At 71.2% G+C, this 211,188-nt stretch carries 202 protein-coding genes and 1 pseudogene; 114 read left to right on the top strand and 89 right to left on the bottom strand.

The window, feature by feature from the left end; all coding sequences use genetic code 11:
- Positions 1 to 123 precede the first annotated feature (123 nt).
- From MKK54_RS08415 to MKK54_RS08375, 9 genes are all read right to left on the bottom strand, one after another.
- A complete protein-coding gene (locus tag MKK54_RS08415) occupies positions 124 to 564 on the bottom strand; it encodes a hypothetical protein (RefSeq protein ID WP_244010327.1) in 441 nt (146 codons plus the stop codon).
- A 137-nt stretch (positions 565 to 701) separates the two neighbouring features.
- Positions 702 to 1,487, bottom strand: a complete 786-nt coding sequence (locus MKK54_RS08410) for a lysophospholipid acyltransferase family protein (protein ID WP_244010326.1) — start codon at positions 1,485 to 1,487, stop codon at positions 702 to 704.
- 227 nt (positions 1,488 to 1,714) lie between these two features.
- Positions 1,715 to 3,466 carry a gamma-glutamyltransferase gene (gene ggt, locus MKK54_RS08405; RefSeq protein WP_244010325.1) on the bottom strand — a complete coding sequence of 584 codons (1,752 nt, stop codon included), beginning with the start codon at positions 3,464 to 3,466 and terminating at the stop codon, positions 1,715 to 1,717.
- Position 3,467: 1 nt separating this feature from the next.
- On the bottom strand, positions 3,468 to 3,974 hold the full coding sequence (locus MKK54_RS08400) for a hypothetical protein (protein ID WP_244010324.1): 507 nt from the start codon (positions 3,972 to 3,974) through the stop codon (positions 3,468 to 3,470).
- Positions 3,975 to 3,979: 5 nt separating this feature from the next.
- Positions 3,980 to 5,281, bottom strand: a complete 1,302-nt coding sequence (gene rlmN / locus MKK54_RS08395) for a 23S rRNA (adenine(2503)-C(2))-methyltransferase RlmN (protein ID WP_244010323.1) — start codon at positions 5,279 to 5,281, stop codon at positions 3,980 to 3,982.
- A gap of 286 nt (positions 5,282 to 5,567) precedes the next feature.
- Entirely contained in the window at positions 5,568 to 5,984 is a 417-nt protein-coding gene (locus tag MKK54_RS08390) for a hypothetical protein (protein ID WP_244010322.1), read from the bottom strand.
- A 69-nt stretch (positions 5,985 to 6,053) separates the two neighbouring features.
- A complete protein-coding gene (locus MKK54_RS08385; RefSeq protein ID WP_244010321.1) occupies positions 6,054 to 6,785 on the bottom strand; it encodes a uracil-DNA glycosylase in 732 nt (243 codons plus the stop codon).
- On the bottom strand, positions 6,785 to 8,305 hold the full coding sequence (locus MKK54_RS08380) for a bifunctional metallophosphatase/5'-nucleotidase (protein ID WP_244010320.1): 1,521 nt from the start codon (positions 8,303 to 8,305) through the stop codon (positions 6,785 to 6,787). The genes MKK54_RS08385 and MKK54_RS08380 overlap by 1 nt, the downstream gene beginning before the upstream one ends.
- A 111-nt stretch (positions 8,306 to 8,416) precedes the next feature.
- On the bottom strand, positions 8,417 to 9,370 hold the full coding sequence (locus MKK54_RS08375) for a class I SAM-dependent methyltransferase (RefSeq protein ID WP_244010319.1): 954 nt from the start codon (positions 9,368 to 9,370) through the stop codon (positions 8,417 to 8,419).
- 156 nt (positions 9,371 to 9,526) lie between these two features.
- Between MKK54_RS08375 and hemH the strand changes: the two genes are divergently transcribed.
- The 3 genes from hemH (at position 9,527) to hisG (ending at position 12,955) form a co-directional block, all read left to right on the top strand.
- The gene (gene hemH, locus MKK54_RS08370; RefSeq protein ID WP_244010318.1) at positions 9,527 to 10,594 is read left to right on the top strand and encodes a ferrochelatase; all 1,068 of its coding nucleotides are present in this window, start codon (positions 9,527 to 9,529) and stop codon (positions 10,592 to 10,594) included.
- 161 nt (positions 10,595 to 10,755) lie between these two features.
- Positions 10,756 to 11,982 (top strand): ATP phosphoribosyltransferase regulatory subunit, encoded by a 1,227-nt coding sequence (locus MKK54_RS08365; protein WP_244010317.1) that lies wholly within the window; start codon positions 10,756 to 10,758, stop codon positions 11,980 to 11,982.
- The gene (gene hisG / locus MKK54_RS08360) at positions 11,975 to 12,955 is read left to right on the top strand and encodes an ATP phosphoribosyltransferase (RefSeq protein ID WP_244010316.1); all 981 of its coding nucleotides are present in this window, start codon (positions 11,975 to 11,977) and stop codon (positions 12,953 to 12,955) included. The genes MKK54_RS08365 and hisG overlap by 8 nt, the downstream gene beginning before the upstream one ends.
- Before the next feature lie 36 nt (positions 12,956 to 12,991).
- Here the strand turns inward: hisG and MKK54_RS08355 are convergent, their stop codons facing one another.
- A complete protein-coding gene (locus tag MKK54_RS08355) occupies positions 12,992 to 13,342 on the bottom strand; it encodes a lysozyme inhibitor LprI family protein (RefSeq protein ID WP_244010315.1) in 351 nt (116 codons plus the stop codon).
- Between the two features lie 198 nt (positions 13,343 to 13,540).
- Here MKK54_RS08355 and MKK54_RS08350 point away from each other — a divergent pair, with 198 nt between their 5' ends.
- Positions 13,541 to 14,020 (top strand): hypothetical protein, encoded by a 480-nt coding sequence (locus MKK54_RS08350; protein WP_244010348.1) that lies wholly within the window; start codon positions 13,541 to 13,543, stop codon positions 14,018 to 14,020.
- 93 nt (positions 14,021 to 14,113) lie between these two features.
- Here MKK54_RS08350 and MKK54_RS08345 read toward each other — a convergent pair whose 3' ends face one another.
- Both MKK54_RS08345 and MKK54_RS08340 read right to left on the bottom strand, forming a co-directional pair.
- Positions 14,114 to 14,731 (bottom strand): Maf family protein, encoded by a 618-nt coding sequence (locus MKK54_RS08345; RefSeq protein ID WP_244010314.1) that lies wholly within the window; start codon positions 14,729 to 14,731, stop codon positions 14,114 to 14,116.
- A 13-nt stretch (positions 14,732 to 14,744) separates the two neighbouring features.
- Complete coding sequence (locus MKK54_RS08340) at positions 14,745 to 15,575, bottom strand: pyruvate, water dikinase regulatory protein (protein WP_244010313.1); 831 nt, start codon at positions 15,573 to 15,575, stop codon at positions 14,745 to 14,747.
- A gap of 524 nt (positions 15,576 to 16,099) precedes the next feature.
- On the opposite strand from MKK54_RS08340, the gene MKK54_RS08335 reads away from it, so the two are divergent.
- The 8 genes from MKK54_RS08335 to MKK54_RS08300 all read left to right on the top strand — a co-directional run bounded on the left by MKK54_RS08335 (position 16,100) and on the right by MKK54_RS08300 (position 23,134).
- Positions 16,100 to 17,245 carry a uroporphyrinogen decarboxylase gene (locus tag MKK54_RS08335; protein WP_244010312.1) on the top strand — a complete coding sequence of 382 codons (1,146 nt, stop codon included), beginning with the start codon at positions 16,100 to 16,102 and terminating at the stop codon, positions 17,243 to 17,245.
- The gene (gene hemJ / locus MKK54_RS08330; RefSeq protein ID WP_244010311.1) at positions 17,245 to 17,691 is read left to right on the top strand and encodes a protoporphyrinogen oxidase HemJ; all 447 of its coding nucleotides are present in this window, start codon (positions 17,245 to 17,247) and stop codon (positions 17,689 to 17,691) included. Before MKK54_RS08335 ends, hemJ begins: the two co-directional genes overlap by 1 nt.
- A 129-nt stretch (positions 17,692 to 17,820) precedes the next feature.
- Entirely contained in the window at positions 17,821 to 18,825 is a 1,005-nt protein-coding gene (locus tag MKK54_RS08325; RefSeq protein WP_244010310.1) for a cation diffusion facilitator family transporter, read from the top strand.
- Positions 18,822 to 19,658, top strand: a complete 837-nt coding sequence (locus tag MKK54_RS08320; protein ID WP_244010309.1) for a shikimate dehydrogenase — start codon at positions 18,822 to 18,824, stop codon at positions 19,656 to 19,658. Before MKK54_RS08325 ends, MKK54_RS08320 begins: the two co-directional genes overlap by 4 nt.
- 41 nt (positions 19,659 to 19,699) lie before the next feature.
- Complete coding sequence (coaE, locus tag MKK54_RS08315) at positions 19,700 to 20,266, top strand: dephospho-CoA kinase (protein ID WP_244010347.1); 567 nt, start codon at positions 19,700 to 19,702, stop codon at positions 20,264 to 20,266.
- A 60-nt stretch (positions 20,267 to 20,326) separates the two neighbouring features.
- Positions 20,327 to 21,055: a DNA polymerase III subunit epsilon gene (dnaQ, locus tag MKK54_RS08310; RefSeq protein WP_244010308.1), complete on the top strand. Its 729-nt coding sequence runs from the start codon at positions 20,327 to 20,329 to the stop codon at positions 21,053 to 21,055.
- 139 nt (positions 21,056 to 21,194) lie between these two features.
- Positions 21,195 to 21,620 (top strand): CopG family transcriptional regulator, encoded by a 426-nt coding sequence (locus MKK54_RS08305; RefSeq protein ID WP_244010307.1) that lies wholly within the window; start codon positions 21,195 to 21,197, stop codon positions 21,618 to 21,620.
- A 68-nt stretch (positions 21,621 to 21,688) separates the two neighbouring features.
- Positions 21,689 to 23,134, top strand: a complete 1,446-nt coding sequence (locus MKK54_RS08300) for an alpha/beta hydrolase family esterase (protein ID WP_244010306.1) — start codon at positions 21,689 to 21,691, stop codon at positions 23,132 to 23,134.
- 97 nt (positions 23,135 to 23,231) lie between these two features.
- Here the strand turns inward: MKK54_RS08300 and panC are convergent, their stop codons facing one another.
- Positions 23,232 to 24,086 carry a pantoate--beta-alanine ligase gene (panC, locus tag MKK54_RS08295; RefSeq protein ID WP_244010305.1) on the bottom strand — a complete coding sequence of 285 codons (855 nt, stop codon included), beginning with the start codon at positions 24,084 to 24,086 and terminating at the stop codon, positions 23,232 to 23,234.
- A 70-nt stretch (positions 24,087 to 24,156) separates the two neighbouring features.
- Complete coding sequence (locus tag MKK54_RS08290; protein ID WP_244010304.1) at positions 24,157 to 24,528, bottom strand: hypothetical protein; 372 nt, start codon at positions 24,526 to 24,528, stop codon at positions 24,157 to 24,159.
- A gap of 148 nt (positions 24,529 to 24,676) precedes the next feature.
- Between MKK54_RS08290 and MKK54_RS08285 the strand changes: the two genes are divergently transcribed.
- Positions 24,677 to 25,459 carry a glycosyltransferase family 2 protein gene (locus MKK54_RS08285; protein WP_244010303.1) on the top strand — a complete coding sequence of 261 codons (783 nt, stop codon included), beginning with the start codon at positions 24,677 to 24,679 and terminating at the stop codon, positions 25,457 to 25,459.
- Between the two features lie 29 nt (positions 25,460 to 25,488).
- On the top strand, positions 25,489 to 26,223 hold the full coding sequence (locus tag MKK54_RS08280) for a tyrosine-protein phosphatase (protein ID WP_244010302.1): 735 nt from the start codon (positions 25,489 to 25,491) through the stop codon (positions 26,221 to 26,223).
- A gap of 13 nt (positions 26,224 to 26,236) precedes the next feature.
- Here MKK54_RS08280 and MKK54_RS08275 read toward each other — a convergent pair whose 3' ends face one another.
- From MKK54_RS08275 to MKK54_RS08245, 7 genes are all read right to left on the bottom strand, one after another.
- Positions 26,237 to 27,571, bottom strand: coding sequence for a hypothetical protein (locus MKK54_RS08275; protein WP_244010301.1), 1,335 nt, complete (start codon positions 27,569 to 27,571; stop codon positions 26,237 to 26,239).
- Positions 27,565 to 28,473, bottom strand: a complete 909-nt coding sequence (locus MKK54_RS08270; RefSeq protein WP_244010300.1) for a tetratricopeptide repeat protein — start codon at positions 28,471 to 28,473, stop codon at positions 27,565 to 27,567. Before MKK54_RS08270 ends, MKK54_RS08275 begins: the two co-directional genes overlap by 7 nt.
- The gene (locus tag MKK54_RS08265) at positions 28,473 to 29,402 is read right to left on the bottom strand and encodes a vWA domain-containing protein (RefSeq protein ID WP_244010299.1); all 930 of its coding nucleotides are present in this window, start codon (positions 29,400 to 29,402) and stop codon (positions 28,473 to 28,475) included. The genes MKK54_RS08270 and MKK54_RS08265 overlap by 1 nt, the downstream gene beginning before the upstream one ends.
- A complete protein-coding gene (locus tag MKK54_RS08260; protein WP_409564146.1) occupies positions 29,399 to 30,424 on the bottom strand; it encodes a VWA domain-containing protein in 1,026 nt (341 codons plus the stop codon). The genes MKK54_RS08265 and MKK54_RS08260 overlap by 4 nt, the downstream gene beginning before the upstream one ends.
- Positions 30,425 to 30,428: 4 nt before the next feature.
- Positions 30,429 to 30,884 (bottom strand): DUF4381 family protein, encoded by a 456-nt coding sequence (locus tag MKK54_RS08255; protein ID WP_244010298.1) that lies wholly within the window; start codon positions 30,882 to 30,884, stop codon positions 30,429 to 30,431.
- Between the two features lie 30 nt (positions 30,885 to 30,914).
- The gene (locus tag MKK54_RS08250; protein ID WP_244010345.1) at positions 30,915 to 31,772 is read right to left on the bottom strand and encodes a DUF58 domain-containing protein; all 858 of its coding nucleotides are present in this window, start codon (positions 31,770 to 31,772) and stop codon (positions 30,915 to 30,917) included.
- A gap of 86 nt (positions 31,773 to 31,858) precedes the next feature.
- Positions 31,859 to 32,869 (bottom strand): AAA family ATPase, encoded by a 1,011-nt coding sequence (locus MKK54_RS08245; RefSeq protein WP_244010297.1) that lies wholly within the window; start codon positions 32,867 to 32,869, stop codon positions 31,859 to 31,861.
- A gap of 312 nt (positions 32,870 to 33,181) precedes the next feature.
- On the opposite strand from MKK54_RS08245, the gene MKK54_RS08240 reads away from it, so the two are divergent.
- From MKK54_RS08240 to MKK54_RS08215, 6 genes are all read left to right on the top strand, one after another.
- On the top strand, positions 33,182 to 33,478 hold the full coding sequence (locus tag MKK54_RS08240) for a BrnT family toxin (RefSeq protein WP_244010296.1): 297 nt from the start codon (positions 33,182 to 33,184) through the stop codon (positions 33,476 to 33,478).
- Entirely contained in the window at positions 33,456 to 33,764 is a 309-nt protein-coding gene (locus MKK54_RS08235; RefSeq protein WP_244010295.1) for a BrnA antitoxin family protein, read from the top strand. The genes MKK54_RS08240 and MKK54_RS08235 overlap by 23 nt, the downstream gene beginning before the upstream one ends.
- A gap of 85 nt (positions 33,765 to 33,849) precedes the next feature.
- The gene (locus MKK54_RS08230) at positions 33,850 to 34,764 is read left to right on the top strand and encodes an alpha/beta fold hydrolase (protein WP_244010294.1); all 915 of its coding nucleotides are present in this window, start codon (positions 33,850 to 33,852) and stop codon (positions 34,762 to 34,764) included.
- A 254-nt stretch (positions 34,765 to 35,018) separates the two neighbouring features.
- Positions 35,019 to 35,720, top strand: a complete 702-nt coding sequence (locus MKK54_RS08225; RefSeq protein ID WP_244010293.1) for an orotate phosphoribosyltransferase — start codon at positions 35,019 to 35,021, stop codon at positions 35,718 to 35,720.
- Positions 35,721 to 35,771: 51 nt separating this feature from the next.
- Entirely contained in the window at positions 35,772 to 36,488 is a 717-nt protein-coding gene (locus MKK54_RS08220) for an MgtC/SapB family protein (RefSeq protein WP_244010292.1), read from the top strand.
- 120 nt (positions 36,489 to 36,608) lie between these two features.
- On the top strand, positions 36,609 to 37,295 hold the full coding sequence (locus tag MKK54_RS08215; protein WP_244010344.1) for an SDR family oxidoreductase: 687 nt from the start codon (positions 36,609 to 36,611) through the stop codon (positions 37,293 to 37,295).
- Between the two features lie 25 nt (positions 37,296 to 37,320).
- On the opposite strand, the gene MKK54_RS08210 is transcribed toward MKK54_RS08215, so the two are convergent.
- Positions 37,321 to 37,686 (bottom strand): hypothetical protein, encoded by a 366-nt coding sequence (locus MKK54_RS08210; RefSeq protein ID WP_244010291.1) that lies wholly within the window; start codon positions 37,684 to 37,686, stop codon positions 37,321 to 37,323.
- 375 nt (positions 37,687 to 38,061) lie between these two features.
- Here MKK54_RS08210 and MKK54_RS08205 point away from each other — a divergent pair, with 375 nt between their 5' ends.
- Positions 38,062 to 38,925 (top strand): C40 family peptidase, encoded by an 864-nt coding sequence (locus MKK54_RS08205; protein ID WP_244010343.1) that lies wholly within the window; start codon positions 38,062 to 38,064, stop codon positions 38,923 to 38,925.
- Here MKK54_RS08205 and MKK54_RS08200 read toward each other — a convergent pair.
- The 4 genes from MKK54_RS08200 to MKK54_RS08185 all read right to left on the bottom strand — a co-directional run bounded on the left by MKK54_RS08200 (position 38,903) and on the right by MKK54_RS08185 (position 41,824).
- A complete protein-coding gene (locus MKK54_RS08200) occupies positions 38,903 to 39,364 on the bottom strand; it encodes a low molecular weight phosphatase family protein (protein WP_244010290.1) in 462 nt (153 codons plus the stop codon). The two genes, MKK54_RS08205 and MKK54_RS08200, sit on opposite strands and share 23 nt — an antisense overlap.
- Before the next feature lie 180 nt (positions 39,365 to 39,544).
- Positions 39,545 to 40,042: a UPF0262 family protein gene (locus MKK54_RS08195; protein WP_244010289.1), complete on the bottom strand. Its 498-nt coding sequence runs from the start codon at positions 40,040 to 40,042 to the stop codon at positions 39,545 to 39,547.
- Positions 40,043 to 40,049: 7 nt separating this feature from the next.
- Entirely contained in the window at positions 40,050 to 41,345 is a 1,296-nt protein-coding gene (hisD, locus tag MKK54_RS08190; RefSeq protein WP_244010288.1) for a histidinol dehydrogenase, read from the bottom strand.
- Complete coding sequence (locus MKK54_RS08185) at positions 41,342 to 41,824, bottom strand: DUF2948 family protein (protein WP_244010342.1); 483 nt, start codon at positions 41,822 to 41,824, stop codon at positions 41,342 to 41,344. Before MKK54_RS08185 ends, hisD begins: the two co-directional genes overlap by 4 nt.
- A 214-nt stretch (positions 41,825 to 42,038) precedes the next feature.
- Here MKK54_RS08185 and MKK54_RS08180 point away from each other — a divergent pair, with 214 nt between their 5' ends.
- A complete protein-coding gene (locus MKK54_RS08180) occupies positions 42,039 to 43,160 on the top strand; it encodes a glycosyltransferase (RefSeq protein WP_244010287.1) in 1,122 nt (373 codons plus the stop codon).
- 101 nt (positions 43,161 to 43,261) lie between these two features.
- Complete coding sequence (locus tag MKK54_RS08175) at positions 43,262 to 43,585, top strand: hypothetical protein (RefSeq protein WP_244010286.1); 324 nt, start codon at positions 43,262 to 43,264, stop codon at positions 43,583 to 43,585.
- A 45-nt stretch (positions 43,586 to 43,630) separates the two neighbouring features.
- Here MKK54_RS08175 and murA read toward each other — a convergent pair whose 3' ends face one another.
- Both murA and MKK54_RS08165 read right to left on the bottom strand, forming a co-directional pair.
- Positions 43,631 to 44,920, bottom strand: a complete 1,290-nt coding sequence (gene murA / locus MKK54_RS08170) for a UDP-N-acetylglucosamine 1-carboxyvinyltransferase (protein ID WP_244010285.1) — start codon at positions 44,918 to 44,920, stop codon at positions 43,631 to 43,633.
- Between the two features lie 154 nt (positions 44,921 to 45,074).
- Positions 45,075 to 45,266 carry a hypothetical protein gene (locus MKK54_RS08165; RefSeq protein ID WP_244010341.1) on the bottom strand — a complete coding sequence of 64 codons (192 nt, stop codon included), beginning with the start codon at positions 45,264 to 45,266 and terminating at the stop codon, positions 45,075 to 45,077.
- Positions 45,267 to 45,657: 391 nt separating this feature from the next.
- Here MKK54_RS08165 and hemA point away from each other — a divergent pair, with 391 nt between their 5' ends.
- Positions 45,658 to 46,992 carry a 5-aminolevulinate synthase gene (hemA, locus tag MKK54_RS08160; RefSeq protein ID WP_244010284.1) on the top strand — a complete coding sequence of 445 codons (1,335 nt, stop codon included), beginning with the start codon at positions 45,658 to 45,660 and terminating at the stop codon, positions 46,990 to 46,992.
- Positions 46,993 to 46,999: 7 nt separating this feature from the next.
- On the opposite strand, the gene MKK54_RS08155 is transcribed toward hemA, so the two are convergent.
- Positions 47,000 to 47,533 (bottom strand): TspO/MBR family protein, encoded by a 534-nt coding sequence (locus tag MKK54_RS08155; RefSeq protein WP_244010283.1) that lies wholly within the window; start codon positions 47,531 to 47,533, stop codon positions 47,000 to 47,002.
- Positions 47,534 to 47,695: 162 nt separating this feature from the next.
- On the opposite strand from MKK54_RS08155, the gene MKK54_RS08150 reads away from it, so the two are divergent.
- Positions 47,696 to 48,877, top strand: coding sequence for a trans-sulfuration enzyme family protein (locus MKK54_RS08150; protein WP_244010282.1), 1,182 nt, complete (start codon positions 47,696 to 47,698; stop codon positions 48,875 to 48,877).
- 73 nt (positions 48,878 to 48,950) lie between these two features.
- Positions 48,951 to 49,373 carry a hypothetical protein gene (locus tag MKK54_RS08145; RefSeq protein WP_244010281.1) on the top strand — a complete coding sequence of 141 codons (423 nt, stop codon included), beginning with the start codon at positions 48,951 to 48,953 and terminating at the stop codon, positions 49,371 to 49,373.
- A gap of 21 nt (positions 49,374 to 49,394) precedes the next feature.
- Here the strand turns inward: MKK54_RS08145 and mdoH are convergent, their stop codons facing one another.
- Complete coding sequence (gene mdoH, locus MKK54_RS08140; RefSeq protein WP_244010280.1) at positions 49,395 to 51,359, bottom strand: glucans biosynthesis glucosyltransferase MdoH; 1,965 nt, start codon at positions 51,357 to 51,359, stop codon at positions 49,395 to 49,397.
- A 220-nt stretch (positions 51,360 to 51,579) separates the two neighbouring features.
- Here mdoH and MKK54_RS08135 point away from each other — a divergent pair, with 220 nt between their 5' ends.
- The 3 genes from MKK54_RS08135 to MKK54_RS08125 all read left to right on the top strand — a co-directional run bounded on the left by MKK54_RS08135 (position 51,580) and on the right by MKK54_RS08125 (position 56,345).
- Positions 51,580 to 53,061, top strand: coding sequence for a glucan biosynthesis protein (locus MKK54_RS08135; protein ID WP_244010340.1), 1,482 nt, complete (start codon positions 51,580 to 51,582; stop codon positions 53,059 to 53,061).
- A 74-nt stretch (positions 53,062 to 53,135) separates the two neighbouring features.
- On the top strand, positions 53,136 to 55,454 hold the full coding sequence (locus MKK54_RS08130; protein ID WP_244010279.1) for a Tex family protein: 2,319 nt from the start codon (positions 53,136 to 53,138) through the stop codon (positions 55,452 to 55,454).
- Positions 55,455 to 55,661: 207 nt separating this feature from the next.
- Positions 55,662 to 56,345 (top strand): glycosyltransferase, encoded by a 684-nt coding sequence (locus MKK54_RS08125; RefSeq protein ID WP_244010278.1) that lies wholly within the window; start codon positions 55,662 to 55,664, stop codon positions 56,343 to 56,345.
- Between the two features lie 422 nt (positions 56,346 to 56,767).
- Here MKK54_RS08125 and MKK54_RS08120 read toward each other — a convergent pair whose 3' ends face one another.
- From MKK54_RS08120 to MKK54_RS08085, 8 genes are all read right to left on the bottom strand, one after another.
- A complete protein-coding gene (locus MKK54_RS08120; RefSeq protein ID WP_244010277.1) occupies positions 56,768 to 57,328 on the bottom strand; it encodes a DUF4337 domain-containing protein in 561 nt (186 codons plus the stop codon).
- 107 nt (positions 57,329 to 57,435) lie between these two features.
- Positions 57,436 to 58,422: a sulfate/molybdate ABC transporter ATP-binding protein gene (locus tag MKK54_RS08115; protein WP_409564147.1), complete on the bottom strand. Its 987-nt coding sequence runs from the start codon at positions 58,420 to 58,422 to the stop codon at positions 57,436 to 57,438.
- 64 nt (positions 58,423 to 58,486) lie between these two features.
- The gene (gene cysW / locus MKK54_RS08110) at positions 58,487 to 59,371 is read right to left on the bottom strand and encodes a sulfate ABC transporter permease subunit CysW (RefSeq protein ID WP_244010275.1); all 885 of its coding nucleotides are present in this window, start codon (positions 59,369 to 59,371) and stop codon (positions 58,487 to 58,489) included.
- Complete coding sequence (gene cysT / locus MKK54_RS08105) at positions 59,364 to 60,236, bottom strand: sulfate ABC transporter permease subunit CysT (protein ID WP_244010274.1); 873 nt, start codon at positions 60,234 to 60,236, stop codon at positions 59,364 to 59,366. The genes cysW and cysT overlap by 8 nt, the downstream gene beginning before the upstream one ends.
- Positions 60,237 to 60,300: 64 nt before the next feature.
- Positions 60,301 to 61,353, bottom strand: a complete 1,053-nt coding sequence (locus tag MKK54_RS08100) for a sulfate ABC transporter substrate-binding protein (protein ID WP_244010273.1) — start codon at positions 61,351 to 61,353, stop codon at positions 60,301 to 60,303.
- A 1,049-nt stretch (positions 61,354 to 62,402) separates the two neighbouring features.
- Positions 62,403 to 65,267: a PAS domain S-box protein gene (locus tag MKK54_RS08095; protein ID WP_244010272.1), complete on the bottom strand. Its 2,865-nt coding sequence runs from the start codon at positions 65,265 to 65,267 to the stop codon at positions 62,403 to 62,405.
- Positions 65,268 to 65,308: 41 nt separating this feature from the next.
- A complete protein-coding gene (gene aroB, locus MKK54_RS08090) occupies positions 65,309 to 66,427 on the bottom strand; it encodes a 3-dehydroquinate synthase (protein WP_244010271.1) in 1,119 nt (372 codons plus the stop codon).
- Complete coding sequence (locus MKK54_RS08085; RefSeq protein ID WP_244010270.1) at positions 66,424 to 67,095, bottom strand: shikimate kinase; 672 nt, start codon at positions 67,093 to 67,095, stop codon at positions 66,424 to 66,426. Before MKK54_RS08085 ends, aroB begins: the two co-directional genes overlap by 4 nt.
- A gap of 238 nt (positions 67,096 to 67,333) precedes the next feature.
- Between MKK54_RS08085 and MKK54_RS08080 the strand changes: the two genes are divergently transcribed.
- Positions 67,334 to 67,486 carry a histidine kinase gene (locus tag MKK54_RS08080; RefSeq protein ID WP_244010269.1) on the top strand — a complete coding sequence of 51 codons (153 nt, stop codon included), beginning with the start codon at positions 67,334 to 67,336 and terminating at the stop codon, positions 67,484 to 67,486.
- A gap of 47 nt (positions 67,487 to 67,533) precedes the next feature.
- Positions 67,534 to 68,439, top strand: a complete 906-nt coding sequence (locus MKK54_RS08075; protein WP_313898376.1) for a site-specific tyrosine recombinase XerD — start codon at positions 67,534 to 67,536, stop codon at positions 68,437 to 68,439.
- Between the two features lie 10 nt (positions 68,440 to 68,449).
- Here the strand turns inward: MKK54_RS08075 and MKK54_RS08070 are convergent, their stop codons facing one another.
- Both MKK54_RS08070 and MKK54_RS08065 read right to left on the bottom strand, forming a co-directional pair.
- Positions 68,450 to 69,679 (bottom strand): AI-2E family transporter, encoded by a 1,230-nt coding sequence (locus tag MKK54_RS08070; RefSeq protein ID WP_244010268.1) that lies wholly within the window; start codon positions 69,677 to 69,679, stop codon positions 68,450 to 68,452.
- A 246-nt stretch (positions 69,680 to 69,925) separates the two neighbouring features.
- Positions 69,926 to 70,381 carry a molybdenum cofactor biosynthesis protein MoaE gene (locus MKK54_RS08065; RefSeq protein WP_244010267.1) on the bottom strand — a complete coding sequence of 152 codons (456 nt, stop codon included), beginning with the start codon at positions 70,379 to 70,381 and terminating at the stop codon, positions 69,926 to 69,928.
- 174 nt (positions 70,382 to 70,555) lie between these two features.
- Here MKK54_RS08065 and MKK54_RS08060 point away from each other — a divergent pair, with 174 nt between their 5' ends.
- Positions 70,556 to 71,575 (top strand): gamma carbonic anhydrase family protein, encoded by a 1,020-nt coding sequence (locus MKK54_RS08060; protein WP_244010266.1) that lies wholly within the window; start codon positions 70,556 to 70,558, stop codon positions 71,573 to 71,575.
- Between the two features lie 153 nt (positions 71,576 to 71,728).
- Here the strand turns inward: MKK54_RS08060 and MKK54_RS08055 are convergent, their stop codons facing one another.
- Both MKK54_RS08055 and MKK54_RS08050 read right to left on the bottom strand, forming a co-directional pair.
- On the bottom strand, positions 71,729 to 73,417 hold the full coding sequence (locus tag MKK54_RS08055) for a methyl-accepting chemotaxis protein (protein ID WP_244010265.1): 1,689 nt from the start codon (positions 73,415 to 73,417) through the stop codon (positions 71,729 to 71,731).
- A gap of 266 nt (positions 73,418 to 73,683) precedes the next feature.
- Positions 73,684 to 74,325: a TetR/AcrR family transcriptional regulator gene (locus tag MKK54_RS08050; protein ID WP_244010338.1), complete on the bottom strand. Its 642-nt coding sequence runs from the start codon at positions 74,323 to 74,325 to the stop codon at positions 73,684 to 73,686.
- A gap of 269 nt (positions 74,326 to 74,594) precedes the next feature.
- On the opposite strand from MKK54_RS08050, the gene MKK54_RS08045 reads away from it, so the two are divergent.
- Both MKK54_RS08045 and MKK54_RS08040 read left to right on the top strand, forming a co-directional pair.
- Positions 74,595 to 78,008, top strand: coding sequence for an acyl-[ACP]--phospholipid O-acyltransferase (locus MKK54_RS08045; protein WP_244010264.1), 3,414 nt, complete (start codon positions 74,595 to 74,597; stop codon positions 78,006 to 78,008).
- 299 nt (positions 78,009 to 78,307) lie between these two features.
- Complete coding sequence (locus MKK54_RS08040; protein WP_244010263.1) at positions 78,308 to 78,664, top strand: hypothetical protein; 357 nt, start codon at positions 78,308 to 78,310, stop codon at positions 78,662 to 78,664.
- 19 nt (positions 78,665 to 78,683) lie between these two features.
- Here MKK54_RS08040 and MKK54_RS08035 read toward each other — a convergent pair whose 3' ends face one another.
- A complete protein-coding gene (locus MKK54_RS08035; RefSeq protein WP_244010262.1) occupies positions 78,684 to 79,922 on the bottom strand; it encodes an aminotransferase class I/II-fold pyridoxal phosphate-dependent enzyme in 1,239 nt (412 codons plus the stop codon).
- A 281-nt stretch (positions 79,923 to 80,203) separates the two neighbouring features.
- On the opposite strand from MKK54_RS08035, the gene MKK54_RS08030 reads away from it, so the two are divergent.
- Positions 80,204 to 80,587 carry a response regulator gene (locus MKK54_RS08030; RefSeq protein WP_018046001.1) on the top strand — a complete coding sequence of 128 codons (384 nt, stop codon included), beginning with the start codon at positions 80,204 to 80,206 and terminating at the stop codon, positions 80,585 to 80,587.
- Between the two features lie 51 nt (positions 80,588 to 80,638).
- On the top strand, positions 80,639 to 81,172 hold the full coding sequence (locus tag MKK54_RS08025) for a protein phosphatase CheZ (protein WP_244010261.1): 534 nt from the start codon (positions 80,639 to 80,641) through the stop codon (positions 81,170 to 81,172).
- A gap of 13 nt (positions 81,173 to 81,185) precedes the next feature.
- Here the strand turns inward: MKK54_RS08025 and MKK54_RS08020 are convergent, their stop codons facing one another.
- The gene (locus MKK54_RS08020) at positions 81,186 to 82,115 is read right to left on the bottom strand and encodes a TIGR01459 family HAD-type hydrolase (RefSeq protein WP_244010260.1); all 930 of its coding nucleotides are present in this window, start codon (positions 82,113 to 82,115) and stop codon (positions 81,186 to 81,188) included.
- 148 nt (positions 82,116 to 82,263) lie between these two features.
- Positions 82,264 to 83,745 (bottom strand): EAL domain-containing protein, encoded by a 1,482-nt coding sequence (locus MKK54_RS08015; RefSeq protein WP_244010259.1) that lies wholly within the window; start codon positions 83,743 to 83,745, stop codon positions 82,264 to 82,266.
- 240 nt (positions 83,746 to 83,985) lie between these two features.
- Between MKK54_RS08015 and MKK54_RS08010 the strand changes: the two genes are divergently transcribed.
- From MKK54_RS08010 to MKK54_RS08000, 3 genes are all read left to right on the top strand, one after another.
- The gene (locus MKK54_RS08010) at positions 83,986 to 84,207 is read left to right on the top strand and encodes a heavy-metal-associated domain-containing protein (protein WP_244010258.1); all 222 of its coding nucleotides are present in this window, start codon (positions 83,986 to 83,988) and stop codon (positions 84,205 to 84,207) included.
- A 269-nt stretch (positions 84,208 to 84,476) separates the two neighbouring features.
- Positions 84,477 to 86,150 carry a formate--tetrahydrofolate ligase gene (locus tag MKK54_RS08005; RefSeq protein ID WP_244010257.1) on the top strand — a complete coding sequence of 558 codons (1,674 nt, stop codon included), beginning with the start codon at positions 84,477 to 84,479 and terminating at the stop codon, positions 86,148 to 86,150.
- A 257-nt stretch (positions 86,151 to 86,407) separates the two neighbouring features.
- Positions 86,408 to 87,085 (top strand): spermidine synthase, encoded by a 678-nt coding sequence (locus MKK54_RS08000; protein WP_244010256.1) that lies wholly within the window; start codon positions 86,408 to 86,410, stop codon positions 87,083 to 87,085.
- Positions 87,086 to 87,109: 24 nt separating this feature from the next.
- On the opposite strand, the gene MKK54_RS07995 is transcribed toward MKK54_RS08000, so the two are convergent.
- From MKK54_RS07995 to MKK54_RS07985, 3 genes are all read right to left on the bottom strand, one after another.
- Positions 87,110 to 87,325, bottom strand: coding sequence for a hypothetical protein (locus tag MKK54_RS07995; protein WP_244010255.1), 216 nt, complete (start codon positions 87,323 to 87,325; stop codon positions 87,110 to 87,112).
- A 130-nt stretch (positions 87,326 to 87,455) separates the two neighbouring features.
- Complete coding sequence (locus tag MKK54_RS07990) at positions 87,456 to 87,788, bottom strand: hypothetical protein (RefSeq protein ID WP_244010254.1); 333 nt, start codon at positions 87,786 to 87,788, stop codon at positions 87,456 to 87,458.
- 75 nt (positions 87,789 to 87,863) lie between these two features.
- Positions 87,864 to 88,445, bottom strand: coding sequence for a GNAT family N-acetyltransferase (locus MKK54_RS07985; RefSeq protein ID WP_244010253.1), 582 nt, complete (start codon positions 88,443 to 88,445; stop codon positions 87,864 to 87,866).
- Positions 88,446 to 88,751: 306 nt separating this feature from the next.
- Here MKK54_RS07985 and zapE point away from each other — a divergent pair, with 306 nt between their 5' ends.
- From zapE to MKK54_RS07965, 4 genes are all read left to right on the top strand, one after another.
- Positions 88,752 to 89,942, top strand: coding sequence for a cell division protein ZapE (gene zapE / locus MKK54_RS07980; RefSeq protein WP_244010337.1), 1,191 nt, complete (start codon positions 88,752 to 88,754; stop codon positions 89,940 to 89,942).
- Positions 89,943 to 90,366: 424 nt separating this feature from the next.
- The gene (locus tag MKK54_RS07975; protein WP_244010252.1) at positions 90,367 to 90,864 is read left to right on the top strand and encodes a (2Fe-2S)-binding protein; all 498 of its coding nucleotides are present in this window, start codon (positions 90,367 to 90,369) and stop codon (positions 90,862 to 90,864) included.
- A complete protein-coding gene (locus tag MKK54_RS07970) occupies positions 90,861 to 93,224 on the top strand; it encodes a xanthine dehydrogenase family protein molybdopterin-binding subunit (protein WP_244010251.1) in 2,364 nt (787 codons plus the stop codon). Before MKK54_RS07975 ends, MKK54_RS07970 begins: the two co-directional genes overlap by 4 nt.
- Before the next feature lie 192 nt (positions 93,225 to 93,416).
- Positions 93,417 to 93,806: a hypothetical protein gene (locus tag MKK54_RS07965; RefSeq protein WP_244010250.1), complete on the top strand. Its 390-nt coding sequence runs from the start codon at positions 93,417 to 93,419 to the stop codon at positions 93,804 to 93,806.
- 103 nt (positions 93,807 to 93,909) lie between these two features.
- Here the strand turns inward: MKK54_RS07965 and MKK54_RS24645 are convergent, their stop codons facing one another.
- Positions 93,910 to 94,137, bottom strand: a complete 228-nt coding sequence (locus MKK54_RS24645) for a hypothetical protein (protein ID WP_313898378.1) — start codon at positions 94,135 to 94,137, stop codon at positions 93,910 to 93,912.
- 390 nt (positions 94,138 to 94,527) lie between these two features.
- On the opposite strand from MKK54_RS24645, the gene MKK54_RS07955 reads away from it, so the two are divergent.
- Complete coding sequence (locus MKK54_RS07955) at positions 94,528 to 94,716, top strand: hypothetical protein (RefSeq protein WP_244010248.1); 189 nt, start codon at positions 94,528 to 94,530, stop codon at positions 94,714 to 94,716.
- A 77-nt stretch (positions 94,717 to 94,793) separates the two neighbouring features.
- Here the strand turns inward: MKK54_RS07955 and MKK54_RS07950 are convergent.
- A pseudogene (locus MKK54_RS07950) lies at positions 94,794 to 95,157 on the bottom strand (transposase); the annotation flags it as partial.
- A gap of 118 nt (positions 95,158 to 95,275) precedes the next feature.
- On the opposite strand from MKK54_RS07950, the gene MKK54_RS07945 reads away from it, so the two are divergent.
- Together MKK54_RS07945 and MKK54_RS07940 are read left to right on the top strand one after the other, a co-directional pair.
- Complete coding sequence (locus MKK54_RS07945; protein ID WP_244010247.1) at positions 95,276 to 96,571, top strand: HlyC/CorC family transporter; 1,296 nt, start codon at positions 95,276 to 95,278, stop codon at positions 96,569 to 96,571.
- A 250-nt stretch (positions 96,572 to 96,821) separates the two neighbouring features.
- Positions 96,822 to 98,000 (top strand): sensor domain-containing diguanylate cyclase, encoded by a 1,179-nt coding sequence (locus tag MKK54_RS07940; protein ID WP_244010246.1) that lies wholly within the window; start codon positions 96,822 to 96,824, stop codon positions 97,998 to 98,000.
- 6 nt (positions 98,001 to 98,006) lie between these two features.
- Here MKK54_RS07940 and MKK54_RS07935 read toward each other — a convergent pair whose 3' ends face one another.
- On the bottom strand, positions 98,007 to 98,927 hold the full coding sequence (locus MKK54_RS07935; protein WP_244010245.1) for a peptidylprolyl isomerase: 921 nt from the start codon (positions 98,925 to 98,927) through the stop codon (positions 98,007 to 98,009).
- A 274-nt stretch (positions 98,928 to 99,201) separates the two neighbouring features.
- Between MKK54_RS07935 and MKK54_RS07930 the strand changes: the two genes are divergently transcribed.
- The 5 genes from MKK54_RS07930 to MKK54_RS07910 all read left to right on the top strand — a co-directional run bounded on the left by MKK54_RS07930 (position 99,202) and on the right by MKK54_RS07910 (position 105,056).
- Positions 99,202 to 99,516, top strand: coding sequence for a hypothetical protein (locus tag MKK54_RS07930; protein ID WP_244010244.1), 315 nt, complete (start codon positions 99,202 to 99,204; stop codon positions 99,514 to 99,516).
- Positions 99,517 to 99,652: 136 nt separating this feature from the next.
- Entirely contained in the window at positions 99,653 to 100,501 is an 849-nt protein-coding gene (locus MKK54_RS07925; protein ID WP_244010243.1) for an aspartate dehydrogenase, read from the top strand.
- A 287-nt stretch (positions 100,502 to 100,788) separates the two neighbouring features.
- On the top strand, positions 100,789 to 103,683 hold the full coding sequence (secA, locus tag MKK54_RS07920) for a preprotein translocase subunit SecA (protein ID WP_244010242.1): 2,895 nt from the start codon (positions 100,789 to 100,791) through the stop codon (positions 103,681 to 103,683).
- A gap of 3 nt (positions 103,684 to 103,686) precedes the next feature.
- Positions 103,687 to 104,106, top strand: a complete 420-nt coding sequence (locus tag MKK54_RS07915; RefSeq protein WP_244010241.1) for a GNAT family N-acetyltransferase — start codon at positions 103,687 to 103,689, stop codon at positions 104,104 to 104,106.
- Positions 104,107 to 104,222: 116 nt separating this feature from the next.
- Entirely contained in the window at positions 104,223 to 105,056 is an 834-nt protein-coding gene (locus MKK54_RS07910) for a cell wall hydrolase (RefSeq protein WP_409564145.1), read from the top strand.
- Positions 105,057 to 105,114: 58 nt separating this feature from the next.
- Here MKK54_RS07910 and MKK54_RS07905 read toward each other — a convergent pair whose 3' ends face one another.
- Positions 105,115 to 107,058 carry a potassium transporter Kup gene (locus MKK54_RS07905; RefSeq protein ID WP_244010240.1) on the bottom strand — a complete coding sequence of 648 codons (1,944 nt, stop codon included), beginning with the start codon at positions 107,056 to 107,058 and terminating at the stop codon, positions 105,115 to 105,117.
- Positions 107,059 to 107,281: 223 nt separating this feature from the next.
- Positions 107,282 to 108,589 carry a flavodoxin-dependent (E)-4-hydroxy-3-methylbut-2-enyl-diphosphate synthase gene (gene ispG / locus MKK54_RS07900; protein ID WP_244010239.1) on the bottom strand — a complete coding sequence of 436 codons (1,308 nt, stop codon included), beginning with the start codon at positions 108,587 to 108,589 and terminating at the stop codon, positions 107,282 to 107,284.
- 365 nt (positions 108,590 to 108,954) lie between these two features.
- On the opposite strand from ispG, the gene MKK54_RS07895 reads away from it, so the two are divergent.
- From MKK54_RS07895 to MKK54_RS07880, 4 genes are all read left to right on the top strand, one after another.
- Positions 108,955 to 110,067 (top strand): patatin-like phospholipase family protein, encoded by a 1,113-nt coding sequence (locus tag MKK54_RS07895; protein WP_244010238.1) that lies wholly within the window; start codon positions 108,955 to 108,957, stop codon positions 110,065 to 110,067.
- Positions 110,068 to 110,136: 69 nt separating this feature from the next.
- Positions 110,137 to 110,769, top strand: coding sequence for a sigma-70 family RNA polymerase sigma factor (locus MKK54_RS07890; protein ID WP_244010237.1), 633 nt, complete (start codon positions 110,137 to 110,139; stop codon positions 110,767 to 110,769).
- Positions 110,770 to 110,871: 102 nt separating this feature from the next.
- Entirely contained in the window at positions 110,872 to 111,663 is a 792-nt protein-coding gene (locus MKK54_RS07885; protein ID WP_244010236.1) for an anti-sigma factor family protein, read from the top strand.
- A 170-nt stretch (positions 111,664 to 111,833) separates the two neighbouring features.
- Positions 111,834 to 112,679 carry an acid phosphatase gene (locus tag MKK54_RS07880; protein ID WP_244010235.1) on the top strand — a complete coding sequence of 282 codons (846 nt, stop codon included), beginning with the start codon at positions 111,834 to 111,836 and terminating at the stop codon, positions 112,677 to 112,679.
- A 169-nt stretch (positions 112,680 to 112,848) separates the two neighbouring features.
- On the opposite strand, the gene MKK54_RS07875 is transcribed toward MKK54_RS07880, so the two are convergent.
- Together MKK54_RS07875 and MKK54_RS07870 are read right to left on the bottom strand one after the other, a co-directional pair.
- A complete protein-coding gene (locus MKK54_RS07875) occupies positions 112,849 to 113,604 on the bottom strand; it encodes a TerC family protein (protein WP_244010234.1) in 756 nt (251 codons plus the stop codon).
- Positions 113,605 to 113,706: 102 nt separating this feature from the next.
- Positions 113,707 to 114,642, bottom strand: coding sequence for a lipid kinase (locus MKK54_RS07870; protein WP_244010233.1), 936 nt, complete (start codon positions 114,640 to 114,642; stop codon positions 113,707 to 113,709).
- A 406-nt stretch (positions 114,643 to 115,048) separates the two neighbouring features.
- On the opposite strand from MKK54_RS07870, the gene MKK54_RS07865 reads away from it, so the two are divergent.
- From MKK54_RS07865 to MKK54_RS07850, 4 genes are all read left to right on the top strand, one after another.
- Positions 115,049 to 115,888, top strand: coding sequence for a hypothetical protein (locus tag MKK54_RS07865; protein WP_244010232.1), 840 nt, complete (start codon positions 115,049 to 115,051; stop codon positions 115,886 to 115,888).
- 92 nt (positions 115,889 to 115,980) lie between these two features.
- Positions 115,981 to 117,213, top strand: coding sequence for a hypothetical protein (locus tag MKK54_RS07860; RefSeq protein WP_244010231.1), 1,233 nt, complete (start codon positions 115,981 to 115,983; stop codon positions 117,211 to 117,213).
- A 103-nt stretch (positions 117,214 to 117,316) separates the two neighbouring features.
- Positions 117,317 to 118,297, top strand: a complete 981-nt coding sequence (locus MKK54_RS07855; protein ID WP_244010230.1) for an SPFH domain-containing protein — start codon at positions 117,317 to 117,319, stop codon at positions 118,295 to 118,297.
- Entirely contained in the window at positions 118,294 to 118,728 is a 435-nt protein-coding gene (locus MKK54_RS07850) for an NfeD family protein (protein ID WP_244010229.1), read from the top strand. The genes MKK54_RS07855 and MKK54_RS07850 overlap by 4 nt, the downstream gene beginning before the upstream one ends.
- On the opposite strand, the gene MKK54_RS07845 is transcribed toward MKK54_RS07850, so the two are convergent.
- Both MKK54_RS07845 and MKK54_RS07840 read right to left on the bottom strand, forming a co-directional pair.
- Positions 118,709 to 118,906 (bottom strand): hypothetical protein, encoded by a 198-nt coding sequence (locus tag MKK54_RS07845; protein ID WP_244010228.1) that lies wholly within the window; start codon positions 118,904 to 118,906, stop codon positions 118,709 to 118,711. The genes MKK54_RS07850 and MKK54_RS07845 overlap by 20 nt on opposite strands.
- Positions 118,907 to 118,956: 50 nt before the next feature.
- The gene (locus MKK54_RS07840) at positions 118,957 to 121,872 is read right to left on the bottom strand and encodes a phosphoenolpyruvate carboxylase (RefSeq protein WP_244010227.1); all 2,916 of its coding nucleotides are present in this window, start codon (positions 121,870 to 121,872) and stop codon (positions 118,957 to 118,959) included.
- 250 nt (positions 121,873 to 122,122) lie between these two features.
- Between MKK54_RS07840 and MKK54_RS07835 the strand changes: the two genes are divergently transcribed.
- The 3 genes from MKK54_RS07835 to MKK54_RS07825 are packed head-to-tail and all read left to right on the top strand — an operon-like array spanning position 122,123 to position 123,700.
- Positions 122,123 to 122,416: a hypothetical protein gene (locus MKK54_RS07835; RefSeq protein WP_244010226.1), complete on the top strand. Its 294-nt coding sequence runs from the start codon at positions 122,123 to 122,125 to the stop codon at positions 122,414 to 122,416.
- Entirely contained in the window at positions 122,416 to 123,204 is a 789-nt protein-coding gene (locus MKK54_RS07830) for a hypothetical protein (protein ID WP_244010225.1), read from the top strand. Before MKK54_RS07835 ends, MKK54_RS07830 begins: the two co-directional genes overlap by 1 nt.
- A 22-nt stretch (positions 123,205 to 123,226) precedes the next feature.
- Complete coding sequence (locus MKK54_RS07825; RefSeq protein WP_409564144.1) at positions 123,227 to 123,700, top strand: cupin domain-containing protein; 474 nt, start codon at positions 123,227 to 123,229, stop codon at positions 123,698 to 123,700.
- A gap of 35 nt (positions 123,701 to 123,735) precedes the next feature.
- On the opposite strand, the gene MKK54_RS07820 is transcribed toward MKK54_RS07825, so the two are convergent.
- The 3 genes from MKK54_RS07820 to MKK54_RS07810 all read right to left on the bottom strand — a co-directional run bounded on the left by MKK54_RS07820 (position 123,736) and on the right by MKK54_RS07810 (position 126,873).
- On the bottom strand, positions 123,736 to 124,605 hold the full coding sequence (locus tag MKK54_RS07820; protein WP_244010223.1) for a DMT family transporter: 870 nt from the start codon (positions 124,603 to 124,605) through the stop codon (positions 123,736 to 123,738).
- A 212-nt stretch (positions 124,606 to 124,817) separates the two neighbouring features.
- On the bottom strand, positions 124,818 to 125,546 hold the full coding sequence (phbB, locus tag MKK54_RS07815; protein ID WP_244010222.1) for an acetoacetyl-CoA reductase: 729 nt from the start codon (positions 125,544 to 125,546) through the stop codon (positions 124,818 to 124,820).
- 145 nt (positions 125,547 to 125,691) lie between these two features.
- The gene (locus tag MKK54_RS07810) at positions 125,692 to 126,873 is read right to left on the bottom strand and encodes an acetyl-CoA C-acetyltransferase (RefSeq protein ID WP_244010221.1); all 1,182 of its coding nucleotides are present in this window, start codon (positions 126,871 to 126,873) and stop codon (positions 125,692 to 125,694) included.
- A gap of 317 nt (positions 126,874 to 127,190) precedes the next feature.
- Between MKK54_RS07810 and phaR the strand changes: the two genes are divergently transcribed.
- Together phaR and MKK54_RS07800 are read left to right on the top strand one after the other, a co-directional pair.
- A complete protein-coding gene (phaR, locus tag MKK54_RS07805) occupies positions 127,191 to 127,814 on the top strand; it encodes a polyhydroxyalkanoate synthesis repressor PhaR (protein ID WP_244010220.1) in 624 nt (207 codons plus the stop codon).
- Between the two features lie 97 nt (positions 127,815 to 127,911).
- Complete coding sequence (locus tag MKK54_RS07800; RefSeq protein ID WP_244010219.1) at positions 127,912 to 128,151, top strand: hypothetical protein; 240 nt, start codon at positions 127,912 to 127,914, stop codon at positions 128,149 to 128,151.
- A 121-nt stretch (positions 128,152 to 128,272) separates the two neighbouring features.
- Here MKK54_RS07800 and rpmF read toward each other — a convergent pair whose 3' ends face one another.
- Entirely contained in the window at positions 128,273 to 128,461 is a 189-nt protein-coding gene (gene rpmF, locus MKK54_RS07795) for a 50S ribosomal protein L32 (RefSeq protein ID WP_056187853.1), read from the bottom strand.
- 326 nt (positions 128,462 to 128,787) lie between these two features.
- On the opposite strand from rpmF, the gene MKK54_RS07790 reads away from it, so the two are divergent.
- From MKK54_RS07790 to rpoN, 6 genes are all read left to right on the top strand, one after another.
- The gene (locus MKK54_RS07790) at positions 128,788 to 129,159 is read left to right on the top strand and encodes a ComEA family DNA-binding protein (protein WP_244010218.1); all 372 of its coding nucleotides are present in this window, start codon (positions 128,788 to 128,790) and stop codon (positions 129,157 to 129,159) included.
- Positions 129,160 to 129,376: 217 nt separating this feature from the next.
- Positions 129,377 to 130,003, top strand: coding sequence for a ribonuclease D (locus MKK54_RS07785; RefSeq protein ID WP_244010217.1), 627 nt, complete (start codon positions 129,377 to 129,379; stop codon positions 130,001 to 130,003).
- Positions 130,004 to 130,246: 243 nt separating this feature from the next.
- The gene (locus MKK54_RS07780; RefSeq protein ID WP_244010335.1) at positions 130,247 to 131,035 is read left to right on the top strand and encodes a lipopolysaccharide-assembly, LptC-related protein; all 789 of its coding nucleotides are present in this window, start codon (positions 130,247 to 130,249) and stop codon (positions 131,033 to 131,035) included.
- Positions 131,032 to 131,772, top strand: a complete 741-nt coding sequence (locus MKK54_RS07775; protein ID WP_244010216.1) for an LptA/OstA family protein — start codon at positions 131,032 to 131,034, stop codon at positions 131,770 to 131,772. Before MKK54_RS07780 ends, MKK54_RS07775 begins: the two co-directional genes overlap by 4 nt.
- Complete coding sequence (gene lptB / locus MKK54_RS07770; RefSeq protein ID WP_409564143.1) at positions 131,769 to 132,644, top strand: LPS export ABC transporter ATP-binding protein; 876 nt, start codon at positions 131,769 to 131,771, stop codon at positions 132,642 to 132,644. The genes MKK54_RS07775 and lptB overlap by 4 nt, the downstream gene beginning before the upstream one ends.
- A gap of 334 nt (positions 132,645 to 132,978) precedes the next feature.
- Positions 132,979 to 134,538: an RNA polymerase factor sigma-54 gene (gene rpoN, locus MKK54_RS07765; RefSeq protein ID WP_244010215.1), complete on the top strand. Its 1,560-nt coding sequence runs from the start codon at positions 132,979 to 132,981 to the stop codon at positions 134,536 to 134,538.
- Positions 134,539 to 134,568: 30 nt separating this feature from the next.
- Here rpoN and panD read toward each other — a convergent pair whose 3' ends face one another.
- Positions 134,569 to 135,030 carry an aspartate 1-decarboxylase gene (panD, locus tag MKK54_RS07760; protein WP_244010214.1) on the bottom strand — a complete coding sequence of 154 codons (462 nt, stop codon included), beginning with the start codon at positions 135,028 to 135,030 and terminating at the stop codon, positions 134,569 to 134,571.
- Positions 135,031 to 135,346: 316 nt separating this feature from the next.
- Here panD and hpf point away from each other — a divergent pair, with 316 nt between their 5' ends.
- From hpf to MKK54_RS07745, 3 genes are all read left to right on the top strand, one after another.
- Positions 135,347 to 135,958: a ribosome hibernation-promoting factor, HPF/YfiA family gene (hpf, locus tag MKK54_RS07755; protein ID WP_244010213.1), complete on the top strand. Its 612-nt coding sequence runs from the start codon at positions 135,347 to 135,349 to the stop codon at positions 135,956 to 135,958.
- 118 nt (positions 135,959 to 136,076) lie between these two features.
- Positions 136,077 to 136,544 carry a PTS IIA-like nitrogen regulatory protein PtsN gene (gene ptsN / locus MKK54_RS07750; RefSeq protein ID WP_244010212.1) on the top strand — a complete coding sequence of 156 codons (468 nt, stop codon included), beginning with the start codon at positions 136,077 to 136,079 and terminating at the stop codon, positions 136,542 to 136,544.
- A gap of 2 nt (positions 136,545 to 136,546) precedes the next feature.
- Positions 136,547 to 136,885, top strand: coding sequence for a hypothetical protein (locus tag MKK54_RS07745; RefSeq protein ID WP_244010211.1), 339 nt, complete (start codon positions 136,547 to 136,549; stop codon positions 136,883 to 136,885).
- Between the two features lie 22 nt (positions 136,886 to 136,907).
- Here MKK54_RS07745 and MKK54_RS07740 read toward each other — a convergent pair whose 3' ends face one another.
- From MKK54_RS07740 to ftsE, 3 genes are all read right to left on the bottom strand, one after another.
- Positions 136,908 to 137,750 carry a YdcF family protein gene (locus MKK54_RS07740; protein ID WP_244010210.1) on the bottom strand — a complete coding sequence of 281 codons (843 nt, stop codon included), beginning with the start codon at positions 137,748 to 137,750 and terminating at the stop codon, positions 136,908 to 136,910.
- A gap of 119 nt (positions 137,751 to 137,869) precedes the next feature.
- The gene (locus tag MKK54_RS07735) at positions 137,870 to 138,886 is read right to left on the bottom strand and encodes a cell division protein FtsX (protein ID WP_244010209.1); all 1,017 of its coding nucleotides are present in this window, start codon (positions 138,884 to 138,886) and stop codon (positions 137,870 to 137,872) included.
- Positions 138,883 to 139,581, bottom strand: a complete 699-nt coding sequence (gene ftsE / locus MKK54_RS07730; RefSeq protein ID WP_244010333.1) for a cell division ATP-binding protein FtsE — start codon at positions 139,579 to 139,581, stop codon at positions 138,883 to 138,885. The genes MKK54_RS07735 and ftsE overlap by 4 nt, the downstream gene beginning before the upstream one ends.
- A 228-nt stretch (positions 139,582 to 139,809) precedes the next feature.
- Between ftsE and MKK54_RS07725 the strand changes: the two genes are divergently transcribed.
- The 5 genes from MKK54_RS07725 to MKK54_RS07705 all read left to right on the top strand — a co-directional run bounded on the left by MKK54_RS07725 (position 139,810) and on the right by MKK54_RS07705 (position 143,206).
- Entirely contained in the window at positions 139,810 to 140,640 is an 831-nt protein-coding gene (locus MKK54_RS07725; RefSeq protein WP_244010208.1) for a zinc-ribbon domain-containing protein, read from the top strand.
- 12 nt (positions 140,641 to 140,652) lie between these two features.
- Positions 140,653 to 141,246 (top strand): hypoxanthine phosphoribosyltransferase, encoded by a 594-nt coding sequence (gene hpt / locus MKK54_RS07720; RefSeq protein ID WP_244010207.1) that lies wholly within the window; start codon positions 140,653 to 140,655, stop codon positions 141,244 to 141,246.
- A 187-nt stretch (positions 141,247 to 141,433) separates the two neighbouring features.
- Positions 141,434 to 141,799: a response regulator gene (locus MKK54_RS07715; protein ID WP_244010206.1), complete on the top strand. Its 366-nt coding sequence runs from the start codon at positions 141,434 to 141,436 to the stop codon at positions 141,797 to 141,799.
- A 58-nt stretch (positions 141,800 to 141,857) separates the two neighbouring features.
- Positions 141,858 to 142,892, top strand: a complete 1,035-nt coding sequence (locus MKK54_RS07710; RefSeq protein WP_244010205.1) for a cysteine synthase A — start codon at positions 141,858 to 141,860, stop codon at positions 142,890 to 142,892.
- Positions 142,893 to 143,050: 158 nt separating this feature from the next.
- Complete coding sequence (locus tag MKK54_RS07705) at positions 143,051 to 143,206, top strand: DUF3309 domain-containing protein (protein ID WP_238276083.1); 156 nt, start codon at positions 143,051 to 143,053, stop codon at positions 143,204 to 143,206.
- Between the two features lie 9 nt (positions 143,207 to 143,215).
- On the opposite strand, the gene MKK54_RS07700 is transcribed toward MKK54_RS07705, so the two are convergent.
- Positions 143,216 to 144,652, bottom strand: coding sequence for a serine protease (locus tag MKK54_RS07700; RefSeq protein WP_244010204.1), 1,437 nt, complete (start codon positions 144,650 to 144,652; stop codon positions 143,216 to 143,218).
- Between the two features lie 147 nt (positions 144,653 to 144,799).
- On the opposite strand from MKK54_RS07700, the gene MKK54_RS07695 reads away from it, so the two are divergent.
- Together MKK54_RS07695 and pbpC are read left to right on the top strand one after the other, a co-directional pair.
- Complete coding sequence (locus MKK54_RS07695) at positions 144,800 to 150,127, top strand: alpha-2-macroglobulin family protein (protein WP_244010203.1); 5,328 nt, start codon at positions 144,800 to 144,802, stop codon at positions 150,125 to 150,127.
- Between the two features lie 9 nt (positions 150,128 to 150,136).
- Positions 150,137 to 152,350 (top strand): penicillin-binding protein 1C, encoded by a 2,214-nt coding sequence (gene pbpC, locus MKK54_RS07690; RefSeq protein WP_244010202.1) that lies wholly within the window; start codon positions 150,137 to 150,139, stop codon positions 152,348 to 152,350.
- A gap of 38 nt (positions 152,351 to 152,388) precedes the next feature.
- On the opposite strand, the gene MKK54_RS07685 is transcribed toward pbpC, so the two are convergent.
- The 5 genes from MKK54_RS07685 to MKK54_RS07665 all read right to left on the bottom strand — a co-directional run bounded on the left by MKK54_RS07685 (position 152,389) and on the right by MKK54_RS07665 (position 159,397).
- Positions 152,389 to 153,243 carry a hypothetical protein gene (locus MKK54_RS07685; protein WP_244010201.1) on the bottom strand — a complete coding sequence of 285 codons (855 nt, stop codon included), beginning with the start codon at positions 153,241 to 153,243 and terminating at the stop codon, positions 152,389 to 152,391.
- A complete protein-coding gene (locus MKK54_RS07680) occupies positions 153,240 to 155,294 on the bottom strand; it encodes a glycosyltransferase (RefSeq protein ID WP_244010200.1) in 2,055 nt (684 codons plus the stop codon). Before MKK54_RS07680 ends, MKK54_RS07685 begins: the two co-directional genes overlap by 4 nt.
- On the bottom strand, positions 155,291 to 157,225 hold the full coding sequence (locus MKK54_RS07675; RefSeq protein ID WP_244010199.1) for a glycosyltransferase: 1,935 nt from the start codon (positions 157,223 to 157,225) through the stop codon (positions 155,291 to 155,293). The genes MKK54_RS07680 and MKK54_RS07675 overlap by 4 nt, the downstream gene beginning before the upstream one ends.
- Positions 157,222 to 157,926, bottom strand: a complete 705-nt coding sequence (locus MKK54_RS07670) for a hypothetical protein (protein ID WP_244010198.1) — start codon at positions 157,924 to 157,926, stop codon at positions 157,222 to 157,224. Before MKK54_RS07670 ends, MKK54_RS07675 begins: the two co-directional genes overlap by 4 nt.
- Before the next feature lie 76 nt (positions 157,927 to 158,002).
- Positions 158,003 to 159,397 carry a M20/M25/M40 family metallo-hydrolase gene (locus MKK54_RS07665; protein ID WP_244010197.1) on the bottom strand — a complete coding sequence of 465 codons (1,395 nt, stop codon included), beginning with the start codon at positions 159,395 to 159,397 and terminating at the stop codon, positions 158,003 to 158,005.
- 260 nt (positions 159,398 to 159,657) lie between these two features.
- Here MKK54_RS07665 and MKK54_RS07660 point away from each other — a divergent pair, with 260 nt between their 5' ends.
- The 4 genes from MKK54_RS07660 to MKK54_RS07645 all read left to right on the top strand — a co-directional run bounded on the left by MKK54_RS07660 (position 159,658) and on the right by MKK54_RS07645 (position 163,894).
- A complete protein-coding gene (locus MKK54_RS07660; RefSeq protein ID WP_244010196.1) occupies positions 159,658 to 160,164 on the top strand; it encodes a (2Fe-2S)-binding protein in 507 nt (168 codons plus the stop codon).
- The gene (locus tag MKK54_RS07655) at positions 160,161 to 161,174 is read left to right on the top strand and encodes an FAD binding domain-containing protein (RefSeq protein WP_244010195.1); all 1,014 of its coding nucleotides are present in this window, start codon (positions 160,161 to 160,163) and stop codon (positions 161,172 to 161,174) included. The genes MKK54_RS07660 and MKK54_RS07655 overlap by 4 nt, the downstream gene beginning before the upstream one ends.
- 10 nt (positions 161,175 to 161,184) lie before the next feature.
- A complete protein-coding gene (locus MKK54_RS07650; RefSeq protein WP_244010194.1) occupies positions 161,185 to 163,437 on the top strand; it encodes a xanthine dehydrogenase family protein molybdopterin-binding subunit in 2,253 nt (750 codons plus the stop codon).
- Positions 163,438 to 163,636: 199 nt separating this feature from the next.
- The gene (locus MKK54_RS07645) at positions 163,637 to 163,894 is read left to right on the top strand and encodes a hypothetical protein (protein ID WP_244010332.1); all 258 of its coding nucleotides are present in this window, start codon (positions 163,637 to 163,639) and stop codon (positions 163,892 to 163,894) included.
- A 283-nt stretch (positions 163,895 to 164,177) separates the two neighbouring features.
- Here MKK54_RS07645 and MKK54_RS07640 read toward each other — a convergent pair whose 3' ends face one another.
- Positions 164,178 to 165,296 (bottom strand): DUF2778 domain-containing protein, encoded by a 1,119-nt coding sequence (locus MKK54_RS07640; RefSeq protein ID WP_244010193.1) that lies wholly within the window; start codon positions 165,294 to 165,296, stop codon positions 164,178 to 164,180.
- A gap of 476 nt (positions 165,297 to 165,772) precedes the next feature.
- Between MKK54_RS07640 and crcB the strand changes: the two genes are divergently transcribed.
- The 9 genes from crcB to MKK54_RS07595 all read left to right on the top strand — a co-directional run bounded on the left by crcB (position 165,773) and on the right by MKK54_RS07595 (position 170,702).
- Positions 165,773 to 166,141, top strand: a complete 369-nt coding sequence (crcB, locus tag MKK54_RS07635; RefSeq protein ID WP_244010192.1) for a fluoride efflux transporter CrcB — start codon at positions 165,773 to 165,775, stop codon at positions 166,139 to 166,141.
- 13 nt (positions 166,142 to 166,154) lie between these two features.
- A complete protein-coding gene (locus tag MKK54_RS07630; RefSeq protein WP_244010331.1) occupies positions 166,155 to 166,592 on the top strand; it encodes an EamA family transporter in 438 nt (145 codons plus the stop codon).
- A 216-nt stretch (positions 166,593 to 166,808) separates the two neighbouring features.
- Entirely contained in the window at positions 166,809 to 166,991 is a 183-nt protein-coding gene (locus MKK54_RS07625; protein WP_244010191.1) for a hypothetical protein, read from the top strand.
- Positions 166,988 to 167,338: a hypothetical protein gene (locus MKK54_RS07620; RefSeq protein ID WP_409564142.1), complete on the top strand. Its 351-nt coding sequence runs from the start codon at positions 166,988 to 166,990 to the stop codon at positions 167,336 to 167,338. The genes MKK54_RS07625 and MKK54_RS07620 overlap by 4 nt, the downstream gene beginning before the upstream one ends.
- A gap of 99 nt (positions 167,339 to 167,437) precedes the next feature.
- Positions 167,438 to 167,596, top strand: a complete 159-nt coding sequence (locus MKK54_RS07615) for a hypothetical protein (RefSeq protein ID WP_244010190.1) — start codon at positions 167,438 to 167,440, stop codon at positions 167,594 to 167,596.
- Between the two features lie 165 nt (positions 167,597 to 167,761).
- Positions 167,762 to 168,007 (top strand): hypothetical protein, encoded by a 246-nt coding sequence (locus tag MKK54_RS07610; protein WP_244010189.1) that lies wholly within the window; start codon positions 167,762 to 167,764, stop codon positions 168,005 to 168,007.
- Positions 168,008 to 168,212: 205 nt separating this feature from the next.
- Positions 168,213 to 168,716: a hypothetical protein gene (locus MKK54_RS07605; RefSeq protein ID WP_244010188.1), complete on the top strand. Its 504-nt coding sequence runs from the start codon at positions 168,213 to 168,215 to the stop codon at positions 168,714 to 168,716.
- Positions 168,717 to 168,847: 131 nt separating this feature from the next.
- Positions 168,848 to 169,744 carry a diguanylate cyclase domain-containing protein gene (locus MKK54_RS07600; protein ID WP_244010187.1) on the top strand — a complete coding sequence of 299 codons (897 nt, stop codon included), beginning with the start codon at positions 168,848 to 168,850 and terminating at the stop codon, positions 169,742 to 169,744.
- Positions 169,745 to 170,000: 256 nt separating this feature from the next.
- On the top strand, positions 170,001 to 170,702 hold the full coding sequence (locus MKK54_RS07595; protein ID WP_244010186.1) for a response regulator transcription factor: 702 nt from the start codon (positions 170,001 to 170,003) through the stop codon (positions 170,700 to 170,702).
- Between the two features lie 38 nt (positions 170,703 to 170,740).
- Here MKK54_RS07595 and MKK54_RS07590 read toward each other — a convergent pair whose 3' ends face one another.
- The 3 genes from MKK54_RS07590 to MKK54_RS07580 all read right to left on the bottom strand — a co-directional run bounded on the left by MKK54_RS07590 (position 170,741) and on the right by MKK54_RS07580 (position 174,726).
- Positions 170,741 to 172,150, bottom strand: a complete 1,410-nt coding sequence (locus tag MKK54_RS07590) for a cytochrome ubiquinol oxidase subunit I (protein ID WP_244010185.1) — start codon at positions 172,148 to 172,150, stop codon at positions 170,741 to 170,743.
- 131 nt (positions 172,151 to 172,281) lie between these two features.
- Positions 172,282 to 173,292 (bottom strand): SDR family oxidoreductase, encoded by a 1,011-nt coding sequence (locus MKK54_RS07585; protein ID WP_244010184.1) that lies wholly within the window; start codon positions 173,290 to 173,292, stop codon positions 172,282 to 172,284.
- A 168-nt stretch (positions 173,293 to 173,460) separates the two neighbouring features.
- Positions 173,461 to 174,726 carry a DNA topoisomerase IB gene (locus tag MKK54_RS07580; protein WP_244010183.1) on the bottom strand — a complete coding sequence of 422 codons (1,266 nt, stop codon included), beginning with the start codon at positions 174,724 to 174,726 and terminating at the stop codon, positions 173,461 to 173,463.
- A gap of 92 nt (positions 174,727 to 174,818) precedes the next feature.
- Between MKK54_RS07580 and MKK54_RS07575 the strand changes: the two genes are divergently transcribed.
- Entirely contained in the window at positions 174,819 to 175,421 is a 603-nt protein-coding gene (locus tag MKK54_RS07575) for a hypothetical protein (RefSeq protein WP_244010182.1), read from the top strand.
- A 14-nt stretch (positions 175,422 to 175,435) separates the two neighbouring features.
- Entirely contained in the window at positions 175,436 to 176,095 is a 660-nt protein-coding gene (locus tag MKK54_RS07570) for a class I SAM-dependent methyltransferase (RefSeq protein ID WP_244010329.1), read from the top strand.
- A gap of 3 nt (positions 176,096 to 176,098) precedes the next feature.
- Here MKK54_RS07570 and MKK54_RS07565 read toward each other — a convergent pair whose 3' ends face one another.
- Both MKK54_RS07565 and MKK54_RS07560 read right to left on the bottom strand, forming a co-directional pair.
- Positions 176,099 to 176,506 (bottom strand): DoxX family protein, encoded by a 408-nt coding sequence (locus MKK54_RS07565; protein ID WP_244010181.1) that lies wholly within the window; start codon positions 176,504 to 176,506, stop codon positions 176,099 to 176,101.
- Positions 176,507 to 176,614: 108 nt separating this feature from the next.
- Positions 176,615 to 176,917 (bottom strand): DUF3572 domain-containing protein, encoded by a 303-nt coding sequence (locus MKK54_RS07560; RefSeq protein ID WP_244010180.1) that lies wholly within the window; start codon positions 176,915 to 176,917, stop codon positions 176,615 to 176,617.
- Between the two features lie 75 nt (positions 176,918 to 176,992).
- Between MKK54_RS07560 and MKK54_RS07555 the strand changes: the two genes are divergently transcribed.
- Together MKK54_RS07555 and MKK54_RS07550 are read left to right on the top strand one after the other, a co-directional pair.
- A complete protein-coding gene (locus MKK54_RS07555) occupies positions 176,993 to 177,373 on the top strand; it encodes a response regulator (RefSeq protein WP_244010179.1) in 381 nt (126 codons plus the stop codon).
- A 61-nt stretch (positions 177,374 to 177,434) separates the two neighbouring features.
- Complete coding sequence (locus MKK54_RS07550; RefSeq protein ID WP_244010178.1) at positions 177,435 to 178,808, top strand: PleD family two-component system response regulator; 1,374 nt, start codon at positions 177,435 to 177,437, stop codon at positions 178,806 to 178,808.
- Between the two features lie 149 nt (positions 178,809 to 178,957).
- On the opposite strand, the gene MKK54_RS07545 is transcribed toward MKK54_RS07550, so the two are convergent.
- The 3 genes from MKK54_RS07545 to MKK54_RS07535 form a co-directional block, all read right to left on the bottom strand.
- Positions 178,958 to 179,575, bottom strand: a complete 618-nt coding sequence (locus MKK54_RS07545) for a DUF2059 domain-containing protein (RefSeq protein WP_244010177.1) — start codon at positions 179,573 to 179,575, stop codon at positions 178,958 to 178,960.
- A gap of 63 nt (positions 179,576 to 179,638) precedes the next feature.
- Complete coding sequence (gene rpiA / locus MKK54_RS07540; RefSeq protein ID WP_244010176.1) at positions 179,639 to 180,346, bottom strand: ribose-5-phosphate isomerase RpiA; 708 nt, start codon at positions 180,344 to 180,346, stop codon at positions 179,639 to 179,641.
- A gap of 165 nt (positions 180,347 to 180,511) precedes the next feature.
- The gene (locus tag MKK54_RS07535) at positions 180,512 to 181,009 is read right to left on the bottom strand and encodes a hypothetical protein (RefSeq protein WP_244010175.1); all 498 of its coding nucleotides are present in this window, start codon (positions 181,007 to 181,009) and stop codon (positions 180,512 to 180,514) included.
- 202 nt (positions 181,010 to 181,211) lie between these two features.
- Between MKK54_RS07535 and MKK54_RS07530 the strand changes: the two genes are divergently transcribed.
- The gene (locus MKK54_RS07530) at positions 181,212 to 184,001 is read left to right on the top strand and encodes a [protein-PII] uridylyltransferase (protein ID WP_244010174.1); all 2,790 of its coding nucleotides are present in this window, start codon (positions 181,212 to 181,214) and stop codon (positions 183,999 to 184,001) included.
- A gap of 84 nt (positions 184,002 to 184,085) precedes the next feature.
- Entirely contained in the window at positions 184,086 to 184,709 is a 624-nt protein-coding gene (gene grpE, locus MKK54_RS07525) for a nucleotide exchange factor GrpE (protein ID WP_244010173.1), read from the top strand.
- Positions 184,710 to 184,878: 169 nt separating this feature from the next.
- On the opposite strand, the gene MKK54_RS07520 is transcribed toward grpE, so the two are convergent.
- The 4 genes from MKK54_RS07520 to dapB form a co-directional block, all read right to left on the bottom strand.
- Positions 184,879 to 185,838, bottom strand: coding sequence for a hypothetical protein (locus MKK54_RS07520; RefSeq protein ID WP_244010172.1), 960 nt, complete (start codon positions 185,836 to 185,838; stop codon positions 184,879 to 184,881).
- A 118-nt stretch (positions 185,839 to 185,956) separates the two neighbouring features.
- Positions 185,957 to 186,634 carry an alpha-ketoglutarate-dependent dioxygenase AlkB gene (locus tag MKK54_RS07515; protein WP_244010171.1) on the bottom strand — a complete coding sequence of 226 codons (678 nt, stop codon included), beginning with the start codon at positions 186,632 to 186,634 and terminating at the stop codon, positions 185,957 to 185,959.
- Positions 186,635 to 186,648: 14 nt separating this feature from the next.
- Complete coding sequence (locus MKK54_RS07510) at positions 186,649 to 187,287, bottom strand: 2,3-bisphosphoglycerate-dependent phosphoglycerate mutase (RefSeq protein WP_244010170.1); 639 nt, start codon at positions 187,285 to 187,287, stop codon at positions 186,649 to 186,651.
- 145 nt (positions 187,288 to 187,432) lie between these two features.
- A complete protein-coding gene (gene dapB / locus MKK54_RS07505; protein WP_244010328.1) occupies positions 187,433 to 188,230 on the bottom strand; it encodes a 4-hydroxy-tetrahydrodipicolinate reductase in 798 nt (265 codons plus the stop codon).
- Between the two features lie 309 nt (positions 188,231 to 188,539).
- On the opposite strand from dapB, the gene MKK54_RS07500 reads away from it, so the two are divergent.
- Entirely contained in the window at positions 188,540 to 189,073 is a 534-nt protein-coding gene (locus MKK54_RS07500) for a hypothetical protein (protein WP_244010169.1), read from the top strand.
- A 229-nt stretch (positions 189,074 to 189,302) separates the two neighbouring features.
- On the opposite strand, the gene MKK54_RS07495 is transcribed toward MKK54_RS07500, so the two are convergent.
- Both MKK54_RS07495 and MKK54_RS07490 read right to left on the bottom strand, forming a co-directional pair.
- Entirely contained in the window at positions 189,303 to 190,004 is a 702-nt protein-coding gene (locus MKK54_RS07495) for a MarC family protein (RefSeq protein ID WP_244010168.1), read from the bottom strand.
- A gap of 4 nt (positions 190,005 to 190,008) precedes the next feature.
- A complete protein-coding gene (locus tag MKK54_RS07490; RefSeq protein ID WP_244010167.1) occupies positions 190,009 to 190,743 on the bottom strand; it encodes a class I SAM-dependent methyltransferase in 735 nt (244 codons plus the stop codon).
- Positions 190,744 to 190,944: 201 nt separating this feature from the next.
- On the opposite strand from MKK54_RS07490, the gene gloB reads away from it, so the two are divergent.
- From gloB to lpdA, 8 genes are all read left to right on the top strand, one after another.
- A complete protein-coding gene (gloB, locus tag MKK54_RS07485; RefSeq protein WP_244010166.1) occupies positions 190,945 to 191,724 on the top strand; it encodes a hydroxyacylglutathione hydrolase in 780 nt (259 codons plus the stop codon).
- Between the two features lie 300 nt (positions 191,725 to 192,024).
- Entirely contained in the window at positions 192,025 to 192,645 is a 621-nt protein-coding gene (locus MKK54_RS07480) for a TetR/AcrR family transcriptional regulator (protein ID WP_313898377.1), read from the top strand.
- A gap of 270 nt (positions 192,646 to 192,915) precedes the next feature.
- Entirely contained in the window at positions 192,916 to 193,878 is a 963-nt protein-coding gene (mdh, locus tag MKK54_RS07475) for a malate dehydrogenase (protein ID WP_244010164.1), read from the top strand.
- 105 nt (positions 193,879 to 193,983) lie between these two features.
- Positions 193,984 to 195,180, top strand: coding sequence for an ADP-forming succinate--CoA ligase subunit beta (sucC, locus tag MKK54_RS07470; protein WP_244010163.1), 1,197 nt, complete (start codon positions 193,984 to 193,986; stop codon positions 195,178 to 195,180).
- A gap of 8 nt (positions 195,181 to 195,188) precedes the next feature.
- Positions 195,189 to 196,073, top strand: a complete 885-nt coding sequence (gene sucD / locus MKK54_RS07465; RefSeq protein WP_244010162.1) for a succinate--CoA ligase subunit alpha — start codon at positions 195,189 to 195,191, stop codon at positions 196,071 to 196,073.
- A 208-nt stretch (positions 196,074 to 196,281) separates the two neighbouring features.
- Complete coding sequence (locus MKK54_RS07460; protein WP_244010161.1) at positions 196,282 to 199,254, top strand: 2-oxoglutarate dehydrogenase E1 component; 2,973 nt, start codon at positions 196,282 to 196,284, stop codon at positions 199,252 to 199,254.
- Positions 199,255 to 199,334: 80 nt separating this feature from the next.
- Positions 199,335 to 200,663, top strand: a complete 1,329-nt coding sequence (odhB, locus tag MKK54_RS07455; RefSeq protein WP_244010160.1) for a 2-oxoglutarate dehydrogenase complex dihydrolipoyllysine-residue succinyltransferase — start codon at positions 199,335 to 199,337, stop codon at positions 200,661 to 200,663.
- A gap of 114 nt (positions 200,664 to 200,777) precedes the next feature.
- Entirely contained in the window at positions 200,778 to 202,178 is a 1,401-nt protein-coding gene (gene lpdA, locus MKK54_RS07450; RefSeq protein ID WP_244010159.1) for a dihydrolipoyl dehydrogenase, read from the top strand.
- Between the two features lie 147 nt (positions 202,179 to 202,325).
- Here the strand turns inward: lpdA and MKK54_RS07445 are convergent, their stop codons facing one another.
- The 3 genes from MKK54_RS07445 to MKK54_RS07435 form a co-directional block, all read right to left on the bottom strand.
- Positions 202,326 to 202,802 carry a VOC family protein gene (locus tag MKK54_RS07445; RefSeq protein ID WP_244010158.1) on the bottom strand — a complete coding sequence of 159 codons (477 nt, stop codon included), beginning with the start codon at positions 202,800 to 202,802 and terminating at the stop codon, positions 202,326 to 202,328.
- Positions 202,803 to 203,099: 297 nt separating this feature from the next.
- Complete coding sequence (locus MKK54_RS07440; RefSeq protein WP_244010157.1) at positions 203,100 to 204,599, bottom strand: CoA-acylating methylmalonate-semialdehyde dehydrogenase; 1,500 nt, start codon at positions 204,597 to 204,599, stop codon at positions 203,100 to 203,102.
- A 33-nt stretch (positions 204,600 to 204,632) separates the two neighbouring features.
- A complete protein-coding gene (locus MKK54_RS07435; RefSeq protein WP_244010156.1) occupies positions 204,633 to 205,970 on the bottom strand; it encodes an aspartate aminotransferase family protein in 1,338 nt (445 codons plus the stop codon).
- Positions 205,971 to 206,177: 207 nt separating this feature from the next.
- Here MKK54_RS07435 and MKK54_RS07430 point away from each other — a divergent pair, with 207 nt between their 5' ends.
- The 6 genes from MKK54_RS07430 to MKK54_RS07405 form a co-directional block, all read left to right on the top strand.
- The gene (locus tag MKK54_RS07430) at positions 206,178 to 206,726 is read left to right on the top strand and encodes a cupin domain-containing protein (protein WP_244010155.1); all 549 of its coding nucleotides are present in this window, start codon (positions 206,178 to 206,180) and stop codon (positions 206,724 to 206,726) included.
- Between the two features lie 220 nt (positions 206,727 to 206,946).
- Positions 206,947 to 208,164 (top strand): ABC transporter substrate-binding protein, encoded by a 1,218-nt coding sequence (locus tag MKK54_RS07425; RefSeq protein ID WP_244010154.1) that lies wholly within the window; start codon positions 206,947 to 206,949, stop codon positions 208,162 to 208,164.
- Positions 208,165 to 208,247: 83 nt separating this feature from the next.
- A complete protein-coding gene (locus MKK54_RS07420; RefSeq protein WP_244010153.1) occupies positions 208,248 to 209,102 on the top strand; it encodes a branched-chain amino acid ABC transporter permease in 855 nt (284 codons plus the stop codon).
- Between the two features lie 13 nt (positions 209,103 to 209,115).
- Complete coding sequence (locus tag MKK54_RS07415; RefSeq protein ID WP_244010152.1) at positions 209,116 to 210,117, top strand: branched-chain amino acid ABC transporter permease; 1,002 nt, start codon at positions 209,116 to 209,118, stop codon at positions 210,115 to 210,117.
- A complete protein-coding gene (locus tag MKK54_RS07410; RefSeq protein ID WP_244010151.1) occupies positions 210,114 to 210,971 on the top strand; it encodes an ABC transporter ATP-binding protein in 858 nt (285 codons plus the stop codon). Before MKK54_RS07415 ends, MKK54_RS07410 begins: the two co-directional genes overlap by 4 nt.
- Positions 210,968 to 211,188, top strand: a 221-nt coding sequence (locus MKK54_RS07405) for an ATP-binding cassette domain-containing protein (RefSeq protein WP_244010150.1), incomplete at its 3' end; no start/stop codon positions are given. The genes MKK54_RS07410 and MKK54_RS07405, both read left to right, overlap by 4 nt.

The raw sequence follows: 211,188 nt of genomic DNA, 5'->3' as shown, positions 1-211,188 counted from the left end.
CAGGGCGTCCGGGATCGTGCCGCTTGACGACCGCGCCCCGACGACACGGCGTATGTCATCGGGGTGGACCTGGAAGCAGTAAGATCGCCAGACGCCCAGGCTGTATCAAACCACAGCAAGCCCTCAGGTACAGGAAACAGTCTCGCTGCCGAGATCGGCGACGATCGCCTCACGCTCGGCCTCGTCCTCGGCCAGGCGGTGGACATGCATCTCGGTCGCGCCCCTGTGGCGCGCCCGCGCGATCCAGTTGCGGTGCAGGCGCTCGCGCGGGCTCTGGCCCGCGGCGGCCACCGAGATCAGCTCGCCGATGCCCGAAGCGTCGCGGCGCACCGCCATCACCACCGCCTCGCCCATGTCGTCCAGTTCCGGCTCGGCCAGTTCGTGGATGCCGACCACGTAGCGGCGGCCGGAGCGTCCGCGCCACGCGCTCAGCACCAGGGCGGGGGTGCCGCGCAGGCCGGCCGTCGTCCTCAGGCGTTCCTCGCGCACGTCGCGTCTCCGGGCTCGATCGTCCTTCAGGTCGCGGAGTGCGGCCGACCAGGACAGGGCTCTCTTGTTCGCCATTTGTTCCAGATTAATCTTAACGTTCCGTTGGCGTCAAGGACGACGCCTCGCGTCCTTTCAGATGGGGATGGGACGAGTTATCCACAAGCGATGATGCGACGCGAAAGACGCGTCGGACCCGCTTCGTCCGGGCGTCCTCAGGCGACGCGCGACCCGGGCCGCTCCGCCTGTCCGGCGGGCTCCGGAACCGTGTGACCCCGCGCGGCGAGTTCGGCGCGGCCGGCCGCGAGGAGCGCGTCGGAGGCGGTCTCGATCCGCTCCTGCACGACCTCGAGGAAGCGGACGCGCTCGAGACCCGGCGGGACGGGCGCGAGGAATTCGATCACCGCGTTTCCGGGCCGGCGTACGAGGCTGCGGCGCGGCCAGTGCAGGCCCGTATTGAGGGCGATCGGCAGGCAGGGGACGGCCAGCGCGACGTAGAGATGGGTGATGCCGAGCTTGTAGGCGGGTGGCGCGCCGGGCGCGCGGCGCGTGCCTTCGGGGAAGATGATGAGCTGGCGGCCGTCGCGGATCGCGTCGGCCGCGGCCTCGTTCATCGCGCTCATCGCCCGCGTGCCCTTGCTCCGGTCGATGGCGACCATGCCGGACCGGGAGAGGTACCAGCCGATCAGCGGGATCCAGAGCAGTTCGCGCTTTAGGATGTAGGCGAAGTCCGGAAAGGCCGTGACGAGGGCCAGGGTCTCCAGGGCGGATTGGTGCTTGGCCGCCACCAGGAGGGGACCGGGCGGAATGTTCTCGACGCCCCGGAACTCGACCGTGATGCCACCCAGGACGTGCAGCAGCCGCAGGGTGAGGCGCCCCCAGAACTGCGCCAGCCGGATCACCGCCCGCCGGGAGACGAGGGTCGGCAGGCCGGCGACCGCGATGACCGTGGTGACGGCGTAGAAGGCGAGGTTGAACGCGAACGAACGGACGAAGAGCATCGAAAACCCGGATGAGACAGCCCGGAACGGGGCGCGACCCATCTCCCCTGTAGCGTGCGCCGCCGCCGCAGGCCATCCGAACGCGGGACTGCCTCGCGGCGCATGACAAATCCGCTCGATCCCTTCGAAATGGCGGATTCGAGCGTCACCCAGCCGCCGCGCGGGCGTTGCTCGGCGCAGCGCAGGCTTGCCGAGACGGGGTCCGCTTCGATCGAGCGGACCCCGTCTCAGTAACCGTCGGCCAGCGTCCCGCGCTGGCGCGGGTCGGCGGCCCCCGCGAGCAGGCCGTCGCCGGCCTGGATCGAATTGGCTGAGCCGGAGGTCGCCCCGACCTTGATCCGGTGGCCGCGTGCGCGCAGCAGCGCCAGGGTATCGGGCGAGAGTCCCTCCTCGGCCATCAGCACGTCGGGCTGCCACTGATGGTGGATGCGCGGCGCGGCCACGGCCTCGGCGAGGTTCATGCGGAAATCGAGGACGTTGACGATGACCTGGAGCACCGTGGAGATGATGCGGCTGCCTCCGGGACTTCCCGTCACCAGCACCAGCTTGCCGTCCCGGAACACGAAGGCGGGGGTCATCGAGGAGAGCGGCCGGGCGCCGGGGGCCACCGCGTTGGCCCGGCTACCGACGAGGCCGTAGGCGTTGAGCGCGCCGGGCTTGGCCGAGAAATCGTCCATCTCGTTGTTCAGGAGCACGCCGGTGCCCTCCGCCACGAGGCCGAGCCCGTAGGAGAAGTTCAGCGTGGTGGTGTTCGAGACCGCGTTGCCGGCGACGTCCACCACCGAGAAATGCGTGGTCTGGTCGGATTCGAAGGGCAGGGGATCGCCGGCCTTGACCTCCGTCGCCGGCCGGGCGCGGGCCGGATCGATGGCGGCGCGCAGGGTGTCGGCATAGGGCTTGGCGATCAGGCCCTCCACCGGCACCTGCGTGCGGGCGGGGTCTCCGAGCCAGGTGGCGCGGTCGGCATAGGCCGGCTTCATGGCCTCTGCCAGCGTGTGGAGCGCATCCGCGCTGCCCGACCCCATGCGGGCGAGGTCGAAGCCCTCCAGCACGTTCAGGATCTCGATGAGGTGGATGCCGCCCGAACTCGGCGGCGGCATTGAGGCGATGGCGTAGCCGCGATAGGTGCCGCGCACGGGCTCGCGGAGGATCGGACGGTAGGCGGCGAGATCCTCGGCCGTCATCACGCCGCCGGCCGCGCGCACGGACGCGGCGATGCGCTCCGCGATCGCGCCCGTGTGGAACGCGTCCGGCCCGGACTTGGCGATGGCCGCCAGCGTGTCGGCGAGGTCCGCCTGCACCAGGCGCTCGCCGCGCTGCAACGGCCTGTCGCCGGCAAAGAAGATCCGTCGCGAGGAGGGCCAGCGTCCGAGCAGGCCGGCGGCGCGGGGCAGCGAATCGGCCAGACCCGCCTCCACGGGAATGCCCTCGCGCGCCAGCTTCTCCGCCGGGGCGATGAGATCGGCCAGGGTGAAGCGGCCCGAACCGTAGATCCGGTGCGCCTCGGCGAGCCCCCGGACCGTGCCGGGCACGCCCACCGCCTTGCCGCTGCGGGTCGAGGCCGCGCGGTCGGGCTCGCCTCGAGCGTCGAGGAACATGTCGGCGCGGGCGGCGGCCGGGGCGGTCTCGCGGTAATCGAGGGCGACGGTCTCCTCGCCGGTCGCCCGGTGGATCATCATGAAGCCCCCGCCGCCGAGATTGCCGGCACGCGGCAGGGTCACGGCGAGCGCGAAGCCCACCGCCACGGCGGCGTCGACGGCATTGCCCCCCGCCTTCAGGATCGCGACCCCGACCAGGGTCGCCCGCGCCTCCTGCGAGGCGACCATGCCGTGAGCCCCGAGCACCGGCAGCAGGCGCGCATCGTCGGACTGGATCGGCGGCGGTTCGGACGGCTCCCCCTGCGCCTTCGCCGGCCCCGAAGCGGCGAGGACCAGGGCGAGAACCAGGACAGGGGCGAGGCGCAGGGGGCGAAGCCGCATGTCAGGCGCGTCCGTTGTCGCGGGCGGAGGGGGCACCGGAATGCCGGCCGGCGATCAGCCAGTAGACGAGGCCCGAGGCCGCGCCCGTGAGGAACAGCACGGCGGTGATGCGCCCCTCCAGCATCAGCGCGTCGGGGCTCGGGCCGGTGCGGGACAGGCCGCGCGCGAACCAGGGCACCAGGGCGGTGAGGAGGCCGGTGCCCGCGCCGTACCACGTGGCGGCGCGCCAGTTCAGGACAGCCCCGAGGATCGCCACGAGGATCGGCGGCACCACGAGGAGCACGAACAGGGCGCGGGCGATGGCGGCCAGGACGAAGAGCAGGGTCTCGGGGCCGATGCCGGAGGCGAGGTCGTTCAGCCCCGAGACGAACCCGACGAGACCGAGCCGCGACAGGGTCTCGCTGGTGGCCGGGTCCAGCATCGCGCCGAAGGCCAGCACCGCCGCTCCGCACGGGATCGCCAGGACCAGCGCGAGGCCGGCGACGAAGAGGTGCCCGAGAAGGCGCACCCGTTTTAGTCCTCGTCGCCGTCGTCGGCGCCCGCATAGACGCCCTCGGCGCCGATGCCGTCCTCCAGCATCATCCGGGCGCGGGCGCGCAGCTTCTCGGTCTCGCTCTTCAACTGGCCGCAGGCGGCCAGGATGTCACGACCGCGCGGGGTGCGGACCGGAGACGCATAGCCGGCTTCATAGACGATTTCCGAGAAGCGCTCGATGCGCTCCCAGTCCGAGCATTCGTAGGCGCTGCCCGGCCACGGGTTGAACGGGATCAGGTTGATCTTGGCCGGAATGCCCTTGAGCAGACGCACCAGTTCGCGGGCATCCGCGTCGGTGTCGTTGATGCCCTTGAGCATCACATACTCGAAGGTGATGCGCCGGGCGTTGTTGAGGCCCGGATAGGCGCGGCAGGCGGCGAGCAGTTCGGCCAGCGGATACTTGCGGTTCAGGGGCACCAGGGTGTCGCGCAGATCGTCGCGCACCGCGTGGAGCGAGATCGCCAGCATGGCATGGGCCTCGTCGCCGAGGCGCTGCATCTGCGGCACGACGCCGGAGGTCGAGACGGTGATGCGCCGGCGCGAGAGCCCGAGGCCCTCCTGATCGGCCATGACGCCGACGGCGTCGACCACGTTGTCGAGATTGTAGAGGGGTTCGCCCATGCCCATGAAGACGATGTTGGTGACCTTCCGCCGGATCTCGTCCTCGCCGGGAGCGGTCGGGTTCTGCCCGGCCCAGTCGTTGAGGTGGTCGCGGGCGACGACGAGCTGCGCCGTGATCTCGGCCGCCGTCAGGTTGCGCACGAGGCGCTGCGTGCCCGTGTGGCAGAACGAGCAGGTGAGGGTGCAGCCGACCTGGCTCGAGACGCAGAGCGTGCCGCGTCCGCGCCCGGGGATGTAGACGCACTCGATCTCGGCGCCGCGATTGTGGTCGTGCTTACCCGTGGGGGCCATGCGCATCAGCCACTTGCGGGTGCCGTCCCGCGAGACCTGCTCGGTGATCACCTCCGGCCGGTCGAGGGTGTAGGCCTGCGCCAATTGCGCCTTGAGGCCCTTGCCGACATTCGTCATGTCGTCGAAGGCCTTGGCGCCGCGCACGTTGAGCCAGTGCCAGATCTGACCGGAGCGCATGCGCTGCTCGCGCTCGGACACGCCGATGGCGCCGAGACGCGCCTTCAACTGCTCGCGGGTGAGACCTACGAGAGATGAGCACCCGAGCGGCATGGCCGGAGTCTCGGCCTGGGGCTCGAAATCGGGCCGCTTCTCGATTGCGGGAACGGCGCTCGCGTCGCGCCGGGCGGTGTCGAACGACGCCGTCGCCATGATCTTGGGTAACCTTCGGACTTGGAATGGGTCCGATATAGGCGATTCAAGGCCGAAACGCGAATGCGGGGCGGGGCCGCCCCGGATTCAGGGCCGGGAGCGGCGGGTGATCGCATTCGAGGCACAGTGTCATTCGGGGGCGCTGGACGGCATGCAATCTAAAAATGCCGCCGCCGGCTGAAGCGCATCGGCGCTCCTCCGTCTGCTTCCCAAGTCGGGCGCCCCGGCCCCGATCCAGCGTGACCCCTGCTTAAACGGGGTCAAGATGTTCTCTATCGGAAAACAATCACTGCGCCGGCTTCTGACCGCTCGGCGTCTCGGTGCCGGGACCTTCGGCCGCCGGCGCCGGCAGGAGGACGTTCTTGCTGACATTGCCCTCCGGGCCGTACTCGCCGGCCACGGCGATGCAGGCCTTCTCGCGGTTCAGCTGCATCTGGTTCGACATCAGGGCGAACATGGTCTGCACCCGGCCGCCGAACGGCCCGCGCGGGCCGACATCGGCGGCGCGCACGTTCTGCTTCTCCAAGAGGGCATCGAAGGCCTCGGTGCCGATCCGATAGCCGCAGACGTTGGAGGCGGCGAAGATGTAGGCGGCGAATTCCAGGGCACGCGGGGAGGGGGCGTTGCGGATCTCGGCGTGGCCCGGGACCGGCAGGGCGAGACAGGCGGCGAGGCCGGCGGCCGACAGGGAACGAACGGACATGGGAGGTTCCTCGAGCGCGGATTCTTAGACTCCGCTTAGATGCCTGAGATAGACCGTAGCGGCCCGCCGTCAAACCGATCCAGCGCTCGACCCGAGCCGCCAGTCGACAGGCGCGAGGCCCCGCGCCTCCAGCCAGGCATCGGCGGCGTCGAACGGACGCGAACCGGGGAAATCCCGCGCGCGATTGAGCGGGGAGGGATGGCCGGATTCGAGGATGCCGTGCCGGTTCCCGTCGAGGAGGGCGGCGCGGGCCCGCGCCTGCGCGCCCCAGAGCAGGAACAGGGCGGGCTCGGCGCGCGCGCAGATCGCCGCCACCGCCTGGTCGGTGAGGGCCGACCAGCCGAGCCGGAGATGCGCCCCGGCCTTGCCGGCCTCCACCGTCAGGGCGGCGTTGAGGAGAAGCACGCCCTGGCGGGCCCAGGGCGTCAGGTCGCCCGTGACGGGCTTGATGTCGGGCTCATTGAGTTCGGCGAGGATCACCTTGAGCGAGGCGGGCAGCCGTCGCGGTCCGACATACGAGAAGGCGAGGCCGTTGGCGTCGCCGGGCGTCGGGTAGGGGTCCTGCCCGAGGATGACGACCTTCACGCGCTCCAGCGGCGTCAGCGCCAGGGCGTTGAAGATGTCCGCCGGGGCCGGCAGCACGGTGGCGCCCGCCGCGATGCGGGCATCGACCTTGGCGGCCACCGCATCGGCCGCGCCGTCCGTGAAGAACGGCAGGGTGAGCCAGGACGAGCCGGAGCTTCGAAACCGCGCGAGGGCGGCGGCGACGGGCGTGTCGCGTGTCGATGAAACGGCTGGCATCAGCGAACCTGAAAGCGTCCCTCGGCGGGAGCGGGAAGCGGCGTGTTGTCCCGGATATAGGCCATGACCGCGTTGGCCACGAGCTGGCCGTCCGTCCGGCCGATCAGGGTCCGGCCGCGGGCGAGTTCGCCGTAGCCGTTCCCCCCGTCGTAGAGGAAGTTGTTCGCCGCGACCGTGTAGGTCTTCTCCGGTTCGAGGCCTGCGCCGTTCACCCGCATCGCCACGATCCGCGCGCCCACCGGGGCGGCCGGATCGAGGGTGACGACGAGGCCGGAGACGTGCGGGAAGCGGCCGGACGGACGGCCCCAATCGGCGATCGCCCCTTCGAGGAGCCCGTGGATCTGCGCGCCCGTCAGCGCGACCAGCACGACGGTGTTGCCGAAGGGCAGTTCGCCGAGGATGTCGCGCCGGGTCAGGACGGTCCCGGCCGGATAGAGCCGGTCGCCCCGGATGCCGCCGCCGTTGGTGACGGCGATCTCCGCGCCCGTCGCGGCCCGGATCGCATCGGCCACGAGGCTGCCGAAGCTCGCCTCCCGGGCGCGCACCGCGACGATGCGGCTGTCGAGGGCATCGCGGGTCACGCCCACGGCCACGTCGAGTTCGCGCGAGAGCCGGGTCTCGAGGCGCTGGACCAGCGCCAGGGTCTCGGGATCGGGCGCGACCTGGGCCGAATCATGCACCCGGAAACTCGGACGCCACGCGACGCGGCGCGTCTTGCCCGTGCCGCTCGCCTGCGCGGTGACGTCGATGGCGGTGACGTAATGTGCGTCGAAGCTCGACTCCACCATCGCGGTCCGGCCGTCGTAGCGCAGCACCAGGTCGTGGTCGTGCCCCGAGAGCAGGATGTCCACGAGGCGCGCGGCGACGATGGCCTCGTCGGTGGCGCGGCCGGTGTGGCAGATGCCCACCACGAGATCGACGCCCTCGGCTCGCAGGGCCTGGACCTCGCGCGACAGGGTCTCGATCTCGCCCTCGAAGCGCAGGTCGCCCGATTGCGACTTCTCCGGCGTGCTCGCCAGGGCGATCCCGACGAGGCCGACGCGGATGCCGCCGAGCGTCACCACCATGCGGTCGCGAAGGCCCGGGAGGGGACGGCCCTCGGCATCGCGCAGGTTGGCGGCGAGCACCGGAAACGTCGCCTCGCCCATGCGCCGGGCAAAGACCGCCGGCCCGAAATCGAATTCGTGGTTGCCCGGCACGAACACGTCGGGCGGCGCGAGGTTCAGGAGTTCGATGATGTGCGCGCCCTGATCGAACCCCGACATCAGCGAGGGCGAGAGCGTATCGCCCGCATGGGCGTAGAGCATCGGCACCCCGCGCGCCCGCTCGGCCTTCACGATGGCCGAAAGGCGCGCGAAGCCGCCCCGGCCGTCGACCTCGGCCATCTGGTAGAGATCGTTGACGAGGAGCAGGGTGAAGGTCGACTTGGGCGCGGTCGCGGCCGCCGCGCCGCCGAGGCCGGCGGTCAGACCCGCGCCGAGGCCGAGGCCGAGGGTCTGGCGGCGGTTGGCACTCGACATGGGCGCGGACTTGCTGGAGCGGGCGGCCCGAGTGCCGCCCTTCGGCCACGCCGTTCTAGGATGCGGTCGACGAAGGCGCTACGACACCCGGGCCGGAACCGGGATCGCAGCTCAGCGCGACACGAAGGTGTCGCGCACCGCCTTGGCGTTGCGGCGGAGCATCGGCCAGAGCCAGGCTCCCGAGGCCAGGAAGGCGGCCGGCGGCATGGGCTTCAGTTCCACAGCGAGGCGCTGGGCGAGGCCCGGACAGGCCAGCGCGACGGACGGCGCGTCGGTCTTGGCATAGACCACCGTGGTGTTCTCGCGTGGGTAATCCGGGTCGGGAACGAGGCCGGCGCGGCGCGCGGTGAGGTCGAAGGTCTCGCGCACGAAGCCGTGGACATGGGCGAAGTGGAAGCGCTCGTGCGGCGGCTTGCCGGTGGTGGCCATGTCGGGCACGGCGGCATAGAGCACGCCGTCGGGCTTCAGACAGCGGGCGAGGCGCTCCATCACGTCGGCCGGGTCGCGCAGGTGCTCCATCACGTGGCGGGTGGTGATCACGTCGAAATGCGCGTTCGGGAAGCGCCCGTCATCGGCATCGTCCAGCACCTCGAGGCCGTGCCGGGTGCGGGCGTAGGTGGCGTAGTCCCGACCCGGCTCGACGCCGATCGCCTCGCAGCCCCTGGCCCGCGCCTCCGCCAGGAACTCGCCGGAACCGGAGCCGAAATCCAGCACGCGGGCGCCGGGCTTCAGCTTGGGGGCCAGGAGTTCGGCGCGGGCGGCGGCCTCGCGGGCCGAGCGCTTGAGGTGGACGCGCGGCGGACCACCCGCGAAGGCGAGCTGGTAATCGGCGCGGTAGGCGTCGGCGTAATAATCCGCCAGTTCCGCCGGAGTCGGCATCGGATCGGTGCGGATCAGCCCGCACTGGGTGCAGGCGATGGACTTGAGCACCTTGAGGCGCCGGTCGCTCTCGGCCACCGTGACGGAATCCGCCGAGCCGCAGAGATTGCAGGCCGTCGGCGCCCCCGTATAGGGATACCCCGTGAAGGGCATGAAGTGGTTGAAGAAGTACCGGGGAGACGGCATGTCGCGCCTTCATCCATCGCGTGATCGCTGGAAGGCCCCGTGCTCTAGATCGATATCCCCAAGGGCACAACCTTTCCGGAAACCCCGCCTTCCGGCAACGCAGCGTCCCGACCCCGCCGACCTCAGGTGCTCCTTCGGGAGCGATACGGAAACCCGATGAACGAACGCGTCGCCCCGCCGTCCCCGCAGGATGGCCTGTCGCCCACGAACGCGCCGCTGCCGGCCGAGCATCCGCCCGTGCGCTGGGGCCGCGTCGGCGTGCTCCTGATGAATCTCGGCACGCCGGAGGGCACGAGCTACTGGCCGATGCGCCGCTACCTCAAGGAGTTCCTCTCCGATCGCCGGGTCATCGAGGTGCCGCGCCTGATCTGGTGGCCGCTCCTCAACCTCGTCATCCTGACGAAGCGCCCGGGGCCGAAGGGCCGCGACTATGCGAGCGTCTGGAACAACGAGCGCGACGAGGGCCCGCTGAAGACGATCACGCGGGGGCAGGCGGAAGCCCTGCAGGCGTCGATGGGCGATTCGGTGGTGGTCGACTGGGCCATGCGCTACGGCAAGCCGGAGGTGCACCTGCGCCTCCAGGCGCTGCTCGACCAGGGCTGCGACCGTATCCTGCTCGTGCCGCTCTATCCGCAGTATGCCGCCGCGACCTCGGCCACCGCCTGCGACCAGGCCTTCAAGGCCCTGATGCGGATGCGCTGGCAGCCGACCGTGCGCGTCTCGGCGCCCTATCACGACGATCCGGTCTACATCGAGGCCGTGGCGGCCTCGATCCGCGAGGGCCTGGCCAAGCTCGACTTCGAGCCCGAGGTGATCCTGACCTCGTTCCACGGGGTGCCGAAGAGCTACCTGCTCAAGGGCGACCCCTACCATTGCCAGTGCGTGAAGACCGGACGCCTGATCCGCGAGGCGCTGGGCTTCTCGACGGACAAGATGCGCACCACCTTCCAGTCGCGCTTCGGCAACGAGGAATGGCTGCGCCCCTACACCGACGAGACCGTGCAGGCGCTGGCCAAGAGCGGGGTCAAGCGCATGGCGATCGTGGCGCCCGGCTTCTCGGCCGATTGCCTGGAGACGCTGGAGGAACTCGACGGCGAGAACCGCCACTACTTCGAGGACAATGGCGGCGAGCATTTCGCCTACATCCCCTGCCTCAACGACACCGAACTCGGCATGCGGGTGATCGAGACCGTGGTCCGGCGCGAATTGCAGGGCTGGGTCTGACCCCTCACGGGCGGGTAAGAGTGCCTCGCAAAACTCCCGACCATCCTGGGTTCTCGCGCTGAGCACCACGGTGCAGCGGGAGTTTTGTGAGAGACACTAAGCCATCGCCAAGCGCGAGGGCGATTGCTACTAGGGCCACCGACGAGGCGGCAGGCGACACCATGACGAGACCGGAGGCAGGCGGGGGAACCGCGGGCGAACAATCGCAGGACCACCTGCGCCTGCTCGGCCATTTCCAGGGCGCCGGCTACGGCGCCGTGACCCCGCCGGTTCTGCAGCCGGTGGAGCCCTTCCTCGAATTGTCGGGGGAGGACATCCGCCGCCGCATCTTCGTGACGCAGGACGCCTCGGGGAGCGAGCTCTGCCTCAGGCCGGAATTCACGATTCCGGTCTGCCGCCACCACCTCGCCCACGCGCCCAAAGACGCGCCGTGGAAGGGCGCGCCGCGCATCGCCGATTACAGCTATCTCGGGCCGGTCTTCCGGCTCGCCGGCGACGAGCCGGACGAGTTCCTGCAGGCCGGCATCGAGTCGGTCGGGCGCACCGACACGCCGGCGGCCGACGCCGAGGTGATCGGCCTCGCCCTGGACGGCCTCGCGCTCCTCGGCCGCAGCGACGTCGCGATCCGGCTCGGCGACATGGGCCTCATCGACACGCTGCTCGACGCGCTCACCGTGCCGCCGGCCGCCAAGCGCCGGACCCTGCGGGCTCTCGCCGCCGGCCGCTCCCTCGACGCGATCACCAACGGCCAGCGCAGCGAGGATCCCCATGCGGGGCTGCTCGCGGCGATCCAGGGCCAGGACCCCAAAGGCGTGCGCGCCTTCGTGGAGGACGTGCTCTCCATCGCGGGCATCTCGCGCGTGGGCGGCCGCAGTGCCGGCGAGATCGCCGAACGCTTCCTGGGCAAAGCCGCCGCGCAGGCGAGCGGCGGCTCGGGACTGAACGCCGAGAACCGGGCGATCATCGAGCGCTACCGCGCGATCGAGGGCGATCCCGATGCGGCCGCGAGCGCCGTGCGGGACCTCGCCCGCGAGGCCGGCCTCGACCATCCGCCCCTCGATGCGGCCCTCGACCTGTTCGAGGAGCGCACCGGGTTCATGGCCGCGCGCGGCCTGCCCGTGGAGCGCTTCCGCTTCTCGGGGGGCTTCGCGCGCAACCTCGACTACTACACCGGCTTCATCTTCGAGGGCACGGCGCCCGGCGCGAAGGCCCCCCTGGTGGGCGGCGGCCGCTACGACGGGCTGCTCCAGCATCTCGGGAGCCCCGTGCCCGTCCCCGCCGTCGGCTGCGCCGTCTGGCTCTCGCGGGTGGCTGCCGACGCCTCGACCCCGAAGGACGCCTCGACCTCGAAGGACGGCTCGAACCCGAAGGACGCGCGCGTTGGCTGAACCGGATTCCCTCGTCCTCGCCGTTCCGTCGAAGGGCCGCCTGCAGGAGAACGCCGCCGCCTTCTTCGCCCGCGCCGGCCTCAAGCTCGCCCAGAACACCGGCGCCCGCGACTATCGCGGAAAACTCGTCGGCGTGCCCGGCGTCGAGGTGCGCTACCTCTCGGCCTCCGAGATCGCCGCGCAGCTCGCGAGCGGGGCGGCCCATCTCGGGATCACCGGCGAGGATCTGATCCGCGAGTCGCTGCCCGACGCGCGCGGCCAGGTGGAGTTGCTGACGCCCCTCGGCTTCGGACAGGCGACCGTGGTCGTCGCCGTGCCGCAGGCCTGGATCGACGTGCGGGCCATGAGCGATCTCGACGAGGTCGCCGCCGAGATGCGGGCGCGCCACGGCAAGCGCCTGCGCATCGCCACCAAGTACGTCAACCTCACGCGCCGGTTCTTCGCCGAGCACGGGGTCGCGGATTACCGCATCGTCGAGAGCCTGGGCGCCACCGAGGGCGCACCGGCGGCGGGCTCGGCCGAGATCATCGTCGACATCACCACGACGGGCGCGACGCTGGCGGCCAACGCCCTGAAGATCCTGGAGGACGGCATCATCCTCCGCTCGGAGGCGAACCTCGTCGCGTCCTTGTCCGCGCCCTGGGGCGAGGCCCAGCGCCGGGCGCTGCGCGCCGTGCTCGGGCGCATCCAGGCGGAGGAGCGCGCCCGCACCACCCGCGAGGTTCGCGCGGCCATGCCCGACGACGGCGACATCGATCTCGCCGGCATCGCCGCCCTGCACGATGCCGACCTTCCCTACGGCGCCCCGGAGGGACGCGGCGAGATGGTGCTGCACTGCCCCGTCGATGCGGTGTTCGATCTGGCCGACGCCCTGGTGAAGGCCGGGGCGGGCGCCGTGAACGTGCGCAAGATCGACTACGTGTTCACGCCCGACAATCCGCTGATGGATCGTTTGCTGAGCCGGCTCGGTTGATCTGTTGAGCCGGCTCAGATCGATCGACCGCAGGCGTCAGAGCGGCCCCTGCTTCGCAAACTCCGAAAACACCGCCCGCAGGGTCTTCAGCCGTCCGTCGTAGGATTGCGTCAGGCAGGCCACATCCCCCGCGCAGGCGCGGCGCTCGCTGAGCCAAGCCTCCTGGTCCTCCCGCAGCTTGGCGTTGCCGCCCATCGGCAGCATCGCCCGCAGGATCTCGAAGCGGGTCGCCATCTCCACGTCGCGGTCGTTGAGGGACAGGTGCGCGCAGATCGCCTTCTCGTCGGCGGTCTCGGCCTTGTCGCAGGAAAAGCTCGCCGCGCGGGCCGGCGCGGCGAGCGCGGCCAGGAGGAGCGCGGCGAGGAGCGGGCGGAGGATCGTGATCATGGCGGGCCTTCTCGGGACGGACGCGCGAGGCGTCGGGATCTGACGGCGGAATTGCCGACACCCTACCCGACCCCCGGCGCCACGCCAGGGCGGAGGCGTGCATCGGGCCACACGAGGTCGAGGCCGGCCGGTTCCGCTACCGGAGGGAGGGCGATTCCGCTACGTTCACCGCCCCGACCGGGGAGGCGCGAACGCATGCTGCGACGTCTGATGAAGTTCCTCCACACGATGGGGGCGACCGGCCTGATGGGCGCGATGGCGGCTTTGCTCGTCATGCTGGGGGTGGCGCCCGGCCCGAGCGCGCTGACCGGTTACGCGGCCATCCGTGGGGCCATGGACGCCGTCGCCACCTGGATCGTCCTGCCCAGCCTCGCCCTGATGCTGGTCTCCGGCCTGCTGGCGATGGCCGTGACCCGCCCCTACCTCACGGCGGGCTGGGCCTGGCTCAAGCTCGCCACCGGAATCCTGATGTTCGAAGGCGTGCTGGTCTACGTCCAGGGCCCGATGCGGCAGGAGGCGCAGGAGAGCGCTCGGGCGCTCGCGGGCCAAGTCGACCCCGCGACCCTGGCCGCCTCCCTCGGGCCGGAACGCGCCACGCTCTGGCTGCTCCTCGCGGTCGCGACGGCCAACGTCGTCCTCGGCATCTGGCGGCCCCGGCTCGTGCGGGTTTCGCGCTAGGCGGTTCCGGTCCTCACGTCCCCGCGACGGAGGATTCGGGGCTGTCACCTCGACGCGCGCGATGTCCACGCGGATCGGAACGGGAGCGGCCCCTCAGATACCAAGGAGGTTCCGAGCCCGCAGGCGTGCTAGCAAGGGCAGCAGCGGCAGGCCGAGGATCGTGGAATGGTCGCCCGCGATCTCGGAGAACAGGTGGATGCCGAGGCCTTCGAGCTGGTAGCCGCCGACGCTGGCCCGGACCTGGTCGGCGCCGACGAGGTCGACATAGGCCGCGATCGCGGCCGGATCGAGGGGCCGCATGGTGAGCCGCGCCGTCTCCACGAAGGTCTCCGCCACGGCACCGTCGACGGCCAGCGCCACCGCCGCGTGGAGCGCGTGGGTCCGTCCGGCGAGGTCCGCGATCTGGGCGCGCGCCGTGGCGAGGTCCGCCGGCTTGTGGAACAGCCGGTCGCCGCAGGCGAGCACCTGATCCGCGCCGATGACGACGCGGTCGGGGTGGCGCGCGGCGACCGCCGCCGCCTTGGACTCGGCCAGCCGCCGCGCCAGCGCCTCGGGCGCGAGCCCGGCGCAGGCCGCCTCGACGGCGCGCTCGTCCACCCCCGGCGCCTCGGTCTCGACGCGAAGCCCCGCGCTCTCGAGGAGGCCGCGCCGGGTCGGGCTGGTGGAGGCGAGCAGCAGGGCCCGGGCTCCGCGCCAGAGGGTCGCGCTCATGCCGGAATCCGCTTCACGAGGCGATGAACTTGAGGCGGTGCTCGCGATGCAGGTCGAGGATCGCGGCGGCCGTCTCCTCGATGGAACGGCGGGTCACGTCGATGGTCGGCCAGCGGTGCTTGGCGCAGAGCCGCCGGCAGGCGGCGATCTCGTCGGCCACCGCGCTGCGGTCGACGTAGAGCGAGGAATCGTCCGCCTTCAGGCTGAGGAGCCGGTTCTGGCGGATCTGCACGATGCGCTCGGGGCTGGCGAGCAGCCCGACGAGGAGGGGCTTTCGCGCGTTCTCCAGGGTCTCGGGCAGGGGCATACCGGGAACGAGGGGGAAGTTCGCGGTCTTCAGGCCGCGATTGGCGAGGTAGATCGCCGTGGGCGTCTTCGAGGTGCGGCTGACCCCGATGAGGATCACGTCGGCCTCGTCCACGTCGGGCGGCAGGTTGCCGTCGTCGTGCAGGAGCGTGAAGTTCATCGCGTCGATGCGCTTGAAGTACTCGGCGTTGAGCATGTGCTGGGCGCCGGGCCGAGCGGTGGAATCCGCGCCGAGATAGGATTGCAGCAGGGCGTGCACGGGCTGCAGCACCGAGAGGCAGGGCGAGCCGGTCTCCCGGCAGGCCGCCTCCAGCCGCTCGGTCAGGTCGTGGCCGACCAGGGTGTAGAGCACCAGGCCGGGCGCGGCCTCGATCTCGGAGATGACCCGTTCGAGCTGCGGTCCCGAGCGCACCAGCGGATAGACGTGCTCGATCGCCGAGACGCCCTCGTACTGGGCGGCCGCCGCGCGGCCGACATTGATGAGCGTCTCGCCGGTGGAATCCGACACGAGGTGCAGGTGGAAGTAGCTACGGCTCATCGAGGGGCAGTCTCCTCCGGCCCCGGGAGCTCAGGACCGCGCGCGGTCTTGTCCACCGGGCACGGTCAGGGGAGTCGATAAGGGTGGATAAGCCGGCTTCATCGAGGGGTCCAGCGGACATCCGCCCCGGCTTGTCGACTCTCGCGTCAACACCCGCACCCAACGGCGCCGTTTCGGCACGCGTTTGGGAGAATCCGGGACCGGGACCCGCGCACCGTCGCCGGGACGCACGCAAGGCACTGTAGACCATCGCCTATCCGAGACATTGAACCCAATCCGTTAAAGCCCTCTTAACGCCGTGGCGGCGGGGACGCCCTGTGGACGGATTTTCGGTCCCGTCATCCGCCCCTCTAAAAGAAAAAACAGAGTCCTAGAATCTCTCTTTCCTTTTAGAAGGCCCGTGTGGGGACGACGCGCGGAGCGCCCGTTCGGCAGTCGGGCGAGAGAGAGGCTTTCGAGGGGAGGACATCCCGAACTTCGGTGCTACAACCCGGCTCGACGGGATCGGGACGGCGGGAGATCGGATGAGCCAGGGTGTTGCAAGCCGGGACGTTGCGCGGGACCGCGTGGTCCTGCGGGTTCTCGCGGGCGAGGCGCAGAGTCGCCCCCCTGCCTGGATGATGCGACAGGCCGGGCGCTACCTGCCGGAATACCGGGAGGTCCGGGCCAGGGCGGGCTCCTTCCTCGACCTCTGCTACAATCCGGACTTCGCCACCGAGGTGACGCTGCAGCCGATCCGGCGCTTCGGCTTCGAGGCCTCGATCCTGTTCTCCGACATCCTCGTGATCCCCGACGCCCTGGGTCAGAACGTCCGCTTCGTGGAAGGAGAGGGGCCGCGCCTCGACCCGATGGCGGGCCGGGCCGAGTTCGAGCGCCTGCGCGAGACCGGCGATCCGGCGATCTTCACGCATCTGGAACCCGTGTTCGAGACGGTGCGGCGCCTGCGCGCCGAGCTTCCCCACGAGACCACGCTGCTCGGCTTCTGCGGCGCCCCCTGGACGGTGGCGAGCTACATGATCGGCGGACGCGGCACGCCCGACCTCGCCCCCTCCCGCGCGCTGGCCCGGCACGACACCGCCCTGGTGGAGGCGCTGATCGACCGCCTCGTCGCGGTGCAGACCGAATACCTCGTACGCCAGCTCGAGGCTGGGGCCGATGCCGTCCAGATCTTCGAATCCCATGCCGGCTCCCTGCCCGACGCGCGCGGCGCCTCCGAACCGGATGAGGCGCCCGTCAACGAAGTCGCCGAGAGCGCCCTGCCGGAGGCCACGTCGCGCGACGCCCTCACGCGCTGGTCGCTCCAACCCATCGCCCGGATGATCGCCGGGGTCCGCGCCCGCGTGCCGGGGGCGAAGATCATCGTGTTCGCGCGCGGCTCCGGCCTCGACGGCCATGCCCGCGTGGTGCCGGAGACCGCCGCCGACGCGGTCGGCGTCGACTGGTCGGTCGATCTGGCGGCTTTGCGGGGCCGTGTGCCGGCCGCCACGGTCACGCAGGGCAATGTCCACCCCGATACCCTCATCGAGGGCGGACCGGCCCTGGACGCGGCCGTGGACGGCGTGCTGGCGGCGACCGACGGCCTGCCGCACATCTTCAACCTCGGCCACGGCATCACGCCGCAGACCCCCATCGCCCATGTCGAGCAGATGCTGAAGCGGCTCCGCGGCTGATGGACGGCCTCTACCTCTGGATCAAGGCGCTCCACGTCGTCGCCGTCATCTCGTGGATGGCGGCGATGCTCTATCTGCCGCGCCTGTTCGTCTATCACGCCGCCCTGGTGCCCGGACCGCACGCGCAAGCGCAGTCCGAGACCTTCAAGGTCATGGAGCGCCGGCTCCTCAAGGCGATCATGACGCCGGCCATGATCGCCACCTGGGTGTTCGGGCTGGCTCTCGTCTGGCAGAGCGGGTTCTACGCCGCCGGCTGGCTCCAGGCGAAGGTCGCTCTGGTGTTCGCCATGAGCGGCATCCACGGCTGGCTCGCCCGCATGGTCAAGGACTTCGCCGCCGACCGGAACACGCGCGGCCACAAATTCTACCGGGTGCTCAACGAAGCCCCGACGCTGCTGATGGTCGTCATCGTCGTGCTGGTGGTGGTGAAGCCGGGCTTCGGGTGATTTTTTGGGGCCCTTCGACGTCGCGCGAGGGCTTATGGAACGCCTCCCCACAGGGGGGGAGGCGGGCCGCGACGGCCACGGGCAGAAGGCGTCGAGCTGTGAAACCCTGCATCACCCGAGGCGGACGTCATGGCTGATCACGCGGATCATCACGAGCACGACCACCACGATCATGGCCATTCCCATGGCGGGGGACACGCGCATGCCGGCCATTCCCATGGCGGCGGACATGTCCACGCGCCCGCGAATTTCGGGCGTGCCTTCGCCATCGGCATCGGCCTGAACATCGCCTTCGTGATCGTCGAGGCGATCTACGGCTTCGCCAGCGAGTCCATGGCCCTGGTGGCGGATGCCGGGCACAATCTCTCGGACGTGCTGGGGCTTCTCGTCGCCTGGATCGCCTCGGTGCTGGTCAAGCGCGCCCCGACGCCCCGCTTCACCTACGGCCTGCGCGGCTCCTCGATCCTCGCCGCCCTGTTCAACGCGGTGTTCCTGCTGGTCGCCACCGGGGCCATCGCCTGGGAGGCGGTCATCCGCCTGATCGCCCCCGAACCGGAGCCCGTGGCGGGCCTGACCGTGATGGTGGTGGCCGGCCTCGGCATCCTCGTCAACGGCGTCACCGCCTGGCTCTTCGCCTCGGGCAGCCGCGACATCAACATCCGGGGCGCCTACCTGCACATGCTGGCCGATGCCGCCGTCTCGGCCGGCGTCGTGGTCACCGGCCTGATCATCGTTCTCACGGGCGCCGCCTGGATCGACCCCGTGGTCAGCCTCGTCATCGCGGGCCTGATCGTCTGGGCGACCTGGGGCCTCCTGCGCGACAGCGTCGTGATGGCCCTGTCGGCGGTACCGCCCGGCATCGACCCGGCGGCAGTGGGCGCCTACCTCCGGGCGCGCCCGGGCGTGAGCGACCTGCACGACCTCCACATCTGGCCCATGAGCACCACCGACATCGCCCTGACGGCCCACCTGGTCATGGCACAGGGACATCCCGGCAACGCCTTCCTCAACGCGGCGGCCGCCGACCTGAAGAGCCGCTTCGGCATCGGCCACGCCACCCTGCAGATCGAGGAGGCGGGCGGCCCCGCCTGCGCGCTCGCCGGCAACTGCACCCCCGGAGACCGCACACCATGACCCGCGCCTTCGTCGTCGGACATCCCATCGCGCATTCGCGCTCGCCCCTGATCCACGGGCACTGGCTGCGCCAGTACGGCATCGACGGCACCTACGAGCGGGTCGACGTGGCGCCGGAGGCGTTTCCGGCCTTCTTCGCCGCCTTGCGCCAGAAGGGCTTCGCCGGCGGCAACGTCACGATTCCCCACAAGGAGGCGGCCTTCCGGCTGGTGGAGTCGCTCACCCCGCGCGCGGAAAAGATCGGGGCGGTGAACACCCTGTTCTTCGACGGCTCCGAGCGCCTCTGCGGCGACAACACCGACGCGCCGGGCTTCATCGCCCATCTCGACCAGAGCCTGGGCCTGGACTGGACCGAACGGGGCGCCGGCACCGCCCTGGTGCTGGGGGCCGGGGGGGCTGCCCGCGCCATCGTGGTCGGCCTCCTGGAACGCGGCCTCTCGCGGATCCGGGTCGCCAACCGCACGCCCGCCCGCGCCGAGGCCCTGGTGGAGCTCGACCCCGCCCGCGTCGAGGCGGTGACGTGGCTCGACCTGCCCGCCGCCATGGCCCGCACGGGGCTCCTCGTGAACACCACCTCCCTCGGCATGGTCGGGCAGCCGCCCCTCGACATCGATCTCGTCGACCTGCCCGAGGAGGCCGCCGTGGCCGACATCGTCTACGCCCCCCTGGAGACGCCGCTGCTCGCCGCCGCGCGGGCGCGGGACCTCGCCGCCGTCGACGGCCTCGGCATGCTGCTGCATCAGGCGGTGCCGGGCTTCGCCCGCTGGTTCCGCCTCACCCCGAGCGTGACCCCGGAGCTTCGCGCCCGCATCGTCGCGGACCTCGCCGCGTGACGAACCGCCCGCGCATCCTCGGCCTCACCGGCTCCATCGGCATGGGCAAGTCGGCCACCGCCGCGATGTTCGCGCGCCACGGCGTGCCGGTCCACGACGCGGACGCCGCCGTCCACGCCCTCTACGCCGCCGGAGGCGCCGCCGCGCCGGCCGTCGAGGCCGCCTTTCCCGGCACCCTGGCGCCGGACGGGGCGGTCGACCGGACGCGCCTGCGCGAGGCCGTCCTCGGTTCGCCCGAGCGTCTGGCCGCCCTCGAAGCGCTGGTCCATCCCCTGGCGCAGGCGGCGGCGCGTGACTTCCTCGCCCGCCATGCCGACGCGCCCCTGGTGCTCCTCGACATTCCCCTCCTGTTCGAGACCGGGGCGGAGACGCGCTGCGACGCGGTGCTCGTCGTCACGGCCCCGCCGGAGGTGCAGCGCGCCCGCGTGCTCGCCCGCCCCGGCATGGATGCGGCGAGCTTCGAGGCGATCCGCGCCAAGCAGATGCCCGATGCCGAGAAGCGGGTCCGGGCCGACTTCGTCCTCGACACCAGCCTCGGGTTCGACCACGCCGAGGCCGAGGTCGCGGCGATCATCCGACGCCTGGGCGGCGTCGAGGCCACGCCTTGACGCCATCTTAGGAGGGCGCATGGTCGGGTGGCTTCCGAGCCCCCTTCCCAGGACCCTTCGATGCTGCGCGAGATCGTTCTCGACACCGAGACCACCGGCACGGATGCCAAGAACGGCGACCGCCTGATCGAGATCGGCTGCGTCGAGCTGATCAACCACGTCCAGACCGGCAAGTCCTTCCATCGCTTCGTCAACCCGACCCGGCCGGTCTCCCAGGGCGCCTTCGCGGTCCACGGCATCTCGGATGCTTTCCTCGCCGACAAGCCGCTCTTCGCCGACATCGTCGACGCGTTCCGCGATTTCTGCCGTGACTCGCCGCTGGTGATCCACAACGCGCCGTTCGACGTCGGCTTCCTCAACATGGAATACGCGCGCCTCGGCGCGGCGGCCCCGCCGCCCATCGACCTCGCCGACGTGGTCGACACGCTGCAACTGGCCCGGCGCAAGCACACGGGTGCGGCCAACAACCTCGACGCCCTGTGCTCGCGCTACGGCATCGACACCACGCGCCGCACCAAGCACGGCGCGCTCCTCGACGCGCAGATCCTGGCGGAGGTCTATGTCGAGCTCCTGGGCGGCAAGCAGACCAGCCTCGGTCTCGCCATGGCGGCGAGCGAGGATCCGGTCGTGCTCACGGGAAGCGACGGGGACGTCGTGGCGGTCGGCCCGCGCCGCTTGCGCCACCGGCTGACCGAGGCGGAGCGCGCGCGCCACGAGGCCTTCATCGGAACGCTCGGCGGCAGCGTGGTCTGGCGCGACTATCTCGGGGAAGAGGGTGCGGCGGGATGACCGCCGAACAGCCGTGGCTGCCCGAGGGTTAACCATTTTCACGGGAAACAGCATGATGCTGCATTGCACATAAGTGCATATTGCGTCGCAGCGTACGCCTCCCATATACCATCCCACTGGATGGTAGCGGGAAGGTCCGATGTTCGATCTCATCGAGAAGCAGAAGGCGGCGATCCGGGTCGGAGACACCGAGAAGGTCACGATCAACCTCGGCTACGTCGATCTCGGCCATATCGATCTCCTCGTCTCCGAGAGCGTCTACGCCAACCGGAGCGACTTCATCCGCACCGCCGTCCGCAACCAGATCGCCCGCCACGGCGACATCACGCGCCAATCCGTGGCCCGCAAGGGCGTCGAACTCGGATTGCGGCGCTACGACAGGGCGGAACTCGAGGCCGCCCGGCAGAGCGGCGTCCGCCTCGACATCCGGGTGCTCGGCCTCGCCAGCATCGCCCCCGACGTCACCCCGGAACTCGCCCGCGACGCCATCGCCTCCATCCAGGTCATGGGCAGCCTTCAGGCGACCCCCGCCGTGAAGGCCGCCCTCGCCGACCGCCTCCTCTGACAGCGTCCCACCCCCGCGTTCCCGACCTCGCAGCGTTCGGCCTCGCGCCGAACCGGAAAGCGAACCCCATGACCGATTCAACGAACCGGGACTCCTCGCACAGGATGCAGGACCGTCTCGCCGACATGATGGAGGCGACCCGCCTCACGGCGGCCGGCCGTCTGCAGGACGCCACGAACCTGCTTCAGCGCGGCTTCACGGGCACCCCGTCCACGGGGATGCACGCCACCGACGAACCGACGCCGAGCGCGGGTGAGGCCATGGGGGCGGGCTCGCCCCGGACCATCGATCTCGTCGCCGAGCGCGTCGAGACCGGCCTGGCCCCGGCCCGGCCGGCCCCGGAGCGCCCGAGCGCCGAGCCCAGGGACAAGGCGACGCCCGCCTCCGGACCCAGTGCCTCGGAGGAGGCGGGCCTCTCGGCGATCCTGCCGGAGAAGCTGCGCAAGGTGGTGGAGACCGTGACGCGCGGCATCGCCCCCGTGCTCGGCGGCCTCGGCAAGACGACGCTCAACGGTGGGGGCCTGAACGGCCTGGGTGGCGGAAACCTCACCGGAGGTTTCACGGGAGGTCTCACGGGAGGTCTTGCGGGAGGCCTTGCGAGCGCCCTGAGCGGCGCGGGGCTCGGCTCCGGCTTCAACCAGGCGCGGGCGCCCCTGACGGCGGGCGGCAGCTTCACCGAGCACAGCTTCTCGAACGCGGCGGGTGGCCGGGACTACAAGCTCTTCGTCCCCAGCGACGCCCGGCCGAACCTGCCCCTGGTGGTGATGCTGCACGGCTGCACCCAGTCGCCGGACGATTTCGCCGCCGGCACCGGCATGAACGCGCTCGCCGAGGCGGAAGGCTTCCTCGTCGCCTACCCGGCCCAGACGGGCCGCGCCAACGCCCAGCGCTGCTGGAACTGGTTCCAGCCCAACGATCAGGACCGTGGTTCCGGCGAGGCCGGGATCATCGCCGGGCTGACCCGCGCGATCGTCGCCGAGCACCGCGTCGATCCGGCCCGCGTCTACATCGCCGGCCTGTCGGCGGGCGGCGCGGCGGCGGTGAACATCGCGCGGGTCTATCCGGACCTCTACGCGGCGGTGGGCATCCATTCCGGGCTCGCGGCCGGCTGCGCCCGCGACGTCTCGACGGCCCTGACGGTGATGCGCCTCGGCCCCGTGGCGCCGGCCGATTGCACGATGTCCGAGGTCCGGGTGCCCACCATCGTGTTCCACGGCGAGAGCGACGGCACGGTCAACCCGCGCAACGGCGAGCAGGCCTTGGCCCAGGCCGGCATCGACGGGCTGAGGCCGGAGGCGGCCGAGGCGGTGAGTCCGGGCGGCCTGCCCTACACCCGCACCCGCTACGCGGATGGGCGCGACCGGGTCCTCGTGGAGGGCTGGATCGTGCGCGGCCTCGGCCATGCCTGGTCCGGCGGCAGCCAAGCGGGCAGCTACACCGATCCGCGCGGACCGGATGCCTCGCGGGCGATGCTCGATTTCTTCCGGGCCAACCCGCTCGCCGGCCGGGCCTAAGCGCTCTCAGCCGAAGTGGGTACCGGTTCGGCGTCAGAGAGCGCGCTTAGACAAGGACTGAGAGCCGTTGCCGGTCGCAACGCGACCGGCAACGGCTCTAGCCCACTGCGACGTTGTCGATGAGGCGCGTGCGGCCGAGATAGGCCGCCGCCAGGACCCGGGCCGGCCGGGCCACGCGCTCCACCGGCGCGAGGGTCTCGGCGTCCCGGACATCCAGATACTGCACCGGATCGAAGCCCGCCGCCGCCAGCGTGGCGCGGCCCTCCTCCAACAGACGCGCCGCGTCCCCGCCGGCGCTCAGACCCTCGGCAATGCGCGCCAGGACCGCGTGCAGGCGGGGGGCGCGGGCCCGCGCGTCGGCGTCGAGGTAGCGGTTGCGCGAGGACAGGGCGAGGCCGTCCGCCTCCCGCAGGGTCGGCACGCCCTGGATCTCCACGGGCAGGTCGAGGTCGCGTACCGCGCGGCGGATCACGAGGAGCTGCTGGAAATCCTTCTCGCCGAACAGCGCTAGATCGGGCTGGACCTGGTTCAGGAGCTTCGTCACCACGGTGGCGACACCCGAGAAATGCCCCGGCCGATAGGCGCCGCACAGGCCCTCCGTGAGGCCCTCGACCTCGATCCGGGTGGAGAAGTGCTCAGGGTACATGCCCGCGACCTCCGGCAGGTAGGCCGCATCGACGCCGGCCCCGGCGAGCAGGGCGAGATCGGCCTCGGTGTCGCGCGGGTAGCGCGAAAAGTCCTCGTTGGGGCCGAACTGCGTCGGGTTGACGAAGATGCTCGCCACCACGCGATCCCCCAGGGCCTTCGCCCGCTCCATCAGGGCGAGGTGGCCCGCGTGCAGGGCGCCCATGGTCGGTACCAGCACCACGCGCGCGCCGGACCGGCGCCAGCCGGCGAGCTCGGCGCGCAGGGGGGCGGCCGCCGTGAAGCGGGCGAGCGGGGCATGGGACAAGGGCGACCTCGTGAAACGTGTCCGGCGAACGGCGCCAGACCTAATCACCCGCGCGCCGCCGCGCCAGCCGTCAGGGGCAATAGGGCAGCAGGGGACGGCCGTAGGGATCGTCCACCCCGAGCGGCGGCGTGAAGCCGTAATAGCTCGGCTTGCCCAGGCCGTAGGCGGAGCCGACATAGCTCGGATCGCCGGGCGCGTCGGTGGGGATCGGAACCCGCCGCAGGCGGCAGCGCGGCGCCTGACGCCGCGCGGGCACGAAACGGCGGCCCGCGGAATCCTCGCCCTCGGCGCGCGGGAAGTAGCGCGGCAAGGGGTCCACGGCCTCGCCGCGCAGGCGGCCCGGCGTGATGGGTTCGGCGAAGTCGGCGGCCACGGCCGGCAGCAGGCCCGCGACGAGCCACAGCCCCGCCAACCCGCGTGCCGCCATCATCCCTCGTCGCATGGCCCGTCCTCGTGATCGTCCAGCGGTCACCGATCAGGGTAAACAGACGGTTAAGGATTGTTCTTCGACCCTCGCCCGTCGGGCCGCGCGTTGTAAAACCCCCACGCCGCCGCTACGAAGCCTCGGACCAGCGACGGGAATCCCCCAGGTGAAACCTGATCCGGCCCTCAGAATCCCAGTCTCGTGCACGATCATCACGAAGAACGAGGCGGACCGGATCCTGCGCTGCCTCGAGAGCGTCCGGGGCCTCGTCTCCGAGATCGTCGTGGTGGATTCCGGCAGCACCGACGGCACCGTGACGATCTGCGAGGATTTCGGAGCCACCTGCATCCATCGCGACTGGGAAGGCTACGGCCAGCAGAAGCGCTTCGCCGAGGGCGTGGCGCGCCACGACTGGATCCTGAACCTCGACGCGGACGAGTGGCTGACGGAGGCCACCCGCGCCGAACTCACGAAGCTGCTGAGCGCGCCGATCCCCGAGGCGATCCACGGCTTCGAATTCCGGATCACGCAGGTCTATCCCGGCGACGCGCGGCCGAGGCCGCTCGCCGATTACCACGACTACGTCCGGCTCTACGACCGGACCCGCTGCCGCTTCCCCGACAGCGCCGTGTTCGACGAGGTCAAGGTTGCGCCCGCGCACAGGGGCCGTATCCGGGCGCCGATCTTCCACCAGTCGATCCGCTCGATCGCTCATCTGGTCGAGAAGAACATCGCCTATTACAAGTTGCAAACCGGCGAGATCAAGAAGAAGTCACCCCTGACCCCGCTCCGGATCGCGTTCGAGCCGATGCTGGTCTTTTTCAAATATTATTTCATGAAGATGCACGTCACGGGCGGCGTGTACGGCTTCATCGTCGCCATCACCATCGCCATGCTGCGGACCTACCGCCTCGCGATCCTCTATTTCCCCAAGGAACGGACGCGCTGAGCCTTGTCGGTCGCGGATCGGGCCGGCTCATGAGGCTCTGGAGGCGCGACGCGGCCCATTACGCTCGGCGCAACGCACGGCGGCTGGCCCGGATCGCCCGCTGGGAACGCCCGCCCGCGAACCGGTCTGAGCGGCTGCGGGCCTGGGCCAGCATGCTGCTGACCGACCACGGCCTGTTCCGGCTGGTCTACCTCAACCGGCATCGGGTCGGCGCGGGCCGGCTCTGGCGCTCGGCCCAGCCCGCCCCGCACCAGATCGACGCGATGGCGCGCGCCGGCCTCCGCACCATCGTCTGCCTGCGCGGCGAGCCCGAATACGGCTCCGGGCCCCTGGAGCGCGAGCGCTGCCGGGCGCTCGGCCTCGACTTCCGGACCATCGCCCTGCGCTCCCGCGCGGCGCCCGAGGCCGGGACCATCCTCGCGCTGAAGCGGATCTACGCGACGATCCCTTACCCGGCCCTGATCCACTGCAAGTCCGGCGCCGACCGGGCCGGGCTCGCCGCCGCCCTCTACCTCGTCTTCGAGGAGAATGTGCCGCCCCGCGAGGCGATGCGCCAGCTCTCGCTCCGCTACGGTCATGTCCGGCAGGCCAAGACCGGCATCCTGGACCGGTTCTTCACGGCCTATCTCGAGGCGGCCGCGCGCGACCCGATCGCCTTCGAGGACTGGGTTCGGGAGCGCTACGACCCCGTGGCGCTCGAGGCCTCCGTGAAGGACGGGCGCTGGTCGAACCTCATCGTCGACCGCGTACTGCGGCGCGAGTAGGCGCTGGCATCGCTCAGCGACCGGCGGGGGACGGACCGTCGAGGGGGGCGAGGCGGGTCGAGTTCGGCGCGGCCCGCGCGATCGTCACCGGCCGCGACAGCTTGCCCGCGAGTCCGACGAGATCGAGGTCCGGTGCCGGCGCATCCGGCGCGGTCCGCGCGTAGAGGGCGCCGTCGAGGGCGCTCAGGGCCGCCGCGACGTCGGCGCGCGCGCGCCAAGCCTCCGCGAGGGCGGGCTCGCCCTGGAGGGCGGGCGCCAGGACGGCCCGGAACGCCTTAGCGTCGCGGGCGGCCGCGGCCCGGCGCAGCGCCCGGCGGGTGCGGCCATCGAGGCGCCGGCGCGCCGTGCCGCCGCCGCCGAAGCCGAGGAGGGCCAGCCCGAGCCCGAAGGCGAAGAGGGCGGAGGCCGCGACGATGACGGGAGAGGCCGGCAGGATCGGCTTCGCCTCGTCCTCCCGGTCCGGCAGGCCGCCGCCGATCTGGCGGGCGGGAATCTCGGCCTCCCGCAGGGTGCGCGAGACCGTGTCGAACCACGGGATGCTGATCGCGTCGAGCGGGATGATCTCCGCGATCGCGGGGCGCACGTCCCACTGGTAGGTGGCCCGCGCCACCGGACCCGCGGGGGTGATGATCGTCTCGCGGGTGACGGGCCCCGCGAAGGTGAGGATGCCGCGCGTGCGCATCACCGGCCGGGGCGGCAGCCCCTCGGCCACCATGCCCTGCGCCTCCAGGGTGACGATGCGCCGGGTGGTCTCGCCGATCTTCACCGTCTCGGGGTCGGGGCTCCACGAGTCCGTGATCGTCACGTCCTTGGCCGGCAGCCACCACGGCTCCTTGGCGTCGGGGCCGCCGACCGGCTTCGTCCAGGTCGCCACCGGCAGGGTCACGGGGGCGGAGGGCACGTCCACCACGAGGCGCTTGCCGCCGTCGTTGACGGTGAGGCGGTGGATGAACGGCTCGATGGTGAAGTCGCCCGGATGGTGCGGGAAGATCGCCACCACCCGCTCGAAGGCGATCGCCACCTGCCCATCGGGCAGACGGGTCTTCGACCAGGTGTCGCGGCCGAGTTGCGTCCAGCTGAAATTGGCCAGCGAGGGCTGAATCACCTCCTCCAGCAGGATCGTTTGCCGATACACCCCGTGGATGCGCAGCAGCACCATCTCGCGCGCGAACGGATCGGCATTGCCGTTGCGCTCCGGCGTCACCGTGAGGGTGAGGTCGCCGGGATCGATCTCGGCCCGGGCGGGGAGGGGGACGAGCAGGACGAGGCTCAGGATCAGGCGCGACGCCAGAACCCTCCCGCGCGGGAGGGGGAGGGTTCTGGCGACGAGGTTGGGCAAACTCACCATGGGTTGCTTCCCCCCGGCACGGCGGTGCCGGCCTCCACGCGCACGGCCTGCTCCGCCTTGAGGCGCAGCTTGAGATAACGTCCCGGATCATCCGGCAGGGTCTGGAGCCAGAGGCGGTCGGGGCGGATCTCGTGGGCCTCGAAGCTCTTCGTCACCCGGCGCGCCTCCCGCTCGGGCGCGGCCGCGACCATGGCCGAGCCGGCCCCCGTGCGGCCGCGCCCCGCCGCGTCGCTGGCCGAGCCCCGCGCCTCGCCCTTGCCGGAATCCACCGCGACCTGTTCGGCCTTGCCGCGCCGCGCGACCTTGCTGTTGCCCGGCGTCGAGGAGGAGGTGCCGCCCTCCTTGTTGCCGGCCAGACCATCGCCCGTGGAAGTGGCCTGCGTGTCGTCGTTGGGATCCTGGTTCGAGGTCTTGTTGTAGCGCGCGCCCACCGTCGCGGTGGCGTTGGCGACGCCCCCGCCCTTGCCCGGATCGCCCGGACCCTCGTCGACGAGGCGGGCGATCAGCGAGCGGTTGGCCTGCGCGTCGGCATCGCGCGGGTTGTATTGCAGGGCCGCGTCGTAGGCGTCCAGCGCACCCTGGAGGTCGCCGGCCCGCGCGAGCGCGTTGCCGAGGTTGTAGCTGCCCCGCCGTCCGCCGTCGCGGAACACGGCGGCGGCCTCGTCGTAGCGCCCGGCCTGATACAAGGCGGGGCCGCGCCAGACGGGATCGTCGAGCACGAACGCGGCCGCGCCGGGCAGGCCGATCCCCATCAGGGCGCGCCCCAGGCCGGTGCGCGGCTGCGCGGTGGCGGTGAGGCCCAGGATGGCGAGCCCCGCCAGCCCGAGGGCGCCGAGGCGCGCCCGGCGCCGCCAGTGGCGCGGCAGGGCGGGCAGGCGGGCGGACAGGGGGCCGATCGCCATCAGGCGCTCCTGCGGAACAACATGAGGGCCGGCAGCAGCGCCAGCAGCACGAGCCAGCGCCCGAGATCGGCGAAGGCCAGCACGGTGTAGCCACCGGCCGCGAGGTGCTGGGCCGTGCTGGCGCCGACCGCATCGAGCACCGGGGCGGGGCTGTCGAGGACGGCGAAGCGGCCCGATCCCGCATCGGCGAGGCGCTCCAGGGCGCCCCGGTCGGGCTTGGGCGAGCCCGCCGGCAGGCCGGGACCGGCGGGCACGAACACGCCGTGCAGGTGCCAGCCCTTGGCGCGGATCGCGCTCGCCTCCCGCATCGCGGCGTCACCGATGCCGTCCCCGTCCGTGACGAGGACGACGTCGCCCGCGATCACGCCGGCCTCCGCCAGGGTGCGGCGGGCGAGCGCGAGACCGCGCTCGGGATGCGTGCCCCGGTCGGGCACCGTGTCGCCGTCGAGGGCGAACAGGATCGAGGCGAGGGCGTCGCGGTCGGTGGTCGGCGGAGCGGCGAGGTAACTGTCCCCGGCATAGACCACCACGGCGACGCTGCGGGTGCCGGCGGCCTCCGCGAGGGCCTGCGCGACCTGGCGCACGTCCTTGAGATGGCCGCCCTCGGCGACGGAGCGCGAGAGGTCGAGCACCAGCACGGTGGCGTCGAGGTTGCGGAAGGTCGCGGCGTCCGGCCGCTCGACCGCCGGGCCGGTCAGCGCCAGCGCGACGAGGCCGGCGGTGATCGCGGCGGCGAGGTTCGCCTGCCGGCGTCCGCCGAGCACCGCACCGCGCCTGGCCATCAGCGCCATCAGGCCGGGATCGACGGCCCGGGCCCAGTCTCCGAGGGGCGCCGAGCGCCAGGCCGCGCGCAGGGCCAGGGCGGCGACCAGGGGGATCGCCGCGAGCCACCAGGGCCGCAGCAGCGCGAAGGCGTCGAGCAGGCTCATGCGACGCGCCTCGCGGCGAGGAGTCCGGCGGCGGCGAGGAAGGCCAGGGCGGCGGGCCAGGGCCAGAGGTCCTTGCGCAGGGGCACCGGGGGCGCCTTGGCGCGGCCGCCCTCGATCTCGTCGATGGCATCCGCCATGGCGACCAGGTCGTCCGTGGTCTTCACGCGGAACATCCGCCCGCCCGTCAGGTCGGCGATCTCCTTGAGCGTCTCCGTGTCGACCACGTCCTGCTCGCCCTCCGCGTTCGAGAGGTCGCGCGGCCCGAGCGCGATGGTGTGGACCCGGACACCGAGTTCCTTGGCCAGCCCGGCGACGTCGCGCGGCGTGGTCTGCCCGGCATTGTTGGCGCCGTCGGTCATCAGGATCACCACCTTGGCGCTGGCCGGCGGCACGCCCTCGGCCTCGGGAGCCGCCGGGTTCAGGCGCTTGAGGGCGAGGCCGAGGCCGTCGCCGATGCCGGTGGAGCGGCCGACGAGGCCGATCGTGGCCTCGTCCAGGGCGCGCGCCACCGTGGCGGTGTCGAAGCTCGGGCTCGCCGCGACGTAGGATTCGTTGGCGAAGATCACGAGGCCGATGCGGTCGCCGGCCCGGCGGCGGATGAAGTCGGTGCCGACGCGCTTCACGGCGGTCAGGCGCGTCACGGTCTGGCCGTCGAGGTCGAAGTCGCGCCGCTCCATCGAGCCGGAGAGGTCCATCACCAGCATGATCTCGCGGCCCGAAGCCGGCAGGGCGGTCGCCGGCAGCACGAGGCGCGGGCCCGAGACGGCGAGGACGAGCGCCGCCCACAGGGTCCAGACCAGGAGGGCGCGCCCGCGCCCGCGCGCCGCCACGCTGTCGCCCCGCGTGGCCTGGGCCACCAGGGAGGCCGGCACCCGCAGGGCCCCGCTGCCCCCGACGCGCTCGGCCGGCATCAACCGCGCCGCCAGCAGCGGCAGGGGCAGCAGCAGCAGGGCGTAGGGACTGGCGAGGTCGAAGGCGGAGAGGAGGGCGCTGAGCCCGTTCGGCAGAAGACCCGTCAGCATGCCTCTAGGCTCCGATCCGGCCGAACAGCCGGGCCAGCTCGGCATCGATCGCACCGGGCTCGGCGGCTCCGCGCTGGTAGAGCCCCTCCGCGAACACCCGGCCGGGGCCTTGCGTGAAGAACGTCGTGGCGAAGAGCCGGTCGAGGACCGTGCCCCACGCCGCCCCGCGCGCATCCGCCGCCGCGTCACCCTGGAGGGTGCGGGCCAGCCGGCGCAGGAGCCGGGCCTGCGCGACGCGGCGCGGCTCCGGCGGCAGGGCGTTGGCGGCGGCGAGTTCCCGCAAGGCCGCGCGCCGGATCGAGTCGCGCCGCCGGGCCCGCAGCAGGCGCAGGAGCCCGAGGGCCAGGGCGGCCGCGAACCCGAGGGCGATGGCCAGCATCACGGCGCCCTGAAGGCCCCCGGTTTCGGCGGGCAGGTGCAGGCCGCGCAGCTGGTCGAGACTCGGGCTGGCGTCGGTCACGCGAGGGTCCCCGGATTCACGTGAAAACCCCTAGAGCACCGCATCGAGGCGCTCCATCAGGGGGGCGTAGGCCTCCGGACCCGCCTCGACATCGAGGCGCAGGCCCTCGATGCCCCGGCGGGCATAGGCCACGAGGCGCGCATCGGCGCTCGGGGGCGCCTTGTCGGCCCGGCTCGCCTGCACGGTGCCGCGCCGGCCGTCCGGCGTCGCGAAGGGGTAGAAGCCGGGCGGGCGGGCGCGTTCGAAGGCGTCGCTGACGAGGACGAGGCGGATCGAGAGCCGTTCGGCCATCACGGTGAGCAGGTGGTCGAAGTCGTCGCCCGGGGCGTCGAGGGCGCTGCCGATGACGAGGTGCCCGCCGGAGGGCAGCAGGCTCTGGGCCAGGGTCAGGCCCCCGGTGAGGGCGGGGTCCTGCGTCGCCCCGTCCGCCAGGGCGCGCGCATGGGCCAGCGCCAGGGCGCCGGTGACCGCCGTCATCGCTCGCTCGCCGCTGGCCGGGCGCACCACCACGGGCTCGCCCGCGCCCAGGGCCACGAGGCCGACACGGCCGCCGTCGCCGACGATGCGCCAACCGAGCAGCACCAGGGCCTCGGCCGCCGCCACCGAGCGCAGGGCGCGCTTCGTGCCGAACAGCATCGAGGGCCTGAGGTCGACGAGGAGCACCACGGCGCGGTCGCGCTCGTCGTGATGGGTGCGCACGTGCAGGATGCCGGTGCGGGCGGTGGCGTTGCGGTCGATGTGGCGGCGGTCGTCGCCCTCCGACCAGAGGCGCACGTCGTCGGGCTCCGAGCCGCGTCCGCGCCGGCGGGTCACGATCCCGCCGGGCAGGCCGGCGAGCGTCCGGGTGCCCGGCCCGAACCCACGCCGCGCGAGGTGGCGCAGCCCCATGAGCGCCTCGCCCGAGAGGTGGATGCCGGGCGCCAGCAGCGGGTCGGTGTCGGCGGAGGCCCGGGTCTGCGCGGCCATGGTCGCGCTCAGAGCGCCCGCACCCGCTCGACGAGGCCCCGGATGATGCCGCGCGCGGTCTGGCCCTCGGCGGCGGCGCGCCAGGTCAGCCCGATGCGGTGGGCCAGGGCATCGGCGGCGAGGTCGGCGACATCCTCGGGGATGACGTGGTCGCGGCCGTGCAGATAGGCCCGCGCCTTGCCGGCGAGCATCAGCGCCAGCGTCCCGCGCGGGGAGGCCGGGTGCTCGATCGCCGCGCGCAGATCGGGGGCCGCCGCGTCGGTGCGGGTGCCCGCCACCAGCCGCACGAGGTAGTCCTTGAGCGCGGGGGAGACGTAGACGTTGAGGGCGGCCTCGCGCGCAGCGCGGATCTCCTCCACGGAGAGCCGCACCGGCATCGCCTCGGCATGGTGGTTCAGCTCGCCCTCCACGAGGTCGAGGATGCGGCGCTCGGCGGCCTCGTCCGGCATCTCCACGAGCACGTGCAGCAGGAAGCGGTCGAGCTGCGCCTCGGGCAGCGGGAAGGTGCCCGCGTGCTCGATCGGGTTCTGGGTCGCCACCACCATGAACGGGTCGGGCAGCGGATGGGTGTGGCCCGAGACCGTGATCTGGCCCTCCGCCATCGCCTCCAGCAGGGCCGACTGCACCTTCGGCGGCGCGCGGTTCACCTCGTCGACGAGGACGAGGGAATGGAACAGGGGGCCGGCCAGGAACTCGAAGTCGCCCGCGTCCTGGCGCCAGACGGTGGTGCCGGTCAGATCCGCGGGCATCAGGTCGGGCGTGCACTGGATGCGCGCGAAGCTGCCGTCGAGCCCGTCCGACAGGCGCTTGACCGCGCGGGTCTTGGCGAGCCCCGGCGCGCCCTCGATGAGGAGGTGGCCGCCGGTGAGGAGGCCGATGAGCAGGCGCTCCACCATCGCGTCGGCGCCGATGAGGCCGTGCAGCAAGCCGTCGCGCAGCGCCAGGATGCGCCCGCGCAGGGTGGCGTCCGCGGGCGGGGCATCGGCGGCCGGACGTTGGCTCAGGACCGCGCCGCTCATGCGGACGGACCCCTCGTGGCGGACGAACCCCTGGCCTCGGCCGGGCGGATCGTCTGTGGGGCAGGAACGGTGGGCCGGTCCATGCGCGTCTCCTCGATGCGGATTCTTAAGCGATCCACAGCCGCCGGGTGTGCCCGCTGCGCGGGCCGGGCGTCAATCCCGAGCCGGCATCCGTGAGGCCGCAGGCGCGACGTCGGGCATCTTGCCCGAACACATTTTCGCGGGCTGCCGCGCGGATGTCTCCGGCGGTCAGACCGATCGGACACGAGCCCACGAGAGCTTTCCGCAATGTACGTATTCATGTACATTTTGATGATGGGTGAAGCCGAACGCACCGTCTGGGACGATCTGAAGAGCGACGCCAACCTCCAGACTCGAGGCATTGGGTTCGCCGGTCTGGATGAAGCCTTCGATGGACGCTTCGCTCTGATCCGGGAGGACGGGCGGCGCGACTATGGGGAAGCCCGCTTCAACATGATCGTCGCGTTCAACGGAGTCATCCTGAACATCACCTTCACCCCGCGTGACGGCAAGCAGCGGATCATCTCCGCCCGCCTCGCGAACCGAACGGAGAGGAGATTGTACGATGCCCGGCAGAAAGACTGCTGAGCCGCCGCAGGACAGGACGGATTGGGCGAGCCTCAAAGCGGTCTCCGAGGACGAGATCGAGCGGATCGCCGCCGAGGATACGGAGAACCCTGCCACGATCCGCGAGGACGAGTGGGCCCATGCCACGGTTGGCCTGCCTCCACCGAAGACATCGATTCATGCGAGCTTCGACCGCGACGTGGTCGATTTCTTCAAGCAGGGTGGTCGTGGCTATCAGACCCGCATGAACGCGGTTCTGCGGCGTTACATGGACGTCCAATCCGCGAAGACCGAAACGAAAGGCTGAAGGCGAAGGATCGCGCACGGACGGGGCTCTCGAAACCGGCGGCCGCAGGCGCGCGTTTCCCCGGCCCCCGCCGGAGGCGCCGCCCGTGACCACCGATCTCTTCCCCGACTTCGCCGCCCGCTGGATCGACATCCCGGCCGGGCGCTTCTTCGCGCGCGTCGGCGGGCCGGAGGATGCGCCCCCGGTCCTGCTGCTCCACGGCTTTCCGCAGAGCCATGCCTGCTGGCACCGGATCGCGCCGGCGCTGGCCGAGCGCCGGCGCGTGGTCTGCCTCGACCTCAAGGGCTACGGCTGGTCGGCAGCGCCCGAGGGCGATGCCCGTCACGGGGCCTACGCCAAGCGCACCCTTGGCGCCGAGGTGGTGGCGGTGATGGAATCCCTCGGCCACGTCCACTTCGCCCTCGTCGGGCACGACCGGGGGGCCCGCATCGGCTACCGCCTCGCCCTCGACGAGCCGGGCCGGATCGCCCGGCTGGCCCTCCTCGACATCCTGCCGACCCTCGTCCAGTGGGAGCGGATCGAGGCCGCTCCGCGAAAGCCCTCGCACTGGAACTTCCTGGCCGAGGCTGCGCCGGGGCCGGAACAGGCCATCGGCCGGGACGCGGACGCCTATTTCGAGGGGCTCCTGCGCGACTGGAGCGGGGCCAAGGCGTCCGATCGGAAATCCCTGGACGCCTTCGCGCCCGCGGCCCTGCACCTCTACCGGCAGGCCTGGGCCGTGCCCGAGCGCATCCACGCCTTCTGCGAGGATTACCGGGCTGGCGCCACCCGCGACCGCGAGGCCGACCTCGCGGACCTGGCGACGGAGCGTCACCTGACCTGCCCGACCCTGATCCTCACCGGCGACGGCTACCTCGATGCGGGTCCGGAGACGCCGCTGGCCGCCTGGCGGCGCACCTTCGCGCCGGAGGCGATCGCGGCCGAGATCGCCTCGGGCCACTTCCTCGCCGAGGAGAATCCCGCCGCGACCCTGGCGGCGCTGGAGCGCTTCCTCGCGTGATTGCAGCGCGGGCCGTGCCTTCGCAGGCAGACCCGTCATCCGGGCCGGCGTCGCGTTCCGATACACCTGACGCGCGCGGTCGGCGCCGTCCTCGCCGACGTGAAGGCGGCCCGAGCGGTCGCGCGGGATCGACGCGACGTCCAGGGTTGACGCCCCGGACGGTTGGCGGGAAGGAGAACCCCTGAGGCGGATGCGCGGTCTCTCCCGGGTGCGGAGGCCTCGCGCCCGCCACCCGCACGAGAGCGAACCCGCGCATGACGACCTCCTTCCTGCCGATCGACCGCGCCGTGATCGCCCGCGAGGCGGCCAAGATGCTCCTCGAGATCAAGGCGGTGCACTTCTACCAGGACAAGCCCTTCACCTTCACCTCGGGCTGGGCGAGCCCGGTCTACATCGACTGCCGCAAGATCATCTCGTATCCGCGCCTGCGCTCGACGCTCAACGACTTCGCCGCCGCCACCATCGTGCGCGACATCGGCTACGAGTCGATCACCCACGTGGCCGGCGGCGAGACGGCCGGTATCCCCTTCGCGGCCTGGATCTCCGACCGCCTGATGCTGCCGATGCAGTACGTGCGCAAGAAGGCCAAGGGCTTCGGCCGCAACGCGCAGATCGAGGGCGAGGTGGTGGAGGGCGCCAAGACCCTGCTGGTCGAGGATCTGGCCACCGACGGGCGCAGCAAGGCGATGTTCTGCAAGGCGCTGCGCGACGCGGGCGCCCAGGTCGACCATTGCTTCGTGATGTTCTTCTACGACATCTTCCCCAACAGCCGCGAGCTAATGGCCGATCTCGGCGTGCAGCTCCACTACCTCACCACCTGGTGGGACGTGCTGGCGGTGGCCAAGGAGAGCGGGCACTTCGACCCGAAGGTGCTGGCCGAGGTCGAGAGCTTCCTGCACGAGCCGGCCAAGTGGTCGGCGGCGCATGGCGGCATCTCCGATTATCCGCAGGCCTGATCCGATCCGCACCGTCATGGTCCCGTCACGGGACGGCGTCAGGGCAGGGCGATGATCCCGTTCCTGTCCGGGCCGATGCCCGAAGCCGTCAACTCGGCGGTCAGCCTCCTCGTCGCCTTCGGCCTCGGCACCCTGATCGGGGCCGAGCGCCAGTACCGCCAGCGCACGGCGGGCCTGCGCACCAACGTCCTCGTGGCGGTGGGGGCGGCGGCCTTCGTCGATCTCGGCATGCGCCTCGAGGGGGCGGCGGGCGGCACCCGCACCGTGGCCTACGTGATCTCGGGCGTCGGCTTCCTCGGCGCCGGCGTGATCATGAAGGAGGGCATGAACGTGCGCGGGCTCAACACCGCCGCGACCCTCTGGTGCTCGGCCGCCGTCGGCGCCTTCGCGGGGGCGGACTTCCCCCTGGAGGCCGCCTTCGTCACGGCGGCCGTGCTCGCCGGCAACACCCTGCTGCGGCCGCTGGTCAACGCCATCAACCGCGCGCCCATCGACGAGAGCCAGACCGAGGCGACCTACGAGGTCCAGGTGACCGTGCAGGCCGAGGGCGCCGGCCCCGCGCGCGATCTCCTCGTGGAGCGCCTGGAGGCGGCGCAGTACCCCGTCGGCGGCATCGAGGTGGTGGAGCGCGGCGAGGACACCGTCGAGGTGGTGGCGACCCTGGTGGCGACGGCGGTGGCGGGGGCCGAACTCGACGCCGTGGTGGCGGGCCTGACGCGGATGCCCGGCATCGAGCACGCCACCTGGTCGGTGCAGACGGCGGATTGAATCTCCAGCTTGCGTGCGTCGGCACACCTCGCTCACGCCGGGGCGGATTGCCGGCGGCGCCGGCGCTTCCGAATTGCGAGGCGCGGGCGCCGAGTCCGCTCAGGTTTCGAGGACACGGACATCATGGCATCTGGCAAGAACGCGCTCATCGTCGGGGCCTCGCGCGGCCTCGGTCTCGGCCTCGTCGAGACTTTCCTGCAGCGGGGCTGGCGGGTGACCGCGACGCAGCGCTCGGCCTCGCCGGGCCTTGCCGCCCTGAGCTCGGACGCGCTCTTGGTGGAAACCGCCGATATCGACGACGATGCCGCCGTGGACGCCCTGCACGGGCGCCTCGCCGGCCAGAGCTTCGACCTGATCTTCGTCGTGGCGGGCGTGGCGACGCAGGCGCACGACCCCGCCCATGCCGTGCCCCGCGACGTGGCCGCCCAGGTCTACCTGACCAATGCGATCAGCCCGGTGCGCTTCGCCGAGACCTTCCTCGACCGCCTGGCGCCGAAGGGCCTCGTCGCCTTCATGAGTTCGATCCTCGGCAGCGTCGCCCTCAATGAATCCGGCGGCTGGGAGACGTACCGGGCGAGCAAGGCCGCGCTCAACACCCTGGCGCGCAGTTTCGAGATCCGCCATCACGAGGCGGGTTTCGGCGTGCTGCTGCTGCATCCGGGCTGGGTTCGCACCGAGATGGGCGGGGCCGACGCGGATATCGACGTCGCCACCAGCGTCACCGGCCTCACCGACGTGATCGAGGGCCATCTCGGCCAGACCGGGACGGCCTATCGCGACTACACCGGCAAGACCCTGGACTGGTGAGACCCTGAATGGTGAACGGACGCGTTCAGGGCCGCCCGATCGGCGGGCGGCCGCGACGCTCGACCACCACGGGCGGGCGGGTGCGGCGCTCGACGATGACCGTGCGCGGCGCCCGGCTCGGGCTCGCGGCGGTGAGGATGCGCTCGGGCATCCGCTGCGCGGCCGGCGCGGGCTTGGCCTTCGCGGCGGCGACCACGTGCTCGCGCACGGCCTCGGGCGGCAGGCCGATCAGGCCGGCGGCGATCTCCACCTGCTGATCGATGTCGTCGGCGAGGTCCTGCGCGGCGGCGACCGCCTCGGGGATCGTCGGCGGCTCGCGTCGCACGCGGATCGGCGGGAGATCCTGGAAGGATTTCGAGGTCTTCTTCACGGCGCGACTCGCTTGGGTCATCATCCGACCATAACCGCACCGCGAAGGTTTGTGCATCGCACAAAATCGCGGGCGGCCCGTGCGCTCCGTGCATCGTGGTTCCGTGATGGATTTTCGATCAGGCGCCGCGCGGATTCCTCGAAGCGCGCTGCATCCTGAAAAGCGAAATGCCGACCCGATAGGCAAAGTCGGGCGTCGAAATGCCACAGCACGGCAGGGGCTCATCCGCAGGCAGGGAGACGGCATCGTGGCTTCTGACTGCGTTGCGCGGCCCCAGGACGACGCGGTGCTGTCCTGAAGACGTCCGGCGGGCGAACCGCCCCCTTGCGATCGCCCGGCATCCGCGTGGTTGCGGGGTGGCTGGGGACGGGAGATAGTCACCCCATGCCGACCGCCCTGCGCGACCTGTCCGACCCACGCCTCGTCCCGGCCCGGCCCGAGATCGCCGATGCGCGCCTGCGCGGCCGGGTCGAGGCCGCGCGCTACGTCGTGGGCGAACCGCGCAGCGTCGTGGTGCCCTCGGCCCCGCTCACCCGCGCGCCGCGCTTCGATGCCGGGCTCGAGACCGAGGCGGTGATGGGCGACGCGGTGACGTTCTATGACGCCGAGGAGGGCTTCGCCTTCGTCCAGTTCGCCCATGACGGCTATGTCGGCTACCTGCCCGAGGCGGCCCTCGGCCGCCCCACGGCGCCGACCCATCGCGTCACCGCCCTGCGCAGCTTCGTCTATCCCGGCCCCGACCTGAAGCAGCCGGCCGCCGGCCATCTCACCCTCGGCGCCCGCATCCGCGCGGAGGGGGAGACCGGCGATTACCTGCGGCTGGGCACCGGCGGCTATGTCTTCGCCGGCCATTGCGCGCCCGTCGACGCCGTGGAACCCGACTACGCCGCCACCGCCGAGCGCCTCGTCGGCACGCCCTATCTCTGGGGCGGCCGCACCAGCCTCGGCCTCGATTGCTCGGGTCTCGTCCAGCTCTGCCTCGCGCAGGGGGGGATGGCCGCGCCCCGCGACGCGGACCAGCAGGAGCGCGGGCTCGGGGACGGGCTGCCGCCCGATCTCGACGGGCTCGCACGGGGCGATCTCGTGTTCTGGCGCGGCCATGTCGGGATGATGCTCGACGCCACCCGGCTCATCCACGCCAACGGCCACCACATGGCGGTGGCGGTGGAGCCCGTGCGCGAGGCCGTCGCCCGTATCCGGGAAAAGAGCTACGGGCCGGTGACGTCGATCCGGCGGCTCACACCTTCAGCCGGCTCTTGATCCGGTAGACCAGTCCGTCACGGACATCGCGGTAGCCGTCGAGGCGCTGCTCGCGGGTTCCGTCCTGGATGATGGTCGGGTCGGGGGTCGGCCAGTACTCGACCTCGACCGCGTTGGTACGGGTCAGCTCCAGGGCGGCGTGGTGGGCCTCCGGCGCCAGGGTGATGATGAGGTCGAAGTTCAGCCCCTCCCACTCCTCCAGCTGCGCCAGGGTGCGCGGCTTGTGGCGCGCCGCGTCGATGCCGATCTCGTCGAGCGCCGCCACCATGAACGGGTCGGCCGGCTCGCCGGAGCGGACCCCGGCCGATTGCACGTAGATCGACCTGCCGAAGTAGTGGCGCGCGATCGCCTCCGCCGCGAGCGAGCGCACGGCGTTGAAGTTGCACATGAACAAGGCCGACTGCACGCGCGTCTTCTTCGGGCCGGTCGCGTCCGCCATCCGATCTTCTTCTCAGCCTCGCGCTTCGGGAGGGATCGCGGCTCGGACCGTGCCGGCTCGGGACTTCGCGGCTCAGACCGAATCCGCTTGCTCCCTTCGGGATGGCGGATCCGGGCTGACTCTCAGGCGCCGCGCGGGCTGGGCGAGACCGACTCCGCTTCGATCGAGCGGAAGACGGTATCAGGCCTTCCAGTGCAGGGCGAAGACCAGGGTGAACAGCCGGCGCGCGGTGTCGTGGTCGAGGTCGACCTTGCCTTCGAGGCGCTGGCGCAGCAGGTCCGAGGCCTCGTTGTGCAGGCCGCGCCGGCCCATGTCGATCGCCTCGATCTGGGTCGGCGAGGCGGTGCGGATGGCGTTGTAGTAGCTCTCGCAGATCATCTCGTAGTCGCGGATCACCCGCCGGAACGGGGTCAGCGACAGGAGGTGGGTCATCACCGGCTCGCCGTCTTCGCGCCGGATCGCGAAGGCGAGCTTGTTCTCCACGAGGCCGAGGGTGAGGGCGTAGGGCCCCTCGCGGCCTGGGATCGTGAAGCTGTTGTCCTCCAGGATGTCGAAGATCGCGATGGCGCGCTCGTGCTCCTGGTCGGGGTTGCCCCGCCCGATGGATTCCTCGTCGAAGGTGACCGCCGCGAGGCGATGGGGCGATTGGGGCTCGCTGGATTTGGCCGCGCCGGACATCAGGCCCTCACAGGTTCAGGCGGATGGCCACCGAACGGGCGTGGCCCTCGAGGCCCTCCGAGCGTCCGAGCGCGATGGCCGAGGGTCCCAGCGCCCGCAGGGCCGCCGGGTCGCAGCGCAGGATCGTGGTGCGCTTCATGAAGTCGAGCACGCCGAGCCCCGAGGAGAACCGCGCCGAGCGGGCCGTGGGCAGGACGTGGTTGGGGCCGCCGACATAGTCGCCGATGGCCTCCGGCGTATGCGAACCGAGGAAGATCGCGCCCGCGTTGCGGACCTTGGCGGCGAGGCCTTCCGCGTCCGCCGTCTCGATCTCCAGGTGCTCGGGCGCGAGGCGGTCGACCAGCGGCACGGCCTCGTCGAAATCGCGCACCACCACGATGGCGCCGTAATCGCGCCAGCTCGCCCGGGCGATCGTCGCGCGGGGCAGGGTCGCGAGGGCGCGCTCCACCGCCGCTTCCACGTCGCCCGCCAGCCTCTCGGAATCCGTGATCAGGATCGATTGCGCGGCCGCGTCGTGCTCGGCCTGGGCCAGGAGGTCGGCCGCGACCCAGTCGGGATTGGCGTGGGCATCGGCGAGGATCAGCACCTCGGAGGGACCCGCGATCATGTCGATGCCGACCTGCCCGAACACCCGGCGCTTGGCTGCCGCCACCCAGGCGTTGCCGGGGCCGACGATCTTGGCCACCGGCGCGATCGTGCCCGTGCCGTAGGCCAGCGCCGCCACCGCCTGCGCGCCGCCGACCCGGTAGACCTCGTCGACGCCGGAGAGATGCGCGGCGGCAAGCACCAGCGGGTTCAGGGTTCCCTCCGGCATCGGCACCACCATGACGACGCGGGGCACGCCCGCGACGCGGGCGGGAATCGCGTTCATCAGCACCGAGGAGGGGTAGCTCGCGGTGCCGCCGGGCACGTAGAGGCCGACGGATTCGAGCGCCGTCCAGCGCCAGCCGGCGGTGACGCCGAGGCTGTCGGTGGCCATGTGGTCGCCCGGCACCTGCGCGGCGTGGAACGCCTCGATGCGCGCGGCCGCGAAGCGCAGGGCCTCCAGGGCCTCGGCCGGGCAGGCCGCGATGGCGGCCTCGATCTCGGCCGGCGTCACCCGCAGGGAGGCGACCGTGAAATCCTCGCCGAAGCGGTCGAAGCGGCGGGTGTAGTCCACGAGCGCGTCGTCGCCGCCCGAGACCACGCCCGCGATGATGCCCCGCACGGTCTCGTCGACGTCCTCGGAGATCTCGCGCTTGACGCTGAGCAGGCGCGTGAAGGCGTCGGCGAAATCTTCGTCGCGGGAATCGAGACGGATCATCGGGTGTTTCCCTCGCGCGCGTGTCCCTCGATCGCGGCGCGCCCGGCGGCCACGGCCTCGTGGTCGGGACGTCCCTCGACCTCCCAGACCGGGCCGAGATCCTTGAGTTGCACCTCGATGCATTCGAGGTCGAGCTGGATCGCGGCGCCGCCCGCGAAGACCAGGGTGGCGGTGCCGGAGGGCGCCTCGGTGGGCGTGAAGGTGATGGCGAGGAGTTCGAGGGGGGCCTCGGATTCGGCGCCGGGCGTGATCCCGCGCGTGCGCACCTTGAGCACCCGGTCGAAATGCATGCCCGTCAGCCGGCGGCGCGGCGGCGCGCCGTCCTCCGCCGACCAGTCGAAGCGGCGCGCCACCAGGACGAAGCGGTGCTGGGCGCCAAGATAAGCGAGATCGCTCGCCTTCAGGATCGCGTCCTGCAGGTGGGCGGAGACGACGCCCAGGTCTTCGGCGTCGAGGGCGGCGAGCCTGAGAAGCTCCATGCGGGGTGTCATGGGGGGTGTCGCGCTCTTCCATCGCTCGCCGGCCCCCGCGTTCCGGGCTCGGCTGTTCGGGAGGGTGGGAGCCGTAGGTAGCGAGGCGGCCCGCCCACGGCAACTGTCTGGGCGGAACTCCGCCATTGTCCCGCTTGCCGAACCTGCTAGGGACGGCGCCTCGCGCCGGCTCCCGTCCGATCCGGCGAATCGGAGTTTCCGCGTGTCGGCCGCATCCCTCTCTCCCTCCGGCGAGGCCGCTGGCCTCGCCATCGCGGCGCCGAACGCGGTCGTCGCCATCCCCGTGCGCAACGAGGCCGAGCGCATCGAGGCCTGTCTGCGCGCCATCGACGCCCAGGCCGGCATCCCCGCCGGCAGCCTCGGCGTGGTGCTGTTCCTCAACAACTGCACCGACGCCACGGCGGCGATCGTCGCCGACCTCGTGCCCCGGCTGTCGGTGCCGGTCCGCGTCACGAATGTCGAGTATGCCGGGGCCCATGCGGGCTGGGCCCGGCGCGAGGCGATGAACCGGGCCGCCGACTGGCTCGGCGACACGGGGCTGATCCTCTCCACCGACGCCGACAGCCGGGTGCCGGCCGACTGGGTCGCGCGCAACCGGGCCGCCCTCGACCGGGGCGCCGACGCGGTGGCGGGCCGGATCGAACTCGACGCGGCCGAGCGGGCCCTGCTGCCGCCCTCCTTGCACTGGCGCGGCGAGCGCGAGGACATCTACAGCGACCTCCTCACCGAGGCCGAGGCGCGCATCGACCCCGATCCGCGCGATCCCTGGCCCTGCCACCGCACCACCATCGGCGCCACCCTCGGCGTCAGCGTGGAGGCCTACCGGGCGGTCGGCGGCATGCCGGCCATCGCGCTCGGCGAGGACGGGGCCTTCGTCGCCCTCCTGCTCGCGCAGGGGCTGCACGTCCGGCACGACCCCGCCATCCTCGTCACGGTCTCGGGGCGCCTCGTGGGCCGGGCGCCGGGCGGCGTCGCCGACACCATCCGGGCGCGCTGCGAGAAGCCCGACAGCCTGTGCGACGCCCGCCTCGAACCGGTGCCGCGCGCCCTCTACCGCTACGCCTGGCGCCGCCGCCTGCGCCGCCTGCACGCGGCCGGCCGGCTCGGCACCGAGCGGGTCTGGGCGCGGACCCTCGGGATCACGCCCGAGGACGCCGCGCGGGTGATGGCCCATCCGCTCGCCGGCCACGCGGTGGCGGAGGCCGAGCGCCTCAGCCCGCGCCTCGTCCACCGGCCCCTCGGGCCGCACCAGTTGCCCGGCCAGATCCGCCTCGCCCGGGCGGTGCTGCCGCTGGTCCGCCTCGTCACGCGCCTGATCGGCTGAGAACCATCTCAGGCGCCGTTCAGGCCGGCGCCGCTAGATCGGGCTTCGACGTTCGGGACGGCGCGCGGGGCGCCCGTCAGACATCCGCAGGAGAGACGTCCATGACCAGCACGACCATCCGAAACGCGATCCTGGCCCTCGCCACGGCGGCGACGCTCGGCACCGGGCTCGGCGCCTTCGCGGCGCACGCCCAGTATTACGACGACGACCGCCCGCGTCGCTTCGAGCGCCGCTACGACGAGGATCGCTACGAGCGCCGGCGCTACGACGAGGACCGCTACGACCGCCGCCCGCGCGGCGAGCGCTTCGGCCGGCTCTGCCTGACCGAGCGCGGCAACTGCATCACCGAGCCGCAGCCCTGGGGTTCGCAGTGCCGCTGCATGATCCCGGGCTTCGGCCCCAAGCGCGGCGAGATCCGGGGCTGACCGGCGGCCGGCGCTCCTCTCCCGACGGGGGGAGCGCCGTCGTCCTCAGCTGCGGACGCGGGTGATCTCGGCGCCGCAGCGGGCGAGCTTGGCCTCCAGGGCCTCGAAGCCGCGGTCGAGGTGATAGACCCGGTTGATGCTGGTCTCGCCCTCCGCCGCCAGTCCCGCGATGACGAGGGAGACGGAGGCGCGCAGATCCGTGGCCATCACGGGCGCGCCCTTGAGCCGCTCGACGCCCTCCACGATGGCGAGATCGCCCTCCAGCCGGATCCTCGCGCCGAGGCGGGCCAGTTCCTGCACGTGCATGAAGCGGTTCTCGAAGATCGTCTCGCGGATGTTCGATTGGCCCTTGGCCAGGGTCATCAGCGCCATGAACTGCGCCTGCAGGTCGGTGGGAAAGCCCGGGAACGGGTCGGTGGTCACGTCCACGGCCGCGATGCCGCCGCCGTTGCGGCGGATGCGGATCGTGTCGGCGCCCGTCGTGATCTCGGCGCCGGTGGTGGCGAGGATGTCGAGGGCCGAATGCAGCAGGTCGGCGCGGGTGTTCTCCAGGGTGACGTCGCCCCCGGTCATCGCCACCGCCATGGCGTAGGTGCCCGTCTCGATCCGGTCCGGCAGCACGTCGTGGCGGGCCCCGTGCAGGCGCGAGACGCCCTCGACGGTGATGCGCGGCGTGCCGGCGCCCTCGATGCGCGCGCCCATCTTGGTGAGGCAGGCGGCGAGATCGACGACTTCGGGCTCGCGCGCCGCGTTCTCGATCAGCGTCGAGCCGTTGGCCAGCGCCGCCGCCATCAGCGCCACGTGGGTGCCGCCCACGGTCACCTTCGGGAAATGGATCTCGCCGCCGCGCAGGCCGTTCTTGGCTTTGGCCACCACGTAGCCGCCATCGACCTCGACGGTGGCGCCGAGGCGCTCCAGGGCCATCAGCAGCAGGTCGACCGGGCGCGTGCCGATGGCGCAGCCGCCCGGCATCGAGACGCGGGCCTCGCCGAAGCGCGCGAGCAGCGGCGCGATGACCCAGAAGCTCGCCCGCATGGTGGAGACGAGTTCGTAGGGCGCCGTGGTGTCGATGACGTTCGAGGCGGTGAGACGGATGGTCTGGCCGGTCTCGGTGGTCTGGCCCGGGCGCTTGCCCACCACCATGTGGTCGACGCCGTGATTGCCGAGGATGCGCAGCAGGGCGTTGATGTCGGCGAGCCGCGGCACGTTGCCGAGTTCCAGGGTCTCGCCGGTCATCAGGCTGGCGATCATCAGGGGCAGCGCGGCGTTCTTGGCGCCCGAGATCGGGATCACCCCATGCAGCGGCCGTCCGCCGATGATGTTGATGCGGTCCATCGTTCCTAAAACCTTGCTCGCCGGGGGCACGCGCGGCGCCGCAGGCCGGAGAAATCCGAAATTGAAAGCCGACGGCACGCGGGCCGTCCCTCTGGAAACGGCACCGTTATAGCCAAGTTTTGTCGAAAAGGAGGTTCGCGGCGCCCGATTCGACTCAACCGCCCGCCTCCGGTGTTTCGTCGGACTCCGCGACGGCTCGGCCGCGAACCTGCGCCTTGCGACGGCGCAGGTTGTCGCGCAGGGCCGCCTTCAGGCGCTCGGCCCGCTGCGCGGCGGCGCTCTTGCGCGTGGGCTCGGCCCGGGGGTCTCGGGTCTCCGGCTCGTCCGACGCGGGTTCGTCCGGAATGGGTTCGTTGCTCACGGGCGTGTCGATCATGGAAGTCTGTCGGTCCGGCTGAAGGCGTGCGGGAGGAAGCGCCCGGACCGCCCGATCCGACGACGCGACGCATCGTCGCCACGGCGCCGTGCCGGCTTTGCATTCCCCGCCCGGCGGATGCAAAGCAGGAATGCGGATGTCGACTTGAACCAATTCCAAGTTCACCTGTATCGTCGCATCCGTGCTGGGGAAACCAGCGACACGAGGCGGGCGTCGTCAGCAACTCCTTCAGGGAGTCTGCGCCAAGCTCGCCGACGAGACCGATTGCATCAAGGGCCCCCCGCACGAGGGTCCGCGTGGAAACGATCCCGCCGAGGCCGCGATCCCACCGCCGGCCCCTCAGCCCAAGCGTGAAGGACGGATGCCCGTGAACCGCATGCCCGCGACGATCAAGATCGGCGACACCAAGATCAGCGACACGAAGCAGGGAGCGGGCCAGAACGCGGCCCTTCAGGGTCGGACCGACTACGAATCGCATTTCCGCACCGCGTTGGACCGCCTGCACGGCGAGCGCCGCTACCGCGTCTTCGCCGATATCGAGCGCATCGCCGGCCGCTTCCCGACCGCGCATTGGCGCAAGCCCGACGGCGGCACCTCCGAGATCACGGTCTGGTGTTCGAACGACTACCTCGGCATGGGCCAGCACCCCGACGTGGTCGGCGCCATGACCCGCACGGCCGCCCGCTGCGGCGTCGGCGCCGGCGGCACCCGCAACATCGCCGGCAACAACTCGCCGCTGGTCGACCTGGAGCGCGAACTCGCGGATCTGCACGGCAAGGAGGCGGGCCTCGTCTTCACCTCGGGCTACGTCTCGAACCAGGCCGGCATCTCGACCATCGCCAAGCTGATCCCGAACTGCCTGATCCTGTCGGACGCCTTCAACCACAACTCGATGATCGAGGGCGTACGCCATTCCGGTTGCGAGAAGCGCGTCTTCCGCCACAACGACCTGAAGCACCTCGAGGAGCTGCTGATCGCGGCGGGCGACCGCCCGAAGCTGATCGCCTTCGAGAGCGTCTATTCCATGGACGGCGACGTCTCCGACATCGGCGCGATCTGCGATCTGGCCGACCGTTACGGCGCGATGACCTATCTCGACGAGGTCCACGCGGTCGGCCTCTACGGCCCGCGCGGCGGCGGGATCTCCGAGCGCGACGGCGTGATGCACCGGGTCGACGTGATCGAGGGCACGCTGGCCAAGGGCTTCGGCTGCGTCGGCGGCTACATCACGGGTTCGGCGGTGCTCTGCGACGCCGTGCGCAGCCATGCGCCGGGCTTCATCTTCACCACCGCGCTGCCGCCGGCCATCGCGGCCGCCGCCATCGCCTCGGTGCGCTACCTCAAGCGCTCGAACGGGGAGCGCGAGGCGCACCAGTGCCAGGCGGCCCGGACCAAGGCCGCCCTGGAGGCCGCCGGCCTGCCGGTGCTGCACACCGAGACCCACATCGTGCCCGTGATGGTGGGCGACGCCGAACTCTGCAAGGCGGCCGCCGACCACCTGCTGGAACACCACGCCATCTACATCCAGCCGATCAACTACCCGACCGTGCCGCGCGGCACCGAGCGCCTGCGCATCACGCCCTCGCCCTTCCACGACGATGCGCGCATCGCCAAGCTGACGGCGGCCCTGGCAGAGACCTGGGACACCCTCGATCTCCCCCGCGCCGGGACGGTGTTCGTCGAGGCGGCGGAATAGGCGCGGCTCAGTTCAGCCGCCAGATCGCGCCGGTGAGGACCGTCGCGAAGCCGACCCAGGCGGCGTAGGGCACCAGCAGCCACGCCGCGAGCCGGTCGAAGCGCCAGGACAGGCGGATGGTCCAGAGGATCATCACCCACATCGCGGCCGAAACGACCAGGGCGGCCCCCAGCGCGTGGGCGGAAAAGAAGGTCGGCGTCCAGGCGGCGTTGAGCGCGAGCTGCGCCGCGAAGGCGGCGAGCGCCAGCTTCCAGGGCCCGAGGGTCGGCCCCGTGCGGGGCTTGGCCCCCAGCAGCCGGAAGGCCGACAGCGCGATCATCGCGTAGAGGATGGTCCAGGCCACGGGAAACGCCCAGTTCGGCGGGTTGAAGGCCGGCTTCGTCAGGCCCGCGTACCAGCCCGCGATGTTCGGCCCCGTCGCGGCCGAACCCAGCACGGCCGTCAGCGCCACGGGCAGGATCGCCACCGCCAGCCGCCAGGGCAGGGCGAAGGCGGGCTCCGTGGGAACGTGACGCGGTGACGATGCGGGTGCGCGGGACATGGTCGACGGGATTCCTTGGCGATCGGATCGGGACTTACGTCGGCCTGAAACATCTCTCAACGCCCACGCTTGCGCTCCGTTCGGCGGTCTGCGAGGCGGCGGTCTGCGAGGGCCGTTCGATCGAACGGCCAACTCGATCGAACGATACCGGGGACACGCCGCATGTCAGCACCGAACGCGCCGAAGCCTCCTTCGGAGGCTTCGTTCACGCTCTCGAAGCGCAGCCTCGCCGCGCAGGCCCTGGGCCATGTCGATCCGGTGACGCGGGCCGTGGTGGCGCCGCTGCACGTGGCCACCACCTTCCTGCGCGATCCCGACAACGGCTACAGCTCGGGCTTCTCCTATGCCCGACCCGACAACGCCACCGTGCGCGAGGCGGAGGGCGTGCTGGCGATGCTGGAGGAGGCGGGGGCGGGCGCCCTGCTGTTCGGCTCCGGCATGGCGGCGGCCACCGCCGTCTTCACCGCGCTCGAACCCGGTGACCACGTGGTGGCGCCCCGGGTGATGTATTGGGGCCTGAAGCGCTGGCTCACCGGCGAGATGCCGCGCCGGCGGATCGCGGTCGATTTCGTCGACATGGACGATGTGTCCGCCCTGGAGCGGGCGATCCGGCCCGGCACCACGAAACTCGTCTGGATCGAGACGCCCGGCAACCCGCTCTGGACGGTCACCGACATCGCCGAGGCCGCCCGCCTCGCGCACGCGGCGGGCGCCCGGCTCGCCGTCGATTCCACCGCCGCCTCGCCGATCCACACTCGGCCGCTGACGCTCGGCGCCGATCTCGTCATGCATTCGGCCACCAAGATCCTGAACGGTCATTCCGACGTCGTGGCGGGCGCGCTCATGGGAGCCGCCAACGATGCCTTCTGGGCGCGCCTGACCGCGATCCGCGCGCAGGGCGGCGCCATCCTGGGGCCTTTCGAGGCCTACCTGCTGATGCGTTCCCTGCGCACCCTGCACCTGCGGGTGGCGGCGCAGTCGGCGGGGGCGGCCGACCTCGCCCGCCGCTTCCGGGCCCATCCGCGCGTGTCGCACGTGCTCTATCCCGGCCTGCCGGACGATCCCGGCCACGCGGTCGCGGCCCGGCAGATGGAGGGCGGCTTCGGCTTCATGCTGTCGATCCGGGTCCGGGACGGCGAGGCGGCGGCGATCCGCGCGGCCGCGCGGGTGCGGCTGTGGAAGCGGGCGACCTCGCTGGGCGGGGTCGAGAGCCTGATCGAGCACCGCGCCTCGGTGGAGGGGCCGGATTCGCCCTGCCCGCCCGATCTCCTGCGCCTCTCCGTCGGGATCGAGGCGGTGGACGACCTGTTCGCCGATCTCGACGCGGCCCTGCGGGAGCCCTGACTTTTCGCGTGGTGCGGGGGCGGGGGCTCGCGCGTTGAGGGACACCGATCACCGCCCGAGAGACCGCCCGACCATGACGAAGCCCGTCCTCCTCACCGGAGCCCTCGCCCTCCTGCTCCTCGGCGCGTCCGCCCGGGCCGAGGACGGGCCGCCGGCCCTGAACATCGAGAAGACCTGCCGGTCGGCCGCCTCGGCCAGCGTCAGCGACAATGCCAGCCAGGAAGGCTGCCTGCGCTCGGAGCGCGCCTCGCGCGACGAGGTCAAGCGCCGCTGGAATACGTTCACCCCGGCCGCCAAGCGCCAGTGCGAGAAGCAGTTCGAGGCCGGCGGCTTCCCCTCCTACGTCGAGATGGTGACCTGTCTCGAACTCGCGAGCGGCACCGGCCTGCCGAAGCAGGCCGACGATCCGCGCGCGGGGAAGGGCGCCAGCAGCGTCACGAAGGAGCCGAGCCCCGCCCAGCGCACGGACCCGATCAAGGTGCTCAACGACCGGTAGGACCGGCCGCGGGGACCGGCCTCAGGTGGAGGAGACCGGCACCTCGTCGGCGATCCAGGCCGCCTGGGCGCGGTCGCGGTCGGCCTCCGGCGCCCCGCCCCGGCTCTGGGCGAGGGCGACGAGGTCCGGCGCGCGGGCAGTGTCGTCCACCGTGAGGAACAGGCGCCGCGCCTGGGAGAGCCGGCCGAGCCCGGCGCTGCTCGTCAGCACGCTCTGGGCCGGGCTCGAGAGCAGGCCGAGCGCCACCGGCGCCATCCAGAGGGCGAGCCAGGGATCGCCCGCCCAGGCGAGGCCGCCGGCCAGGAGGGCACCCGCCACGAGGGTGTCGACCTGGAGCCGGCAGGCCTCCGCCCAGGGCACCCGGCGGTCGTCGCGCACCTGCGCGTCCCAGCGCACCACGCGACCCACGAAGGTGGTGGCGACGGCGCCCGCCGCGAACAGCGTCATCACCGGCCAGAGCAGGACCCAGACGACCTGCTCCAGGGCGGCGCTCTTCAGGAGCGAGGCGGTGCCGCCGAAGGCCGCCCGCCGCTCGCGCGCGGCGAGGACGTGGCCGAGGCTGAGGAGCTTCGGAGCGGCCAGGACGCTCACCACGAGGGCGGCCAACGCGTGGGCGGCCGCGCCGGTGCCGGTGAGCCCGTAGCCGAGCAGGCCGAGATCACCCGAGCGCGCCGCCTGGAGCGTACCGAGGGCGAGGAACAGCACCCAGAGCGGGCAGGCCATGTAGGACAGGATGCCGACGGCGAGGTGCCAGCGGCTGGCGGGGCGCAGGCCCGGCATGGCGGTCACCCGCAGGTGCTGCATGTTGCCCTGGCACCAGCGGCGCTCGCGCCCGAGGAGGTCGACGAGGTTCGTCGGCATCTCCTCCCAGGTGCCGCCCATCTCCGGCAGCAGGCGGACCTCCCAGCCGGCCCGGCGCAGGAGCGCGCCCTCGACGATGTCGTGGCACAGGATCTCGCCGCCCAGGGGAGCCTTGCCGGGCAGCACGGGCAGTTCGGCGTTGTCGGCGAAGGCCGCGACGCGCACGATCGCGTTGTGGCCCCAATAGCTCCCGTCCGTCCCCTGCCAGGTCTCCAGGCAGCGGATCGCCAGCGGCGCGTAGAGCCGCACGGCGAATTGCTGGATGCGGGCGAACAGGGTGTCGCGCCCGGTGGCGTAGGACACGGTCTGGATCAGGCCGACGCGCGGGCTCTCCTCCATCAGCCGGGCGAGGCGGCGCATGGCTGGGCCGGTCATCAGGCTGTCGGCGTCGAGCACGATCATGAAGTCGTAGTCGGGCCCGTAGGTCCGGCAGAACTCGGCGATGTTGCCGGCCTTGCGGCCCGCATTGTCCCGGCGCCGGCGGTAGCGGAAGCGCGGCAGGCCGGGGCCGTTCTGGCGGGCCCAGGCCTCGATGCGCGCGAATTCGTGCTCCTCCACCGCCGCGATGGCGCCGTCGCGGGTATCGGAGAGGACGAAGATGTCGATGTCGCTGCCGTCGCCCCCGGCTCGCTGCAGCGAGCGGGCCATGACGCGCAGGGCCGCGAACACCGCCACCGCGTCCTCGGCGTGGATCGCCACCACCGCCGCCGTGCGGCTGAGACCCGAGGCCTCCGCCGGCACCGTGAGCGAGCGCCGCTCCAGCGCCGACTTGGCCCGGTCCCCGAAGGCGGTGGCCGCGAGGCCGTAGACGTATTGCCAGGCCACGAAGGCCTGCCAGGTCATGACGAGGGCGAACAGCACCAGCACCAGACCGTCGAGGAGGCCGGACGGCCTCCCGTAGGCGGCGAGCGCCAGGGCGGTGAGGAGTGCGCCCAGGCTCAGCGGGGGCAGGGCGAGCAGCAGCCGGCGCGCCCGGTACGCGCGCGAATCCTCGGCCGGGATCTGCCCTGGAGCCGGGATTTCCTTCGCAGCCGGCGTTTCCTTCGCAGCCGGGATGTCGTCCGCCGGGGCGACGTGCGACAATCTTGGGGACGCAGGTCTCTGAGGCACGAGTCTCTGGGACATGGGCGCGGCGAACTCGAAGGAGGAGGGACACCGTGATCCATCACCGGGGCCGGCCGGCGAAAGGAACCAGATGGGCGACGGTGAGGGCGTGGACGAATCCGGGCGGACCGAATTCCCCTCGCGGCGGCAGGCCCTGCGGACCACGCTCAGCGTGGCCGCCGGGATGGTCCTCCCTAGTGCCCGCGATCTGAATATGGGCCGAACGCGGGCCGAGGCTGCGATGCCCATAACATTCGAGGGCGTGAAGGCGAAGGCGCGGGCGCTGGCCGCCGCGCCCCACCGTCCGCAGGCGGACGATCTGCCCCCGGCGCTCGCCGCCCTGTCCTACGACGGCTACCGGGCCATCACCTTCCGGGCAGAGGCGAGCCCGCGCCTCGGGCGCTACTTCTCGGCCCAGCTGTTCCATCGCGGCTTCCTCCAGCGCAAGCGCGTGGACCTCTTCCTGCAGCCGCGCCAGGGCCCGGCCCGGCCGATCGCCTACGCGCCGGACCTGTTCGATCTCGGGCCCGAGCTGAAGGGCCGGCGCTTTTCCCCGGATCTCGGCTTCGCCGGCTTCCGGCTGCACTTCGCCTTCGAGGCCGGCGCTCCGGCGAACCAGGAGGAGGTCCTGGTCTTCCTCGGCGCCTCGTATTTCCGGCTGCGGGGGTTCGGCCAGGAATACGGCCTCTCGGCGCGCGGCGCCGCGATCCGAACCGGGGGGCCCGGCCCGGAGGAGTTTCCCGACTTCACCGCCTTCTGGATCTGCGAGCCCGAGGCCGATGCCCGGGAGATCGAGATCTGGGCGCTGCTCGATGCGCCGAGTCTGGCGGGGGCCTACCGCTTCCGGGTCGCGCCGGGCGACCCCTCGGTGATGCGGGTGGAGGCGGCCCTGCACCCGCGCGTCGCCCTCGACCGGCTCGGGCTCGCGCCCCTGACCAGCATGTTCCTGCATGGGGCGAACGGGCCGGGGGCGCGGGGCGCCGAACCCTTCGACGACTTCCGGCCCCAGGTGCATGATTCCGACGGGCTCGCGGTGCTGACGCGGGGCGAGCGGCTCTGGCGTCCGCTCACCAACGGCCGGGCGCAGCCGCAGATCTCGGCCTTCGGCGTCGACCCCCTGGAGGGCTTCGGCCTGCTCCAGCGGACGCGCGACTTTCCCGCCTATCTCGACGTGCAGGCCCGGCACGAGGCCCGGCCCGGCCTCTGGGTCGCGCCGGAGGCCGGCTTCGGGCGCGGCGCGGTCCAGCTCTTCGAGATCCCGTCGCGCGAGGAGTACATGGACAACATCGTGGCGGCCTTCGTGGCCGAAGCGCCCGTGCCGGCGGGCGCGGAATGGCCGGTGCGCTACACCCTGACCACGGTGGATGCCGAGCCGGTGGACGTGGTGCCCGGCGCGCCCGCCCGCGTGGTCTCCACCCGCGTCGGCTCGGCCGAGCGCCTGCGCCCGACCACGCCGCCGAGCCCGGGGCGGCGGCTCTACGTCGTGGATTTCGAGGGGCCGGCCCTGCCCACGGACCGGAGCGCGACGCTGACCGCCGACGTCTCGGCGAGCGCCGGCACCCTGGTCGACCCGGTGGTGGAGTTCGTGCCCCAGACCGGCGGCTGGCGGCTCTACGTGGAGTGGCGCCCGCCCACGCCCCTGCCGGGCGGCGACGTCATCCTGCGCGCCCGCCTGATCCGGGAGGGCAAGGCCGTGACCGAAACCTGGGACATGGCCGTCTGAAAGCCGGCCGGAGACCGGTTTGACCACCCGCCGCGCCGCCCTGTAGACACCCCGCCCCACCGGGAGACATCGCTATGGCCGCCATCAACACGACGCTCGCCGCCGAACTCGGCGTGGCGGACTGGCAGGTGAAGGCCGCCGTCGACCTCCTCGACGGGGGCGCCACGGTGCCGTTCATCGCGCGCTACCGCAAGGAGGTCACCGGCACCCTGGACGACGCGCAGCTGCGCACCCTGGAGGAGCGCCTCGCCTATCTGCGCGACCTCGAGGCGCGCCGGGCGGCGGTGCTGGAATCGATCGCGGCGCAGGGCAAGCTCGACGCGGGTCTCAAAGGCCGCATCCTCGCCGCCGACACCAAGGCGCGGCTGGAGGACCTCTACCTGCCCTTCAAGGTCAAGCGCCGGACCAAGGCGCAGGTCGCCCGCGAGGCCGGGCTGGAGCCCCTGGCCGAGGCCCTGCTCGCCCGGCCCGACCAGCGCCCGGACGCGTCGGCGGGAGCCTACGTGGATGCGGCCAAGGGCGTCGCCGACGCCGAGGCGGCCCTGGAGGGGGCGCGCGCCATCCTGGTCGAGCGCTTCAGCGAGGACCCGGAACTCGTCGGATCGCTCCGCGAGACCGGCTGGCAGCGCGGCCGGATGGTCGCCACCGTGAAGGCCGGCAAGGCGGCGTCGGGTGAGAAGTTCTCGGATTACTTCGACTTCGCCGAACCCCTGGTGAAGCTCCCCTCGCACCGCATCCTCGCCCTGTTCCGGGGTGAGAAGGAGGAGGTGCTCGACCTCGCGATCGCCGATGCGATCGGCGACGAGCCGGCCAAGGGCCAGCCCGCCTCGCAGGAACTGCGCATCGCCCGCGCCTTCGGCATCCGCGACCAGGGCCGGCCGGGCGACGCCTTCCTGATGGAGACGGTGCGGCGGACCTGGCGCACCCGCCTGAAGCCCGCCACGGACACGGATCTGCGCGCCCGGCTCTGGGCGGTGGCGGAGGCCGGCGCCGTCACGGTGTTCGCCGGCAACCTGCGCGACCTGCTGCTCGCCGCCCCCGCCGGGGCGCGACCGACCCTCGGCCTCGATCCGGGCTTTCGCACCGGCGTGAAGGTCGCGGTGGTCGACGCCACCGGCAAGGTGGTCGCCACCGACACGATCTACCCGCACGAGCCCCGCCGCGACTGGAACGGCGCCCTGATCGCGCTGGCCAGGCTCTGCCGGGCGCACGGGGTCGAACTCGTCGCCATCGGCAACGGCACCGCCTCGCGCGAGACCGACAAGCTCGCCGCAGACCTCATCGCGGGGCAGCCGGAACTGAAGCTCACCAAGGTCATGGTCTCGGAGGCCGGCGCCTCGGTCTACTCGGCCTCGGCCTATGCCAGCGCGGAACTGCCGGACCTCGACGTCTCGATCCGCGGCGCCGTCTCCATCGCCCGGCGCCTGCAGGACCCGCTCGCCGAACTCGTGAAGATCGAGCCCAAGGCCATCGGCGTCGGGCAGTACCAGCACGATCTGGCCGAGGGAAAGCTCTCGCGCTCCCTCGACGCGGTGGTGGAGGATTGCGTGAACGGCGTCGGCGTCGATGTGAACACCGCCTCCGCCCCGCTGTTGACCCGCGTCTCGGGCCTGACCGCGCGGGTGGCCGGCAACATCGTGGTCCACCGCGACGCCCACGGCCCGTTCCGCAGCCGCGCCAGCCTGAAGAAGGTGGCGGGGCTCGGGCCCAAGGCCTACGAACTCGCCGCCGGCTTCCTGCGCATTCGCGACGGCGCCGACCCCCTCGACGCCTCGGGCGTGCACCCGGAAGCCTACCCGGTGGTGCGCCGCATCCTCACCGCCACGGGCCAGCCCCTCCCGGCGCTGATCGGCAACACGGGCGCCCTGCGGGCCCTCGACCCCCGAAAGTTCACCGACGACACCTTCGGCCTGCCCACCGTCACCGACATCCTCGCCGAGCTTGAGAAGCCCGGCCGCGACCCGCGTCCCGCCTTCAGGACGGCGACCTTCCAAGAGGGCGTCGAGAAGATCACAGACCTGAAGCCCGGCATGCGCCTGGAGGGCGTCGTCACCAACGTCGCGGCCTTCGGCGCCTTCGTCGACATCGGCGTGCACCAGGACGGTCTGGTCCACATCTCGATGCTGGCCGACCGCTTCGTGAAGGACCCGCGCGACGTGGTGAAGCCGGGGGACGTGGTGCAGGTGCGGGTGGTGGAGGTCGATGCGGGGCGCAAGCGCATCGCGCTGAGTATGAAGTCGGGGGAGGGGAGTGCGAGAGAGGAGGGGCGGAGCGCCGCGCCCGCGCGCATGTCCGCCCCGGCCCCGAGGCCGAGCGCGCCGCCAAGTTCCGATGGCGTCCTGGCGGATGCGCTGCGCCGCGCGGCGCAGGCGAAGGGAACCCCCCGCCGCTGAGACGAGGACGCGCGCCTCGGCCTCGGACGCGACGGTTTTCTTTCGGCACCCCGGGAAAATTGGAGACATCGGTGCCGTGGCGGACATTCCCGCTGCGGGCGCGCTCTGCTATCACGCAGCGCGGATGGACGGACGATAGAATTCGAATGATGAGCCGACCCTCTATCGGTGATCATTCACCATACAACCGGGCCTGTTATGATCTTCATGTATTGGACCAGCCCAGAGATAGCGCAGCCTCCCGCCGGCCCGGCCTGGAAGGACTTCTATCCTGAATTCAGGGTTTTCTCCGACGATGATGTCATTCCGCTCATCCCGGAGAGCTTCGTTCCTGTCTACAAGTCCATCCGACTGCCGTCGGCAAAATCGGACATCGCGCGATTCTTCCTGCTCCGCGAATACGGGGGCCTGTATGTCGACGCGCATGTGGGGCCGACCTCTCCGTGGCATTTGCTGGAGACGCTCGACAAGCTCTCGGTCTACAATGTGATTGTCTTCGGCAAGGGCTGGGCCATGCCGACGGAAGCCGATTTCGACCTGATGAACGGTGTCGTGGCAGCCCGGAAAGGGGCGCCCGAACTGGATACCGTGATCGACCTGATGATCCATAACATTCTGGATCAGAAATCGAAGGAGGACGCGACGAAAGACTATGTGCCCTATAGTCTGTTCGGGCTGACGGGAACGTACGTTCTCGTGCAGTCGTACTTCGATCAGGTTCCGCCCCGGCCCCAGATCAAGGCGCATCTGAAGGACAAGGTGTTCGCCCATTTCATGAAGGACAACAAGCGGTCCGGCTTCGAGATCGCGTCCCATTACACCTACCGGAAGCCCAATGGTCATTGGAGCGAGCGGCAGCAACACGAACGCTTCTTCGTGGATGAAGGCTGATACCGTTTCCGGATGGATCGTTCAGGATATGGGCCGGGCCCACTCGTCCAGAAGGCAGGACACACGACTATAGCGCTGCGCTGCTCGAAAAAACGATGTCAGCACCTCGTCATCCTGGGTCCGCGCAGCGGAGCCCAGGATCCAGACACGCAGAGGGTGCCGGATTTCACGCTGTCAGCGGTTCTGGCTTCCGGGCTCGCCTGCGGCGACCCGGAATGACCGGGTGAAGCCACGGACGATCGCCTTGGCTTTCGGGGGATAGCGCTCGATGCCGCCTCGACCGGTGCGGACGACTGCCGCCCATTGGCACGGACCTCGCCGTGATCGGAAGGCGCAATCGGATCGCAGGGGTCAGGATTTCTGACCCTCGCGAAATATACGGTGCAGCCTGGGCCCGACCCTCCGGACGTCGCCGCCGCGCCCTAATGAAAAAACGGCAGCACGTGCGGCGCGTACAACCCGAAGCCCAGCATCACCAGTCCGGCCACGCCGATCAACCCGCCCCCGACCACCAGGGCGAAGATGCCGGTGATCACTTCCGCCGAGGCGAGCACGATGCCGATCTGGAAGGCGGCCGAGCCGAACTCATAGTGGTGGTAGCGGTGGAGGGCGAGGTCGCGCACCTCCTGCGAGTGGCGCGCCTTCTCCTGGAGTTCCTTGCGCCCCTCGCCGGTGGCGGGCTCGCTGTCCCAGCGGGCCATGGTCTTGGCCCACTCGGCGCGCTTGGCCTTGATCGCGTCCGAATTGGCCGCGTCCGGCGGCAACAGGGCGAGGGTCTCGTCGGCGGTCTTCAGGATGGTGCCCCGGATGGTGCGGGCCTGGAAGTAGGCCCACTGGTTCGAGGCCTCCACGTTGGCCCCGAGCGCATCCGTCTGCGCGCCCTTGGCCAGGGTCTCGGCCAGCGCCAGGAACAGCGCCAGCACCGAGATCAGCAGCGCCACGCGCTTGTTCGAACTCGCCCCCGCCCCGTGACCACCCGACATGTTGCCCCCTTCGATTCGACGGCGGCAGTCACACCCGATCGCGCGGGCGAGCGCAAGGTGATTCCCGTGTCGGTTCGGGAACACCTGATCAGTTCGGGAAGACGTGATCAGTTCGGGAAGACGTGGCCGCCGATGATCCGCAGGCCCACGGGGCTTCCGGCCGCGAAGCGGTTGGTGTCGGCGGCCTCCACCACCACGGTCTTGCCCTCGGGCCGATCGACCTCGATGCGCTGGCGCCCCTGCGTCCGGTAGGACGAGCGCACGACGCCCTCGAGATGCGCCCCATCGCCCTCGGCGAACTGGAGCTGCCAGGGCCGGGCGTAGAGCTTGATCGGGCCGACGAGCCCCTCGGGGGCCGCCACCGGCGTCAGGCGGCCGTTGACGCGCACCTCGCCCCCTTGCGCGATCGCCTCGACCTCGATGGTGTCGCCGAGGAACTTGAGCACCGTGGCGGAGACCGGGGCCTCCTGCACCTCGTCCGGCGTGCCGACCTGTTCGAGGCGGCCCTTGGCGAGCACCGCGACCCGGTCGGAGAGCTCCAGGGCCTCGTCCTGGTCGTGGGTGACGAAGATCGTGGTCTGGCCGGTGCGGTCGTGGATCTCGCGCAGCCAGCGGCGCAGGTCTTTTCGGACTTGCGCGTCCAGTGCCCCGAACGGCTCGTCGAGCAGCAGGACGCGGGGCTCGACGGCCAGCGCGCGGGCGAGCGCGATGCGCTGGCGCTGGCCGCCGGAGAGCTGGGACGGGTAGCGGTCGGCGAACCCTGAGAGCTTGATCAGGTCGAGGAGGTCGCCGACCCGGCGCTTGATCTCGGCCTTGGCCGGACGGTCGGCGCGCTTCCGGGCGTTGAGCCCGTAGGCGATGTTCTCGGCCACGCTCATGTGCTTGAACAGGGCGTAGTGCTGGAACACGAAGCCCACGGCGCGCTGCTGCACGGGCAGCTTCGTCGCGTCCTGGGCGCCGAACACGATGCGGCCGTCGTCGGGGAAGTCGAGGCCCGCGATGATGCGCAGCAGCGTGGTCTTGCCCGAGCCCGAGGGGCCGAGCAGCGCCAGCAACTCGCCCGCCCGCACGTCCAGCGAGAGATCGTGCAGCACCGCCGCCGTGTCGAAGGTCTTCGACAGGTTCTCGACGCGGATGGCGGTGGAGCCGCCCGTCCGCTCAGTGGCCCCGGGCACCCGCTGCGATCTCGTCGGCGTAGCGCCATTCGAGGAGGGATTTGACGAGGAGGGTGACGAGGGCGAGGCCGGCCAGGAGGGAGGCGACGGCGAAAGCGGCAACGAAGTTGTACTCATTGTAGAGGATCTCCACGTGGAGCGGGAGGGTGTTGGTGAGGCCGCGGATGTGGCCGGAGACCACCGAGACCGCGCCGAACTCGCCCATCGCGCGGGCATTGCAGAGGAGGACGCTGTAGAGCAGGCCCCAGCGGATGTTGGGCAGCGTCACCGTCCGGAAGGCGTGCCAGCCCGACGCCCCGAGCGTCAGCGCCGCCTCCTCCTCCGCCGTGCCCTGCTCCTGCATCAGCGGGATGAGCTGGCGGGCCACGAACGGGAAGGTGACGAAGATGGTCGCCAGCACGATGCCCGGCACCGCGAAGATGACCTGGACGTCGTGCTCCAGGAGCCAGGGGCCGACGAGCCCCTGCGCCCCGAAGACCAGCACGTAGATCAGCCCCGAGACCACGGGCGAGACCGAGAACGGCAGGTCGATCAGCGTGACGAGCAGGTTCTTGCCCCAGAACTCGAACTTGGCCACCGCCCAGGAGGCCATGATGCCGAAGACGAGGTTGAAGGGCACCGCGATGGCGGCGGTGAGCAGGGTCAGCCGGATCGCCGCGTGCGCGTCGGCCTCGGTGAAGGCGGCCAGGTACGCGCCGATCCCCTTGGCGAAGGCCTGGGCGAACACGGTGAGCAGCGGCAGCACCAGGAAGAGGGCGAGGAACAGAATCGCGACCGCGATCAGACCACGCCGGATCCAGCGCCCCTCGGTGACGACGCTGGCCGGGCGTGCCTCGGCCAGGGTGACGGGTGCGAAGGTCTCAGACATAGCCGAATCTCCGCCGGCTCCAGGCCTGGATCAGGTTGATGGCCAGGAGCGTGAGGAACGAGATGCCGAGCATGATCGTGGCGATGGCGCAGGCGCCGCCGTAATCGTACTCGGACAGCTTGATGACGATGAGGAGCGGCGCGATCTCGGAGACGTAGGGCAGGTTTCCGGCGATGAAGATGATCGAGCCGTACTCGCCGACCCCGCGCGCGAAGGCGAGGGCGAAGCCCGTGAGCACCGCCGGGATCAGCGGCGGCAGCACCACCCGCACGAGGGTGTGGACGCGGCCCGCCCCGAGGGTGGCGGACGCCTCCTCGATCTCCTTGTCGATCTCGGCGATGAGCGGCTGCACGGTGCGCACGGCGAAGGGCAGGCCGATGAACACCATGGCGATGTAGATGCCCACCGGCGTGTAGGCCGCCTCGATCCCGACCCGCGCGAGCTGCGCGCCCACGAGGCCGTTGGGGGCGTAGAGGGCGGCCAGCGCGATGCCGGCCACCGCCGTGGGCAGCGCGAAGGGCAGGTCCACCACCGCGTCGACGATCTTGCGGCCGGGGAAGCGATAGCGGGTCAGCACCCAGGCGATGAGGAAGCCGAACACCGAGGCGGTGAGCGCGGCCACCAGCGAGACGCCGAAGCTGACCCGCAGGGCGCTGGCCACGCGCGGATCGGTGGCGACCTCCCAGATCCCCGAGAGCCCGAGCCCGGAGGCGCGGGTGACGAGGGCCGCGAGCGGCAGCAGCACGATCAGGCCGAGGCAGGTCAGGGTGTAGCCGAAGGCGAGCCCGAAGCCGGGAATCACGCTGGGGCGAAGGAAGCGCCGCTTTGCCCGGGTGGGCGGGTTGGCGCGCGTGGGCGGGGCCATGGTGATGTCCTGCTCAAGTCTCGACCCCCACCCGCATACGGGGGAGGGGACCGGAGGTTTCCCGTCAGCGCCCAGCCTTGCTCAACTGGTCGAACAGGCCCCCGTTGTCGAAATTCTTCTTCTGGATCGCGTCCCAGTCGCCCTGCAGGTCCTCGATCTTGAACAGCTTCAGCTCGGGCAGCTGCGCCAGATCCTCGGGCTTGGCGGCCGCGCGGTTGAGCGGGCGGTAATGGTGCTTGGCGAAGATCGCCTGGGCCCGGTCCGAGTAGAGGAACTGAAGATAAGCCTCGGCTTGGCGGCGGGTTCCCTTCTTGTCGACGTTGGTGTCGACCAGGGCGACCGGCGGCTCGGCGTAGATCGAGGTCGGCGGCACCACCACGTCGAACTTGTCGCGGCCGAACTCCTCGAACACCAGGTAGGCCTCGTTCTCCCAGGTCGGCAGCACGTCGCCGAGCCCGCGTTGCGCGAACGTCACCGTGGAGCCGCGCGCCCCGGTGTCGAGCACGGGCACGTTCTTGTAGACCTCGCCCACGAAGGCATTGGCCCTGTCGGCGTCCTTGCCGTCCCGCTCGTAGGCGTAGCCCCAGGCCGCGAGGAAGTTCCAGCGGCCGCCGGCGGAGGTCTTCGGGTTCGGGGTGATGACCTTGATGTCGGGCTTCACGAGGTCGCCCCAGTCCTTCACGCCCTTCGGGTTGCCCTTGCGCACGAGGAACACCACGGTCGAGGTGTAGGGCAGGCCCTGGTTCGGCAGCCTGGTGCGCCAGTCGGCCGGGATCTTCTTCGAGAGGCGGCTGATCGCGTCGATGTCGGAGGGGATGCCGAGGGTCACCACGTCGGCCGGAATGCCGTCGATCACGGTGCGGGCCTGCGAGCCCGAGCCGCCATGCGCCGCGCGCACCGTGATGGCCTCGCCGGTCTTGGCCTTCCACTCCTCGCTGAAGGCCGCGTTGATCTCGCGGTAGAGCTCGCGGGTCGGATCGTAGGAGACGTTGAGGAGTTCGGTCTGGGCGCAGGCCAGGGACGGCGCGAAGACGGCCGCGGCGAGACCGGCGCCGAGCAGCACCGCATGGCGGCGTGTGCGGAAGCGTCCGGTGGTCCGGGAAGAGGTCTCGCTCACATGCGTCTCCGAAAGCTGATGGCGCGTATCCGCCGATGGAGCACCGGCTGATAGGGACGGGTTTCGTTCTTTTTAAAGAACATTGTCAAGCACGAAGCATCGATCGCCTCAAGGCTGAGCCGATACGTTTCTCCTCTTTTTTTCGACGCGACAGGAAGGTTTCGAACCCTCGGAGAAGACCGATCTCCCCTGTGACGCGGAGGGGGAAGAAATAAGTGGTCGCGGGGTGTTCTTAAGAAAGGACGTTTCGGAGATTTTTATCCAGCCCGTCGACGATCGCCCGGCGATCGGTCCGGTCGCTACGAGGCCCGATCAGGGGAAAAGTCCCGGCCGAGTCGCCAGCCGGGCCGTGACTGGGGCGTTGCCCGGGCGCTGGTGGCGGGGATGGGCCGCGTCGGCCCTATCGAAGGCGGACCCCGGTCAGACGTGAGGGAGGTTTGCGATCCGCGTGGATGCGCGCGCGGGCGGCGTCGTGCCCGTCAGGGATCGCGCCGCCGGGTCGTGGGATGGGTTGCGCATGGGGATCGGCCCGCGCGGGCGAAAAGGCTCCGGCGTGAACCGGGCCCGATCGTATCAGTCCGCCGCGACGGCGATGAGCGAGAACAGGGACGCCAGCAGGATGTTGCCGGCGACGACGAGAACGAGGACGGTCATGGGATGGCTTTGCGTGGGAGCGCGGCGGAATGCGCGCTCGTCTCTGGCGCCCTCCTAGCGCGTCCGGCCTGAACCGTCCGTGAAAACGGACCCGGTCCGCGACGAACATTCGACAGCGCGGTAAACGCATCACACGGACCCGCTGGCCTCAGGCCTTTGCCGGCGCCGACGTCCGCGCAAGTGGAGTTCCTGAAGTTGCTGGCGGTGCGCCCGCGAGACGGACTTTGCTGAGAACCTATCCGGCAAGGTTTGCTGAGCGGTGATGAAGTTCGCGGGCGAAGTGGATCGGGGCTTGGTCGTTCCAGGGCTTTTGGACCATCGGATCAGGATGGTGCGGAAGCGATTGCGCCGAGCGTGAACGCGCTCGACGACTCGTAAACCCTGGGATCAAACCTCTAGCGATCCGCGATCAGCTCCCGGATGCGCCCGGCGAGCGCCTCCATCACGAAGGGCTTGGTCAGCACCTGCATCCCGGGTTCGAGGTAGCCGTTGCCGAGCACGGCGTTCTCCGCGTAGCCGGTGATGAACAGCACCTTCAGGCCGGGGCGGGCCACGCGGCCGGCATCGGCCATCTGGCGCCCGTTCATGCCGCCGGGCAGGCCCACATCGGTGACGAGCAGGTCGAGGCGCACGTCCGATTCCAGCACCTTGAGGCCGCCCGCCCCGTCCGCCGCTTCGATGGCGGTGTAGCCGAGATCCTCCAGCACCTCCGTCACCAGCATGCGCACGGTCGGCTCGTCGTCGACGATGAGCACGGTCTGGCCTTGCTCGGCGCGCGGCGCGTGCGCGAGGTCCGCCTGCGCGTCCCGCTCCTCAGCGGGGCCGTAATGGCGCGGCAGGTAGAGGCACACGGTGGTGCCCTGGCCGACCTCGGAGTAGATCCGCACCTGCCCGCCCGACTGGCGGGCGAAGCCGTAGATCATCGAGAGGCCGAGGCCGGTGCCCTCGCCGATGGGCTTCGTGGTGAAGAACGGATCGAAGGCGCGGGCGATCACCTCGGGCGCCATGCCGGTGCCGGTGTCGGTGACGCAGAGCGACAGGAACTGGCCCGGCTCCAGGTCGCGCTCGCGGGCCGCGCGGGTATCGAGCCACTTGTTGGCGGTCTCGATGGTGATGCGCCCGCCCTCCGGCATCGCGTCGCGCGCGTTGATGCAGAGGTTCAGGAGCGCGTTCTCGAGCTGGTTCGGATCGACCAGGGCGGGCCAGAGCCCGGCCGCGCCCACCACCTCGATGGTGATCGCGGGGCCGACCGTGCGCCGCACCAGCTCCTCCATGCCGGCGACGAGGCCGTTCACGTTGGTGGGCTTCGGGTCGAGGGTCTGGCGGCGCGAGAAGGCGAGCAGGCGGTGCGTGAGCGCGGCGGCGCGCTTGGCCGCCCCCTGCGCCGCGTTGATGTAGCGGTCGAGGTCGGTCAGGCGCCCCTGCGCCATCCGGGTCTGGAGCAGTTCGAGGCTGCCCGAGATGCCCGTGAGCAGGTTGTTGAAGTCGTGCGCCAGCCCGCCGGTGAGCTGGCCCACCGCCTCCATCTTCTGGGCCTGGCGCAGGGCGTCCTCGGTGCGGCGCTGCTCGGTGATGTCGCGCCCGATGATGGTGAAGATCTCGCCGTCGGGGGCCGCCGTCCACATCACGATGCGCTGGCCGCCATCCTTGGTGAACACGCGGTCGACGAATCCCGTCACGGTCTCGCCCTGCCCGAGGCGCCGGACCACGTCCGCCGTCTCGGCATGGTCGCCCGGGTCGATCAGCACGGCGAAGGGTCGGCTGAGGAGTTCGTCCTCGTTCCAGCCGAGGGTCCGCGCCCAGGCGGGGTTGATGCTCTTGAGGTAGCCGTCGAGGCCCGCCGTGCCCATCAGGTCGGTGGTGGTCTCCCAGATCCGGTCGCGCTCGCGGGTGCGGCGCTCCACCTGCCGCTCCAGGTTGGCGTTGAGGCGCGCGAGTTCGGCGGCCGCCGCCTTGCGGTCCTGGATGTCCGTGTTGGTGCCGACCCAGCGCAGGATCGTGGCGTCGCCGGCCCGGATCGGCTCGGCCCGGACCAGGAACCAGCGATAGACTCCGTCCGCGCGCCGGATGCGGAACTCGGTCTCGTAGGAATGGCCGGCTTCCAGCGCCGCGCTCCAGGTCCGGGTCACCGCCTCGCGGTCGTCGGGATGGATGAGGGTGGTCCAGGCGCCGCCGTCGAGGTCGCCCGGCGCCGCGCCGCTATAGGCGTAGACCTGGTCGTTGAACCAATCGAGGGCGCCCGCCGCCGAGGCCGCCCAGACGTGGATGGTCACCACCTGCGCGAAGGCATGGAACTGCGCGTCGCTGGCCCGCCGCGCAGCGGTGGCCCGGCTGCGCTCGGTCGCCGCCCGCACGCGCTCGGCGACGTTGCGCATGAAGGCGAGTTCTTCCGGCGACCAGGGCCGCGCCGTGGCGTGGTTGAGGTAGAGCAGCGCCACGAAGCCGCCATGCTCGGTGAGCGGCATGTTGACGAAGGACTGCGCGCTGATCGCCTTCAGGGCCTCGGCGCCGGAGGCGGTGCGCGGGTCCTGCTCGGCATCGACGCAGATCACGGTCTCGCCGCGCTTCAGGTCCTCGATATACGAGCCGTAATCGCGGAAGTGCAGGGTGCCGGCGAGGCTCCTGATGCCGGGCGCGTTCCAGTCGCGCTCGATCAGGATGGTTTCCGACACGGGGTCGATGGTGCCGTAGCCCGCCCGGCTGACGCCGAGGGCGGTGCCCAGGATCTCGGAGGCCGCGTAGGCGATCTCGGCGGTGTCGTCGAGGTCGCGCAGGCGGTCGCCGAGTTCGGCCACGGCGATCCGCCGGGCCTCGGCGGCCCGGCTCTCGTCCATGTCGACGACGAGGACGAAGAAGCCCTCCACGCGTCCGGCCTCGCTCCGGCGCGGGATGTACCGGGTGGTGCAGGCGCGGCGCCGGCCGTCGCGATCGGGCAGGAAGCCGTCGGCGAGGATCGCCTCGCCGGCGAGCGCCCGGTCCATGAAGGGTTGGCGCTCCGCGAACGAATCGGCGCCGAGCACGTCGCGCACGTGGCGGCCGGTCAGGTCCGCGAGGTCGCGCCCGAACCAGCTCTCGTAATGGCGATTGTTGAAGCGGTAGACGTAGGCGCGGTCGACATAGGCCACGAGCACCGGCAGCGCGTCGGTGATGAGGCGCAGATCCATCTCGGGCCGCTCCGCCGGCGTCCCGCGCAGGCGCGCGACCTCGGCCTCCAGCGCGGCGACGCGGTGGCGCAGGGCCTCGGCTTCGACGTCGCTCACGGGCGCCTCCGATCCGCCCGGGATCCACCGTCCGCCGGCGCTCAAGCGGCGCTCAGTTCGTCGTCGAGGAAGGCGCGCACCGCCGCGCGATCGATGCCCGGGGCGATGAAGCCCTGCCCGATGCCGCGCGCCAGGATGAAGGTGAGCGCCCCGTCGCGGACCTTCTTGTCCTGGGCCATCGCCTCCACCAGGGCGTCGGCGTCGCCGCAGCCGCCGGGCACCGCCTGGAGCCGGGTCGGCAGGCCGGCGAGCGCGAGATGGTTGGCGACGCGGCCCGCGTCCTGGCCCGGGCACAGGCCGAGGCGGGCGGAGAAGCGGAAGGCGAGCGCCAGCCCGATCGCCACCGCCTCGCCGTGGACGAGGCGGGCGGATTCGTAGTGCGTCAGGCGCTCCAGGGCGTGCGCGAAGGTGTGGCCGAGGTTGAGCAGGGCGCGCTCGCCGTCCTCGCGCTCGTCGCGCACCACCACGCCGGCCTTGGCGCGGCAGCAGATCGCCACCGCCTCGTCGCGCTCCGGCCCGCCCGCGAAGATGCCGGCCCAATGCGCCTCGCACCAGTCGAAGAAGCCGGCATCGTTGATCAGGCCGTACTTGGCCACCTCGGCGTAGCCCGCCCGCATCTCGCGCTCCGACAGGGTGTCGAGGGTGGCCGTGTCGGCGAGCACGAGGCGGGGCTGGTGGAAGGCGCCGATGAGGTTCTTGCCGTGGGGCGAGTTGATCCCGGTCTTGCCGCCGACCGAGGAATCGACCTGGGCGAGCAGGCTCGTCGGCGCCTGCACGAAGCGCACGCCGCGCCGCAGGGTGGCGGCCGCGAACCCCGCCAGATCGCCGACGACGCCGCCGCCCAACGCCACCACGAGATCGTTGCGCTCCACCTTGTGGGCGAGGAGCCCGTCGCAGACCTCCGCGTAGGTCGCGTAAGCCTTCGAGGCCTCGCCCGGCGCCACGGTGACGGACCCCGAGCGCAGGCCCGCCGCCTCCAGGCTCCGGCGCAGGCGATCCCCGTAGAGGGCCGCCACGTTGGTGTCGGAGACGATGACGGCCGCCCGGGCCCCGAGTGCGGCGACGTGGCGGCCGGCCTCGTCGAGGAGGCCGCGTCCGATCAGGATGTCGTAGGCGCGCCCCTGGTCGAGGGGCACGCCGACGGTGAGGCGCTCGGTCACTGGGCGGCGATCCCTGTCTGCATGGGTCCGTTGAGATTGGCTCGGTTGAGGTAGGCGTCGAGGGCTTCCATGACGTCCTGCACCACCCGGTCGTGGGAGACGTCGCGCGAGATCACCTCCACGTCGGCGCCGGCATAGACGGGATGGCGAACCTCCATCAGTTGCCGCAGGGTCTCCTCCGGGTCCTCGGTCTGCAGGAGGGGACGTCCGCCGCGCTTGCGCACCCGGCGCATCAGCACGTCGAGCTCGGCCTTGAGCCAGATCGAGACGCCGCCCTCGGCGATCCGCGCGCGCGTGGTCTCGCGCATGAAGGCGCCGCCGCCGGTGGCGAGCACGAGGGGGCCCTCGCGCATCAGGCGGGCGATCACCCGCTCCTCGCCGTCTCGAAAACTCGGCTCGCCGTAGATCGCGAAGATGTCGGGAATCGTGAGCTTGGCCGCCGTCTCGATCTCGTTGTCGGCATCCTTGAACATCAGCCCCAGACGCGTGGCCAGGCGCCGGCCCACCGTGCTCTTGCCCGCGCCCATGAGACCCACGAGCACGATCGAGCGATGGCCGAGGGCCCGGCGCAGGCGCAGTTCGATCGGCTCGCCGCCGGCTGGGCCAGCCGGCGGTTCACCCGAGGGCGGCGCACCGCCCTGAGGAGGGATTTCGGTCATCACGGACATCAACACATCGTCTACACGTCGTTGGGCGGGTCTTAGCGCGTTTTCCGGTGCGGGCGAAGCACCCGGCGCGTGGGCGCGCACCGGAATGCCGCGCCCCCTGTGGCCGTGAAGTCATTGCCATCCGCGCCCGCCCGTGATGCAACCCGAAGCTTGCCGTCAGCCACGCTTGGCTTCCGAAAGTCATCCGGCTCCCGAGGCGCGCCCCCGTTTCAGCGCCGCACGATCGAGGTTCGTCCGAGTGCCGACCCTGTTCCGTTTCCTCGCCACCATCGCCATCCTGGGCGGCCTCGCCTTCGCGGGGATGTTCGCGCTGGCGACCTTGGTGGTGCCGACCCCGCGCGAGATGAGCGTGACCATCCCGGCCGCGAAGCTCCAGCCGCCGAACCGGTGACGGAGGCCGCCCCGCCCGCGCCAAGTGATGTCCCGCCCGGCGAGACCGTGCCGGGCGAACCCCTGATCCGCGACTATCTCGACATGCTCGCCGCCGAGCGGGGGGCCGCCGCCAACACCCTGTCCGCCTACCGGCGCGACCTCGCGGATTACCTCGGCGCGCTGGCGCGGGACGGGCACGACCCGCTCGCGATGGAGGCCGCCCCCGTGCGCGCCTACCTCGCCGGGCTGGAGACGCGGGGCCTCTCGGCGGCCTCCGCCGCGCGCAAGCTCTCCTGCATCCGGGGCTTCCATCGCTTCCTCTACGCGGAGGGCCTCGCCGAGGACGACCCGAGCGCGCCGGTCGGGGGGCCGCGCCGGGTGCGGGCGTTGCCCAAGGTGCTCTCGGTGGCGGAGGTCGACCGGCTGCTCACCGTGGCGCGCGAGGCCGCCAGCGCCGGTGCGTCCGGCGACACGCGGGGCATCCGCATGCTCTGCCTGATCGAGCTTCTCTACGCCACGGGCCTGCGCGTCTCGGAACTCGTCGCCCTGCCCCGCGCGGCGGCCTCCACGAAGGAGCGCTACCTCGTGGTGAAGGGCAAGGGCGGCCGCGAGCGGCTGGTGCCCCTCACGGAGATCGCGCGCGGCGCCATGCGCGACCACCTCGCCGGCCTGAGCGTCGAGGGCCCCTGGCTGTTTCCCGCCGACAGCGAGAGCGGGCACCTGACCCGGCAATCCTTCGCCCGCGACCTGAAGGGCGTGGCCTCCGCCGCGGGTCTCCGGGCCGACCGGGTCAGCCCGCACGTGCTGCGCCACGCCTTCGCGAGCCACCTCCTGCAGAACGGCGCGGACCTGCGCATCGTGCAGGAGCTTCTCGGGCACGCCGACATCTCGACGACGCAGATCTACACCCACGTCCTCGACGACCGCCTGAAGAGCATGGTCCGTGACCTGCACCCGCTGATGGACGAGTGAGCGAGGCCGCTCAGGCCTCCGCCTCCTCGTGCAGGGTGTCCTCGATGTAGAGCTGGGCCAGCAGCACCTTCACCACGGCCATGAGCGGCAGCGCCAGGGCGATGCCCCAGAGGCCGAAGATGACGCCGAGCACGAGCTGGCCGGCGAAGATCGTGGCCGGCGGAATGTCGAGCGCCCGCTTCTGGATGAAGGGCGTCAGCCCGTAGCTCTCCAGCGTCTGCACCGCGAGGTAGACCCCGAGCGCCCCGAGCAGCGCCGTGGTGCCGGAGGCCAGCGCGGCGAGCACGATCACCACGCCGGCGATCAGCGGGCCGATGGTGGGGATGAAGGCGAGCAATCCGGCCTGGAGCCCGAGGATGAGGGCGCCGCCGATGCCCAGGAAGGCGAGGCCCGCCCAGGTGCACAGGAAGATCACCGCCATGGTGATGAGCTGGCCGAACAGCCAGTGCCGCAGGGTCTCGCCCATGCCGTCGAGGAGGGCCGTGGCGCGCGCCCGGTGCGCGGGCGGCACGAAGCGCACGAGGCCGTCGCGGTAGGCGGCCGGATCGGCCGCCACCGAGAGGCCGAGGAAGACGATGACGAGGGCGTTGCCCAGGGCGCTGAATAGGCCGATGACCACGGTGGCCGCCGGCCCGAGCACGCTGCCCGCATCGGAGAGCAGCGAGCCCGGACTCTTCATCGCGCCGGAGGCGAGCCCCGCGAGGCCGCCGGGCTTCTGACCCGAGCCGGCGGAATCGTCCTCACCCTTGGTACCGGAATCCTTGGCAGCGGCATCCTTGGTATCCGAATCCTTGCCCCCCGAATCCTGGGAGCCCCCGGACTTCGCGTCCGCGCGCCGGTTGCCGGGCGCGATCTCGGGCACGTCGATGCCGTAATCCTTGAGCTTTTCGCGAACGGTGCCGGCTTGGGCCGCGACCGTCTGGCCGAGGTCGCGCCCCTGCTGCACGATGGTGGCGCCCCCGAAGGCGACGAGGCCGAGGGTGAATCCGGCGAGCGCGAGGCTGACGAGGCTGAGCCGCAGGCCCCGGCCCGCGGGCAGCACCTTGCCGAGGAGGCGCGTCAGCCCGTCGAGGAAGACCCCGAGCAGGATGCCGGCGAAGACCAGGAGCAGCGTCGAGGCCGCCATCCAGGCGAGCGCCAGGAGGGCGACGAAGGCCACGACGGCGATGCCGGAGACGGCCGGGGACCAGCCGCGGGGCTGGGGACCGGCGGAATCCCCGCTCAGGAAGGGAATGGGCATGAAGGGGTTCGGCTCCTGGCGCGCCTCGGGCACGGGGACTCGAGCACGGGGACTTGGGCACGGGGACTTGGGACTCGAGAACGGGGACTCGGGCACGGGATATGGACCGGCGGCGCCGGGGCTTCGGTGAGGATGTCACAAGGCCACGCTTCGGTTCCGTGCACACTCGGCCTCGGAAGGCTCGATCTTGGAAAGATCGGCCTTGGAAAGCTCGACCGTGAGGCGCCGGTCCCGAGGCGGCGCGGCCTAAGCCCAGCGGGCGGCGGCTTGGTCGTCGGCCTCCGTCGCCTCCACCCAGCCGCCCGTGGTGCCGTCGGCGAGATGCTCGCGCTTCCAGAAGGGAGCGCGCGTCTTGAGATAGTCCATCAGGAAGCTCGCCGCCTCGAAGGCGGCGATCCGGTGGCTCGACGCGGTGACCACGAGGACGATTCCCTCCCCCGGCGCCACGAGGCCGTGGCGGTGGATCACGCACACGCCCTGGAGCGGCCAGCGCGTCCGCGCGGTCTCGACCACGCGGCCGATCTCGGCCTCGGCCATGCCCGGATAATGCTCGAGTTCGAGCCCCGTGAGGCGCCCGCCCTCGTCGCGGCACAGGCCCGTGAAGGTGACGATGGCGCCGGCCCGGCCGCCGAGGTCGCGGCCGAGCCGGGCGATCTCGGTGGCCGCGTCGAAGGGCGCGCTCTGGATGCTGACGTCTGGCATGGACACCCCTCGGACTCCTCTCGGCCCCGCGCGCGAACGGCGTCCGCGCCGGCCCGCGCGCGGGCGGCAGACCGGCGATAGACCCTTGACGAGGCCCGGCGAACCTGCCCTGTCGGGCGCTCTATGCCCCCGAACGCCCGGCGACACCACCGGGATGCGAAGGACTTGTCCGCCGTGACGCCAGAGCTGATCCTGCCCCATGACGGCGCCCTGCCGGTCTTCTCGACCCGTCCGGTCTGGTGCGGGCGCGCGAGCACGGTGATCGGCGACGCCGCGATCGGCGCGCAGGCCTGGCTCGGGGACCACAGCGTGATCCGCGCCGACGGCAACCGCGTCGCCATCGGCGAACGCTTCTGGCTCGGCCACCGCTCCACCGTGCACATCGCCACGGACACCTACCCGACCCTGGTGGGCGACCGGGTGACGGTGGGCCGCAACGCCGTGGTGCATGCCTGCACGGTCGGCTCCGACGTGGTGATCGAGGACGACGTCATCGTGCTCGACGGCGCGCGCGTGGAGAGCGGCGTGCTGATCGAGGCGGGGGCCACGGTGTTCCCCCGGGCGCATCTCGCCGCCGGCTTCGCCTATGCGGGCAGCCCCGCCAAGCCCGTGCGCCCGATCACCCTCCCGGAGGTCGCCGAGCGGGCTGAGCGCCTGCGCGAGGCCTCGGGCGACCTGCCCCAGGCCCCCGCCGCCGACGAGCCTGAGCCGGAGCCGAGCGTCTTCGTGGCGCGCACCGCGCGCCTGCGCGGCCGGATCGCCCTCGGGGCCGGGGCGAGCGTGCTGTTCTCCTGCGACCTGCACGCCGAGGTCGGCCCCATCGTGGTCGGCGCCAACACCAACATCCAGGACAACAGCGTCGTCCGCACGCGGGGCGAGGGCGTCGTGCTGGGGCGCGACACCACGATCGGGCACAATGTGCGGCTCGCCGATTGCCGCATCGGCGCCCGCAGCCTCATCGGCATCGGCTGCGTCGTCGCGCCCGGCACCGTGGTGGCCGACGACGTGCTGCTGGCGGCCGGCGCCACCACCGATCCGGGCCAGCTCCTCGAGGGCGGCCATCTCTGGGGCGGGCGCCCCGCCCGCATCCTCGGCCCCCTCGACGCGGAGAAGCGCACGATGATGGCCCGCGTCGTCGAGGGCTACGTGGCCCATGGCCGGGCCTACCGCCAGGCGCAGGAGACGAGCCCGTAAGGGCGGGTCGAGGGCATCGGGGGGGCGCTACCACGGGCTCGACCGGCCGTTCGGGCACAATGACCGACGCGGGCCCGGGCGCATCGCCGGTCGCTGACGGCGGAGCAGGGTCCAGCGCGAGCCGGACCCGTTTCAAGGACGACGGCCCTTCGATCAGGCCGCCCGCAGCGTGGCGAGGAAGCGGGCGATCTCCGCGTCGAGGTGCCCCGATTCCCGCGACAATTCGGAGGCCGAGGCCAGGACCTGGGATGCAGCGGCCCCGGTCTCCTCCGCCGCCCCGGCGACGCCGGAGATGTTCTGCGTCACCTCGCCGGTGCCGATCGAGGCCTGGGCCACGTTGCGCACGATCTCCTGGGTCGCCGCGCCCTGCTGCTCCACCGCCGCCGAGATCGAGGTCGCGACGCCGCTGATCTCCTGAATCCGGGCGGTGATGCCGCTGATCGCCGTCACGGCCTGGGTCGTGGAGCCCTGGATCTGGCTGATATGACCGCCGATCTCCTCGGTGGCCCGCGCCGTCTGGTTGGCGAGTTCCTTGACCTCCGCCGCGACCACCGCGAAGCCGCGCCCGGCCTCGCCGGCGCGCGCCGCCTCGATGGTGGCGTTGAGCGCCAGCAGGTTGGTCTGGCCCGCGATCGTGGTGATCATCGTCACCACGTCGCCGATCCGGGCCACGGCCGCGTTGAGGGCCTGCACGAAGGTCGCGGTCTGGGCGGCCTCCGCGACGGCCGCCTGCGCCATCATGGCCGAATTGCTGACCTGGCGTCCGATCTCCTGCACGGAGGCGCCGAGCTCCTCGGCCGCCGCCGCCACGGTGGTGACGTTGGAGGCCGCCTCCTCGGCGGCCGCCGCGACGCTGGTGGACTGGTTGGCGGTCTGGGTGGCGGTGCCCGCCATGCTCTGGGCCGTCGCCTGCAGGGCGGTGGCCGAGCGGGTGACGGTGGCGATGATGCCGCCGACCGTGCTCTCGAGGCCGTCCGCCAGGGTCTGCATCGCGGCCCTGCGCTGCGCCTCCGCGCCGGCCCGCGACAGGGCCGTCTCGGCTTCCAGGGCCTTCATCCGCACCAGCCCGTCCTTGAACACCTGCACGGCGTCCGCGATGGTTCCGATCTCGGTCCTGGCCCCCTGGTGCGGGACGGTCACGGAGAGATCCCCCGCCGCCAGGGACTGCATCGGCCGCACGACGGCGTCGATGCCGCGCGTCACCCCTCGGATGATCAGGCACGCGGACAGGACGGACAGCACGACCGCGCCGATGACGGCCCAGAGCCCTAGGCTCCGGGTCTGCTCGAAGACGGCCTTGCTCCGGGCCTGCGCCGCGACGGCACCGGCGTTGTTCAGGGCCGCGAGCTTGTCGAGGGCGTTCGATGCGGCGCGGCGGATCGGCAGGCCCTTGGTTTCGTAGAGGGTGAAGGCCTCCGCCTTCTGTCCGTTGCGCGACAGCTCCAGGATGGTGTGGCGCACCACCAGGAAGTTCGCCGCTTCGCGCAGGTAGGTCTCGTAGAGCGCCCGCTCCTCGGGGGAGCTGATCATCGGCTCGTAGGCGGTCCGGCGCGCGTCCAGCATCGTGCCGAACCGCTCGAGATCGCCCTCGATGGCGGCGATCAGCTTCGGCTCGGTGGCCTGCGTGTGCCGCAGGACCACGGCGCTGGTGCGCGCCGTGAGCGTATCGATCTCGCCCAGGACCCGGATGCTCGGCAACCAGTTCGTCTCGATCTCGACGGCCTGCTCCCGCATTCGCTGGGTCCCGACGAGGCCCAAGCTCCCCAGCCCGACGACGAAGAGGGTCAAGGTGAGGAACGCGGCGATGAGCTTGGTACGGATCGACAGGGCTTGAAAGGACACGACGGACCTCATCCGGACTGCCGTTGGGGCAAGACGATCTTGCGCGGCAGGAGGCGGACACTGGATTCGAATGATTAAGGTTTCGCGTAAAATGAGATCGGATTATCAGCGCGCGCCGGACGTGGATTCGGCGACGCCCCCAGCGGATGGAACCGTCGATCAGGAGCGGCGTCTCCGACGTCTTGAGGCCGCGCCGCCGGATTCTTGCGGCGTCCGTCCCGAGTCTTGGCTGGTTGTTTCCCCTTGGCTGGCCGTTTCCCCGCGGATCAATCCGATCTCGCAGGACCGGGACGTGCCGGCCCGACCTCCACCGAACCGAGAAACCGCCCGACCAGGAGTCGAGCGAGATCGCGCGGGGATTCGGGCGTGAGAACCGCGAGTTTTCGCGATGTCGAGAGCGAGGCGAGGCCGTGCAGGCTCGCCCACAGGGTCGCCACCGCCTGCCGGCGCTCGTCGGCATCGGGGATCATCGGCTGGAGCACGCGGTCGACGAGGTCCGTGGTCCGGGCCAGGGCCTGCGCGTACCAGTCCGGAAAGGCGCTGTCGGGGGCGAGCTGGTGCTCGAAGACCAGGCTCCAGACCTGCGGGTCGGCGCCCACGAAGGCGAGATAGGCATCCGCCACCGCGAGCGCGTTGGTGCGGGGCGAGGCCTCCGGCGCCACGGCCGCCGTGAGCATCGCGTGCAGCCGCTCCAGGGTGCGGGCGTTGACCCGCATCACCACCGCGTCGAGGTCGCCCACCGCGTTGTAGATCGAGTTCGGCGCGTAGCCGATGGTGCTGGCCAGCCGCCGCATGCCGAGGCCGCGCAAGCCCTCGTGCCGGACCAGCCCCTCGGCGGCCTTGGTGACGAGGGCGAGGAACTCCTCCCGGTTGTGCTCGCCACGCGGTCCGGTGCCCCGCTTCTCCATCCGCGCCATCGTGGCTCCCCTTCGCCTTCGTATCCCGGCAGGCGCTCTCCGTGCGCCGCGAGACCCCGCCCGTGCGTCCCCGCACCCGGCCGCCGCCGAGATTGCACGACGTGCAATCCGGCGATTGCACAGCCCCCGCGGCGCGTCTAGATTTTGAACATCGTACAAAGGACGAGCGGTTCAGGATTTGACGCTATGGCGTCGGGCGGGCAGTCATGCCGCGTTTCGATCCTGCGTCGCCCCAAGCCCGCGCGTCCGAGGAGACCGTCATGTTCCACACCTTGATGACGACGCGCCGCTTCGCACCCCTGTTCTGGTGCCAGTTCTTCTCGGCCTTCAACGACAACTTCCTCAAGAACGCCCTGGTGTTCCTCATCCTGTTCAAGGTCGGCGGCGCGGGCGGCGGCTCGCCGCTGCTGGTGACCCTGGCGGGCGCCGTGTTCATCGGCCCGTTCTTCATCCTCTCCGGCCTCGGCGGCCAGATGGCCGACCGCTACGACAAGGCGCTCATCGCCAAGCGCCTGAAATTCGCCGAGATCTTCGCCGCCGCCGCCGCCGCCCTCGGCTTCTGGATGCATTCCGTGCCGGTGCTGTTCGTGGCGCTCGGGCTGTTCGGCACGATCGCGGCCCTGTTCGGGCCGATCAAGTACGGCATCCTGCCCGACCACCTGCGCCGGGACGAACTCACCGCCGGCAACGCGCTGGTCGAGGCCGCGACCTTCCTCGCCATCCTGCTCGGCACCATCGTGGCCGGTCTCGCCACCGCGATGGGCGGGGGCGCCATGGCCTTCAGCGGGATGATCATGGTGTTCGCCGTCCTGTGCTGGCTCTCGGCGCGGGCGATTCCCGCCACCGGCGAGGCCGCGCCGACGCTGCGCATCGACCCGAACGTCGCCCGCTCCACCGCCGCGCTGCTGCGCGACATCTGGGGCGACACCCGGATGTGGCGCGGCTCGCTTATCGTGAGCTGGTTCTGGCTCGTCGGTGCCGTGATCCTGTCGCTGCTCCCCGTGCTGGTGCGCCAGAGCCTCAACGGTTCCGAGACCGTGGTGACGACCCTGCTGGCGGTGTTCTCCATCGGCATCGCGGTGGGCTCGGGCCTCGCCTCCTGGCTCGCGAGCGGCCGCATCGTGCTGCTGCCCACGCCCATCGGCGCCCTGTTCATGGGCCTGTTCGGCCTCGACCTCGCCTGGACGGTGGGGCACCTCCCCCCCGTCTCCGGCGATCCGCTGGGCGCGTGGGACTTCCTCACCACCGGCACGGGCCTGCGCGTCACGATCGACCTGTTCGGCCTCGCGGTCGCCGGCGGCCTCTACATCGTGCCCTCCTTCGCCGCCGTGCAGGCCTGGACGGACAAGGACAAGCGCGCCCGCGTCATCGGCGCCGTCAACGTGCTCACCGCCGCCTTCATGGTGACGGGCGCCCTCGGGCTCGCCGCCCTGCAGGGCGCCGGCTGGTCGATGGCCGCGCTGCTGACCCTGCTGGGCGTCCTCAACCTCGTGGCCGGGATCGTCATCCTCGCGGTGCTGCCCACGAGCCCGTTCCGCGACTTCCTCTCGATCCTGTTCCGCGCCTTCTACCGGCTGGAGGTGCGCGGCCTGGAGAACGTCGAGAAGGCGGGGCCGAACGCCATCGTCGCCCTCAACCACGTCTCGTTCCTCGACGCGCCGCTCGCGCTCTCGCTCCTCGACCAGGAACCCGTCTTCGCCGTCGACCACGGCATCGCGCAGCGCTGGTGGGTGAAGCCGTTCCTGGCGATCACCAAGGCGATGCCGCTGGACCCGACCCGCCCGCTCGCCACCCGCACCCTGATCAACGCGGTCAAGAACGGCGAGACCCTGATCATCTTCCCCGAGGGGCGCCTCACCGTCACCGGCAGCCTGATGAAGGTCTACGACGGGGCTGGGCTCATCGCCGACAAGTCCGGCGCCATGGTGGTGCCGGTGAAGATCGAGGGCCTGGAGAAGACGGTCTTCTCGCGCCTCTCGAAGAACCAGGTGAAGCGCCGCTGGTGGCCGAAGGTCACCGTCACGATCCTGCCGCCGGTGGCGCTCGCCGTGGACCCGGCCCTCAAGGGCAAGGCCCGCCGGCAGGCGGCGGGCGCCGCGCTCTACGGGATCATGTCCGACCTCGTCTTCCGCACCACCGACATCGATCGCGGCCTGATGCAGGCCCTCGTCGACGCGGGCGAGCGCCACGGCTGGCGCCGCACGGCGGTCGAGGACCCCTTGGGAACCTTGAGCTATTCCCGCCTCGTGATGGGCGCCAACATCCTGGGCCGCAAGCTCCAGGCCCTCGGCGCCCCGGGCAAGCCCCTCGGCGTGATGCTGCCCAACGCCAACGGGGCGGCGGTGACGCTGTTCGCCCTGGCCTCGGCGGGCCGGGTGCCGGCGATGATCAACTTCTCGGCGGGGGCCGCCAACATCCTCTCCGCCTGCCGGACGGCCGAGGTCGACACCATCCTGACCTCGCGCGCCTTCGTCGAGAAGGGCCGGCTCGGGCCCCTCGTCGAGGCGATCAGGGGCACCGTCACCCTGGTCTACCTGGAGGATGTCCGGGCCGGCATCACGACGGGCGACAAGCTCCGGGGCTTCCTCGGCCGGCGCGCGCCCCTGGTGGCGCGGGCCGGCGGCGACCCGGCCGCGATCCTGTTCACCTCCGGCTCGGAGGGGGCGCCCAAGGGCGTGGTGCTCGCCAACCGCAACATGCTGGCCAACACCGCGCAGGTCGCCGCCCGGATCGATTTCGGGCCGAGCGACAAGGTCTTCAACGTGCTGCCCGTGTTCCACGCCTTCGGGCTGACGGCGGGCCTCGTGCTGCCGCTGGTCTCGGGCGTCCCGGTCTACCTCTACCCCTCGCCGCTGCACTACCGGATCGTGCCCGAACTCATCTACGGCTCCAACGCCACCGTCCTGTTCGGCACCGACACCTTCCTCGCCGGCTACGCCAAGACCGCGCATTCCTACGACCTGCGCTCGCTGCGCTACGTCGTGGCCGGGGCCGAGGCGGTGAAGGAATCCACCCGCAGGACCTGGGGCGAGAAGTTCGGCCTGCGCATCCTGGAGGGCTACGGCGTCACCGAGTGCGGCCCGGTGGTCGCCCTCAACACGCCGATGTTCAACCGCTTCGGCACGGTGGGCCGCCTGCTGCCCGGCCAGGACTGGCGCCTGGAGCCGGTGCCCGGCATCGAGGAGGGCGGCCGCCTGTCCCTCCGCGGACCCAACATCATGCTGGGCTACCTGCGGCCCGAGCGGCCCGGCAGCGTCGAGGCGCCGCCGGAGGGCTGGCACGACACCGGCGACATCGTCGCCATCGACGCGCAGGGCTTCGTCACGATCAAGGGCCGGGCCAAGCGCTTCGCCAAGATCGCCGGCGAGATGGTGTCGCTGGCGAGCGTCGAGGCCATCGCGGCCGAACTCTGGCCGGACGCGCCGAGCGCGGTGGCCGCCGTGCCGGATGCCCGAAAGGGCGAGCGGCTGGTGCTGTTCACGGAGGCCAGGGACGCGACGCGGGCCGCCTACCAGAGCTTCGCCAAGGGCAAGGGCGCGCCCGAGATCGCGATCCCCGCCGAGGTGGTGGTGCTCGACCGGGTGCCGATGCTCGGCACCGGCAAGGTCGATCAGGTCAGCGTGGTCAAGCTCGCCCGCGAGCGGGCCGCCGGCGAGGCCCCCGCCGCCGCGTGACCCCCGGACCGGTGCGGGCGGGCGGCTTTCCGGCCCCGCGCGAGCCTTCGCGCCCGCGTGGACGCGCGTTCGGCCGGACCGCGCCGGAGGTTTCTCCGGCCCGGCCGCGCGGGCGCGAATTGGGACACAGGGACAAGAGTTCTGGACTCACGGACCAAAGCGCGGACGCCATCGCGCCGGGCAATCCCTTATGATCCGCTTCGCAATCCGGGCTCGCCAGACGAGACCCGGGCCGGGGGAGGGATCGCCCGCTCGCGACGCGGGCGAGGCTGGATCTCGGATGACCAGCGATAAGCACGATGACCGCGGACATACGCAAGATCCGGTCCCACGACCTCGAAACCCCCGGTGCGCGGGACGCGGAGCGCGAGCCGGCGGTGCTCGGCTGCCTCGCCCTGCCCTTCAACGACAACGCGCGCGAGGCGAACGCGCGCGAGGACGGCGCGCGCGGGTCCCGGGCACCGATCGAGAGCGAAACCCCCACGGGGGACGACCACCCCGCCGCCCCGCCCGCGACGCTGGTGGGCGAAGGCCCGCGCACCCGCCGGGGCGGCCCGCTCGTCACGCGCTGGATCGGTTTTGCCGCCCATCGCCGCGCGAATCAGGCGCGGACGAACCGGATGCGCGACCTCGCGTCCGGACGATCGGGGCGCTGATCCGACGGTCGGCGCGGCCTCACGGCGCCGTCGCCGCGCCGGCACCCAGGCCGATCAGCGCCTCGGCGAGCGCATCCACCTGATCCACCGTGTGCGCCGCCGAGAAGGCCACCCGCAGCCGGGCGGTCCCCGCCGGCACCGTGGGCGGGCGGATCGCCACGACGAGGAAGCCGCGCGCCTCCAGGGCGGCCGAGAGCGCCAGGGCCGCCTCCGCCGCCCCGACCAGGACGGGAACGATCGGGCTCTGCGCCTCGGGCAGGCCGAGGCGCGCGGTGAAGCGGCGCGCCAGGGCCAGGGGCCGGGCCGCCCGTTCGGGCTCCGCCTCGACGATCTCCAGGGCCCGGAGCGCCGCCGCGGCCGAGGCCGGCGGCAGGCCGGTGGTGTAGACGAAGCTGCGGGCCCGGCTCGTCATCAGGTCGATGACGCCCCGCGAGGCGCAGAGATAGCCGCCATAGGACCCCAGCGTCTTCGACAGCGTGCCCATCTCCAGGGGCGCCCGGGCGCCGGCCTCCACCACGCCGAGGCCGTGGGCATCGTCCACCAGGGTCCAGGCATCGTGCGCGGCGGCCGCCTCCAGGATGGCGGACAGGGGCGCCCGGTCCCCGTCCATGCTGAACACCCGCTCGGTCAGGACCAGCGCCCGCCCGTGCCGGCCGCGCCGGGCGCTCAAGAGGCCGCGCAGGTGGTCGACGTCGTTGTGGCGGAACCGCAGCATCGTCGCGCCCGAGACCTGCGCGCCGGCGAACAGGCAGGAATGGCCGAGCGCGTCGATGAGGACGAGGTCCTTGGGGCCCGCCAGGGCCGGCACGATGCCGAGATTGGCCATGTAGCCGCTGCCGAAGACCAGGGCCGCGTCCTTGCCCTTGTGGGCGGCGAGCCGCGCCTCCAGGGCCGCGAGCACGGGGTGGTTGCCGGTGACGAGGCGCGAGGCGCCCGCCCCCGCGCCGTAGCGCGCCAGGGCCTCCTGGCCCGCCGCGATCACGCGCGGGTCGTCGGACAGGCCGAGGTAATCGTTGCAGGAGAACGACACCAGCGCGCGCCCGCCCCGCCGGGCCGCCGGGCCGGGGCCGCGCGCGGTGTCGACGAGCCGCCGGCGCAAGGACCGGGCATCGAGATCGGCCAGGGTCTCGCGCGCGAAGGCATCGAGGCTGGAACTCTCGGCCCCGGACCTCTCGGCCGCCGAACTCTTGGCCGCCGAATTCTTGGCCGCCGAATTCTTGGCCGCAACGGTTTCCGATGTGGGGCGGACGGTGGACATGCCCTTCGAAGGGGCCGAGCGACCCGCCCTTGTCAAGGCGCAGGCCCAGGCGCAGGCCAAGATGCCGGCCAAGGCAGCAGGCGATGCATCGGCGCCACGCCGGGACGCGCCGGAGCGGGGCCGCGCGGCGAACCCGGGTTCCGAGCCGGGCAGTTAACGGCTTCGCAATGCGATGCTGCGTAGGTTCAGCGCCAAGGGGCGCCCGAACCATGGCGCGCCGGCAAATTCCAGCAGCGCCGTGCGCCTCGCACCGGCTCTTCCCCGACGGAGCACACCGACCCATGGCCCTCGATCTCGGCATGCCGATCCTCGTCGTCGACGATTATCAGACGATGGTCCGAATCATCCGCAACCTCCTGAAGCAGCTCGGCTTCGAGGAAGTCGACGACGCGTCCGACGGCACCGCCGCCCTGGCGCGCCTGAAGAACCGCAAGTACGGCCTCGTGATCTCCGACTGGAACATGGAGCCGATGACGGGCTACGAGCTCCTGCGCCACGTGCGCGCCGACGAGGCCCTGCGCACCACCCCGTTCATCATGGTCACCGCCGAGTCGAAGACCGAGAACGTGATCGCGGCCAAGAAGGCCGGCGTGAACAACTACATCGTCAAGCCGTTCAACGCCGCCACGCTGAAGAGCAAGATCGAGGCGGTCTGCGGCGCCTGAACCGGAACGCGAGGCGGCCCAGAAACAACGAGATCAGGGGAGCGGGAGTCGATGGCACTCGCCAAGCAGGCGCGGCAGGCGGGCGCCGGGTCGAACAAGCCGACATTGATCCGTGAACTCGTCGAAATCGCGGATTACATCGCGCATCTCCGCAACGAGATCGCGGCGCTCCGGGCCAATGAACTCACCCGCGATCGCCTGCCGATGGCCCACGAGGAACTCGGCAGCGTGGTGGCCGCCACGGCCGGCGCCACCAACTCCATCATGAACACGGCCGAGGAGATCCTCGGCCTGCCCGACGACGGGAACTACCGCGCCACCGTCGAGGCGCGCATGAACGACATCTTCGAGGCCTGCACCTTCCAGGACATCACCGGGCAGCGCATCGCCAAGGTGGTGGAGGCCCTGCGCCATCTCGAGAGCCGGCTCTCGCGCTTCGCCAGCGCCGTCAAGGCCAAGGACAAGGGCGGCATCGACCCGGAGGAGGTGGAGCGCCGGGTCCGCAACGAACTCCTCCTGCTCAACGGCCCGCAGCTCAACGGCCCGGCCGTCGCCCAGGACGAGATCGACGCGCTGTTCGCCTGAGCGCAGCCCCCGATCACCAGACGAGGCGCTCGATCACCGCATCCGGCCTGACCGCCTGCCGGTCGAGCCACTCGGCGATGTCGCCCAGCGAGGCCTGCGCGGCCGAGACCCCGAGTTCCTCGGCGTGGATGCCGCGCGCCACCAGCAGGTTGGGAATTCCGAAACCGGCCGCACCGGCGATGTCGGTGCGCAGCGCGTCGCCGATGGCGAGGACGCGGGCCGGCTCCGGGGCGCACGCCCCGTCGAGCCCCCCCGCCAGCTCCAGGGCCGCCTCGTAGACGGGACGATGCGGCTTGCCCGCATAGGTCACGGCCCCACCGAGGGCCTCGTAGGCCTCCGCGATGAGTCCGGCGCAGGGGATGAGCCGGCCGCCGCGCTCCACCACGAGGTCGGGATTGGCGCAGATCATCGGAACCGCCCGCGCGCGCAGGGCCTCCAGCGTCGCGCGATAATCCTCCGCCGTCTCCCGGGTGTCGTCGAACAGGCCGGTGCAGACGACGCGGTCCGCCGCCTCGGCGCGGACCAGGGTGAGGTCGAGGCCGGTGAAGATCGGGGCGTCGCGCTCCGGCCCGAGATGGTGGATGCGCGCGCCCGGATACGCGGCGATCAGGCTGCGGGTGAGGTCGCCCGAGGTCAGGATCGCGTCGTAGGCCTCGCGCGGGATGCCGAACCCGTCGAGGATCGTCCGCACCCCCGCCCAGGGGCGCGGTGCGTTGGAGACCAGGACCACCCGGCGTGGGCGCCCGGCCCCGGGCCGGGCGCGGAAGCGCATCAGCGCGTCGCTGGCCCCCGGATGGGCGTTGGTGCCGTCGTGCAGCACGCCCCAGACGTCGCACAGGATGAGGTCGTAGCCCTCGGCGATCGCCGCGAGGCCCGGCAGGGTCGGCACAGGCTCCGGCACGAGGCGTCCCGGCACGGAGGAACCTGCGGGCGTATCGGTCATCGGCGGGCCTAACCTGGGGCGTGGGGTTCGGGGAACGTCGGGCGGGAACGCCGTCCGGTTAGGCGGGACGCGCCGGAAAATCAAACGCCGCCCGGCGGTTCGGCCTCAGACCGGTCGATCCCCTCGGGATGGCGGATCCGGGCTTCGCTCAGCCGGCCCGGCGCAGGAAATCGCGGAACGGGCGGCGCTGCGGCGGCTCCGGATCCTCGTTCGGCGGCGGGGCCGGCCGCGGCGCTTCGGGCGGGGGCGCGTTGAGCACCTCGGAGCGCACCACGCGGGCCGGCGCGAAGACGGCGCCCTGCGCCAGGGGCACGTCGAGCTCGATCAGGTCCGGCACGTCGGCCTCGCGCGTGACCCCGTCCGCGACGAGGCGGATGCCGGCCCGCGCCAGGGCGGCGACGAGATCCTCCAGGGCGATGTCGGGCATCGCCTGGCGGGAGCCCGGCCGCAGCAGCAGGTCGGCGGGCACCTTCACCTGGGTCACGCCCCGGTCGGCGAGCGCCAGGGGGTCGAGGCGCAGGTCGAGGGGCCGGTCGAGGATGAAGCCGAGGCGGCCGCGCAGGTCGGCCAGCGCCCCTGACTGCTCGGCGTCGAGGCTGCGCCAGCTCGCCTGCGGCAGGGCCAGCATCACCCGGCCCGACAGGTCCGGCTCGCCCTCGACGAGGCGCCCGAGGGAGCGCAGGAAGCCCGGCTCGAACAGCGAGCGCGGCGACAGGCCGTAGGCCACCGCCGCCAGGCTGCCGCGCCCCGCGAGGTGGCGGGCGATGGTGGCGACCTGCTGCAGCATGCGGCGGTCGAGGTCGGTGGTGCGCCCGTGCCGCTCCAGCACCGGCACGAAGATGTCGGGGCTCAGGATCTCGGAGCCGGGGGGGCCCGATCCCGAGGCGGCGCCCGGCAGTCGCAGGCGCGCCAGGGCCTCGTAGGACACCACCTTGCGCTGGGGCAGCGACACGACGGGCTGGAGATGGACCTCGAGTCCCGGGCCGTCGAAGGCGGCGAGCAGGGCCGCCTCGCGCTCGGGATCGCGGTCAGGCGGCGCGATCCGGCTCAGGGTGCGCGGCGTCCAGGGCGCGGCCGGCGGCTCGGCCGATTCCCGGAGCCGGGACGGCACGCCCTCGGGAACGCGCGGCGCCGGGGCGGCGGTCCGCGGCGGGAGCGCGACGGTCGCGGCGGGCGCGGGTGGGGGAGCCGCCTTCAGGCCGGCGATCGCGTCGTCCTGCGCCGCGACCACGGCGGCGAGTTCGCGCACGATGCCGCTGAGGAGGCCGATCTCGGCCGTCACCTCCTCGATCTCGGCGCTGAGCGGCGCGGTCTCCGGCACGGCCGCGATCCGGCTGGCGGCAGAGGCTCCGGCATCGACGGCGCGCACCTGCTGCTCGGCGATGGCGCGGGTCACCGCCTCGATGCGCACGAGGCGCTGGGAGAGCACGTCGAGTTCGCCCGAAAGCTTGTCGCAGCGCTTGCCGAGCCGGCCCGCGCGCCACTGCGCCACGAGGGCCAGGACGAGGCCGAGGCCGGCGAGCGCGAGGCTCGCGCCCAGGGGGGTGAAGACGGCCAGGGGGCCGATGAGGCAGAGCCCGAGAAGACTCAGGGCCCAGACACTCGTACGCCGGCCGACGATCCGGGCCATCGAAATACGCGATCCTCGAACGCTGTGAACGGGGGCCGGGGCCTCCCGCCCCGCCCTGCGCTCTCGTTGTTGCCGAGACGGCCCGGCCCCACAAGGGAGCGGGGGACACGGTAAACCGATTTTCGCAACCTGTGCTCTGTGTCCCGGGACCGCTACCCCCGGGTTCTTGCGGCCACGCTTGCATCGCACGGCCGCGCGCCCAAGATGGGACCGGCGGAACGACACCCCGGAGCGGACCTCATGGACGCGGTGCCATCGGATCTCCTGATGCAGGTGGAGGGCATGACCTGCGACGGCTGCGCGGCGGCGGTGGCCCGGGCGATCCAGCGTCTCGACCCCGACGCCCGGGTGGTGGTCGATCTGGACCACGGCCGCGTCGCGGTGACGACGACCGCCCAGGCCCTCACCATCGCGGAAGCCCTGACCGAGGCCGGCTACACGGCGAGCGCGATGACGGGATGAGGGAGGGGGGATCAGGGAGGGATGGCGGGACGCGGCGACACGCGCCTGATCCCAAACAAAATTTTGGCTGAGAATTCAAAATTTCCGACGCGCTTTTGCTTGTCCGTTCGCGCAGACTGGTGCGATCCATAGCGCATGGCCGTTCGGCCGATCCGCACGGCCCAACGTCGGCGGATCGGAGAATTCGGCGGCCGCCACGAACGCCACCGGAGGTGTTCGGCCCCGTGCCGGACGCAGCCGGGCCAAGAACAATCCGGGAGTGACGAAGAATGCCCTCAGATATCGAGATCGCGCGCGCGGCGACGCTTCAGCCGATCACCGAGGTCGCCGCCAGGATCGGCATCCCGGACGAGGCCCTGCACCCTTACGGGAAGCACATCGCCAAGATCGACCACGGCTTCATCAAGGCGCTGGAGGGCAAGCCCGAGGGCAAGCTCGTGCTCGTGACCGCGATCAGCCCGACGCCCGCGGGCGAGGGCAAGACCACCACCACGGTCGGCCTCGGCGACGCGCTCAACCGCATCGGCCAGAAGACCGTGATGTGCCTGCGCGAGCCCTCGCTGGGTCCCTGCTTCGGCATGAAGGGCGGAGCGGCCGGCGGCGGCAAGGCCCAGGTCGTGCCGATGGAGCAGATCAACCTGCACTTCACCGGCGATTTCCACGCCATCACCTCGGCGCACTCGCTCGCGGCCGCGCTGATCGACAACCACGTCTACTGGGCCAACGAGCTCAACATCGACGTGCGCCGCATCCACTGGCGCCGGGTGGTCGACATGAACGACCGCGCTTTGCGCGCCATCACCCAGTCCCTCGGCGGCGTCGCCAACGGCTTCCCGCGCGAGGACGGCTTCGACATCACCGTGGCCTCGGAAGTCATGGCGGTGTTCTGCCTCGCGCGTGACCTGGACGATCTCGAGGCGCGCCTCGGCCGCATCGTCATCGCCGAGACCCGCGACCGCAAGCCGGTGACTCTCAAGGACGTCAAGGCCACGGGCGCCATGACGGTGCTCCTCAAGGACGCGCTTCAGCCCAATCTCGTCCAGACCCTGGAGGGCAACCCGGCCCTCATCCATGGCGGACCCTTCGCCAACATCGCGCACGGCTGCAACTCGGTGATCGCCACCCGCGCCGGCCTGAAGCTCGGCGACTACGTGGTGACGGAAGCCGGCTTCGGCGCCGATCTCGGCGCGGAGAAGTTCATCGACATCAAGTGCCGGCAGGCGGGCCTCAAGCCCTCGGCGGTGGTCATCGTCGCCACCGTGCGCGCCCTCAAGATGCATGGCGGCGTCTCGAAGAAGGAACTCGGCTCCGAGAACCTCGACGCCCTGGAGAAGGGGTTCGCGAACCTCGCCCGCCACGTCACCAACGTGCGGAGCTTCGGCCTGCCGGTGGTGGTCGGCGTCAACCACTTCTACGCCGACACCGATGCCGAGCACGCCAAGCTGAAGGAACTCTGCCGCGACAAGCTCCAGGTCGAGGCGATCACCTGCAAGCACTGGGCGGAAGGGGGTGCCGGCGCCGAGGAGCTCGCGCACGCGGTGGTCAAATTGGCGGAGGGCGAGCAGAAGCCCCTGAGCTTCGCCTACGAGACCGAGACCAAGCTCACCGACAAGATCCGCGCCATCGCCACCAAGCTCTACGGCGCCGGGGACATCCAGGTGGAATCGAAGGCCGCCACCAAGCTCGCCCAGTTCGAGAAGGACGGCTACGGCAACCTGCCGGTCTGCATGGCCAAGACCCAGTACTCGTTCTCCACGGACCCGAACCTGATGGGCGCGCCCTCGGGCCACCTCATCGCGGTGCGCGACGTGCGCCTCTCGGCGGGCGCCGGCTTCGTGGTGGTGATCTGCGGTGAGATCATGACCATGCCGGGCCTGCCCAAGGTCCCGGCCTCGGAAGGCATCCACCTCGATGCCATCGGGCAGATCGAGGGGCTGTTCTAGCCTCGGGCGCCCGCCCCCGGAACGATCGCTTATGGCGGCACCACCTGGTTTCCGGATCCCGGGCTTCGCTGCGCGGACCCGGGATGACGGGGTGCCGGCACGGGCCGCCCGGGCGGCGAAGCGCCTTCTGCGCTTCCCGCCTCGTCCAGGGGAAGGGGGCATGTCATGCCCGGCGGGTGATCCGGCGCGCGGCCCGTGCTAGCCGGGGCGCATGATCGCACGTCACCCCGCGCCTCGCCCATGATCGGGTCCGACCGATGATTCCCTGGGTCGTCCTCGACACCGCGCCCATCCCGGGCGGGGCCGATTCCCTGCGGCTGCTGCAGCGGGGCAGCGAATTCTCGATCCAGCTCGGCCACAACGAGCTGATGAACAGCCGGCTCAGCGGCTCGGAGGAAGCGCTGGCGACCCTCACCGCCGCGCGGCTCGGGGCGCGCCGGAACGCGTGCTGGCTGATCGGCGGCTACGGCATGGGCTTCACGCTTCGTGCCGCCCTCGATGCCCTGCCGCCCGAGGCCGGCATCGTGCTGGCCGAACTCGTGCCGGCGGTGCTGGATTGGGGGCGCGGCCCCCTCGCGGCATTCTCGGCCGAGGCGCTCGCCGACGCGCGCGTCGACGCCCGGGTGGCCGACGTGGCCGGGCTGATCCGCGCAGGCCGGGCGGCCTACGATGCGATCCTGCTCGACGTCGACAACGGCCCCGACGGGCTGACCCGCAGCGCCAACGACCGCCTCTACGACGCCTCGGGCCTCGCGGCGGCGCGGGCGGCCCTGCGGCCCGGCGGGGTGCTGGCGGTGTGGTCGGCCCATCCCGATCCGGCCTTCACCCAGCGCCTGTCCCGGAGCGGCTTCACGGTGGAGGAGGTCGGCGTGCGGGCCGGGCGTTCGCGGGGCGCGCGCCACACCATCTGGCTCGCCGAGCGGCCCCGGCGCTGAGGCCGGGCCTCGGATGAGGAATTGTCAGGCGGAGGCGCGCCGGCGTTCGCGCTGGCGGTTCAGCCGGGTCGCGCCGTAGATTTCGGCGAGGTGACGCCGGGCGGCCTTGACCGGGGGAGCGTTGCGCTCCTCGCAGGCCGCCGTGATGATGCGCAGGGCATCGGCGACCGAGCGCGCGAGGCGCGCCTCGGCGACGGAGGCCTGGCCCGGCGCGCGATCGTTGGTCCTGATCCTGTCCATGTCTTCAGCCCCGCCTCGTGCCCGGTCGTCCTCTCGGGGACGATCCCGAAGCGGAGCATCGGCGGGGGGCGGGGCGGCAACATGGCAGCTTGGCCGTAAGCCGCGACCGCGAAGGTCGAGAGGGCGCGCCCTAGTCGCGGCCCTGGCCCTCGTTGAACTTGTCCCGGCAGGTGTACCCGACGAAGCACTTCGGGTTGTCGCGGGTGGTCTCCCAGGAGGGTTGGGTCGTCTCGGGCAGGGGGCAGAAGCCGCCGTCGCGGACGAAGCGCGCATAGGTGGCCGGTCCCGTGGTCATCACGACGGCGCCGGCCCGCGCCACCAGGGCGGACGCCTCGGCGCAGGTCAGTGCCGTGGTGTCGGGGCGTTCCTGCGCCCGCACGGAGCCGGGCAGCAGGGCGGCGCAGGCGAGCAGGGCAAGGCGGGGCGCGGAGGCGGACAGGCTCCGCCGGGAGAAGGCCGTCATGACGCGGGACCTCGGCGGCGGGCGCGGCGTGCGTGGCTCATGATAGCCCGCCCGTGCCGGGCGGCAAAGCCGGGCTCACGCCGCCGTGAGGGCGAGGGTGAAATCCACCGCCTCGGTGACGCCCTCCTGCCACAGGGAGACGGGAGTCGGCCGGGCGAGGTGCAGGGCCCCGTCGGCCTCGCCCCCCGTGATGCGCAGGTCCGCCCCGACCTTCGTGGCCAGCCCCCGCATCGGCCGGTTCCAGGCGAGGCAGCGCACGTGCAGGTCGCGCACGCCGCGATTGCGCGCGGCGGCGGCGATGCGGCGGAACAGGGCCTGGCCGAGCCCGTTGCGGCGATACGCCTTCTCCACCGCGAAGGCGGCCTCGGCCTCGATGCCGAGGGCGCGGCCCGGCATCGGGGCGCTCGCGGGACGCAACTCGCCGAGGCCCCGCAGGGTCCCGTCGACGAAGCACCCGAACATCAGGCCCTCCGCGTCCATGGCGCCGCGCGCATAGGTGAGGGCGGCCGCGTCGCTGAGTGCGCCCATGAAGCGGTTGGCGCGGGTCTCGGGGTCGAGCCGCAGGAAGTAGGTCTCCACCGCGGGGCCGTCGTTGGGCCACAGGCGGCGGACGATCGGGTGCAAGGTCGGCGGCAAGGTCGGGTGGGTGTCTGGCATCGGGTGCCGGTCTCCGGATGTGGGGCGCGCGTGGCGCGCCGGTTCCGGGCGTAGCCTCCCTCAAGGCTCTGCTGATCTGGCATCCCCACCGGGTTTGTGCAATGCAGCATTTTGACCGCCCGCGACGCGCGTCGTGCCGGCCGGAGGGGCCGGGCTTGATCCGGGACGGTGCCCACGTCAGACCGGTCCGGCCGAGCCGCGCGGGTCCGCCCACACATTCGTCGTCCGTCCCATAGGTCGCCCACCGTGAACGCCCCTTCGAATCCCGGTTCCGTTCCCCCCGGCCGCGCGCCGTCCAGCCATGCGGTGGCGGGCGCGGTTTCCCCAGGGCCGGTCTTCGAGCGCTACGAGGCCCTGGTCGCCGCCGGCGCCATCGAGCGCGATCCCGCGCAGGTCCACCTCGTGCGCGCCCTCGACCGGCTGGCGCAGGAACTCGGCCGGCGCAAGCGCGCCCGGAAGACCAGCGCGCTCGGTTGGCTCTTCGGGCGCCGGGACGATGCCGCCACGGCGCCGAAGGGGCTCTACATCTGGGGTTCGGTCGGGCGCGGCAAGACCATGCTGATGGACCTGTTCCACGAGTCGGCCCCCGAGCCGAAGCGCCGGGTCCATTTCCACGGCTTCCTCGCCGACGCGCACGAGCGCATCCACGCCCATCGTCAGGCCCTGAAGGCCGGCACGGCCAAGGGTGACGACCCGATCCCCGTGGTGGCGGATGCGCTGGCCGACGAGGCGACCTTGCTCTGCTTCGACGAGTTCACCGTCACCGACATCGCCGACGCGATGATCCTCGGGCGCCTGTTCGGGGCCCTGTTCAAGCGCGGTGTCACGGTGGTGGCGACCTCCAACGTCGAGCCCGACCGGCTCTACGAGGGCGGCCTCAACCGCGCGCTGTTCCTGCCCTTCATCGCCGAGTTGCAGGAGCGGGTGGACGTGCTGCGCCTCGATTCCCGCACGGATTTCCGGCTGGAGAAGCTCGGCGGCGCCTCCGTCTACCACGTCCCGGCGGATGCCGATGCGAACGCGGCGCTCGCCCGCGCCTTCAAGGGCCTCACGGGCAAGGCGAAGGGCCGTCCCGCCACCCTCCGGGTGAAGGGGCACGACGTGGCGGTGCCGGAGGAGACCGGCGGCGTCGCCCGCTTCACCTTCGCGGACCTCTGCGCCCAGCCGCTGGGCGCCTCCGACTACATGGCGGTGGCGCGCGCCTTCCACACCGTCATCGTGGCGGACATTCCCGTGATGGGGCCGGACAACCGCAACGAGGCCAAGCGCTTCATCACGCTGGTGGACACCCTCTACGACGCCCACGTGAAGCTCCTCGCCTCGGCGGCGGCCGAGCCGCAGGACCTCTACACCGCCACGGAAGGGCGCGAGGCCTTCGAGTTCGACCGCACGGTCTCGCGCCTCATCGAGATGCGCTCGTCGGAATATCTCGCCCTGCCGCACGGGGCGGGCGATTCCGGGGCCTCGGGGTCGAGCACCGGCCTCGTCGAGACCTGAGAAAGCCGGTAAAGGAAACGGTTTTCCGGCGCTTCCGGGAAAGCCGGCATAAACAACCTCCGAGCCGGCCTCGCGGATCACACAGTATTCCCCGCTCCGTGCGTAACGGCACATGAAGGCCGGATCGGCGCGCCCGTGACGGATGACGGCGCCGGTGTCCGGTTGCACCGCGGCAGCCCCGGCGCTTACTTGTATTCATTCCGAGGTACGGGGCGTGGGGGCTTCGTGCGCTGCGACGGCCCGCCTGCGCGAGGCCGGATCCGCCGCCGTGCTTCAGGACACTTCGAAGCGGCACGGCGGCCCTGCCGCCCGTGGCCGCCGCCCGACGCCCGACATGTGACCCCGACGGCCTCCCGCCGCTCCACGGATTGGCGTGACGCCGATCCCGACCGGCCCGTGGCCTGATCGATGACAGGATACACCGATGATCAAACTGACCGTGAACGGAGCTGAACGCAGCTTCGACGGCGACCCCGACATGCCGCTGTTGTGGTACCTGCGCGACGAGGTCGGGCTCACCGGAACCAAGTTCGGCTGCGGCGCCGCCCTGTGCGGCGCCTGCACCATCCATGTGGGCGGCACGGCCGTGCGCGGCTGCGTCACCCCCGTCTCGGCCGCCGAGGGGCAGGCCGTCGTCACCATCGAGGGCCTGTCCCCCGACGGCAACCACCCGGTCCAGGTGGCCTGGCGCGACCTCAACGTGGCGCAATGCGGCTACTGCCAGTGCGGGCAGATGATGCAGGCCGCCTCGCTGCTCACCGACACCCCGAAGCCCACCGATGCGCAGATCGACGAGGCGATGAGCGGGAACCTGTGCCGTTGCGGCACCTATCCGCGCATCCGCGCCGCGATCCACCAGGCTGCCGGCCAAGTGTCCGGTGCCGGCCAGAAGCCCGCCGCCAATACGGGAGAGCGCCTGTGATCCACGAAGCCCAGACCATGGCGGATCTCGCCACCGCGCCGGCCGAGGCCTCGCCCGATTCCGGCGCTTCCTCCAGCGCCCTCGCCAATGTCAGCCGCCGCGCCATGCTCGGCGGCATGGGGGCCCTGGTGCTCGCCCTCTCGTGGCGTGATCCCGCGCGCGCCGAGGACAAGAAGGACGAGGGTCCGAAAAAATACGGCGCCGATGCCATGCCGCATGGCTGGCAGGACGACCCGAAGGTGTTCGTGGCGATTGCCCCCGACGGCACCGTGACGGTGACCTGCCACCGCTCCGAGATGGGCCAGGGCGTGCGCACCTCGATCGCCCTCGTGGTGGCCGACGAGCTCGAGGCCGACTGGTCCAAGGTGAAGGTCGCCCAGGCCTGGGGCGACGAAGCCCGCTTCGGCAACCAGGACACCGACGGCTCGCGCAGCTTGCGCCACTTCTTCCCGCACCTGCGCCATGCGGGCGCGGCTGCCAAAGCCATGCTGGTCCAGGCCGCCGCCCGGCAGTGGGGCGTGCCGGCGGGCGAGGTGAAGGCCGAGAACCACCTGATCACCCACGCCAGGTCCAAGCGGACCCTGGGCTACGGCGAGGTCGCGGCGGCGGCCGCCGAACTGTCGGTGCCGGCCCGCGAGAGCGTGACCCTGAAGAAGCCGGAGGCCTTCCGCTACATCGGCAAGGGCAAGATCGGCCTCATCGACAACCACGACTTCACCGTCGGCCGGGCGATGTACGGCATCGACACCCGCCTCGAGGGGATGCTCTACGCGCTGGTCGCCCGCCCGCCGGTCTTCGGCGGCAAGGTGGTGAGCTACGACGACACCGAGGCCAAGAAGGTCGCGGGCGTGGTGAAGATCTTCCAGATCGACGCACCGGAAATCCCGTCCGAGTTCCAGCCCATCGGCGGCGTCGCGGTGATCGCGAAGAACACCTGGGCGGCCATGAAGGCCCGCGATGCCCTGAAGATCACCTGGGACGACGGCCCGAACGCCCATTACGATTCCGTCGCCTTCCGGGGCGAACTGGAGAAGGCCGCGCGCGCGCCCGGCAAGGTCGTGCGCGACCAGGGCGACGTCGCGGGCGCGATGGCCAAGGCCAAGACGAAGCTGGAGGCCGAGTACTTCGTGCCCCACCTCGTTCAGGCTCCGATGGAGCCGCCGGCCGCCACCGTGCGGATCAAGGACGGGTTCTGCGAGGCCTGGGCCTGCACGCAGGCGCCCCAGGCGACGCATGACCGCCTCGCCAAGAAGCTGAACCTGCCCGCCGACAAGGTGCGGGTGAACGTGACGCTCCTCGGCGGCGGGTTCGGCCGCAAGTCGAAGCCCGATTACGTGGTGGAAGCGGCCCTCTGCAGCCAGGCCGTGGACGGCGCAGCCGTCAAGCTGATCTGGACCCGCGAGGACGACCTCCACCACGGCTACTACCACACCATCTCGGTGGAGCGGCTGGAGGCCGGGCTCGACGACAAGGGCATGCCGGTCGCCTGGCTGCACCGCTCGGCCGCGCCCACCATCGGCTCGATCTTCGCACCCGACCCCAAGCACGAGCTGCCCTTCGAGCTCGGCATGGGTCTGACCAACACGCCGTTCGCCGTGCCCAACATCCGCCTTGAGAACCCGGCGGCGGATGCCCACGTGCGCATCGGCTGGTTTCGCTCGGTCTCGAACATCCCGCACGCCTTCGCGATCCAGTCCTTCGTCTCGGAACTCGCCCACGCGGCGGGGCGCGACCCGAAGGAGTACCTGCTCGCGCTGATCGGTCCCGACCGGATCATCGACCCGACGACGATCGGCGACGTCTGGAACTACGGCGAGGACCCGGCCCGCTATCCGATCGAGACGGCGCGCCTGCGCCGGGTCATCGAGACGGCGGCCAAGGGGATCGGCTGGGGTCGCAAGATGGCGAAGGGCACGGGTCTGGGCATCGCCGGCCATTACAGCTTCGTCACCCACACGGCGGTGGCGGCGGAGGTGGCGGTCGGCCCCAAGGGCGAGGTGCAGGTCAAGCGCGTCGACATCGCCGTCGATTGCGGGCCGCAGGTCAACCCGGAGCGGGTGCGCTCGCAGATGGAGGGCGCGGTCGTCATGGGCATGGGCCTCGCGCTCTCGGCCGAGATCACCTTCAAGGACGGGCGCGCGCAGCAGAACAACTTCGACGGCTACGAGATCACCCGCATCGACGCCGCGCCGAAGGAGATCCACGTCCACCTGCTGCCGAACGCGGATTACAACCGTCCCCTCGGCGGCGTCGGCGAGCCCGGCGTCCCCCCCGTGGCCCCGGCGATCGCCAACGCGATCTTCGCCGCCACGGGCCGGCGCATCCGGCAATTGCCGATTCGCGACCAGCTCAGCGCCTGAGCGCGGCCGCGACCGCCCGCGCCGGGTTCGTCCCCGGCGCGGGGTTTCGCGCGTGGCCGAGCCGAATCGCGGGACGCGCGGCGTGTTTTCATGCGGCCGGAGGGAGCCCGGTCGCGATCCAGATGGTTGACCACCGGACGGAGGCGCGCCCGGTCGGGCCGACCTCGCTCACAGGATCAAGGACAGCGATCGATGACGCGTTTCGTGTGGCTTGCCGCCGGATTTATCGCCGCCGGATCTGTCGTCGGCGCGGCGCCCGTCCTCGCCTCTCCCTGCGGGGACCGGATCGCCAAGCTCGACGGTCCGGTGAAGGATCTGGCCAAGGAGGCGATCTCCGCCAACACCAGCGGCAAGGCCACGGCCAGCGCCCGGAGCGGCCAGGGCGTGACGGGGAGCGGGGGAAGTGCCGCGGCGGAAGCGGCCTCGCCGGAGAAATCGGCCGAGGCCGGCCAGGGCGGCGACAAGGCGATGCAGGCGAAGGTGGCGCTGGACGAGGCGCGCACGGCCGACAAGAAGGGGGATGCGAAGGCGTGCGGCGAGGCGGTCGACCGGGCGCAGGCTCAGGTGGACGGCGCACCCTGAATCAGGTCTCCGAGGCGGCTCGCGAACCGCGCGCGCCGCGGGCCGGCGCGATGGACGTACGGGGCGGCGGCACCATCCGCCCCGCCTCCGGCGACAGGGGATTTCAGGCGCTGGCCAGGGCGGCGAGGGCGTGGTCGTTGCCGTTCAGGCCGGCGCAGAGGTCGTCGATCTCGGCAATGTCGAGAGCCTCTCCGGACTCGCTCGCAATCGCATCGATCAAATGATCCTGATAAGGACTGAAGGGATGTCCCTGGAGTCTATAGAATTGATAGTAGCGAAGCGCGGCTAATACAGCATCACGTTCCCGATCTGTAATGGTAATATTCTGCATGCCGGTTATAATTCCCGTTGTTGGTTGCGGGAGATCGAAAAACAACCACTCTGCGGCGCCGTGAGCTTGGATGTTGTAATCGAGATCGGCCGGATTCGTCCACAACCGGAAACGCTTCGTTAGCCGTTTCAGCGAACGTCCGAGGCGATCGGATCGCCACAAGTCATTGGCGCGACGCCCTTTCCCGAGGGTGGTCGGCGGCGCGGTTTTTTTTAATGCTCCGAGGCGAACAAATGCGGTTGACAACATTTGTCTGGGCCCCGCCTCGAGGGCCGGTCCGGCGTGCCGGATCATCAAATCATCCTTAACCGGATCGTGACAGCCTCCTGGCCTCAGTCGGCCACATCCTGCTTCCGGCAGGGTGACACCGGCGCGGCCGGAACCTCTTCCATGTCCAAGAGCCGAAGCGACTGTTCTCACACGACGGACGCCGCGCGGCCGGGTCCGCCTCCCCTCAATGCGGGCATCCGGCGCCATCTCGGCCTCAGCCTGCGGACCTTCTACGCCGACATGCTGTCCGAGCCGCCGGGCGCGCGGATCGAGGCGCTGCTGACCCGCCTCGGCAAGATGAAGCGCTAGGAGTCCGTCCGCGGAACGCGTTCCCGTGCTGGGATGCGCGTCGAAGTCCGGGCCGACCTGGGCGTCGGTCTTTAGGCTCAGGGTCCGGCCTTTGCCAGCTTGAGGAGGTTGTGGGCGGTGCGGATCATCGCCCATTCGCCTCGGACCTGATCGCGCCCGCACAGCGGGAACCGGCGGACGCCTCTGGCTTGCTCGATCTGCCCGAACACCGGCTCGACGGCGTCGGTCACCAGCCGATGCGCCAAGCTGATCCGATGCGCGGCATCCACGGCGATCCGGCCGCTGCAGCCCTGCACGAACCCGTCGCGGGCGGGCAGGATGCGGCTGTCCGGGCCGGTGACGTCGCGCCCGGTCCGGCGGATCGCCGTCCTCGCCGCGTCGGGGACGACCCCGCCAGCGCATGCCCGAGGACGCACCCGGCCCGCTCGCGTGCTTCGCGTCCTTCGTACTGCGTATGCGTGCGATCGACAGTCCGATGCTCCGGGGACCCGCGCCCGCCGGCCCGCGTCGTGGTAATCGGGCGCTCGACCCGCAGACACACCTTCCGGCACCGGCGCGCATGGAACCCCATACCGATCTCTGGCTGGCCGCGAGCATCGTGGCGATCTCGCTGCTGCTCTCGGCCTTCTTCGCGGGGGCCGAGACCGCCTTCACGGCGGCGTCCCGCGCCCGGATGCTCGCCCTGGAGAATGCCGGCGACCTGCGCGCCCGCCTCGTCAACGCCATCCTGGCGCGCCGCGAGCGCTTCATCGGCGCCATGCTCATCGGCTACAACATCGTGGCCATCGGCGCCTCGGCGTTCACCACGAGCGTGCTCACCACGCTGTTCGGCAAGAGCGGCGTGCTCTACGCCACCGGCGTGATGTCGGTGCTCGTCATCATCTTCGCGGAGGTGCTGCCCAAGACCCTGGCCATCAACAAGCCGGACAGCGCCGCGCTGCTCATGGCCCGGCCCGTGGCCTTCGCGGTGGCGCTGCTGGGGCCGGCGGCCATCGCCATCGAGGCGCTGGTGCGCGGTATGCTCCGGCCCTTCGGCATCCGGATCGGCGAGCGCCAGACCATCCTCTCGGCCAGCGACGAGATCCGGGGCCAGGTCGCCCTGCTCCATCGGGAGGGCGGCGTCGCCAAGGCCGAGCGCGACATGCTCGGCGGCCTCCTCGACCTCTCCGAGCTGACGGTCTCGGAGGTGATGGTCCACCGCACCAAGATGCGCACCATCGACGCCGACCTGCCCTCGGAGGAGATCGTGCGCGCGGTCCTGGCCTCGCCCTACACGCGCATGCCGCTCTGGCGCGGCACCTCGGAGAACATCGTCGGCGTGCTGCACGCCAAGGATCTGCTGCGCGCCCTCGATGCCGCCGGCGGCGACGCCTCGGGCCTCAAGGTGGAGGCCCTGGCCCTGGAGACGTGGTTCGTGCCCGACACCACGTCGCTGCGCGACCAGCTCAAGGCCTTCCTGACCAAGAAGACCCACTTCGCCCTCGTGGTCGACGAGTACGGCGAGGTGATGGGCCTCGTCACCCTGGAGGACATCCTGGAGGAGATCGTCGGCGACATCGCCGACGAGCACGACGTGACGGTCTCCGGCGTCCGGCCCCAGGGCGACGGCTCGGTGAACGCCGACGGCGGCGTGCCGATCCGCGACCTCAACCGCGCCATGGACTGGGACCTGCCCGACGACGAGGCCACCACCATCGCGGGGCTCGTCATCCACGAGGCCCGGGCCATTCCCGACACCGGCACCGCCTTCAACTTCCACGGCTTCCGCTTCCAGGTGCTGCGCAAGGCCCGCAACCGCATCACCGCCCTGCGCATCACGCCGCTCGGACCCAACCCGCGCAAGACGGAGTCGTAGGATCTCGGACCAGACCTCGACGCGACCGCGTATCGGCCCTTGGAATCCGGGCCGTCGGACGAGTCGGTTTCACGGAACGGGGCGTTTCGAGCGCGGGCGCGGCCGAGAGGGAGGCTGTCGCAAACGTGATCGATGCGCGCCGCGTGTCCAACTCTGAGTAACCTCGTCGGTGTAACGTCGCGCGACGCGACCGGAATGCCGGCGCGGAGGCCATCGATCACCGAGCGGATGAGGGGAGCGGAACCGGTCGATGCTGCTCGACGCTCCGACATTGCTGCTGGTGACGGTGATCCTGACCTTCATGGTCGGGAGCTTGTTTCTGCTGTCCTGGAGTCAGGCGCGGCACGTTCACGCCCTGTCGATCTGGGGAGCCGCGCACATCGCCGGCGCGATGGCGTCGACCCTCCTGGTCTTGCGCGGCACGATCCCGGATTGGATCTCGATCGGGGTCGCCAACGGTGTGATGATCGGCGCCTATGGCCTGATCTGGACCGGAACGCGCGCCTTCGAGGGCCGCTCCTCCCGCCTCGTCCCGATCGCGGCGGCCGTGGCCCTCTGGGGCGGCGCCTGCCTGATCCCGACCTTCTACGCGTCGCTGCCCGCTCGGGTCATGCTGGCCTCGGGCCTGGCCGGAAGTTTCTGTCTCCTGGCGGCACGGGAGATCTGGCGCGCGCGGGCCGAGCGCCTGGTCTCGCGCTATCCCGGCGTCGCGCTCCTGCTGCTCTACACCGCCGCCTATTGGGTCCGCATACCGCTCGCCATCGTGGCCCCGCCGAAGGTCGGCCCGAACCCGCTGCAATCTCCCTGGCTGACGTTCCTGTGCCTCATCGGCATGCTCTTCACCCTGGCGATCGCCTTCGTGTTCATGTCGCTGACGAAGGAACGCGCCGAGCACCTGCAGCGCCTGGCCGCCGATACGGACGCCCTGACCGGCATCCTGAGCCGGCGCGCCTTCGTGACCCGGGCGGAGGCCGCCCTGGCGGCGCAGGGTCGGACCGTGACGCTGCTGCTGTTCGACCTCGACCACTTCAAGCGCATCAACGACCTGCATGGCCACGCGGTGGGCGACGGCGTCCTGGTCGGCTTCTGTCACACGGTGACGGCCCTGCTTCCGCCCGGCGCGGTCTTCGGCCGGATGGGCGGCGAGGAATTCGCCTGCCTGCTCATGGGCCCGACGCCGGACGAGGCCATGGCCCAGGCCGAGTTCCTGCGCCGGGCCGTGGCACGGATCGCGGTGCCGGACCTGCCGCACCTCGCGGTGAGCGTCAGCATCGGCTTGGCGAATGCCGATCTCGGGGCCGCGAAGACGGGTCCGCCGCGCGGTCTCGACGCGCTGCTCCGGCGTGCCGATGCCGCGCTCTACCGGGCCAAGCACAACGGACGGGACCGCAGCGAAGCCGCCCCGGCCGCGTGGCGCCGGGTGGCGTGACGGCGCCTACGGGGCCTTCGGGGCCGGCGTCGCCGCGGGCGCCGGTGCCGCGGCCGTGCGCTCGATCTTGGCGCCCTCGCGCAGCTTCAGGATCAGGTCCTGCTGCGTCTTGCGGGTGATGTACTGGTCCACCTGCTCCTTCATCTCGGCGAAGCTGGGCACCGGCTTGGTGCGCTTCTCCTCGAGCTTGATCACGTGCCAGCCGAACTGGGTCTTGACCGGGTCCGAGACTTGGCCGGCATTCATCTTGAACGCCGCCTCGGCGAAGGGCGCGACCATGCGCTCCTTGGTGAACCAGCCGAGGTCGCCGCCCTCGGCCTTCGAGCCCGGATCCTTCGAGACCTCGCCCGCGACCTTGGCGAAATCCTCGCCGCCCTTGATGCGCGCGGCGATCTTCTTGGCCTCGTCCTCGCTCTCCACCAGGATGTGGCGGGCATGGACCTCCTCTTCCGGCTTCATGGCCTTGACGGTCTGGTCGTAGAGGGCCTTGGCCGCCTCCGGTGTGGCCGCCTTCTTGGCCTCGCGCTCCAGGTACTCGTCGAGGAGGAGCTTGTCCCGGAAGTAGGCGAGCTTGCGCTGGAAGTCCGGCGAATCGCCGATCTTGGCGGCTTCCGCCGCCTGGGCGCCGACCTTGAGATCGACCATGTAGTCGATGAGCAGGGTCTTCTTCTGGGCGTCGTCGACCCCCGGCAGCGACAGGGCCGGGTCCTCTCCCGCGATGGCGAGGTCGCCCGCGGTGATCGGCGCCCCGTTCACCTTCGCGACCACCGTCTCGGGCGCCACCGGCGCGGCGGCGGGTGCCGCGGGCGCGGCCGGTGTCCCGGCGGGGGCCTGCGCCCGCGCCGAGGCCAGGGGCAGGCCCAGCGCCAGAGCCACGGCGCCCGTGCGCAGAAGGCCCGAGCGCGAGAGAGACTTGATCATCGTCATCGTGGCGTCCTTGATCGTGGCGTCTTGGGAGCGCCGCCCGCGTCCCGGCTCTTTCCGGCCGGAGGTCGTCGCGTGGGGCAGTCGAGCGGGGAGGGCGGCGGGGAGCCGCCGCGGTTCCGACCGCGACATCAGGTGGCGCGCCGAGGGGGCGAAGGCAAGCGCGGCCGTGGGGCCGCCCGACCGAATTCGCGCGATTGCGACGGGTTCGCGAGAGGCGTCGTTAAGGCGCCCGTGCCTACGCTCGGGAGCGTACCAGGCCGAGGGGGGGACGACGATGCGGCGCAATCAGATCATCGGCGCGACCCTGCTCATCCTGGCGCTCGGCGCGGCGCAGGACGCCGAGGCGCGAGGGCGCGCGGCGCGCGGCGGTTTCCGTGGCGCCACCATCGAGAGGGCCGCCGTGGTCTCCACGGGCAGCATCGCCGCGGCTTCCACCGTCGCTTCCGAGCCCACCTCCGAGCCCACCCCGCGTTCGGTCAAGCCCGTGGCTGTGCCGGCCCCGTCCGCCCGTGAGGTCCGCGCTGCCGATTTTTGGTGTGCCAACCGGCGCGTGGTCGGCACCGGCACGGGGTTCTGCCTCATCAACTGATATCGGATGCGGCGTCCGGCGGCCGTGATGCGGAAACGTGTGCCGGGAGCCAGTTCCCCGAGGACACGCAGGCGTTGCGTGTCGTAGGTTTCGCCACAGTCGATGGATCGACTGTCAGCGATCCGGAGAAGCGACGGTGTCCAGTTCGGAACAGACCACGGCGGAAAGTCCGTCACGCGGAACGCGCCCCTTGCGCATCGCGATGGTCGGCTGGGGTGCCATAGCGCGTCGCGTCGTGCAGCTTCTCGACGAGCGGAGTAGGCCCATCGTCTTGGTCGGGGTCGGCACGCGGACACAGCCTGAAGGGGGCTCTGCCCTGCCCGAAGGTGTGCGCTGGCTGGCCGGGCCCGAGACCCTGGCCGGGGCGCGGATCGACATGGTGATCGAAGCCGCCGGCCGTGACGCGGTGGAACCGTGGGGATCGGCGGCCCTGTGCTACGCGCGCAGCTTCGCCGTGTCCTCGACGAGCGCCTTCTGCGAGGAGGGCGTGCTTGACCGGCTCCTGGCGAGCGCGGAAGCGCACGGAAGTCAGATCCTGGTTCCGACGGGCGCACTCGCCGGGATGGACGCCCTGGCGGCGGCCTCCATCCTGCCCCTCTCCGAGGTGACGCACCGGATCGTGAAACCGCCCCAAGCCTGGTTCGGGACGCCCGCCGAGCGCGCCGTCGATCTGCACGCTCTGAGCCGAGAGACGGTGTTCTTCGAAGGATCGGCGCGGGACGCGGCACGATCGTTTCCGGCCAACGCGAACGTCGCCGTGATCACCGCTCTGGCGGGAATCGGCCTCGACCGTACATTCGTTCAGCTCGTGGCCGACCCCACCGCGTCGGGAAACGGACATCGGCTGCGGGCTAGCGGAGCATTCGGGACGATGGAGATCTGGATCGAGAATCGGCCGCTCGCCACGAATCCGAAATCCTCCGAACTCACCGCCCTCGCCCTGGTGCGAACCATCGAGAGCCGGGTGCTGCCGCTATCCCTCTGATAGCGTCTCCGCTTCGATCAAGCGGAAGACGGTGTCGCTCAGCCCGCGCCGCGCCTGAGCGAAGCCCGAATCCGCCATCCCGAAGGGATCAACCGGATTTGGCATGAAAGCATCACGGGCGCGGATCGTCAGAATTCGGCGCGCCTCGCCTCGAAACGTCACGGCCCACCTTCGGGTAATTTTCAAGCCGGCGCGGCGGGGCCTTGTCTGATGCGCCGCCGGATATTTACCTCTATAAGCCCGGCCAATATCCGCCTTCAGACTTTTCGATCGACCGTAGGTTCACGATGCTCGGTGCCCTCGCCAAGAAGATTTTCGGCTCGTCCAACGACCGGCGCGTGAAGGGCTATCGTCCCCGTGTGGCCGAGATCAACGCCCTGGAGCCGCAGGTCGCCGCGCTCTCGGACGACGAACTGCGCGCCCGCACCGACGGGCTCAAGGCCGAGCTCGCCGCCGGCAAGAGCCTCGACGACATCCTCGTGCCCGCCTTCGCCACCGTGCGCGAGGCGGCCAAGCGCGTGCTCGGGCAGCGCCACTTCGACGTGCAGCTCATCGGCGGCATGGTGCTCCATGAGAGCGGCATCGCCGAGATGCGCACCGGCGAGGGCAAGACCCTGGTGGCGACCCTGCCGGTCTACCTCAACGCGCTGTCCGGCCTCGGCGTCCACGTGGTGACGGTGAACGACTATCTCGCCGCCCGCGACGCGGAGTGGATGGGCCGGGTCTACCGCTTCCTCGGTCTCACCGTCGGCACCATCGTGCACGGGCTCGACGACGGGCAGCGCAAGGAGGCCTACGCGGCCGACATCACCTACGGCACGAACAACGAGTTCGGGTTCGACTACCTGCGCGACAACATGAAGTACGAGCTGTCCCAGCTCTCGCAGCGGGGACACAACTACGCGATCGTCGACGAGGTCGACTCGATCCTCATCGACGAGGCGCGCACCCCGCTCATCATCTCCGGTCCCGTCGACGACCGCTCCGAGCTCTACGTCACCGTCGACGCGCTGATGCCGCATCTCGAGCGCGAGCATTACGACCTCGACGAGAAGCAGCGCACGGTCTCGCTGACCGAGAGCGGCAACGAGTTCGTCGAGGACCTGTTGCGCGGCGCCGACCTCCTGAAGGAGGGCGACCTCTACGACGCGCACAACGTCTCCCTGGTCCACCACGTGAACCTGGCGCTTCGGGCCCACACCCTGTTCACCCTCGACAAGGACTACATCGTCAAGAACGACGAGGTGGTGATCATCGACGAGTTCACCGGCCGCATGATGCAGGGCCGGCGCTACTCGGAAGGGCTGCACCAGGCGCTGGAGGCCAAGGAGCGGGTGACGATCCAGCCCGAGAACCAGACGCTGGCCTCGATCACCTTCCAGAACTACTTCCGCCTCTATTCCAAGCTCGCCGGCATGACGGGCACGGCCTCCACCGAAGCGGACGAGTTCGCCGAGATCTACAAGCTCGAAGTCGTCGACATCCCGACCAACAAGGAGGTCGAGCGCGTCGACGAGGACGACGAGGTCTACCGCACGGTAGACGAGAAGTACGCCGGCATCATCGCCGAGATCGAGAAGGCGCATGCGCGCCACCAGCCGATCCTGGTCGGCACCGGCTCGATCGAGAAGTCGCAGCATCTGGCCGAGCTGCTGGTGAAGTCCGGCTTCCGCCAGCTCGACTACTCGGACCCCAACGCGCTCACGGATGTCTACGCCGCCGCCCGCGAGGGCCGGGTGACGAAGCGCTTCGCCGTGCTCAACGCCCGCTTCCACGAGCAGGAGGCCTACATCGTGGCCGAGGCCGGCGTGCCCGGCGCCATCACCATCGCGACGAACATGGCCGGGCGCGGCACCGACATCAAGCTCGGCGGCAACGTCGAGATGCGCGTCGAGAAGGAACTCGCGGGCGTGCCCGAGGGGGCCGAGCGCGAGGCCGGCATCGCCGCGATCAGGGCCGAGATCGACGAGAACCGGGCCAAGGTGCTGGCCTCCGGCGAGCCGGCCGACCCCGAGGCGGGCCGCAAGAAGGCCCTGCCGGGCGGCCTCTACATCATCGGCACCGAGCGCCACGAATCACGCCGCATCGACAACCAGCTGCGCGGCCGCTCGGGCCGCCAGGGCGATCCCGGCCGCTCGAAGTTCTACCTCTCGCTCCAGGACGACCTGATGCGGATCTTCGGGTCCGACCGCATGGACGGCATGCTGACCCGCCTCGGGCTCGAACAGGGCGAGGCGATCATCCATCCCTGGATCAACAAGGCGATCGAGAAGGCGCAGCAGAAGGTCGAGGCGCGCAACTTCGACATGCGCAAGAACGTGCTCAAGTACGACAACGTCATGAACGACCAGCGCAAGGTCGTGTTCGAGCAGCGCCGCGACTTCATGGGCCAGGAGAGCGTGCGCGAGACCGTGGACGAGATGCGCCACGGCGTGGTCGACGACCTCGTCGCCGTCCACGTGCCCGAGAACGCCTACGCGGAGCAGTGGGACATCGAGGGCCTGCGCGAGCGGGTCGAGACCGTGCTCAACCTCGACGTGCCGGTCGAGGGCTGGGCCAAGGAGGAGGGCATCGCCGACGAGGAGATGCGCGACCGCCTGCGTCAGGCCGCGGACGACGCCTACGCCGCGCGGGTCGAGAAGAACACGCCCGTGATGATGACCTATATCGAGAAGCAGGTGCTCCTGCAGACCCTCGACCATCTCTGGCGCGAGCACCTCGTCACCCTCGATCACCTGCGCCAGGTGGTGGGCTGGCGCGGCGTCGCCCAGCGCGACCCCCTCAACGAGTACAAGTCGGAGGCCTTCGACCTCTTCAACGGCCTCGTCGCATCCCTGCGCGAGCAGGTGACGCAGCAGCTGGCGCGCATCGAGATCATGTATGAGGACAATCCGGCCGACGGGGCCAGCGATCCCTTCGCTCAACCCGGCCTGCCGTCGATGTTCGCCCAGCATCTCGATCCCGTCACGGGCGAGAACGAGATGGACCGGCCCGGGACCGGCAGCGACGGCGGGGCCGGCCCCGCCTACGGCTACGCCGCGCGCGAGATGTCGGCCGAGACCGCCGTGCTGGAGCGCGATCCGCAGGATGCCGCCACCTGGGGCCGCGTCGGGCGCAACGAGCCCTGCCCCTGCGGCTCCGGCAAGAAGTACAAGCACTGCCACGGCACGCTGACGGCCTGACGGATGTCCCGGTCCCCCGGCGAGATCCGCTACGGCATCGAACCCGATCTCGACGCGGCGGAGTTCCGCCGCGTCCTCGTCGAATCGGGCCTCGCCCCGCGCCGGCCCGCCGACGACCTGCCCCGCCTCGCGCTGATGCTGGAGCGGGCCGATCTCGTCGTCACGGCGCGCCGGGACGGCGTCCTCGTGGGGGTGGCGCGCACGCTCACCGACTTCGCCTTCTGCGCCTACCTCTCGGACCTCGCGGTGTGCCGCGCGGCGCAGGGGCTGAAGGTCGGCCAGGGCCTCATCGCCGCCACCCGCGCGGCGGTCGGTCCCCAGGCCTCGCTGCTGCTCACCGCAGCGCCCGACGCCGTCACCTTCTACGACCACATCGGCATGCCGCGCGTGCCCGACGCCTTCCGCTACGACCGCGGGTCCTGATCGGCAAAGGGTCCTGATCCGGCAAAGATCTCGCGCCGTATCTCGTGCTGCCCGAAAACGAACCCATTTGGCCGGCAAGCCTCATGGACAAGCTTGAGGGCGCGGAGCGAGACGGCATGCGGGGATACCGATCGGCGACGACGCTGCCACTCCTGAGCCTGATCCTGGCGGTTCCCGGTCTTGGCGGTTGCAACACCTATGCGCCGACCCCCATGGGCACGGGTTCGACGCTGGCGGCCAAGCCGATCGCCGCCACGGACGAGGAGCGCGACTGTCTCGGCCGGGCGATGTACTTCGAATCGAACCGCAGCGATCCCGAAGGGCTCCTGGCCGTGGGCACGGTGGTGATGAACCGCCTCGAGGCGGCGGCCTTTCCGAACGGCGGCATCTGCGCCGTGGTCGGCCAGCCCCGGCAATTCGCGCCCGGCGTGCTGACGCGGAAGATGGAGGGGAAGGAACTCCAGAAGGTCGCCGAGGTCACGGACGCGGTGCTCGACGGCCAGCGCCACCCGAAGGTCGGCCGGGCCATGTACTTCCACACCGCCGGCCTGCGCTTCCCCTACACCAACATGCACTACGTCGCGGTGGCGGGCGGCAACGCCTTCTACGAGAAGCGAAAAGCCGGCGCCGCCGAGCAGGCCGCGCCGCCGGCGGCGCTGGCCTTCGCCGCCGCCGAGCCGCCCACGGTGCCGGTCATCCCGGTCGCCGCACCCGACCGGACCGCCCCTGTGCCGGCCGAGCCGGCGCCTGCCGTGCGGGCTCCCCCGACGCGGGCCGCCGAGGCGCCCGCCCGGCGCCCGACACCCGTGGTGCGCGCAGCCATGGCCGCGAAGCCGGTCGTGAAAACCGCCGAGACGGCAACGCCCCCGGCGCGGAGCCGCGTCGCCCTGACGCCCGCCGCCCTGGCGCCGATCATCCCCCCGACGGTGCTCAACCTGCCGCGGCCGTGACACGCGGTTCGGCGGACGCCCGCCGCCGCATCGCCCGGGAGCCTCCCGGGCGGACGCCCTAGACCGTGACCTGGGTTCCCACCTCCACCACCCGGCCGGTGGGGATCTGGAAGAAGTCCGTGGCGTCGTTGGCGTTCTTGGCGAGCGTGATGAAGATCCGGTCCTGCCAGAGGGGCATGCCCGAATGGGCGGCCGGGCGGATCGAGCGGCGCGACAGGAAGAACGAGGTCGCCATGATGTCGAACTTGAAGCCCTGCTTGCGCAGCAGCGTCAGGGTCCGGGGGATGTTGGGCGTCTCCATGTAGCCGAACTTCATCACGACCTTGTGGAAGTGCGGGCCGATGGGCTCGATGTGGATGCGGTCGGCCTCCGCGGCGCGGGGCGTGTCCACGGTCTCGACCGTGAGCACCACGTTCTTCTCGTGCAGCACCTTGTTGTGCTTGAGGTTGTGCAGCAGGGCGGCGGGCGCGATGTAGGGGTCGCTCGTCAGGAACACCGCCGTGCCGCGCACGTGGTGGGGCGGGCTCTTCTCCAGCATGCCGACCAGTTCGGTCAGCGGCACGTCGGTCTTGCGGGTCTTGTTGATGAGGATGGCGACGCCGCGCACCCAGGTCCACATCATGACGATGAGCGCGCCCGCGAACAGCAGGGGCACGTAGCCGCCCTCGAACACCTTGAGCATGTTCGACAGGAGGAACAGAAACTCCACCGCCGCGAAGGGCAGGATCGCGAGGCCGGCGGCCCAGGGCGACCATTTCCAGGTCTTCCACAGCACCAGGAAGGCGAGGCTCGCGGTGATCAGCATCGTGCCCGTCACCGCGATGCCGTAGGCCGAGGCGAGCGCCGCCGAGGAGCGGAACAGCACCGCCAGGATCACCACGCCGACCATGAGCAGCGCGTTGATCTGCGGCAAGTAGATCTGCCCGGAATGCGATTCCGAGGTGTGGCGGATCTCGAGGCGCGGCAGCAGGCCGAGCTGGATCGCCTGGCGCGACAGCGAGAAGGCGCCGGTGATGACGGCCTGGCTCGCCGTGACGGTGGCGGCGGTGGCCAGCAGCACCATCGGCAGCAGGCCCCATTCGGGCACGAGCTGGAAGAACGGGTCGGTGGTGTCGGGCTTCGACAGCACCAGGGCCGCCTGACCGAAGTAGTTCAGCACGAGGCAGGGGCCGACCAGGGAGAGCCAGGCGATCTGGATCGGCCGGCGCCCGAAATGGCCGAGGTCGGCGAACAGGGCCTCGGCCCCCGTCACCGCGAGGAACACCGCGCCCAGAGCCACCAGCGCCCCGGTGCCGTGCCCGAGCAGGTAATGCACGGCGTAATAGGGGTTGAGCGCCCAGAACACGTCGGTGTTGGCGACGATGTGGGGCAGGGCGGCGAGCGCCATCGCGGCGAACCAGACCGCCATCACGGGGCCGAAGAACGACGCCACCTTGCTCGTGCCCCGGACCTGGATGAGGAACAGCGGCACGATGATCGCGATGGTGATCGGCAGCACGTAGGAATCGAAGGCGGGGGTGACGAGCTTCAGGCCCTCCACCGCCGAGAGCACCGAGATCGCCGGGGTGATGATGGCGTCGCCGTAGAACAGCGAGGCGCCGAGCAGCCCGAACATGAACACCACGCGCGAGCCGCCGAGCGCGGTGCGGGCGAGCGCCATCAGCGAGAGGATGCCGCCCTCGCCGTTGTTGTCCATCCGCATCAGGATGACGACGTACTTGATGGTAACGATGAGGACGAGCGCCCACAGGATCAGCGAGGCGACGCCCAGCACCTCCTCGCGCAGGAGGATGCCGTCGGCGCGGGCCGAGACCAGGGCCTCCCGGAAGGCGTAGAGGGGGCTCGTCCCGATATCGCCGTAAACGACGCCGATGGAGCCCAGCACCAGGGTCCCCAGGCTCGCGGGGGCGTGGGCACGGGCGGTCTCGTCGGTGGCCGGGGGCGGCGCGCCGGCGCCCTCGGATTTGGCGGCGGGCGCGCTCGAAGTGGCGGATTGCGTCATTCGGCTCGATCGAGGCTCGTGGCGAGCCCAACGTCTCGCGGCGCGGCGGGATGAGCCGCGCGCGGGAACGCCGGGGCCGGTCCCGACTTTGTCGGGCGGCGGGGGACGGTTGCGTTCACGCTATCATGCGGCGCAGCATGCGAGAACGGCAACCTGCATCGAGGTTCCCGTTCTCCATGACGGGTCGTCGCGCCCTGGGGCGGTGTTGCGCCTTGGGGCGATGTTACTCGGCGGCGGTGCGGGTGCCCGCGCCGAAGCGCCGCTCGATGTAATCGGTCACCACGGTCTCGAAATCCTTGGCCAGCGTCGGTCCACGCAGGGTCATGGCCTTCTTGCCGTCGATGAAGACCGGGGCGGTGGGGGTCTCACCCGTGCCCGGCAGCGAGATGCCGATATCGGCGTGCTTCGATTCGCCGGGGCCGTTCACGATGCAGCCCATCACCGCGACGTTGAGGCCCTCGACGCCCGGATAGGCCTTCTTCCACTCCGGCATGGACTTGACGATCCAGTTCTGGATATCGCGGGCGAGTTCCTGGAACGTGGTCGAGGTGGTGCGGCCGCAGCCCGGGCAGGCCGCGACCAGCGGCACGAAGGTCCGGAAGCCCATGGTCTGCAGGAGTTCCTGCGCGGCCTTGACCTCCACGGTGCGGTCGCCGCCCGGCTCGGGGGTGAGCGAGTAGCGGATCGTGTCGCCGATGCCCTCCTGCAGCAGCACGCCGATGGCGGCGGAGGCGGCGACCAGGCCCTTCGAGCCCATGCCGGCCTCGGTCAGGCCGAGATGGATCGCGTAGTCGGAGCGGCGCGCCACCTCGCGATAGACCGCGATGAGGTCCTGCACCGCCGAGACCTTGGCCGAGAGGATGATCTTGTCCTGGGACAGGCCGAGTTCCACGGCGCGGTCGGCCGAGGTCAGGGCCGACTGCACCATGGCCTCGCGCATCACCGCGCGGGCGTCGATGGGCTTGGGCAGCTTCGCGTTCTCGTCCATCAGGTGCGTGAGCAGCGCCTCGTCGAGGGAGCCCCAGTTCGCGCCGATGCGCACGGTCTTGCCGTAGCGGACCGCCTGCTCGATGATCGTCGAGAACTGCGTATCCTTCTTCTCCTTGAAGCCGACATTGCCCGGATTGATCCGGTACTTCGCCAGCGCCTCGGCGCAGGCCGGGTGGTCGGAGAGGAGCTTGTGTCCGATGTAGTGGAAGTCGCCCACCAGCGGCACGTGCACGCCGATGCGGTCGAGGCGCTCGCGGATCTTGGGCACGGCGGCGGCGGCCTCGTCGCGGTCGACGGTGATGCGCACGAGTTCCGAGCCGGCCCGGGCGAGCTGGGCCACCTGCGCCACGGTGCCGTCGATGTCGGCGGTGTCGGTGTTGGTCATCGACTGGACGACGATCGGCGCGCCGCCGCCCACCGTCACGGCCCCTTCGCCCGACCCGATGGTGACGCCGACGGTGCGGTGCCGGGGGCTGGGTCCTGCGATCTCGGGGCCGGTGCCGCGGATCGGATTGGCGGGGGTCGCGTCCATGGTGTCCATCGTTGACTGTGCGCTCCGAGGAACGTCCGCCGGTGACCGGAGGCCGTCGAGCGGGCCGGTCCGGGCCGGGTGGCGGCGTTCCGATGCCGCGAGTGATACGCCCTCGATCGTTTAGCTGAGATGACGGCGGGCGGGCGTCAAGCCCGCTGCGTCACCGGGCGGCCCGGACGGCGCAGCGACTGCAGGAATCGTATTCGACACTCCCATGTCCCATCCGGGCGGCGATGTCGAGTTGACGGGGCCTCGCGAGGGGGGAGGCGAGGGGCAGAGCTGCGTGGCGGACAGGGAACCGCTGCATCGTCTCGCCTGTTTGTGACCTTGCCGCATCATATATTGCAGTGCAGCATAAAATTCAGGAGACCCGCATGCTCGATCCGCACCAGGAACCGCCGGTCGATTCGCTCATCGACGTTCCGGTCGAGCACGACCTGCCGATGCAGCCGTCCGCCGCGACCCGCGTCATGGCCGGGCCGCGCGCGGAGAAGACCGTGGCGCTGGCGCTCCAGGGGGGCGGTGCGCACGGGGCCTTCACCTGGGGCGTGCTCGACGCGCTGATCGAGGACGGGCGCCTCGGCTTCGAGGCGATCACGGGGGCAAGCGCCGGGGCCATGAACGCCGTCGTGATGGTGGATGGCTGGCTGGAGGACGGACCCGAGGGGGCCCGCCGGGCGCTGGCGCGGTTCTGGCGCGAGGTCAGCCTCGACGGGGATTTCTGGCCGGCGCAGCGGCGCGCCTTCAGCGGCCTGTTCGAGTTCTGGTCGAACAACCCCGTCGCGGAGTTCTGGAGCCGGGCCCTGAAGACCAGCCCCTACACGTCGAATCCGCTGAACTACAATCCCCTGCGCAAGGTGCTGGCCGCCCAGGTCGATTTCGAGCGGCTGCGCGCGGCTAAGACGGCGGCTTTGTTCGTCTCCGCCACCAATGTCTGGACGGGCAAGCTCGCGGTGTTCGAGCGCGAGGCGCTCAACGTCGACCACCTGATGGCCTCGGCCTGCCTGCCCACCGTGTTCCAGGCGGTCGAGATCGACGGCGTGCCGTACTGGGACGGCGGCTACCTCGGAAACCCGCCGCTCTATCCGCTCTATCGCGGCGCCGAGACCCGCGACATCGTCCTGGTGCAGATCAATCCGGTGGAGCGCCGCGAGACCCCGCGCACGCCGCAGGAGATCCAGGACCGCCTCAACGAGATCACCTTCAACGCCAACCTGATGCGGGAACTGCGCGCCATCGATTTCGTCGATCACCTCATCGCGGAGGGCGTGCTCGGCCGGGGGCAGTACCAGTCCCAGTACGTCCACCGGATCGACGGCACCGGCGCCCTCGACGATTACCAGGCCTCCTCGCGGCTCGATGCCCGCTGGCGGGTGTTCGAGCGCCTGCGCGACAAGGGCCGGGTTGCCGCGCAGGGCTGGATCGCGGAGAATTACGACCAGATCGGCCGGACCTGCACCCTCGACCTCGAGGCCACCTATCGCTGAGGCGACGACCGGCCGAATATGCCCGCGCGGCGCGGGATTAAACCGGGGGGTTCGGCCGTTGACCTATCCATGACGACCGAAACCAGCCGGCCCGGCCCCACCGCCATCGTCGATCTCCTCGTGCCCCTGCGGCGCTACGCGCGGGCCTTGACCCGCGACACGCTCCGGGCCGACGACCTCGTGCACGATGCCCTGGTGCGTGCCCTCGAATCGGGACAGGCCGCGCGCCCGAACACCAACCTGCGCACCTGGATGATGACGGTCCTGCACAACGTCTTCATCGACGAGCAGCGCCGCAAGCGCGTCGAGGCCCGCCACGCCGACACCCTGGTGCAGATGAGCGAGGAGGTGACGCCGCCCTCGCAGGAGGCGCAGGTTCGCCTCGCCCAGATCCGCAAGGCCTTCCTCACCCTGCCGGAGGAGCAGCGCGCCGCGCTCCACCTCGTCACCCTCGAGGGCATGGCCTACGCGGATGCGGCCGCCGTTCTGGGCATTCCCATCGGCACCCTGATGTCGCGCCTCGGCCGGGGTCGCGCCGCCCTGAGGGCGTTCGAGGAGGGCGCGCGCTCCGGCGAGCGACCGGGCGGCAGTGTCGCCGACCGCCGCCAGCACCTCGCCGCTGAGCGGCCGCGCCTGCGCCTCGTCGCGCAAGACGAGGACGCTGCGTCACCGCCGTTCGGCCGGGCCGTCGGCGACACCTGATTTCCACGAATTCGGGGAGGATCGGTGCCGATCCATCCCACAGCGCGGCCGGGACTCCTTGTCCGGGGACGCGCCCCCTGTATCCGGACCGGAGCCGACGCCATGGAACCGACAGCGATGATCGACCCGATCACCGAGACCGACCTCACCGCCTACGTGGATGGGCAGCTCGACGGCTTGCGCCGTCTCGACGTCGAGGCGCACCTGGCGCGCCAGCCCGAGACCGCCGCGCTGATCATGGCCGAGCTGCATGGCCGCGACGCCCTGCGCCAAGCCTTCGCGGCCCTGCCGGGGCCCGGCCCCGAGCGCAACCGCGCCGCCGCGCGCAGGCTCGACCGGACTCTGGCCTGGCGCCGGTTCGGCGACCGTCTGCGCCGGGCCGCCGTCATCGCCCTGCTGGTCGGCACGGGCTGGCTCGCGCATTCCGACGGACCCTTCCTCGGCGTGGCCGACACCTTCGCCTCGCCCGTCGACCCCGCTTTGGTGGCCGATGCCCGCCATGCCCGCGAGGTCGCCCAGGTCCGCGCGCGCATCGCTTCGCAGCGCACGGTCGTGGCGTCCTACGACCGCGACGGCATCGCGGCGGCGACCGGGATCGCTCTGCCGGACCTGCCCAAGGACTGGACCGTGCGCGATGTCCAGATCGTGCCCGCCCGCAATGGCGCCGGCGTCGAGGTGATGATCGACGCTGGCGATCTCGGCGAGGTCTCGCTCTTCGCCACGCGCGGCTCGGAGACGGATGCCGCGCCGAGCCTTATCACGAGCCCGGGCGACGGCGAGACCGCCTACTGGACCGCCGCCCGCACGGCCTATGCCCTGAGCGGCGGCCGCGACCATGCGGGGATCGAAGACGCGGCGCGTCGCTTGGCCGGTCACCGCGCGACGAAGCTCTAGAGGGTCATCGCGGGACCCCGATCCGGCCATATCGGCGGATCGTGCTTCGGCTCGGAAGGAAAGATCGGGTCGGGCGGTGTTCAGGTTGCGCGTGCCATACGCCTGTCGCGTGGGAACCGTAGACTCACGAGGCACTTGCTCTTTGCCGACCCTCTGATTTCGAGACGCCGATGGCCCGCCTGTCCCTCGTCCTGACCCTCCTCGCCGCCACGCCCCTGGCCGCGCTGGCACAGGACGGGCCGCAGAAGCCGGCCTCCGCGCCCGCGGTGGGCACAACGCCCCTGACGCCGGGCAAGCCGGCGCGCTCACCCTATCTCAGCGATGCCCAGGCGCCCGACACGGTGGCGATCCTGGGTGCCCCGCCGCGCGGGCAATCGGCGGCGGAGGCCGCCGACAAGGCCGCGTTCAACGCCACGCGTGCCCTCAAGGGCGGGCCGCGCTGGGCGCTGGCCACCACCGACGTGGCGGACGGCGCTTCGGCGATCCTCGACGATTTCGCCTGCGTCATCGGCCAGCGCATCGACCAGTCGCGGGCGCCCGCCCTCATGACCCTGCTGGAACGCACGCGCCTCGACATCGCCCACGGCACGCGTGGGCCGAAACTACACTATCGCCGCCTGCGTCCCTTCGTGGGCAACGACGCGGAAATCTGCGTGATGCGCACCGCCGAGCTCGGGAATGCCTTCAGCTTTCCGTCGAGCCACGCGGCCCAGGCCTGGACCTACGCGGCGATCATGGCCGCGCTGATGCCCGAGAAGGCGACGCAGTTCTTCGTCCGCGCCCGGTCCTACGGCGAGAGCCGCATCGTCTGCGGCCTGCACTGGGCCAGCGATATCGAGGCTGGCCGCACCACCGCCACCGCCGTCTACGCCGCCCTGCAGGGCGATGCGGGCTTCCGCGCCGACATGGAAAAGGCCCGCGTCGAACTGGGCAAGCTCGTCGCCAGCGGCGGCATGGCACCGGATCAGGCCGTCTGCGCCCGCGAGGAAGCCGCCGCGCGCGAGCCCGTTCTCTAGCCTCCCACATCGTTCGGTGAAGATACCCCGTCGGGGGGGGCGACCGCGCGCCGGGCGGCGGCGTCGGACCATGCCGACCACCGATCCGTCCTGGGACATGCCGAACGGCCCTGCGGTGTCCGCCGGGCCGTTCGTTCGGGTTTTCCCGTGAAACGTTAACGGTGTTTCTTCACGCCTTGGGGCCTGCTCCGGCCTGGCCGCGCTTGCGCCGTCGGGTCAGCATGTTCAGCCCCTCCACACCGGCCGAGAAGGCCATGGCGGTGTAGATGTAGCCCTTCGGCACGTGCGCTCCGAAGCCTTCCGCGATCAGCGTCATGCCAATCATGATGAGGAAGCCCAGGGCCAGCATCACCACCGTCGGGTTCGCGGCGATGAAGCGCGAGAGCGGGTCGGCCGCCAGCAGCATCACGGTCACGGCCGTGACCACGGCGATCACCATGATGGGCACGTGCTCGGTCATGCCCACCGCCGTGATGATGCTGTCGATCGAGAAGACGAGGTCGAGCACGAGGATCTGGCCGATCGCCGCCGCGAAGCCGAGGCCCGCCTTGCCGGCTGCCGTGCCGCTCGCCTCCGGCTCGGGGTCGACGGCGTGGTGGATTTCCTTCGTGGCCTTCCAGAGCAGGAACAGGCCGCCGGCGATGAGGATCAGGTCGCGCCAGGAGAAGCCCTTGCCCAGCACGGTGAGGACCGGCTGCGTCAGGGCGACGATGTAGGCGATGGTGGCCAGGAGCCCCAGGCGCAGCACCAGGGCGAGGCCGATGCCGATGCGCCGCGCCTTCTGCTGGTGCTCCGGCGGCAGCTTGTTGGTGAGGATCGAGATGAAGATGAGGTTGTCGATGCCGAGCACGACCTCCATCACCACCAGGGTGGCGAGCGCCGCCCAGGCGGTGGGATCGCTGGCGAGTTGAAGCAGGCTGTCCACGTTGGCCTCGTTGCGGTGGTCGTGGGCCGCCCGGCGACGCGGGGCGTCGGAGCTGGCCCGAGAGAGGTTGAGGGGGGCGGCGCCCGCGCTGGGCGCCGCGCGTCAGGCGGATTCGGGGGGACCGCTCGCCACGACGCCGGGACGCTCGGCCGGAGCCGGGCTGAAGATCCGCACCGCCTCGGGCAGGACCTTGAAATGGGCCGGCGTGTAGGTGGACAATTCGCCGTCGGTGTTCACCGGGCGCGGCTTCTTCGTCTTCACCACGATCTCGGTGGTGCTGAAGGCGCGCACGTCGGCGGCCTTGCCCTGGGTGCCCTTGCGCAGGGCCGGCAGCAGCATCAGCAGGCGCCACCAATGGGCGACCTCCAGGCTGTAGAAGTCGAGCTTGCCGTCGTCGACGGTGGCCGTCTCCTCCACCGTCATGCCGCCGCCGTAATGACGCCCGTTGCCCACCGAGACCTGGATGGTGCGCACCGTCTCGGTCTGTCCGTCATGCTCGATATAGACCGTGAAGGGCCGCATCCGCCGCAGGACGCGGATGGCCGCGATGCCGTAGCCGAGGGTGCCCCAGGTCTTCTTCGATTCCGCCGTGAGGTCTCCGGCGAGGTCGGCCGAGAAGCCGATGCTGGCGACGTTGAAGTAGTAGTGCCCGTTGACGCAGCCGAGATCGGCGGGCCGCGCCTCCTCGGTGGTGATGAGGCGCGCGGCCTCCAACGGATCCAGCGGCAGGCCGAGCGAGCGGGCGAGATCGTTGGCGGTGCCGAGCGGCAGGATGCCGAGCGGCAGCCTGGTCTCGACCAGGGCGGGGGCCGCCGCGTTCAGCGTGCCGTCGCCGCCCCCGAGGATGACGAGGTCGCAGCCCTTCGCGTGACGCTTGATCACGGCTGTGCAATCGGCGCTGCCCTCCGGCTCGAAGGGCTCAATGCCGCCCGCGCGCAGGATGCCGCGCACGGCGTCGAGGGAGAAGCCGCCGTTCCGGGCGTTCGGGTTGACGAGGAGGAGCGCTTTGCGCGGCGCGTCCTGGGGGGAACCGCTCATCGCTGGGCCTCGCCCGAGCGGGGGCGGACGGGGGGATCACGAGGTACCATGAGGTCTTGAAACCCTCCGGTGCGTTCGCGCCGCGTCAGCGCAAAGGCATGGAAGGGTCCGACATCACGGTCAACGCCTCGACCGCCAGAGGGGCCCGGACCCGAACCACAAGGTGGGTTCAGGCTTGGCGATGACAAGGGCTTGGCCATGACAAGGGCCGCGCTCGCGTGTCCGCGCCGCGATGGCGAGCCCGCCCGCGCCACACGGACCCGTTATTCCCGCACTCCCTCCACACCCCGCGCGCATCCCGCGCCGATTCAGGGAAACTTAGCGAGCCCAGGCGACGTTTCCCCCCGGTCGAACGGTCCGACGCCCCCGCTTTTCCGAAACCCGGCCGCGACCCCGGTGATGTGCCATGCGCCACGGCTCAAGCTTCGACGGTGTCCGCCTCCTCCGCTCGACCGCCCTGGTCGGTGTCCTCCTGACGGCGGGCGCCGCGCAGGCGCAGACCCGCCCGGGCTGGGTCGATCCGCCGGCGCGCCAGCCGGCGCAGGGCGAGGCGCCGGCCCCCGCCAATCGTGGGGCCAAGCCGGCCGCCGAGGTGCCGGCTGGATCCCTCGCCGAAACCCCGCCCGTCCAGGAAACCTCACCGGCCCAGGAGACGGCCAAGGCGGAGCGGACGCCGATGGCCTCGCCCCGTCGCCGCACGGCCGCGCCGCGCGAAGCCCCGGAGCGCCTGCGGGTTCGCCCCCGCATCGCACGGACACCCGCGATGGTGGCGCCTCCGGTCGCGCAATCCGAGGCGCGTTTTCCCGAATGGGCCGCCGCCGCCACGCGCCTGACCGACAACTACCTCGACAGCGTCTCGAGTTCCGGCGACGCCATGGTCGCGGCCGCACCCCGGTTCTATGCCGAGCGCGTCCAGTTCCACGGCCGGACCCTGTCGCTCGCCGCCCTGATGGCCGAGAAGCGTCGCTTCGTCCGGCGCTGGCCCGAGCGGCGCTACGAGGTGCAGGGCGGCGCCACCCGCACCGCCTGCAACGCGCCCACCGCGACCTGCATCGTGCGCACGACCTTCGATTTCCGGGCCGACAACGCCGCGCGCGGCGCCCGCTCGCAGGGCGTTTCCGAATTGACCCTGACCATCAGCTTCGCGGGGCCGCGCCCGGTCATCGTCGCCGAGTCGAGCCGCGTTCTGCGCCGCTATGGCGCCGGGCCGTTGAGCGCTATAGCGGGGGCCCAGCGCGGTGCCTGAGGCGAGCCCGCCGCGCGCGCCACGTCTTCTCGTCCGGAGTTCCCCGCGTCTTGGTTGAACGGAATTCACCCCCGCAGGCGTCGGACGCGCCGTTGCGGGACGAGACACGGCAGAGCCAGACAGGGCAAGGCCAGACAGGGCAGCCCGGATCCTCGTCGGAGCGCGACGCCCTGCGGGCACGGATCGCCGCGGCGATCGAGAGCCAGGGCGTCTACCCCGTGGCGCGGCGGACCCTCGCCCTCCTGGCGGAGGCCGCCGTCGAGCCTTCTCCGGAGGCTCCCTTCCATCGCGTGATCGACCGGACCAGGGCCCCGCGCCTGGTCGACGATGCCGAGGGCCGGACGGTGCCGATGGACATCGACGCCCTGTTCGCCGAACTGCGCGAGCGGCATCCGGCCCTGTTCCTGCCGCCCCCGCCCGAACCGGAGCCGGAACCCGAGCCGCCGCCGGTCCCGACCGAGGATTTCAGGGCGGCGACCGCGCGCTTCGTCGGGGCGCAGTCGGTCCTGGCCCGCTCCCTGGCGGCGCGCTCCGCGACGCGTGGGCGGGCGCTCGTCGGGTCCGTCTCCGACCGCTGGGCGGCGTTTCGCGCGCGTCGCCAGGAGCGGCGCGTTCGAGCGCAGTCCAGCCCGGTGGCACCGGAGAGCGACGTCGTGCCGGGCCGCGTCCGCGCGGGTGCGCGCAGCGCCACCGGCTATGCCCGCGGCCGGATCGCCGACACCGCCTCGCGCCTGCGCGAGGTCGCGCGCGACCGCAATGTCCTGCGCGACGTCCTGTCCCGCCGGGCGCTGCCCCTCGGGCTCGGAGCGGTAGCCCTCGTGGCCCTCCTGGCGCTCGTCAGCGGCCGGGGCAACCGTGAGGAGGAGGTCCCGGCGCCCGAGGCGCAGGGCCAAACGCAGAGCCAGCCATCGGCCTCCGCCGCCAACCCCTCCGCCGCGAACCCGCCGCCGAGCGCACCGGACATGAGCCCGGCGGCGCCGGAGGAAAGTCCGGTCAAGCCCGCCCGCACCAACGAGATCACCGGCCCGGTCGAGGTCATCGACACCGCCACCCTGCGGGTCGGCGGCAAGCTGGTCCGGCTGTTCGGGGTCGAGTGGGTGCGCGGCGGGCAGGCCGACGAACTCACCCGCTACCTCGCCGGCCGCACCGTGACCTGCCAGCCCGTGGCCGGCAGCGAGGCCCGGCTCTGCGCGGTGGACGGGCGCGACCTGTCGGAGGTGGTGCTGTTCAACGGGGGCGGACGCGCCTCTCCGGAGGCCACGCCCGACCTCGTGGCCGCCGAGGACCACGCCCGGGCCGAGCGCCTCGGCGTCTGGGCCCGGTAGAACGCTCCGACGACCCTTGCGCCGACCCGTCCCGCCGGTCTCAATGCTGGCGTGGATGTTGGCCGGCGTGGATTTTGGCCGACGGGATCGGGGGGGGCGAGGCATGGATCTGTCGGTGGGGGTCAGCGTCGCGGCGGTGGTGCTCGTCGTGCTCGTAGTGGTCACGCTCGCCATCGGCATCAACATCGTGCCGCAGGGGCACGTCTACACGGTGGAGCGCTTCGGCAAGTACCATCGCAGCCTGGAATCCGGGCTCGGCCTCATCGCGCCCTACATCGAGCGGATCGGCCGGCGCGTGAACGTGATGGAGCAGGTCATCGACGTGCCGAGCCAGGAGGCCTTCACCCGGGACAATGCCGGCGTGCGGATCGACGCCGTGGTGTTCTACCAGGTGCTCGACGCAGCGCGGGCCTCCTACGAGGTCTCGAAGCTCGAGGTCGCGGTGATGACCCTGACCATGACGAACATCCGCACCGTGGTCGGCTCGATGGACCTCGACCAGCTCCTCTCGCATCGCGACGAGATCAACGAGCGCCTGCTGCGGGTGATGGATGCGGCGGCCTCGCCCTGGGGCGTGAAGATGACCCGCATCGAGATCAAGGACATCGTGCCTCCCGCCGACCTCGCCGGCGCCATGGCCCGCCAGATGAAGGCCGAGCGCGAGAAGCGCGCCTCCGTGCTGGAGGCGGAGGGACACCGGCAGGCGGAGATCCTGCGCGCCGAGGGGCGCAAGCAGTCGGCCATCCTGGAGGCGGAAGGGCGCAGGGAGGCGGCCTTCCGCGACGCGGAGGCGCGCGAGCGCGGGGCCGAGGCCGAGGCGCGGGCGACCCAGCTCGTCAGCGAGGCCATCGCCAAGGGCGACATCGCGGCGGCGAATTTCCTCGTGGCCGAGAAGTACGTGGAGGCGGTCAAAGCCATCGCCACGGCCCCGAACCAGCGCGTGGTGGTGGTGCCGATCGAGGCGGCCGCGCTCGCCGGCACCCTCGGGGGCATCGCGGAGATCACCCGCAGCGTCTTCGGCGAGGGCGCGCCGCCGCGCAAGAGCGCCGGCCTGCCCCCGAACCTGGGGGGAAGCGCGCGATGATCGCGTCGTTCGTCGAGACGATCGGGCCCGCCTGGACCTGGATCCTGATCGGCCTCGTGCTGATGGGGACGGAACTCGTCGCGTCGGGCGTGTTCCTGATCTGGCTCGGCCTCGCGGCCCTGGTCACGGGCCTGCAGATCCTGCTCGTGCCGATGCCCTGGCAGGGCCAGATCCTGCTGTTCGGCGGGCTCTCGGTCGCCTTCGCGGTGGTGGCGAGCCGCCGGGCCAAGGCGGGTCCGAACGCCCTGAACCAGGGCGCGCGGGGGCTGGTGGGGCGGGATTACCCGCTCGCGGCGCCGATCGTGGCCGGCGAGGGCCGCATCCGCGTCAACGACACGCTCTGGCGCGTCACGGGACCGGACGCGCCGCTCGGATCGCGGGTGCGGGTGACCGGGGTGGAGGGCACGCTGCTCACGGTGGTGGCGCTTTAAGGCCGTTGTCCTGGGCTTCCGCGGGCGCCGGCTCTCCGGTCAGGCCATCGGCGTACCAGCGCCAGCGGGCCTTCCGGCACCAGTGCCGCCGGCCCGCGGCATCGACGATGTAGCCGGCGACGAGCGCGTCCGGATCCTGTCCGGCCAGGAAGCAGGCCTCGCGGGCCATGTCCGCCATATGCAGACGATCCCAGAGTGATTGTCCCATCGCCATCCTCACCCGGGGCCCTACCCGAACGCACCGACCTCGTGCTGGATCATACCCGAGATCTCGCGCACCCGCAGGAAGCCGCGCCGGATCGGCTCGAACAGCGTCTTGTGCTCGGCCTCGTAGGTGCCGACGTCGCGCGGGCCGGCGGGTTCGCCGAAGTTCAGGCCCAGCGTCGGGTCCGGGGTGATCGGGAAGATGTCCTCGAGGAGGGTGAGGCAACCGTCGATGTCGAGGCGCAGGAAGCGCTCGATCAGCGCCTCGCGGGTCACCCCCGATTGCGGCCGGAACCCCGGGATGTGGACGGCGAGGAACCAGATCCGGTGGATCAGCGCGAGCCGGATCGCGTGCAGCAGGGTCAGGCGCGCCGACATCCGGCCGAGATCGGGAGCGGCCACCCGCAGGCTCAGCCAGTCGCAGGTGAGGCGCCCGAACAGGTGGCGCAGGTCGGGGGCGAGGCGCAGCCGGTCGAGGGCGTTGGCGATGACCACGAGTTCCTCGCGCCGGCCGTCGCGCTGGGTGCGCCGCGCGCGCTCCAGCCACACCGCCGGGTCGAGGGTGTCGATATAGGCGCGCAGCACGTCGAGGTCGCTGACGGCGGCCGCGTGCTGGGCGAGGCGGAAGGAGCGCGAGAAGCGCACGGAATCCCGCCGCATGTCCCGGAACAGGTCCGGGGCCCGGCCGGCGGCGCGGCCCACCCCGTGCAGCGAATTGGCGAGGAAGCCGAGCTGCTGCAGGATCGCGTTGTTCGGGATCGCCCGCATCTGGCGCGGATGGGTGATCATGGTCGGCCCGCCGCCATCGGTCTGGCGCGCCACGGGGCGGGAGCCGGTGCGGTCGAGGAGGCTCGGCCCGAAGGTGCCGAGCAGGGCGGCGTAGCCGGGATCGTCCACCAGCGCCTCCATGTCCTGGCGCACCACGGTGAAGAACTCGGCGGCGAAGTCGGGCTCGGCGTAGATGGGGTCGTCGGTCTCGTCGGCTCCGCTCGCCGGATCGGACAGCACGTAATCGGCGAAGCTGTCGTCGTCGGCCACATCGAGGGCGAAGACGTGCTCGGCGATACGCTCCACCGTCGCCTGCGCGAGCGGCAGGGTGCCGAACATGAGGTAGCCGTCCGAGCCCTGGAAGCTCGATTCGAGGCGCACCCGGATGCCCGCCGCCCGGTTGCGGCGGCGCGCATCCTCGGGGGCGAGATAGGCGAGGCGGTCGCGCAGGGAGGTCGGGTGCGCCCCCCGGCCGATGGATTCGCCGTGCGTGTCGAAGATCGCGAGCTCGACCCCCGTGAGGTCGTTCTGCACCATCAGCTCGGTGATGCGCAGGCGCAGGCGCTCGATCCAGAAGCTCGCGGCGAGCTGGCCGACGTAGCGCCCGGAATCCGAGTAGCCGAACTGCACGGTGAGCCGGCCGATGCGCTTCAGGTATTGCCGCCAGTGCGGGTTGCGCAGGGCGTCGTCGAGGACGCGCACGCCCTGCTCCAGGGCGCTCGCGGTCTCGAACAGCGGCGTGATCTCGACCTTGTCGGCGATGCCGTAGTGGCGGGCCAGCCAGAGGGCGGCGAGCAGGGTGTAGCCGGTCTCGGTCTCGGCGATGAGAAAGCGCACGGGATGCGTGCCGTCCACGTGCTTGAGGATCTGGGTGATCGTCATCATCAGCCGGGCGGCCGACGCCCGCTCGGCGGCGAGCGCGCCGAAATCCACGTCCACCGCCCGCACGTCGTTGAGCAGGGCGTGGATGGTGGCGAGGTGCGAGCGGCGTTGCGCGGCGTCCGTGGGCTCGCCTTCCAGATCGGTGACGCGGCGCACCGCGTTGTGGACCTGGCTGGCGTTGAGCCGGAAGTGCGGCAGGGCGTTCGAGAGGCCGTGGGTGGCGATGCCGGAGCGCAGCAGCGCGACGCTGCGCCGGTCGGCCTCGGATTCGAGGCCTCCGATCGCCCCCGCGAGACCGGCCAGGATCGCGCTGGAATCGGTCTGCGCCCGCTCGCGCTCGATGATCAGCGCCAGCGCGAAGCGATGCACCGCCTCGAGGGACGGCTTCGTGCCGAGGCGGGGCGCGACGGCGAGCTGGCGGTTCACGGCGGCGAGCGCGTCGGCCGTGAGGTCGCGCACCACCTTCGTGCCCGGCACCTGGGGCAGCTGGCGCATCACCCGGTCGAGCTGCATCCGCTTCGATTCGAGGCGGTAGCGCAGGGTGTCCCACCAGCCGATATCGGTGCGCCCGTCCGTGTCGCAGCCGACCCAGCTCGCGATGGCGAACGGCTTGGGCACGAGTTCGGTCCAGCGGTCGGGCCAGCGGGCGCGGGCGGCGTCGAGGAGGGCGGCGTTGAAGGCGTCGACGGCGGTGCGGCCGTGATTGGCGGCGATGCAGGCCTGGTCGAACTCGTCGTCGAGGCTGATCTTGGGGTCGGGCCGGGTCGAGAGGTCGGCGGCGCGCGCCACCAGCGCCGCGCGGGGGGCCGCCTCGGCCGTGGTCGCGGCCTCCGCGATCAGCGCGGCGACGGCGCGCGGCATGCCGAAGGTCGGGTGGGCCGTGAACACCACGGCGAACCCGGTGCGGCCGACGAGGTCGCGGAAGGTCTCGAAAGCGCCCTGGCGCTCCGGCACCGCCGCCACGAGCCGCGCCGCCATCCGGGTGTCGGCCGCCGCGGCCGCGTCCCGGTCGAGGCCCACATAGGCGCGCAGGCGCTCGGCGCGCGCGGCCAAGGCCTGCGCCCGCAGCCGGGGGAACAGGGCGTCGAGGTCGTCCTCGCCGATCTCGCCCCGGTCGAAGCGCCGGGTGATCGCCAGCGTCACCGCCAGGACGGGATTGCGGAACGGGTCCTCCGCCGCCTGCTCGCGGGACTCCTCGATCAGCGTCAGAAGATCCTGCTCCAGGCCCTCCGCCCCGCCGGGCGGGCGATCCGGTTCCTGAGCTGCATCGGCCGTCTTGAGGTCATGCATGCGCATCGATCGACCTTGGTATGCGTGAGCGGGCACGGACGGCGCCCGTGGCGAGGCGCGGACGTCGTTCGGGCGTCGGACCTTCGGCTGCTTCGCGATCCGCCGCGTGGCGGCCCGGAGCACCCGCTTCTGACATCCGTGTGCGAAGACGCAAAGACCGTTCCGAGTCCCGGCGCGGGCGACGCCTCGAAAAATGCGGCGTCGGGAAAGGATGCAACGCGGGGCATCCTGGGCTAACCCTGGCCCCGGCATGGAAACCATCCTGATCCTGGGCGCCCTGGCGGCCCTCCTGTTCTCCGGCCTCATGGTGGCCACGCTCCTGGGCCGGGCGCGCCGGCCGGAGCTGCGCATGGCGCGCGAGGTCGATCTCATCGAGGAGGCCGACGGGGAGGAGACGCTGATCCGCAGCCTGGAGCCGGTGCCCGCCTCTCCGATCGACCGCACGGCGCCGGTCCTGGAGATCGAGCCGACGCGGCATCCGGAGCCCCGGCTCCTGCCGGAAGGCCGGAACCAGGACCGGCGAGACCACGAGGAGACGCGCTGATGGTGCATCCGCGCACGCGCCGGTGGGCCGTTCTGCTGCCGGTCGCCCTGCTGCTGGCGATCGAGCCCGGGCGGGCCCAATCCCCCGAGCCGGCGCCGGAGGCCGAGGCGCCGGTGGTCCCGGCGCCGAAGACGCGGCCGCCCCCGCGCAAGCCGAAGCCGAAGCCGAAGCCCGCCGAGGCGGCACCCACGGCCGCGCCCGCGCCGGCCCCGGTCGTCGCCACGCCCCCCGCTTCGAGGCCGGCACCCGCCCCGATGCCGGCGGCGAACCTGCCCGGCCTCACGGTGCTGTGCGAGGCCAAGGCCGCGCATTACGAGGGGCCGAAGGATTTCGCGGTCTGGGTCACCCGCACGGGCGCCATCGTGGTCGAGAATCCCCTGCGCCCGCTCACGCCGGAGACGACGCGCGTGCTCCAGGTGGTCATCGCCGGCAAGGCCGCCACCGCCTATGGGCCGGACCTGTTCGCCCTGCGCCGGGGCGGCAGCCCGGCCGCGCTGGAGGCGATGCTGGGCGGTCCGGTCCGCTGGGACGCCGTCCCGACGGCCCTGCCCGATACGCTCAACATCGTTTCCGACACCGGCCAGAGCCTGGCTCAGCTCGGCTTTCAAGAATGCGGCGAGGCCCCCGCCGTGCGGAGCGCGCCCGTCGCCCAGGGCAAGGCGAAGGGCGCGGCCAAGGGTGCGGCGGCGGATTCCCGCAGGCCGGGGGCCCGCGCCAAGGCGGCCAGCCCGGATGCCGGTGCCAAGGCCCCCCTCGGGCTCCACCTGCCGCAAGGAGTCATCCCATGATGCCGCGCGAGGGCGTTCGCCGATGAGTGCCGGGTTTCAGAGCCAAGGACATGGACAAGGGCATGGATTGACCGCCGCCGAGGTGATCGCTCGCCTCGGTCTCGCCCCGCATCCGGAGGGCGGCCATTACCGCGAGACGTTTCGCGATCCGAGGCAGGTCGACGGCCGCTCGGTCGGCAGCGCGATCTATTACCTGCTCGACGTCGGTGAAGTTTCGGAGTGGCACCGGGTCGATGCCGCCGAGATCTGGCACTGGCACGCGGGCGCGCCCCTCGTCCTCACGGTCAGCCCCAACGGGCACGATGCCGGCGCGGCCTATCTCGGCCCGGACCTGACGCGCGGGCAGCAGCCGCAGATCGTGGTTCCGGCCGGCCATTGGCAGACCGCCACCAGCCTCGGCGCCTGGACCCTCGTCGGCTGCACGGTCTCGCCGGCCTTCGAGTTCGCGGGGTTCGAGATGGCGCCGCCGGACTGGCGCCCGATGCCCCGGACCTGACGCGCTGAACCGCGTCACCGCGCCGGACCTGTCGCTCAGCGGGCATCCGCGCGCGAGGCGCGAACCGCCACGCCCGCACCGAGCACGATGAGCGCGCAGGCAAGTCCCAGGGTCGGGCTCGGGCGGGCATAGCCACCCGCCACCAGGGTGAGGGTGGAGAGGATGGGGGCGGCGTAGGCGGCGACGCCGAGGAGGCGAAGGTCGCCCCGCTTCACGCCGATGTCCCAGAGGTAGAAGGCGGCGCCCACCGGGCCGAGGCCGAGGGCGAGAACGGCGCTCCATTGCCCGGCGCCCTCCGGCCAGAGGGTCGTCTCGAAGGCCGCGTGACAGGCGAGGCTGAGGATGGCGGCGGCGAGGCAGAAGCCCGCGACCGCATCCGTCGGCACCGCGCCGACCCGTGACGACAGCACCGAATAGCCCGACCAGACGAAGGCGGCCGCCAGCGCGGCGAGGTAGCCGGGCATCGCCCCGGCGGCGACGTCGAGGGTCCCGCGCCCGGCGAACAGGGCAACGACGCCGGCGAGCCCGAGGGCCGCGCCCCCGAGATGCCCGGCGCGCAGACCGGCCGCACCGGGCAATTGCGCCGACAGCAGCACGATGAGGAGCGGCCAGAGATAGTTGATCAAACCGGCTTCCGCCGGTGGCGCGAGCCGGAGCGCTGCGAAGTAGAGGGCATGGTAGCCGAACAGGCCGCCGACGCCGAGGAGCCAGACCGGCCAGGGCTGGCGCAGCGCTCGGATTCCCGCCGGTCGCGCGATCCAGCTCGCGCAACCGAGGAGCCCTCCGACGGCGAAGGTCATCGCCGCCAGCTGGAACGCCGGCACCGCGCCCGACAGGGCCGTCAACAGGGCGAGCAGCGACCACAGCAGGATCGCGCAGAAGCCGAGGAGGGTCGCGATGGACATGGGAGGGGCCGAGCGGAGAGGAGCGGCGGCCCGTGTCACACGGGCTCCTGCCCGATGGCAATGGACGGATGCGGAAAGGCTGCGCGACGTCCCGCACCGGGATGTCGGCGTGACGGGGGCCGACTGGCCGGCGATCCACGACGATCGACACCGATTGCGCGGCGTCGAACGAGGGACGCGGCCCCCCGAGGGGAGCCGCGCGGGAAGCCGGATCAGGCGATGTACTGGGCGCCGTTGATCGTCAGGGTCGAGCCGGTGATGAAGCCTGAATCCTCGGCCGCGAGGTATTCCACTGCGCGGGCGATCTCCTCGGCCTCGCCGAGGCGGCCCACCGGAATCGTCGAGATGATCTTGTTGCGCACGTCCTCCGGCACCGCCATCACCATGTCGGTGGCGATGTAGCCGGGCGCGATCACGTTGACGGTGATGCCCTTCGAGGCGCTCTCCTGGGCCAGTGCCTTGGCGAAGCCGATCACGCCGGCCTTGGCCGCTGAGTAGTTGGTCTGGCCGATCTGGCCCTTCTGGCCGTTGATCGACGAGATCAGGATGATGCGGCCGAAGCCCCGGTTGCGCATGCCCTCGATGACGGGCCGGGTGACCGTGAAGGCCGAGTCGAGGTTGGTCTTGATGACCGCCTGCCACTTCTCGAAGGTCATCTTGTGGAACAGGCCGTCGCGGGTGATGCCGGCATTGTTCACCAGGACGTCGACCGGGCCGACCTCGGCCTCGACGGCCTTGATGCCGGCCTCGCAGGCGGCGTAGTCGCCGACATCGAACTTGAAGACCGGGATGCCGGTCTCGGCCTTGAAGGCGTTGGCGGCCTCGTCGTTGCCGCCGTAATTGGCCGCGACCTTGTAGCCCTTGGCCTTGAGGCCCTGCGAGATGGCGGCGCCGATGCCGCGGGTGCCGCCAGTGACGAGTGCGACGCGTTCCTGAGCCATGCTTTCCTCCACAATTCTTGGTTTTTTGGATTTTCGTCGGTGTGCCGTCACCCACGGCCTTAGCGGCCGTCCGGGTGCGCGCGCGACCGATTTAAATTTGCGGCGCCGTCAAGTTTTCTCGATGCGGCGCCGCAATCCGGCCGGTTCAGTCGCGCTCGACGCAGAGGGCGACGCCCATGCCGCCGCCGATGCACAGGGTGGCGAGGCCGCGCTTGGCGTCGCGGCGCTTCAGCTCGTGCAGCAGGGTGACGAGGACGCGGGCGCCGGAGGCGCCGATGGGGTGGCCGATGGCGATGGCGCCGCCATTGACGTTCACCTTGGCCGTGTCCCAGCCCATGTCCTTGTTCACGGCGAGCGCCTGGGCGGCGAAGGCCTCGTTGGCCTCGATCAGGTCGAGGTCGGACGGCTTCCAGCCGGCCTTGTCGAGGGCCTTGCGCGAGGCCGGGATCGGGCCGGTCCCCATCACCTTGGGGTCGACGCCGGCCGTGGCCCAGGAGACGATGCGGGCCAGCGGCTTGATGCCCCGGCGCTCGGCTTCCGAGGCGGACATCAGGACGATGGCGGCGGCGCCGTCGTTCAGGCCCGAGGCGTTGGCGGCCGTCACGGTGCCGTCCTTCGAGAAGGCGGGCTTGAGCTTGGCCATCGCCTCGACGGTGGCGCCGTCGCGGATGTACTCGTCGGTGTCGACGATCACGTCGCCCTTGCGGCCCGACACCGTCACGGGGACGATCTCCTCCTTGAAGCGGCCCTCCCTGCGGGCGGCCTCGGCCTTGTTCTGCGAGGCGGTGGCGAACTCGTCCTGCTGCTCGCGGGTCAGCTGGAAGGCCTGCGCCACGTTCTCGGCCGTGGTGCCCATGTGGTAGCCGTTGAAGGCGTCCCAGAGACCGTCCTTGATCATGGTGTCGACGAGCTTCACGTCGCCCATCTTCTGGCCGCCGCGCAGGTACTGCGCGTGGGGGGAGAGCGACATGGATTCCTGGCCGCCGGCCACGATCACGGTGGCGTCGCCGTTGGCGATCTGCTGCATGCCGAGGGCGACCGTGCGCAGGCCCGAGCCGCAGACCTGGTTGACGCCCCAGGCGGTGGCCTTCTCGGGGATGCCGGCCTTGATCGCGGCCTGGCGGGCGGGGTTCTGGCCGGCGCCGGCGGTGAGCACCTGGCCGAAGATCACCTCGTCCACGTCGTCGGCCGGCACGCCGGCACGCTCGAGGGCGGCCTTGATCGCCACGGCGCCGAGGTCGTGCGCGGGCACGGTGTTGAACGCGCCGCCGAACGAGCCCACGGCGGTGCGCGCCGCGCCGACGATGACGATGTCTTCTGCTGCCATGGTGACGTTCTCCTCATTCCGGCCGGCGCTCCCTTGACGCTCTCCCCGAGGTCGAGCGTGGGCGCCTTTGTGCCGTTCCCTCGGATGAAAGCCGTGGACTCCGCGAAGTCAAGGCACCCGAAGGTCGTTTGCGGTCTCCCCCGTGACAGTGCGCGCGTCCTTGCGTGGTATTCCGCGGGATGGGCGATAAATTGCTGTTTTCGTCGGCACGCGAACGCCTTAAGGTGAACTTGTGCGCCGCGAGATCGGGCAACGGTCCTGGGCGTGGTCGACGAGATTGCGCGTGGGCAGGAACGTGTCGGGAGAGGCCCCCAGAGATGGCGGATAACGGTAAGTCCAATCACACCGTCATCAAGAAGTACGCCAACCGGCGCCTCTACCACACCGGGACGTCGACCTACGTCACCCTCGAGGACCTGGCGACGATGGTGCAGAACGGCGAGGACTTCCTCGTCTACGACGCGCGCTCGGGCGACGACATCACCCGCTCCGTGCTGACGCAGATCATCTTCGAGCAGGAGAACAAGGCGGGCGACGACAACCTGCTGCCGGTCGCCTTCCTGCGCCAGCTCATCCGCTTCTACGGCGACAGCATGCGCACCATGGTGCCGAGCTTCCTCGAATTCTCGATGGCGAACTTCGCCCGGGACCAGGAGGGTCTTCGCGAGAAGATGACCCAGAGCTTCGCCCCCACCGCGTTCCAGAGCGCGATGGAGGAGCAGGTCCGTGCCAACATGAGCTTCTTCGGCGATGCCATGAAGATGTTCACCACCTTCGGCACCGGCCCGCTCTCCGGCATGGGGACCCACCCGTCTCCCGCCGGCAAGTCAGGCGGCGTCCCGGCTCCGTCGCCGCAAGCTTCGGGCGGCAGCGACCTCGACGACCTCAAGCGCCAGATGGCCGAGATGCAGTCGCGGCTCGAGGACCTCGCCAAGAAGTAACCCTGTTCGGCGATCGCCTTCGGACGAAAGGTTGACGCCGGGTTAACGAACGCCAAATCTGATCCTGTGCGCCGTCCCGGGCGCCGGGATGAACGCGATGGAACGCCCGGAGGCGGACCCGACGACCGACGCGCAAGGCCTGAGCCGCCACGACCTCGTGGTGATCCCGGGTGGTGCCGTGTCCGGAACGCAGGGCCTGCGCCCGGTGCCGGCCCGTCCCCTGGCCGAGTTCCTCGCCCAGTTGCTCGTCAGCACCGAGTCCCGCTTGCGCCCATCGCGCACCGAGCGCACGCGCTCCGCCGCCGCCTGCTATGCCGAGGCCGCGCGCCGCGCCTGACCCCGTCGATCGCGCACGAAAAAAGCCGGGCTCGCGGGTGCGGGCTCGGCTCATCGTCGTATCGACAGGTGGTCGTGGCGCGGGCTCGCCCCGGGAGGGCGGCCTGACGCCCCAAAGAGGCTTACGCCTCGGCCGACTTCACCTTCAGGACCTGGCGGCCACGGTACATGCCGGTCTTCAGGTCGATGTGGTGCGGACGGCGCAGTTCGCCCGAATCCTTGTCGGTGACGTAGGTCGGGGCCTTGAGGGCGTCGGCGGAGCGGCGCATGCCGCGACGCGAGGGGGAGGTCTTTCGCTTCGGAACGGCCATGGGAGGATCCTGTCGATGGCAAAAAGGGCGCCTGGGCGGCTCCCCCGTTTCGGAAGGATCGCCTCGGCACCGTGTTCAAACGGAGATTCGAGGCCGGCCTTATACCCACGCGGCGGGGTCCTGGCTAGGGGGCCGTCGACAGATGGTCGCCCGGCGCGGCATCCGCCGTCGTCGCGTCGGGTCGTACGGGTTGCCCCGAAGTGAATGATCGGCAGACCACCCATCTGCTGGACAACGCGATGTTAAGCGGCGGTTCAACCGCGCCGCCCTAGTTCTCGTTGACTGGCGCGGCATCGCGATCGCGTCATCGACCCCGGGAGTTTCCCATGATGTCTTCCCTTCTGCGCACGATGGCCGTGCTGACCTGCCTCGCCGCCGCCCCCGCCCTCGCACAGGCCCCGAGCCCGGCGGCCCCCACCATGAAGCCCGCTCCGGCGATGCCGGCGCCGAGCAACCCGACGCCGCCCAAGGCGCCCACCGTCGAGAGCCCGGCCGCCGCCCAGAAGGCCGCCCTGGTCGACATCAACAGCGCCACCGCCGCCGAGCTCGACGCCCTTCCGGGCATCGGCGCGGCCCGCTCGGCCGCCATCATCAAGGGCCGCCCCTATCGGGGCAAGGACGAGCTTCTCTCCAAGAAGATCATCCCGCAGAACGCCTATGACGGCATCAAGGACCGGATCATCGCCAAGCAGAAGTGACGCCCGCGCGGCTCGTCTCGCTTGTCGGGACGGGGCATCGGGTGCTAGGGGCGCCGGCCGGATCCGATCGGCCCGGTGCCTCTGGCACCTTGTGTCGAGGCGCATTCCGACGACCCCCGTGTCCGGTTCGTCGGGCCGTGCCCGGGGTGCCCCGGACCGCACACGAAAACACCGATCCGTGGCCCGCCGTCGAAGACCCGAGCGCAGAACGCCTTCCATGCCGACCCATCCCGCCATCCGCCTGCATCGCGGCGACCTGCCGGCCGATTACGTCGCGGGTCCCGCCATCGCCATCGACACCGAGACGCTGGGGCTGAACCCGCATCGCGACCGGCTCTGCGTCGTGCAGATCTCGCGCGGCGACGGCAGCGCCGACGTGGTGCAGATCGTTCCCGACGCTCCCGCGCCCGAGACGCTGAAGCGCGTGCTGGCCGATCCGGCCACGCTCAAGATCTTCCACTTCGCGCGCTTCGATCTCGCGGTGCTGTTCCACGGCCTCGGCGTCATGCCCGCGCCGGTCTACTGCACCAAGGTCGCCTCGAAGCTGGCGCGCACCTATACCGACCGGCACGGCCTCAAGGACGTGGTGCGCGAACTCGTCGGCGTCGACCTCTCCAAGCAGCAGCAATCCTCCGACTGGGGCGCCGAGGCCCTGAGCCAGGCCCAGGTGGATTACGCGGCCTCCGACGTGCTCCATCTCCACGCCGCGCGCGCGCGGCTCGACGCGATGCTGGCCCGCGAAGGCCGCACCGACATCGCCCGGAGCTGCTTCGATTTCCTGCCGACCCGCGCGCGGCTCGACCTCGCCGGCTGGCCGGAGACCGACATCTTCGCCCATTCCTGACGGCGGGGGCGTCCGAGGCGGGATGCCCGCCGAGATGGACGGTCGTGCGCCGGCACACATCGCCCCCCGCGGTGGACGGGTCATTCCGGCAACCCTGCGACGGCCGGGCTTGATGCTTTCTCAAGCTTGCCGTCATAACTTCGCCACCGCCCCCGGTCATCCGGCGGTCGACCTGTCCCGGCGTGCGTCACGCACGCCATCGCGGCCGGGGCGCGATGTTGGGCGGGAATGCGCGAAGAAATCATGTACGTGGGCGCGGCCATCGAGACGGGGCAGTTGAGCGGAAGCCGCGCCGATGCGCGTCGGACGCGGGCCCATGCGCGCGCGCGCAGTCATAGCGCCCATGTCCGCACCCTGCGCCGCGTCATCCCGCTGGCCGCCGGCTCGGCGGTGCTCGCGCTCTTCGCCGTCACGCTGTTCAACCCCTTCGGCGCCGGGCTGCCGGACGTGTCGATCGGGCAGGTGAGCCTGTCGGGCAGCAAGGTGAAGATGGAGAATCCGCGCCTGTCCGGCTTCCGCAAGGGCGACCGGGGCTACGAGGTGACCGCCACCGCCGCCTTCCAGGACGTGCGCAAACCGAGCGTGATCGAGCTTCAGGCCATGAAGGGCCACCTCAACACCGACGACAAGGGCGGCTTGGTCCACCTCGAAGCCGCCACCGGAATCTTCGATTCGACCCGGGAATCCATGACGCTGGAGCGCGACATCCGCCTCTGGACCGACAAGGACGAGGAAGTCCGCCTGAAATCGGCGGCGGTCGATTTCAAGGCCGGCAGCGTCCGGTCGAGCGAGACCGTGGAGGTGACGGTCCCGAGCGGCACGATCGTGGCCGACACGCTCGAAGTCGTCGACAGCGGCCACGTCATCTCCTTCATCGGCAACGTCCGCACCGTCCTGCATGCGCGGGACAAGGCCGATTCGAACAGCTCCGCGCCCAAGGGGGAGGGAACCCCCGTCGCGGCCGCGAGCGAGGCGACCGCGCGCATCCGCACGACCTCGGCCCAGCCGGATGACGGGGAGCGCCGTCGGTGAGCCGTTTCGTGACGCGTGCGTGCCTCGGTCTCGCCGGCCTCGCGCTGGCCTGCCTGCTGGCGCCGGCCGCCGAGGCGCAGGTCGGGCCCGCCGTGGCTCCGCGCAAGGAGAAGGCGGCCTCCGGTCTCGGCAATCTCGGGGGTGGGGGCAAGGAGCCGATCAAGATCGACGCCGACCGGCTCGATGTCTTCGACCGCGAGAACAAGGCGATCTTCGCCGGCAACGTCGTGGCCGTGCAGGGCGACAGCACCATCCGCTGCTCCAGCATGACGGTGCGCTACAAGCGCGGCAAGGACAAGAAGGAGACCGCCGAGGGGGCGGAGACCGCAAGCCAGGCCGAGCGCGCCGCCGGCCTGAGCGAGAACGGCATCCAGCGCGTCGAGTGCGCCGGACCCGTCACGGTGGTCCAGAAGGATCAGGTCGCCACCGGCGACAACGCCGTGTTCGACCAGGAGGCCAAGCGCATCGTCGTCACCGGCAACGTGGTGCTGAGCCAGTGCCAGAACGTCACGCGCGGCTCGCGCCTCGTCTACGACATGAACACCGGCCGGGCGAATATGGACCCGGTGGCGGGCGGGCGCGTCTCGGCCCTGTTCGTGCCGCAGAAGGAGGACGGGGCCAAGGGCAAGGGCTGCGCGCAGCCGCCCGCCGCGGCCCGCGCGGCGGCCAAGCCCAATCCCGACAAGGCGAATCCCGACAAGCCTCCCGCCGACAAGATCCGGGCTCAGACGAATTGAGCGCCGCGCCCCCGGCGCCCGCCCTGGCGGAGCGCTCCTCCGAAGCCGCCGGTTCCGCGCGCGGGCCCTCCCTCCTGGGGCGCCTGTTCGGGCGCGCCCGGCGCCGGCGCGCGGCCGAGGCGGCGGCCATCGCGGAGGAGGGCGGCGGGCCCGGCATCCTGTGCGTGCGCGGCCTGCGCAAGAGCTACGGCGCCCGCACGGTGGTGCACGAGGCGGGCCTGACCGTCCGCAACGGCGAGGCCGTGGGCCTGCTCGGCCCCAACGGCGCGGGCAAGACCACGATCTTCTACATGATCACCGGCCTCGTCACGGCGGATCGCGGCACGATCACCCTCGACGGCCTGCCGATCACCCAGCTGCCGATGTATCAGCGCGCCCGCCTCGGCATCGGCTACCTGCCGCAGGAGGCCTCGATCTTCCGGGGCCTCACGGTGGAGGACAACATCCGCGCGGTGCTCGAAGTGGCCGAGCCCGACCGCAAGGAGCGCGCGCGCAAGCTCGAATCGCTGCTGGAGGAGTTCGACATCGCCCGCCTGCGCAAGTCGCCCTCCATCGCCCTGTCGGGGGGCGAGCGGCGGCGCTGCGAGATCGCGCGGGCGCTGGCCTCCTCGCCGAGCTTCATGCTCCTCGACGAGCCCTTCGCGGGCATCGACCCCATCGCGGTGGGCGACATCCAGGATCTGGTGAAGCACCTGAAGCAACGCGGCATAGGCGTGCTCATCACCGATCACAACGTGCGCGAGACCCTCGGGCTGATCGACCGGGCCTACATCGCGCATTCGGGGCGCATTCTCACGGAGGGTACGCCGGAGGAGATCGTCGCCAATCCCGAGGCGCGCCGGCTCTATCTCGGCGAGGATTTCCGGCTCTGACGCCTGAGCAGTTCGACGCGGGTAAAAAATCCGGGCCGTGGCGAGGCTGCCCCAACCTTCGCCCGGCCGCCGGCCTGCCCGAAATTCCTCATACACGACAAGCTTTTATTAGGGCCCGGCATGTGAGCCTGAGGCCCGTTCGGGTGATGTGCATCCGCGACGATCCGGCGACGTGCCTAAATTCCGGGCAAATCCGCGCCAACACGCTTTGACGCGCCGCCACGATGGCGCTAGACCTAGGAACAGCGAACAAGAAGCAAGATTTGTGCCGAGGTTCGGCCCATGGCGGCGTGCGCCGTCGGGCGGAGATGAGACTCAGCGTCGGGGCGACACCATGAGTTTGCTGCAACGGCTGGAAATGCGCCAGGGCCAGGCCCTGGTGATGACGCCTCAGCTTCTCCAGGCCATCAAGCTCCTTCAGCTTTCCCAACTCGACCTGGCGGCCTACGTCGATGCCGAGCTGGAGCGCAATCCGCTGCTGGAGCGGGCCGAGGGCGAGGCCGAGGTCGAGCGCACGCCCGGCGAGACGCCCTCCGAATCCTCGGTCGACCGGGCGGGGGACGGCGAGGGGGGCGAATTCGACGGCGACGAGCCCTGGATCGCGACCACCCTGACGGCCAGCGGCGCCGACATGGAGAGTGCCCTCGACACCCGCCTCGACAACGTCTTCTCCGACGAGAACCCGACCCATGCCCGCGAGGCGGCCTCCGGCGACATGCTCTCGCTGACGCCCGCGCCCTACGGCAACACCGGCGGCAGCTTCGACGGCGAGGCCCCCGATTTCGAGGCCAGCCTGACCTCGGAGATCTCCCTGCGGGAGCACCTGGGCGCCCAACTCGAACTCGCCACCCGCGATCCCATGGACCGCCTGATCGCGGGCTTCCTTATCGATGCCGTCGACGATGCCGGCTATCTGCGCGAATCCATCGACGACGTCGCCGAGCGCCTCGGCGCCTCCCTCGACCGGGTCGCCCGCGTGCTGAAGCTCGTGCAGAGCTTCGAGCCGGCCGGCATCGCCGCCCGGGACCTCGCCGAGTGCCTCGCGCTCCAATTGCGCGACCGCGACCGCTTCGACCCGGCCATGCAGGCCCTGGTCTCGCGTCTCGACCTCGTGGCCAAGCGCGATTTCGCCGCCCTGCGCCGCCTCTGCGGCGTCGACGACGAGGATCTCGTCGACATGCTGGCCGAACTGCGCCGGCTCGATCCGAAGCCCGGCCGGGCCTTCGGGAGCCGGGCCGTCGAGGTGCTGATCCCCGACGTGTTCGTGCGCGCCGCGCCCGACGGCTCCTGGCTCGTGGAGCTCAACGGCGAGGCGCTGCCGCGGGTGCTGGTCAACCAGAGCTACTATGCCCGCGTCTCGCGCGGCGCGGCGGCCGAGGGCGACAAGGCTTTCCTGTCGGAATGCCTGCAGACCGCCAACTGGCTCACCCGCAGCCTGGAGCAGCGGGCCCGCACCATCCTCAAGGTCGCCTCCGAGATCGTGCGCCAGCAGGACGCGTTCTTCCTGCACGGCGTGGCGCACCTGCGCCCGCTCAACCTGAAAACGGTGGCGGAGGCCATCGGCATGCACGAATCCACCGTCTCGCGGGTGACCTCGAACAAGTCGATCGGCACCAGCCGCGGCACGCTGGAGATGAAGTACTTCTTCACCGCCGCGATTCCGGGTGCCGCCGGTACGGCCTCGCACTCCTCCGAGGCCGTGCGCCATCGCATCAAGCAGCTCGTCGACGCCGAGGCCCCGAGCGACGTGCTCTCGGACGACGCCCTGGTGCAGAAACTGCGCGACGAGGGCATCGACATCGCGCGCCGCACGGTGGCGAAGTACCGGGAATCGCTGCGGATTCCCTCCTCGATCGAGCGTCGGCGCGAGCATTTCGCGTATGCGGGGCGCTGACGCGCGTCGTCGAAGAGCGGCCGGCGTGCCTCAGGTGAACCGGATGTGCCGGGCGGGCGCGGATTCCGCCTGGCCGTCGGCCGGAGATTCGACGATCCGCATGTCGATGCGCCCGGCCGCGTCGCGGAACACGTCGTAGGTCACCCGGTCGCTCACCGCGTTGCCCTCCCCGAAGATCAGGACCTTGGGCTTGCGGGCCATGACGTCCTCGATGCTTCCGAACGTCGAGGACGCGATGATGACCTCGTCGCCGACCTGACAGGTCCGCGCCGCTGCGCCGTTCAGGATGCAGCAGCGCGACCCGGCCTCGCCGTAGATGACGTAGGTGCTGATCCGCGCGCCCGACATCTTGTTCCAGATCTCGACGAATTCGAGGGGATCGAGCCCCGCCTCCCGGCACAGGTCCGCATCCAGGGTGATCGAGCCGTGATAGTTCAGGTCGGCGCCCGTCACCCGGATGCCGTGCAGCTTGGCACGAACGAAACTCTGCATCGCTCCGGTTCTCCCTCCGTCCGGCCGCTTCGGCCCGAGCCCCGAGTTCCAGGCGCCGGGGCCCGAGAATACGGCTCGACGGGCTTCATGGGTGAAGCGCGCTCCGGAAGGCAACCCCGGCTCGGCGCGATCCGGGACGGCGCGCACCGTCGTCATGCGCTTCGCGCGGGCCCCGCGCGGGCCGAGCGAGACCGTCCTCCGCTTCGATCGAGCGGAGGCCGGTCTCACGCCCTTGCGTTGACTTCTCCGAAGGAGGCTCCTTAACTCAAGAGGCTCCTGAAGCCAGGACGTATCCACAACGAAAACCGGAGGGATCATGGGGTCATTGCGCGTGACGGGCCACGGCCTGGACCTTGGCGAGGCCCTTCGGGGGCGGGTCGAGGAGCGAATGGCGGCCACCCTCTCGAAGTATCTCGACAGCCACATGAGCGGCACCTGCTCGGGTCACGTCACCCTGCGGCGGGACGGAACGGCCTACCGCACCGACTGCGTCCTCCACCTCGTCTCCGGCCTGACGCTGGAAGCCTCCGGCGCCGCGCACGACGCCCATGCGAGCTTCGAGCAGACGGCGGACCGCCTCGAGAAGCGCCTGCGCCGCTACAAGCACAAGCTCAAGGACCACGGCGCGGCCGGGCATGACGGTGCGACGGTCCAGGCGGCCTACGCGGTGTTCGCCGCCCCGAGCGAGGCCGAGGCGGACGAGCTCGACGACGAGCCGGAGGACGGCGAGGCGTCGCATCCGCCCGTGGTGGCCGAGAGCACCAAGACCCTGAAGCGCCATTCGGTGAGCGAGGCGGTCACCGCCCTCGATCTCACGGGCGCTCCGGTTCTCGTGTTCGTTCACGCTGGCACCGGACGCATCAACGTCGTATACCGCCGCACTGACGGGGCCATCGGCTGGGTCGATCCGGCCGAGGCGGCCTCGTAGCGCCGGTCGGGAACAGAGCCTGAACCTGGTCGATTGAGTCCGGAGGGCCGCCCTGGCGGCCCGAGATTTCATGGCGCGACGGCCGGGCTGGCCGTCGCCGACGGGGCGACGGTCCGACATGCCAGTGCTGGAATTCCTGTCTCCGGATTCCGTGGTGTCGTCCCTGCGCGCCCGTACCAAGAAGGCGATGCTGCAGGAACTCAGCATCCAGGCCGTGCGCCAGCTGCCGGCGCTCGACGAGCGCGAGGTCTTCGAGACCCTGCTGCAGCGCGAGCGCCTCGGCTCCACCGGCATCGGCGACGGCGTCGCGATTCCCCATGGCAAGCTGCCGGGTCTCGACCGGCTGTTCGGCCTCGTGGCCCGGCTGGAGAAGCCGCTGGATTTCGATGCCCTCGACGGGCAGCCGGTGGACATCGCCTTCCTGCTCCTCGCCCCCGAGGGGGCCGGCGCCGACCACCTCAAGGCCCTGGCTCAGGTCGCCCGCCTGCTGCGCGAGCCGGGCATCCTGGAGCGCATCCGTGCCGCCCGCGATGCCAGTGCGCTCTACGCGCTCCTGACCCACACCTCGGCCTCGCAGGCCGCGTGACCATGCGCTCCCCTGATCGCCTCGGGCCGCTCGCGATCGGATTCGCGCTTCTCGCCGGACCGGCGCTGGCGCAGACGCGCGGCGGCGACACGGCTTGCGCCCGCGACGTTCTGGTGGCGAGTTCGATGCAGCGCCAGGCCATCGACCAGCTCGAGCAGGCCGGCAGCGAGGCGGCCGACCAGTGCCGCGTCTGGCGCCGGCACGTGGAGACGATGCGCCGTGTGGCCAGCGTCTACGGCCGCTGCCTCTCCGGCGCCGAGCGCACCGACCGCCTGGCGCAGGTGCAGACGTCCGAGCGGGAATTCTCGGGCCTGATCCGGGGCCAGTGCAAGGGATTGTAGGCCGGGCCCGGTCTCCGACCGGCTATTCCTGGCCGCGCAGCAGCAGCGGTTCGGCGACCATCTTGATCGGCTTGCGGCGCCCGATCAGGATCGCGGCGCGGGAACGCTCGGGGTCGCTCTCGAAGCGGGTGCGGACCCAGGACACGAGGAACTTCAGGTATTCGGAGGCCAGCAACTTGGCCGAGGCCGGGCGCTGCCACCAGCGATCCGGGTCGAAGCCCTCCGCGATCACCGGATGGGGCACGATGCGGTCATCCCCCATCAGCGCGTGGTCGAGTTCCACCAGGGTGCGGGGCATGTGGTAGTTCGAGGTCACCACCGTGACCGTGCTGAAGCGGTGCTGGCGCATCCAGCGCCGGGTCTCGATGGCGTTGCCGATGGTGTTGCGCGCCCGGTAGTCGAGGTCCACGCAGCAATCGATCCAGTGGCGCTGGTTCGGGTTGAGCCGCGCGATCTCGTCGCGGCTCGTGCGTTCGTTGACGCCCGTGATGAGCAGGCGCCGGCCATAGCCGTTGGCCAGGAGATCGATGGCGTCCCCGATGCGCTGGGCGCCCCCGGTGAGGGCGACGATGCCGTCCGCGCGTCCGCTCGGCACGCGCTCGTCCCGCTCGAGGCAGGCGACGAAGGCCAGGAACCCGCAGAATAGGGCGGCCGCGCCGGTGGCGGCGAGTCCGAGGGTCGCCTTCGCGGTGATCCCGAAGGCATGAGCGCGCTTGGCATGAACGCACTCGGCATGAGCGCGCTCGACATGCGCGTCCCCGGCACGGACGCGGCGGACCGGCGGCGGGGCGACCGCGCGCGGGCCGGCGTCGGTCCAGGCCCATCCGAATGCCTCGGAGGGCCTCATGGTGCCGCTGGCTGACATCCGCCTCGTCATTCCCCCGTAAGATAGCCCCGATTGGGGCGTTCACGAGGCAAGTATTTCCGCTCCGAAAGGTTCACGAACGGTTAACGCCACCGCGACGGCCCCGGCCGCCGCCCGGCTCAGGCCAGGAAGCGCCGCACGGTCAGGCGCGAGACGATGCCGGTGACCACCGAGGCGATGACGCCGATGAGGAGCACGGCGGCGTAGCCGCGCCAGCCGATGTGGAAGGCGCCGAACAGGGCCTCGATCTCCTCGCCGGCCGGTCCCGAGCGCCAGTTGCGCGCCACCAGTCCGGCCAGTGCGAAGGCCGCGATGGCCGCGCCCGAGCCGATGATGCCGCCGCGCAGGCCGAGGCCGAAGAAGCGGCGCTGGAAGGCGCGGGCGATGAAGTCGTCGTTGGCGCCCACGAAGTGCAGCACCTCCACCACCTCGCGGTTGCCCGCCATGGCGCCCCGCGTGGCGAAGACCACCGCGAGGCCCGTCGCCACCAGCACGAGCACGACGATGCCGACGCCGACGCCCACGAAGGTGTTGGCCGCGGTGGAGAGGCGCCGCAGCCAGAGGGCGTGGTCGTCCAGGCTCGCGACGCCGGGCAAAGCCTCGGTGAGCGAACTCCGCAGGGGTTTCAGGTCCGGCGCGGTCTCGGCGAGCCTCAGGGTGACGAGGCGCGGCACGGGCAGGTCCGAGAGGTCGAGGCCGCTGCCGAGCCAGGGCTCGAGCAGGCGCTCGGCCTCCGTCTTCGAGAACACCCGCACGGAGGCGATGCCGGGGGTGGCCTTGGCCAGCCCCTCGGCGCGGGCGACGTCCGCGTCGATGTCGCGGCCGGGGCTCGGGCGGACTTGGATCGTCACCTCCTGCGCCACCGTGCCCTGCCACTGGACGGCGCTCGAGGCCACGATCTCGGCCGCCCCCGCGCAGAGGGCCGCCAGGAAGGTCAGGATGGCGATGACGGCGGCGAGCGCCCGGCTCGCCGCCGAATCGGTCGGCACCAGGGGGGCGTTGCGGCGCAGGGTCGGGGGCAGCGGCGCGCCGCGCGATTCCGGCGGCGCGGGCGGCTTGACCGGCGGCCGGTCGCCGGGCCGGGCGTCCGGCGCCCTGGCGGCCGGGGCGGAGGGGGTGTGGGTCTCGGTCGTCATGACTCGACCGTCAGGCGGCCGTCGCCGAGCACGAAGCGGCGCGCATCCACGAGGTCCATCAGGGCGAAGTCGTGCGTGGCGATGAGCACGGAGGTGCCGAGGCGGTTGAGTTCGATGAACAGGCGCAGCAGGCGCCGGCCGAGGCCGGGATCGACGTTGCCGGTGGGCTCGTCGGCCAGCAGCAGCTCCGGCCGGGCGATCAGGGCCCGGGCGATGGCGGCGCGCTGCTTCTCGCCGCCCGAGAGCAGGGGCGGCAGCACGTGCATGCGCTCGCCGAGGCCGACCCAGCGCAGCAATTCCACGACCTCGGCCCGGTAGCTCGTCTCCGAGCGGCCCTGGACGCGCAAGGGAAGCGCCACGTTCTCGTAGGTGGTGAGATGGTCGAGCAGGCGGAAATCCTGGAACACCACGCCCATGCGCCGGCGCAGGTTCGTAAGCGCCTCGCTGGAAATGCCGCTGACCTCCTCGCCGAAGACCGAGACGAGGCCGCGCGTCGGGCGCACGGAGAGGAGGATCAGGCGCAGCAGCGTGGTCTTGCCCGCGCCCGAAGGCCCGGTGAGGAACTGGAACGAGCGCGGCGCGATCTGGAAGCTGACGTCGCTCAGCACCTCCGGCCCGAGACCGTAGCGCATGCCGACGCTCTCGAACTGCACCACCGGTTCCTCGGCCCCGGTGAGGAGCGACTGCGTGTTCACCCGATCCGCCACGGTCCCTCCATCCTGCCCATCCGATCGCGCCGATCCCTGGATCGGGGCCGATCCTCGGATCGGGGCCGACCTTCGATCGGGGGCGCGCCTCGATCAAGGGCGCTCGCGATCGGAAGTGCCCGCTTCACGGATGGTTAACCGCGTTGCCCGAGAACCGTGTGAGTCTTTTTGCCCGAGCCGGCAACTGCCGATCGCGACCCGAGGCACCGATTGCCCATGCTGATCGTCTGCCCGTCCTGCGCCAGCGAATACCAGATCGACCTGGATCGCGTCGGCCCGGAAGGACGCTCGGTGCGCTGCGCCGCCTGCCGCGAGACCTGGTTCATCTCTCCCGACGAGGTCTCGGCCGCCCTGGAGGCCGAGATGACCGCCGCCATGATGGCGGCCTCGGAGGCGGGTCCCGACGCGGCGGAGAGCCGCGCCTCGGCACAGGCGGAGCTCGACGCGTGGGAGGCGGCCCTGGCCGCCGAGCCGGACCCGTCCCCGCCCGCCGAGGAACCGCCCCCGCCCGTCGCCAAGGCGAGGGCGCGGCCCGCCAGGCCAACGCCCGCCAAGCCGAAGCGCCGGGGCTTCGCCCTGGCCTCCCCCGGCGCGGCCCTCGGGCTCGCGGTGGTGGCCGGGCTTTGCCTCGCCGTCCTCGGCCGCGCCAGCGTGGTGCGGGCCATGCCCCAGAGCGCCGGGCTCTATGCCCGCCTGGGACTCCCGGTGAACCTGCGCGGCCTGGACCTTCGCGACGTCGTCGCCTTCCAGACCCCCGGCGAGGGCGCGCAGGGCCAGCTCGTGGTCGAGGGCGACCTCGTCGGCGTCGCCGCCGCCGGGGCCGAGGTCCCGCCGATCGAGGTCGAGGTGCGCGACGGCCGTGACCAGCCGCTCTACCGCTGGCGCATCGCCCCGCCGCGCGCCTCCCTGGAGCGGAGCGAGACCGCGCGCTTTCGCGCGAGCCTGTCGGCCCCGCCGGCGCAGGGGCGCTCGGTGCGGGTGCATTTTGCCGCCGCCGAGGCGGACGCGACCCTCGCGAAGGACGATGCCAGCCCGCGCCGCCCGTGATATGGAGCGAGGATGACGAGCCTTTCTCCGAACCCTTCCTCGAGCTCTTCCCGGCGGGTCCGCGTCCTCTTCGACGAAACCGCCATCGCCCGGCGCACCGAGGAACTCGCCGCCGCCATCGCGGCCGCCAACCCCGAGAACCTGCTCGTGGTGGCGGTGCTCAAGGGCAGCTTCATGTTCGCCGCCGACTTGCTGCGGGCCCTGCACCGCGTCGGGCTGGAGCCGCAGGCGGAGTTCGTCCACCTGTCGAGCTACCGCACCGCCACGGTCTCCTCGGGTCAGGTCGAGATCCTGCGCGACGTCGAGAGCGAGGTGCGCGGCCGCGACGTGCTCCTCATCGACGACATCCTCGAATCCGGCCGCACCATCGTGTTCGCCAAGGACCTGCTGATGGCGCGCGGCGCCAAGCGGGTGCTCACCGCCGTCCTGCTGGAGAAGCCCGGCAAGCGCGCCGTGACCATCGACGCGGATTTCGTCGGCTTCACCTGTCCCGACGTCTTCGTGGTCGGCTACGGCATGGATGTGGCGCACGCCTACCGGCAGCTGCCCTTCGTCGGCCTGGTCGATTACGACAGCCGCGAGCCCGATCTCTTCGGCGGCACCTGAGGGAAGCCCAGATCCGCCCTCCCGAAGGGATTAACCGGGTCTGGAATGAGACGTATTTCCATCGCGTTCGGAGCAATTCGAAACAAAACGGCAACTGAGGCCGTTGCTGTGTCCGGCGATCCCTTGACAGGTCGCGCCGGCGTTTGCGTGACTGAGCGCCCAGAACCGAGAGAGACACAGACGCGCGATGGCCCGCATCCTCCTGGTGGATGACGAAGAGACGGTGCGGGGCTTCCTCAAGCGAGGCCTCGAGATCGATGGCCATGCCGTGGTCACGGCCACCGACGGCAGCGACGGGCTCGACCGGCTGACCGAGGCGGACGGGGCGTTCGACCTCATGCTCACCGACATCCGGATGCCGCTGATGGACGGCATCGCCCTGGCGCTGGCGGCCAAGCGGGATTTTCCCGACCTCACCATCCTGCTGATGACGGGCTTCGCCGACCAGCGCGAGCGCGCGCGCGGCCTCGACGCCATCGTCACCGACGTCCTGACGAAGCCGTTCTCCCTGGCGGACCTGCGTTCCACGGTGAACCGGGCGCTCGCCGCCTGACGGCGCGCCGCATCCGCCGCCTCGATCGCGGCGTTCCGAGCATGGACGAGGTCCGCGCATGAAGGCCTGCCCCGACATCCTCTCCACCATCGGCAACACGCCGCTGATCCGCCTGGCGCGGGCCTCGGAGGCGACCGGCTGCACGATCCTGGGCAAGGCCGAGTTCCTGAATCCGGGCCTGTCGGTGAAGGACCGGGCGGCGCTCTTCATGGTGCGCGAGGCCGAGGCGCGGGGCGCCATCCGTCCCGGCGGCACCATCGTGGAGGGCACGGCCGGCAATACCGGGATCGGGCTGGCGCTCGTGGCCGCGGCGCGGGGCTACCGCACCGTCATCGTCATCCCCGAGACCCAATCGGCCGAGAAGAAGGAGACCCTGCGGCTCGCGGGCGCCCGTCTCGTCGAGGTTCCGGCGGTGCCCTTCTCCAACCCGAACAACTACGTCCATGCCGCCCGGCGGCTGGCGGCGCGCCTTGCCGAGACCGAGCCGGGCGGCGCCTTCTTCGCCGATCAGTTCGACAACGTCGCGAACCGGCAGGCCCACGTGGAGACCACGGGCCCCGAGATCCTGGCGGCGACGGACGGCCGGGTCGACGGCTTCATCTGCGCGGCGGGGACCGGGGGGACGCTGGCCGGCACCGCGCGGGCCCTGCGCGCGGCCAGACCCGAGGTGCGGATCGGCATCGCGGACCCGGACGGTTCGGCCCTCTACGCGCATTACACCACCGGCACCCTCAAGGCCGAGGGCTCCTCGATCACCGAGGGCATCGGCCAGGGGCGGATCACCCGCAACCTCGAAGGCTTCACGCCCGACCACGCCTACCGCATTCCCGACGCGGAGGCCCTCGACATCGTCTTCCGCCTGATGCGCGAGGAGGGCCTGAGCCTCGGCGGCTCCTCCGGCATCAACGTGGCGGGGGCGATCCGGCTGGCGCGGGAACTCGGGCCCGGCCACACCATCGTGACGATCCTGTGCGACGGCGCGGCCCGCTACGCCTCGAAGCTGTTCAATCCCGGCTTCCTGAAGGAGCGCGGCCTGCCGGTTCCGGACTGGCTGGGCGCCGCCTCCGACCCGCTGCCGGATTGGCGGGCCTGAGCGGTCGGGCCTCCGGCGCGCACGCACGCATCGCGACTGAAAAGAAACGTCGGATTCGGGGATTATGCCGCACGGACCGGTGAACGGAATCGCCGCGGCGACGTTTGTACGGTCAAGCTCAAGCAATTCCGGTTGGGCGCGTGACGGAGTTCCCATCCATGACCCTGACCACCATTCTCCTCATCGTCCTGATCCTGATCGTCCTCGGCGGCGGCAACTTCCTCGGTGGCGGCGCTTACCGCGGTCCGAGCTTCGGCCTCGGCGGCCTGCTCGTCATCATCCTGATCGTGCTGCTCCTGACGGGCCGAATCTGACGCGCCGCGTCAGGGCTGGCACGTGATCGCGACGACCGCGCCCGACAGGGTCGCGGCGGCCGCGCTGAGCGTGCCGGCCCCTTTAGGGAGCGCGCGCGCCTTCAGCCCCGCTTCCTCCAGTCCCGCCGTCTCCAGGACGGCGGCGACGATGCCGGCCGGCACGAGCCCGTAGCGCGCCGGCGGCACGATGCCCGCGACGAGGCGTGGGCTTGCCGGGAACGACGCGACGAGACCCACGAGCGCGCCCGAGCGATCGAGGACCGGCGCGCCGCCGGCACCCGGTTGCAGCGGTGCGCCGATGCGCTGGGGGCCATCCTCGGCTTCGCCCGGAGCGACGGCGACGCCACCCTCCGCATCCGCCCCGAGCACCAGCACCGCCTCGCCGGCCGTCAGCGCCGTCGCGCGGATCGCCGGCAGGACCGGAGCGTGGCCTGTGAGCGGCCCGGTCTCCAGCATGACCAGCTCGCCTCCGGCGCCCTTCGCCACCCGCGCGGGCGCACCCCCCACCGCCGGGGCGCGGCAGGAACCGAGCGCCGCCGCGCTGGTCAGCACGCGGCCGGGCGCCACGACGAGTCCGGTGGCGACGGGAACGGATTTTCGCGTCTGCGCGGGCAGCGGCGCCGGACCGGGCGAGGCCGGCGGGAACGGCACGAAGCTGTTGGCGATGGCGATGGCGAGCCGGTCGACCTCGCCGGCCAGGGCCTTGTCGTAGCCGAGGGCGATGCCGCGCAGGCCCGCCTCGCCGGCGGCGTAGCGGATGTACGACTTGCCCGTCCCGGTCTCGGCCGTGACGACCAGGAAGTCGGGCCGCAGGATCTTGTAGGTCACGCGCCGCTCCGGGCCCGGCGCGGTGATGCGGGCGAAGACCGCCTCGAGCCCGGTCTCGCCGGGCGGTTCGGATTTCGTCTCCAGGGTGATGCGCCCGTCCGCGCTCTGCCAGCGGGTGCCGCCGGGCTGGGGCAGGCGCTTCGGCAGGAGCCGTTCCGGCACCCCGAGCACGACGCCGCTGGCCGGGTCCGGCTTCACCGTGAAGCGGGCGGCGGCGCGGGCGGCCGCGCCCTCCTTCAGCAGGGCGGCGCGTCCGGCGGCATCCGGCAGTCCGGTTCCGCCGCTGCGCCTGGCGTAGGCCTGAAGCGCTTCGTAGCTGCGCCGGCCGAACGCCCCGTTGATCACGCTGTTGTAATCGCCGGTCCAGACCAGGGCGTCCTGCAGGCCCTTGCGCTCGGGCTCGGGCAGGGCCTCGAAGGCGATCCGGGCCGTCTCGTAGGCGGGGTCGGGCGCCGGCACGCTCGGCTTGACCTTGGCGGAGGGCTTCCCAGGCGCCGCCGGGAGGGGGGGCGCGGAGGGGAGGGAGGGCACGGAGGGCGTCTGCGCGAAGGCCGCTCCCGCCATCAGCCCCAGCATGAATCCGGTCCCACCCCGGATGATCCGACCGCCGCGCGTCATGGTGGATCGCATCTCCCCCGCGAGAACCCCTCACCTGTGACAGAGGCCGCCCCCGAATTCCAGGCCGTTGCGGCGCGGACGCGAAGTGCTACGGTCCCGCACCGGTGTCGACACGACGCGTCGGCGCCCGGACGGCGGAGTGGACACATGGCGGGATCGAGCGGACGCGGGCGCTGGGCGGCCCCTCTCCTGTACGCGCTGACCCTGACCGGAATGCTGGCCCCGCCCGCCCGGGCGCAAATCCAGCCGCCGGCCCCGGCCACGCGCGCCCTGGCCAAGGTCGTGCCCAAGGCTCAAGCCCCCAAGAGCTTCCAGCGCGAGGACCTCGCCAGCGACGGCGTGCGCCTCGAGGCGACCCTGAAGGGCGAGGCGGGCGGCGGCATCCCCAAATCCGCCGCCAAGGCGCGCGCCGAGGGCGAGGCCCTGGTCGAGGCCGAGAAGCCGGCCGAAGCCCTCAAGCCCCTGGGCCTCGCGGTCGCGGCCGAGCCCGCCGAGCCCGCGAACTGGCTCGCCTATGCGCGCGCCGCCAGCGCGGTCGGCAACGACGACCAGACCGGCGACTATGCCGGTCGGCTGCGCCTGCGCCGCAACGCGCGGGCCGCCGCCTACCAGGGCTACCTGCGGGCCGGCGGCGCGGTGGCGGAGGCCGGGGCGCTCGCCGTCCTCGGCGAGGTCTATGCCGCCGAATCCGAGTGGCGCCCGTCGCTGGAGGCCTATCGCGCCAGCCTCGGCCTGTCCGACGACGCGCAGGTGCGCGAGACCTACGAGGCCCTGCGCGCCGAGCACGGCTTCCGCATCCTGAATTACACCGTGGATTCCGATGCCGCCGCGCCGCGCGTCTGCTTCCAGTTCTCGGAGGCCCTGGCGCAGAAGGCCGATTTCACGCCCTTCGTGGCGGTCTCGGGCGCCGCCAACGCCGCCGTCACGGGCACCGGCCAGCAGATCTGCGTCGACGGCCTGAAGCACGGCGAGCGCTACGCCTTCGTGGTGCGCTCCGGCGTGCCGTCGAGCGCCGGGGAGACGCTCCTCAAGGCCTCCGACTACGAGGTCTATGTCCGGGACCGCTCGCCCCAGGTCCGCTTCACCGGGCGCAACTACGTCCTGCCCCGGACCGGTCAGGCCGGCGTGCCGCTCGTCTCGGTGAACGCGGCCAAAATCGACGTGGAGGTCCTGCGCGTCGGCGACCGGGGCCTGCTGCCCTCCTTGAGGGCCGAGGACTTCCTGTCCCAGCTCAACGGCGCCACGGCGCGGACCATCGCCGACCAGAAGGGCCAGCGCGTCTGGAAGGGCGTGCTCGACACGGCCAAGGCCGAGGTGAACCAGGAGGCCGTCACCGCCTTCCCGGTGCTCCAGGCCGTGGGCAAGCTGGAGCCCGGCATCTACATCATGCTGGCCCAACCCAGCGGGACCGCCGGCTCCGGGGACGAGGAGGGCGGCTATGACGCCCAGGCCACGCAATGGTTCGTGGTCTCGGACCTCGGGCTCACCGCCTTCAAGGGCCGCGACGGCGTCCACGTCTTCGCCCGCTCGCTGGCCTCCGCCGAGGTGGTGAGCGGTGCCGAGATCCGGCTGGTGGCGCGCAACAACGAGGTCCTGGCCACCGCCCGGACCGACCATCAGGGCCACGTCGCCTTCGCGCCTGGCCTCGCGCGCGGGGAGGGTGGGATCGCGCCCGGCCTCGTGGTGGCGCAGATCGGCGACGATTACGGCTTCCTCGACCTCAACCAATCCGCCTTCGACCTCACCGACCGCGGCGTGAAGGGACGGCCGCAGCCCGGCGCCGTCGAGGCCTACCTGTTCCCGGAGCGGGGCGTGTATCGCTCCGGCGAGACCGTGAACCTCACCGGGCTCCTTCGCGACGCGCAGGGGATCGCGGTGCCGGAGATCCCGCTGACCCTGGTGGTCAAGCGCCCGGACGGGGTCGAGTACCGCCGCGTGCAGGTGGCCGATGCGGGCCTCGGCGGGCGCGCCCTGGCGCTGCCCCTGATGCCGGGCGCCCAGCACGGCACCTGGCGGGTGGCCGCCTACACCGACCCGAAGGCGCCCGCGATCGGCGAGGCGAGCTTCCTCGTGGAGGATTACGTCCCCGAGCGCCTCGACGTGACGCTGTCGAGCCTGGCCCCGACCCTGGTCCGGGGGGCGCCCGCCACGATCGACGTCGCCGCGCGCTACCTCTACGGCGCGCCGGGCGCCGGGTTGGAGGTCTCCGGCACCGTGCTGGTGCAGCAGGCGGCGAGCAGCGGCATCAAGGGGCTGGAGGGTTTCTCGGTCGGCCTCGACGACGAGCGCGTGGAGGCTTCCTCGACGGAGATCGAGGCCCGCGCCACCACCGATGCGGCCGGCAAGGCCCGGCTCGTGGTGCCGGTGCAGGCGCTCGCCGCACCCCGCCCCACGGAGGCGAAGATCACCCTGCAGGTCGGCGAGCCGGGCGGGCGGGCGCTCAGCCGCAGCCTGACCCTGCCGATCCTTCCGGAAGGCCCCGTGCTCGCCATCCGCAAGGGGTTCTCGGGCGACCTGACGGAAGGGGGCGTGGCCGGCTTCGACGTGGTCATGGCCGCCCCGGACGGGCAGCGCCTGGCGCAGGGCGACGTGGCCTGGACGCTCCAGCGCGTCGAGAAGACCTATCAATGGTACCGCGAGGGCGGGCGCTGGTCCTATGAGCCCGTCACCAGCACCCGCCGCATCGCCGATGGCCGCCTCGACCTTGGGCCCGACGCGCCGGGCCGCGTCAGCGCCACGGTGAGCTACGGCACCTACCGGCTGGAGGCGAGCGTGCCCGGCCGGCCGGCCGCTACCGCGAGCGTGACCTTCACGGTGGGCTGGGGCGGCTCCGAGACGGCGGACGTGCCGGATCTCCTCGATCTGCGCCTCGACAAGGCGGCCTATGCGGCGGGCGAGACCCTGCGCGCCCGCCTGCAACCGAAGTTCAAGGGGCGGGCGACGCTGGCGGTCGTCAGCGATAAACTGCACGCGCTCCTCACCGTCGACGTCCCGGCCGATGGCGCCACCGTGGACATTCCCGTCAAGGCGGAATGGGGCTCGGGCGCCTACCTCGTCGCCACCGCCTACCGGCCCCTCGACCAGGCGGCCCGGCGCCTGCCCGGCCGGGCCCTCGGCGTGGCCTGGTTCGGGGTCGACCGGGACAGCCGCACCCTCGGCGTCACCCTCGAGGCGCCGGCCAAGGTTCGCCCGCGCGAGACCCTGACCCTGCCGATCCAGCTCGCCGGCCTGCGATCCGGCGAGGAGGCGCGGGTCAGCGTGGCGCTCGTCGATGTCGGCATCCTCAACCTTACCCGCTACGAGGCGCCCAACCCGTTCGGCTACTTCTTCGGCCAGAAGGCGCTCGGCCCCGAGATCCGCGACCTCTACGGATACCTCATCGACGGCATGCAGGGGACGCTCGGCGCCATCCGCTCCGGCGGCGACGGAGCTGCGGCCGAACTCGCCGACGCGCCCCCGACCCAGGCGCCGCTGGCGCTCTATTCCGGGCCCGTCACGGTCGGGCCGGACGGCAAGGCCAGCGTCAGCTTCCCCCTGCCGGCCTTCAACGGCACCGGCCGGGTCATGGTCACCGCCTGGAGCCGATCACGCGTGGGCGCGGCCCAGGCCGACGTGATCATCCGCGATCCCGTCGTGCTCACCGGCACCCTGCCGCGCTTCCTCAATGTCGGCGACCGCTCGCGCTTCTTCGTCGCCATCGACAACGTCGAGGGGCAGGCCGGCGATTACAGCGTGGACCTCGACCTGACGGGCTCCGTGCTGGTCGGCGCCGAGGCGTTGCATCGGACCCTGCGGCTGGAGGCGGGCGCCAAGGGCTCGCTGGTGATCCCCATCACCGCCGCCGGGCCCGGCCCGTCGCGGATCGACCTCACCCTCAGCGGCCCCGGCCTGCCCGAGGGCGTCGGGCAGAGTTTCTCCCTGACCATCGGTCCCGGCACCGGGGCGCTGGCGCGGCGCTCCGTGCAGTCCCTGGAGCCCGGAGCCTCCCTGAAGCTCTCGGACGAACTCCTGGCCGACATCCTGCCCGGCACCGGCACGGTCTCGCTCTCCGCCTCGAATCTCGCCGGCATCGACGTGCCGGCCCTGCTCCAGGCCCTCGACCGCTATCCCTACGGCTGCTCCGAGCAGACCGTGAGCCGGGCGATGCCGCTCCTCTACGTCAACCGCCTCGCGGCGCTGGACAAGCTCGGCCTCGACACACAAGCCGACGAGCGGGTGCGCCATGCGATCGAGCGCGTGCTGGCTCGCCAGAACGCGGCCGGCGATTTCGGCCTCTGGTCCACGGACGGGGCCAGCGACACCTGGCTCAACGCCTACGTCACCGACTTCCTGACCCGGGCCCGCGAGCGCGGCTTCGCCGTGCCCCAGACCGCCTTCGCCAACGCCCTCGACCGGCTGCGCAACGTGGTGGCCAACACCACGGAGGTGGGGGAGGGCGGCATGGACATCGCCTACGCGGCCTACGTGCTCGCCCGCAACGGCCGCCCGGTGATGGGCGACCTGCGCTACCTCGCCGACACCAAGCTCGCCGCCTTCGCGACGCCGCTGGCGCGCGGGCAGATCGCGGCGGCCCTGGCGCTGCTCGGCGACCGGGGCCGCGCGGCCAAGGCCTTCGCCTCGGCGCTCGCCGGCTTCAAGGAGGCCGCCTCCACGGGGACGGGCTACCGCGCCGATTACGGCTCGCGCCTGCGCGACGGTGCCGGCCTGCTGGCGCTCGCCGCCGAGACGGGGCTCGCCCGCGACAGCGTGCAGCCGCTCGGCGCCATCATCGCGGCCGAGCGCGCGAGCGGACGGCCGACCAGCACGCAGGAGGACGCCTGGATGGTGCTGGCGGCCGAGGGCCTGAGCGCGGAATCCGAGGCCCTGCGCTTCACCCTCGACGGCCGCCCCGAGAGCGGCGCCGTGGCGCGCAGCTATCGCGCGGCGGCGCTCGCGGCCAAGCCCGTCACCCTGGTGAATGCCGGCACCCAGCCCGTGCAGGCGGTGGTCAGCGTCAGCGGCAACCCGATCGCGCCGGAGCCGGCCGAGGCGCGCGGCTACACGATCGAGCGGCGCTATCACCGCCTCGACGGCAGCGCGGTCGACCTCGCGCAGGGGGTACGCCAGAACGACCGCCTCGTCGTGGTCCTCACCGTGACCGAGGCCAAGGCCAGCGCCGGGCGCCTCCTCCTCGTCGACCGGCTGCCCGCCGGCCTGGAGATCGACAACCCGAAGCTCCTCGATGCCGACGCCCTCAACGGCCTCGCCTTCGCCAAGTCGGACGTGGCCCCGGTCCATACGGAGTTCCGCGACGACCGCTTCGTGGCGGCCTACGAGCGCACCCCCGAGCAATCGGCCTTCTTCCGGGTCGCCTACACCGTCCGCGCGGTCTCGCCCGGCACCTACGTCCATCCGGCCGCCACCATCGAGGACATGTACCGGCCCGAGCGCTTCGGGCGCACGGGGTTCGGCGCCATGACGGTGAGCGCGAAGTAGGTGCGTGCGATGCCACCCGACCCTCCCCCCTCCGCGGGGGAGGGTGGCCCGCGAAGCGGGGCGGGCCGGGACGAAGCCCCGCAAGAGGGGCGCGCCTTTTCCGGAGAGGTCGCCCCCTCTCCCCGTCGCTCCGCGATCCCCCTCTCCCGCGGAGGGGGGTGGGTTCTTGCCGGCCTTCTGCTCATCCTCCTCGCCCCAGCGCTCGCCCTCTGGCGCTTCGTCGAGACGCTCCCGCCCCTCGACCTGACCCAGGCCGAGCTCCGCTCCCCCGTGGTGCTCGACCGGGACGGGCGTCTGCTGCGCCCCTTCGCGACCGCCGACGGGCGCTGGCGCCTGCCGGTTCAGGCATCCGGAGTCGACCCGCGCCTGCTGGCCATGCTCACGGCCTACGAGGACCGGCGCTTCGCCGCCCATCCGGGCATCGATCCGGCCGCCACCCTCCGGGCCGCGTGGCAATGGTTGGCTGCCGGGCGCATCGTCTCCGGCGGCTCGACCCTGTCGATGCAGGTGGCCCGCCTCGTGGAGCCCCGCGCCGAGCGCTCGCTGGCCGCCAAGCTGCGCCAGATGGTGCGGGCGGTGCAGCTGGAGCGGTGCCTCGGCAAGGACGGGGTGCTCGACCTCTACCTCGCGCTCGCCCCCTATGGCGGCCCGGTCGAGGGCCTGCGGGCGGCGAGCCTCGCCTATTTCGGCCGCGAGCCGGCGCGGCTGTCCTTCGCCGAGAGCGCGCTCCTCGTCGCCCTGCCGCAGGCCCCCGAGGCGCGGCGGCCGGACCGGTATCCCGCCGTGGCCCGCCGCGCCCGCGACCGGGTGCTGGACATCGCGGCGGCGCAGGGCGTCGTGACGGCGGCCGAGGCGGAGGCCGCCCGCGCGGAGCCGGTGCCGACCGTGCGAAAACCCTTCCCGATGCTGGCGGCCCACGCCGCCGAGGCCGCCCATGCCGCCGACCCGGCCGCGCGGATCCTCCGCCTCACCCTCGACGGACGCCTGCAGGCGAGCCTCGAGACCCTGGCCACGGAGCGCGCGGCCGCGCTGGGTCCGGGCCTCTCGGTGGCGATCCTGGCGCTCGACAACCGCACCGGCGCGGTGCTGGCCCAGGTCGGCAGTCCCGGCTACCTCGACGGCACCCGCGCCGGCGCCATCGACATGACGGGCGCGATCCGCTCGCCGGGCTCGGCCCTGAAGCCCTTCATCTACGCGCTCGCCTTCGAGACGGGGCTGGCCCATCCCGAGACGCAGCTCGACGACCGGCCGGTGCGCTTTTCCGGCTACGCGCCCGAGAATTTCGACCTCGGCTACCAGGGCACGGTGACGGCGCGGCGCGCCCTCCAGCTCTCCCTGAACGTGCCGGCGGTGGACCTGCTGGAGGCCGTCGGCCCCGCCCGCTTCATCGCGCGCCTGCGGGCGGCGGGCGCCCGCATCGAACTACCCCGCGACACCGCGCCGGGCCTGCCGGTCGCGCTCGGCGGCCTCGGTATCACGCTCACGGATCTGGCCCGCCTGTTCTCGGGGCTGGCCCGGCAGGGGCTGGTGCCGAACCTCGTGCGGCGCGTCGACGGAATCCGGGCCGAGCCGGCGCCGGAGGCGCGCGTCACCGAGCCGGTCGCCGCCTGGTACGTCGCCGATACCCTGCGGGGCGCGCCGCCGCCGGAGAATGCCCTGGCCGGCCGGATCGCCTACAAGACCGGCACCTCCTACGGCTACCGGGACGCCCTGGCGGTGGGCTTCGACCGGCGCGTGACCATCGCAGTCTGGGCCGGTCGGCCGGACGGCAACGCCGTGCCGGGGCTCGTCGGCCGGGTGGTCGCGGCCCCCATCCTGTTCGACGCCTTCGCGCGGTTCGGGGGCGAGCCCGATCCCGTGCCGATGCCGCGCGAGGCCCTGGTGACCACCACGGCCGGCCTGCCGCCGCCCCTGCGCCACATCCGGCGCGACATCCCCAAGACCCTGTCGGCGGCGCTCGGGGCCGCCCTGAAGATCGCCTACCCGCCAGACGGCGCCCGCATCGATCTCGGATTGTCGGATTCCGATCCCGCCCCGGCCGCGAGCCTCGCCCTGAAGGCGCTCGGCGGGGTGCCGCCCCTGACCTGGATGGTGGACGGCCTGCCGGTGGCGGGCAGCGCCCGGCGCCAGTCCGCCTGGGCTCCGGAGGGCGCCGGCTTCGCCCGCATCTCGGTGATGGACGCCACGGGGGCGAGCGACAGCGTCGTGGTGCGGATCGAGTGAGACCGTCTTCCGCTCGCTCGAAGCGGAGACGGTCTCGCTCAGCCCGGCCCGATCGCGAGGGCACCCGAGGGTGCCACGTGCAGCACGTGCGGGCGCTCCGGCATCACGTCCCAGATCCGCGCCTCGGCGTAGCGCATCAGCACCGTGCCGTCCGGACCCGGCCCGTGGAAGCATTGCTCCAGGGCAAGGATCAGGGTCGGGCGGGGCGGGTGCGGGCGCAGGGTCGTGTCGATGGACAGCGTGATCGCGTCGGCGGCGGAATCCGGGAACGTCGCGAAAGCCTGGACCAGCCCGTCCACCTCCGTGCCGTCGAGGGCGAGGAGGAGGCAGAGCCGGGGCACGTGGGTCGGGCAGGCCTGGACCGCCACGTCGCGGCGCAGGGTCAGGCTGAAGCGGGTCGCGCCGGCCGCCGGATAGGCCAGGCGATGGGCTTCGCGCACCCCCTGCAGGGGGACCCACTCCCCCGGCTCCGCCGCGGAGGGCACCGCGATCCGGCCCTCGGCCCGTCCATCGAGCCGGTAATGCACGAGGGGGTTCACCCCGGCCACGAGGATGTCGGGGTAGCGGGTGACGTACATCCGGGTGCTGAAGCCGGGATTCGGGTCGAGTCCCGCCTTGGCGCCGATGCGCAGGTAGTGGCGCACGGGGTCGAGGCGGGTCGGGCCGCTCTGGCGCCGGTAGAAGGCCGTGTCGAAATCGGCGCTCGGATCGTGGCCCTGCGCCGCTCCGCGCCGGACGTAATGCAGGAACGGATCGATTCCGGAGCGGCCGACCTCCGGGTAGGTCGCCCGGTAATAGGCGGCGTCGAACAGGCGGGGCACGCGGCCCAGGGTGAGGCGCCGGACCAGCCGGGTGGCGAGGCGGATGGCGGGGATCGGGAGCAGGGTCGTCATGCGAAGCTCGGCGCCTCGCAGAGCCGGCGCAGGATCGCGCGGTAGCCCTCGGCGTCGCATTCCCGACCGACCTGATCGAGGCCGGCGCGCTGCACCCGCGTCCACGCCTCCGGCGTCTCGTGCAGATGCACCAGCGTCCCGGCGAAGCCGCGCGGGTCGTGCCAGTCGTGGACCCGGTAGCCGGTGCCGTCGGGCCAGCCCATCTGCCCGGCCAGGATCGGCGTGATCACGCTCGGCAGCCCCCGCGTCACGGTCTCCAGCACCTTGTGGGGGATGCCGGCGGCAAAGCGCGTCGGCGCGATGGCGACGCGGGCCGCGTCGAGGGCCGGGCCCGGATCGTCGACCCGGCCGAGCACGGTGACGCCGGGGCGGGCCAGCCGCTCGGCGATGGAGGGCGCGACGGTTCCGATGATCGTGAGGTGCGCGTCGGGCAGGGCCGCGCGCAAGCCGTCCCAGACCGAGCGGAAGAACCAGTCGAGGGAATCGATGTTGGGTTCGCCTTCGCGGGCGAGGGACCCGATGAAGACGAAGCCCCGGCGGTCGGAGAAGCCCGGCGCCCCGAATCGCGGCGCCTGGACATGGCCGAGCACCACCGGCTCCGGCACCCCGGCTCGTGCCAGCAGCCGCGCATCGGCCTCGGAGACGCAGACCACCCGGTCCGCCGCCGCGACCTGACGCACCTCCTCGGCCGAGGCCCGGGCCAGGGCGGGGCCCGAGGCGGGACGGCCCTCGAGGGCGCCGACGACGAATTCGCGCAGGGCGAAGAGGGATTCGGAATCGAACACCACGCGGCCGCGCCCGACGTCGCGGGGCGTGAGGCCGAGGTCCCGCAGCACCTCGCAGACCATCCGGATGTGCGGCGGCCGGCTGACCCAGAGCACGTCGTAGAACCCGGCGCGCTCGGTGACCAGGCGGCGGAACCCCTCGCGGCCGCAGGGCTCGATGACCTCGATCCGGGTCGAGAGGTCGCGGTAGGTGGCGGCCGGCTCCTCGCGCTCGCCGTAGACCGAGCAGACCGTCACCGCGTAGCCGAGATCCGCCATGGCGTTGAGAATCGTGTTGGCGCGCGGCAGCCCGGCCCCGAGATCCTGATGCGGCGCCCGGTCGTCGACGTAGAGGACGCGCAGGGCGAACGGGGCGTCGTCGCGGGGCGCGAATCCGGTGCGCTGCGGCCCTTGGCCGAACAGCCAGGCCCCGTGCCGCTCGCGGAAGCGCGCCCGGTTGCGGTCGAGCAGCACCTCCACGTCGGCCCGCCGGACGCTGGTGGCGCTCTCCACGTGGATCGCGATGGCGCGCGGCTGGTAGACCACCCGCCGCCCCGCCTGCTGGCAGCGCAGGCAGAGGTCGGTGTCCTCGAAATAGGCCGGCGCGAACCGGTCGTCGAAGCCGCCGAGTTCGGCGAACAGCCCGGCCTCGATCATCAGCACCGCGCCGGAGACGTAGCCGACGTCGCGGGCGTAGGACGCCTCCGGCGCGAAGGGGTCGAGCACGCCCCGGCCGTCGGGATGCGTGAGTTGCGGGTCGTCCTGGAAGCCGGCGCCCGCCTCCTGCAGGATGCCGCCGGGGAAGACGAGGCGCGCGCCCGCGATGCCGACATCCTCGGCCTCCTCGAACGCCTGGACCAGGGCCTTGAGGGCGCCCGGCATCAGGTCGACATCGGGGTTGAGGAACAGCAGGTAGCGTCCCCGCGCCTCGGCCGCGCCCTGGTTGCAGGCGGGGCCGAAGCCGACATTCTCCGGATTGAGCAGGATGCGCGCGCCGTCGATGCGCCCGAACAGCCTGCCGGTCTCCGGGTCGGAGGCGTTGTCGACGAGGATGAGTTCGAAGGGCGCGCCCGCGAAGGCCTGCTGGGCGGCGAGCTTGGTCAGGGTCCAGGCGAGGAGGTGCCGGGCGCCGCGCGCCACCATGACGACGGAGACCAGCGGGGCCGGCTCGTCGCGGAACGCGATGCGGACGTCGTTGAGGAACAGCGCGTTCCAGATCAGGGCGGCCTCGACCAGGGCCGCCTTGCGGCCGGAGGATGCGTCGAGGATGTCGGGCGCGGCCATCATGAGGCGGTCTCGTCCGGTGCGGGGGCCGCGATCCTGATCCGGCCGACGAGGTCGTCGTGCAGGAAGAGGATGGTCGCCGGTCCCGGCGGGGCGCTCACGCCCGCGAAGGTCAGGCAGGCCGGGGCGGGGGGCAGGTCGGCGCGGGCCGTCGCGTAGGCCAGGGCCGGCGCGGCGGTGAGCGGCGTGACCCGCTCGAGGGTGAGGGCGCGGCTCGTGGGGCTGACGAGGAAGGCCGCGTTCGGATGCGGCCCCGTCGCGAGGTGGCGGGGCAGCGACAGGGCCAGGATGGCGCCGCTGCCCGTGAGCCCGACGAGGCGCGCCTCGGCCTCCCAATCGGGCCTGAGGGCGGCCAGATGCGTCGCGAGTTCGGCCCGGAACGCATCGGGCAGGCGCGGATCGCGCACCCATTCGGGCGAGAGCGCGAGGCGCAAGCCCGCGAGGCCGTGATCCGGCGTCGCGCCCGCGCGCCCGACCTTCCCATGCTGGGCCTTCTGAACCTTGGCGAACCAGCGCCGCCGGAGCGGGGAATAGGGCCCCGCGCCGGGGGGGGCGTCGCGCTCCGTCGCGACGAGGCGGCCGAGATCGGGATCGTCGGTCAGGTTCGAGCGCAGGGAGGTCTCGCGGGTCAGGGTGCCGCCCGCGAGGACGAGGGTGTCCGGTGTCACCTCGGTGTCCGGGAGCCGGCCGGCGGACGAGGCGAGAACCTCCTGTCCGGAAAGCCCACAAACCTCTCCGTCCGGGAGAGGGGACCCGTGCAGTCCGGGCGCAGGGTCCGTCGGGTGGCTCCGAAGCAGCGCCAGCAGATCCGTCTCCGCCGCCTCGGCGCGGGCGTTGTAGCCGGCAAAGAGGTCGGCGCAGGCTCGGCTCAGGCGTGCGAGGCCATCGGCATCCGAGGTCAGGGCGAGGACCTGTTCCTTGACCTCCGCGCTGGTGCGGCCGCGATGCTCCGGGATGACCGGCTGGAAGCCCTCGAAGCCCAGGGCCGTGCCGATGACCGGCTTGCCGAAGGAGAGGGCCTCGGCGACCTTCATCTTCAGGCCGCTGCCCATCAGCATCGGGGCGACCACGAGGTCGACGGCATCGTAGAAGGCGTCGAGTTCGGGCACGTAGCCCATGAGGCGAAGGCCGGGGCCGGAAGCCTGCCCGAGGCTGGTGCCGATCTCGCCCGCGATCACGAGTTCGGGCCGGCCCGGCGCCCAGTCCTCGGCCCAGGCCGCCGCGAAGCGGCGGATCGAGAACAGGTTCGGGTCGTTGCCGTGGCCGATGAAGCCGATCCGCGCGAGGCGGGCGGGCGCCGTGAAGGGGCGGCGCGCCGGGAAGCGCGGCGGCAGCAGGTGGACGCGCCGCGCGGTGATCGTGCGGAAATACGCCGCCTCCTCCGACTGGATCGCCAGGGCGATGTCGGCGCGCGCCAGGCCCGCCGCCTCGCCGGCCCGGTCGGTGTAGAAGAAGTTCGGTTCGGCCCGGAACGGCCGGTACTGGTGCTGCCGGTCGGCGAAACGGTCGTGGGTGTCGATGAGCTTGAGGAATCCCGGCGGCGCGGCCTCGAGGGCGCGCGACAGGAACACGTAGTTCATCAGGATCGCGCGCGTGTCCGGGTAGGTCCGTCCGTACCAGTCCACGAACGCATCGACCTCGCCGGGGCACCAATCGTCGATGCCGAAGCAGCGCGCGCGGGTGGTGAGCGGGATGGTCCCGGCCGGCTCGATCCGGAAGGTGTGTCGGAACAGGGCCGCGGCCGCGGCCTCGTCGGTGGGCGGGTGCTGGCCGAAGCGCCGGTAGACCTGATCCTCGTGCGCGTAGGTGGCGAGATCGACGTCGAAGCCCCCGCCCTGGAGCGCGGCGCAGGTGGTGAGCAGGCGGCGGCGGTTGCCGGCGCTGGTCGGGAACGGCGGCATCGGCGCCACCACTAGGATCGCGGGCCGGCTCATCGGCGGCTCGTCCCGATCGCGGCGGGGACGACGCTGCCGCTGCCGAGCAGAAGGGCGGCCCCGACGACGATCCCCCTCGGGCTGCCCCAGGCCGGCGCCAGGGTCAGGCGCGCCTCCGGCGACGGGCCGAAGCGCAGGTCGGCCCGCGCCACGCGGGCGCAGCTCCAGGTCGTTCCGGCACGCAGCAGCAGGTAGTTCGGCACCGTCGCCCCCGAGAGCGTGGCCGCGCTATCGCCGTCGCGCGCGAGGGTGAGGCGGGGTGCCGCCTCCGGCAGGGGCGCCTCCGCGAGGGGCGGGGCCAGGATCGGGAACAGCGTCGCCAGGGCGTCCAGGGTGCCCGGCCTCACCGCCGCCAGGACCGCCGCCCCGAGGGCCGCGCGCGTCGGCGCGTTCAGTTCCGCGACGGGGCGCGGCTTCGGGCAGGCGATGGCGCAATCGCGAAAATGCGTCTCCAGCGTCAGCGTGCCGCCCATCGCGAGGGCGCCCTCCGGATCGTTCAGGACGAGGAGGCCGGCGGGGTCGGGATCGGGCGCGCCGAAGCCCGTGAAGGCCCAGCTCAGCAGGCTCACGCCGGGCGGGGCCGAGGCCGCGAGGGGAATCGGCAGATCGGTCCCGACCGGATGGCGGCAGACCAGCACGCCGTTGCCGGCCGCGAACAGGCGGCCCTCGATGCGGGCGTGGGGCTCGGACACGGCGGTCATGCGGCCCCAGTGCTGCGGCGGACAGGCCGGATGGCGCCGACCCGTCCGGTCGGCTTCGACGACCGCGGCACGCGCCTCAGGCCGCCCGGCCGGCGCCCAAAGCCGCCAGGATGCGGGCCCAGGAGCGGGTGCCCTTGTGGAAACTCCGGAGGTCGTACTTCTCATTGGGCGAGTGGATGCGGTCGTCGTCGAGGCCGAAGCCGATGAGGAGGGTGTTGCGGTCCAACAATCTTTTGAAGTCGCCCACGATGGGAATCGAGCCGCCGGCCCCGATGGTCACGGCGGGCACGCCCCATTCCTCGGCGAGCGCGGCGCGCGCGGTCTCGAGTTCGGGCATGTCGAAGGGCAGGCTGATGGCGCGGCTGCCCTTGTAGCAGATCACCTCCACCGAGCAGTCCGCGGGGATTCGCTCGCGCACGAAGGCCTCGAAGGTGCGGGCGAGTTGCTCCGGATCCTGATCGTCCACGAGGCGGAACGAGACCTTGGCGCTGGCCTGACCCGCGATCACCGTCTTGGTGCCCTCGCCCGTATAGCCCCCGATGATGCCGTTCACGTCGCAGGCCGGGCGCGACTGGATCAGCTCGATGAGCATGCGCCCGCGCTCGCCGGCCGGCTCCGACAGGCCGATGGGCCCGAGGAACTTCTCCGCCGTGAAGTCGAGCCCCTTCCACTGGTCGAGGATCTCCTGCGGCGTCTCGCGCACGCCCTCGTAGAAGCCCGGCAGGGCGACCCGGCCGTCGGCATCGTGCAGGTCGGCGATGATCCGCGACAGGACGTGGATCGGGTTGCGCGCCGCGCCCCCGAAGAAGCCCGAATGCAGGTCGCGGTCGGCGCAGGTCACCTTCACCTCGAAATAGGCGAGCCCGCGCAGCGCGGTGGTGATGGCCGGCGTGGTCGGGTTCCACATGCTGGTGTCGCAGACGAGCACGATGTCGGCGGCGAGCTTCTCACGATTCGCCGCGACCCATTCGGGCAGGCCCTGCGAGCCGTTCTCCTCGGCGCCCTCGATCAGGATGGTGACGCCGCAGGGCAGCTCGCCCTCCATCGCCTTGAAGGCGCGGCAGGCCTCGACGAAGGTCATCACCTGGCCCTTGTCGTCCGAGGCGCCGCGCCCGACGATCTTCTTTTCGCCCTTGCCGTCGAGCGCGAGGCGCGGCTCGAAGGGCGGCGTCTCCCACAGGTTCAGCGGGTCCACCGGCTGCACGTCGTAATGGCCGTAGAACAACACGTGCGGCGCGCCGGGCTTGGGCGCGTGGGCCAGCACGACCGGGTGCAGGGAGGTCTCGTGGATGCCCGTCTCGAAGCCGAGCGCCGTCAGCGTGCCCTCAAGCCATTCCGCCGCCGCCCGGCACTGGGGCGCGTAGGCCGGATCGGTGGAGATGGATTCGATGCGCAGGAACGCGAAGAGCCGCTCCAGCGCGTTGTCGAGGTCGCGGTCGATGTCGTTGAGAACGGGAGCGAGCGCGGTCATCGGGCGTCCTTGAAGTGAAGGCGAACGGCGGCACCGGGTTAGCCCAAGCGACGCCGGCCACGCAAACCCCAAAACCCATCGGCGCATCGGGCGCGTGCACCGGGACGTGAGAGCGACCCGGGGAACACCGGCTTTTTGGAATGGTTATCGAGTGGACCGGCCGGGGGCGGATGCTTCTCCCCGCCACGGCCCTTGCGAGCCTTCTCGAAAACCAGCGGCGCCGCGCTTGTCTCGCGACCCGCGAAGCCACGGATACCGCCATGCTCATCGAAAGCGGTTCGCCCCAGGCCGCGAACACCATCGGCATCAGCCTGACGATCAACGGCGAGACCCGCGCGCTCCAGGTCGCGCCCTGGACGACGCTCCTCGACCTGCTGCGCGAGGATCTCGACCTCACCGGCACCAAGAAGGGCTGCGACCACGGCCAGTGCGGCGCCTGCACCGTGCTGGTGAACGGCACCCGCATCAATTCCTGCCTGACGCTCGCGGTGATGAAGGACGGGGCGAGCATCATCACCGTCGAGGGCCTGGCCGGGCCCGAGGGCCTGCACCCGCTCCAATCCGCCTTCGTCGAGCACGACGCCTTCCAGTGCGGCTACTGCACGCCGGGCCAGATCTGCTCGGCGGTGGGCATGCTCTCCGAAGGACATGCCCATTCGCGCGAGGAGATCCGCGAGGCGATGAGCGGCAACATCTGCCGCTGCGGCGCCTACACCAACATCGTCGACGCCATCGCGGATGTGATGCACGCGGGAGCCGCGAAATGAACCGCTTCGATTACGTCCGCCCGACCACCGTCGACGAGGCCGTCCGCGCCATCGCGTCGGGGGCCAACACCCGCTTCATCGCGGGCGGCACCAACCTCGTCGACCTGATGAAGTACAACGTCGAGCGCCCCGAGCGCCTGGTCGACATCACCCGCCTGCCCCTCGACCGGATCGAGGAGCGCGACGGCGGCCTCAGCCTCGGCGCCCTGGTGACCAATTCCACGGTGGCCTACGACGCGCGGGTGCAGGCGCGCTATCCGCTCCTGTCGAGCGCGATCCTGGCCGGCGCCTCGGGCCAGCTGCGCAACGCCGCCACCACCGGCGGCAACCTCCTGCAGCGCACCCGCTGCTATTATTTCTACGACGACGCCACGCCCTGCAACAAGCGCGAGCCGGGCTCGGGCTGCGCCGCCATCGGCGGGGTCAACCGCATCCACGCCATCTTCGGGGCGAGTCCGAGCTGCATCGCCACGCACCCGTCCGACATGTGCGTGGCGCTCGCCGCCCTGGAGGCCCGGGTCCGAGTCGCTGGTCCGCAGGGCGAGCGCACGATCCCGTTCTCCGAGTTCCATCGCCTGCCGGGCGACGCGCCGGAGCGGGACACCAACCTGAAGCCCGACGAGATCGTGCTCTCGGTCGACCTACCCGACGCGGAATTCGGCCCCCACCACACCTACCTGAAGCTGCGGGACCGGCTCTCCTACGCCTTCGCCCTGGTCTCCGTGGCGGCTGTGATGCGGCTCGACGGCGACACGATCGAGGCCGCCCGCTTCGCCCTGGGCGGCGTCGCCCACAAGCCCTGGCGCAACGCGGAGGCCGAGGCCTTCCTCACGGGCAAGCCCGCCACGCCCGAGACCTTCGCGGCGGCCGCCGACATCGTGGTGGCCGAGGCGCGGCCCCAATCCGAGAACGCGTTCAAGATCGAACTCGCGCGGCGCGCCATCGCCCGCGGCCTCGCCCAGGCCGCCGCCGGCACGCCCCAGTCGCAGTCCGACAAGCGCATCGCCTGAAGGAACCCCCATGGCCAGCAGCATCAACACATCAGGCAGCGACACCTATGTCGGCACGGCGCAGAGCCGCGTCGACGGCCCCGCCAAGGTCACCGGCCAGGCGAAATACGCCGGCGAGTTCGCCGCCCCCGACCTGACCCACGGCTACGTGGTGTCGGGCGGCATCGCGCGCGGGCGCATCCTCTCCATCGACACGGCGGCCGCCGAGGCGGTGGCGGGCGTCCTCAAGGTCTTCACGCACGAGAACCGGCCGCGCACCGCCTGGCTCGACTACAATTACCAGGATCAGGTCGCGCCCCCCGGCTCGCCGTTCCGGCCGCTCTACGACGACAGGGTGCATTACAGCGGCCAGCCGGTCGCGCTCGTGGTGGCGGAGGATTTCGACACGGCGCGCTACGCCGCGTCCCTGGTCAGGCTCACCTACGAGGCCGACGTCCCGACGACCGACCTGCGAACCCTGGAGGACGCGGCCTACGTGCCGCCGAAGAAGCGCTCGGGCATCAAGCCGCCGCCGGAGCCCTGGGGCGATGCCGAGGGGGCCTATCGCTCCGCTCCCGTCCAGCTCACCAACCACTACCACATGGCCGTGGAGCACCATAACCCGATGGAGCCCCACGCCTCCACGGTGGTCTGGGAAGGCGACGGCAAGCTCACCGTCTACGACAAGATCCAGGGCGTCTCGAACAGCCTGGGCTACATCACCGGCGTGTTCGGGATGAAGAAGGACGACGTCCACGTCCTCAACCCCTATCTCGGCGGCGGCTTCGGCTCGGGCCTGCGCCCGCAATACCAGCTCTTCCTCGCCGTGATGGCCGCGCGCGAACTCGAGCGCTCGGTGCGCGTGACCCTGACCCGCGACCAGATGTTCACCTTCGGCTACCGCCCGGACGTGCGCCAGACCGTCGCCCTCGGCGCGGGGCCGGACGGCGAACTCAAGTCCGTCCGCCACGAGGCGATCTCCGGCACCTCGAGCTTCGAGGATTACCAGGAGGTCGTCGTGAACTGGTCGGCCATCCTCTACGATTGCCCGAACGTCGCCCTCGACTACCGCCTCGCCAAGATCGACACCTACACCCCCTCCGACATGCGCGCGCCCGGCGCCGTGACGGGCGTGTTCGCCCTCGAAGTCGCGATGGACGAACTCGCCCACGAGACGGGGCAGGACCCGATCGATCTGCGCCTCAGGAACTACGCCGAGAAGGACCGCACCCAGGACAAGCCGTTCAGCTCGAAATCCCTGCGCGCCGCCTATGCGGAGGGCGCCGAGCGCTTCGGCTGGTCGGCCCGCAACCCGGAGCCGCGCTCCATGCGCGACGGCCGCGAACTCGTCGGCTGGGGCATGGCCACCGGCATCTGGGAAGCGATGATGCAGCAATCGAGCGCCCAGGCGCGGCTCACCGCCGACGGCAAGCTCGTGGTCGGCAACCAGACGGGCGACATCGGCACCGGCACCTACACCATCCTGACGCAGATCGCCGCCGATGCCCTCGGCTTGGCGATGGAGGACGTCACGACGAAGCTCGGCGACTCGAAGCTCGCCGACGCGCCGATCGCCGGCGGCTCGTGGACGGCGGCCTCCTCGGGCACGGCGGTGATGCGGGCGTGCCGCGAGATCGCCGCGCAGGTCTTCACCCTGGCGCGCGGGCTCGACGAATCACCCCTGGCCAACGTCGATTTCGAGCGCGCGGTGTTCAAGGACGGGCGCATCTCGGTCGCGGGCGACCCCGCGCGTGGCATCGCCATCACGGAGGTGATGCGGGCGGGCGGGATGGACGCCATCGAGGCCACCGGATCGGCCGGCCCGGATTCCGGCCATGCCAAGGACTTCGCCGGCTACACCCACTCGGCGATCTTCGCCGAGGTGAAGGTCGACGAGGACCTCGGCGTGGTCCGCGTCACCCGGATCGTCTCGGCGATCGCGGCGGGCAAGATCATCAACACCAAGACGGCCCGCAGCCAGATCCTCGGCGGCGTGGTGATGGGCATCGGCTCCGCGCTCGAGGAGGAATCGATGCTCGACCACACCATCGGCCGGTTCATGAACCACAATCTCGGCGAGTACCACGTGCCCGTGAATGCCGACATCCACGACATCGACGTGATCTTCGTCGACGAGGAGGACAAGGCCAACCCGATGGGCGTGAAGGGGCTCGGCGAGATCGGCATCGTCGGCACGGCGGCGGCGGTGGCCAACGCGGTGTTCCACGCCACGGGCAAGCGCATCCGTGACCTGCCGATCACCATCGACAAGATCATCGGCTGAAGCACGGCTTGATATCTGCCAGAGATGGCCGCGCGCTCCCAAGCGCGCGGCTTTTTCATATGATGAAGTAAAATCTTTAATCCGCGTGGACGGGTGCGGCGCGACACGTCCAGAATGAAATCGATCGCCTATATTGGGTTCATACAGAGAAACGGACCGGAATTTCGGTCTGTTCTGGAAAAGGAACTCAAACATCATGATCAAGAACCGTATCGCCGCCGTTGCCGCCGCCCTCGTGCTGGGCGCCGCCCCGCTCTCGTCCGCCATGGCGTATGGCCTGGACCGCTATGACGCCCCGAGGGCGCGCATCGATGTCGACACCACGGGCTCGATCTACGGTGAGCCGATCCGCAACGACCGCTTCTGCGCGCCGAGCTCCGCCTCGGAGGGCAATGCCAACCAGCAGAGCCGGCCCGTGATGCAGTACGGCCAGACTTCGGGCGGGACCCGCTGCTGATCGGACGGAGGGGACCGACACCATGCTGCTCAAGGGCTTTTCCTACGCGATGATCGCCGCCTTCGCGGGCGGGATGATCTTCACGATCCTCGGATCGGCGCAGGCGATCATCAACCTGTGAGGCTCGGTCTCATCGCGGTTCGGCGGACGCCCGCCGCCGCGCGGGCAGACCTCGATGGGGCCTGCGCATCGAGGTCGGGTATCGGATCTGTCGGCGCGCCCCGCGCGACGGCGACCACAACACCTTCGGACGGCGGGGCATCGAGCCCCGCCGTTTCTCGTTTCAGCGCGTCGCGCGGCCGAACAGGCGCTCCGCGAAGGTCGGGCCGGCATCGCCGCGTCCGCCCACCACGACGAGGCGACGGACCTCTCCGCGAAGAAAGGCCTGGAGAAAGCGGCTGTAGTCCCGGAACGAGACGCAGCCGTTCGAGGCGCCGCTCGGGCCGAGCATGTAGGTGTGCGCCAGGATGCCGTCGCGGCCATGGATCGCGGCGCTGCCGCCCACCGGGTTGAGGCGGATCGCCCGGACTCCGTGGAACAGGGCCTCGCGCTCGGTGAGGTCGTAGGTGCCGGGCGGCGTCGAGCCGCGCATGCGGCGGTGGACGTGGCGCGGGTTGTCCATGCTCTCGCCGAGACCGGAATGGGCCTCGAGCCGTTCTCCGCTCGGTAGCGTCACCGTGCGTGCGGTGATGTCGTAGACGGCCGTTCCCGCGCTCACGCCCGGATTGCTCTCCAGCGCCCGGCGCGGACCCGCATCGAGGCCGGGGTCGACCGCCGCGTAGGCGAGGGTCGTCCGGGGGGCGGGGACGTCCGGTTCGGGCTCGGCGCGCGCGCCGAACACCGTGTCGAAGAACGAGCGCTCGGCCTCCGCGTCGTTCGCCCGCGCGGTCTGCGTGCGCCGCGCCGCCAGGGAGCGCAGGGCCGGGGCCGCCCGCAGGGCGAGGCGCGGCGACTCCGCCCGCGCCACGAGGCCGGCCGGACGCGGCACGGGCAGGGGAATCGTCTGCGGCGCGGCTTGAGCGATCCGCATCTGCGTGGCTTCGGCTGTCCGCACCGGCGTGGCCTGGGCGATCCGCGCCGGCACGCGCGGCACGGCGAGGGCCATCGCGCTCGGCGGGGTCGGCGGCACCAGGGCGGCGGTGCGCGGCGCACCCTTCAGGAGACTTTCCGCGCCCGCGCCGAGCACCGGTCTCGGATCGAGCATCCAGGCATGGGGGCCAGGTGCGGCGGCGCGTGCCGTGGCCGAGACGGCCTGGGCGTCGGGGATGGACCCGTCATGCGCGGTGAGGCGCGGGAAGAGCGCGCAGAGCAGCGCGACGGCCGAGGTCTGGAGCAGCACCCGCCCGTGGGGGCGGGAGGTGCGGCGCGTGCGGCGGCCGGACGGGAACAAAGCGTGGTTCATGCGGGCGATACTCGGATACGCGGTTCCCGCACGGGCGCCGTCCCGGCCTCGCAAACCTCAAGGAAAGGTTAAGCGGAATGCCAGTCGACGAAAGATGCCCGTTAGGAAAACATCAACCTTAACGATGCCGATTCAGCCTCAGTTTGGTTAATCCCAGATAAACCGCGGCGCGACTTCCTGCGAAATCGTGATGTTCTCCGAAAAATCCCCGATCCGCGCTCCGGCGCGGTCTCGAAAGGGGCCCCGGGGGCGGCGCGTCGCGCAGGACACGGGGGAGGTGCCGCCCGGCACCGAGGCGAGGTCCCGGCGGCGCATATCATGCCTTCGGTCCAGGGGGGTGTCGGCTTGGCCCGCGGCGGCGCCTGCCTGTGGACCTCGGGGGTAAAGGGTCCCCGCGCGGTGAATCGAACGGACTTTACCCCTATCCTGGCGGGGAAGCGGGCCCCGGCATCGGGGCGCAGGGAGATCAAAGCGGGATGGGATTCCTCATCGTCTTCCTCGGCGCCGGCCTCGGCGGCATGGCGCGGCACGGGGTCGGGCTCCTGGCCCTGCGCTACGGCACGGCCTTTCCCTACGGCACCATGGGCATCAACATCCTCGGGTCGATCCTGATGGGCGTGCTCGCCGGGTGGTACACCATGCGGGGCGGCAGCCAGCACCTGCGGCTGTTCCTCGCCACCGGCATTCTCGGCGGCTTCACCACCTTCTCGTCCTACGCCCTCGAGGGCATCCTTCTCTTGGAGCGCGGCGAGGTGGGGGCCGCCCTCATCTACATCCTGGGCTCGGTGGTGCTGGGCCTTGCCGGCCTGCTCCTCGGCCTGATGCTGATGCGGATGGTGCTGTGAGCGCCCCGCGATGCTGACCGCCCTGCTGCAATCCTGGCGCTTCTGGGCGCTGCTCTCGGCCGGGTTCGCCGCGCTCACGGCGATCCTGGCCAAGGTCGGGGTCGCGGGCGTGAATCCGGACGTGGCGACCTTCGTGCGCACCGTGGTGATCCTCGCGCTCACCGCCGCGATCCTGTTCGCCTCCGGGCAGGCCGCGGGGCTCGCCGGGCTTTCGGGGCGCAGCGTCGGGTTCCTCGTGGCCTCCGGGCTCGCGACCGGAGCCTCCTGGCTCTGCTACTTCCGGGCCCTGGCGCTCGGCGACGCCGCGCGGGTGGCGCCCCTCGACAAGCTCAGCGTGGTCCTGGTGGCGATTCTCGGCGCGTGGCTGCTCGGCGAGTCGCTGACGCTTCCGAACTGGATCGGCGTCGTCCTCATCGCGGCCGGGGCCGTGCTGGTGGCCTATCGCGCCTGAGGCGAGGCTCGTTGCTCCGACCGAGCGGCAGTGATAACCCGGTCGCGGACCTGATGTTTTCCCGCGAGGCTGGAATTCTTCCAAATCCAGAACTGTCGATCATCGCTGAACGTCGAGATTACATCTGTTCCAATGTTTTGAGAATTGCTTGCCAACGGCAGGATAAGCTTTCAAAAACTCTCCGGACGGGGCCAAGCGACGGATCGAGAGAGCGGAATGATGGAACGCACGCTGGATTGGCTGCGCGGCTGCGCACGGATCGCCTGGTGGGATGGGTCCTCCCTCGACCTTCGCCTGCACCGCCTCACGGACTTCATCGATGCGCTGGCGGGCGTGCCCGAGGCGGAGCCGTCCCTGGTCCCGGCCCATTGGCGCGAGCGCCTGGGAGAGCGGGCATGAGCGGGCGCGACGACCGGATGAGCGCCGCCGCGCCGCAGGCCGGCCCCGCCTGCGCCGAGATCCAATCCCCGGAGGGACATCTCGACGAGGCCCTGCGCCGGGCCTTCTGGCAGAGCCTGCACCGGGCGCCGCTGCCGGCCATGTCGGCGCTGGAGGTGGCGGCCCGGGTGGTCGGCGCGCTCTACCGGCAGGTGGCGCAGGCACATGAGGGCCCGAACGGCTGCCGCTGCGGCTGGGAGCCGGACCCGGATTGCGACCTCATCGTGCTGGAGGCCAACCTCGCCGCCGCCCTGCTGCAGCCGCCCGAGCCCGACCTCGCCCGGATGGTGGCCCTGGGCCGCGCCTGAAAAGCGTGCCGTCGGTTACGATTCCCTCACACTCCCGGGCCGATCATCGGTCGCGCGAGCCGGGGACGAGCCTCGGATCGGCGCATCGGGGAGCGTGGCATGGACGGGTTCTATCGCGGCATCGAGACGTCCCTGCTCGCCTTCAGCCTCGTGCTCGGGCTCGGGGCCCTCATGCTCTCCGACCGGGCGGCGCCGCACCCGACGGTGACGCAGGTCGCCGTGACCTTGCCGATGCTCAGCGTCACGGCGGCGCCCTGAGTGTCGGCGCGCGCCGATCGCGGTTTTCCGATGTCGCGGTCGCCTTAGACTGCAACCCTTCTCGCCCCTCGCGACTTAACTGTCCAAGCTGCGACGCTCGGCGTTGCACCATCCCGACACGTTGAGAGCATGTCCGGTGACGGATGTGCGAGCGAGACCTTTTCGATGACAGCGACCCGACTGCCCGCATCCGCACTCGCGGGCGCCCTCCTGCTGATCGGTGCGGGCCTCGCGAGCGCCACGGCCGCGCCGTCCCTGCCCGACCGGGAGCCGGGTAAGGCCCCGGCGATCACCCCCGTGGCGGCCGTCACCGAGGCCGAGGACGACGCGGCCAATTGCAGCCGTTCGCGCCGCCGCCTCTGGGTCGAGGGCGAGGGCTGGATCGTCCGCCGCGTGACGACCTGTCGTTGAGGCGAAACGCTCGCATCCCCGTCTTCGCCGCCGAACCCCGTCGAGAGGCGGGGTTTTTCGATTCCCTGACGGTTCCGGATCGTCCCCCATTCCGACCGGAGACGCCCTAAGCAGTCTTCGACGCTGGCAATTGCCGCGATTTCTGGAACGACGGTGTCCTGAGGCGGTTCATGCAGGATCGGCCAGGACAGGAGTTCGGCGGCGCATGGTTTCGTCCCTGACAGCACAGTTTCGCAGGCTTGGCCTGCTGGGCCTGGGGCTCGCGGCCGGGTTCGCCGGGGTGACGGGCGCCCAGGCGCAGGTCGGCGGCTATGGCCAGGCCGCGCCCTATGGTGCTGTTCCCTATGGGTACGCGGACAGCTACGCCGGACCGTTGCTGCATGGCGACTATATCGGCGCGCCCCTCACCCGCGTCCCCCGCCCGACCGAGCTGGTCCCGAGCGCCTGGGGCTACGGCACCTACGGCGTCCCGACCGTCGCGGGCATCCGCAGCGCACCCGTCGGCACCCCCACGGTCTACGTCATCGACGCCCCCCGCGCCGCCGCCCGTGCGCCGAGGCCGGCGCGTCCGCGCATCCTGTCCCGCGCGCGCGACGGGCGCTGGTCCCCGGTGTCGGAAACCCGCGCCGCGCCGGCCGGCGCGGAGCAGGCGGGCGCCGCCCGCGTGATCACGGTCGGCGTTCAGCAGCATCAGGCCCGTCTGCGCTGACGGGGCCTTCGCTGACGGGGTCCTGCTCCGACGGAGCGCAAGTTCCGCGGCGTTCCGTCATGTCTTGAGAACCCTTTAATCTGTTTGTGTCAGTATCGCCCGAACCAAGATGAAGGTGGTCGGGCCGCGCCATGCATATCGTTCTCGTCGACACCAGCCGGGTTGTCCTCAAGATGATCGCGGCCCTGCTCGAACCGAACGGTCACACGGTGACGGCGTTCACCGATTCGTCCGAGGCGCTCGCCTACGTCGAGACCACGTCCTCGGTCCGGGTGCTGATCACCAGCCTCGAAGTCCGGCCCCTCGGCGGCCTGGAACTGTGCTGGTCGGCCCGTCTGCTCGCCGAGGCCAACCGTCCACTCTACGTCATCACCATGTCGTCGGCGCGCAATGCCCGGAACCTCGCCGAGGCCCTCGACAGCGGCGCCGACGATTTCATCGAGAAGCCGCCGGGCCCGGAGGAATTGCATGCCCGCCTGCGGGCCGCCGAGCGCCTCACCACGATGCAGGGCGAGCTGATCCGCCTCGCCGAGACCGACTCCCTGACGGGACTGCTCAACCGCCGCGCCTTTCTCCAGAAGTCCCGGGACGCCGCCGAGCGCGTCGGCAATCACGGCCGGATGTCGGCGATCCTTCTCGACATCGACCATTTCAAGCGCATCAACGACGAGTACGGCCACGATGTCGGCGACGCCGCGATCCAGGCGGTCTGCCGGGAACTCGCCATCGAGGGCATTGTCGGTCGCCTCGGGGGCGAGGAGTTCGGCATCGTGCTGCCGCATCGCGCCGCGCCGGAGGCCGAGGCCACGGCCACCCGCCTCCGCCGCGCCATGGAGGCCCTGCGCATCCGCGGCGGCCGCGTTCCCATCCGCCTGACCTGCAGCTTCGGCGTCAGCGAATGGAGCGATGGAGACACCGTCGAGGGCCTGCTCAAGCGCGCCGACATCGCCCTCTACGAGGCCAAGACCACCGGCCGCAACCGCGTGGTGAGCGCCGCCTCCGACCTCGTCCTGGCGCGCGCGGGCTGAGCCGGGCCGTGGCGTTCCGGGCCGGCATTCACCGCATCGGCCCTGGTGTACCGTTGCGGTACACCGGTCTTCGAATCGGACGACAAGTCGGGTGACAGGTCTCGCCGAAATCGGATGCGTCTAGGCGGCGCCTTCCCGAGTCTTGGCGAATTCGGCCGGAGTCTTGATGAATAGAGCCCTGGAACGAAACTTGATCTGATCCTCCCCGGGAACCACGCGGTGTATCACTGCGGGACAAGCAGGGGATCAAGGGGTTATGAACCAAGCCGTCGGAGTTCTGATCGTCGACGAGCCGCGCGAACTCGAGACGACCTTCCGCGCGGTGCTGGAGCACGAGCCGCGCCTTCAGACCGTGAGCGAGGCGGACCTGACCCGTGGACAGGGCGCGCCGGCGCGCAGCGTCGCCCTGGTCTTCGTCGGCTCGGAACCGGGCGCGGCCATCCTCTCGCGGATCGCGATGCTCAAGGGCCGGCAGCCGGGCCTGACCGTCCTGGTGGCCTTCGAGTCCCTGCGGGCTGACCTGCTGGGCCGTCTGGTCCAGGCCGGCGCCGATGCCTTCGTGGCCCGCAGCGCCACGCCGCGCGACGTCTGCCACGCCATCCTGGCCCTCGCGGCGAGCCCCGTGACCCCGCCCTCCGCCTCGGAGGAGGCCGCGGGCGAGGGCGCCTCCGTCATCGACGGCCTGACCCCGCGCGAGGCCGAGATCCTGCGCTTCCTCAGCGCGGGCTTCAGCAACAAGGAGGTGGCCCGACGGCTGAACCTCAGCGTGCGCACGGTGGAGACCCATCGGCTCAACCTGCGGCGCAAGACCCAGACGGGCCGCCTCAAGGACCTCGTGTCCCTGGCGCGCCAGCTCGGATTGGCGCCCGTGGTCGATGCCGAGACGATCCGGCAGGAATCGAGCCTGCGCGTCCGCGTGCCCCGCGTCTCGGAGAAGGAACAGCTGGCCCGGCTCTGAGCCGGGCCGGGCAGGGACCGTGTCCGTCCCCGGCGGCCTCAGGCGGGCGTGAGACTCTCGTTGACCGCCGAGAGGGGACGCTTGGGCTTCTGCGACACGTCGCCGTCGCGCATGGCCTCCTCGAGGGGCTCCGGACCTTTGCGCAGCAGCTTGGCGAGGTAGTAGCTGCCGAACCCGAAGATGAAGGCGTAGGCGATCAGGAAGGCCACGAGGGAGGTCGTCACCGCGTTGACCGTCAGGGGTGAGTGCGCGTCCGCCGTGCGAAGCTGCCCGTAGACGATGTAGGGCTGGCGCCCGATTTCGGCGGTGAACCAGCCGAACAGCACGGCGCCGAAGCCGGACGGCGTCATCAGCATGGCCGCGTTGAGGAACCAGCGGTTCGTGTAGAGCGTGCCGCGTCGGCGAAGGTAGAGGCTCCACAGGCTCAGGGCCAGCATCGCCATGCCGATCGCCACCATGATGCGGAAGGCATAGAACACCGGCCAGACCGGCGGCCGCTGGTCGCGCGGCACGTCCTTCAGGCCCGGCACGACGCCCGAGAAGTCATGGGTGAGGATGAGGCTGCCCAGGCGCGGGATGCCGATCTCGAAATCGTTCTTCTCCGCCTGCATGTTGGGAATGGCGAAGAGCAGCAGGGGCATGTTGTCCTGCCGGTCCCAGTTGGCCTCGATCGCCGCGAGCTTGGTCGGCTGCAGCTTGAGCACGGCGAGGCCGTGGCTGTCCCCGACGAAGATCTGGATCGGCGTGAAGATCACCGCGAACCACAGGGCCATGGACAGCGAGAGCCGGGCGCCCGCCACCTTCTCGGCCGGCTCCTTGCGGGCGCGCAGGATCATCCAGGCCGACATGCCCGCCACCGCGAAGGCCGTGGTGAGGAAGCAGCCCAGCACCATGTGGGCGTAGCGGATCGGGAAGGACGGGTTGAAGATCACCTTCCACCAGTCGGTGGCGATGGCCCGCCCGTTCTCGACCGTGAAGCCGTCCGGTGTCTGCATCCAGGAATTGGCGGACAGGATCCAGAAGGCCGAGATCAGGGTGCCGATCGCGACCATGCAGGTCGAGACGAAGTGCAGCCGGTCGCCGACCCGCTCCCAGCCGAACAGCATGATCCCGAGGAAGCCCGCCTCCAGGAAGAAGGCCGTGATGACCTCGTACTGGATCAGCGGCCCGAGCACGTTGCCGGTGAAGTCGGAGTAGCGCGACCAGTTGGTGCCGAGCTGGTAGCTCATCACGATGCCGGACACGACGCCGAGGCCGAACGAGACCGCGAACACCTTGACCCAGAACCGGTAGAGGTTCCGGTACATCGGGTTGCCCGTCCAGAGCCACTGTGCCTCCAGCCGCGCGAGGAAGCTCGCCAGCCCGATGGTGAAGGCCGGGAAGATGATGTGGAAGGCCATGGTGAAGCCGAACTGGATGCGCGAGAGGAACAGCGCGTCGACGTCCATGGCGAACCCTCGTGCGAATCGGGCGTCCCCGAGTCAGGAAACCCTGGAACAGCTATAGCGTGAAGCGACCGGAGCGACATCCGGTTCGCGCGGGCTGACGGGGGCGCACCGTCGTTTCGCCGGTCGGTGAATCAGCGCCGTGGCAGCAGGCGGCGCGGGGCGCGGGCCAGGGTGGCGACCCCGAACAGGCCGAGGGCCACCACGCCCGTCAGCCCCGCGACCAGGAGGTCGCGGTCGCGGCTCGTCCAGTAGGCGCTGCGCGTGGCCTTGGTCCGGTCCGAGAAGCGCCCGTCGATGCCGACAGCGCCGGGGATCGGCGCGAACAGGTTGCCGGCTTTGTCGGGGGCGGCCTCGTCGGTGACCTGGGCCGACCACATCGTGGCGGCCTTCGCGTCGGCGTAGCCCGGCATCAGCGCCTGGGCGGCGGCCATCATCACCGTGCTGTGGCCGACCCAGACCTCGCGGCTCGGTTTTACGGCCGTGGCGACGATGGCCTCTGCGCAGAGGCGCGGATCGTAGACCGGATCGGGGGCGTACTGCCCGTGGCCGGTGCGGTTGCGGGCCCAGTCGAATTGCGGGGTGTTGACGGCCGGCAGGTAGACCACGCTGAGGGACACGTCCACGTGATCGTGGATCAACTCCGAGCGCAGGGCGTCGGTGAAGCCCGAGACCGCGAACTTCGCCGCGCAATAGGGCGCCTGGAGCGGGGCCGCGCGGATGCCGAGGCCCGACGAGACCTGGATGATGGCGCCGCGGTTGCGCGGCTTCATGTGGCGCAGGGCTGCCAGCGTGCCGTAGACTTGGCTGAGATAGGTCGTCTCGGTGACGCGCCGGTACTCCTCGGGCGTGATCCGGTCGGCGGGGTTCACGATGGTCGCCATGGCGTTGTTGACCCAGGCCCGGATCGGCCCGAGCTCCCGCTCGATCCGCGCGGCGGCGGCATCGACCGCCTCCGCGTCCGTGACGTCGGCCGAGATCCCCAGGACGGGACGGCCGTAGGCGATGAGATCCGCCTCGGCGTCGCGCAGGCGCTCGGCATCGCGGGCGATCACCGCCACGGCCCACCCCCGTCGGGCGAAGAGATGGGCGGTGGCGAGCCCGATTCCGGCGGTTCCGCCGGTGACGACCGCGACCTTGAGCATGATTCTGGTATTCCTTGACCGGGCGACAGCCTGCGGCAACGGCTCACCGGCGCAGCTGTTGCCCGGCGGCCCGCGTGCCCAAACGACACGGGGCCGGCCCCTTCGCGGCAGGCCGCGCCTCGGGCCAAATCCGGGTGATCTCCTCGGGATGGTGGATTTGGGCTTCGCTCAGCCCGCGCGGCCTTCCTCCGCCACCGGCTTTTTCGCCCTGGCCTTCCGCGACGGCGCCGCCTTGGCGGTGGCCCCCCGAGCCTTCGCGGCCCCGGACGTGCCCGCCCGCGCGGGCCGCTGGCGCGTCGCCTTCCGCTTGGCGGAGCGTTTCGCGTCGGCCGAAAGGTCGCGGCCCCGGCCGTCCTTCACCTCGGCCAGCCGCGCCTGGAGCAGGCCCAGCACGGCGGCCTCCTCGGGCCTCAGGCCCTCGAGGTCCTCGCGCAGCTCGTCCTCCACCGCGTCCTTGATCTGAAGCAGCAGGGCGCCCTCGAGGTAGCAGTCGAGCACCTGGGGGTGGATGTAGCATTTACGGCAGATGGTCGGCGTGTTGCCGAGACGCGCGGCGACGCCCTCGATGGCGGTGCGCAGGTTCTTCTTGGCCTTGGCCTCGCTGTCGAAAGCCTCGAATTCCTGGAGCGCCAGAGCCGCCAGCACCGTCCCGGCCCAGGTCCGGAAATCCTTGGCGGTGATGTCCTGGCCGGTGATCTCGCGCAGGTAGGCGTTCACGTCCGCCGAGGTCACGTCGCGCACGGCCCCCTCGGCGTCGCGATACTGGAACAGCTCCTGGCCCGGCAGGTCCTGGCAGGCCTTGACGATCCGGGCGACGCGCCGGTCCTTGAGGCCGAGGTCCCAGGTCTTGCCGCTCTTGCCCTTGAACCGGAAGGTGAGTTCCGAACCCTCGATCCGGGCGTGCCGGTCGCGCAGCGTCGTGAGGCCGAAACTCTTGTTGGTGCGGGCGTAATCGTCGTTCCCGACCCGGATCAGCGTGGTCTCCAGGAGATGGACCACGGTGGCCAGCACCTTTTCGCGGGGCAGGCCGGCCTTGCCCATGTCGGCGTCGACCCGGGCGCGGATGGCGGGGAGCGCGTCGGCGAAGGCCATCACGTGCTCGAACTTGGTGAGGTCGCGGGCGGCGCGGAAATCCGGGTGATAGCGGTACTGCTTGCGCCCCTTGGCGTCGCGCCCCGTCGCCTGGATGTGGCCGTTCGCGCGCGGGCAGATCCACACGTCGGTATAGGCCGGCGGGATGGCGAGCGAGCGGATGCGCGCCAGGGTCGTCTCCTCCCGCACCGGCCGGCCCCGGGCGTCGCGATAGGCGAAGCCGGTGCCGCGCTTGGCCCGCATCAGCCCCGGCATCGTGTCCTCGACGTAGCGCAGGCCCGCCTCCTCGGCCGCGTCGCGCGGATCGGCGACCGTGCCCTCTTCGTCGCGCTCGCCCGCCATGCCGCCCGATCCCTCGCCCGCCGATTCCGGTTCGCCGTCAACGGGTCCGCCGCATGCCCTGTTCCGGGCGCCAGCATGCTACATCCCGTCCGATGGATACCTCCGCTTCCGGCGCCCTGCCCCGGCACCTCGTCCTCCTGTGCCCCGATGGCGCGGCCTTCGCCGCGCGCTTCCTGCCCCTGGTCGCGGCGGCCCTGGAGCGCGGGCTCTCGGCCAGCGTGGTGACGCGGGTCACGGCGCACCGCGCCGTCATCGAGGCGGCGGGCGCCCGGGTGGTGCCGTTCGCGCTCGGAACCGCGCGCCTCAACCCGATGGCGGCGGGCTACGAGGCGGGCCAGCTCGCCGGCATCCTCAAGGCGCTGGAGGCCGGCCTCATCCATTGCCTCGGCCTGCGCGCCATCGTGGTCGGGGGCACCGCCGCCGCGATGTCGGGGGTCGGGGCGCGGATCTACCAGCCCGACGACCTCGCGGCCCTCGCGGCGCGTAACGATTCCGCCGGGCGCCTGTCGCGCCTCGCGCTGCGTCACGCGATCCGCGGACCGCTTGCCACCCGCAGGACGCGCTTCCTGTGCCAGAGCCCGGCCGACGCGGCGGCGCTGGATCTCGATCCCGCCGACACGGGATTGACGCTCGTGGGCCCGGACGGGCTCGGGGCCGCCGCCGGGACGCTCTACGCCGAGCTTTTCCGCGCATGACGGTCTTTCCGCCCATGACCGCGTCGGTCGATCCCCTCGCCTTCATCCGGGCCAACACCCGCCTGCGCCCGGTGCCGCACGCGCCCGAGATCGTCCTGCACGTGGCCGACGAGGCCACCGAGCTCTGGCAGAAGACCGAGGAGGAGCTTGAGGCGATCGGCCTGCCGCCGCCGTTCTGGGCCTTCGCCTGGGCCGGCGGGCAGGCGCTCGCCCGCTACGTCCTCGACCATTCCGAGATCGTGGCGGGGCACCGGGTGCTCGACTTCGCCTCCGGCTCCGGCCTCGTCGCCATCGCGGCGGCGAAGGCGGGGGCGGTCCACGTCACGGCGAGCGACCTCGACCCCTTCGCCATCCCGGCGATCGGCCTCAACGCGGCGGCCAACGGCGTCGCCGACCGGATCGCGGCGGTCTCGCGCGACCTCATCGACTCCGATCCCGGCAGCGCCGTGGTGCTCGCCGCCGACATCTTCTACGAGCGCGACCTCGCCGCCCGCGTCACCGCGTGGCTCTCGGGCCTGCACGCGCGCGGCGCCACGGTGCTGGTCGGCGATCCCGGCCGGTCCTACCTGCCCCGCGACCGCCTGACCGAATGCGCCACCTACACCGTGCCGGTGAGCCGCTCGCTGGAGGATGCGGAGATCAAGCGCAGCAGCGTCTGGCGCTTCAGGGGGTGAGCCTCAGATCCGGCCGCGGCGCTGCGCGTCGAGGCTCCACGGGCCGGCTCCGGCGGCGGCGAGGTAGAGGAAGAGGAAGCAGAACAGGATCGCGGCGTCGCCGCCGTTGAGCGCCGGGAACGGGCTCTTGGGATGGTGGGCGATGAAGTACGCGAACGCCATCTGGCCCGAGAGCAGGAAGGCCGCGGGGCGGGTGAACAGGCCGAGGACGATCAGCGTGCCGCCCACCAGTTCGAGGCACCCGGCGATCCCCGGCAGGGTCAGGAGATCGGGCGCGCCCCCGCCGCCCATGCGGGCGGGGAAGTCGAACAGCTTCTGCGTCCCGTGCTCCAGGAACAGCAGCCCGGCCATGATCCGCAGGATGCTGAGCAGGCGCGGGGCCCAGGTGGTCGTGAGGGCGGCGAGAGTCATGCGAAACGGGTCTCCGAGGGATGGGGCGCGGCCCCGAAGGCCGAGCCATACCGCGCCGCGCCGGGCGCGGCGCGCGGGTGGAACGGAAGGGATGGAGGGGTCGGCCCCTCACATCCCGTCGTCGAATTCGGGCGGGCCGAGCTTGCGCCAGGCCGCCGCGATGCGCTCCGGCTTCACGTCGAGGGCCTCGGCGCAGGCCAGCAGCGTCGCCTCGTCGCCCATGACGTGATCCAGGATGCCGGCCAGGAACCCGGGATCCTGGGCGCTGGCCCGCAGGGTGTCGGGAGTCACGCCGGTGGCGTTCAGGAAGGGGAACAGGCGCTCGTCGTCCGTGGCCATCCAGGCGAGTGCCGCCAGGGCGAGGCCCTCGGGCGAGTCGTCTCCACGATTGGGTTTGCCTTTCGTCAACATGTATCCGCTAAATCTCCTGTCGCGGGGCATGCGTCGAACGACATTGGGCCGTCCACGCACCGGGAACAACGGGCCATGAAGAAGACCGTGCTCATCGTTGAGGACAACGAACTCAATATGAAGCTCTTCAACGACCTGTTGGAGGGGCATGGCTACGCCACGTTGAAGACGGCCAACGGCATCGAGGCGATCGAGCTCGCCCGCACCCACCGGCCCGACCTGATCCTGATGGACATCCAGCTTCCCGAGGTCTCCGGCCTCGAGGTCACGAAGTGGCTCAAGGAGGACGACGACCTGAAGGGCATCCCGGTCATCGCCATCACGGCCTTCGCCATGAAGGGCGACGAGGAGCGCATCCGCGAGGGCGGCTGCGAGGCCTACCTGTCCAAGCCCATCTCGGTGGCGAAGTTCCTCGCCACCGTGCGCCAGTACCTCGGCGACAGCCGACCCGCCTGAGCATCGACCCTCGCACACCCCGTCACCCGACGCTTCTGAACACGACCCTGCGCGAGGAACGATGTCGGCCCGCATCCTGATCGTCGATGACCTCTTCCCGAACGTGAAGCTCCTGGAGACCAAGCTCTCCCTGGAATACTTCGACGTGCTCGCCGCCATGAACGGGCCCGATGCCCTGGCGATCTGCGAGAAGGGCCTGTGCGACCTCGTCCTCCTCGACGTGATGATGCCGGGCATGGACGGCTTCGAGGTCTGCCGCCGCCTGAAGAGCAACCCGGACACCGCCCACCTGCCGGTGGTGATGGTCACCGCCCTCGACCAGCCCTCCGACCGCCTGCGCGGCCTCGATGCGGGCGCCGACGACTTCCTCACCAAGCCCATCGACGACACGGCCCTGTTCACCCGCGTGCGCAGCCTCGTGCGCCTCAAGGCGGTGACGGACGAGCTGCGCTCCCGCGCCCTGGCCTCGCGGGGTTTCGGGATGGGCGATCCCCTGGCGCTCGCGGCCGCCGAGACCGGCCTCGACGCCGCGATCCTCCTCGTCGAGGACCGGCCGGGCTCGGCGGACCGCCTCGCGGCGGCCCTGGGCCAGCACCACGCCCTCACGGTCGAGCCCGACCCGCACAAGGCCCTGGTCCTGGCCACCGAGGGGGCGTTCGACCTCGCCCTCGTCAGCCTCGACCTCCAGGGCTTCGACGGCCTGCGGCTGTGCAGCCAGCTGCGCTCCCTCGACCGCACCCGGACCATGCCGGTGATGATGATCGCCGAGGCCCATGACCGGGCCCGCGTGATCCGGGGCCTCGATTTCGGCGTGCACGATTACCTGATGCGGCCCGTGGACCGGAACGAGCTGGTGGCCCGGGTGCGCACGCAGGTGCGCCGCCGCCGCTTCTCGGACACCCTGCGCGGCGCCGTCCAGGCCTCGATGGAGCTGGCGGTCACCGACGGCCTCACGGGCCTGCACAACCGGCGCTACCTCGACGGCCACCTCGCGGCCCTGTTCGACGAGGCCGCCCTGCGCAACCGCCCGGTGGCGGCCCTGATGCTCGACATCGACCGGTTCAAGACGATCAACGACACCTACGGGCACGAGGCCGGCGACGAGGTGCTGAAGGCCTTCGCCGAGCGCATCCGCACCCATACGCGCGGCATCGACATCGTCGCCCGCTACGGCGGCGAGGAGATCGTCATCATCCTCCCCGACGCCGAGGCCGAGGGCGCCCACGCCATCGCCGAGCGCATCCGCGAGCGGATCGAGGCCGTGCCCTTCGCGATCCAGCGCGACACCCGGACCGTGGTGGTCACCGTCTCCATCGGCGTCGCCTGGCGCCGCGCGGAGGATGCGGGCCCGGCCGACATGCTCAAGCGCGCCGACGTGGCGCTCTACCGGGCCAAGAGCACCGGCCGGAACCGGGTCGAGGCCGCCGCCGCCTGAGCCCGTCTTCCCTCGATCGAAGCGGAGACGGTCTCGCTCAGCCCACGCGGCGCCTGAGCGAAGACCCGATCCACCATCCCGAAGGGATCACCGGAAGATCGGTATGAGACGGCGGGCTCCGCCGCCCCGCGGACGCCGCGAAGGGCGCTTTACTGAAGCTGATGGCCCTTCTTGGCCATCTCGGCGCGCACCCGCACCATCACGTATTCCGAGACTTCCTGGGTCCAGTTCTGCATGGCCCCGACGATGTCGTCGAGCACCTGCGGCTGGGTCTCGACGTAGCGCTTGCCGGCGGGCGAGCGGAAGAACGCCGCGATCTCGGTCAGCTCGGCCTCGGACAGGCGGCTGGCGTAGATCCGCGCCGCGATGTCGATCATCGACTGCTTCTGCAGTTCCAGCTCCGGCTCCAGCCCCGCCAGCACGGCGTCGAGGTCCTTGGTCAGCTCCGGACGGGTCACGGCGTTCTGGCGGATGCGGTCGCTGAAGGCCGGAATGATCGAGTCGAACGAGCGGGCGATGCCCGAGCTCAGCATCACTTCGCGGGCGAGCGCCAGGTGGTTGGCCGTGTAGGCCGGGCTCTGCGCGGCGGGGGTGCTCGGCGCGGGCGCGGCCGCCTTGGTGCCGGCCTTGGGCGCGGGCGGCTTCTGGCCCGGTGCCGGGCTCGGCGCCTGGGCCAGGGCGGCGGGCGCGGTGCCCGCGAGGACGAGGGCCGCCAGGACGGCGAGGCGGCGGGACGCGATTCTACGGGACGCGATTCTACGGGACATGGCGGACGCTCCGGAGGATTCGGCGGGACGGGTGGGAGGATTGGATGATGGCGGGCGTTGGCCTCAGACGATCCCGAGCCGGGTCACCACCGCCCGTCCGTCCCGCGCCTCGGCCAGGATGGCGCCGGTGGCGAGGCCGAGGAACAGGCCGTGCTCGACCACCCCCGGCACCGCCCAGAGGGCGGCCGAGAGGGCTTCGGGAGCGGGAATGCGCCCGAGGCGGGCATCGAGGATGTGGTGGCCGCCATCGGTGACGAAGGGCACGCCGTCCCGTGCGCGCAGCACGAGTTCGCCCGCGCAGCCGCTCGCCCGCAGGGCGGCCTCCACGGCGCGCCGGGTGGCGCCGAGGCCGAAGGCGTTGACCTCGATCGGCAGCGGGAAGGCCCCGAGGGTGTCCACCCGCTTGGCGCCGTCCGCGATCACCACCATGCGATGGCTGGCGAAGGCCACGATCTTCTCGCGCAGCAGCGCGCCGCCGCCGCCCTTCACGAGGCGCATCGCGCCGTCGATCTCGTCGGCGCCGTCGATGGTGAGGTCGAGTTCGGGCATCGCCTCCAGCGTCGCGAGGCGGATGCCGGCGGCCTCCGCGGCGACCCGCGTCGCTTCCGAAGTCGGCACGCCGACCACGTCGAGGCCGGCGCGCACCCGCGCGCCGAGCAGTTCGACGAAGACGTTGGCGGTGGAGCCGGTGCCGATCCCGAGGCGCATGCCGGGCGTGACGAGGTCCACGGCGACCTCCGCCGCGGCGCGGCGCAGATCCGGCCCGCTCACGCCTGGGCTCCTGGGGTCGGGACGGGGCGGGCGCATGGCATGGGAAGGCTCGGGCGAGAGGCGAAGGGGCGGTGACGAAGGCGCGACTGCGTTCGCCGTGCCCCTACCACGCCGGGCCGGCCCGTCCAACGCGTCGCGGCGGGCGGTCGCGCGCGGGGACCGCGCTCAGGGCCGTCCGCCCTGGGGCGGCGTGGCGCTGGGGACCGCGCGGCCGGGGGCCGGGCCGGCGGCGGCCTCCTCGGCGCCCGGACCGGCCGGGTTCGCCTGGGCGGTGCAGACCACGGCCTCCCGCTGGAGCTGCACGTAGCAGATGCTCATCTCGCCCGTGCGGTAATTGACCCGGAACACGCCCGCCTCGCGGGTGTGGCGCGAGGCGACGAGGCCGTATTCGGAGGGCGCCTGCGCGCTCGCGCCCTCGCCCGCGCCGTAGCAGACGGTGAGCCCGACGCTGCCCACCGCGCCCTCGCGCAAGCCGTACTGGCAGGAGGTGACCTCGCCCGTCACCTTGTCGACCCGGTAGACCCGGTTGAGGTCGATCTGGGGCGCCGGCACGAACTCGAAGGAGGCGGCGGCGGCCGGCGTGCCGAGCACCGCGAGGAGGCCGGCGGCCCCCAGGGCGGCGCGGGTCGCGGGGGAGACAAACGAGCGCAGGGTCGGACGCATCTGGGGCCTTCGTTCAGTGCTGAGCTTCGCGCGACGACGGGAATTCGGAGGATCCGGGGCAGCGCTAACGCCGCCTTGCGGCGCAACCATGGCCCGCGCACCGGCTCGGGCCCTCCGGAAAGTCGGTCGGAACCCACACGCGTCCCCGCCCGCGCGGTGAACCCGCTGGCGTCGTTCCGCCAACATGCTAACGGGATGAGTCATGTTCGACGCCGTCGCCACCCTGAACGACATCCTCCAGAACCTCGACCGCGACGCCCGAGAGGCGACGCGGTTGCGGGCCGTGCTGGTTCCGGAACTGCGGCGCGTCATCGAACTCGGGCGCGCCGACGCCGAAGCGCGGCTCCTGGAGGAGCGTGACGGCATCGCCTGCGCCCGACGCTTGAGCCAGCTCACCGACGCGGTGATCCGCACCATCCACGACGCGGTCGTGTGGCGCCTCTACCCGAACGACAACCCCTCCACCGGCGAGCAGCTCGCGGTGGTGGCGACCGGCGGCTACGGCCGGGGCACGATGGCGCCGGGCTCGGACATCGATCTCCTGTTCCTGCTGCCCTACAAGCAGACCGCCTGGTCCGAGAGCGTCGTCGAGGCGATGCTCTACGTGCTCTGGGACCTCAAGATGAAGGTCGGCCACGCCACCCGCTCGGTAGAGGAATGCCTGCGCGAGGGCCGCGCCGACATGACCATCCGCACCTCGCTGCTGGAGGCGCGCTACCTGTTCGGCACCCGCGCGCTGTTCGAGGAACTCGTCACCCGCTTCGATACCGAACTCGTGATGTGGACCGCCCCCGAATTCGTCGAGGCCAAGCTGCGCGAGCGCGACGGCCGGGTCTCGAAGGCGGGGGCCTCGCGCTACCTCGTCGAGCCCAACGTCAAGGACGGCAAGGGGGGGCTGCGCGACCTCAACACCCTGTTCTGGATCGCCAAGTACACCTACCGGGTGCGCGACCAGAGCGAGCTCGTGGCCGCCGGCCTGTTCACCCCGGAGGAGTACCGGGTGTTCGAGCGCTGCGACGAGCTGCTCTGGCGGGTGCGCTGCCACATGCACTTCGTCACCGGCCGGGCCGAGGAGCGCCTCTCCTTCGGCCTGCAGCCGCGCATCGCCGAGCGCTTCGGCTACGAGCCGCGCGGCGGCCTGTCCGGCGTCGAGCGCTTCATGAAGGCGTATTTCCTCATCGCCAAGGAGGTCGGCGACCTCACCGCCATCGTCTGCGCGGCGCTGGAGGCGCGCCACGCCAAGCGCACGCCGGTGCTCGACCGCTGGATCGGCCGGTTCCGCGACCGCTTCCGCGCCACCGCCATCGAGGCGGAGGATTTCGTCGACGATCACGGCCGGATCAACCTGCGCGACACCGACGCCTTCAGCCGCGATCCGGTCAACCTGATCCGGCTGTTCTGGCTCGCCGACCGGCACAACCTGCCGATACACCCGGACGCGACCCGGATGGCCAACCGCTCCTTGCGCCTCATCGGCCATTCCCTGCGGGCGGACGAGGAGGCCAACCGGCTCTTCCTCGACATCCTGACCTCGAAGAACTCGCCCGAGACCACCCTGCGGCTGATGAACGAGGCCGGCGTGCTCGGCCGCTTCATCCCGGATTTCGGCCGCATCGTCGCGATGATGCAGTTCAACATGTACCACCACTTCACGGTGGACGAGCACCTGCTGCGTGCCATTGGGGTGCTCTCGGCCATCGAATCCGGGCGCACGGAGGAGGAGCATCCCCTCGCCACCCGGCTCATCGACACGATCAGCCACCGGCGCGCGCTCTACGTCACGGTGCTCCTGCACGACATCGCCAAGGGCCGCCCGGAGGACCATTCCATCGCGGGCGCGGCGATCGCCGAGAAGCTCGGGCCGCGCTTCGGCCTGACGGCCGCCGAGACCGAGCTGATGGCCTGGCTGGTGGAGCACCACCTGCTGATGTCGATGACGGCCCAGAGCCGCGACCTCTCGGACCCCAAGACCATCGAGAAGTTCGCCGGCGTGGTCCAGAGCCTGGAGCGGCTGAAGCTCCTCACCATCCTGACGGTGGCCGACATCAAGGCCGTGGGCCCCGGCGTCTGGACCGCCTGGAAGGGCACGCTGATCCGCACCCTCTACGACGAGACCGAGGTGGTGCTCTCGGGCGGCCATTCCGAGATCGCCCGCACCGACCGGGTGCGCCTGATCCAGATGGCCCTGCGCGAGCAGCTCACGGGCTGGGAATCGGAGGTCTTCGACGCCTATGCGAGCCGCCACAACCAAGCCTACTGGCTCAAGGTCGACACCACGCGCCAGTTCAAGCACGCGGGCTTCATCAAGGCGCTGACGGCGGAGGGCCGGACGGTGGCCACCGCCGCCGAGACCGACCCCGTGCGCGGCGTCACCGAACTGACGATCTACTCGCCCGACCATCCGCGCCTGCTCGCCATCGTCACCGGGGCCTGCGCGGCCTCGGGCGGCAACATCGTCGACGCGCAGATCTTCACCACCACCGACGGTTTCGCCCTCGACTCGATCTTCGTCTCCCGCGCCTTCGAGCGGGACGAGGACGAATTGCGCCGGGCGGCCCGCATCACCGGCGCCATCGAGAAGGCCCTGCGCGGCGAGATCCGCATCGCCGACCTCGTGGCCGACAAGCACCCGCCGAGCGCGCGCGCGCCGACCTTCCTGGTGCCGCCCGACATGGCGATCGACAACGCCCTGTCGAGCCGCGAGACCGTGATCGAGATCACCGGCCTCGACCGTCCCGGCCTGCTCTACGAACTGACCACGGCCCTGAGCCGGCTCAGCCTCAACATCACCTCGGCCCATGTGGCGACCTTCGGCGAGCGGGCGGTGGACGTGTTCTACGTGACCGACCTCACCGGCACCCGGGTGACGCAGCCCGACCGCCAGGTGGCGATTCGTTCGGCCGTGATGGAGGTCTTCGCCAGCGACGTCGCGGCCCTGCGCGCCGAGGGACTCGACGCGCTGATCGACTCGCCCCCGCCCCGGGAAGCGTGACCCGGCGCTGGGGCGCGCTTGATTTCGCGGCGGCGTCGCCTGATATCAGCGCCAACCCCGAACCCCTTGTTTCGACGAAACTCCATGATGGCGAACGACATGCACGACGAGCGGCGCGACCCGACCCAGGCGGTCGAGGAAACCTCAGGCGCCGCGGGCGCCGCACAGGCTCCGGAGGCCGGCCCTGCCGAAGCGTCCCAGGCCGACGCGCTGGCGCCCCTGCTGGCCGAACGCGACGAGCTGAAGGACCGGGTCCTGCGCACGCTCGCCGAGATGGAGAACCTGCGCCGGCGCACCGAGCGCGAGGTCGCCGATGCCCGCGCCTACGCGGTGACGAACTTCGCCCGCGATCTCCTGAACTCGGCCGACAACATCCGCCGCGCCCTGGAGAGCATTCCGGAGGCCGACCGGACGAGCGCGGACGGCGCCTTCAAGGCCCTGATCGACGGCATCGAGCTCACCGAGCGCGACCTTGCCAAGACCCTGGAGCGCCACGGCGTCAAGCCGATCGAGCCCAAGGGCCAGCGCTTCGATCCGAACCGCCATCAGGCGATGTTCGAGGTGCCGGACCCGGAGGTTCCCACCGGCACCGTGGTCCAGGTCATGCAGGCCGGCTACATCATCGGCGACCGCGTCCTGCGCCCGGCCCTGGTGGGTGTGGCCAAGGGTGGACCGAAGCCGAGCGCTGCTCCGGCCGACGCGGCCTGAGCTTGGCGCCTGTGACCCTCCCCCCTCTGCGGGGGAGGGTGCCCGCGGACCAGGCGGGAGAGGGGAAGCCCTCTCCGGCACCCTCGCTCCCCTCATCCGACCCGCTTTGCGGGCCACCGTCTCCCGCGGAGGGGAGAAGGACCTTGCGACCGGGTTGAATCGGTCGCCCCTAGCGCATCTGCACGCTGTCGACGACCTCGCGGAACTTCGCCAGCACCCCCTCGCGCTTCTCGGCCTTGACCACGCCGACGGCGCGCAGGTAGCCGTCCGGCGCGAAGCGGATGGTCTGCGAGATGACCACGGGCGTGTTCGAGGCCGTATCCACGGCGCGTGCCACGATCTCGTGCCAGTCGACGCCGTTCTGGCGGTAGCTCTGGGCCCGCTCGATCACGAAATCCTTCATGGTCTGGTTCGAGTAGAGTGCGGCGCGCGCGAAGGCGTCGCGCTGCTCGGTGGCCGGGGGCGGCTGCACCGCCTGCGCCAGGACCAGGATCGGCTGCTCCAGGCCGAGCATCTCATCCTTGTCCCCTTGCGTCAGCAGCACCGAATTGCCGGCGAGCACCCGCACGGGACGAAAGCCGGCCTCGTTGCCGATGCGGAAGGGCAGGGCCGCGACCTGCTGCTCCAGGGTGAGCGCCGGCCGGATGTGGATGCCGGTCAAGAGCCGCTTCATGGTCTCCTCGGTCTCGGCATCGGGCGTCGCCTGCGCGATGATGATGCCGGTCACGGTCGGGTCGCCGACGAGGAGCATCCACTTCTTGATCGCCGGGGTGCCGGCGGCCTCCACCGCCGGCTGGTCGCCGGTGAACAGCACGGCGTCGACCCCGCCCGCGACCTTGATGGCCTGCCGGTTCGAGACGACGAAGCCCTGGGCCTTCAGGTTCGCGTCGGTGAAGTTGGTCTCGAGATCCGCGAAGGCGCTGGCCGGCAGTTCCACCACCGAGACCGTCGCCCCGCCCTCCAGCCGCTCCAGCCCGGAGAAGCGCTTCGAGGAGACCATGTCGGAGGGCGGATCGAAGCCGAAGCGCGAACTCGGGGGGAACACCGGATCGGCCGCGAGCGCGGGGCCCGCCAGCCCGAGCGCCAGGGCCAGGATCGAGACGGGACGGGCGAGGGTACGCAGACGCATCGAATCGGTTCTCCGCAAGGCCCCGGTCTCGGACGTTCGGCCGGGTGGATCGGCGCCGCGCCCGAAGGCGTTCCGCCGGTGTGGCTGACGCGATGGGTCGGCCCGCGCCCCGCCGCTGTCAAGCGTCCGGCGGCCGCGTCACGCGGCGCAGGGTCAGGTTGCAGCGCCCGCCTTCCGGCAGGAAGGGCATCAGCGCCGGACGGTCGGCGCCCTGCGGCAGGAGGGGGGCCTCGGGCACGAGCCGGTCGACTCCGTGGTGGATCAGCCGCGCCGCGCCCCCGATCACGAGCGCGTCACCGGTGCGCAGCCGCACCGAGCGGGTCGGATCGCTGCGGGAAAGACCGCCGTAGCGAAACAGCGCGGTGGCGCCGAGGGAGAGCGAGAGCACCGGCGCGTCGAGGGCGTCCTCGTCCCGGTCCTGGTGCAGGCCCATGCGGGCTGTGGCGCCGTAGAGGTTGACGAGGCAGGCCTCGGGCGGCGCCGGGTAATCGGCGAGCGCGTCCCAGGCGGCCAGCGCGGTCGCCGGAATGGCCGGCCAGGGCGCGCCGGTCTCGGGATGGCGCGGCTGGTACCGGTAGCCCGCCCGGTCCGAGACCCAGCCGAGGGGGCCGCAATTCGACATCCGCACCGAGAACGGCGTGCCCGTGCGGGGCATGCGCGGGGTGTAGGGCGGCGCGAGGGCCAGGGCGGCGGCGAGTTCGGCGGCAAGGCGCGCCCGCGCCGGGCCGTCGAGGTAGCCCGGAACGTGGATCAGGCCGGGCGCGAGGACGATCCCGGCCGGCGGTGTCGGCGACACGGACGGCCGCCGTGTCAGGCCTTGTGGTCGATGTCGTGCTCCAGCACCGTCTTGCTCTCCACCGTGGTGTCGGCCTTGAGCCCGTAGACCAGCGGGATGCCGGTGGCGATCTCGAGGCTGGCGATGGTCTTCGTGGTCATCCCGTCGAGCACCATCACCAGGGCGCGCAGCGAGTTGCCGTGGGCGGCCACCAGCACGCGCTCCCCCGCCATCACGCGGGGAAGGATGAACTGGATGTAGTAGGGCAGCACGCGCGCGGCGGTGTCCTTCAGGCTCTCGCCGCCGGGCGGGGGCACGTCGTAGGAGCGGCGCCACTGGTGGACCTGGGCGTCGCCCCAGCGCTCGCGGGCATCGTCCTTGTTGAGGCCGGAGAGGTCGCCGTAATCGCGCTCGTTCAGGGCCTCGTTGCGGATCGTCTCGATGTCGCTCCGGCCCATCTCCTCGAGGATCAGCGCGCAGGTGCGCTGGGCCCGCTTGAGGTTCGACGTGAAGGCGACGTCGAAGCCGTAGCCCTGCTCCTTGAGCCAGCGGCCGGCGTTGCGCGCCTCCTCGACGCCGAGATCCGTGAGTTCGGGATCACGCCAGCCCGTGAACAGCTTCTTGAGATTCCAGTCGCTCTGGCCATGGCGAGCGAGGACGAGAAGGCGCTCCATCGGGGGACGATCCTCTTGGTCTTTGGTAAGGTGTTGATCGGAAGTCGGCCGGTCTTTGCCACATGCTGCGATGCAACGAAACCGTGTCGCGGTCGCGCGGGCTCATGCGCGCCCGGAACTGAACGGGGGATGACGCGGAGCCCGGTCAGAGCCCGAGCACGTCGTCCATGCCGTAGAGCCCCGGCGGCTTGTCGAAGGCCCAGAGCGCGGCCCGCACCGCGCCGCGCGCGAAGATCGCCCGGTCCTCGGCGTAGTGGCTGACGGTGATGCGCTCGCCGGGGCCGGCGAAGACCACGCTGTGGTCGCCCACCACCGAGCCGCCCCGCAGGGTCGCGAAGCCGATGTCGCCCGGGCGGCGCGCGCCGGTATGCCCGTCGCGGGTGGAGACCCGCGTGTCGGCGAGCGCGACGCCGCGCCCCTCCGCCGCCGCCTCGCCGAGGAGCAGCGCTGTTCCGGAGGGCGCATCGACCTTCATGCGGTGATGCATTTCCAGGATCTCGATGTCGAAATCCTCGCCGAGCGCCGCCGCCATCCGGCGCACGAGGCCGGCGACGAGGTTGACGCCGAGCGACATGTTGCCGGAGCGCACGATGCGGGCATGGTGGGCGGCGGCCCCGAGCTTGGCCAGATCCGTCTCCTGCATGCCCGTGGTGCCGACCACGTGGACGATCCGCGCCTGCGCGACGAGTTCGGCGAAGAAGGTGGTGGCGGCCGGGGCCGTGAAGTCGAGCACGCCCTCGGCCGCCGCGAAGACCGGAAGCGGATCGTCGGTGACGGTGACGCCCAGCGCCCCGAGGCCGGCGAGCGTCCCGGCATCCTGTCCGAGGGCCGGTGAGCCTTCGCGCTCGATGGCGCCCGACAGGGTGCAGCCCTCGGTCTCCGCCACCGCGCGGATCAGCATCCGCCCCATGCGCCCGTCGGCGCCCACCACCACGAGCCGCATGCTTGGCCTCATCCCGCCTGTCGAATCCGGAGGTTGCGGTACCGTTTCCTGCCCTGGGGGACAAGGATGGGGTGGGCGGGGCGCGGATTTGAAATCCGGTCGGCGCGTCCGCACCGTGTGGGGAGCGGGCCTTGGCCTTTGGTTTCTCAGCGGACTTACGGCTCCCGACCCATGTCGTGTGTCCCGAGGATTGCTTGAACGTCCCCGAAGCCGTCATATGGCGGACGCCATTTGAAATTGGGTCCAATTACAAATCGAAGAATCAGCATATAGCTTCAGTCGTAGATTTCCTCACATCATATGACGCTCATGAACGCCTTGTCGCTAACAGCCTCAGCCGCTGGAATATTTATTATTTCCACGATTCCCAGTTTTGCACAATCAATCAGGGCGCTATTTGGTGTTTTGAATATGGAAACAAGTATATTTGAAGCAGAATCGGCACTTAAGACTAAATCATATTTAACAAAACATGGTAATATTATTTTGATGGCTAAATTTAATGATCGAGATTACTACATAACATTTAGTTGCCATAATGGAATTTCGTCGTGTGATAGAGAGGCCATGAGGCCAGCATTCATAAGGGTTGTTTACAACAATGATGTTAGTTTTGATATTCGGCCAAGAAAAGTAAAAGAAATACTTGAGGATTTCGGGTTTGGCGATGTAAAGGCCCGATATGATACGAATTGTGCTTATTGGACTACAAAAATGAGTACTATAAATGTGGGTCGTGTGTGTGGCAGCTGGGGAATCCGCATGAGGAATCGGCAAATTGTCGGGGGCTATAATGTACCTCGCTTGGGAGGCTTCACGCCGTGCACGGCAGAGTGCTTCTGAGAACCGGCAGGGGGTGCAATGGGCAGGACGATGACGTCCGCTCAGACGCGCTTGCCTCGCGGAAGCGGACAGTCTCACATCCACCCAACTCAGCCGTAGGTCATCGGCGATCAATTTGCCGAAAAGCGAACCTTCCAAGGGTCTGCAACGGGTCGCGACCCACCGGTAGAGCCACCGCACCAATCTCAAGCCGAGCCACGCCGACCACAGCCAGGGAGGCCCACGCGCCTCAGGCCCGCGCCTGCGCCAGCAACGGTCCGAGCACGTCGGTGATGCCGTTGACGGTGATCTGGGTGCCGACGCAGAGGAGCAGGAAGGCGAAGAGCCGCCCCAGCACGCGCGCGCCGACGGGGCCGATCCAGGTCACCACCCGGTCGGCCGAGCCGTAGGTGAAGCGCACCAGCACGGCGATGGCGAGGGCGGCCAGGGACATGCCCACGTAGAAGCCGATGCGGTCGGGGCCCGGGGCCGGCCGGTTGGAGCCCAGCGCGATCGCCACCGCGATGGTGCCGGGGCCGGTGGTGAAGGGCAGGGTGAGCGGGAAGAACGCGATCTCGGCCAGGTTTCCGTCCGCGGTGCCGGCGGGCTCGCGCGTCGCCTCCGCCTGCTTGCGGGCCTCGCGGGCCTCCGGGGCCGTGAGCAGCGTCCAGGCGGAGGCCGCCACCACGAGGCCTCCGGCGATGCGCAACGCCGCCAGCGAGACGCCGAAGAAGTTGAGGATCGGCGCCCCGGCCCAGAGGGCGGCCAGCATGATCAGGGCGGCGTAGAAGCCGATGCGCCGGGCGAGTTCGAGGCGCTCGCCATGCGAGTTCGCGGCCGTCACCTGCGCGAAGATCAGCGACGAGCCCACCGGGTTCACGATGGAGAACAGCGCGGAGAAGGCGAGCACGAAGCTCTGGAGCGCGGCCTCCGGCGCGATGAGGCTCGGCATGCGGTCAACCCGGGGAGGGAGCGGGCACCAGCGCGCGGGCCGGGGCGAGGCGGGTGGCCCTGCGCACCCGGCGCACGGCGACGGGGCGATAGAGCTGCTTGGTGGCGTCGACCACGTGGAGCCCGGCGAAGGGCAGCGACAGGCCGGTGCCCAGGCGCTCCCAGGCGCCCGAGGTGCGCAGCAGCAGGCGGTTCTCCACCGGCGGCATGTAGAGCGTCTCGGCCCAGCCCTCGGGCGAGAACTGCGTGGTGCGCATCAGCCGGGCGAGCTGCGAGCGGCTGTAGGGCTGGCCGTGGCCGAAGGGCGTCGCGTCGCGCCGGGCCCAGACGCCGCGGCGGTTCGGCACCACCAGGATCATCCGGCCCCCCGGCGTCAGCACCCGCCAGACGTCCTGCAGCAGCTCGGTCGGGCTCTCCACGGATTCGAGGGCGTGGACGAGGATCACCCGGTCCACCGCCGCTTCCGGCAGGGGCATCATGGTGGGGTCGGCGAGCGCCGAGCAGGACCGCCCGCTGCCGGGCCAGTTCACCACCCCTTGCGTCGCCGGCATGAAGGCCAGGGTCCGCTCCGCGATGACGTGGACGGGGCCGAGATAGGGCGTGGCGTAGCCGAGCCCAAGCACCCGCAGGCCGGAGACCGAGCCGAGGAAGCCGTGGATCGCCCGCGCGACGATGCGGTGCGTCACGCCCCCCAGGGGGCTCGCGTAGAAGGCGCGCAGATCGGTGACGTCGAGGCGCATGGGACGGGTTTCGTGCGGCCACGGGGCGTGCGGCGCGAGACAACGGGTTCAAGGGCATCAATGGGGGCCGTGGCCCGGCGCGACAAGCCCGGAACGGCGCGCGGCCGCCAAGGAGCGGGGGACACGCGGCTGGAACCGTCACCGCCGCGACCCATTTCCCGCTCGGGCCCGTCCCGCCCGACGCGATCCGAAGGAACGCCCATGTCCCTCCAGAGACCCGAGATCCGCACCTTCCTCTGCCGCAGCGACAATATCGGCGTGCTCCTCCGCGACCCGGCCACCGGCGCCTGCGCGGCCATCGACGTGCCGGAGGCGGGCCCCGTCCTGAAGGCGCTCGACGAAACGGGCTGGACCCTCACCGACATCCTCGTCACCCATCGGCACGGCGATCACGTCGCGGGCATCCCGGAGGTGAAGGGCCGCACCGGCGCGCGGGTGACGGCGCCCCTCAAGGCGGGCGACGCGGTGCCGGAGGTCGACGTCACCGTGTCCGAGGGCGACGTGGTCCGGGTCGGCGACCTCGCCGCGCAGGTCTGGGAGACGCCCGGGCACTGCGCCGATCACGTGACCTACTGGTTCGCGGAGGCAGGCGTGGTGTTTGCCGGCGACACCCTGTTCACCCTCGGCTGCGGCCGGGTGATGGAGGACGAGCCCGCCACCCTGTGGCGCTCGCTGGAGCGCTTCCTGCCGCTGCCCGACGCGACGGCGGTCTATTCGGGGCACGATTACGTGCTCGCCAATGCCCGCTTCGCCCGCGCGGCCGAGCCCGGGAACGCCGCGCTGGCCGCCCGCGCGGCGGAGGCCGAGCGCGCCCGGGCCGAGGGCCGCTTCCTGATTCCGACCACGATGGGGCAGGAGCGGGCGACCAATCCGTTCCTGCGCGCCGGCGAGCCGGCCCTCGCCCAGGCCGTGGATCTCGCGCCCGGCGTCCAGCCCTCGGTTGTCTTTGCGGCATTGAGGGCCTGGAAGAACCGGTTCTGAGTCGTTAAAGGGGGGCGTTACAGCAAGGCGGGTCCTGTCATTGGAGCCCCTCTTCTGGACTTCTCGACGGATGGATGCGCTCCGGCAGGGGCGCCTCGTCCGGAGAGACATCGTCGTTGCCGCCCAGGCGTTCCCCGTCCACGAGCCCCGGTGTCCCGTTTGATGCAGCCGCCCGGCCCGCCCTTCGCCTTCGGGCACGAGATCGATCTTCGCGCGAACCAGGGGGCCGAACCGTCGGACGATGCGGCCGGCCGGGACACGTCCGGCCGCGAGAGCGCCGTGCGCATCTCCGTTCCACGCGTGGGGCGCCCGGCGCCGCGCGCGGCGGCCCCCCTGGCGGTGGATGCGCGCCTGCTCGCGGTGGCCACCGAGCACCTGCGCCGCCTCGGCCCCAAACGCGTCACCGTCGTGGCGGTCGCGGCCGAGACGGGGATGACCCACGCCAACGTCTACCGCTACTTCCCCTCCAAGGACGCGCTCCTCGACGCGGTGGCGGGGCGCTGGCTGCGCGACGTGGAGGCGGAACTCGCCCGGATCGCCGACGCGCCGGACCCGGCCGACGACAAGATCGAGCGCCTGCTCACCGCCCTGGCGAGCGTGCAGCGCGAGACGCTGGTCAACGAGCCGAACCTGTTCGCCGTCCACCTCGACGCCACCGTGGGCGCGCGCCCCATCGCCCGGCGCCACCGGGTGCGCCTGCGCAGCCTGGTCGAGCGCGTGGTCGAGGAGGGCATCGGGGCGGGCGCCTTCGTGGCCCGCGACCGCGAGCGGGCCATCGCCCATATCTTCGATGCGAGCTACCGCTTCACCCATCCGCTGGCGATTCAGCACGATGCCGACCTGCCGCGCGACCTCGTGGAAGCGCGCCTCGGCGCCGTGATTCTCGCCATCCAGAAGGTGCTGCGAACGGGCACGTTCTAGGCGCCGTGACAGATTTTGATGCCTGTCACTTGAGCTTTGCCGCCGAACGGGCGCGCGGTGGTTCTCGATAAGCCACTTCCCCGGTTGAGTTTTTTCGAACGCCGATCCGGCGCGGGTCCCGGAGGGCATGGCCCGAACCCTGCTTTGTCATTCGTGTCTCGGTTGAAGCTCTGGGCCTTTTCGGCCACACACCGCCGCAGCAGCGCGCCGGTGGTTCCGAGCCCCGAGCGACGTGACCCGTCACAGCAGAAGCGGAGGTTCGTTTCCCCCATGGCACGCAGCAAGATCGCGCTCATCGGCGCCGGACAGATCGGTGGAACCCTCGCGCATCTGGCGGGCCTGAAGGAACTCGGCGACGTCGTCCTCTTCGACATCGCGGACGGCGTGCCCCAGGGCAAGGGTCTCGACATCGCGGAATCCGCCCCCGTCGACGGCTTCGACGCCACCTACACGGGCGCCAGCGACTACGCCGCCATCGCGGGCGCCGACGTGGTGATCGTCACCGCCGGCGTGCCGCGCAAGCCCGGCATGAGCCGCGACGACCTGATCGGCATCAACCTCAAGGTCATGGAGGCCGTCGGTACCGGCATCAAGAACCACGCGCCCGACGCCTTCGTGATCTGCATCACCAACCCCCTCGACGCGATGGTGTGGGCGCTCCAGAAGTTTTCGGGGTTGCCGACCCACAAGGTCGTCGGCATGGCCGGTGTGCTGGATTCGGCGCGGTTCCGGCACTTCCTGGCGGAAGAATTCAAGGTCTCGGTGGAGGACGTCACCGCCTTCGTCCTCGGCGGGCACGGCGACGACATGGTGCCGCTGGTGCGCTATTCCACCGTGGCCGGCGTGCCGCTCCCCGACCTGGTCAAGCTCGGCTGGACCACGCAGGAGAAGCTCGACGCCATGGTCGAGCGCACCCGCAAGGGCGGCGGCGAGATCGTCAACCTGCTCAAGACCGGCTCGGCCTTCTACGCGCCCGCCGCCTCCGCCATTGCCATGGCCGAGAGCTACCTGCGCGACAAGCGCCGCGTGCTCCCCTGCGCCGCCTACCTCAACGGCGAGTACGGCGTCTCCGACATGTATGTCGGCGTCCCGATCGTGATCGGCGCGAACGGCGTCGAGCGCGTGCTCGAAGTCGAATTCAACGGTGACGAGAAGGCGATGTTCGACAAGTCCGTCGGGGCCGTGAAGACCCTGATCGAGGCCTGCAAGGGCGTGAACCCCGCGCTGGCCTAGTCCCGCCCGTCATTCCGGGCCGCCGTGGCGGCCTGGATCGCAACCTCTGTTTCTGGATCCCGGGCTCCGCGACGCGGCTTCGGGATGACGTCGAGGGTCTCATCCATGAACATCCACGAATATCAGGCCAAGGCGGTGCTGAAGGAATTCGGCCTGCCCGTGTCGCGCGGCGTGCCCATCTTCAAGCCCGAGGAGGCCGAGGCCGCCGCGAAGGAACTCGGCGGCCCGGTCTGGGTGGTGAAGTCGCAGATCCACGCGGGCGGCCGCGGCAAGGGCACCTTCAAGGGCGCGCCCGCCGGCGCGAAGGGCGGCGTGCGCGTCACCAAGTCCATCGACGAGGTCAAACAGTTCGCCGGCGAGATGCTGGGCGAGACCCTGGTCACGATCCAGACCGGCGAGGCCGGCAAGCAGGTCAACCGCCTCTACATCGAGGAGGGCGCGCAGATCGAGGCGGAGTTCTACCTCTCGATGCTGGTCGACCGCGAGACCGGCAAGGTCGCCTACGTCGTCTCCACGGAAGGCGGCATGGACATCGAGACGGTGGCCCACGACACGCCCGAGAAGATCGTCACCTTCTCGGTCGATCCGGCCACCGGCGTGATGCCGCATCACGGCCGCCTCGTCGCCAAGACGCTGGGCCTCTCCGGCGCGCAGGCCAAGGAAGCGGCCGATCTCACCGCCAAGCTCTACGCGGCGTTCACCGCCAAGGACATGAGCATGCTGGAGATCAACCCGCTGGTGCTCACCGGCGACGGCCACCTCAAGTGCCTCGACGCCAAGATCTCGTTCGATTCGAACGCCCTCTATCGCCACCCGGACATCGTGGCGCTCCGCGACGAGACCGAGGAGGACGCCAAGGAGATCGAGGCCTCCAAGTACGACCTCGCCTACATCGCGCTGGACGGCACCATCGGCTGCATGGTCAACGGCGCGGGCCTCGCCATGGCGACCCTCGACATCATCAAGCTCTACGGCGAGGAGCCGGCGAACTTCCTCGATGTCGGCGGCGGCGCCTCCGAGGAAAAGGTCACGGCGGCCTTCAAGATCATCACCGCCGATCCGCAGGTGAAGGGCATCCTCGTCAACATCTTCGGCGGGATCATGAAGTGCGACGTGATCGCCAACGGCGTGATCGCGGCGGTGAAGGCGGTGGGCCTGCAGGTGCCCCTGGTGGTGCGTCTGGAAGGCACCAACGTCGAGAAGGGCAAGGAGATCATCCGGAATTCCGGGCTGAACGTGATCCCCGCCGACGACCTCGACGACGCCGCGCAGAAGATCGTCGCCGCCGTGAAGAAGGGCTGAGAGTACCCATGTCCATCCTGATCGACGCGAACACCAAGGTCATCTGCCAGGGCTTCACCGGCAAGAACGGGACCTTCCACTCCGAGCAGGCCATCGCTTACGGCACCAAGATGGTCGGCGGCACCTCGCCCGGTAAGGGCGGCTCCAAGCACCTCAACCTGCCGGTCTTCGACACGGTGGCGGAGGCTCGGCATGCCACGGGCGCGACGGCATCGGTCGTCTACGTGCCGCCGCCGGGCGCGGCCGACGCGATCTGCGAGGCCATCCAGGCCGAGATCCCGCTGATCGTCTGCATCACGGAGGGCATTCCGGTGCTCGACATGGTGCGGGTCAAGCGCGCGCTGGAGGGCTCGAAGTCCCGGCTTGTGGGCCCGAACTGCCCCGGCATCGTCACCGCCGGCCAGTGCAAGATCGGCATCATGCCGGCCAACATCTTCAAGCCGGGCTCCGTCGGCATCGTCTCGCGCTCCGGCACGCTGACCTACGAGGCGGTGTTCCAGACGACCAATGCGGGTCTGGGCCAGACCACGGCGGTGGGCATCGGCGGCGATCCGGTGAAGGGCACGGAGTTCATCTCCATGCTCGAGCTGTTCCTGGCCGACGACAAGACCGAGTCCATCGTGATGATCGGCGAGATCGGCGGCTCGGCCGAGGAAGAGGCGGCGCAGTTCCTCGCCGACGAGGCCAAGCGCGGCCGCAAGAAGCCCATGGTCGGCTTCATCGCCGGCCGCACGGCGCCTCCGGGCCGCCGCATGGGCCATGCGGGGGCCATCATCTCGGGCGGCAAGGGCGGCGCCGAGGACAAGATCGCCGCCATGGAAGCGGCCGGCATCCGGGTCTCGCCCTCGCCGGCGCGCCTCGGCAGCACCCTCGTCGAGGTTCTGCGCGGGTGAATCCGCGCCACTGACACGCGGAAATCGCAGGCCTGCATTGCCCCGGCGTTCAGGTCCGCGACCCCATCTCAGAACGAGCGACGCGAGCCCGATGCGGTGCCCGCGTCTTTCCCGGTAAATCCGATCCCCTCCGGCCCCGCGCCGAGGTGGATCGGGCAGGGGGCCTCCACGGCGGAGGACCCCGCAGAGCGGCAGGATGACTCGAACGATGGCACGCCAGGACGCGCTCGAAACCTCGTTCCTCTACGGCGGCAACGCCGCCTACATCGAGGAATTGCAGGCGGCCTACGCCCGTGATCCGAACTCGGTCGATCCCGAGTGGCAGACGTTCTTCAAGTCCCTGAACGAGGACAAGGGCGCGCCCGAGAAGAATGCGGCCGGTGCCTCCTGGGAGCGTCCGAACTGGCCGATCCACGCCAACGGCGAGATCGTCTCGGCGCTGGACGGCAACTGGGCCACCGTCGAGAAGGCGATCGGGGACAAGATCCGCGCCAAGTCCGACACCGCTTCGGCGCCCGCCAAGGGCGTGGTCATCGCCTCCGCGCCCGGCATCTCGGTGGAGCAGGCGACGAAGGACTCGGTCCGCGCGATCATGCTGATCCGCGCCTACCGCATGCGCGGCCACCTGCACGCCAAGCTCGACCCCCTGGGCCTCGCCCCGCGCGGCGACCACGAGGAGCTGCATCCGCAGCATTACGGCTTCGAGGAGAAGGACTGGGACCGCCCGATCTTCCTCGACAACGTGCTCGGCCTCGAATTCTCGACCATCCGCGAGATCGTCGAGATCCTGGAGCGCACCTACTGCCAGACCCTCGGCGTCGAGTTCATGCACATCTCCAATCCGGAGGAGAAGGCGTGGATCCAGGAGCGCATCGAGGGCAAGGGCAAGGAGATCACCTTCACGCCCGAGGGCCGGCGCGCGATCCTGAACAAGCTGATCGAAGCCGAGGGCTTCGAGAAGTTCCTCGACCTCAAGTACACCGGCACCAAGCGCTTCGGCCTCGACGGTTCGGAAGCGATGATCCCGGCCCTCGAGCAGATCATCAAGCGCGGCGGCGCGCTGGGCGCCGAGGAGATCGTGGTGGGCATGGCCCACCGCGGCCGCCTCAACGTGCTCACCAACGTGATGGCCAAGCCCTTCCGGGCGGTCTTCAACGAGTTCAAGGGCGGCTCGGCCAACCCCGCCGAGGTCGAGGGCTCGGGTGACGTGAAGTACCATCTCGGTGCCTCGTCGGACCGCGCCTTCGACGGCAACAACGTCCACCTCTCGCTCACCGCCAACCCGTCGCACCTCGAGATCGTCGATCCCGTCGTGCTCGGCAAGGTGCGCGCCAAGCAGGACCAGCGGGCCAAGCCCACGGTGGAGCGCACCCGCGTGGTGCCGCTGCTGATCCACGGCGACGCGGCCTTCGCGGGGCAGGGCGTGGTGGCCGAGTGTCTCGGTCTCTCCGGCCTGAAGGGCCACCGCACCGGCGGTTCGATCCACTTCATCATCAACAACCAGATCGGCTTCACCACCGATCCGCGCTTCTCGCGATCGTCGCCGTACCCGTCGGACGTGGCGAAGATGGTCGAGGCGCCGATCTTCCACTGCAACGGCGACGACCCGGAGGTCGTGACCTTCGCGGCCAAGATCGCGATCGAGTACCGCCAGAAGTTCGGCAAGCCCGTCGTCATCGACATGCTGTGCTACCGCCGCTTCGGCCACAACGAGGGCGACGAGCCGGCCTTCACCCAGCCGAAGATGTACCAGCGCATCCGCAAGCACCCGACCGCGCTGGAGACCTACGGCAAGAAGCTCGTCGCCGAGGGCGTGCTGAGCCAGGAGCAGCTCGACGCCCGCAAGGCCGAGTTCCGCGCCGTGCTCGACGCCGAGCTCGATGTCGCCACGAACTACAAGGCCAACAAGGCCGATTGGCTCGACGGGCGCTGGGCCGGCTTCAAGGCCGTGCGCGAGGACGTGGACGATCCCCGCCGGGGCAAGACCGGCGTCGCCGTGGAGACCCTGCGCGAGATCGCCCAGCGCATCACCACGCCGCCGCCCGGCTTCCACCTGCACCGCACGATCCAGCGCTTCTTCGACAACCGCGCCAAGGCGGTGGAGACGGGCAAGGGCATCGATTGGGCGACCGCCGAGGCTCTGGCCTTCGGCTCGCTCCTCATCGAGGGCCACCGGGTCCGCCTCTCGGGTCAGGACGTCGAGCGCGGCACCTTCTCGCAGCGCCACGCCGTGGTGATCGACCAGGAGAACGAGCAGCGCTACACCTCGCTGAACTCGATCCGCGAGGGACAGGCGAGCCTGGAGGTCATCAACTCGATGCTCTCCGAGGAGGCGGTGCTCGGCTTCGAGTACGGCTACTCGGCGGCCGAGCCCAACGCCCTGGTGCTCTGGGAGGCGCAGTTCGGCGACTTCGCCAACGGCGCCCAGGTGGTCATCGATCAGTTCATCTCCTCGGGCGAGCGCAAGTGGCTGCGCATGTCGGGCCTGACCCTGCTGCTGCCGCACGGCTACGAGGGCCAGGGGCCGGAGCACTCCTCCGCCCGCCTGGAGCGCTTCCTGCAGATGTGCGCCGAGGACAACATGCAGGTCGCAAACTGCACCACGCCCTCGAACTACTTCCACATCCTGCGCCGCCAGCTGCACCGCGAGTTCCGCAAGCCGCTGATCCTGATGACGCCGAAATCCCTGCTGCGCCACAAGAAGGCGGTCTCGCCGATCGAGGCGATGGCGGAGGGGTCGAGCTTCCACCGCGTGCTCTGGGACGATGCCGAGCGCGACGAGGACGGCATCAAGCTCGTCAAGGACGACAAGGTCCGGCGCGTCGTGCTCTGCTCGGGCAAGGTCTATTACGACCTCTACGACGAGCGCGAGAAGCGCGGCGTCAACGACGTCTATCTGATGCGCGTCGAGCAGCTCTACCCGTTCCCCCTCAAGGCGCTGGCCGGCGAGATGTCCCGCTTCCGCAACGCAGAGGTGGTGTGGTGCCAGGAGGAGCCGAAGAACATGGGCCCCTGGGCCTTCGTCGAGCCCTATCTGGAATGGGTGCTCGGCCAGGCGCAGTCGCCGGTCAAGCGCGCCCGCTACGTCGGCCGCCCGGCTTCCGCCTCGACCGCGGTGGGCATGCTCTCCAAGCACCAGGCCCAGCTCCAGGCCTTCCTCAACGAGGCGCTGGCGGTCTGAACCCGCCGGCCCTCCCGCAACTCTCGATCCGAGGGCGCCGCGCAAGGGGCGTCCCAAACCCTCCGGACGGACACTGAACCATGGCAACCGATATCGTCGTCCCGACCCTGGGCGAATCCGTGAGCGAGGCCACCATCGGCCGCTGGTTCAAGAAGCCGGGCGACACCGTGGCGGCCGACGAGCCCCTGGTGGAGCTCGAGACCGACAAGGTCACGCTCGAAGTGAACGCGCCCGCGGCGGGCCAGCTCGGCGAGATCCTGGCCAAGGACGGCGAGACGGTGGAGCCGGGCGCGCTGCTCGGCTCGATCGTCGAGGCCGGTGCCGGCGGGGCCAAGGAGTCCACGTCCAAGGAGTCCACGCCCAAGGCGCCCGCCCCCAAGAAGGCCGAGCAGAAGGCCGAGACCCGCAGCGGGGCCCCGGCCGGGGACGGCAAGGCGGCCCCCGCCAAGGACTCGTCGGCGGGCTACGGCAACCACGGCGACGGGGCGCCCGCCCAGGCGCGTGAATCCGGCGACCACGGCCCGGCGGTGGCCAAGATGGCCCGCGAATCCGGCATCGACCCGGCGACGCTCAACGGCAGCGGCAAGGACGGCCGCGTGACCAAGGGCGACATGCTGGAGGCCAGCGCCAGGGGACCTGCCCCGGCGGCCGCACCCGCCCGGGACGCCAAGCCCGCCGCCCCGCGCGCACCCTCGAAGCCCGACGATGCCGCGCGCGAGGAACGCGTGCGCATGACGAAGCTGCGCCAGACCATCGCCCGCCGTCTCAAGGACGCGCAGGACACCGCCGCGATGCTGACGACGTTCAACGACGTCGACATGTCGGCCGTGATGGCGATGCGGAGCCAGTACAAGGACATCTTCGAGAAGAAGCACGGCACCAAGCTCGGCTTCATGGGCTTCTTCACCAAGGCGGTGATCGGCGCCCTCAAGGACGTGCCGGCGGTCAACGCCGAGATCGACGGGCAAGACCTCGTCTACAAGAACTACTACCACATCGGCATCGCCGTCGGGACCGACAAGGGCCTTGTGGTGCCGGTGGTGCGCAACGCCGACGACCTCTCGATCGCCGGCATCGAGAAGACCATCGCGGGCTTCGGCAAGAAGGCCCGGGACGGCAAGCTCTCCATCGACGAGATGCAGGGCGGCACCTTCACCATCACCAACGGCGGCATCTACGGCTCGCTGATGTCGACCCCGATCCTCAACGCCCCGCAATCGGGCATCCTCGGCATGCACCGCATCGAGGAACGTCCGGTGGTCCGCGCCGGCAAGATCGAGGCGCGGCCGATGATGTACCTCGCCCTGTCCTACGATCACCGCATCGTCGACGGGAAGGAGGCCGTGACCTTCCTGGTGCGCGTCAAGGAGGCGCTGGAGGACCCGGCACGCCTCGTGCTCGACCTCTAAGCCCCGGCAGCTGCCGTCCGCCGGCCGCGCCCCCGCGCGGCCGGACGCTTCCGCGCGCTTCGTACTTCGATGGTGGGGCATGACCCGCCGCCCACTTCAGCGAGTCACATACCCATGTCCTACGATCTCGTCGTCATCGGAACCGGCCCCGGCGGCTATGTCTGCGCCATCCGGGCCGCCCAGCTCGGCCTCAAGACCGCCGTGGTCGAGAAGCGGGCGACGCATGGCGGCACCTGCCTCAACGTCGGCTGCATTCCTTCCAAAGCCCTGCTGCACGCCTCCGAGGCCTTCGAGGACGCCTCCAAGCACTTCGCCGACATGGGCGTCGTCGTCAGCGCGCCCGAGCTCGATCTGGCCAAGATGATGACGTTCAAGCAGGACGGCGTCGACGGCAACACCAAGGGCGTGGAGTTCCTCCTCAAGAAGAACGGCATCGACGCCTATCGCGGCACCGCCCGGCTCGCCGGCGCCGGCCGCGTCGAGGTTCTGTCCGAGGATGGCGGCAACCAGATCCTCGAGACGAAGAACGTCGTCATCGCCACGGGCTCGGACGTGACCAGGCTCCCCGGCGTCACCATCGACGAAAAGATCGTCGTCTCCTCCACCGGCGCGCTCGCCCTGGAGCAGGTTCCGGACAGGCTCCTGATCATCGGGGCCGGCGTCATCGGCCTCGAACTCGGTTCGGTCTGGCGTCGCCTTGGCGCGCAGGTCACCGTGGTCGAATATCTCGACCGGATCCTGCCCGGCATGGACGGTGAGGTCGGCAAGCAGTTCCAGCGCATCCTCGGCAAGCAGGGCGTGCAGTTCCGGCTCTCCTCCAAGGTCACGGGCGTCGAGGTGGCGGATGGCGCCGCGACCGTCACGGTGGAGCCCGCCGCCGGCGGGGAGGCCGAGAAACTCGCCGCCGACGTGGTGCTGGTCGCCATCGGCCGCGTGCCCTACACCGAGGGCCTCGGGCTGGAGACGGTGGGTGTGGGCCTCGACAACAAGGGCCGCATCCAGACCGACAGCCACTACGCCACCAACGTCACCGGCATCTACGCCATCGGCGACGTCATCGCCGGGCCGATGCTGGCGCACAAGGCCGAGGACGAGGGCGTGGCGGTGGCCGAGTTGCTGGCCGGCCAGTCGGGCCACGTGAATTACGGCGTGATCCCGAACGTGGTCTACACCTATCCGGAGGTCGCCTCGGTCGGAAAGTCCGAGGAGGAACTCAAGAAGGACGGCATCGCCTACAACGCGGGCAAGTTCCCCTTCACCGCCAACGGCCGCGCCAAGGTCAACCACACCACGGACGGCTTCGTGAAGATCCTGGCCGATGCCAAGACCGACCGGGTGCTCGGCGTCCACATCGTCGGCGCGGATGCGGGCAACCTCATCGCGGAGGTCGCGGTGGCGATGGAGTTCGGCGCCTCCGCCGAGGACGTCGCCCGCACCTGCCACGCGCACCCGACCCTGACCGAGGCGGTCAAGGAAGCCGCCCTGGCGGTGGGCAAGCGCGCGATCCACATCTGATCGCCCCGCGCCCGACGCCCACGCGGGGTCCGTCCTCTGGACGGCGTGGGGGACCGAGACGGCGTCCGCTCGACCGGGGCGGGTGCCGTGTGCTTCCAGCGCGCCCGGTCACGGACCGAAATCCGGACCGCGCGCGCAGCCGCGTCGTCACCCGCGACGGGCCGCCTCGATGGCCGCGACGTCGATCTTGCGCATGGTCATCATGGCCGTGAAGGCGCGTTGCGCCTCCGCGCCACCGGCGGCGAGCGCATCGGTGAGAACGCGCGGCGTGATCTGCCACGAGATGCCCCAGCGATCCTTGCACCAGCCGCAGGCGCTCTCCTGTCCGCCATGGCCGACGATCGCGTTCCACAGGCGATCCGTCTCCGCCTGATCGTCCGTCGCGATCTGGAACGAGAAGGCCTCGCTGTGCCGGAAGGCGGGGCCGCCGTTCAGGCCGATGCAGGGGATGCCGGCGACCGTGAACGCGACCGTCAGCACGTCACCGGCTTTTCCGGACGGGTAGTCGGCCGGCGCCCGGTGGACGGCTCCCATCACGCTGTCCGGGAATGTCGCGACGTAGAAGCGGGCGGCCGCCTCGGCGTCCCGCTCGTACCAGAGGCAGATCGTGTTCCTGGCGACCATGGCGGCTCTCCCCTCGCGCTGCCGACGACCGAAGCGTGTGCCCGCCCGCGTCGATCCCGCACCGTGACGTCCGTCCGGACATCGGGCGTCGCGTCGGCGAACACGCCGAATGTCCGAGAGGAAACGTGGGAAGACAAGAGCGGGCGTCGGATCGCCTCGCCACCGCCCGTCCTGTTCCGCGCTCTCGCGCCGGGCCTCGAAGGAGGCCGCTGGCCCGCCTGAACGGGCGCGCCCCGCTCCCGCCGGAATCCCGGCGGAAGCGACGGCGCCGACGCTCCGGCCGATGCCGGGCCGCCCCTACTCCATGGTCGGCATGACGAAGTCGGCGCCGGCGCGGATGCCGGTGGGCCAGCGGGTCGTGATGGTCTTGAGGCGTGTGTAGAAGCGGACCCCCTCGGGGCCGTGCATGTGGTGGTCTCCGAACAGCGAGGCCTTCCAGCCGCCGAAGGAGTGGAACGCCATCGGCACCGGGATCGGCACGTTGATGCCCACCATGCCGACCTCGATCGCGTGCGCGAACTCGCGCGCCGCGTCGCCGTCGCGGGTGAAGATCGCGGTGCCGTTGCCGAACTCGTGGTCGTTGATGAGCTTGGCCGCCGTGGCGTAGTCCGGCGCGCGCGTGATCGCCAGGACGGGTCCGAAGATCTCCTCCCGGTAGATCGACATCTCCGGGGTGACCCGGTCGAACAGCGAGCCGCCGAGGAAGAAGCCGTCCTCGTAGCCCTGCAGGCTCAGGCCGCGCCCGTCGACGAGGAGGTCCGCGCCCTGCGCCACGCCCGCGTCGATGTAGCCGCTGACCTTGTCGCGGTGGGCCCGCGTCACGAGGGGGCCCATCTCGGCCTCCGGGTCGGTGCCGGGGCCGACCTTCAGGGCGCGCACCTTCGGGATCAGCTTGGCCACCAGGGCGTCGGCGGTCTTTTCGCCCACGGGGACGGCCACCGAGATCGCCATGCAGCGCTCCCCGGCCGAGCCGTAGGCCGCGCCCATCAGGGCATCCACCGCCTGGTCGAGGTCGGCGTCCGGCATGACGATCATGTGGTTCTTGGCCCCGCCGAGGCACTGGGCGCGTTTCCCGTTGGCGGTGGCGGTGGCGTAGATGGTGCGCGCGATCGGGGTCGAGCCGACGAAGCTGACGGCGGCGATGTCGGGGTGGTGCAGCAGCGCGTCCACCGCCTCCTTGTCCCCCTGGACCACGGTGAACACGCCGTCGGGCAGGCCGGCCTCCTTGAGCCAGGCGGCCACCAGCAGGGAGGCGGAGGGGTCGCGCTCGGAGGGCTTCAGCACGAAGCAGTTGCCGCAGGCCAGCGCCACCGGGAACATCCACATCGGCACCATGACGGGGAAGTTGAACGGCGTGATGCCGGCGACCACGCCGAGCGGCTGGCGCAGGGAATGGCTGTCGACGCGGGTGCCGACATTCTCCGTCACCTCGCCCTTGAGGAGTTGCGGGATGCCGGTGGCGAATTCCACCACCTCGAGCCCGCGCTGGATCTCGCCCCTGGCGTCGGAGAGCACCTTGCCGTGCTCGGCGGTGATGAGGGCGGCGAGTTCGTCGGTGCGCTCCTCGGCGATGCGCAGGAAGGCGTTGAGGATGCGGGCGCGCCGCAAGGGCGTGGTCAGCGCCCAGTCGCGGGCCACCGCCTTGGCGGCGGCCACCGCCGCGTTCACGTCCGCCGCGTTGGCGAGCGCGACCCTTCCGGTCTCCTCGCCGGTGGCGGGGTTGAAGACCGGGGCGTGGCGCGTGGCAGTGCCGGCGGCGAGCTGGCCGCCGATGAAGTGGGAGATCGCGGTGGGCATCGATAATCCTGGAGACGGGAACGAGCGGAGGATTCAGGCGGCGCGGGCGATGGCGTCGCCGAGGATCGATGCCATGGTGTCGATCTGGTCGCGCTCCACGATCAGCGGCGGCGACAGGGCGACGATGTCGCCGGTGACGCGCACGAGCAGGCCGCGCTCGAAGCAATCGACGAACACGTCGTAGGCGCGCGCCCCCGGCGCGCCGGGCCGGGGCGCCAGTTCGATGCCGGCCACGAGCCCGATGGTGCGGATATCGATGACGTGGCCTGCCCCGCGCAGGTCGTGCATGGCGCCGGCCCAGTCCTCGGCCAGATCCGCGCCGCGCGTGAGCAGGCCCTCCTGCGCGTAGATGTCGAGGGTGGCGAGGCCGGCGGCGCAGGCCACCGGGTGCCCCGAATAGGTGTAGCCGTGGAACAGCTCGATCACCGCCTCGGGGCCGTGCATCAGCGCGTCGTGGATGCGCCGGGCGCAGAACACCGCGCCCATCGGCAGGGTGCCGTTGGTGAGGCCCTTGGCGGTGGTGACGAGGTCGGGCACCACGCCGAAATAATCGGTGGCGAAGGGGGTGCCGAGACGCCCGAACCCGGTGATGACCTCGTCGAAGATCAGCAGGATGCCGTGGCGGTCGCAGATCGCGCGCAGGCGCTCCAGGTAGCCCTTCGGCGGCAGCAGCACGCCCGTGGAGCCCGCCACCGGCTCGACGATTGCTGCCGCGATGGTCTCGGCCCCGTGCAGGGCGACGAGGCGTTCGAGGTCGTCGGCGAGCTCCGCCCCGTGCTCGGGCAGGCCCTTCGAGAAGGCGTTGCGCTCCGGGTCGTGGGTGTGGCGCAGGTGGTCGACGCCGGGCAGCAGCGGGAAGACGCGGCGGTTGTTGACGAGGCCGCCCACCGAGATGCCGCCGAAGCCGACGCCGTGATAGCCGCGCTCGCGCCCGATCAGCTTGGTGCGCGTGCCCTGGCCGATGGCGCGCTGGTAGGCGAGCGCGATCTTCAGGGCGGTGTCGACGGATTCCGAGCCGGAGCCGGTGAAGAACACCCGGTCGAGCCCGGCCTCAGGGCCGCCCGGCGCGATGGCGGCCAGCCGCTCGGCGAAGTCGAAGGCCGCCGGGTGGCCCATCTGGAACGAGGGCGCGAAATCGAGGGTGGTGAGCTGGCGCTCCACCGCGGAGGCGATGCCCTGGCGCCCGTGGCCCGCATTCACGCACCAGAGGCCGGCGGTGCCGTCGAGGACGCTGCGCCCGTCGGTCGCCGTGTAGTGCATCCCCTTGGCCGAGGCGAGCAGGCGCGGGGCCGCCTTGAACTGCCGGTTCGCCGTGAAGGGCATCCAGTAGGCGTCGAGCCCGGGGGCGTTCGCGGCGGCGTGGTGGTCCATGGCACTCTCACCCGTGGGATGTCGCTGGGGGCGTCGATGGGGGGACATCGATGGATCGGGAGGAGGCGCCGATTGCGCGACGCGAACAAGTCCTTTTCTTCTCCGCGCGATGTGCTTGAAAAGATGGGGCCGACGGGGTCAATGTCGGTGAATCCTGAACATCCCTAACACCCCGCGGAATTCCTTCGTGACATCGGTACGGTTTCGATGAGCATCGATCTCGGCGCGCGTCTCCGGTACGTGCGCACCCAGCACGGCTTCTCCCAGCGCGAACTCGCCAAGCGCACCGGCGTGCCGAATTCGACGATCTCGCTCATCGAATCGAACGGGGTGAACCCCTCCGTCGGGGCCCTGAAGCGCATCCTCGACGGCATTCCCATCGGCCTGTCAGAGTTCTTCGCCGTGGAGCCGGAGCGCCCGCGCAAGGCGTTCTACCGCGCCGACGAACTCACCGAGATCGGCAAGGGGCCGATCTCCTACCGGCAGGTCGGCGACAACCTGTTCGGGCGCGGCCTGCAACTCCTCAAGGAGCGCTACGAGCCCGGCGCCGATACGGGCCGCGTGCCCCTGGTCCACGAGGGCGAGGAGGGCGGCATCATCCTGTGCGGGCGGCTGGAGGTGACGGTGGATGCCGAGCGCCGCATCCTGGGGCCGGGGGACGCCTATTCCTTCGAGAGCCGCCGCCCGCACCGCTTCCGCTGCGTCGGTCCGGTCGCCTGCGAGGTGGTGAGCGCCTGCACCCCGCCCACGTTCTGAGCGGACCACGTCGAATGCCGCGAACGGATCCGGGTCTTCTCGGGACAGGATCGAGGATTGCCGCCGATCCGGGCAGCATCTGCCCGAAAGTCCGGCGTCGATCCGTATTCCGCTTAAGTGCAGTGCAACATGAGCGGGCCGGCTTGACGGATCAATCCAAGCGGAATTCTATGCGTATAGATCGGATGGTTCGCCTGGATTGGTGACGGGGAGCGGTGGCATGCGGGATCGTCGTGAGTTTCTCAAGGTCTCGCTGACGGCGGGCATCGCGGCGGCGTCGGGCGTCACGCTTCCCGGGCTGCTGCGGGGCGCCCGCGCGGCCGATGGCGCCCTCGTCATCGGCGCGCCGCTGCCGATCTCCGGGGCCTTCGCCGCCAACGGCAAGTTCGCCTCGCTCGGCGCGGCCTTCGCGGCCAAGGAGGCCGGTTCGGTGCTCGGCCGCGCCGTCACGGCCGCCGACATCGACACCGAGGGCAAGCCGGCCCCGGCCGCGCGCAAGGTGCAGGAAGCGATGGGGACGGGCACGCGGCTGTTCGCCGGCGGCATCCTCTCCTCCGAGGCCCTGGTGATGGGCAAGGAGGTGACGAAGGGCGACGGCGTCTTCATCACCACGGCGGGCGCCGACGAGATCACCGGCTCCGACTGCAACCGCGGCACCTTCCGCTGGACCGTGCCGACCTTCGGCGCCATCGCCCAGACCGTGCGGCCGCTGATCGCGCAGATGCCCCAGGCCAAGCGCTGGTACACGATCACCCCGCAATACGTGTTCGGCGAGGGCCTGCTCAGCGCCGCCAAGGCGGTGTTCCAGGAGAAGGGCATCGAGCATGTCGGCAACAGCTACCACTCGCTGGCCGAGAAGGAGTTCAGCGGTTACCTCACCAACGCCATCGCGGCCAAGCCCGACGTGCTGCTGCTCCTCAACTTCGGCTCGCAATCCTCGGACGCGCTGCGCCAGGCCGTGAGCTTCGGCCTGAAGAAGCGCATGACCATCGTGCTCGCCTGGGCCTCGGGCCTGGAGCAGTTCGAGGCCCTGGGCGCCGATCTCTGCGAGGGCGTCTATTTCGGCGCGCAGTATTGGCACGGCATCGATTCGCCCCTGAACAAGGCCCTGGTGGCCAAGGTCCGCGAGAGCGCCAGGATGACGCCGAACTACTCGTTCGCCGGCTCCTACCAGATCACCAAGCTGCTCCTCGACGCCGCCGCCAAGGCCGGCGCCGCGGACGGCCCCGCCGTGATCAAGGCCCTCGAAGGAATGCGTTATTCCGGCCTGACAGGCGAGGAGGAGATCCGCGCGGCCGACCATCAGGTCATCAAGGATTACTACCTGCTCAAGGGCAAGGCGAAATCCGCCATGAAGGACAAGGACGATTTCGCCGACGTGATCCAGTCCGGCAAGTCGTTCCTCTCGCCCGAGGCCGCCGGCTGCAAGATGGCGTGAGACGCTTCTCGTCCTCTCCCCGGTACGGGGGGAGAGAGCCGCGTCTTTCGACGAGTCCGCTTCGTGGCCAAGCCGGAGACCCCGTGACCTACCTGTTCCAGATCCTGAACGGTCTCGGCCTCGGGATGCTCTACTTCCTGCTGGCGGTGGGCCTGAGCATCATCTTCGGGCTGCTGCAATTCGTGAACTTCGCCCACGGCGCGTTCTACCTGCTGGGCGCCTACCTCGCCTACGAGGGCGTCGAGCGCGGCCTGAGCTTCTGGGTGGCGATGCCGCTCGCCGCCCTCGTCGTGGCGGTGGTGGCGGGACTGACCGAGCGGCTGCTGCTGCGGCGGGTCTACAAGCTGCCCCACACCTTCCACATCCTCGTCACCGTCGGCCTCGCCCTGGTGGTGCAGGAGGGCGTCATCATCGTCTGGGGGCCGCTGGGCGGGAACGTCGCCCCGCCGGAGGAACTCGGCGGCGTGATGATCCTCGGTGATTTCGTCTACCCGGAATACCGGCTCTTCGTGATCGGCTTCACCGCGATCCTGGCGGCCTGCCTGTGGTGGCTGCTCGACCGGACGCGGCTCGGCGCCATCGTGCGGGCGGGCTCGGAATCCCCGTCCAACATGGCGCTGCTCGGCTACGACACCTTGCGCATCAACACCGCCGTCTTCGCCCTCGGCGCCGGCCTCGCGGGGCTGGCCGGGGCGCTCGCCGCGCCCATCCGGGGCGTCGAGCCGTTCATGGGGGTCGAGGCCCTCGGCATCGCCTTCGTGGTCGTGGTGATCGGCGGGATGGGGAGTTACGCGGGCGCCCTCGCCGCCGGCATCCTCGTCGGCGTGGCCCAGAGCCTGATGGCGACCCTGTGGCCCGAGGGGGCCCGCCTCGTCATCTATCTCGGCATGGCCGGCATCATCATGGCGCTGCCGCGCGGCCTGTTCGGCCGGGCTTGAGGAGGATTTGGCGATGCTTCCCGTCCTCGACCGGCCCCTGGTGCAGTTCGGCCTCGCCGCCGCGACCGTGTTGATCCTGCCCCTGACCATGCGCTCCGGCACGCTCGCCAGCGAGATCCTGATCTACGGCCTGGCGGTCGCCGCCTGCAACCTGCTGCTCGGCTATACGGGCCTCCTCTCCTTCGGCCAGGGCATCTTCTTCGGCCTGGGCAGCTACGTGGCCGGCTTGAGCCTCGTCCGCGCCGGCCTGCCCGCCCCCGTGATGCTGCTGATCGCGCTCGCGCTCGGCGCCCTGGTGGCGGCGGCGGTGGGCTGGGTCTCGATCCGGCGCCAGGGCGTCTACTTCGTGATGCTGACGCTCGCCTTCTCGCAGATGTTCTACTTCCTGGCCTACACCTTCAGCGGCCTCACCGGGGGCGACAACGGCCTTCTCGACATCCCGCGCCCGCGCCTCGGGGGCGCCCCCCTCGGCGACGCCTGGACCTACTACGCCTACGTCGCGGTGCTCTTCCTCGCGCTCTTCGCCGCCCTCCAGCGGGTCGCGCTCTCCACCTTCGGGCGCACCCTGCTCGCCATCCGCGACAACGAGAGCCGGGCCGGGGCGATCGGCTATCCCGTGCGGGCCTTCAAGGTCGCGGCCTTCGCGATCTCCGGCGCGGTCACGGCCTTCGCGGGCGCCCTCCACGCCATGCTGATCGGCGTCGCGCCGCTCTCGAACATCGATTACCACACCAGTGAGACCCTGCTGATCATGACGATCATCGGCGGCAGCGCGAACCTCTTTGCCCCGCTCCTCGGGGCCGGCGCCTATCTTCTTGCCGCCGACGCGCTCTCGGCGATCTGGCCGCGCTGGCTGCTGCTCCTCGGGCTGCTCCTCATCGTGATCACGCTGTTCCTGCAGCGCGGGCTCTGGGGCCTGATCGAGCGCGCCGTCGCCCTCGTCACCCGGGCGCCCCCGCCGGACGACCCGACTCCCGACCGGCCGGTCGTCGCCACACCGGAGGCGGGACGATGAGCGCGCCGATCCTCGCCACCGAGAATCTCGGCGTGCGCTACGGCAGCTTCGTCGCGCTCCAGGACGTGACCTTGCGCATCCGGGAGAACAGCGTCCACTCGATCATCGGCCCGAACGGCGCCGGCAAGACCACCCTGTTCCACGCCCTCACCGGCCGCATCGCGCCCTCCGCCGGGCGCATCAGCCTCGGGGGCCAGGACATCACCCGCACCGCCGACCACGAGCGCGTGCGCCTCGGCCTCGCCCGCTCGTTCCAGGTCACCAGCCTGTTCCCGACCCTGAGCGTGCGCGAGAACCTCCGGCTGGCGGCCCAGGGCAAGACGCCCTGGCAGGCGCTGGCGCCCTGGCGCCGGGCCGAGGCGAACCGGCCGGCTCTGGCCATGGCCGAAGCGATGCTGGAGCGCCTCGACCTCGCCCGCGTGGCTTTGCGCGCGGCCGGCGAACTCTCGCACGGCCAGCAGCGCCGCCTCGAGGTCGGCATGGCGATGGCGGCGGCGCCGAAGGTCATCCTCCTCGACGAGCCGACCTCCGGCATGGGCATCGACGACATCGCGGCGATGCGGGCGCTGATCCGGGATCTGGGGCGCGACCACACCGTGCTGTTCATCGAGCACAACATGGGCATCGTCATGAACATCTCCGACACCGTCACGGTGATGCGGGCGGGCCGCGTGCTGGTGGAGGGGCCACCGGCCCAGGTGCGCGACGACCCCGAGGTGCGCCGGGCCTATCTGGGCAACATGATCACGGGCGACCTCACGCAGGCGCCCACGGCAAAGGCTCCCGAGGCAAAGGCTCCCGAGGCAAAGGCTCCCGAGGCAAAGGCTCCCGAGGCAAAGGCTCCCGAGGCATGAGCGGCCCCGTCGCCCTGTGCCGGGATGCGGTCCACGGCTATTACGGCAAGAGCCACATCCTCCAGGGCGTCAGCCTGGAGTTGCGGGCAGGCGAGATCGTCTGCCTGCTCGGCCGCAACGGTGCCGACAAGACCTCGACGCTCAAGGCCGCCAGCGGCCTCCTCGCGCCGCGGGCGGGACGCGTGCGCTTCCACGGCACCGACCTGACCGGCTGGCC

This window comes from Methylobacterium sp. J-068 (assembly GCF_022829445.1).
In the GTDB taxonomy this organism is placed as follows: domain Bacteria; phylum Pseudomonadota; class Alphaproteobacteria; order Rhizobiales; family Beijerinckiaceae; genus Methylobacterium.
Note: the sequence above shows the minus strand (reverse complement) of the source record. Positions and strands in the feature narration are given on the sequence as shown.

Bases quoted from the DNA above. Each gene is read 5' to 3' on its own strand.
- MKK54_RS08415 (WP_244010327.1), bottom strand. From the start codon at position 564: ATGGCGAACAAGAGAGCCCTGTCCTGGTCGGCCGCACTCCGCGACCTG.
- MKK54_RS08410 (WP_244010326.1), bottom strand. From the start codon at position 1,487: ATGCTCTTCGTCCGTTCGTTCGCGTTCAACCTCGCCTTCTACGCCGTC.
- ggt (WP_244010325.1), bottom strand. From the start codon at position 3,466: ATGCGGCTTCGCCCCCTGCGCCTCGCCCCTGTCCTGGTTCTCGCCCTG.
- rlmN (WP_244010323.1), bottom strand. From the start codon at position 5,281: ATGGCGACGGCGTCGTTCGACACCGCCCGGCGCGACGCGAGCGCCGTT.
- MKK54_RS08390 (WP_244010322.1), bottom strand. From the start codon at position 5,984: ATGTCCGTTCGTTCCCTGTCGGCCGCCGGCCTCGCCGCCTGTCTCGCC.
- MKK54_RS08385 (WP_244010321.1), bottom strand. From the start codon at position 6,785: ATGCCAGCCGTTTCATCGACACGCGACACGCCCGTCGCCGCCGCCCTC.
- MKK54_RS08380 (WP_244010320.1), bottom strand. From the start codon at position 8,305: ATGTCGAGTGCCAACCGCCGCCAGACCCTCGGCCTCGGCCTCGGCGCG.
- MKK54_RS08375 (WP_244010319.1), bottom strand. From the start codon at position 9,370: ATGCCGTCTCCCCGGTACTTCTTCAACCACTTCATGCCCTTCACGGGG.
- hemH (WP_244010318.1), top strand. From the start codon at position 9,527: ATGAACGAACGCGTCGCCCCGCCGTCCCCGCAGGATGGCCTGTCGCCC.
- MKK54_RS08365 (WP_244010317.1), top strand. From the start codon at position 10,756: ATGACGAGACCGGAGGCAGGCGGGGGAACCGCGGGCGAACAATCGCAG.
- MKK54_RS08355 (WP_244010315.1), bottom strand. From the start codon at position 13,342: ATGATCACGATCCTCCGCCCGCTCCTCGCCGCGCTCCTCCTGGCCGCG.
- MKK54_RS08345 (WP_244010314.1), bottom strand. From the start codon at position 14,731: ATGAGCGCGACCCTCTGGCGCGGAGCCCGGGCCCTGCTGCTCGCCTCC.
- MKK54_RS08340 (WP_244010313.1), bottom strand. From the start codon at position 15,575: ATGAGCCGTAGCTACTTCCACCTGCACCTCGTGTCGGATTCCACCGGC.
- MKK54_RS08335 (WP_244010312.1), top strand. From the start codon at position 16,100: ATGAGCCAGGGTGTTGCAAGCCGGGACGTTGCGCGGGACCGCGTGGTC.
- hemJ (WP_244010311.1), top strand. From the start codon at position 17,245: ATGGACGGCCTCTACCTCTGGATCAAGGCGCTCCACGTCGTCGCCGTC.
- MKK54_RS08325 (WP_244010310.1), top strand. From the start codon at position 17,821: ATGGCTGATCACGCGGATCATCACGAGCACGACCACCACGATCATGGC.
- MKK54_RS08320 (WP_244010309.1), top strand. From the start codon at position 18,822: ATGACCCGCGCCTTCGTCGTCGGACATCCCATCGCGCATTCGCGCTCG.
- coaE (WP_244010347.1), top strand. From the start codon at position 19,700: ATGGGCAAGTCGGCCACCGCCGCGATGTTCGCGCGCCACGGCGTGCCG.
- dnaQ (WP_244010308.1), top strand. From the start codon at position 20,327: ATGCTGCGCGAGATCGTTCTCGACACCGAGACCACCGGCACGGATGCC.
- MKK54_RS08305 (WP_244010307.1), top strand. From the start codon at position 21,195: ATGTTCGATCTCATCGAGAAGCAGAAGGCGGCGATCCGGGTCGGAGAC.
- MKK54_RS08300 (WP_244010306.1), top strand. From the start codon at position 21,689: ATGACCGATTCAACGAACCGGGACTCCTCGCACAGGATGCAGGACCGT.
- MKK54_RS08290 (WP_244010304.1), bottom strand. From the start codon at position 24,528: ATGCGACGAGGGATGATGGCGGCACGCGGGTTGGCGGGGCTGTGGCTC.
- MKK54_RS08280 (WP_244010302.1), top strand. From the start codon at position 25,489: ATGAGGCTCTGGAGGCGCGACGCGGCCCATTACGCTCGGCGCAACGCA.
- MKK54_RS08275 (WP_244010301.1), bottom strand. From the start codon at position 27,571: ATGGTGAGTTTGCCCAACCTCGTCGCCAGAACCCTCCCCCTCCCGCGC.
- MKK54_RS08270 (WP_244010300.1), bottom strand. From the start codon at position 28,473: ATGGCGATCGGCCCCCTGTCCGCCCGCCTGCCCGCCCTGCCGCGCCAC.
- MKK54_RS08265 (WP_244010299.1), bottom strand. From the start codon at position 29,402: ATGAGCCTGCTCGACGCCTTCGCGCTGCTGCGGCCCTGGTGGCTCGCG.
- MKK54_RS08260 (WP_409564146.1), bottom strand. From the start codon at position 30,424: ATGCTGACGGGTCTTCTGCCGAACGGGCTCAGCGCCCTCCTCTCCGCC.
- MKK54_RS08250 (WP_244010345.1), bottom strand. From the start codon at position 31,772: ATGGGGCTGCGCCACCTCGCGCGGCGTGGGTTCGGGCCGGGCACCCGG.
- MKK54_RS08245 (WP_244010297.1), bottom strand. From the start codon at position 32,869: ATGAGCGGCGCGGTCCTGAGCCAACGTCCGGCCGCCGATGCCCCGCCC.
- MKK54_RS08240 (WP_244010296.1), top strand. From the start codon at position 33,182: ATGATGGGTGAAGCCGAACGCACCGTCTGGGACGATCTGAAGAGCGAC.
- MKK54_RS08235 (WP_244010295.1), top strand. From the start codon at position 33,456: ATGCCCGGCAGAAAGACTGCTGAGCCGCCGCAGGACAGGACGGATTGG.
- MKK54_RS08225 (WP_244010293.1), top strand. From the start codon at position 35,019: ATGACGACCTCCTTCCTGCCGATCGACCGCGCCGTGATCGCCCGCGAG.
- MKK54_RS08220 (WP_244010292.1), top strand. From the start codon at position 35,772: ATGATCCCGTTCCTGTCCGGGCCGATGCCCGAAGCCGTCAACTCGGCG.
- MKK54_RS08210 (WP_244010291.1), bottom strand. From the start codon at position 37,686: ATGACCCAAGCGAGTCGCGCCGTGAAGAAGACCTCGAAATCCTTCCAG.
- MKK54_RS08200 (WP_244010290.1), bottom strand. From the start codon at position 39,364: ATGGCGGACGCGACCGGCCCGAAGAAGACGCGCGTGCAGTCGGCCTTG.
- MKK54_RS08195 (WP_244010289.1), bottom strand. From the start codon at position 40,042: ATGTCCGGCGCGGCCAAATCCAGCGAGCCCCAATCGCCCCATCGCCTC.
- hisD (WP_244010288.1), bottom strand. From the start codon at position 41,345: ATGATCCGTCTCGATTCCCGCGACGAAGATTTCGCCGACGCCTTCACG.
- MKK54_RS08185 (WP_244010342.1), bottom strand. From the start codon at position 41,824: ATGGAGCTTCTCAGGCTCGCCGCCCTCGACGCCGAAGACCTGGGCGTC.
- MKK54_RS08175 (WP_244010286.1), top strand. From the start codon at position 43,262: ATGACCAGCACGACCATCCGAAACGCGATCCTGGCCCTCGCCACGGCG.
- murA (WP_244010285.1), bottom strand. From the start codon at position 44,920: ATGGACCGCATCAACATCATCGGCGGACGGCCGCTGCATGGGGTGATC.
- hemA (WP_244010284.1), top strand. From the start codon at position 45,658: ATGCCCGTGAACCGCATGCCCGCGACGATCAAGATCGGCGACACCAAG.
- MKK54_RS08155 (WP_244010283.1), bottom strand. From the start codon at position 47,533: ATGTCCCGCGCACCCGCATCGTCACCGCGTCACGTTCCCACGGAGCCC.
- MKK54_RS08150 (WP_244010282.1), top strand. From the start codon at position 47,696: ATGTCAGCACCGAACGCGCCGAAGCCTCCTTCGGAGGCTTCGTTCACG.
- MKK54_RS08145 (WP_244010281.1), top strand. From the start codon at position 48,951: ATGACGAAGCCCGTCCTCCTCACCGGAGCCCTCGCCCTCCTGCTCCTC.
- mdoH (WP_244010280.1), bottom strand. From the start codon at position 51,359: ATGTCCCAGAGACTCGTGCCTCAGAGACCTGCGTCCCCAAGATTGTCG.
- MKK54_RS08135 (WP_244010340.1), top strand. From the start codon at position 51,580: ATGCCCATAACATTCGAGGGCGTGAAGGCGAAGGCGCGGGCGCTGGCC.
- MKK54_RS08130 (WP_244010279.1), top strand. From the start codon at position 53,136: ATGGCCGCCATCAACACGACGCTCGCCGCCGAACTCGGCGTGGCGGAC.
- MKK54_RS08125 (WP_244010278.1), top strand. From the start codon at position 55,662: ATGTATTGGACCAGCCCAGAGATAGCGCAGCCTCCCGCCGGCCCGGCC.
- MKK54_RS08120 (WP_244010277.1), bottom strand. From the start codon at position 57,328: ATGTCGGGTGGTCACGGGGCGGGGGCGAGTTCGAACAAGCGCGTGGCG.
- cysW (WP_244010275.1), bottom strand. From the start codon at position 59,371: ATGTCTGAGACCTTCGCACCCGTCACCCTGGCCGAGGCACGCCCGGCC.
- cysT (WP_244010274.1), bottom strand. From the start codon at position 60,236: ATGGCCCCGCCCACGCGCGCCAACCCGCCCACCCGGGCAAAGCGGCGC.
- MKK54_RS08085 (WP_244010270.1), bottom strand. From the start codon at position 67,095: ATGTCCGTGATGACCGAAATCCCTCCTCAGGGCGGTGCGCCGCCCTCG.
- MKK54_RS08070 (WP_244010268.1), bottom strand. From the start codon at position 69,679: ATGCCCATTCCCTTCCTGAGCGGGGATTCCGCCGGTCCCCAGCCCCGC.
- MKK54_RS08065 (WP_244010267.1), bottom strand. From the start codon at position 70,381: ATGCCAGACGTCAGCATCCAGAGCGCGCCCTTCGACGCGGCCACCGAG.
- MKK54_RS08050 (WP_244010338.1), bottom strand. From the start codon at position 74,325: ATGGAGAAGCGGGGCACCGGACCGCGTGGCGAGCACAACCGGGAGGAG.
- MKK54_RS08045 (WP_244010264.1), top strand. From the start codon at position 74,595: ATGTTCCACACCTTGATGACGACGCGCCGCTTCGCACCCCTGTTCTGG.
- MKK54_RS08040 (WP_244010263.1), top strand. From the start codon at position 78,308: ATGACCGCGGACATACGCAAGATCCGGTCCCACGACCTCGAAACCCCC.
- MKK54_RS08035 (WP_244010262.1), bottom strand. From the start codon at position 79,922: ATGTCCACCGTCCGCCCCACATCGGAAACCGTTGCGGCCAAGAATTCG.
- MKK54_RS08030 (WP_018046001.1), top strand. From the start codon at position 80,204: ATGGCCCTCGATCTCGGCATGCCGATCCTCGTCGTCGACGATTATCAG.
- MKK54_RS08025 (WP_244010261.1), top strand. From the start codon at position 80,639: ATGGCACTCGCCAAGCAGGCGCGGCAGGCGGGCGCCGGGTCGAACAAG.
- MKK54_RS08020 (WP_244010260.1), bottom strand. From the start codon at position 82,115: ATGACCGATACGCCCGCAGGTTCCTCCGTGCCGGGACGCCTCGTGCCG.
- MKK54_RS08015 (WP_244010259.1), bottom strand. From the start codon at position 83,745: ATGGCCCGGATCGTCGGCCGGCGTACGAGTGTCTGGGCCCTGAGTCTT.
- MKK54_RS08010 (WP_244010258.1), top strand. From the start codon at position 83,986: ATGGACGCGGTGCCATCGGATCTCCTGATGCAGGTGGAGGGCATGACC.
- MKK54_RS08005 (WP_244010257.1), top strand. From the start codon at position 84,477: ATGCCCTCAGATATCGAGATCGCGCGCGCGGCGACGCTTCAGCCGATC.
- MKK54_RS08000 (WP_244010256.1), top strand. From the start codon at position 86,408: ATGATTCCCTGGGTCGTCCTCGACACCGCGCCCATCCCGGGCGGGGCC.
- MKK54_RS07995 (WP_244010255.1), bottom strand. From the start codon at position 87,325: ATGGACAGGATCAGGACCAACGATCGCGCGCCGGGCCAGGCCTCCGTC.
- MKK54_RS07990 (WP_244010254.1), bottom strand. From the start codon at position 87,788: ATGACGGCCTTCTCCCGGCGGAGCCTGTCCGCCTCCGCGCCCCGCCTT.
- MKK54_RS07985 (WP_244010253.1), bottom strand. From the start codon at position 88,445: ATGCCAGACACCCACCCGACCTTGCCGCCGACCTTGCACCCGATCGTC.
- MKK54_RS07975 (WP_244010252.1), top strand. From the start codon at position 90,367: ATGATCAAACTGACCGTGAACGGAGCTGAACGCAGCTTCGACGGCGAC.
- MKK54_RS07965 (WP_244010250.1), top strand. From the start codon at position 93,417: ATGACGCGTTTCGTGTGGCTTGCCGCCGGATTTATCGCCGCCGGATCT.
- MKK54_RS24645 (WP_313898378.1), bottom strand. From the start codon at position 94,137: ATGCAGAATATTACCATTACAGATCGGGAACGTGATGCTGTATTAGCC.
- MKK54_RS07955 (WP_244010248.1), top strand. From the start codon at position 94,528: ATGTCCAAGAGCCGAAGCGACTGTTCTCACACGACGGACGCCGCGCGG.
- MKK54_RS07945 (WP_244010247.1), top strand. From the start codon at position 95,276: ATGGAACCCCATACCGATCTCTGGCTGGCCGCGAGCATCGTGGCGATC.
- MKK54_RS07940 (WP_244010246.1), top strand. From the start codon at position 96,822: ATGCTGCTCGACGCTCCGACATTGCTGCTGGTGACGGTGATCCTGACC.
- MKK54_RS07935 (WP_244010245.1), bottom strand. From the start codon at position 98,927: ATGACGATGATCAAGTCTCTCTCGCGCTCGGGCCTTCTGCGCACGGGC.
- MKK54_RS07930 (WP_244010244.1), top strand. From the start codon at position 99,202: ATGCGGCGCAATCAGATCATCGGCGCGACCCTGCTCATCCTGGCGCTC.
- secA (WP_244010242.1), top strand. From the start codon at position 100,789: ATGCTCGGTGCCCTCGCCAAGAAGATTTTCGGCTCGTCCAACGACCGG.
- MKK54_RS07915 (WP_244010241.1), top strand. From the start codon at position 103,687: ATGTCCCGGTCCCCCGGCGAGATCCGCTACGGCATCGAACCCGATCTC.
- MKK54_RS07910 (WP_409564145.1), top strand. From the start codon at position 104,223: ATGCGGGGATACCGATCGGCGACGACGCTGCCACTCCTGAGCCTGATC.
- MKK54_RS07905 (WP_244010240.1), bottom strand. From the start codon at position 107,058: ATGACGCAATCCGCCACTTCGAGCGCGCCCGCCGCCAAATCCGAGGGC.
- ispG (WP_244010239.1), bottom strand. From the start codon at position 108,589: ATGGACACCATGGACGCGACCCCCGCCAATCCGATCCGCGGCACCGGC.
- MKK54_RS07895 (WP_244010238.1), top strand. From the start codon at position 108,955: ATGCTCGATCCGCACCAGGAACCGCCGGTCGATTCGCTCATCGACGTT.
- MKK54_RS07890 (WP_244010237.1), top strand. From the start codon at position 110,137: ATGACGACCGAAACCAGCCGGCCCGGCCCCACCGCCATCGTCGATCTC.
- MKK54_RS07885 (WP_244010236.1), top strand. From the start codon at position 110,872: ATGGAACCGACAGCGATGATCGACCCGATCACCGAGACCGACCTCACC.
- MKK54_RS07880 (WP_244010235.1), top strand. From the start codon at position 111,834: ATGGCCCGCCTGTCCCTCGTCCTGACCCTCCTCGCCGCCACGCCCCTG.
- MKK54_RS07870 (WP_244010233.1), bottom strand. From the start codon at position 114,642: ATGAGCGGTTCCCCCCAGGACGCGCCGCGCAAAGCGCTCCTCCTCGTC.
- MKK54_RS07865 (WP_244010232.1), top strand. From the start codon at position 115,049: ATGCGCCACGGCTCAAGCTTCGACGGTGTCCGCCTCCTCCGCTCGACC.
- MKK54_RS07855 (WP_244010230.1), top strand. From the start codon at position 117,317: ATGGATCTGTCGGTGGGGGTCAGCGTCGCGGCGGTGGTGCTCGTCGTG.
- MKK54_RS07850 (WP_244010229.1), top strand. From the start codon at position 118,294: ATGATCGCGTCGTTCGTCGAGACGATCGGGCCCGCCTGGACCTGGATC.
- MKK54_RS07845 (WP_244010228.1), bottom strand. From the start codon at position 118,906: ATGGCGGACATGGCCCGCGAGGCCTGCTTCCTGGCCGGACAGGATCCG.
- MKK54_RS07840 (WP_244010227.1), bottom strand. From the start codon at position 121,872: ATGCATGACCTCAAGACGGCCGATGCAGCTCAGGAACCGGATCGCCCG.
- MKK54_RS07835 (WP_244010226.1), top strand. From the start codon at position 122,123: ATGGAAACCATCCTGATCCTGGGCGCCCTGGCGGCCCTCCTGTTCTCC.
- MKK54_RS07830 (WP_244010225.1), top strand. From the start codon at position 122,416: ATGGTGCATCCGCGCACGCGCCGGTGGGCCGTTCTGCTGCCGGTCGCC.
- MKK54_RS07825 (WP_409564144.1), top strand. From the start codon at position 123,227: ATGAGTGCCGGGTTTCAGAGCCAAGGACATGGACAAGGGCATGGATTG.
- MKK54_RS07820 (WP_244010223.1), bottom strand. From the start codon at position 124,605: ATGTCCATCGCGACCCTCCTCGGCTTCTGCGCGATCCTGCTGTGGTCG.
- phbB (WP_244010222.1), bottom strand. From the start codon at position 125,546: ATGGCTCAGGAACGCGTCGCACTCGTCACTGGCGGCACCCGCGGCATC.
- MKK54_RS07810 (WP_244010221.1), bottom strand. From the start codon at position 126,873: ATGGCAGCAGAAGACATCGTCATCGTCGGCGCGGCGCGCACCGCCGTG.
- phaR (WP_244010220.1), top strand. From the start codon at position 127,191: ATGGCGGATAACGGTAAGTCCAATCACACCGTCATCAAGAAGTACGCC.
- MKK54_RS07800 (WP_244010219.1), top strand. From the start codon at position 127,912: ATGGAACGCCCGGAGGCGGACCCGACGACCGACGCGCAAGGCCTGAGC.
- rpmF (WP_056187853.1), bottom strand. From the start codon at position 128,461: ATGGCCGTTCCGAAGCGAAAGACCTCCCCCTCGCGTCGCGGCATGCGC.
- MKK54_RS07790 (WP_244010218.1), top strand. From the start codon at position 128,788: ATGATGTCTTCCCTTCTGCGCACGATGGCCGTGCTGACCTGCCTCGCC.
- MKK54_RS07785 (WP_244010217.1), top strand. From the start codon at position 129,377: ATGCCGACCCATCCCGCCATCCGCCTGCATCGCGGCGACCTGCCGGCC.
- MKK54_RS07780 (WP_244010335.1), top strand. From the start codon at position 130,247: ATGTACGTGGGCGCGGCCATCGAGACGGGGCAGTTGAGCGGAAGCCGC.
- rpoN (WP_244010215.1), top strand. From the start codon at position 132,979: ATGAGTTTGCTGCAACGGCTGGAAATGCGCCAGGGCCAGGCCCTGGTG.
- panD (WP_244010214.1), bottom strand. From the start codon at position 135,030: ATGCAGAGTTTCGTTCGTGCCAAGCTGCACGGCATCCGGGTGACGGGC.
- hpf (WP_244010213.1), top strand. From the start codon at position 135,347: ATGGGGTCATTGCGCGTGACGGGCCACGGCCTGGACCTTGGCGAGGCC.
- ptsN (WP_244010212.1), top strand. From the start codon at position 136,077: ATGCCAGTGCTGGAATTCCTGTCTCCGGATTCCGTGGTGTCGTCCCTG.
- MKK54_RS07745 (WP_244010211.1), top strand. From the start codon at position 136,547: ATGCGCTCCCCTGATCGCCTCGGGCCGCTCGCGATCGGATTCGCGCTT.
- MKK54_RS07740 (WP_244010210.1), bottom strand. From the start codon at position 137,750: ATGTCAGCCAGCGGCACCATGAGGCCCTCCGAGGCATTCGGATGGGCC.
- MKK54_RS07735 (WP_244010209.1), bottom strand. From the start codon at position 138,886: ATGACGACCGAGACCCACACCCCCTCCGCCCCGGCCGCCAGGGCGCCG.
- MKK54_RS07725 (WP_244010208.1), top strand. From the start codon at position 139,810: ATGCTGATCGTCTGCCCGTCCTGCGCCAGCGAATACCAGATCGACCTG.
- hpt (WP_244010207.1), top strand. From the start codon at position 140,653: ATGACGAGCCTTTCTCCGAACCCTTCCTCGAGCTCTTCCCGGCGGGTC.
- MKK54_RS07715 (WP_244010206.1), top strand. From the start codon at position 141,434: ATGGCCCGCATCCTCCTGGTGGATGACGAAGAGACGGTGCGGGGCTTC.
- MKK54_RS07710 (WP_244010205.1), top strand. From the start codon at position 141,858: ATGAAGGCCTGCCCCGACATCCTCTCCACCATCGGCAACACGCCGCTG.
- MKK54_RS07705 (WP_238276083.1), top strand. From the start codon at position 143,051: ATGACCCTGACCACCATTCTCCTCATCGTCCTGATCCTGATCGTCCTC.
- MKK54_RS07700 (WP_244010204.1), bottom strand. From the start codon at position 144,652: ATGACGCGCGGCGGTCGGATCATCCGGGGTGGGACCGGATTCATGCTG.
- MKK54_RS07695 (WP_244010203.1), top strand. From the start codon at position 144,800: ATGGCGGGATCGAGCGGACGCGGGCGCTGGGCGGCCCCTCTCCTGTAC.
- pbpC (WP_244010202.1), top strand. From the start codon at position 150,137: ATGCCACCCGACCCTCCCCCCTCCGCGGGGGAGGGTGGCCCGCGAAGC.
- MKK54_RS07685 (WP_244010201.1), bottom strand. From the start codon at position 153,243: ATGACGACCCTGCTCCCGATCCCCGCCATCCGCCTCGCCACCCGGCTG.
- MKK54_RS07680 (WP_244010200.1), bottom strand. From the start codon at position 155,294: ATGATGGCCGCGCCCGACATCCTCGACGCATCCTCCGGCCGCAAGGCG.
- MKK54_RS07675 (WP_244010199.1), bottom strand. From the start codon at position 157,225: ATGAGCCGGCCCGCGATCCTAGTGGTGGCGCCGATGCCGCCGTTCCCG.
- MKK54_RS07670 (WP_244010198.1), bottom strand. From the start codon at position 157,926: ATGACCGCCGTGTCCGAGCCCCACGCCCGCATCGAGGGCCGCCTGTTC.
- MKK54_RS07665 (WP_244010197.1), bottom strand. From the start codon at position 159,397: ATGACCGCGCTCGCTCCCGTTCTCAACGACATCGACCGCGACCTCGAC.
- MKK54_RS07660 (WP_244010196.1), top strand. From the start codon at position 159,658: ATGCTCATCGAAAGCGGTTCGCCCCAGGCCGCGAACACCATCGGCATC.
- MKK54_RS07655 (WP_244010195.1), top strand. From the start codon at position 160,161: ATGAACCGCTTCGATTACGTCCGCCCGACCACCGTCGACGAGGCCGTC.
- MKK54_RS07650 (WP_244010194.1), top strand. From the start codon at position 161,185: ATGGCCAGCAGCATCAACACATCAGGCAGCGACACCTATGTCGGCACG.
- MKK54_RS07640 (WP_244010193.1), bottom strand. From the start codon at position 165,296: ATGAACCACGCTTTGTTCCCGTCCGGCCGCCGCACGCGCCGCACCTCC.
- crcB (WP_244010192.1), top strand. From the start codon at position 165,773: ATGGGATTCCTCATCGTCTTCCTCGGCGCCGGCCTCGGCGGCATGGCG.
- MKK54_RS07625 (WP_244010191.1), top strand. From the start codon at position 166,809: ATGATGGAACGCACGCTGGATTGGCTGCGCGGCTGCGCACGGATCGCC.
- MKK54_RS07620 (WP_409564142.1), top strand. From the start codon at position 166,988: ATGAGCGGGCGCGACGACCGGATGAGCGCCGCCGCGCCGCAGGCCGGC.
- MKK54_RS07615 (WP_244010190.1), top strand. From the start codon at position 167,438: ATGGACGGGTTCTATCGCGGCATCGAGACGTCCCTGCTCGCCTTCAGC.
- MKK54_RS07610 (WP_244010189.1), top strand. From the start codon at position 167,762: ATGACAGCGACCCGACTGCCCGCATCCGCACTCGCGGGCGCCCTCCTG.
- MKK54_RS07605 (WP_244010188.1), top strand. From the start codon at position 168,213: ATGGTTTCGTCCCTGACAGCACAGTTTCGCAGGCTTGGCCTGCTGGGC.
- MKK54_RS07600 (WP_244010187.1), top strand. From the start codon at position 168,848: ATGCATATCGTTCTCGTCGACACCAGCCGGGTTGTCCTCAAGATGATC.
- MKK54_RS07595 (WP_244010186.1), top strand. From the start codon at position 170,001: ATGAACCAAGCCGTCGGAGTTCTGATCGTCGACGAGCCGCGCGAACTC.
- MKK54_RS07590 (WP_244010185.1), bottom strand. From the start codon at position 172,150: ATGGACGTCGACGCGCTGTTCCTCTCGCGCATCCAGTTCGGCTTCACC.
- MKK54_RS07585 (WP_244010184.1), bottom strand. From the start codon at position 173,292: ATGCTCAAGGTCGCGGTCGTCACCGGCGGAACCGCCGGAATCGGGCTC.
- MKK54_RS07580 (WP_244010183.1), bottom strand. From the start codon at position 174,726: ATGGCGGGCGAGCGCGACGAAGAGGGCACGGTCGCCGATCCGCGCGAC.
- MKK54_RS07575 (WP_244010182.1), top strand. From the start codon at position 174,819: ATGGATACCTCCGCTTCCGGCGCCCTGCCCCGGCACCTCGTCCTCCTG.
- MKK54_RS07570 (WP_244010329.1), top strand. From the start codon at position 175,436: ATGACCGCGTCGGTCGATCCCCTCGCCTTCATCCGGGCCAACACCCGC.
- MKK54_RS07565 (WP_244010181.1), bottom strand. From the start codon at position 176,506: ATGACTCTCGCCGCCCTCACGACCACCTGGGCCCCGCGCCTGCTCAGC.
- MKK54_RS07560 (WP_244010180.1), bottom strand. From the start codon at position 176,917: ATGTTGACGAAAGGCAAACCCAATCGTGGAGACGACTCGCCCGAGGGC.
- MKK54_RS07555 (WP_244010179.1), top strand. From the start codon at position 176,993: ATGAAGAAGACCGTGCTCATCGTTGAGGACAACGAACTCAATATGAAG.
- MKK54_RS07550 (WP_244010178.1), top strand. From the start codon at position 177,435: ATGTCGGCCCGCATCCTGATCGTCGATGACCTCTTCCCGAACGTGAAG.
- MKK54_RS07545 (WP_244010177.1), bottom strand. From the start codon at position 179,575: ATGTCCCGTAGAATCGCGTCCCGTAGAATCGCGTCCCGCCGCCTCGCC.
- MKK54_RS07535 (WP_244010175.1), bottom strand. From the start codon at position 181,009: ATGCGTCCGACCCTGCGCTCGTTTGTCTCCCCCGCGACCCGCGCCGCC.
- MKK54_RS07530 (WP_244010174.1), top strand. From the start codon at position 181,212: ATGTTCGACGCCGTCGCCACCCTGAACGACATCCTCCAGAACCTCGAC.
- grpE (WP_244010173.1), top strand. From the start codon at position 184,086: ATGATGGCGAACGACATGCACGACGAGCGGCGCGACCCGACCCAGGCG.
- MKK54_RS07520 (WP_244010172.1), bottom strand. From the start codon at position 185,838: ATGCGTCTGCGTACCCTCGCCCGTCCCGTCTCGATCCTGGCCCTGGCG.
- MKK54_RS07510 (WP_244010170.1), bottom strand. From the start codon at position 187,287: ATGGAGCGCCTTCTCGTCCTCGCTCGCCATGGCCAGAGCGACTGGAAT.
- dapB (WP_244010328.1), bottom strand. From the start codon at position 188,230: ATGCGGCTCGTGGTGGTGGGCGCCGACGGGCGCATGGGGCGGATGCTG.
- MKK54_RS07500 (WP_244010169.1), top strand. From the start codon at position 188,540: ATGAACGCCTTGTCGCTAACAGCCTCAGCCGCTGGAATATTTATTATT.
- MKK54_RS07495 (WP_244010168.1), bottom strand. From the start codon at position 190,004: ATGCCGAGCCTCATCGCGCCGGAGGCCGCGCTCCAGAGCTTCGTGCTC.
- MKK54_RS07490 (WP_244010167.1), bottom strand. From the start codon at position 190,743: ATGCGCCTCGACGTCACCGATCTGCGCGCCTTCTACGCGAGCCCCCTG.
- gloB (WP_244010166.1), top strand. From the start codon at position 190,945: ATGTCCCTCCAGAGACCCGAGATCCGCACCTTCCTCTGCCGCAGCGAC.
- mdh (WP_244010164.1), top strand. From the start codon at position 192,916: ATGGCACGCAGCAAGATCGCGCTCATCGGCGCCGGACAGATCGGTGGA.
- sucC (WP_244010163.1), top strand. From the start codon at position 193,984: ATGAACATCCACGAATATCAGGCCAAGGCGGTGCTGAAGGAATTCGGC.
- sucD (WP_244010162.1), top strand. From the start codon at position 195,189: ATGTCCATCCTGATCGACGCGAACACCAAGGTCATCTGCCAGGGCTTC.
- MKK54_RS07460 (WP_244010161.1), top strand. From the start codon at position 196,282: ATGGCACGCCAGGACGCGCTCGAAACCTCGTTCCTCTACGGCGGCAAC.
- odhB (WP_244010160.1), top strand. From the start codon at position 199,335: ATGGCAACCGATATCGTCGTCCCGACCCTGGGCGAATCCGTGAGCGAG.
- lpdA (WP_244010159.1), top strand. From the start codon at position 200,778: ATGTCCTACGATCTCGTCGTCATCGGAACCGGCCCCGGCGGCTATGTC.
- MKK54_RS07445 (WP_244010158.1), bottom strand. From the start codon at position 202,802: ATGGTCGCCAGGAACACGATCTGCCTCTGGTACGAGCGGGACGCCGAG.
- MKK54_RS07440 (WP_244010157.1), bottom strand. From the start codon at position 204,599: ATGCCCACCGCGATCTCCCACTTCATCGGCGGCCAGCTCGCCGCCGGC.
- MKK54_RS07435 (WP_244010156.1), bottom strand. From the start codon at position 205,970: ATGGACCACCACGCCGCCGCGAACGCCCCCGGGCTCGACGCCTACTGG.
- MKK54_RS07430 (WP_244010155.1), top strand. From the start codon at position 206,178: ATGAGCATCGATCTCGGCGCGCGTCTCCGGTACGTGCGCACCCAGCAC.
- MKK54_RS07425 (WP_244010154.1), top strand. From the start codon at position 206,947: ATGCGGGATCGTCGTGAGTTTCTCAAGGTCTCGCTGACGGCGGGCATC.
- MKK54_RS07415 (WP_244010152.1), top strand. From the start codon at position 209,116: ATGCTTCCCGTCCTCGACCGGCCCCTGGTGCAGTTCGGCCTCGCCGCC.
- MKK54_RS07410 (WP_244010151.1), top strand. From the start codon at position 210,114: ATGAGCGCGCCGATCCTCGCCACCGAGAATCTCGGCGTGCGCTACGGC.